General features: G+C 71.8%; 168 protein-coding genes, 5 tRNA genes and 9 pseudogenes (2 of these 182 only partly in view). 109 read left to right on the top strand and 73 right to left on the bottom strand.

Annotated elements, in window-relative coordinates; all coding sequences use genetic code 11:
- A protein-coding gene (locus QFZ58_RS23915) for a S28 family serine protease (RefSeq protein ID WP_307126952.1) crosses the window boundary here: on the top strand, positions 1-652 show its end. Its footprint begins 821 nt before the window's first position; the window shows 652 of its 1473 coding nt (coding positions 822-1473); its start codon lies beyond the left edge, outside the window; its stop codon occupies positions 650-652.
- A gap of 73 nt (positions 653-725) precedes the next feature.
- On the opposite strand, the gene QFZ58_RS23920 is transcribed toward QFZ58_RS23915, so the two are convergent.
- Together QFZ58_RS23920 and QFZ58_RS23925 are read right to left on the bottom strand one after the other, a co-directional pair.
- Entirely contained in the window at positions 726-2552 is a 1827-nt protein-coding gene (locus tag QFZ58_RS23920) for a glycoside hydrolase family 3 protein (RefSeq protein ID WP_307126953.1), read from the bottom strand.
- A 439-nt stretch (positions 2553-2991) separates the two neighbouring features.
- A pseudogene (locus QFZ58_RS23925) lies at positions 2992-3901 on the bottom strand (LysR substrate-binding domain-containing protein).
- A 98-nt stretch (positions 3902-3999) separates the two neighbouring features.
- Between QFZ58_RS23925 and QFZ58_RS23930 the strand changes: the two are divergent.
- Positions 4000-4899: an EamA family transporter gene (locus tag QFZ58_RS23930; protein WP_307126954.1), complete on the top strand. Its 900-nt coding sequence runs from the start codon at positions 4000-4002 to the stop codon at positions 4897-4899.
- A 46-nt stretch (positions 4900-4945) separates the two neighbouring features.
- On the opposite strand, the gene QFZ58_RS23935 is transcribed toward QFZ58_RS23930, so the two are convergent.
- From QFZ58_RS23935 to QFZ58_RS23965, 7 genes and pseudogenes are all read right to left on the bottom strand, one after another.
- On the bottom strand, positions 4946-5734 hold the full coding sequence (locus QFZ58_RS23935) for a sugar phosphate isomerase/epimerase (protein WP_307126955.1): 789 nt from the start codon (positions 5732-5734) through the stop codon (positions 4946-4948).
- 103 nt (positions 5735-5837) lie between these two features.
- Positions 5838-6437: a GAF domain-containing protein gene (locus QFZ58_RS23940; protein WP_373428581.1), complete on the bottom strand. Its 600-nt coding sequence runs from the start codon at positions 6435-6437 to the stop codon at positions 5838-5840.
- A pseudogene (locus tag QFZ58_RS23945) lies at positions 6418-7303 on the bottom strand (S8 family serine peptidase). Before QFZ58_RS23945 ends, QFZ58_RS23940 begins: the two are co-directional and overlap by 20 nt.
- A gap of 3 nt (positions 7304-7306) precedes the next feature.
- Complete coding sequence (locus QFZ58_RS23950; RefSeq protein ID WP_307126956.1) at positions 7307-10540, bottom strand: adenylate/guanylate cyclase domain-containing protein; 3234 nt, start codon at positions 10538-10540, stop codon at positions 7307-7309.
- Positions 10541-10655: 115 nt separating this feature from the next.
- Positions 10656-10898 (bottom strand): aroma-sacti cluster domain-containing protein, encoded by a 243-nt coding sequence (locus QFZ58_RS23955; RefSeq protein ID WP_307126957.1) that lies wholly within the window; start codon positions 10896-10898, stop codon positions 10656-10658.
- Positions 10895-11628, bottom strand: a pseudogene (locus QFZ58_RS23960) (iron-containing redox enzyme family protein). The gene QFZ58_RS23955 and the pseudogene QFZ58_RS23960 overlap by 4 nt, the downstream one beginning before the upstream one ends.
- Positions 11625-12746 (bottom strand): radical SAM protein, encoded by a 1122-nt coding sequence (locus QFZ58_RS23965; protein ID WP_307126959.1) that lies wholly within the window; start codon positions 12744-12746, stop codon positions 11625-11627. Before QFZ58_RS23965 ends, QFZ58_RS23960 begins: the two are co-directional and overlap by 4 nt.
- Positions 12747-13067: 321 nt before the next feature.
- Here QFZ58_RS23965 and QFZ58_RS23970 point away from each other — a divergent pair, with 321 nt between their 5' ends.
- From QFZ58_RS23970 to lanKC, 3 genes are all read left to right on the top strand, one after another.
- Complete coding sequence (locus tag QFZ58_RS23970; protein WP_307126960.1) at positions 13068-13229, top strand: hypothetical protein; 162 nt, start codon at positions 13068-13070, stop codon at positions 13227-13229.
- A gap of 377 nt (positions 13230-13606) precedes the next feature.
- Positions 13607-14944 carry an MFS transporter gene (locus tag QFZ58_RS23975; RefSeq protein WP_307126961.1) on the top strand — a complete coding sequence of 446 codons (1338 nt, stop codon included), beginning with the start codon at positions 13607-13609 and terminating at the stop codon, positions 14942-14944.
- Positions 14945-15053: 109 nt separating this feature from the next.
- A complete protein-coding gene (gene lanKC / locus QFZ58_RS23980; RefSeq protein WP_307126962.1) occupies positions 15054-17681 on the top strand; it encodes a class III lanthionine synthetase LanKC in 2628 nt (875 codons plus the stop codon).
- Here the strand turns inward: lanKC and QFZ58_RS23985 are convergent.
- From QFZ58_RS23985 to QFZ58_RS24005, 5 genes and pseudogenes are all read right to left on the bottom strand, one after another.
- Positions 17629-19506 carry a BTAD domain-containing putative transcriptional regulator gene (locus QFZ58_RS23985; RefSeq protein ID WP_307126963.1) on the bottom strand — a complete coding sequence of 626 codons (1878 nt, stop codon included), beginning with the start codon at positions 19504-19506 and terminating at the stop codon, positions 17629-17631. The two genes, lanKC and QFZ58_RS23985, sit on opposite strands and share 53 nt — an antisense overlap.
- 224 nt (positions 19507-19730) lie before the next feature.
- Positions 19731-22646 carry a LuxR family transcriptional regulator gene (locus QFZ58_RS23990; RefSeq protein ID WP_307126964.1) on the bottom strand — a complete coding sequence of 972 codons (2916 nt, stop codon included), beginning with the start codon at positions 22644-22646 and terminating at the stop codon, positions 19731-19733.
- An 80-nt stretch (positions 22647-22726) separates the two neighbouring features.
- Positions 22727-22921, bottom strand: coding sequence for a hypothetical protein (locus tag QFZ58_RS23995; protein WP_307126965.1), 195 nt, complete (start codon positions 22919-22921; stop codon positions 22727-22729).
- An 11-nt stretch (positions 22922-22932) separates the two neighbouring features.
- Positions 22933-26047 (bottom strand): annotated as a pseudogene (locus QFZ58_RS24000) (type 2 lanthipeptide synthetase LanM family protein).
- A gap of 84 nt (positions 26048-26131) precedes the next feature.
- Positions 26132-27196, bottom strand: a complete 1065-nt coding sequence (locus QFZ58_RS24005; protein ID WP_307126966.1) for a LacI family DNA-binding transcriptional regulator — start codon at positions 27194-27196, stop codon at positions 26132-26134.
- 108 nt (positions 27197-27304) lie between these two features.
- Here QFZ58_RS24005 and QFZ58_RS24010 point away from each other — a divergent pair, with 108 nt between their 5' ends.
- The 4 genes and pseudogenes from QFZ58_RS24010 to QFZ58_RS24025 all read left to right on the top strand — a co-directional run.
- Positions 27305-28456: a Gfo/Idh/MocA family protein gene (locus QFZ58_RS24010; protein WP_307126967.1), complete on the top strand. Its 1152-nt coding sequence runs from the start codon at positions 27305-27307 to the stop codon at positions 28454-28456.
- Positions 28453-29595 (top strand): dihydrodipicolinate synthase family protein, encoded by a 1143-nt coding sequence (locus QFZ58_RS24015; RefSeq protein WP_307126968.1) that lies wholly within the window; start codon positions 28453-28455, stop codon positions 29593-29595. Before QFZ58_RS24010 ends, QFZ58_RS24015 begins: the two co-directional genes overlap by 4 nt.
- Positions 29592-30425 (top strand): sugar phosphate isomerase/epimerase, encoded by an 834-nt coding sequence (locus QFZ58_RS24020; RefSeq protein ID WP_307126969.1) that lies wholly within the window; start codon positions 29592-29594, stop codon positions 30423-30425. Before QFZ58_RS24015 ends, QFZ58_RS24020 begins: the two co-directional genes overlap by 4 nt.
- Before the next feature lie 347 nt (positions 30426-30772).
- Positions 30773-30922, top strand: a pseudogene (locus QFZ58_RS24025) (RidA family protein); the annotation flags it as partial.
- Here QFZ58_RS24025 and QFZ58_RS24030 read toward each other — a convergent pair.
- Positions 30912-31658 (bottom strand): bifunctional 2-polyprenyl-6-hydroxyphenol methylase/3-demethylubiquinol 3-O-methyltransferase UbiG, encoded by a 747-nt coding sequence (locus QFZ58_RS24030; RefSeq protein WP_307126970.1) that lies wholly within the window; start codon positions 31656-31658, stop codon positions 30912-30914. The pseudogene QFZ58_RS24025 and the gene QFZ58_RS24030 overlap by 11 nt on opposite strands.
- A gap of 237 nt (positions 31659-31895) precedes the next feature.
- Positions 31896-32546: a hypothetical protein gene (locus tag QFZ58_RS24035; protein WP_307126971.1), complete on the bottom strand. Its 651-nt coding sequence runs from the start codon at positions 32544-32546 to the stop codon at positions 31896-31898.
- Between the two features lie 142 nt (positions 32547-32688).
- Between QFZ58_RS24035 and QFZ58_RS24040 the strand changes: the two genes are divergently transcribed.
- Both QFZ58_RS24040 and QFZ58_RS24045 read left to right on the top strand, forming a co-directional pair.
- Complete coding sequence (locus QFZ58_RS24040) at positions 32689-34920, top strand: ATP-dependent RecD-like DNA helicase (RefSeq protein ID WP_307126972.1); 2232 nt, start codon at positions 32689-32691, stop codon at positions 34918-34920.
- A gap of 197 nt (positions 34921-35117) precedes the next feature.
- Positions 35118-36413 (top strand): citrate synthase, encoded by a 1296-nt coding sequence (locus QFZ58_RS24045; RefSeq protein ID WP_307126973.1) that lies wholly within the window; start codon positions 35118-35120, stop codon positions 36411-36413.
- 546 nt (positions 36414-36959) lie between these two features.
- On the opposite strand, the gene QFZ58_RS24050 is transcribed toward QFZ58_RS24045, so the two are convergent.
- Together QFZ58_RS24050 and QFZ58_RS24055 are read right to left on the bottom strand one after the other, a co-directional pair.
- Positions 36960-39380, bottom strand: a complete 2421-nt coding sequence (locus tag QFZ58_RS24050) for a cation-translocating P-type ATPase (protein ID WP_307126974.1) — start codon at positions 39378-39380, stop codon at positions 36960-36962.
- A gap of 128 nt (positions 39381-39508) precedes the next feature.
- Positions 39509-39820, bottom strand: coding sequence for a heavy-metal-associated domain-containing protein (locus QFZ58_RS24055; RefSeq protein WP_307126975.1), 312 nt, complete (start codon positions 39818-39820; stop codon positions 39509-39511).
- A gap of 284 nt (positions 39821-40104) precedes the next feature.
- Between QFZ58_RS24055 and QFZ58_RS24060 the strand changes: the two genes are divergently transcribed.
- Positions 40105-41157 carry a zinc-dependent alcohol dehydrogenase family protein gene (locus QFZ58_RS24060; RefSeq protein WP_307126976.1) on the top strand — a complete coding sequence of 351 codons (1053 nt, stop codon included), beginning with the start codon at positions 40105-40107 and terminating at the stop codon, positions 41155-41157.
- Here QFZ58_RS24060 and QFZ58_RS24065 read toward each other — a convergent pair.
- Together QFZ58_RS24065 and QFZ58_RS24070 are read right to left on the bottom strand one after the other, a co-directional pair.
- Positions 41154-41354, bottom strand: a complete 201-nt coding sequence (locus QFZ58_RS24065) for an AlpA family transcriptional regulator (RefSeq protein WP_307126977.1) — start codon at positions 41352-41354, stop codon at positions 41154-41156. The genes QFZ58_RS24060 and QFZ58_RS24065 overlap by 4 nt on opposite strands.
- Before the next feature lie 254 nt (positions 41355-41608).
- Entirely contained in the window at positions 41609-42535 is a 927-nt protein-coding gene (locus QFZ58_RS24070; RefSeq protein ID WP_307126978.1) for a sugar phosphate isomerase/epimerase, read from the bottom strand.
- A gap of 142 nt (positions 42536-42677) precedes the next feature.
- On the opposite strand from QFZ58_RS24070, the gene iolC reads away from it, so the two are divergent.
- The 7 genes from iolC to QFZ58_RS24105 all read left to right on the top strand — a co-directional run bounded on the left by iolC (position 42678) and on the right by QFZ58_RS24105 (position 50668).
- The gene (gene iolC, locus QFZ58_RS24075) at positions 42678-43697 is read left to right on the top strand and encodes a 5-dehydro-2-deoxygluconokinase (protein ID WP_307126979.1); all 1020 of its coding nucleotides are present in this window, start codon (positions 42678-42680) and stop codon (positions 43695-43697) included.
- The gene (locus QFZ58_RS24080) at positions 43694-44584 is read left to right on the top strand and encodes a deoxyribose-phosphate aldolase (protein WP_307126980.1); all 891 of its coding nucleotides are present in this window, start codon (positions 43694-43696) and stop codon (positions 44582-44584) included. Before iolC ends, QFZ58_RS24080 begins: the two co-directional genes overlap by 4 nt.
- 38 nt (positions 44585-44622) lie before the next feature.
- Positions 44623-45507, top strand: coding sequence for a 5-deoxy-glucuronate isomerase (gene iolB, locus QFZ58_RS24085; RefSeq protein ID WP_307126981.1), 885 nt, complete (start codon positions 44623-44625; stop codon positions 45505-45507).
- Positions 45504-47399 carry a 3D-(3,5/4)-trihydroxycyclohexane-1,2-dione acylhydrolase (decyclizing) gene (gene iolD / locus QFZ58_RS24090; RefSeq protein ID WP_307126982.1) on the top strand — a complete coding sequence of 632 codons (1896 nt, stop codon included), beginning with the start codon at positions 45504-45506 and terminating at the stop codon, positions 47397-47399. Before iolB ends, iolD begins: the two co-directional genes overlap by 4 nt.
- 13 nt (positions 47400-47412) lie before the next feature.
- Positions 47413-48912 carry a CoA-acylating methylmalonate-semialdehyde dehydrogenase gene (locus QFZ58_RS24095; RefSeq protein ID WP_307126983.1) on the top strand — a complete coding sequence of 500 codons (1500 nt, stop codon included), beginning with the start codon at positions 47413-47415 and terminating at the stop codon, positions 48910-48912.
- 74 nt (positions 48913-48986) lie between these two features.
- Positions 48987-50027, top strand: a complete 1041-nt coding sequence (locus tag QFZ58_RS24100) for a phosphotransferase family protein (RefSeq protein ID WP_307126984.1) — start codon at positions 48987-48989, stop codon at positions 50025-50027.
- 50 nt (positions 50028-50077) lie between these two features.
- Positions 50078-50668 carry a DUF4291 domain-containing protein gene (locus tag QFZ58_RS24105; protein WP_307126985.1) on the top strand — a complete coding sequence of 197 codons (591 nt, stop codon included), beginning with the start codon at positions 50078-50080 and terminating at the stop codon, positions 50666-50668.
- On the opposite strand, the gene QFZ58_RS24110 is transcribed toward QFZ58_RS24105, so the two are convergent.
- On the bottom strand, positions 50640-51182 hold the full coding sequence (locus tag QFZ58_RS24110) for a zeta toxin family protein (protein ID WP_307126986.1): 543 nt from the start codon (positions 51180-51182) through the stop codon (positions 50640-50642). The genes QFZ58_RS24105 and QFZ58_RS24110 overlap by 29 nt on opposite strands.
- Positions 51183-51429: 247 nt before the next feature.
- On the opposite strand from QFZ58_RS24110, the gene QFZ58_RS24115 reads away from it, so the two are divergent.
- From QFZ58_RS24115 to QFZ58_RS24125, 3 genes are all read left to right on the top strand, one after another.
- The gene (locus QFZ58_RS24115; RefSeq protein WP_307126987.1) at positions 51430-54084 is read left to right on the top strand and encodes an alpha/beta fold hydrolase; all 2655 of its coding nucleotides are present in this window, start codon (positions 51430-51432) and stop codon (positions 54082-54084) included.
- Positions 54081-54968 carry an ABC transporter permease gene (locus QFZ58_RS24120; RefSeq protein WP_307126988.1) on the top strand — a complete coding sequence of 296 codons (888 nt, stop codon included), beginning with the start codon at positions 54081-54083 and terminating at the stop codon, positions 54966-54968. Before QFZ58_RS24115 ends, QFZ58_RS24120 begins: the two co-directional genes overlap by 4 nt.
- 126 nt (positions 54969-55094) lie before the next feature.
- Positions 55095-56681, top strand: coding sequence for a von Willebrand factor type A domain-containing protein (locus QFZ58_RS24125; RefSeq protein ID WP_307126989.1), 1587 nt, complete (start codon positions 55095-55097; stop codon positions 56679-56681).
- Between the two features lie 113 nt (positions 56682-56794).
- On the opposite strand, the gene QFZ58_RS24130 is transcribed toward QFZ58_RS24125, so the two are convergent.
- The 9 genes and pseudogenes from QFZ58_RS24130 to QFZ58_RS24170 all read right to left on the bottom strand — a co-directional run bounded on the left by QFZ58_RS24130 (position 56795) and on the right by QFZ58_RS24170 (position 65208).
- Entirely contained in the window at positions 56795-57109 is a 315-nt protein-coding gene (locus tag QFZ58_RS24130; protein ID WP_307126990.1) for an L-rhamnose mutarotase, read from the bottom strand.
- A 17-nt stretch (positions 57110-57126) separates the two neighbouring features.
- Positions 57127-58212: a rhamnose ABC transporter substrate-binding protein gene (rhaS, locus tag QFZ58_RS24135; RefSeq protein ID WP_307126991.1), complete on the bottom strand. Its 1086-nt coding sequence runs from the start codon at positions 58210-58212 to the stop codon at positions 57127-57129.
- Between the two features lie 48 nt (positions 58213-58260).
- Positions 58261-59319 carry an ABC transporter permease gene (locus tag QFZ58_RS24140; RefSeq protein WP_307126992.1) on the bottom strand — a complete coding sequence of 353 codons (1059 nt, stop codon included), beginning with the start codon at positions 59317-59319 and terminating at the stop codon, positions 58261-58263.
- A pseudogene (locus QFZ58_RS24145) lies at positions 59303-60356 on the bottom strand (ABC transporter permease). The gene QFZ58_RS24140 and the pseudogene QFZ58_RS24145 overlap by 17 nt, the downstream one beginning before the upstream one ends.
- Positions 60353-61882, bottom strand: coding sequence for a sugar ABC transporter ATP-binding protein (locus tag QFZ58_RS24150; protein WP_307126993.1), 1530 nt, complete (start codon positions 61880-61882; stop codon positions 60353-60355). Before QFZ58_RS24150 ends, QFZ58_RS24145 begins: the two are co-directional and overlap by 4 nt.
- Before the next feature lie 271 nt (positions 61883-62153).
- Positions 62154-62726, bottom strand: a complete 573-nt coding sequence (locus QFZ58_RS24155; protein WP_307126994.1) for a GNAT family N-acetyltransferase — start codon at positions 62724-62726, stop codon at positions 62154-62156.
- A gap of 182 nt (positions 62727-62908) precedes the next feature.
- Positions 62909-64183 carry a phosphoribosyltransferase gene (locus tag QFZ58_RS24160; protein ID WP_307126995.1) on the bottom strand — a complete coding sequence of 425 codons (1275 nt, stop codon included), beginning with the start codon at positions 64181-64183 and terminating at the stop codon, positions 62909-62911.
- 267 nt (positions 64184-64450) lie between these two features.
- Positions 64451-64771 carry a hypothetical protein gene (locus QFZ58_RS34530; RefSeq protein ID WP_373428582.1) on the bottom strand — a complete coding sequence of 107 codons (321 nt, stop codon included), beginning with the start codon at positions 64769-64771 and terminating at the stop codon, positions 64451-64453.
- Between the two features lie 364 nt (positions 64772-65135).
- Positions 65136-65208: transfer RNA gene (locus tag QFZ58_RS24170), tRNA-Arg, on the bottom strand.
- 318 nt (positions 65209-65526) lie between these two features.
- Between QFZ58_RS24170 and QFZ58_RS24175 the strand changes: the two genes are divergently transcribed.
- From QFZ58_RS24175 to QFZ58_RS24205, 7 genes are all read left to right on the top strand, one after another.
- A complete protein-coding gene (locus tag QFZ58_RS24175) occupies positions 65527-67170 on the top strand; it encodes a dynamin family protein (RefSeq protein ID WP_307128970.1) in 1644 nt (547 codons plus the stop codon).
- A complete protein-coding gene (locus QFZ58_RS24180; protein ID WP_307126996.1) occupies positions 67167-69134 on the top strand; it encodes a GTPase in 1968 nt (655 codons plus the stop codon). The genes QFZ58_RS24175 and QFZ58_RS24180 overlap by 4 nt, the downstream gene beginning before the upstream one ends.
- A gap of 101 nt (positions 69135-69235) precedes the next feature.
- A complete protein-coding gene (locus QFZ58_RS24185) occupies positions 69236-69661 on the top strand; it encodes a single-stranded DNA-binding protein (RefSeq protein WP_307126997.1) in 426 nt (141 codons plus the stop codon).
- A 187-nt stretch (positions 69662-69848) separates the two neighbouring features.
- On the top strand, positions 69849-71357 hold the full coding sequence (locus QFZ58_RS24190) for a Cys-Gln thioester bond-forming surface protein (protein ID WP_373428583.1): 1509 nt from the start codon (positions 69849-69851) through the stop codon (positions 71355-71357).
- 191 nt (positions 71358-71548) lie between these two features.
- Complete coding sequence (ettA, locus tag QFZ58_RS24195; protein WP_307126998.1) at positions 71549-73213, top strand: energy-dependent translational throttle protein EttA; 1665 nt, start codon at positions 71549-71551, stop codon at positions 73211-73213.
- 2 nt (positions 73214-73215) lie between these two features.
- Positions 73216-73638 carry an acyl-CoA thioesterase gene (locus tag QFZ58_RS24200; RefSeq protein ID WP_373428584.1) on the top strand — a complete coding sequence of 141 codons (423 nt, stop codon included), beginning with the start codon at positions 73216-73218 and terminating at the stop codon, positions 73636-73638.
- The gene (locus tag QFZ58_RS24205) at positions 73635-74321 is read left to right on the top strand and encodes a hypothetical protein (protein WP_307126999.1); all 687 of its coding nucleotides are present in this window, start codon (positions 73635-73637) and stop codon (positions 74319-74321) included. The genes QFZ58_RS24200 and QFZ58_RS24205 overlap by 4 nt, the downstream gene beginning before the upstream one ends.
- 16 nt (positions 74322-74337) lie before the next feature.
- On the opposite strand, the gene QFZ58_RS24210 is transcribed toward QFZ58_RS24205, so the two are convergent.
- The 18 genes from QFZ58_RS24210 to QFZ58_RS24295 form a co-directional block, all read right to left on the bottom strand.
- On the bottom strand, positions 74338-75294 hold the full coding sequence (locus QFZ58_RS24210; RefSeq protein ID WP_307127000.1) for an ABC transporter ATP-binding protein: 957 nt from the start codon (positions 75292-75294) through the stop codon (positions 74338-74340).
- The gene (locus tag QFZ58_RS24215; RefSeq protein WP_307127001.1) at positions 75291-78062 is read right to left on the bottom strand and encodes an FtsX-like permease family protein; all 2772 of its coding nucleotides are present in this window, start codon (positions 78060-78062) and stop codon (positions 75291-75293) included. The genes QFZ58_RS24210 and QFZ58_RS24215 overlap by 4 nt, the downstream gene beginning before the upstream one ends.
- A 1-nt stretch (position 78063) precedes the next feature.
- Positions 78064-81393: an FtsX-like permease family protein gene (locus tag QFZ58_RS24220; protein ID WP_307127002.1), complete on the bottom strand. Its 3330-nt coding sequence runs from the start codon at positions 81391-81393 to the stop codon at positions 78064-78066.
- A 175-nt stretch (positions 81394-81568) separates the two neighbouring features.
- Positions 81569-81973, bottom strand: coding sequence for a globin (locus tag QFZ58_RS24225; RefSeq protein ID WP_307127003.1), 405 nt, complete (start codon positions 81971-81973; stop codon positions 81569-81571).
- Positions 81974-82049: 76 nt separating this feature from the next.
- Positions 82050-83384: an FHA domain-containing protein gene (locus tag QFZ58_RS24230; protein ID WP_307127004.1), complete on the bottom strand. Its 1335-nt coding sequence runs from the start codon at positions 83382-83384 to the stop codon at positions 82050-82052.
- A 112-nt stretch (positions 83385-83496) separates the two neighbouring features.
- Positions 83497-84858, bottom strand: coding sequence for a VWA domain-containing protein (locus QFZ58_RS24235; protein ID WP_307127005.1), 1362 nt, complete (start codon positions 84856-84858; stop codon positions 83497-83499).
- Positions 84859-85074: 216 nt separating this feature from the next.
- The gene (locus tag QFZ58_RS24240; RefSeq protein ID WP_307128973.1) at positions 85075-86451 is read right to left on the bottom strand and encodes a PP2C family serine/threonine-protein phosphatase; all 1377 of its coding nucleotides are present in this window, start codon (positions 86449-86451) and stop codon (positions 85075-85077) included.
- Positions 86452-86453: 2 nt separating this feature from the next.
- The gene (locus tag QFZ58_RS24245; protein WP_307127006.1) at positions 86454-89240 is read right to left on the bottom strand and encodes a serine/threonine-protein kinase; all 2787 of its coding nucleotides are present in this window, start codon (positions 89238-89240) and stop codon (positions 86454-86456) included.
- A complete protein-coding gene (locus QFZ58_RS24250; RefSeq protein ID WP_307127007.1) occupies positions 89237-90574 on the bottom strand; it encodes a hypothetical protein in 1338 nt (445 codons plus the stop codon). Before QFZ58_RS24250 ends, QFZ58_RS24245 begins: the two co-directional genes overlap by 4 nt.
- A 46-nt stretch (positions 90575-90620) precedes the next feature.
- On the bottom strand, positions 90621-91655 hold the full coding sequence (locus tag QFZ58_RS24255; RefSeq protein ID WP_307127008.1) for a glutamate ABC transporter substrate-binding protein: 1035 nt from the start codon (positions 91653-91655) through the stop codon (positions 90621-90623).
- 11 nt (positions 91656-91666) lie between these two features.
- Positions 91667-93055, bottom strand: a complete 1389-nt coding sequence (locus QFZ58_RS24260; RefSeq protein WP_307127009.1) for a hypothetical protein — start codon at positions 93053-93055, stop codon at positions 91667-91669.
- Positions 93056-93376: 321 nt separating this feature from the next.
- Positions 93377-94345, bottom strand: coding sequence for an N-acetylglucosamine kinase (locus tag QFZ58_RS24265; protein ID WP_307127010.1), 969 nt, complete (start codon positions 94343-94345; stop codon positions 93377-93379).
- A complete protein-coding gene (locus tag QFZ58_RS24270) occupies positions 94336-95601 on the bottom strand; it encodes a 6-phospho-beta-glucosidase (RefSeq protein ID WP_307127011.1) in 1266 nt (421 codons plus the stop codon). The genes QFZ58_RS24265 and QFZ58_RS24270 overlap by 10 nt, the downstream gene beginning before the upstream one ends.
- A gap of 5 nt (positions 95602-95606) precedes the next feature.
- Positions 95607-96509, bottom strand: a complete 903-nt coding sequence (locus QFZ58_RS24275) for a carbohydrate ABC transporter permease (RefSeq protein ID WP_307127012.1) — start codon at positions 96507-96509, stop codon at positions 95607-95609.
- A gap of 1 nt (position 96510) precedes the next feature.
- A complete protein-coding gene (locus QFZ58_RS24280; RefSeq protein WP_307127013.1) occupies positions 96511-97509 on the bottom strand; it encodes a carbohydrate ABC transporter permease in 999 nt (332 codons plus the stop codon).
- A gap of 11 nt (positions 97510-97520) precedes the next feature.
- Entirely contained in the window at positions 97521-98861 is a 1341-nt protein-coding gene (locus tag QFZ58_RS24285; RefSeq protein WP_307128974.1) for an ABC transporter substrate-binding protein, read from the bottom strand.
- 153 nt (positions 98862-99014) lie between these two features.
- On the bottom strand, positions 99015-100175 hold the full coding sequence (locus QFZ58_RS24290; RefSeq protein ID WP_307127014.1) for an ROK family transcriptional regulator: 1161 nt from the start codon (positions 100173-100175) through the stop codon (positions 99015-99017).
- 146 nt (positions 100176-100321) lie between these two features.
- Positions 100322-101386 carry a mechanosensitive ion channel family protein gene (locus QFZ58_RS24295; protein WP_307127015.1) on the bottom strand — a complete coding sequence of 355 codons (1065 nt, stop codon included), beginning with the start codon at positions 101384-101386 and terminating at the stop codon, positions 100322-100324.
- A gap of 318 nt (positions 101387-101704) precedes the next feature.
- Between QFZ58_RS24295 and QFZ58_RS24300 the strand changes: the two genes are divergently transcribed.
- Positions 101705-102241, top strand: coding sequence for an HNH endonuclease (locus QFZ58_RS24300; RefSeq protein WP_104785722.1), 537 nt, complete (start codon positions 101705-101707; stop codon positions 102239-102241).
- Between the two features lie 118 nt (positions 102242-102359).
- Here QFZ58_RS24300 and QFZ58_RS24305 read toward each other — a convergent pair.
- A pseudogene (locus QFZ58_RS24305) lies at positions 102360-105354 on the bottom strand (beta-N-acetylglucosaminidase domain-containing protein).
- Between the two features lie 377 nt (positions 105355-105731).
- Here QFZ58_RS24305 and QFZ58_RS24310 point away from each other — a divergent pair.
- The 5 genes from QFZ58_RS24310 to alc all read left to right on the top strand — a co-directional run bounded on the left by QFZ58_RS24310 (position 105732) and on the right by alc (position 110661).
- Positions 105732-106049, top strand: coding sequence for a hypothetical protein (locus tag QFZ58_RS24310; protein WP_307127016.1), 318 nt, complete (start codon positions 105732-105734; stop codon positions 106047-106049).
- Positions 106050-108200 carry a 4-alpha-glucanotransferase gene (gene malQ, locus QFZ58_RS24315; protein ID WP_307127017.1) on the top strand — a complete coding sequence of 717 codons (2151 nt, stop codon included), beginning with the start codon at positions 106050-106052 and terminating at the stop codon, positions 108198-108200.
- 38 nt (positions 108201-108238) lie between these two features.
- Positions 108239-108451: a hypothetical protein gene (locus QFZ58_RS24320; protein ID WP_307128975.1), complete on the top strand. Its 213-nt coding sequence runs from the start codon at positions 108239-108241 to the stop codon at positions 108449-108451.
- 78 nt (positions 108452-108529) lie between these two features.
- The gene (locus tag QFZ58_RS24325) at positions 108530-109453 is read left to right on the top strand and encodes a LysR substrate-binding domain-containing protein (protein WP_307127018.1); all 924 of its coding nucleotides are present in this window, start codon (positions 108530-108532) and stop codon (positions 109451-109453) included.
- Between the two features lie 59 nt (positions 109454-109512).
- Positions 109513-110661: an allantoicase gene (gene alc, locus QFZ58_RS24330; RefSeq protein WP_307127019.1), complete on the top strand. Its 1149-nt coding sequence runs from the start codon at positions 109513-109515 to the stop codon at positions 110659-110661.
- Between the two features lie 63 nt (positions 110662-110724).
- Here the strand turns inward: alc and pepN (QFZ58_RS24335) are convergent, their stop codons facing one another.
- The gene (pepN, locus tag QFZ58_RS24335; RefSeq protein ID WP_307127020.1) at positions 110725-113301 is read right to left on the bottom strand and encodes an aminopeptidase N; all 2577 of its coding nucleotides are present in this window, start codon (positions 113299-113301) and stop codon (positions 110725-110727) included.
- Positions 113302-113414: 113 nt separating this feature from the next.
- On the opposite strand from pepN (QFZ58_RS24335), the gene QFZ58_RS24340 reads away from it, so the two are divergent.
- On the top strand, positions 113415-113927 hold the full coding sequence (locus QFZ58_RS24340; protein WP_307127021.1) for a DUF1203 domain-containing protein: 513 nt from the start codon (positions 113415-113417) through the stop codon (positions 113925-113927).
- A gap of 130 nt (positions 113928-114057) precedes the next feature.
- On the opposite strand, the gene QFZ58_RS24345 is transcribed toward QFZ58_RS24340, so the two are convergent.
- From QFZ58_RS24345 to pepN (QFZ58_RS24360), 4 genes are all read right to left on the bottom strand, one after another.
- Complete coding sequence (locus QFZ58_RS24345) at positions 114058-115086, bottom strand: aspartate-semialdehyde dehydrogenase (RefSeq protein WP_307127022.1); 1029 nt, start codon at positions 115084-115086, stop codon at positions 114058-114060.
- Between the two features lie 189 nt (positions 115087-115275).
- Complete coding sequence (locus QFZ58_RS24350) at positions 115276-118584, bottom strand: S8 family serine peptidase (RefSeq protein ID WP_307127023.1); 3309 nt, start codon at positions 118582-118584, stop codon at positions 115276-115278.
- Between the two features lie 164 nt (positions 118585-118748).
- Positions 118749-119756, bottom strand: a complete 1008-nt coding sequence (locus QFZ58_RS24355) for a hypothetical protein (RefSeq protein ID WP_307127024.1) — start codon at positions 119754-119756, stop codon at positions 118749-118751.
- A 173-nt stretch (positions 119757-119929) separates the two neighbouring features.
- Entirely contained in the window at positions 119930-122521 is a 2592-nt protein-coding gene (gene pepN, locus QFZ58_RS24360; protein WP_307127025.1) for an aminopeptidase N, read from the bottom strand.
- Between the two features lie 170 nt (positions 122522-122691).
- Here pepN (QFZ58_RS24360) and QFZ58_RS24365 point away from each other — a divergent pair, with 170 nt between their 5' ends.
- Entirely contained in the window at positions 122692-123342 is a 651-nt protein-coding gene (locus tag QFZ58_RS24365; RefSeq protein WP_307127026.1) for a DsbA family protein, read from the top strand.
- 123 nt (positions 123343-123465) lie between these two features.
- On the opposite strand, the gene QFZ58_RS24370 is transcribed toward QFZ58_RS24365, so the two are convergent.
- Positions 123466-124107: a superoxide dismutase gene (locus QFZ58_RS24370; protein WP_307127027.1), complete on the bottom strand. Its 642-nt coding sequence runs from the start codon at positions 124105-124107 to the stop codon at positions 123466-123468.
- Positions 124108-124288: 181 nt separating this feature from the next.
- On the opposite strand from QFZ58_RS24370, the pseudogene QFZ58_RS24375 reads away from it, so the two are divergent.
- Positions 124289-124735: pseudogene (locus tag QFZ58_RS24375) on the top strand (GNAT family N-acetyltransferase); the annotation flags it as partial.
- Between the two features lie 112 nt (positions 124736-124847).
- Here QFZ58_RS24375 and QFZ58_RS24380 read toward each other — a convergent pair.
- A complete protein-coding gene (locus QFZ58_RS24380; protein ID WP_307127028.1) occupies positions 124848-126257 on the bottom strand; it encodes an amino acid permease in 1410 nt (469 codons plus the stop codon).
- A 383-nt stretch (positions 126258-126640) separates the two neighbouring features.
- On the opposite strand from QFZ58_RS24380, the gene QFZ58_RS24385 reads away from it, so the two are divergent.
- Positions 126641-127234 carry a biotin transporter BioY gene (locus tag QFZ58_RS24385; RefSeq protein WP_307127029.1) on the top strand — a complete coding sequence of 198 codons (594 nt, stop codon included), beginning with the start codon at positions 126641-126643 and terminating at the stop codon, positions 127232-127234.
- A gap of 552 nt (positions 127235-127786) precedes the next feature.
- On the opposite strand, the gene QFZ58_RS24390 is transcribed toward QFZ58_RS24385, so the two are convergent.
- On the bottom strand, positions 127787-129226 hold the full coding sequence (locus tag QFZ58_RS24390) for an amino acid permease (protein WP_307127030.1): 1440 nt from the start codon (positions 129224-129226) through the stop codon (positions 127787-127789).
- Between the two features lie 246 nt (positions 129227-129472).
- Between QFZ58_RS24390 and QFZ58_RS24395 the strand changes: the two genes are divergently transcribed.
- The 3 genes from QFZ58_RS24395 to QFZ58_RS24405 all read left to right on the top strand — a co-directional run bounded on the left by QFZ58_RS24395 (position 129473) and on the right by QFZ58_RS24405 (position 131313).
- The gene (locus tag QFZ58_RS24395) at positions 129473-129961 is read left to right on the top strand and encodes a ribose-5-phosphate isomerase (protein WP_307127031.1); all 489 of its coding nucleotides are present in this window, start codon (positions 129473-129475) and stop codon (positions 129959-129961) included.
- Positions 129962-130033: 72 nt separating this feature from the next.
- Positions 130034-130858 (top strand): Fpg/Nei family DNA glycosylase, encoded by an 825-nt coding sequence (locus QFZ58_RS24400; RefSeq protein ID WP_307127032.1) that lies wholly within the window; start codon positions 130034-130036, stop codon positions 130856-130858.
- 107 nt (positions 130859-130965) lie between these two features.
- On the top strand, positions 130966-131313 hold the full coding sequence (locus tag QFZ58_RS24405) for a VOC family protein (protein ID WP_307127033.1): 348 nt from the start codon (positions 130966-130968) through the stop codon (positions 131311-131313).
- 25 nt (positions 131314-131338) lie between these two features.
- Here the strand turns inward: QFZ58_RS24405 and QFZ58_RS24410 are convergent, their stop codons facing one another.
- Positions 131339-132571 (bottom strand): GNAT family N-acetyltransferase, encoded by a 1233-nt coding sequence (locus QFZ58_RS24410; protein ID WP_307127034.1) that lies wholly within the window; start codon positions 132569-132571, stop codon positions 131339-131341.
- Positions 132572-132676: 105 nt separating this feature from the next.
- Here QFZ58_RS24410 and QFZ58_RS24415 point away from each other — a divergent pair, with 105 nt between their 5' ends.
- Both QFZ58_RS24415 and QFZ58_RS24420 read left to right on the top strand, forming a co-directional pair.
- Positions 132677-133822 (top strand): PP2C family protein-serine/threonine phosphatase, encoded by a 1146-nt coding sequence (locus QFZ58_RS24415; RefSeq protein ID WP_307127035.1) that lies wholly within the window; start codon positions 132677-132679, stop codon positions 133820-133822.
- Between the two features lie 301 nt (positions 133823-134123).
- A complete protein-coding gene (locus QFZ58_RS24420; protein ID WP_307127036.1) occupies positions 134124-134624 on the top strand; it encodes an HD domain-containing protein in 501 nt (166 codons plus the stop codon).
- A gap of 63 nt (positions 134625-134687) precedes the next feature.
- On the opposite strand, the gene QFZ58_RS24425 is transcribed toward QFZ58_RS24420, so the two are convergent.
- Positions 134688-135851: an acyltransferase family protein gene (locus QFZ58_RS24425; RefSeq protein ID WP_307127037.1), complete on the bottom strand. Its 1164-nt coding sequence runs from the start codon at positions 135849-135851 to the stop codon at positions 134688-134690.
- Between the two features lie 546 nt (positions 135852-136397).
- Between QFZ58_RS24425 and QFZ58_RS24430 the strand changes: the two genes are divergently transcribed.
- A complete protein-coding gene (locus QFZ58_RS24430) occupies positions 136398-136592 on the top strand; it encodes a hypothetical protein (RefSeq protein ID WP_307127038.1) in 195 nt (64 codons plus the stop codon).
- Between the two features lie 111 nt (positions 136593-136703).
- Here the strand turns inward: QFZ58_RS24430 and QFZ58_RS24435 are convergent.
- A tRNA-Gly gene (locus QFZ58_RS24435) sits at positions 136704-136777 on the bottom strand.
- Positions 136778-136931: 154 nt separating this feature from the next.
- On the opposite strand from QFZ58_RS24435, the gene QFZ58_RS24440 reads away from it, so the two are divergent.
- The 5 genes from QFZ58_RS24440 to clpX all read left to right on the top strand — a co-directional run bounded on the left by QFZ58_RS24440 (position 136932) and on the right by clpX (position 141685).
- A tRNA-Pro gene (locus tag QFZ58_RS24440) sits at positions 136932-137008 on the top strand.
- Positions 137009-137172: 164 nt separating this feature from the next.
- Positions 137173-138576, top strand: a complete 1404-nt coding sequence (gene tig / locus QFZ58_RS24445; RefSeq protein ID WP_307127039.1) for a trigger factor — start codon at positions 137173-137175, stop codon at positions 138574-138576.
- A 277-nt stretch (positions 138577-138853) separates the two neighbouring features.
- On the top strand, positions 138854-139459 hold the full coding sequence (locus QFZ58_RS24450) for an ATP-dependent Clp protease proteolytic subunit (protein WP_307128976.1): 606 nt from the start codon (positions 138854-138856) through the stop codon (positions 139457-139459).
- A 90-nt stretch (positions 139460-139549) separates the two neighbouring features.
- The gene (locus tag QFZ58_RS24455; RefSeq protein WP_307128977.1) at positions 139550-140233 is read left to right on the top strand and encodes an ATP-dependent Clp protease proteolytic subunit; all 684 of its coding nucleotides are present in this window, start codon (positions 139550-139552) and stop codon (positions 140231-140233) included.
- 156 nt (positions 140234-140389) lie between these two features.
- On the top strand, positions 140390-141685 hold the full coding sequence (gene clpX, locus QFZ58_RS24460; protein ID WP_145801542.1) for an ATP-dependent Clp protease ATP-binding subunit ClpX: 1296 nt from the start codon (positions 140390-140392) through the stop codon (positions 141683-141685).
- Positions 141686-141752: 67 nt separating this feature from the next.
- On the opposite strand, the gene QFZ58_RS24465 is transcribed toward clpX, so the two are convergent.
- Entirely contained in the window at positions 141753-142757 is a 1005-nt protein-coding gene (locus tag QFZ58_RS24465) for a hypothetical protein (RefSeq protein ID WP_307127040.1), read from the bottom strand.
- 137 nt (positions 142758-142894) lie between these two features.
- On the opposite strand from QFZ58_RS24465, the gene QFZ58_RS24470 reads away from it, so the two are divergent.
- From QFZ58_RS24470 to QFZ58_RS24585, 24 genes are all read left to right on the top strand, one after another.
- Positions 142895-145516, top strand: a complete 2622-nt coding sequence (locus QFZ58_RS24470) for a valine--tRNA ligase (protein ID WP_307127041.1) — start codon at positions 142895-142897, stop codon at positions 145514-145516.
- Between the two features lie 247 nt (positions 145517-145763).
- Positions 145764-147287 carry a folylpolyglutamate synthase/dihydrofolate synthase family protein gene (locus tag QFZ58_RS24475; protein WP_307127042.1) on the top strand — a complete coding sequence of 508 codons (1524 nt, stop codon included), beginning with the start codon at positions 145764-145766 and terminating at the stop codon, positions 147285-147287.
- Between the two features lie 3 nt (positions 147288-147290).
- On the top strand, positions 147291-147653 hold the full coding sequence (locus tag QFZ58_RS24480) for a DUF4233 domain-containing protein (RefSeq protein WP_307127043.1): 363 nt from the start codon (positions 147291-147293) through the stop codon (positions 147651-147653).
- 94 nt (positions 147654-147747) lie between these two features.
- A complete protein-coding gene (gene ndk, locus QFZ58_RS24485) occupies positions 147748-148161 on the top strand; it encodes a nucleoside-diphosphate kinase (protein ID WP_307127044.1) in 414 nt (137 codons plus the stop codon).
- 291 nt (positions 148162-148452) lie between these two features.
- Positions 148453-149472 carry a rod shape-determining protein gene (locus QFZ58_RS24490; RefSeq protein ID WP_307127045.1) on the top strand — a complete coding sequence of 340 codons (1020 nt, stop codon included), beginning with the start codon at positions 148453-148455 and terminating at the stop codon, positions 149470-149472.
- A gap of 97 nt (positions 149473-149569) precedes the next feature.
- Entirely contained in the window at positions 149570-150616 is a 1047-nt protein-coding gene (gene mreC, locus QFZ58_RS24495) for a rod shape-determining protein MreC (RefSeq protein WP_307127046.1), read from the top strand.
- An 11-nt stretch (positions 150617-150627) separates the two neighbouring features.
- Entirely contained in the window at positions 150628-151287 is a 660-nt protein-coding gene (mreD, locus tag QFZ58_RS24500) for a rod shape-determining protein MreD (protein ID WP_307127047.1), read from the top strand.
- 73 nt (positions 151288-151360) lie between these two features.
- Complete coding sequence (mrdA, locus tag QFZ58_RS24505; protein WP_307127048.1) at positions 151361-153538, top strand: penicillin-binding protein 2; 2178 nt, start codon at positions 151361-151363, stop codon at positions 153536-153538.
- Positions 153538-154728: a rod shape-determining protein RodA gene (gene rodA / locus QFZ58_RS24510; protein WP_307127049.1), complete on the top strand. Its 1191-nt coding sequence runs from the start codon at positions 153538-153540 to the stop codon at positions 154726-154728. Before mrdA ends, rodA begins: the two co-directional genes overlap by 1 nt.
- Positions 154729-154780: 52 nt before the next feature.
- Positions 154781-156307, top strand: coding sequence for a CYTH and CHAD domain-containing protein (locus tag QFZ58_RS24515; RefSeq protein WP_307127050.1), 1527 nt, complete (start codon positions 154781-154783; stop codon positions 156305-156307).
- A 56-nt stretch (positions 156308-156363) separates the two neighbouring features.
- Entirely contained in the window at positions 156364-158289 is a 1926-nt protein-coding gene (locus QFZ58_RS24520; protein WP_307127051.1) for a TIGR03960 family B12-binding radical SAM protein, read from the top strand.
- 566 nt (positions 158290-158855) lie between these two features.
- Positions 158856-159638, top strand: a complete 783-nt coding sequence (locus tag QFZ58_RS24525; protein ID WP_307127052.1) for a TIGR03936 family radical SAM-associated protein — start codon at positions 158856-158858, stop codon at positions 159636-159638.
- 231 nt (positions 159639-159869) lie between these two features.
- On the top strand, positions 159870-164117 hold the full coding sequence (locus QFZ58_RS24530; RefSeq protein WP_307127053.1) for a ribonuclease E/G: 4248 nt from the start codon (positions 159870-159872) through the stop codon (positions 164115-164117).
- 143 nt (positions 164118-164260) lie between these two features.
- Positions 164261-165928, top strand: a complete 1668-nt coding sequence (locus QFZ58_RS24535) for a glycosyltransferase (protein ID WP_307127054.1) — start codon at positions 164261-164263, stop codon at positions 165926-165928.
- Positions 165929-166195: 267 nt separating this feature from the next.
- Entirely contained in the window at positions 166196-166516 is a 321-nt protein-coding gene (gene rplU, locus QFZ58_RS24540; RefSeq protein WP_014045903.1) for a 50S ribosomal protein L21, read from the top strand.
- A gap of 14 nt (positions 166517-166530) precedes the next feature.
- The gene (gene rpmA, locus QFZ58_RS24545; protein ID WP_014045902.1) at positions 166531-166788 is read left to right on the top strand and encodes a 50S ribosomal protein L27; all 258 of its coding nucleotides are present in this window, start codon (positions 166531-166533) and stop codon (positions 166786-166788) included.
- A gap of 140 nt (positions 166789-166928) precedes the next feature.
- Positions 166929-168371 (top strand): GTPase ObgE, encoded by a 1443-nt coding sequence (gene obgE / locus QFZ58_RS24550; RefSeq protein ID WP_307127055.1) that lies wholly within the window; start codon positions 166929-166931, stop codon positions 168369-168371.
- Between the two features lie 350 nt (positions 168372-168721).
- Complete coding sequence (locus QFZ58_RS24555) at positions 168722-170221, top strand: bifunctional cytidylyltransferase/SDR family oxidoreductase (RefSeq protein ID WP_307127056.1); 1500 nt, start codon at positions 168722-168724, stop codon at positions 170219-170221.
- A 131-nt stretch (positions 170222-170352) separates the two neighbouring features.
- Positions 170353-172398: a hypothetical protein gene (locus QFZ58_RS24560; RefSeq protein ID WP_307127057.1), complete on the top strand. Its 2046-nt coding sequence runs from the start codon at positions 170353-170355 to the stop codon at positions 172396-172398.
- Positions 172399-172533: 135 nt separating this feature from the next.
- Positions 172534-173769, top strand: a complete 1236-nt coding sequence (locus QFZ58_RS24565) for a glycosyltransferase family 2 protein (protein ID WP_307127058.1) — start codon at positions 172534-172536, stop codon at positions 173767-173769.
- A gap of 163 nt (positions 173770-173932) precedes the next feature.
- Positions 173933-175000 (top strand): glucose-1-phosphate thymidylyltransferase, encoded by a 1068-nt coding sequence (locus tag QFZ58_RS24570; protein ID WP_307127059.1) that lies wholly within the window; start codon positions 173933-173935, stop codon positions 174998-175000.
- On the top strand, positions 174997-175983 hold the full coding sequence (gene rfbB, locus QFZ58_RS24575; RefSeq protein WP_307127060.1) for a dTDP-glucose 4,6-dehydratase: 987 nt from the start codon (positions 174997-174999) through the stop codon (positions 175981-175983). Before QFZ58_RS24570 ends, rfbB begins: the two co-directional genes overlap by 4 nt.
- Positions 175984-176015: 32 nt before the next feature.
- A complete protein-coding gene (gene rfbD, locus QFZ58_RS24580; protein ID WP_373428674.1) occupies positions 176016-176864 on the top strand; it encodes a dTDP-4-dehydrorhamnose reductase in 849 nt (282 codons plus the stop codon).
- Positions 176865-177041: 177 nt separating this feature from the next.
- Positions 177042-177836 carry a class I SAM-dependent methyltransferase gene (locus QFZ58_RS24585; RefSeq protein ID WP_307127062.1) on the top strand — a complete coding sequence of 265 codons (795 nt, stop codon included), beginning with the start codon at positions 177042-177044 and terminating at the stop codon, positions 177834-177836.
- Positions 177837-177960: 124 nt separating this feature from the next.
- Here QFZ58_RS24585 and rfbC read toward each other — a convergent pair whose 3' ends face one another.
- Both rfbC and QFZ58_RS24595 read right to left on the bottom strand, forming a co-directional pair.
- Entirely contained in the window at positions 177961-178560 is a 600-nt protein-coding gene (gene rfbC, locus QFZ58_RS24590; RefSeq protein WP_307127063.1) for a dTDP-4-dehydrorhamnose 3,5-epimerase, read from the bottom strand.
- Between the two features lie 57 nt (positions 178561-178617).
- A complete protein-coding gene (locus tag QFZ58_RS24595) occupies positions 178618-180645 on the bottom strand; it encodes a glycosyltransferase family A protein (RefSeq protein WP_307127064.1) in 2028 nt (675 codons plus the stop codon).
- A 356-nt stretch (positions 180646-181001) separates the two neighbouring features.
- On the opposite strand from QFZ58_RS24595, the gene QFZ58_RS24600 reads away from it, so the two are divergent.
- Both QFZ58_RS24600 and QFZ58_RS24605 read left to right on the top strand, forming a co-directional pair.
- The gene (locus QFZ58_RS24600) at positions 181002-182312 is read left to right on the top strand and encodes an acyltransferase (RefSeq protein ID WP_307127065.1); all 1311 of its coding nucleotides are present in this window, start codon (positions 181002-181004) and stop codon (positions 182310-182312) included.
- 253 nt (positions 182313-182565) lie between these two features.
- Complete coding sequence (locus tag QFZ58_RS24605) at positions 182566-183768, top strand: glycosyltransferase family 2 protein (protein WP_307127066.1); 1203 nt, start codon at positions 182566-182568, stop codon at positions 183766-183768.
- Between the two features lie 50 nt (positions 183769-183818).
- Here the strand turns inward: QFZ58_RS24605 and QFZ58_RS24610 are convergent, their stop codons facing one another.
- Complete coding sequence (locus QFZ58_RS24610; RefSeq protein ID WP_307127067.1) at positions 183819-185180, bottom strand: polysaccharide pyruvyl transferase family protein; 1362 nt, start codon at positions 185178-185180, stop codon at positions 183819-183821.
- Positions 185181-185580: 400 nt separating this feature from the next.
- Here QFZ58_RS24610 and proB point away from each other — a divergent pair, with 400 nt between their 5' ends.
- From proB to QFZ58_RS24635, 5 genes are all read left to right on the top strand, one after another.
- Positions 185581-186699 carry a glutamate 5-kinase gene (gene proB, locus QFZ58_RS24615; RefSeq protein WP_307127068.1) on the top strand — a complete coding sequence of 373 codons (1119 nt, stop codon included), beginning with the start codon at positions 185581-185583 and terminating at the stop codon, positions 186697-186699.
- A 145-nt stretch (positions 186700-186844) separates the two neighbouring features.
- On the top strand, positions 186845-187330 hold the full coding sequence (locus QFZ58_RS24620) for a hypothetical protein (protein WP_307127069.1): 486 nt from the start codon (positions 186845-186847) through the stop codon (positions 187328-187330).
- 194 nt (positions 187331-187524) lie between these two features.
- Positions 187525-188808, top strand: coding sequence for a glutamate-5-semialdehyde dehydrogenase (locus tag QFZ58_RS24625; protein WP_307127070.1), 1284 nt, complete (start codon positions 187525-187527; stop codon positions 188806-188808).
- 89 nt (positions 188809-188897) lie between these two features.
- Positions 188898-189494, top strand: a complete 597-nt coding sequence (locus tag QFZ58_RS24630) for a hypothetical protein (RefSeq protein WP_307127071.1) — start codon at positions 188898-188900, stop codon at positions 189492-189494.
- Between the two features lie 380 nt (positions 189495-189874).
- Positions 189875-190993 carry a hypothetical protein gene (locus tag QFZ58_RS24635; RefSeq protein WP_307127072.1) on the top strand — a complete coding sequence of 373 codons (1119 nt, stop codon included), beginning with the start codon at positions 189875-189877 and terminating at the stop codon, positions 190991-190993.
- Here QFZ58_RS24635 and QFZ58_RS24640 read toward each other — a convergent pair.
- Positions 190926-192068 (bottom strand): M48 family metallopeptidase, encoded by a 1143-nt coding sequence (locus QFZ58_RS24640; RefSeq protein WP_307127073.1) that lies wholly within the window; start codon positions 192066-192068, stop codon positions 190926-190928. The genes QFZ58_RS24635 and QFZ58_RS24640 overlap by 68 nt on opposite strands.
- A 111-nt stretch (positions 192069-192179) precedes the next feature.
- Here QFZ58_RS24640 and QFZ58_RS24645 point away from each other — a divergent pair, with 111 nt between their 5' ends.
- From QFZ58_RS24645 to QFZ58_RS24685, 9 genes are all read left to right on the top strand, one after another.
- Complete coding sequence (locus QFZ58_RS24645) at positions 192180-192332, top strand: hypothetical protein (protein ID WP_307127074.1); 153 nt, start codon at positions 192180-192182, stop codon at positions 192330-192332.
- Between the two features lie 84 nt (positions 192333-192416).
- Positions 192417-192581 carry a hypothetical protein gene (locus QFZ58_RS24650; RefSeq protein ID WP_307127075.1) on the top strand — a complete coding sequence of 55 codons (165 nt, stop codon included), beginning with the start codon at positions 192417-192419 and terminating at the stop codon, positions 192579-192581.
- 37 nt (positions 192582-192618) lie between these two features.
- Positions 192619-193236, top strand: a complete 618-nt coding sequence (gene nadD / locus QFZ58_RS24655; protein WP_307127076.1) for a nicotinate-nucleotide adenylyltransferase — start codon at positions 192619-192621, stop codon at positions 193234-193236.
- Between the two features lie 19 nt (positions 193237-193255).
- Positions 193256-194977: an LCP family protein gene (locus tag QFZ58_RS24660; RefSeq protein ID WP_307127077.1), complete on the top strand. Its 1722-nt coding sequence runs from the start codon at positions 193256-193258 to the stop codon at positions 194975-194977.
- 117 nt (positions 194978-195094) lie between these two features.
- Positions 195095-195526 (top strand): ribosome silencing factor, encoded by a 432-nt coding sequence (gene rsfS / locus QFZ58_RS24665; RefSeq protein ID WP_307128978.1) that lies wholly within the window; start codon positions 195095-195097, stop codon positions 195524-195526.
- Entirely contained in the window at positions 195523-196176 is a 654-nt protein-coding gene (locus QFZ58_RS24670) for a histidine phosphatase family protein (protein WP_307128979.1), read from the top strand. The genes rsfS and QFZ58_RS24670 overlap by 4 nt, the downstream gene beginning before the upstream one ends.
- Before the next feature lie 116 nt (positions 196177-196292).
- Positions 196293-196365 (top strand) — tRNA-Ala (locus tag QFZ58_RS24675).
- Between the two features lie 339 nt (positions 196366-196704).
- Positions 196705-196938: a hypothetical protein gene (locus tag QFZ58_RS24680; protein ID WP_014156331.1), complete on the top strand. Its 234-nt coding sequence runs from the start codon at positions 196705-196707 to the stop codon at positions 196936-196938.
- Positions 196939-197086: 148 nt separating this feature from the next.
- Positions 197087-197159, top strand: a tRNA-Ala gene (locus QFZ58_RS24685).
- Between the two features lie 82 nt (positions 197160-197241).
- On the opposite strand, the gene QFZ58_RS24690 is transcribed toward QFZ58_RS24685, so the two are convergent.
- Positions 197242-198816, bottom strand: coding sequence for an NADH-quinone oxidoreductase subunit NuoF family protein (locus QFZ58_RS24690; protein ID WP_307127078.1), 1575 nt, complete (start codon positions 198814-198816; stop codon positions 197242-197244).
- The gene (locus QFZ58_RS24695; protein ID WP_307127079.1) at positions 198813-200264 is read right to left on the bottom strand and encodes a hypothetical protein; all 1452 of its coding nucleotides are present in this window, start codon (positions 200262-200264) and stop codon (positions 198813-198815) included. Before QFZ58_RS24695 ends, QFZ58_RS24690 begins: the two co-directional genes overlap by 4 nt.
- A gap of 479 nt (positions 200265-200743) precedes the next feature.
- Here QFZ58_RS24695 and leuS point away from each other — a divergent pair, with 479 nt between their 5' ends.
- The 5 genes from leuS (at position 200744) to QFZ58_RS24720 (ending at position 209834) form a co-directional block, all read left to right on the top strand.
- On the top strand, positions 200744-203611 hold the full coding sequence (gene leuS / locus QFZ58_RS24700; protein WP_307127080.1) for a leucine--tRNA ligase: 2868 nt from the start codon (positions 200744-200746) through the stop codon (positions 203609-203611).
- 149 nt (positions 203612-203760) lie between these two features.
- Positions 203761-204486 carry a hypothetical protein gene (locus QFZ58_RS24705; protein ID WP_307127081.1) on the top strand — a complete coding sequence of 242 codons (726 nt, stop codon included), beginning with the start codon at positions 203761-203763 and terminating at the stop codon, positions 204484-204486.
- A 107-nt stretch (positions 204487-204593) separates the two neighbouring features.
- On the top strand, positions 204594-205439 hold the full coding sequence (locus tag QFZ58_RS24710) for a DegV family protein (RefSeq protein ID WP_307127082.1): 846 nt from the start codon (positions 204594-204596) through the stop codon (positions 205437-205439).
- Between the two features lie 976 nt (positions 205440-206415).
- A complete protein-coding gene (locus QFZ58_RS24715; protein ID WP_307127083.1) occupies positions 206416-207150 on the top strand; it encodes a ComEA family DNA-binding protein in 735 nt (244 codons plus the stop codon).
- Positions 207151-207278: 128 nt separating this feature from the next.
- Positions 207279-209834 (top strand): ComEC/Rec2 family competence protein, encoded by a 2556-nt coding sequence (locus QFZ58_RS24720; RefSeq protein WP_307128980.1) that lies wholly within the window; start codon positions 207279-207281, stop codon positions 209832-209834.
- 26 nt (positions 209835-209860) lie between these two features.
- Here the strand turns inward: QFZ58_RS24720 and QFZ58_RS24725 are convergent, their stop codons facing one another.
- Positions 209861-210316, bottom strand: coding sequence for a pyridoxamine 5'-phosphate oxidase family protein (locus QFZ58_RS24725; protein ID WP_307127084.1), 456 nt, complete (start codon positions 210314-210316; stop codon positions 209861-209863).
- A 154-nt stretch (positions 210317-210470) separates the two neighbouring features.
- Here QFZ58_RS24725 and QFZ58_RS24730 point away from each other — a divergent pair, with 154 nt between their 5' ends.
- Both QFZ58_RS24730 and QFZ58_RS24735 read left to right on the top strand, forming a co-directional pair.
- The gene (locus QFZ58_RS24730; protein WP_307128981.1) at positions 210471-211313 is read left to right on the top strand and encodes an arylamine N-acetyltransferase; all 843 of its coding nucleotides are present in this window, start codon (positions 210471-210473) and stop codon (positions 211311-211313) included.
- A 142-nt stretch (positions 211314-211455) separates the two neighbouring features.
- A pseudogene (locus tag QFZ58_RS24735) lies at positions 211456-211790 on the top strand (YceI family protein); the annotation flags it as partial.
- Positions 211791-211848: 58 nt separating this feature from the next.
- On the opposite strand, the gene QFZ58_RS24740 reads toward QFZ58_RS24735, so the two are convergent.
- On the bottom strand, positions 211849-212094 hold the full coding sequence (locus tag QFZ58_RS24740; protein ID WP_307127085.1) for a hypothetical protein: 246 nt from the start codon (positions 212092-212094) through the stop codon (positions 211849-211851).
- 87 nt (positions 212095-212181) lie between these two features.
- Between QFZ58_RS24740 and holA the strand changes: the two genes are divergently transcribed.
- The gene (gene holA / locus QFZ58_RS24745) at positions 212182-213171 is read left to right on the top strand and encodes a DNA polymerase III subunit delta (RefSeq protein WP_307127086.1); all 990 of its coding nucleotides are present in this window, start codon (positions 212182-212184) and stop codon (positions 213169-213171) included.
- Positions 213172-213602: 431 nt separating this feature from the next.
- Here holA and rpsT read toward each other — a convergent pair whose 3' ends face one another.
- Entirely contained in the window at positions 213603-213869 is a 267-nt protein-coding gene (gene rpsT, locus QFZ58_RS24750) for a 30S ribosomal protein S20 (protein ID WP_014156344.1), read from the bottom strand.
- Positions 213870-214084: 215 nt separating this feature from the next.
- Between rpsT and lepA the strand changes: the two genes are divergently transcribed.
- The 4 genes from lepA (at position 214085) to hemW (ending at position 221696) form a co-directional block, all read left to right on the top strand.
- The gene (gene lepA / locus QFZ58_RS24755) at positions 214085-215959 is read left to right on the top strand and encodes a translation elongation factor 4 (RefSeq protein WP_307127087.1); all 1875 of its coding nucleotides are present in this window, start codon (positions 214085-214087) and stop codon (positions 215957-215959) included.
- A 366-nt stretch (positions 215960-216325) separates the two neighbouring features.
- Positions 216326-218215 (top strand): long-chain fatty acid--CoA ligase, encoded by a 1890-nt coding sequence (locus QFZ58_RS24760; RefSeq protein WP_307127088.1) that lies wholly within the window; start codon positions 216326-216328, stop codon positions 218213-218215.
- 263 nt (positions 218216-218478) lie between these two features.
- On the top strand, positions 218479-220416 hold the full coding sequence (locus QFZ58_RS24765; RefSeq protein WP_307127089.1) for an ATP-binding SpoIIE family protein phosphatase: 1938 nt from the start codon (positions 218479-218481) through the stop codon (positions 220414-220416).
- Positions 220417-220463: 47 nt separating this feature from the next.
- Entirely contained in the window at positions 220464-221696 is a 1233-nt protein-coding gene (hemW, locus tag QFZ58_RS24770) for a radical SAM family heme chaperone HemW (protein ID WP_307127090.1), read from the top strand.
- Positions 221697-221902: 206 nt separating this feature from the next.
- On the opposite strand, the gene QFZ58_RS24775 is transcribed toward hemW, so the two are convergent.
- Positions 221903-222721 (bottom strand): DUF3097 domain-containing protein, encoded by an 819-nt coding sequence (locus QFZ58_RS24775; RefSeq protein WP_307127091.1) that lies wholly within the window; start codon positions 222719-222721, stop codon positions 221903-221905.
- Positions 222722-222787: 66 nt separating this feature from the next.
- Positions 222788-223510 (bottom strand): MBL fold metallo-hydrolase, encoded by a 723-nt coding sequence (locus QFZ58_RS24780; RefSeq protein ID WP_307127092.1) that lies wholly within the window; start codon positions 223508-223510, stop codon positions 222788-222790.
- A 165-nt stretch (positions 223511-223675) separates the two neighbouring features.
- Between QFZ58_RS24780 and hrcA the strand changes: the two genes are divergently transcribed.
- The 7 genes from hrcA to QFZ58_RS24815 all read left to right on the top strand — a co-directional run bounded on the left by hrcA (position 223676) and on the right by QFZ58_RS24815 (position 230348).
- Positions 223676-224692, top strand: coding sequence for a heat-inducible transcriptional repressor HrcA (hrcA, locus tag QFZ58_RS24785; protein ID WP_307127093.1), 1017 nt, complete (start codon positions 223676-223678; stop codon positions 224690-224692).
- Positions 224693-225832, top strand: coding sequence for a molecular chaperone DnaJ (gene dnaJ, locus QFZ58_RS24790; protein WP_307127094.1), 1140 nt, complete (start codon positions 224693-224695; stop codon positions 225830-225832). It abuts the gene before it with no gap.
- A 225-nt stretch (positions 225833-226057) separates the two neighbouring features.
- On the top strand, positions 226058-227131 hold the full coding sequence (locus QFZ58_RS24795) for a nitronate monooxygenase (RefSeq protein WP_307127095.1): 1074 nt from the start codon (positions 226058-226060) through the stop codon (positions 227129-227131).
- Complete coding sequence (locus QFZ58_RS24800) at positions 227128-227874, top strand: 16S rRNA (uracil(1498)-N(3))-methyltransferase (RefSeq protein ID WP_307127096.1); 747 nt, start codon at positions 227128-227130, stop codon at positions 227872-227874. The genes QFZ58_RS24795 and QFZ58_RS24800 overlap by 4 nt, the downstream gene beginning before the upstream one ends.
- A gap of 187 nt (positions 227875-228061) precedes the next feature.
- Complete coding sequence (locus QFZ58_RS24805; protein WP_307127097.1) at positions 228062-228421, top strand: histidine triad nucleotide-binding protein; 360 nt, start codon at positions 228062-228064, stop codon at positions 228419-228421.
- A 15-nt stretch (positions 228422-228436) separates the two neighbouring features.
- A complete protein-coding gene (locus tag QFZ58_RS24810; RefSeq protein WP_307127098.1) occupies positions 228437-229345 on the top strand; it encodes a ribonuclease Z in 909 nt (302 codons plus the stop codon).
- Positions 229346-229355: 10 nt separating this feature from the next.
- Positions 229356-230348: an adenosine deaminase gene (locus tag QFZ58_RS24815; protein ID WP_307127099.1), complete on the top strand. Its 993-nt coding sequence runs from the start codon at positions 229356-229358 to the stop codon at positions 230346-230348.
- Here the strand turns inward: QFZ58_RS24815 and QFZ58_RS24820 are convergent.
- A protein-coding gene (locus QFZ58_RS24820; RefSeq protein ID WP_307127100.1) for an MFS transporter crosses the window boundary here: on the bottom strand, positions 230312-230686 show its end. Its footprint extends 984 nt past the window's final position; 375 of the gene's 1359 nt are visible here — the last part of the coding sequence; its start codon lies off the right edge, out of view; the stop codon is at positions 230312-230314. The genes QFZ58_RS24815 and QFZ58_RS24820 overlap by 37 nt on opposite strands.

A 230686-nucleotide genomic window follows, 5' to 3' on the forward strand; every position in this document is an offset into this window, starting at 1 on the left:
CGAGGCCGTCGTCATGGACTACGTCTGGGCGTTCTGGCAGTACAGCCTGCTCTCCGACTGCGAGTCCGTGCCGGCCGACGCCCCGCAGGCCACCGACGAGGCGATCTGGGACTCGATCGACGGCATCTCGGGCTTCTCCGCCTACGCCGACCAGGGCCTGGAGCAGTACACGCCGTACTACTACCAGGCGGGCACCCAGCTCGGCTCGCCCGACATCACGCAGCCCTGGCTGGGCGGCCTCAGCCGCTACGGCTACCAACCGCCCCGCGCCTTCGTGCCGCGCTCCATCCCCATGAAGTTCGCGCCCTCGGCGATGCGCGACGTGGACAGCTGGGTCCGGAACAACGCCAGGCACATGATGTACGTCTACGGCGAGAACGACCCGTGGGGTGCCGAGCGCTTCCGTCTGGGCCGCGGCGCCCGTGACAGCTACGTCTACACGGTGCCGGGCGGCAACCACGGATCCAAGGTCGCCGGCCTCGTCGCCGACGAGAAGGCCAGGGCGACGGCGGCGATCCTGCGCTGGGCCGGAGTCGCCCCGGCGGCCGTCGAGGCCGATCCGGCGAAGGCGAGGCCGCTCGCCAGGTTCGACGCGAAGCTGGACAAGCGGGACGCGGAGCTCGAGAGGAAGGCGGGCACGCTGAGGCCGTGACACGGCCCCGCAGGCGGGCGGGCCGGGCGTTGCCGGGTATGTCGCACCCGGTGACGCCCGGCCCGCCCGCGCGTCAGTAGGACAGGCCGTAGCCGACCGGGTACAGCGCCTGCGTGGGCGTGTCCGCACGCTGCACCGGGACCGGCAGCCGGCCTTCCGGCTCGGCCCGTCCCGCGATCACCCGGGCGGCCGCCCGCAGTTCGACGTCCGTCCAGGAGTACGCGGCCAGGCTCGCCGCGTACCCCGTACCGGCCAGCTGGGCGATGTCGTACGGGTTGCGGAGCGCGAGCGTGACCACCGGGACGCCGGTCGCCGCGAGCGCCGCGACAAGGGTGCGCTGGGAGCTGGTCGCGGTGACGTTGTACGTACCCACGACGACCGCGTCCTTGCCCTGGGCGGCCGCCACCGCCTCCGCGATCCTCGCCTGTGAGGGCGCCGTTCCGGTGGACAGGGCGGTCGCCGCGTACCCCAGCTCCTGGAAGGCCTCGGCGAGCGTGGTGGTCGGCGGACCCGTCGTGCCGGACGGTGAGGCGGGATCCGCGCCGACCACGAGCAGGTTCCTGTGCGAACGGCGGGACAGCGGGAGCAGCGCACCGGTGTTGGCGAGCAGCGTGGTCGTGTGCTCGGCGATCCGGTCGGCGGCGTCGAGATGGGCCCGCGTGCCGACCGTCCGGTCCACGCCCCGGTGGGTGACGTAGGGGTCGCGGAAGAGCCCGAGCTTCCACTTCAGCCGGAGGATGCGCAGGATCGATTCCTCGATGCGGGCCTCGCTGAGCTCCCCGCTCTTCACGGCCTCCAGGACGGCGTTCCACGCGACCGGGAGGTCGGGCGGGTTCAGCAGCTGGTCGACACCGGCCCGCAGCGCCAGGACGGGGACGCGTTCGTCGCCGTACTTCGTGCGCACTCCCTGCATGCCCAGCGAGTCGGTCACCACGACGCCGTCGTAGCCGAGCTCCTCGCGCAGGATGCCGGTGAGGATGGGGCGGGAGAGCGTGGCGGGGTCCTCGGACGGGTCCAGGGCGGGGACCACGATGTGCGCCGTCATGATCGAGTCGATGCCCGCCGCGGCGGCGGCCCGGAACGGCGGGGCGTCCAGCTCTTCCCACTGCTCCCGGGTGTGGTGGATGGAGGGCAGGCCGGTGTGGCTGTCGGTGCTGGTGTCGCCGTGGCCGGGGAAGTGCTTGGCCGTGGCGGCGACACCCGCGCTCTGGTAGCCCTTCACCTGCGCGGCGACGAGGGCGGCCACCGAATCCGGGTCGGAACCGAAGGAGCGCACGCCGATGACGGGGTTGGCCGGGTTGACGTTGACGTCGGCGTCGGGCGCGTAGTTCTGCCTGATGCCGAGGGCGGCCAGTTCCGCACCGGCGATCTGGGCGGCCCGGCGCGTGTCGGAGCGCGAACCGCCGGCCCCCAGTGCCATGGCGCCCGGCATGAGGGTGGCCGGCTCGCCCACGCGGCAGACGATGCCGTGCTCCTGGTCGGTGGAGATCAGGAGCGGCACGGGGGTCGGCCCGGCGAGACCGGCGCGCTGGATGCCGTTGGAGAGGTCGGCGATCTGGTGCGGGTCCCGGGTGTTGTGCGCCCAGGCGAAGTAGATGATGCCGCCGACGTGGTACGTGGAGATCAGCTCGGCGGCCGTACGGACCCCGATCTCGGCGAGGTTGGCGTCGATGTCCGCCTGGTCGGGGGCGGTCGCGGAGTGCCCGTACACCCGCATCACGAAGAGCTGGCCGACCTTCTCCTCGAGACTCATCCGGGCGATGAGCCGCTTGAGGCGGCTGTCCGTGGAGGTGCCGGATGCCTGGGCGGCGCCGGGGACGGCGACGACGCCGGTCGCTGCCACGGCGACGGTGGCAGCGGTGGCGGTGAGGAGAGCGCGTCTGGAGGTGCGGTGGTGCACGTGAGCTCCTTCCGGTGCTGAAAGAAACTTCCAAGAAGGTACGGATATATGGAAAGTAACTACCAGTCAAGAGGACCACCCGAAAAGGGCGGGACACGCGCGGCGAGTGGGGGAGCGGAGGCGCAAGGGGGTGAGGAGGGCCGCATCGGCCGGATGTGCGTCGCGCGGCCGGTCGGGCCGAGCCGTCCAGGGCGGCGCGCCGGACCGGGCTGTCGACGTAGTGGTTGGCGAGGGGGTCGTGGCCGGGGATGCGGAAGTCGTTCCGTCGCTCATGGGTACGCCTCTACGGTGGGATACGCCCAGTCACGCAGGTCATTCCCGCCCGGAAATCCTGGGCCAATTCCCAGTCGGCGCCGGCGTGTTGGGGTTCCGGTCCGTCAGGTGGGCGAGGGTGCGGGACCTTGCCCGGCGCGTGGGCCCCCGTCCGTCGCCGTGAGCGTCAGGACAGCCCCGCCCGCGCCCCTGCGGCCCGCAGCGCGGCCACCGCCGCGGTGATCGCCGGCCGCCGCGCCGCCTCCGTGCGCCACAGCGCGTACACCCGCCGCACCGGTACGGGATCCAGCCGCACCGCCACCACCCCCGGCGGCAGCTGCCCCCGGCCCAGGCGCGGGATCATCGCCACGCCCAGCCCCGGCGGCGATCAGGGCGAGCTGGGTGTGGTGCTCCTCCGCCTGATGCCGGATGTCCGGCTCGCACCCCGCAGCCCGCAGCGTCCGCACGAGCCAGTCGTGGCACACGGTGCCGGGCGGCTGGCACACCCACCGCTCCGCGGCCAGCTCCTCCCGCCGCACCGCAGTCCGCCCTCCCAGCCGGTGCCCCTCCGGCACCAGCAGATCGCACCCGTCGTCACCGATCACGGCCTGCGCCAGGCCGTCCGGCGCCGGCAGCGGGGCGATGTCCCAGTCGTGGGCCACCGCGAGGTCGATGACGCCCTTCGCGACCAGATCGACCGAGAGGTGCGGATCGACCTCCGTCAGCCGCGCCTCCACCGCCGGGTGCTCCCGTGCCAGCTCCGCCAGCACTCCCGGCAGCAGCCCGCGCGCCGCCGACGCGAACGCGCCGAGCGACAGCCGGCCCGTCGGTGTGCCCCTGCGCTCCTCCAGAGTCGTCTCGGCCTGTTCCACGATCGCCAGCAGCTGCTGGGCGGTGGCGGCCAGATGCACCGCATCCTCGGTGAGCGCGACCCCGCGGCCGTGCCGCTCCAGCAGCGTCGTGCGCGTCTCCCGCTCCAGCTTGGTGATCTGCTGCGAGACGGCTGACGGGGTGTAACCGAGGGCGGCGGCCGCCGCCGCGACGGACCCGTGGACGGATACGGCGTGCAGGGCGCGAAGCCGGGACAGATCGAGCACGGGGACCTCGCAAAGGGCGGAAGCTTCAGCGATGCTCAATCCAACCATGAAGCAATCCGTGCTGGTGCTACATGGTCCGCGCGGCCGATGCTCTGTCCATGCGTCCTCTCCACATCGCCCTCGCCGTGCTGGTCACCGCCGTCTGGGGCGTCAACTTCGTCGTCATCGAGCTCGGGCTCGCCCACTTTCCGCCCCTGCTCTTCTCCGCGCTCCGCTTCCTCGTCGCCGCGCTGCCCGCCGTGTTCTTCGTCGGCCGGCCGAAGGTGGCCTGGAAGTGGATCGTCGGCGTGGGCCTCGCCCTGGGCGTCGCCAAGTTCGGGCTGCTCTTCATCGCCATGGACCGGGGGATGCCTGCCGGGCTCTCCTCCCTCGTCCTCCAGGTCCAGGCCGTCTTCACGGCCCTCTTCGCGGCCGTGGCGCTCGGCGAACGGCCCGGCGGGACACGGGTGCTGGGGATGGGCGCCGCCCTCGCGGGCATCGGGGTCGCCGCCGTCGACGAAGGGGCGGGCGGGCCCGTGCTCGCCTTCGTCCTCGTCGTCGCGGCGGCGGCCTGCTGGGGCGTGTCGAACGTCCTCACCCGCAAGGCCGCTCCGCGCGACTCCCTCAACTTCATGGTCTGGGTGTCGACCGTGCCGGTACTGCCGCTGCTGGGCCTGTCCCTGCTCCTCGAAGGCCCGCACCGCGACGCCGAGGCCCTGGCCGCGCTCGACCTGAGCGGCGTCGGCATCATCGTCTACGTCGCCTGGATCACCACGGTCTTCGGCTTCGGTGCCTGGGGCTTCCTGCTCCGCCACCACCCGGCCTCGTCCGTGGCCCCGTTCACCCTGCTCGTGCCGGTCTTCGGGATGTCCTCCGCGGCACTCCTCCTCGGTGAGCCGGTGAGCCCGCTGCGGTGGTGCGCGGCCGCGCTGCTGGTCGGCGGGGTGGCCCTGACCTCCCTGCCGCGGCCGCGCGCCGCCGCCGCGCAGGTGCCCGAGGCGCAGCCGGCCGGGGTCTGAGCCGCCGGCCCCCGCAACGGCTTCGCGGCCCGAGCCGCCGCCCTGCCTACTGCTTCGGCGCCCCGAGCCGCAGCAGATGCTCACGCCCCGCTGCCAGCAGACCCGGCAGGGGGGCGGCGGCGGGGTACCAGCGCTTCTCGTACTCCCAGCAGACCCAGGCGTCGGCGTCCAGCGTGTCCAGGCACGCCTTCAGGGGCAGAGCCCCGTCCCCCAGCGCCAGCGGCGTGGTCTCGTCGGCGGACGCGATGTCCTTCACCTGCACGTATCCCAGGTGCGGGGCCAGCACCGCGTGGGCGGCCACCGGCTCCTCACCCGCCAGCCACGTGTGCATGACGTCCCAGAGGGCGCCGATCTGCCCGTGGCCGACCGTGCCCACCACCCGGGCCACGTCGGCCCCGGCGCGGTGGGAGTCGTGGGTCTCCAGGAGGATGCGCACGCCCATGTCGGCGGCGTGCGGAGCCGCGGCGCCCAGCCGGCGGGCAGCGGTCCTGTCCGCCTCGGCGGGGTCCTGGTCCCCGCCGCCCGGGAAGACGCGGACGTACGCCGCCCCCAGGTCGCGGGCCAGCTCCACGAGCTCGGCGAGCTCGGCCAGCACGGCTTCGTCGTCACCCTCGGCGGCGACGCGTACGTACCCGGCGAGGGCCAGGATCTCGACCCCGCCCGTCGCGAACTCCTGCGCCACCGCGGTTCGCTCGGCGAGCGTCAGCCCGGTGTGCACCGGCTCCTCGGGGTGCGTGCGCAGCTCCACCCCCGCGTACCCGTGTCCGGCGGCGAGCCGCACCACGTCGGCGACCGGCATCCCCGGCACCCCGAGGGTCGAGAAAGCGAGCTTCACGTGTGTGTCCTTCCGTTCTGCGCGGGAGCGGAGCCCGGCGCCCCGACGGCTCCTGCCCGTCGGGGCGGCCGTCACTCCCGCGCCGCCCAGCGTATGTACCTCCTCAGCCCGTGCCCCGCAGCAGCCGTTCCAAGCTGCCGAGCAGCTGCAGCGCGTCCTCCCGCCGGGCGCCGTCCAGGGTCCGCCCGGTGCTCCCCGCCGCGACCGGCGCCGGGGCGGCCACCCGCAGGGCGGCGGCCGCCTGCCGGGCGAACATCGCCAGCAGGTCCAGTTCGCGGACGCCCGACCGCGCCTGGGGTGAAGGATCCAGGACCTCCAGCACCCCCAGGACGCGGGAGTCGCTGATCAGCGGGGCCGCCATCAGCGCCTGCGGTACGTACGCAGTGGACTCCGCCAGGGAACGGTCGAAGGACGGGTCGCTGACCAGGTCGTCCACCACCATCGGCTCTCCCGAGGTCGCCACCCAGCCGGCGATGCCCCGCCCCGCGGGGAAACGGCGGCCCACCAGGAACTCCTCGCCCTCACCGGAGACGGCCTGGAAGACGAGTTCGTCCGCCTCCTCGTCGAGCAGGAAGACGGAGCTGGCGGCGGCCCCGAAGATCGCGCGTGCCACATCGACGACCGACTGGAGCAGTTCGCGCCGGGCGGCGTCGCCCGGGGCGGGGAGGGAGGCGAGCGTGATGTCAGTTCTCGGAGTCGTCACGGGATATCTCCTGCCGCTGTGGAAGGACGCGGGCCGACGTGGACATTGGCCGCGGACAGATAGAGGGCGTTCTTGAGCTGGAAGGCCGTCATCCCGGGGTGCGCGGAGAGGACCCGGGCGCAGAGGCCCGCGATGTACGGCGTGGCGAAGCTGTTGCCGGTCGTACGGATCGTCCGGCCGCCCAGCCAGGGCACCGACACGTTCTGTCCCGGCCCGAAGAACTCCACCGGGGGCTCCGGGTTGTACAGGTGCAGCTCCGGGTCGTCCTCCTGGTGGCTGCCGACGGAGATCACCGAGGCGAACCGCCAGGGGAAGCTCTCGACCGGGGTGTTGTGCGCCGATGCCACGATCACCGTACGGGCGAAGTAGGCGTGGTCGGCCAGACCGTGCAGCTCCGGGGCGAAGCGGGTCCGCGTGGTCGACAGACTCAGGTTGACCACGTCGAAGCGCTGCTCCACCGCCCACCGCAGCCCGGCCATCAGCACCTCACCCGTGCCGGAGAAGCGTTCGCCGAGCACGCGGACACTGTGGACCTCGCAGTCGGGGGCGGTACGGCGGATGATGCCCGCGCACGCCGTACCGTGCCCGCACGTGTCCCCGGTCGTGGTCGGCTCGACCGTGATCGCGCCGCTCTCCCCGTCCTTGACCACCACCCAGGAACCGTCCACGGGACCGACCAGCGGGTGGTCACGCTCCACACCCGAATCCACCACGCACACCCGCACACCGCGCCCGGTCGCCCGGCCCGCCGGCCGGCCGCCCGGCGGGCCCGGGTCGGCGGTCACGGGCACGTCCTGGGGGCCGCGCCCCCGCAGGCTCCAGGTCAGTCCCTGCCCCGGTGCCGTGCCCCTTCCGGTGGCCTCCATCGGTCAGCTCCTCTCCGTCGTGGTGAACTCGGTCCCGTCAGGCACGGTCCCGTCAGGCACGGCCCCCTCGGGCACGGCCCCGGGCACGCAGGTGGCGGCCCGGCGGATCCCCGGCAGGTGCCCCTTGGCCGCGAACCGCTCCCGCGCGGCCCGTGCGGAGGCCCGTGCGTCCGCCCGCCTCCCCAGTGCGTACAGGGTGGCGGCACGGTCCAGTGCGGCCGTCGCCTGGACCAGGGGGGAATCGGTGAGCAGCGAGGCCGCCACCGCCCGGTCCGCGTGGGCCGCCGCTGCGGACGCGCGGCCCTCGGCGGCCGACAGCCGGCCCCGCATCCCCTGCAGGTCGACCGCGTCGGCGTGGCTCAGCTCCGCTCCGTCCCCGATACCCGCGAGCCGGACGGCCGCCCGGCGTGTGCGGCCCGAGTCCAGCTCGATCCGGGCCGCGTCCAGTGCGACGGCCGTCCGCATCCCGGTCGCGCCGGTGTGCCGGGCCGCCTCGTCGGCGCGGGCCAGCAGTTCCAGCGCGGCGGAGCCGTGGCCGAGCAGCGACTCCACCGCGGCCCGGAACACCGGCAGGAACACCTCCGCCTCGGCGAACCCCAGCTTCCGGGCCAGTTCTCCCGCCTCCGCCAGGCAGCCGTACGCCTCACGGGTCCGGTCCTGGAGGGCGTACAGCACCGCCAGCGGGCAGTTCAGGGTGAGCCTGACCGTCGGGCGGCCCCCTCCGTGCTCCGACAGGAGGGCCCGGCAGCGTTCCACCGCCTCGGGCGCGGGCGCCGGGCCGCGCCACAAGGAGATTCCGATGGCCCCGAGCGCCCCGGCGCGCTCGGGTTCGGCCCCGGCCAGCACCGCCTGCTCCAGGGCCCGCGCCTGATCGCGCTCCGACTCCTCGTGCCGGCCCGCCTGCTGGAGTCGCTGGGCCAGTCTCAGATGCGCCCGCGCCCTGCCCGCCGAGTCACCGGCCGCCTCGAAGACCGGCAGCACCGCCCGGGCCGTCGCGGTGAGTCCGGGTCCCGGACCGCCGGGATCCAGCACCACGAGTGCCAGCCGGGCGTGCGCGGACTCGACCGGCGCGGATTCCAGGTCCCGTACGCGGCGCAGCAGGGCCGCACCGGCCTCGGTGTTGCCGAGGGCCACCCGCACCTCACCGAGCCTGCGGACCGACCCGGCGTCGTCGGGGTCGAGGCCGACGGCGCGCTCCAGCAGGCTGTGCGCCCAGGACAGGTCGGACCGGGCGGCGGCCTGGGCCCCGGCCCGGCCCAGCGCGGCGGCCGCCCGGCCGCGCAACCGCAGGGTGCCCTCGTCCAGCAGTCCCAGCTCGGCGCGGTAGTGGTAGGCGCGCTCCAGATGGCCACCGACAGCGCCGTCCCCGGCGCGCAGCACGCTGGGCAGATCCGCAGCCCAGGCGTGGCGGTCGGCCTTGGCCCGTTTGGACTGAGAGCCGTACGTCACCTCGTGCACCAGCCCGCTGCTGAACCGGTAGGCCGCCGTCTCCGGGTCCCTCCGCGGCGCCGGCTCCACCAGCCGGCGCCTGCTCAGCGCCGCCAGCACCTCCTCGACGCGCGCCAGGTGCCGCGCCCGCTCCTCGGGAGGGGCGGCCACCACCGCGGACGGCTGCCGCTCCGCCAGTCGTGTGGACACCTCCAGCAGGACGAGTTCGGCCGCGGTGAACTCGCGGCCGATCACGGCGGCGAGATCGACGGCGGTCCGCTCCGCCCTGGCCAGCGCTCCGATACGGGCGCCGAGCAGTGCCTGCAGGGTCGGCGGCAGCCCGCCGTCCGGGCCGTCGGCGCCCGTGCCGGCCCCCCGTCCGCCGACCAGCAGTTGTTCCAGGTAGAGCGGGTTGCCCTCGGCGCGGGCCAGGAGCCGTTCGTCCACCGGCCCGTCCCGGCCGTCGAGCCGGCCGAGCTGGGCGGCCAGCCGGGCGGCCTCCTCGTGGGGCAGTCCGGTGACCGGCAGCCCGCCCGTGCCGTCGGCCGAGCCGTCCGGGCGCCCCACACAGACGATCAGTACGCCGGCAGGCCCCGCTCCGTCCGTCAGCCGCTCCAGCGTGCGCGTCAGCAGGGGCGCGGCCGCGTGCGCGTCGTCGAGCACCACCACGACCGGCCGGACCCGGGCGGCCCGGCCCAGCACCGTCGACAGTGCGGCGCACATGTCCTCGAACGGCGCGTTCGGCGTGCCGTCCCGCAGCAGGCCGGCCGAGAGCAGCGCCGTCGCGTCGTCGTCGGCCGGCATCCCGGAGGGCCGTACGGAGGCGTGCCCGGCCGCGCGTCCCTCACCTGCCGGACCGGGCCGGACGGCGGGCACCCGCAGGGCGCGGAGGGCGTCGGCGAGGGGGGTGAGCGTGCCCTGTTCCCCATGGCTGCGGCACCGGCCCGCGCCGTGGGCGAGTGCGCCCGAGGCGGCGCGCCGCGCCAGCCACTCCCGTACCAGCCTGGTCTTGCCGACACCCGCCTCCCCGGTGACCCGCAGCAGACCCGCTCGCCCGTTGCGGACGGTCTCCGCGAGGGCCGCGTCCAGTGCGCCGCGCTCGGCACGGCGCCCCACGAAGGGGACGTCGAAGCGGCGCAGCAGAGCCGGGTCGTCGGTGCCCAGCGCGAGCAGCCGGTAGGCCTCCACGGTCTCCCGCTTGCCCTTCAGCCGGAGCGGTCCGGTCGGCTCCGCCGAGACCGTCGGGCCGGCGGCCAGCAGGGTGTGCGGGCCGATGAGGATCTCCCCGGCACCGGCGTTCTGCTCCAGGCGGGCGGCGATGTTGACGGTTTCCCCCGACACCAGGGCCTGACGGGCCGTCGCGTCCCCACCGGCCACCACCTGACCGGTGTTGACACCGACCCGGGTGGCCAGCCGGATGCCGAGTGCGGCGTGCAGTTCCTCGTTCAGCTCGGCCAGCGCGTCCCGCATCCCGAGCGCCGCCGCCAGCGCACGCCGGGCGTCGTCCTCCCGGACCACCGGGACACCGAACACCGCCATCACCGCGTCACCGATGAACTTCTCCGGGGTGCCGCCCTGAGCCACGATCTGGGCGCTCATCGCCTCGAAGTACCGCAGTGTCACGGTACGCAAGGTCTCCGGGTCCAGTACGCCCGACAGCGCGGTCGAGCCGACGAGATCGCAGAAGAGCACCGTCACCGGCTTGCGCTCGTCGTCCCCCGGGGTGACGGCGGCGGTGCACGGCGTCCCGCAGGACGAGCAGAACCGCGCGTCCGGCGGCAGGTCCTGACGGCACGAGGGGCAGGTCATGGCGGTCCTTCTCTCGGAGGTGTCGGGTCCCGCCCACGCCCCGGCGGACCGGGGCGTGGGGCGGGACCGTGGTCCGCGACGCGGGAGGCGCGGGGCGGGAACGCGCGGGCACGGCCTAGAACAGTGCGCCGCCGGCGATCTCGCCGTGTGCCTGGACCTCCGGTTCCACGGCGTCCAGCCGGCTCTTGATGTCGAGCAGTACGCCCAGTTCCTCCGGCGTCAGCTGGCTGAGCACGAGGCGCTGCTCGTCACTCAGCAGGTCCACCGGCAGGCCGGCCTCGTACAGCGCGTCGGGCAGCACCGGCTGTGTGCCGTCGGCCGGCTGCCGGGGGGCGCCGGTCTCGGGGGGTCGGGTCATGGTGGGACTCCCATCGGTGAGGGGTGTCCGGCTCCCGGGGCGGCGGTACCGCCTCGACGCGCCCGAGCCGGACGAACAGGCGGGTGAGCGCGTCGAGGGAGTGCATGGCGCTGACCGCCACGTCCGCCTCCTGCCCCCGGGTCAGCGGGAGCCGGTCCAGCAGCGCGTGGAGGTCGTCCAGATGGCCCGTGTCCAGCGCCGCGTGTTCCCGTACGGTCCGCAGGGCGGCGTCCGGGAGCCCGGTCGTCCTGGCGATGCGGGAGGTCAGGGTCGCGGAGGGCGCGTAGCCCTCCAGCACCGCCATGTAGCCGAGCAGCGCGACGGGGTGGTGGTGCTCGATCCAGTAGTACTGCGCGCCGGCCAGGTCCGCGACGACCGGTGCCGGCATCGGGCGGAGCGCGTCCCCGGGCGGCACACCCGCTGCCCGCAGGTCGTCGAGCAGCCAGCCGTCGTGGCCCTCCTCCTCCCGGATGTGCTCGGTGAGGTAGGACGCCAGCGGCCCCGCCGACGGATCGCCGCGGGTCTCCAGCAGCCGGGCGCGGTCACGGGCCCGCAGCATCAGCGGCACCGAGGCCCGCACCACCGCATGCATGGTGCACAGATACGCGCGGTACCGCGGCAGCAGGTCCTCCGGCCGCCACAGGTGTTCCGTCGCGTCCAGCAGCTCGCCCTCCAGGAGCCCCAGCGTGACCCGCAGCCGCGCCGAGGTGCTCGGCCGTGCGGCGCTCACCGGGCCCCGCCCGGGGTCCGGACGTCACCGGCTCCGGCGGCGGGGGCATCCGCGGCGCCGGCCGCGCCCGCGGTGACGAGGGGGGCGTACGCCGCGCAGCCGTGGCGTCGCACCACCCCCACCGCGCCCCCGGCGGCCCCCTGCCGGGCGGCGGCCAGGTCCAGCAGCGCGCCCGCCGCACCCGTCGCCACGCCTGCGGCCGTCACGTGTGCGCCGCCGCCCAGGGCGCGGCAGCCCTCGCAGTAGGAGGTGCCCCGGGGCGGTGTGCCCGAGCGTGCGGACAGATGGGCGGGGCCGACCGTCCGGATCATGCGCAGCACCGGTGACTCCTGGGTGCGCCGGCGCACCGCCGCCCAGTCGTCGGTGGCGATGTGCCCGAGGTGCAGGTGGTCGGGGACGGGCCGCAGATCCACCGTGTCCTGGTTGCAGCAGGCCAGAACCGTGCCGTCGAAGGCGACCACCGGCCAGGCGGCCATGGCGCACGGGGAGACCGGGCCCGTGTCAGGGACGGTACGGGCGGGGGCCGCCCAGGCCGCCGCCCGCCCGAACGGCCGCACCTCGTTGACCAGCGACGGCACCCGGCCGCCGAATTCCTCCTCGATGTCACGGGTGATGTCCGCGAGGTACGGGTCGCCGGTTCCCGACCCGGTGAGGTGGAAGCTCACCGCGACCCCCGTCTCCCGGATCCGGTGCAGGGCGCGGAAGACGTCGGCCCGCGGGATCTCCCGCTCGTGGTGGACGTCCAGACTGGCCGAGAAGTGGTCGACGGCGGTGATGGCCCGCAGCAGCGGAGCCGGGATCCGCCGCGAGCGGGCGAAGAACATGCCGCTCAGCAGCGCGGTACGCGCCCCGGCGCTGTGGGCGAGCGTGCTCAGCTCCTCGACGAGCCCGGGCAGCAGCAGCGGTTCACCACCGGTCAGCATCACCACGTCGGGGCGGTCGTCCGGGGTGAACGAGCCCACGAAACGCGCGAGCTGGCCGGCGTCGGGCCGCTCCCGCACGGTCATGCCCGATCCGGTGGAGCAGTGGGCGCAGCTCAGGGGGCAGCGCCGGGTGAGGCCGAGCAGCAGTCCGGCGGCGGGGAACGGCCGCCGTACGACGAGTTCGCCGAGTTCCATGCGGGGCCGCCTCCTTCAGAGGGCCGGGGCGCGTCGGGCGCGTACCCAGCCTGTCGCGGGGCGGTTCGGCGGTGGTCCACGACCGCTTCAAGGTCGGTATGGGCCCAGGTCACCGGTGCGGGCCGGGCACGTCACACCCTCTTCCGGCGGCCTCGCGACCCTGCCGAACTGGCCTGATACCGCAGCCATACCGCCGCCGAAGCGTCTCCCAGGCGGGGGCTCCTAACTTTCTCGGCAACGGCGGGCAACGGTCCGCCCCACCGGAACCCGGCACCTCGGGGCTCCCGGGACCAGCACAGTCACGAGTGGACGGAGACCACCATGTCCGAGAACACGAAGCCCGCGGCCGACGACAACAACGAGACCGAGACCCCCGAGGTCGAGGCGCACTCCGTGCTGGACCTGCAGGAGACCGCCAACCACGAGATCGCGGCTCCGGGCAGCTGTGTCAGCGTGCTCAGCGTCGTCATGGACTCCAACTGACCGGACGCACCGGGGTGGCGCCACGGAGGCCGGGGCAGGACCTCCCGCTGTGGCGCCGGGCCGGCCGGTGACGTGGGGCGGTTCCGTCGTGACGGAGCCGCCCCGCCGCTGCTTTCCACCCCACCCGTGGGCCACCCTCGCCGGCCGTGCAGGGGCTCCGGCGCCGCACGGTGCGAGGAGCTCGTTCCCCGGCCCTGCGCCGCACGGTGCGAGGAGCTCGTTCCCCGGCCCTGCGCCGCACGGTGCGAGGAGCTCGTTCCCCGGCCCTGCGCCGCACGGTGCGAGGAGCTCGTCCCCCGGCCCCCGCCGCCCGAGGCCCGAGGCCCGGGCGGGCCCGCACCACTCGTCACGAGCCCGACCATCCCCGGGAGTTCACGATGACCATGCCGCTGCGCGGCAACAGGGATTTCCGGCTGCTCTGGATGAGCGGCCTGTTCGCGGTCCTGGGAGGGCAGATGAGTGCTCTCGCCCTTCCCCTGCTGGTACTCAAGGAGACCGGTTCCGCGGTACAGGCCGGGGCCGTCGGGACGGTGTCCGTGGGAGCCGTGCTGATCACGATGCTGCCCGGCGGTGTGGTGGCGGACCGTGTCGAACGCCGCCGGCTGATGAGGCTGTGCGACGTCGGCAGCCTGGCCGTCGTCACCGCCCTCACCGCGGCCGTCTGGTCCGGGCACGCCCCCATGCCACTCGTCCTGCTCGTCGCCGCGGCGGGAGCGGTGATCAGCAGCATCTACGGGCCGGCCGTCTTCGGCCTGATGCGCGCTGTCGTCCCGGCGGACCAGATGGGCACCGCCACCGCACGGCTCCAGGCACGCACCCATACGGCCCGGCTCGTCGGACCGCTCGTCGGGGGAGCGCTGTTCGGTGTCCACCCGGCCCTGCCGTTCGCGGCCGAGGCACTGGGCCTGTTCCTGTCGACCGTCTGCGTGGCCCTCGTCCGCACCCGCTCCCGGGCCAGGACGAAGGCGGGCGCCGTGTTCAGCAGGCGCGAGCTCATGGCGGGCCTGACGTTCCTGTGGGCGATCCCGTATCTGCGTACGGTTCTTCTCGTCTTCGGCCTCGGCATGAACTTCGCGTTCGGGGCTCTCACCTTCACCGCCCTGACCGCGTTCTCCGAAGGCGGCCGTTCCGGCGTCGGCGGTGGCTTCGTCCTCACCTGCGTCTCCGCGGGGGCACTGGCCGGGGCGCTGCTCGCGCCGCGGATCAGCCCCGACCGGCACGCGCGGGCCCTGATCCTCATCACCTGCTGGAGCTGCGTGGTGGCAGCCGGGACGATGGCCTGGACCGGCCGACCGCTGGTGGCCGGGATCATGTGCGCGCTCTGCATGTGCCTGTCGACGATCGCCAGCATCGGATTCCTCTCGAAGCTCCTGATCGTGACCCCGGAGGAGAGAGTGGGCCGGGTACAGAGCGCGGCCGGCTTCCTGTCCTCCATGGTCCAGCCGTTCGGGCCGCTGGCCGGCGGAGCCCTGATGACCGCTTTCGGCGCCCGCTGGGCCTTCTCCCTGACCGGCTGTGTGCTGGCCGTGTCCGCCCTCGTGGTCACCCTCGCCCCCTCCGCGCGGGCAGAGCCGTCCCCGCACCTGGAGGCGGTCCCGGCCGGCCCGCCGGAGCCGGGCACCGGCCCCACGTCGGCGCCCGGCCCGGACCGCGTACCGGCGCCCGGCTCCGACCACGCGCCGTCCGGCGCCGACCGAGCCGTTCCCGCGGACTGAGAACCGGGCCCCGCCGCACTCGAGGACCGGGCCCCGCGAACCGGACACGACCCAGCCACCCCACCGCCACCGTCGGCGCTCCCGGCGGGCTTCGAGAGGAGAGCCGCGCGTGCCAGGCATCCAGGAAACCCAGCTGTACTGCCTCGCCGACCGTACGTACTTCGACACCCCGGCCCGGCTGCCCGACGAGGAGTCCCGGTACCGGCTCGGCACCGACCCGCCTCCGGCGGGCTGGCGCCGCGAGGCCGTGGGCCTGTGGACGTCCCTGGTGCCCGAGCACACCGCGCCGGCCGAGCAGGGCTGGAAGATCCATGTGTCCACCGTCCCCGGCGAGGCCGAGGCCACCCTGCGGGACACCGCCCGCATCTGCCTGCGCCACGGGGTGCCATTCAAGTTCCTGCGCAGCGAGCAGGCGCTGTCGCTGATGGCGGGCAAGTACGTGAACCGCAGCGGCGCGGGCAAGTTCATCGCGGTCTACCCGCCCGACGAGGCCGTGTTCCTGACGCTGGCCGACGAACTGTCCCGGGCCCTGGCCGGGCGCAGCGGCCCCTACGTCCTCAGCGACCTGCGGATCGGCGACGCCCCGGTGTACACGCGCTACGGCGCCTTCGTCCCCCGCTGGTGCGACGACGCCGGCGGCCGCCGGGTCCTGGCCCTGCGGAACCCCGACGGCGAGCTGGTCCCCGACGAACGCGGTGTGGTCTTCCGGACGCCCGCGTGGGTCGAAGTGCCCGCCGCCCTGCGGCCGCACCTCGCGGCGCGCGCCGCCGCCCGCGACGACAGCTTCCCCTACACCGTCACCGAGGCCCTCCAGTTCTCCAACGCCGGCGGTATCTACCTGGCCGTGGACCGGGAGACGGGCCGGCGCCTGGTGCTGCGGGAGGCGCGCCCGCACTGCGGCCTCGACGGCGTGGGCGACGACGCCGTCACCCGCCTGCACCGCGAGCACCGGGCCCTGACGGCGCTGGCCGGGCTGGACTGCGTCCCGGAGGTGTACGGGGTACGGACCGTCTGGGAGCACCACTTCCTGATCGAGGAGCACATCGAGGGGAACACGCTGCTGGAGGAGATCACGGCCCGTTTCGCCCTCGTACGCGGAGCGGAGTCGGCCGACGACCTCGCTCCCTACGTCGCATGGGCCGACGCGACGGCGGGCGAGCTCTCCCGGGCGCTGGAGGCGATCCACGCGCGGGGTCTGCGCTTCGGCGACCTGCACCCCTCCAACATCATCGTCCGGCCCGACGGGCGTATCGCCCTCGTCGACTTCGAGTACGCCACCGCGCTCGACGACGAGGTCACCCCGCTGGCCGGCGCCCCGGGCCTCCAGGCGCCCCCCGGCACCCCGGGGGCGGAGGCCGACGCGTACGCACTCTGGGCGACCTGGCTCGCCATGCTGATGCCGGTCATGGAGATGGCCGGACTCGAGAGGGCGAAGGCCCTCACCCTGGAAAGCTGGGCCCGCCGCCGGTACGGCCTGCCGGCCGGGGCGGGCCCGCGCCGGCCAGGACTGCTGCGCGGCCTGGACGCCTCACGACGCCGCGAGGCCGAGGTGGCCGCCCTGTTCGAAGGGCCCGAGGTGGACTGGGCGGGGATCCGCACCCGCCTGCTGGCCGGGATCCACGCCGGGGCCACACCCGGACGGGCGGACCGTCTCTTCCCGGGTGGCCCGGATCTCTTCGCCACCGGCGGGACCGATCTCGCGAACGGCGCCGCCGGTGTCCTGTACGCCCTGCACCGGGTGGGCGCCCCCGTCCCCGAGGAGTGGACCGACTGGCTCGCGGCCGCGGCGCTCCGCAGGGACCCCGCCGGGGCGGGCGGGCTCTTCGACGGGCTGCCGGGCACGGCCCTGGTGCTCTCGCTCCTGGGACGCGGGGACCAGGGGCGCGAGTTGTGGGACCGTGCGATGTCCGCCGCGTCGCCGACGGCATCGGCGGATCTGTTCACCGGGCGCGCGGGCATCGCGCTCGCCGCTCTGCGCATGGCCCGTGCCGGCGGGACGGCCCCCGACACCCGGCTGGTCGAGACGGCCCTGCGCACCGCCCGGGACCTGGACCGGCTGGTGCGGGGCGAACATGTGGACGGCCTGCGCCTCCCGGAGTCGGCGGGACTGCTGCGCGGGCTGAGCGGAGCCGCCCTGCTCCACCTGGAACTGCACACGCTGACCGGCGAGGCGTGGCTGCGCCCGGCGGCACGCGCCGCCTTGGAGCGCGAGGCCGGGCACATCGTCGCCATGCCTGACGGCACGCTCCAGGTACGGGACGGCCGGCGCCATCTGCTCTACCTGAGCCAGGGCAGTGCGGGCGCCGCGCTGGTGGCGCAGGCGTACACGGCACGGCACGAGGACCCCGTACTGAGCGCCCTGATACCGGGCGTGCGCAAGGGCTGCGTCATGGAGTTCGTGCGCGAACCGGGGCTGTTCACGGGGCGGACGGGGCTCGTCGCCACCGCTGGCCAGCTCGGTCCGGGGTCCCGGACCGGAGCCGGTGTCCTGGCCTCCGTACGCAATCTGGCCTGGCACCTGGTCGCCGACGAGGACCGGCTGCTCGTCCCGGGCGCGACCCTGCGGCGCTTCTCCGCCGACCTCGGCACGGGGGCGGCCGGTGTCCTCCTCGGCCTGCACTTCCTGTCGGGCGGAGAGGGCGGGGCCGGGGCCGGGAAGGATCCTGCCGGTCTGCTGGAACTGCTCACCCTCGGCCGAGGAGTTCCAGGGCCGTCCGCCGGGGCGCCGCGGGGGTAGCGACGTCCTCGCCGGGGCCCGCGCTCTCGCGGGCGTACAGGCCGAGCAGGCGTGGCACCTCGTACAGCGCCGCGTGTGCGGTGACCTCACCGGGGGGAGAGGTCACCGCACCGGTGTCGATGAGCGCCTCGACGGCGCGGATGGCCGCCCGTTCGTCCAGGCCCAGTGCCGCCATCGCCCGCTCCAGGGTGAAACCGCCGTCCCGTGTGTGATCGGCGAGCCGCGTCAGCGCCGCGCGGTTGCGGGCGCTCAGGTCCTGCCAGCCCGCCGCGATCCGCGACCGGACGGACACGTCCCCGGCGACCAGTTCGTCCAGGGCCGTCCACGGGTCCTCGATCCGGGCCGCGTACTCCGCCAGCGGCAGGTGCCGCAGCACCGCCAGCCGCATGCCGCCCACCACGACCGCCAGGGGCAGCGCCCCGCAGGCCCGGACGATGCGCAGCGCCGCGGCGGGATCCGTCCGCAGGCGGTCCACACCGATCAGCTTCCCCAGCAGCTCCGACGACTCCGCCTCCTCGGGCGGGGACAGGGCGATCCGGTGCACGGGTGCCAGGCCGGCCAGTTGCCCGCGCGCGGTCAGGATGACCGAGCACCGCCCCGACCGGGGCAGCAGCCCACGCACCGACGCCTCGTCGACCACGTCGTCCAGCACGAGCAGTGCCCGGTGCCGGGACAGCCAGTCCTGCCACGCGGTCTCGGCCTCCGCCGCGTCGGGCCGGCCCGAGGTCTCCACGCCGCACAGCCGTAGCAGTTCGTCCAGCATGCCGGTGCGACCGCGTGCGGTGCCGTCCTGCCGCCGGACCCGCACGTGCACGCGCCCGTCGGGGAAACCGTCCGTGAGCAGGTGCGCCGCCCGGACGGCCAGCGCCGACTTGCCCACCCCGGCGGGGCCGGTGACGACGAGCACGCCGCCGTCCGGGGCGCCCGCCACCGGGAGCAGCCGCGCCAGTTCGTCCTCACGGCCGGTGAAGTCCCGGATGTCCGCGGGCAACGACACGTCGCGCGAGGCCTTGCGCGGGGCGGCGGGCCTGACGGGGGTTCCCCGCCCGAGTATCCGTCCGTAGAGGGCGGCCAGAGCCGGGCTGGGCTCCAACCCCAGCTCCCTGGAGAGAAGCTGCCGGTAGTCGTCGTACACCTCCAGCGCCTCCGCCTGCCGGCCGGACTGGTGCAGGGAGTTCATCCAGGCCGCGCGGAGCCGTTCCCTCAGCGGGTGCCGCTCCACCAGGTCCCGCAGGCCGTCCACCGCGACGGCCGCCCTGCCCGTCTCGGTCTCGGCCTCCGCCCAGTCCTCGTAGACCGTGAGGCACCGGGCCTCCAGCCTCTCGGCCTCCTCCGCGACCACGGCGGAGTCCCGGAGGTCGTGCAGTGGGGGCCGCTCCCCCCAGAGGTCCAGCGCCTCCCGCAGGAGCCGTGCCGCGGTGCGCAGATCCCCCCGCTCCCCGGCCGCCCGGCCCGCCCGGGCCAGCGCCCGGAAGCGCAGGGTGTCCAGCTCACCCTCCTCGATCCGCAGCCGGTAGCCGCCGCAGCCGTGCACCACCCGGTCCCGGTCGCCTCCGTCCACGGCCGCGAAGAGCGTCCGGGCGGCACTGACGTAGACCTGGAGGTTCTTGCGCGCGGTCCGGGGCGGCGCCTCGGGCCACACCACGTCGGTCAGTACGTCGACCGGTACCGGGGTGTTGGGGCGGGACAGCAGGGTGGCCAGGACCAGCCGCTGCTTGCGCGGGCCGAGCGGCAGCGGTCTGCCGTCGACCGCGGCCGTCAGTGGTCCCAGCAGCGAGAAGTACACGGCGCCGACGGGACCGGGGCGAGCGGGGGGACGGGTCATCAGCGGACCTCCTGGTCGGGGGAGGGGCGACAAGCTGCCGTACACCGGCCGATCCTGCCGCGACACGGAACGGCGCACATCGGTACCCGTCCCGCATCTTCCGGGGCGCGCCCCGGCCCCCTGCCGCCCCCGGCCCCCATATTGCGCGGGGTTCCCCCCATCCCGGCGGTCCGCTCCCCCAGGGCGACCGTGCGGGCACGGCCCGCACCGGCAGGGGCCTGGCCTCAGGGCCGGTCGACGACGCACTCCGCGGCGAACTCGCACAGGGCCGTACGGTTGGCCCGGCCCGTCTTGCTGAGCAGACTGGCCAGGTGCTTCTCCACCGTGCGGGGTGAGATGGACAGCCGCTGGGCTATCTGCTGGTTTCCCGGCCGGTCCGCCAGCAGCACGAACACCTCGTACTCGCGCGGAGTCACCCCGTTGGTCCGCAGCGGCGGCGGGATCCGGTCCCGGCCGCCGCGGTGCTGGGTCACGCTCACCCCGGCCTGCCGCAGGGCCGCCCGGCACGCAGCCGCCGGCGGCTGCACCCCGGCCTCGTAGAAGTACTCCTCCGCGGTGCGCAGCCAGAGGACCGGCTCGCCCCACCCGTCGGCGAGCGCCGCGTCCGCGACCAGGCGCAGACCGAGGTGGCGGGCCACCGGAAAGGCCGCGGACCGGGCGTGGAAGGCGGCCATCCGCCGTGCGGCGCCTGCCCGGTCGCCCTCCCGGCCGAGCAGCACCGCCTCGGCCAGTTCGAGGAACTGGCGGTTCCATGCCAGGGCGGCACCGGGCGCGCCGGCCACTTCCTCGTACTCGCCGCGCGCCCCCTCACCCGCCAGCACCCGCAGCAGCGGCCGCAGCCCGTAGCGGCCGCTCAGGTAGTAGTAGCTCGGGTGGTCGCGCTCCCAGGCCAGCACGGCGTCGAGGTCGGCGAGCGCCCGGGGGCGGTCCTCCTCCAGGAGCGCGCCGATGGCCCCGCAGAAACCCAGCCGCAGGGGCACCAGGGCGGACTGTTCCCCTCCCGCCCTGCGGAAGGCGGCAAGCGCACGGTCCGTCTCCCGCCGCCGGCCGCGGTGCGCCGCCGCCGCCGCCCCGGCCAGCAGCAGGTACCGGTGGGCGCCGTGGTTGCCGATCCTGGCGCTGGCCTCCACCGACCGTCCGGTGATCTCCTCCGCCTCGTCCCACCGGGCGCACATCACCGCGTTCATCGCGAGCAGTCCGTCGACCGTCTGCGCCAGCAGCAGCGAACCCAGCTCCGCGGCCGCCGCCCGCGCCGAGTGCAGACGGCTCGCGTCGCCGGTCCGCATGAAACCGTTCACCCCCAGCCGCACCAGGGCCTCGACCCGCCACAGCGGCAGGGAGTGCTCGGTGGACAGGGCGAGCATCCGCTCCAGACAGGCGTCGGCCGCGTCGAAACCCCTCTCCCGGGAGAGCAGCGCCAGCAACTGCCAGGCCTGGCAGGCCACGACCGGCAGTCCCTCCGCCTCCGCGGTCTCCGCGGCCTCGCGGGCGGCCTGTTCCACCGCTTCCGGCTCCCGCCGGTCCTCGCCGGGGAGCAGCGAGAGGTGTCCGTCGACGACCGCGAGCGACGCACGGCGCGCCGGGGACGGTGACGGCCCGAACAGGTCCTGTGCCGCGCCTATCTGCCGGGCCGTGTCGGCGGCCCTCTCCGCCATGACGGCCACCCAGGCGATCTTGATGTGGGCATCCCCCCGCCGGGCGGCCGCCTCGGAACGCGCGGGTACCGGGGGCAGGGCGTCGGCCAGGGCCAGCGCGCCGTCCAGGTCACCGCCTTCGGCCAGGGCCACCGCCAGGGACTCGGTGACGGCGGCCAGATCACTCTCCGCCGCCAGGGAGCGGGCACGTTCCAGCAGCACCACGGCCGAGCCGTGCGAACCCGCGGCGAGCATCCGCCGTCCCGCCTCGGCGAACTGGCGGGCGGCGCCCGCACGGTTGCCCGCAGCGAGCTCCAGTGACGCCACCAGCTGGCGCCGGTCCTCGTCGAGCGGCTCCCCGGAGTGCTCCACGGCCGCGGCGGCACGCCGGGCGAGTGCGGCGCGCTCGGCCGGTGCGAGGGAGGAGACCAGCGCCTCCGCGGTCAGGGTGTGCCGGAAGGTGTAGCGGTCGGGGGCCGCTCCGTCGGGGGCGATCACCCCCGTCTCGACGGCGGACCTCAGGTGGGTGAACAGGGCCCGGTCCTCCAGCCCGGTGACGGTCTGCAGGACCGCCACGGAGAACTGGCTGCCGAGGGTGGCGGCCGTCAGCAGGAGGTCCCGCACCGGCTCGTCCATCCGGTCGAGCCGATGGGACCAGCTCCGCAGGATGCGTGACGGCAAGGACCCGTCCGGCTGTTCCGCCGCCTCCCAGCCGCCTTCGGTACGCCGCAGCCTGCCCGTGTCGAGCAGGTCGTCGAGCAGCACCTCGACCAGGTAGGGGTTGCCCGCCGCGCGTTCGACCAGACGCTGCTGGACCGCCGCGGGTATGTCCTCGGGCGGCGTCTCCAGGCAGGCGCCGGTCAGGGTCCGCACCTGCGCGTCACCGAGGCCCTCCAACTCCATCACCGTCGCGGTGTGACGCTGCTCGGCGGAGCGCACGAGGTCCAGCGCCGTCCCCGGGTGGGGGCGCAGGGTGCCCAGCAGCAGGACGGGCAGGTCCGCCAGGTTGTCGATGACGTACTCGACGACCGCGACGGTCTCCGTGTCGCAGTCGTGCAGGTCCTCCAGCAGCACCACGCAGCCGGTGTCGCGACCCAGGACCGACAGCAGCCGCAGCAGGGCCTCGGCCAGTTCGACCACGGTCTCCGTGTAGCCGGCGGACTCCCCGTCCCGCCACTCCGGCACCAGCCTGGCCAACGCCGGGTGGTACGGGACCAGTTCCGGGTCCGTCGGCGTGCCCGCGGCCCGGAAGTGGGACGACAGGGCCTCCACCAGCGGGCGGAACGGCACGACCAGACCGGTGGAGCCCGCCCGTCCACGCAGCACCGGCATGCCCAGTGCATAGGCCCGGTAGGCGCATTCGCCCACCAGCCGGGACTTGCCGATCCCCGCTTCACCGACGAGGAACAGCGCGCGCCCCGAACGCCGGCGTGCGGCGTCCAGGGCGCTGCTCAGCAGGCCGATCTCCTCGTCACGCCCGACGGTGACCGGCGAATTCGCACGCATGGCCGCAGGCTACTGGAGCCGTACAGAGTGCGGCAGTAGGCACATTCCCGCTCAGGACGGTGCGCCCCGGTGGGAATGGGTCACATCGGGACCGTGAAGGTGGTCCAGGGCAGGTCGGGGCCGACCGGGTCCCCGTCCGTGGCACTGAGAAGCCTGCTGCGCAGGCCCAGCCCGCCGCGGTTGCCGAGCGAGATGCGGCCGGCGGGGTGCTCGGTGGCGCCCTCGTGCGCCGTGGCGACGTCCGTGTACCCGGCCGAATCGCTGATCTGCGTCATCTCTGCCTCATCTACTGGTCGTTGGTCGACAACGTCATGGGTGCGGTGGACCGGTCGGCCCCCGCGGAGTGGCGCATGAGCAGAGCCGGGCCGATCCGGTCGGGGAACCCGGCTCGCAGCAGCCCGTGTCCGATGCCCGACAGGCCGGTGAGCAGCCCGGGGTGGGGTACGTGTCCTGGCGTCCCGCAGTGCGCCTGCGCGCGGTCGGCGGCGGCCAGCAGGGTGCCGGTCCGGCGCAGCCAGTGGGGGCGCAGGTGGGGCAGGGCGCCGTGGCCGAGCAGTTCCAGCACGCCCAGCTCGCCGTGGCAGAGGCTGTCGTCGCCGGGTGGCGCCTCCCGCGCCACGTCCCCGGCCCGTTCCGCCAGCCAGTCGCGGAGTTCGGGATCCGCCAGGGCTGCCGGGCTGTCCGCGACCGCGAGCGCCACGCCCGCCGTTCCCGCGCACCAGGCCCGGCCACCGCCGGTGCCGCGCGTGGCACCGCGCAGGGCATCCAGTCCGGCATTCCGGTAGCGCGGACCACCACCCGTCCCCGCGAACCGCAGCAGTGCCCAGCCGATGCCCGCGGCCCCCTCCGCGAAGCCCGCGTGCGCGGGAAGCGGCGCCGCCGCGATCCGTTCGGCGCACCGCTCGGCGCCCCGCCAGGCCTCCGCCCGGCCCGTGGTCCGGTGCACGGCGAGCAGCGACACCAGCCCGCCGGCGGTCCCGCCGCGTACCCCGAGGCCCTCCTCGGCCGCACTCGCGGCGCAGCTCAGCCGGGTGGCGGGGGCCGGCCCACTCGAGTACCCGCCGGTCGTCCAGGAGCGTGCCGACCTCGGCAAGGGCGTACGCGATGCCGCCGAGGCCCGAGAAGGCGCCGGAACCGACCGGGCCGAGGTCGTCACCACGCCGGTGCAGGGCGTCCAGGAGGCCCGGTACGGGTGCCAGCGCGGCACGGGCCGCGTCGGCGTACCGGGCGGCGCCGGTCAGTGACGCCAGCTGGGCGAGGAACAGCGCCGGCCCGGTGTAACCGCCCGCGAGATCGGCGGCGAGCGGCGTGAGACGCCAGTAGCGCTCACCGAGCAGCTCCAGGCCGATCCAGTTGGTGCGGCCCCCGCCGTGGTAGGCGAGCGAGACGAGCTGGTCGCCCACCGAGCGCGCGGCGGAGAGCAGGCGTTCCGGTTCCGGTGCGGTCGCCTCCGTCCGCGGCCTGGCGAACCCGGCGGGACGGTGCGGGAGTTCGGTCGAGGTGCTCACCATCGCGGTGCGGATGATCCGTTCCTGGTCCTGCCGGTCCACCGTGTCCAGGGCGCGGATCTTGGCCTCCGCCCGTGCCAGCCCCGTGGGTCCGGCGGGACCCGGCATCCTGCGCCCGTTGCCGCTCCACACGTCCGTGGCGTCCGGGCGGCCGGTGAACACCGGTACGTCGCCCTGCCACAGCTCCGCGATCTCCTCGTCCTCGAGACCGGCCAGCGCGGGGGTGCCGAGGACGTCGGTGCGCAGCAAGGCGAACACCTGCTGGCGTTCGCCGGCGTCACGCATCAGGTCGGGGTGGGTGGATTCGTGCAGCAGCGTGGCGTACGTCCAGGTCGGCCTGGGGACGAAGCGGATCTCGTCGTCCGCGAAGAGGCGCAACAGCCCCTTCGGGCCGAGCAGTTCGTCGCGCGAGCCGCTGACGGCCGTGTACGCGGCGCGGAAGCCGTCGCACAGTGCGTCGGTGAACCCGAAGGGATCGGCCCGTACCCCGCCGAGCGTGGGGCTGTTGGCCGAGGCGGTGAACCGCCCCGCGGTGCGCACCAGGTGCATGGTGTCGGTGCCCGCCGCCGCCCAGGAGGCTGTCTCCAGCGGCGACGAGGCCGCCCGGCCGCCGCCGACGGCGGACATGTCGAGCACGGTGGTGTCGCCGACCAGCAACTGCGGCAGCAGTCCGACGCGGTGGACCGAGGCGTGCAGGGCGCGGGTGGCCGGGTCGGCGGGCGGAGCCGGTGTCAGGGGCGGGTGGAACAGCGTCTCCACGTCGACCAGGACGGGGTGCGGCCCGCAGGCGATGAGGTTCTCGTGGTGCAGGTCCGTGCCGTCCAGGACGTGCAGCAGGGCCAGCAGGGCGCCCAGCCGCCGGTAGAAGAGGGTGGTCTCGGCCGTCGTGCGGCAGGGAGCGTCCTCGACGAACTCGGCCCATCCGTACGCCCCCCGGTCGAGGACCTGCGGGGCGCGCAGATCGGGCGTCCCGGTATGGGAGTTGAACCACCCGATCAGGGTGTCGAAGTGCCGGTGGGCGGCGAGCGGGCGCGGCTTGTATACCAGCCGGGAGCCGTCGGTGAAGCGCAGCAGCATCACCGACCGGCCCCCGCGATGACTGTCGCCGGTACCGGCCGTGACCCCGGTCAGGGCGTGCGGCCCGGGGCCGGCGGACCCTCCCGGGCCCCGGCCGCCCCCCAGCACCGCGGAGGAGCTCAGGAGCTCCTGGTCCGCCGCGAGCCTGCCGAGCATCTCGGCGAAGGCGTCGGCCGCGTTCATGGCCGCCTGTGCCAGCACCCTGGCGAGGACCGGATACGCGGTGACCAGGGAGGTGAGGCCGGCCCGGCTCGCGGTGAGCCGCAGGAAGTCCCGGAAGCGCGCACGCGGCCCCTCCCCGCTCAGCCTGCCGCCGGTCCGCGCCCCGTGCAGTTCCGAGACGAGGGTCCTGGCGGCCAGCAGGGCGAGGTGCCGGGCCACGTCCTGCCGGAAGCCGTCCAGCACGGTGGCGGGGCAGACGGGCGTCCCCGGCCGTGCGGCATCCCCGGGCACCGCGTCCGCCAGCCGGCCGGCGGCCCGGGCCGCGAACGGCGCGACGATCACCTCGAAGCCGGTCAGGTCCGGGTACGCCCGGTCCGCGACCCGTGGCTCTTGGGGCGCGTCCGCCACGGCCTCCCGGACGAACCCGGCCCAGCCGGGCTCCGTGCCCGGTCGCGGTCCGACGGTACCGGGAGCCCACCACGGGTCGCCGTGCTCCCGGGAGGAGAGAAGGCGGGCGGGCTCCGGCACCCCCGTGCCGCCAGGGCCTTCGACGGGCGGTGCGGCGGCCTCGCCCGTACCGCCGAGCGCCTCCCTCTTCACCACCGCGTTCACCCCCCCCGGCCGCGGGAGGCCCCAGCGGTCCCCCGCGGCCATCCTGGAGGGCGGTGGGGGTCCCGCACATGGGGGAGTCGCCCCCATCTTTCCGCCCGTCACGCAGCGGCCGTACGGGATCGCTGCTCAGCGGGCCGGCGCCGCCGTCGATCCGCGTTCCACGAGCTCCGCGTCGATGGTCGCGACCCCTCCCGGCGGGGGCGTCTCCTTGCCCATCGCCAGCCGGCCCGCCCGCGCTCCCGCCTCCGCCAGCGGCAGCCGTACGGTCGTCAGGGCCGGTACCGCGTCCACCGAGAACGGCAGGTCGTCGAAGCCCGCCACCGAGATGTCCTCGGGGATGCGGAGCCCGTGGTCGCGGACCGCCGCGCAGGCGCCCAGGGCGACCGTGTCGTTCGCGGCGACGACCGCCGTCAACTCCGTCCCACGGGCGAGGAGTGCGCGAGTGGCCTCGTATCCGGAGCGCCGGTCGTAGGGTCCGTGCACGGTGAGGCCCTCCTCGTCCCCGTACAGCCCCGCCTCCTTCATCGCCTCGCGGTGGCCCTCCAGGCGGTGGCGGGTCGTGGTGCGCTCCAGGGGGCCGGCGACGTAGCCGATGTGCCGGTGACCGAGCTCCAGCAGGTGTTCCGTGAGCCGCCGGGCGCCTCCCCGGTTGTCGAAGGCCAGTGCGGCGACGACGGCGTCCGTGTCCGGGAGCGGGGGGCGCCCGCAGAAGACGATCATGGTCCCCGCGTCCGCGAGCTTCGCCAGTTTCACGGCGATGGCGGCCTGGTGGGACGCGTCCTCCAGGGCGCCACCGGTCAGGACGACCGCTGCGGCGCGCTGGCGTTGGAGGAGGGTGAGGTAGGTGAGTTCACGCTCGGGGGAGCCGCCTGTGTTGCAGACGACGGCGAGTTTCTCGCCGCCCGCGCGGCCGGAGCCGTCGCCGGGCCCGCCGATCTCGCTCTGCGCGGCTCCCGCCATGATCCCGAAGAACGGGTCGGCGATGTCGTTGACGAGGATCCCGACGAGGTCGGACGTGGCGGCGGCGAGCGAGCTGGCCGGGCCGTTCAGCACGTAGTCGAGTTCGTCCACCGCGCGCAGGACCCGTTCCCTGGTGGACGTGGCCACCGGGTAGTTGCCGTTCAGCACACGGGACACGGTGGCCGGGGACACCCGGGCGCGAGCCGCCACGTCCGCCAGGGTGACTGTCATCGCTCTCCTCCGAGGAGTTGTGGGGCGCCCCTCTTGTCCGGGCCGCAGTCGGCAGGCTAGCGTCATACCGCATAGAAAGCGCTTGCTACGGCTGTATGGAGGAACTTCGTGACACGCAGGACAGTGCGCATCGCCATGAACGGCGTCACGGGACGCATGGGATACCGGCAGCACCTGGTGCGCTCGATCCTCGCGATCCGCGAGCAGGGCGGCCTCGACCTCGGTGACGGCGATGTGCTGTGGCCCGAGCCCGTCCTCGTCGGCCGCCGCGCCCACGCCCTGGAGGCCCTGGCCGCTCAGCACGGCCTCACCGAGTGGTCGACCGACCTGGACGCGGTGCTCGCCGACGAGTCGATCGACATCTACTTCGACGCCCAGGTCACCTCGGCCCGTGTCGAGGCGATCAAGAAGGCGATCGCGGCCGGCAAGCACGTCTACACCGAGAAGCCCACCGCCACCGACGTCGAGGGCGCCCTCGAACTGGCCCGCCTCGCCCGCGACGCCGGAATCAAGCACGGCGTCGTCCAGGACAAGATCTTCCTGCCGGGCCTGCTGAAGCTGAAGCGCCTCATCGACGGCGGCTTCTTCGGCGAGATCCTCTCCGTGCGCGGCGAGTTCGGCTACTGGGTCTTCGAGGGCGACTGGCAGGAAGCCCAGCGCCCCTCCTGGAACTACCGCGCGGAGGACGGCGGCGGCATCGTCGTCGACATGTTCCCGCACTGGGAGTACGTCCTGCACGAGCTGTTCGGCCAGGTCACCAGCGTCTCCGCGCACGTACAGACGCACATCCCGCAGCGCTGGGACGAGCACGGCAAGCCCTACGCCGCCACCGCCGACGACGCCGCGTACGGCACCTTCCAGCTGGCCGGCGGCGCCGTCGCCCAGATCAACTCCTCCTGGGCGGTCCGCGTCAACCGCGACGAACTCGTCGAGTTCCAGGTCGACGGCACCCACGGTTCCGCCGTCGCGGGGCTGCGCAACTGCCGTGTCCAGCACCGCTCGGCCACCCCCAAGCCGGTCTGGAACCCCGACCTGCCGGTCACCGAGCCCTTCCGCGACCAGTGGCAGGACGTCCCCGACAACGCCGTCTTCGACAACGGCTTCAAGGCCCAGTGGGAGCTGTTCCTCCGCCACATCGTCCTCGACGAGCCCTACACCTGGGACCTGATGGCCGGCGCCCGCGGTGTCCAGCTCGCCGAGCTCGGCCTCAGGTCCTCCGCCGAGGGCCGCCGCTTCGACGTACCGGAGCTGACCCTGTGACCGTCCACCTTCCGCAGGGCCCCTACGAACCCCGCACCACGCCCCTCGACCTCGGCCCGGGCGGCGTGCCGCTCGCCTCCCGTACGGTCTTCTCCGCCGCCCACGTCGTCGCCGACCCGTACGCCGACACCAGCCCCGACGACCCCGCCGCCGTCGATTGGGACGCCACCCTCGCCTTCCGCCGCCACCTCTGGTCGCACGGCCTGGGCGTCGCCGAGGCGATGGACACCGCGCAGCGGGGCATGGGCCTGGACTGGGCGGGAGCCGCCGAACTGATCCGGCGCTCGGCCGCCGAGGCGAAGTCGGTGGGCGGTGCGATCGCCTGCGGTGTGGGCACCGACCAGCTCACCGGCCCCGCGACCCTCGCCGAGGTGCGCGCCGCGTACGAGGAGCAGCTCGCCCTGGTGGAGGAGAGCGGTGCCCAGGCCATCCTGATGGCCTCCCGCGCCCTCGCCGCAGCGGCCCGCGGCCCCGAGGACTACCTGGAGACGTACGCCCACCTACTGCGCCAGGCAACGGAACCGGTCGTCCTGCACTGGCTCGGCCCGATGTTCGACCCCGCGCTGGAGGGCTACTGGGGCAGCGCGGACCTCGACGCCGCCACGGACACCTTCCTGAAGGTCATCGCGGAACACCCGGACAAGGTCGACGGCATCAAGATCTCGCTGCTGGACGCCGAGCGGGAGATCGACGTGCGACGCCGGCTGCCCAGTGGGGTGCGCTGCTACACCGGCGACGACTTCAACTACCCCGAACTGATCGCGGGCGACGACCGGGGCTTCAGCCACGCCCTGCTGGGCATCTTCGACCCGCTGGGCCCGCTGGCCGCCCACGCGGTACGGGTCCTGGACACCGGGGACGTCGAGGGCTTCCGCACCCTCCTGGACCCCACGGTCGAGCTGTCGCGCCATCTGTTCCAGGCACCGACCCGCTTCTACAAGACGGGCGTGGTGTTCCTCGCCTGGCTGGCGGGCCATCAGGACCACTTCACGATGGTCGGCGGCCTGCAGTCCGCGCGCTCGCTGCCGCACCTGGCGAAGGCGTACGAACTGGCCGACCGGCTCGGTCTGTTCCCCGATCCCGCGCTGGCCGAGTCCCGGATGCGTTCCCTGCTGGCCGTCAACGGAGGCGCCCGATGAGTACCGACCTCTCCCGCCTCTCCGTCAACCAGGAGACCGTCCGGCAGCTCTCCCTGCCCCAACTCGCCGAGGCCTGCGCCAAGGCGGGTATCGGACAGGTCGGCCTGTGGCGCGCCCCCGTGCAGGAGTACGGGATCGAACGCGCCGGACGGCTGATGAAGGACGCGGGCCTCACCGTCACCAGCCTCTGCCGGGGCGGCTTCCTCACCGCGACCGACCCGGCCGAACGCGCCCGCGCCCTGGACGACAACCGGGCGGCCGTCGACGAGGCGGCGGGCCTGTCCACCGACACCCTGGTCCTGGTCTCCGGCGGACTCCCGCCAGGCGACAAGGACTTGTACGGCGCCCGGGAGCGGATCGCGGACGCCCTGGCCGACCTGGCGCCGTACGCGCGGGAGCGGGGCATCCGCCTCGCGATCGAGCCGCTGCACCCGATGTTCGCCTCGGACCGGTGCGTCGTCTCCACCCTGTCCCAGGCGCTGGACCTCGCGGAACGCTTCCCCGCCGAACAGGTCGGCGTGGTCGTGGACGCCTACCACATCTGGTGGGACGACCAGGTGCCCGCGCAGATCGCCCGGGCGGGCGCGGGCGGGAGGATCCACTCCTTCCAGCTCGCCGACTGGATCACTCCGCTCCCGGCGGGCGTCCTCGTGGGCCGCGGCCAACTCGGTGACGGGTGCGTGGACTTCCGCGCCATGCGCCGGCAGGTCGAGGCGACCGGCTTCGACGGGCCGATCGAGGTCGAGATCTTCAACGAGGGCCTCTGGGCCCGCGACGGGGCCGAAGTGGTCGCCGAGGTCGCCGCCCGGTACCTCGAACACGCCTGCTGAGAGCCCCTTCCGACGACTTGGGCAAAGAGACGGTCAAGGCGTGCAACCTTTCCGCACCCTCCCCGGTCGTACTTCGCGTCGGGACTTCCGGGGAGGGGTCCGGGGGGATCGGGAAGCCCGACGGAGGGGGACAGCGAGGGGGGTCCGGCCTGTGGGCCGGGCCCCATTCCGCGTCCTGGGGCGGGGTCCGCCACCCATGGGGCGCCACCCATGGGGCATCGCGGTTCCCGGGGCTGGGTCCGTCACCTACGGGACTTCGTGGTTCCCGGGCCGGGTTCCCCGCTCCCCGCCGCTTCCCGCCGTTTCCTGCCCGGGGCCGCCGTCCGTCAGGCGCCGAAGCCGCGGCGGACAAGATGCTCCTGCTCCTGGAGGGGCTCTCCCGGGCCTCCGCCCGGCTGGGGACCACCCCGGCATCGCCGGCCACGCTGCTGGGCGTCGCCGCACCGGACGTCCCCGAGCACCTGGCCGAGGTCGAGGCCACGGCCGTCATCGACTGAGGGGGCCGGACCCTTCCGGCTTCCTGAACAGCGCGGTCCACAGGAAGTCCTCACCGAAGCGGAGGGAGTCCGCCGGCTCTTTCCGCATCCTCCGCAGTTCGACCACCTCCATCCCGGAGAAGATCCAGCGCAACGACTCGGGCGTGTAGGCGAGGCCGCCCTGGAGCCCCGCACCACCGTAGAGGTCGGCGTCGGGCAGTTCCGATCCCATCGCCCCGGCGGCGAAGCAGGTGAGCGTGAGGTGTCCACCCGGGACGAGGGCGCGGTCCACCAACTCGAGGTAGCTGACGCGACGGTGGGGCGGCAGGTGGTGGAAGCAGCCCGAGTCGTGGATCAGGTCGTACGGCCCGGCAGGTGCGTCCTCGGCGAAGGCGTCACCGCAGTGGAAGCGGATGTCCGCCCCGGCCTCGGCTGCCCGCTCCTCGGCCCAGGCGACGGCCCCGGGCGACAGGTCCACGGCATCCACCTCGAAGCCCCGCGAGGCGAGGTACAGCGCGTTGCGTCCCGGGCCGCAGCCGAGATCGAGGGCCCGGCCGGGCGTGACGGCGCCCCGGTCGAGGCAGGAGGCGAGGCTCTCGTCGGGTTTGGCCACGAAGAACGGCACAGGCTTCGACCGGTCCTCGTAGAACCCGTCCCACCAGGCGCCCGCCCGGCTGGTCCACCGGTCGGCCTCCGGCGCGAACAGGCGGTCCATGAGCTTCATGACGTCGTCCACCGAGCGTACGTTCCGGTCCATCCGTAACCCCCTTCAGAGATAGCTGAAGGGTAGGCTCGAACACGGAGGAAGCCCAGGTCAGTGCCAGCACTCGGCGGGCTGGAGGGGCGCCTGAACGCGACTTCGCGAGGCGTCGGCACCCTGGGCGGCGGGACAGGGCGCACGACCTTCCACGCATCCTCGCAGGGTCCTTACGGGGCCGTTCCGAGACAGGCCCGGACACCTTTCTGCGGAACTTCGGGCCCCGCCCCCGACTGCTCAGGTGAGCTTGAAGAACAGGGTGTCCTGGGTGTACCAGGAGACAGCCTCCGTGGCGGACACCCACTCGTCGTGCTCGAAGTCGAGCTTGTCGATGAGCTGCTGGACGTCGTGGCGGAAGTCGGGGCCCATCCGGTCCAGGACGGCACGGTAGGCGTCGGCGGCCGGCTTGGCCTTCGCGAGCGGCAGGTGGCCGATGGCCGGATAGCCGTCCACCGGGCCAGGGAGGCCGGGGAACCCGGCGGGCGGCCCACCGTAGAGGTAGCCGTGGGGCAGCAGGTCGGCCGGCACCCCCAGACGGCGCATCTCCTCGTCCACCAGGCCGAAGAACGTCGAGGGCCTGGAATAGGTGCCCAGGTGGTAAGGATCGGAGGCGTTGCGGTCGATGATGTGCTGCAGAGCGGCGTGGTAGGCGTTGCCCGCGCACTCCGCGTCCGAGTCGGTACGCCCGGCTATGAGGTGATCAAGTGCGTCGGGGACGGACAGGCCCCAGTCGACGCCTTGACGGTCCAGGTCGTCCTGGTGCGCCGTGGCGGCCTCGCGCATGTTCCCGAGCCGTCGCTGCTGATCGGGAGTGAGGTCGCCGTTGCTGCCCAGGTAGGCCAGTACATCGGCCTTGTCGGCCGTCGAGTATTCGATGGTGTGGCTCATGAAATCATGATGCCAACCGCCACTGACGGGGTGTCACCGGCTTCGGCGGACACCGTGGCCCGTCCCGCCTCCGCAGCCGTGGTGCCGGTGAGCACGCGGGTGCGGCTCCGCGCTGTCGTACCCGCCCGATACCGTCGACCCCATGTCCAACATGGCCGTGCTCGAGGGCGTCCTGGAGCGCATCACCTACGCCAACGAGGAGAACGGGTACACCGTAGCCCGCGTCGACACCGGGCGCGGGGCGGGCGATCTGCTCACCGTCGTCGGCTCACTGCTCGGTGCGCAGCCGGGCGAGTCGCTGCGGATGGAGGGCCGTTGGGGCTCCCATCCACAGTTCGGCAAACAGTTCACCGTCGAGAACTACACGACGATCCTCCCCGCCACCATCCAGGGCATCCGCCGCTACCTCGGCTCCGGCCTGATCAAGGGCATCGGACCGGTCATGGCCGACCGCATCACCACGCACTTCGGCGTCGACACCCTGGACATCATCGAACAGCAGCCCGAGCGGCTGGTCGAGGTGCCCGGCCTCGGGCCGAAGCGGACGAAGATGATCGCCGCGGCCTGGGAGGAGCAGAAGGCGATCAAGGAGGTGATGGTCTTCCTGCAGAGCGTCGGTGTCTCGACCTCCATCGCCGTCCGTATCTACAAGAAGTACGGCGACGCCTCGATCTCCGTCGTGAAGAACCAGCCCTACCGGCTGGCCGCCGACGTCTGGGGCATCGGTTTCCTCACCGCCGACCGCATCGCCCAAGCCGTCGGCATCCCGCACGACAGCCCCGAACGGGTCAAGGCCGGGCTGCAGTACGCCCTTTCGCAGTCCACCGACCAGGGGCACTGCTTCCTGCCCGAGGAACGGCTGATCGCGGACGGGGTGAAGCTGCTCCAGGTGGACACGGGGCTCGTCATCGAGTGCCTGGCCGAGCTCGCCGAGGACCCCGAGGGCGTCGTACGGGAGAAGGTGCCGGGCCCGGAGGACGGGCAGCCCGTCACCGCCGTGTACCTGGTGCCCTTCCACCGGGCCGAGATCTCCCTGGCCGCCCAGGTACAGCGCCTCCTGCGGACGCCGGAGGACCGGATGCCCGCCTTCCAGGACGTCGACTGGGACAAGGCGCTGGGCTGGCTCGCGCGGCGCACGGGGGCGAAGCTGGCGCCCGAGCAGGAGGCCGCCGTCCGGCTCGCGCTCAGCCGGAAGGTCGCCGTCCTGACCGGCGGCCCCGGCTGCGGCAAGTCGTTCACCGTGCGGTCCGTCGTCGAGCTGGCCCGCGCCAAGAACGCGAAGGTGGTGCTGGCGGCGCCCACCGGCCGGGCCGCGAAGCGGCTCTCGGAGCTGACCGGCGCCGAGGCGACCACCGTGCACCGGCTGCTGGAGCTGAAACCGGGCGGGGACGCGGCGTACGACCGGGACCGGCCGCTGGACGCCGACCTCGTCGTCGTGGACGAGGCGTCGATGCTCGACCTGCTGCTCGCCAACAAGCTCGTCAAGGCGGTGGCACCCGGTGCCCACCTCCTGCTGGTCGGCGATGTGGACCAGCTCCCCTCGGTCGGTGCCGGGGAGGTGCTGAGGGACCTGCTCGCCGACGGCGGCCCCGTTCCGGCGGTCCGGCTGACGACGATCTTCCGGCAGGCCCAGCAGTCCGGCGTCGTCACCAACGCCCACCGCATCAACTCCGGGTTGCCGCCGCTGACCCAGGGGCTGAGCGACTTCTTCCTCTTCGTGGAGGACGAGACCGAGGACGCCGGGGTGCTCGCCGTGGACGTCGCCGCCCGCCGCATCCCCGCGAAGTTCGGACTGGACGCACGCCGTGACGTGCAGGTCCTCGCACCGATGCACCGGGGCCCGGCAGGCGCGGGTCACCTCAACGGCCTGCTCCAGCAGGCCATCACCCCCGGGCGTCCCGAGGTGCCGGAGAAGCGGTTCGGCGGCCGGGTCTTCCGTGTCGGCGACAAGGTCACCCAGATCCGCAACAACTACGAGAAGGGGGAGAACGGCGTCTTCAACGGCACGGTCGGCGTCGTCACCGCCCTCGACGCGGACGAGCAGACACTGACGGTCCGCACGGACGAGGACGAGGAGATCGGCTACGACTTCGACGAGCTGGACGAGCTGGCCCACGCGTACGCGATGACGATCCACCGCTCCCAGGGCAGCGAGTACCCGGCCGTCGTCATCCCCGTCACCACCAGCGCCTGGATGATGCTCCAGCGGAACCTGCTCTACACGGCCGTGACCAGGGCGAAGAAACTCGTCGTGCTCGTCGGCTCACGCAAGGCCATCGGCCAGGCGGTCCGCACGGTTTCCGCAGGCAGACGCTGTACGGCGCTGGATTTCCGGCTGCGCGGAGGGCCGGTGGAAGACTCTGCCGAAAAATGATCGATCAAAACGGTGGGAAACATCACTGAGCCCTTCCGGAACCGGAAAGCAGGGGGCAGGATGAGTAAGTTGACGGCACTCAGTGCCGCCAGTAGGTCCAATGGACGACCCCGAGTGCACTCTCCTGAGCCAAATGGGGGAGGGTGGAGACAGTCAGGGCACCTCGAAGAAGAGGCACTACGTCGGTGAGGGATGACGTGAGCGAGAGCGACAACTCTGTAGTACTGCGGTACGGCGATGACGAGTACACCTACCCGGTGATCGACAGCACCGTCGGCGACAAGGGCTTCGACATCGGGAAGCTCCGGGCCAATACGGGCCTGGTCACGCTGGACAGCGGATACGGCAACACAGCCGCGTATAAATCCGCCATCACCTACCTCGACGGCGAGCAGGGCATCCTGCGGTACCGCGGCTACCCGATCGAGCAGCTCGCCGAGAGCTCGACGTTCCTCGAGGTCGCCTACACGCTGATCAACGGTGACCTTCCCAAGGTCGACGAGCTGTCGGCCTTCAAGAACGAGATCACCCAGCACACGCTGCTGCACGAGGACGTCAAGCGTTTCTTCGACGGCTTCCCGCGCGACGCCCACCCGATGGCCATGCTCTCCTCGGTCGTCAGCGCGCTGTCCACCTTCTACCAGGACAGCCACAACCCGTTCGACGAGGAGCAGCGCCACCTCTCGACGATCCGTCTGCTGGCCAAGCTCCCGACGATCGCCGCGTACGCGTACAAGAAGTCGATCGGTCACCCGTTCGTCTACCCGCGCAACGACCTCGGCTACGTCGAGAACTTCCTGCGCATGACCTTCTCGGTCCCCGCCCAGGAGTACGTGCCGGACCCGGTCGTCGTCGCGGCGCTCGAGAAGCTGCTCATCCTGCACGCGGACCACGAGCAGAACTGCTCCACCTCCACCGTGCGTCTGGTCGGCTCCTCGCAGGCCAACATGTTCGCCTCGATCTCCGCCGGCATCTCGGCGCTGTGGGGCCCGCTGCACGGCGGCGCCAACCAGTCGGTGCTGGAGATGCTCGAGGGCATCCAGGCCAACGGCGGCGACGTGGACTCCTTCATCCAGAAGGTGAAGAACAAGGAGGACGGCGTCCGCCTGATGGGCTTCGGCCACCGGGTGTACAAGTCCTTCGACCCGCGCGCCAAGATCATCAAGGCTGCCGCCCACGACGTGCTGTCCTCGCTGGGCAAGTCCGACGAGCTGCTCGACATCGCGCTCAAGCTCGAGGAGCACGCGCTTTCGGACGAGTACTTCGTCTCGCGCAACCTCTACCCCAACGTGGACTTCTACACGGGCCTGATCTACCGCGCCATGGGCTTCCCGACCGAGATGTTCACCGTGCTGTTCGCGCTCGGCCGGCTCCCCGGCTGGATCGCCCAGTGGCACGAGATGATCAAGGAGCCGGGATCCCGCATCGGCCGCCCGCGCCAGATCTACACCGGCGAGGTCCTGCGCGACTTCGTCCCGGCCGAGAGCCGCTGAAGCCCGGTCGCGTAGAACCGTGGTTCCCCGGCCTTCCCGGCCGGCTGCCTTCGCCCCGCGTGCCGCCCCTGTGTCCCAGGGTGCGGTGTCCGGGGCGATTCGGCGTTCCGGAGGCGTGACGGTCCCGGCGGAGGCGTGATGGTCCGGCCGGAGGCGTGATGGTCCCGGCCGTGTGTGTCCGGAACGCGAGAAACGCCCCGCCGCCGATCCCCCCACGGGTCGACGGACAGGGCGTTTCCCATATCCCGGAGCGGATTCCCCCCACGGGATCCGGCCGGGCGTCTGCCGGGAGCCGTGGCTCCCGTTGTCCTTGCGGTGGTGCCTGTTCAGTTCGGTCCTGCTGTGCGGGCTTGCCGGGGTACGTACGCACGGGAGGGCCGCTCAAAGCTCCCCGGTGCACGTGCCCCGGCCAACACTTGCCCGAAGCGTCCCCCAAGACACTCCGTCGGACGTCCCCCAAGACATCCTTGGCATCGCACTCTTAGACTCACCAACCCATCAGATGGTTACCCTCGAATCGGTGTGATCTAAGTCTCTTTGTGTACATCATGTGAAGGAGCGCAACCGCAGACTGTTCGTCACGACGAACACCGACGAAAACGCCATGGCCGCACCCGCGATCATGGGACTGAGCAGCCCGAACGCAGCAAGAGGCAGTGCGGCCACGTTGTAGCCGAAGGCCCAGAAGAGGTTGCTTCTGATGGTCGACAGAGTACGCCTCGACAGCCGGATGGCGTCAGCCGCCACCTTGAGATCTCCACGAACCAGCGTGAGGTCGCCCGCCTCGATCGCCGCATCCGTGCCGGTGCCCATGGAAAGGCCCAGGTCGGCGGCCGCAAGGGCCGCCGCGTCGTTGACGCCGTCGCCGACCATGGCCACGGAACGCCCCTCGGCCTGGAGGCGGCGGACGACGTCCACCTTGTCCTCGGGCATGACCTCCGCGTAGACCTCGTCGATCCCCACGGCCTCGGCCACCGCGTCGGCCACCGCTCGGTTGTCGCCGGTCAGCAGGATGGGCCTCAGGCCCAGCGCCCGCAGCTCCGCGACGGCGGCGGCGCTGGTCTCCTTCACCGCGTCGGCGACCTCCAGCACTCCACGTGCCTCGCCGTCCCAGGCGACGACGAGTGCTGTCCGGCCCTGGCGCGCCGCGTCCGTCATGGCGCCGGCCAGGGCGGGCGGGAGTGCGATCCCCGCGTCCGCGAGCAGCTTCGGACGGCCGGCCAGGACCTCGTGCCCCTCCACGGTGCCCCGGACGCCCAGTCCGGGGACGTTGGTGAAGGCCGTGGGGGAGGGGAGGCCCGCCGGCGTGCGGGCGGCGGCCCCGGTGGCCACGGCCCGGGCGACGGGGTGCTCGGATGCGTGTTCGAGTGCGCCCGCGAGGCGGAGGACGTCGGCCTCGGTCGTACCGGACACGGTGCGGACGCGTCCCAGGGTCATGCGGCCGGTGGTGACGGTGCCGGTCTTGTCGAGGAGGATCGTGTCGGCCGCGCGGGTCGTCTCCAGCACCTCGGGCCCCTTGATGAGGATGCCGAGCTGGGCGCCGCGTCCGGTGCCCACCATGAGCGCGGTGGGGGTGGCGAGTCCCAGGGCGCAGGGGCAGGCGATGATCAGGACGGCCACCGCGGCGGTGAACGAGGCCGTGACGTCGTCGGTGACGAGCAGCCACACGACCAGGGTGGCCAGGGCGATGAGCAGGACGACGGGCACGAAGACCGCGGAGATCCGGTCCGCGAGGCGCTGGGCCGCGGCCTTCCCGTTCTGCGCGTTCTCGACGAGCTCCGCCATCCGGGCCAGCTGCGTGTCGCCGCCGACGCGGGTGGCCTCGACGACCAGACGGCCCGACGTGTTGAGGGTGGCCCCGGTGACCGGGTCTCCGGTGGTGGTGTCCACGGGTACGGACTCACCGGTGAGCATGGAGGCGTCGACGGCGGAGGACCCCTCCAGGACCGTGCCGTCCGTGGCGATCTTCTCGCCCGGCCGCACGACGAAGCGGTCACCGACGACGAGGTCGCCGACCGGAATCCGCACCTCGGTCTCCCTGCCGTCCGGGCCGGGGCGCAGGACCGCGACGTCCTTCGCGCCCAGGTGCAGCAGGGCGCGCAGGGCCGACCCCGCCGTCCGCTTCGCCCGCGCCTCCAGGTAGCGGCCCAGGAGGATGAAGGTGACGACTCCGGCCGCCACTTCCAGATAGATGGTGGAGGAGGGGTCGGAGCGGGCCCCGGTGAACGCGAACCCGTGCCGCATGCCCGGCATGCCCGCGCTGCCCAGGAACAGCGCCCACAGCGACCAGCCGAAGGCGGCGAGGGTGCCTACGGACACCAGGGTGTCCATCGTCGCGGCACCGTGGCGCAGGTTGGTCCAGGTGGCCCTGTGGAAGGGCAGCCCACCCCAGACGACGACGGGGGCGGCGAGGGTGAGGGAGAGCCACTGCCAGTTGTCGAACTGCAGGGCCGGAACCATGGCCATGAGCACGACGGGCACGGCGAGCGTCACCGAGACCAGCAGGCGCCGGCGCAGCGCGGACAGGGCGCCGTCCGCGTCCGCCCGCTCCGGGGCGTCCGTCCCCGCGTCCGCCCGCTCCGGGACGGGGTCCGTGGCCGTCTCCGCGTCCACCCGCGCCGGGACACGGTCCGTGGCCGTCTCCGCGTGGTCCGGGGCGCCGCCGGCACGGCCCGGCAGCCCGCTCGCCCCGTCCGGCCGGAGCGGCCGAGGGGTCGTCCGGCGGACCGGGCGCGCGGTGTAGCCCGTCTTCTCGACCGTGGCGACCAGGTCGTCGAGCGCGGTGCCCGCGCCGAACGAGACGCGGGCCCTCTCGGTCGCGTAGTTGACGGTGGCGGTGACGCCGTCCATCCGGTTGAGCTTCTTCTCGACGCGGGCCGCGCACGAGGCGCAGGTCATCCCGCCGATGGTGAGCTCGGTCTCGGAGGTCTCCGCCGCCGGGACCTCGGCCGCCGTGGTGCCGGGCATGGTGCTCACTCCTGGGTGACGCGGGTCGGGCCGTCGTTCCCTCGCGTGTACCCGCTGAGGGGGCGGCCCGGCGGACATGTGCGGGTGGCGCGGCCCCCGGGTGCCGGGCCGTTGCGCCGGGTGTCCTCTCAGGCCAGGCCGACGAGCTCGTAACCGGCCTCGTCGACGGCGGCGCGTACGGCGTCCTCGGCCAGCGGCGCGGTGGAGGTCACGGTCACCCGTCCGGTCGAGGCCTCGGCCTTCACCGAAGTGACTCCTTCGAGGCCGGAGATCTCCTCGGAGACGGCCCCTTCGCAGTGGCCGCAGGTCATGCCCTTCACCTCGTACACCGTCGACACCCCGACGGCCTGGACGTCGGCCGCCCCGTCGTGGCAGGAGCCGGTGGACGAGCAGCAGGAGCCGGCGGTCTGGGGGGTCTGGGTCTGGGTCTCGGCGGTCATGACGTTCTCCTCTTCGCAGGCACACATGGACGTGACACGAGGGGGCACGGGGAAGCCCGGTGCGCCACTCACCCTTCATACTATACCCCTAGGGGGTACCTGGCGGGAGTGGGGCGCGGCGAGTCCCCACCGGTGTGCGGACCGGCCACCCTCGCGCGGGCCCTCCGCAGTGCCGGGCCCGGCCGCCGCAGGGCCCGGCCGCGGTGTGCGGTGGTGGCGCCGGACACCGCGGCCGCGGGCGTAGATTCGCCGGACCGGAGAACGGGTCCACGGGAGGCGGGCAGATGCGGGCAGTCGTGTTCGAGGAGTTCGGGCAGGAGCCACGGGTGCGGGACCTGCCCGATCCCGAGCCGCCCACCGCAGGCGCAGTGGTCCGGGTCGGGGCCACCGGGCTGTGCCGCAGCGACTGGCACGGCTGGATGGGCCACGACCCGGACATCGTCCTTCCGCACGTGCCCGGCCACGAACTGGCGGGCGTGATCGAGGAGGTGGGGCCCGGCGTGCACAACTGGCGCCCGGGAGACCGGGTCACCGTGCCGTTCGTCTGCGCCTGCGGCCGGTGCGCCGCCTGTGCGGCGGGTGCCCAGCAGGTCTGTGAACGGCAGACCCAGCCCGGCTTCACGCACTGGGGATCCTTCGCCGAGTTCGTGGCCCTGGAACAGGCCGACGTCAATCTGGTGGCGGTCCCCGAGGAACTGTCGTTCGCCACGGCGGCCGGACTCGGATGCCGCTTCGCCACCGCTTTCCGGGCCGTCACCGGCCAGGGGCGGGTCGCGCCTGGGGAGTGGGTCGCCGTGCACGGCTGCGGCGGGGCCGGACTGTCGGCCGTGATGATCGCGGTGGCCTGCGGGGCCCGGGTCGTGGCCGTCGACGTCTCGCCGCACGCCCTCGAACTGGCCCGGGCGTTCGGCGCCGCCGCCTGCGTGGACGCCTCGGCGTACCCGGGCGGCGCGGACGAGGCGGTGCGGGAACTGACCGGTGGCGGTGCGCATCTGTCGCTCGACGCGCTGGGCTCTCCCGTCACCTGTGCCGCATCGGTGCGGAGCCTGCGCAGGCAGGGCCGCCATGTGCAGGTCGGGCTGCTCCCGCCGGCGGCCGGTGACCCCCTGGTGCCCATGGGGCGGGTGATCGGCCTGGAGCTGGAGATCCTCGGCAGCCACGGCATGGCCGCGCACGACTACCCGCCGATGATGGACATGGTGCGGGCCGGCACCCTGCGCCCCGATCTCCTGGTCACCTCCACCATCACCCTGGACGCCGCCCCGGCCGCGCTCGCCGCGATGGGTGCGGCTCCGGCGGCGGGAGTGACGATCATCGAACCCGCGCAGGTGACCTAGGTCCCTCGACGGCCCCGGTTGCTGGGCCGGGACGCGATCCAGGCGAGCACGGTGGCCACGTACCAGTACGGCTTCCCGTGCCGGACGTCGTCCGGCGGGGGGAGCAGCCCGTGCTTGCGGTACGAGCGGACGGTGTCGGGCCGGACCTGCAGGTGTGCGGCAATGTCCTGGTACGACCAGAGCCTTCTGTCCGTCATGGGTGACACCTCTCCGTACCTCCGTGAGCCGCGTGTGCCGCGCTTCTCCGTTGACGTGAACGACGGGATCGCGGGCGGGGCAGGGGGTGTCGCGAGGCTGTGACACGAACCCGGTGGAACACGTACATACGTGACGCGGAGGTGACCGCCGACACGGACCGGCCGGGTGGGACGGAAGAGGCGGGCGTGGTCAGGCTGCTGGCCGCGCGGGACCGGGCGTGGTCAGGCGGCGGGCCGCGCGGGACCGGGCGTGGTCAGGCGGCGGGCCGCGCGGGACCGCAGATGCGGAGGAACTCGCGGGTGCGCCGGGCGATGGGCAGCGGCTTGTCCGGTGGGCACGGGTACATGTCCTGCTCGACGACGGCGAACAGATCGGTGCCCAGAGCGCGCGCGGCGGCCAGCACCGGCTCCAGCGCGGGCACGCCGCCCGGCGGCTCGCACATCACGCCACGGGCGACCGCCTGGCCGAACGGCACCTCGTTCGCGACGACATCGGCCAGGATCACCGGATCGACCTGCTTGAGGTGCAGATAGCCGATGCGTTCGCCGTACGTCTCGATGAGCTTCACGCTGTCCCCGCCGCAGTACGCGTAGTGGCCGGTGTCGAGGCAGAGGGAGACCAGATCGGGGTCGGTCGCGTCGAGGAAGCGGCTGACGTTCTCCTCGCCGTCGATGTGCGTGTCGGCGTGCGGGTGCACGACGATCCGCAGCCCGTACCTCTCCCGCACCTCATGTCCCAGCCGCTCCGTCTGCGCGGTCAGGTCGCGCCATTGCGCCGGCGTGAGCGTGCGGTCCTCCAGGACCGCGCCCGTCCTGTCGTCCCGCCAGAACGACGGGATGACCACCAGGTGTTCGGCACCCATCGCGCGGGTGAGCGCGGCGATACCGGCGACATGCTCCCAGGTGCGGTCCCAGACGTCCGGGCCGTGGTGCAATCCGGTGAAGACGGTGCCCGCGGAGACGGTGAGGCCACGGCGGGCGGTCTCGTCCGCGAGCCGGACGGGGTCGGTCGGCAGGTAGCCGTACGGGCCGAGCTCGATCCACCGGTAGCCCGCCTCGGAGACCTCGTCGAGGAAGCGCTCCCAGGGCACCTGCTGCGGGTCGTCGGGGAACCACACCCCCCAGGAATCGGGTGCCGAGCCGATGCGGATGCGGGCCGGAGAGGGTACGGAGGAGGTCATATCGCCCACCTTTCAGGGCCGGAAATGGAGTGTCAAGAGTTCGTCCGAATGTCCGGACAAAGTGTTGACACGGTGCGGGGCGAGGGCTAGACCTGGGACCAGCCGTCCGGCCGCGGCCGAAACGCGGACCGAAGGGATGCGCATGCCTGAGCCGTACGACGTGATCACCATGGGGCGGATCGGGGTCGACATCTACCCGCTGCAGACCGGCGTACCGCTGGCCCGGGTCGAGACCTTCGGCAAGTTCCTCGGCGGCTCGCCGTCCAACGTGGCGGTGGCCGCCGCACGGCTGGGGCGGCGCTCGGCCGTGATCACCCGGACGGGCCGGGACCCCTTCGGCGACTACCTCCGCCAGGAGCTGGGCGCCTTCGGTGTGGACGCCCGCTGGGTGAGCGCCGTGGAGCGGTCCCCCACACCCGTCACCTTCTGCGAGATCTTCCCCCCGGACGACTTCCCGCTCTACTTCTACCGGCAGCCCAAGGCGCCCGACCTGGAGATCCATGCCGGGGAGCTGGACCTGGACGCGGTGCGGGCCGCCCGGGTCTTCTGGATGACCGGCACCGGACTGTGTGCGGAACCCAGCCGCTCCGCGACCCTCGCCGCGCTCCGCGCACGCGACGCGGCGCGGACGGCGGAGCCCGGGCGCGCCACGGTCTTCGACCTCGACTGGCGCCCCATGTTCTGGGACGAGGGGGACCACGGCTCCGTCGCCCCCGCTCGGTACCGCGAAGCGCTCGCCCACGCCACGGTCGCCGTGGGGAACGTCGACGAGTGCGAGATCGCCACCGGGGAACGCGACCCGCACGCCGCCGCCCGCGCCCTGCTGGCCGCCGGGGTCGAGCTCGCCGTCGTCAAACGGGGTCCGGCGGGCGTGCTCGCCGTCCACCGCGACGGCACGAGCTCCGACGTCCCGCCCCTCCCCGTGGACGTCGTCAACGGGCTGGGGGCCGGGGACGCGTTCGGCGGCGCCCTCTGCCACGGGCTGCTCGCCGGCTGGGACACCGCACGCATCATGCGGTACGCCAACGCCGCGGGCGCCATCGTCGCGTCCCGCCTCGCCTGCTCGTCCGCCATGCCGTTCCCGCACGAGGTCGAACAGGCCCTGCACGCCGGTGCCGTCACGGCGGCCCCGGCACCGGAGGCCACCGGAGCCGCCCCGTGACCCCGCCCGCCGCGGCCGGCGTCGCCGATCTCGTCCGCCTCCGGGCGCACCGCCCCGAGGCGGTGGCCGAGGCCGCCGCCTCCCGGCGCAGGCGCCCCCTCCTCGGCCCCACCGGACGCCTGATGATCATCGCCGCGGACCACCCGGCCCGTGGCGCCCTCGCCGTCGGCGACGACGAGATGGCCATGGCGGACCGCTTCGAGCTGCTGGAACGCCTCTGTCTCGCCCTGTCCCGCCCCGGTGTCGACGGAGTGCTGGCGGCCGCCGACGTCCTGGAGGACCTGCTGCTCCTCGGCGCCCTGGAGGACAAGGTCGTCATCGGCTCGATGAACCGCGGCGGACTCGCCGGAGCCGCCTTCGAGCTCGACGACCGCTTCACCGGCCACCGCCCAGAGGACCTGGCCCGGCAGAACTTCGACGCGGGCAAGCTGCTGCTGAGGATCGACCACGGTGATCCCGCCTCCCTGGACACCCTGCACACCGCCGCCCGCACCGTGAACGCGATGGCCGCCCACCGGCTGCCCGTCTTCATCGAGCCGTTCCTCTGCCACCGCACGGGCGACGGCCTCGGCACCGACCTGGGAGCCGCCGCCGTCACGACGTCCATCGCCATCGCCTCGGGGCTGGGCGGCACATCCGCGTACACCTGGCTGAAGGTCCCGGTCACGGAGGACCCCGACGACATGGAACGGGTGCTGCGGGCCTCGACCCTGCCCGCCGTCCTGCTGGGCGGCGAGGTCAAGGGCGATCTGGACGGGGCGTACGAGAAGTGGCGCGGGGCGCTGCGACTGCCGACCGTCCAGGGCCTGGTCGTCGGCCGCTCGCTGCTCTACCCGGCCGACGGGGACGTGGCGGGGGCGGTGGACACGGCGGTGGGGCTTCTGTGAGTGAGCACCTGCGGGGCGAGCGGGGTAGGGATGCGGCCATGACGACGCGCAGCGAGCAGCAGCGGTACCACCTCCGGGCCGGGGACACGGCGAACGGCCCGTACGCCCTGGACATCGGCCCGGACACGGCCGGCTGGGACCGGTCGAGCCTGCGGGTCCTGGAGCTCGCGCCGGGCGGTGTTCACACGCTGGTCACCGGGGAGAGCGAATGGATCGTTCTGCCGTTGACCGGCGGCTGTACGGTGCGGGTGGCAGGTGAGATCTTTGCCTTGCGGGGCAGGGACAGTGTGTTCGGCGCAGTGACCGATTTCGCCTATCTGCCGCGTGATGCCCGCGCACAGATCGCCTCCGGCGCAGGAGGCCGCTTCGCCCTGGCAGGAGCGAAGTGCGAGCGACGACTCCCCGCTCGCTACGGCCCCGCGCCGGAGGTACCGGTCGAGCTCAGGGGCGCCGGCTCCTGCTCCCGGCAGGTCAACAACTTCGCCGCCGCGGACACGTTCGCGTGCGACCGGCTCATCGCCGTGGAAGTCCTCACCCCGGGCGGCAACTGGTCCTCGTACCCGCCGCACAAGCACGACGAGCACGAACCCGGCGTCGAGTCCGAACTCGAGGAGATCTACTACTTCGAGGTCGAGGGCGACGGCCTCGGCTACCACCGGGTGTCCCCGTCCCGCCCGGGCGGCACGGACGTCCTCGCGGAGGTCGCCACCGGGGACGCCGTCCTGATCCCCGACGGCTGGCACGGCCCGTCCGTAGCCCCGCCCGGCCGCACCCTGTACTACCTGAACGTGATGGCCGGCCCGGGCGAGCACCGCGAGTGGCTGATCCGCGACCACCCCGGCCACCGCTGGATCCGTGACACCTGGCCGGCCGAACCGGTCGACCCACGCCTCCCGCTGTACGACCGGGAGGCCGGCCGATGACCACGCCCCGCGCCGCCACCCGCAGGCTGACCACCGCCCAGGCGCTGATCGCCTTCCTCGCCCGCCAGTACACCGAGCGCGACGGCCGGCGCCGGCGGCTCGTCGCCGCCACCTGGGGCATCTTCGGCCACGGCAACGTCGCGGGCATCGGGCAGGCGCTCGTCGAGTCCGGGCCCGCGATGCCCTACCTCCAGGGCCGCAACGAACAGGCCATGGTGCACGCGGCCGTCGGCTACGCCCGCCAGTCCGGCCGGCTCTCCGCGCAGGCCGTGACCACCTCCATCGGCCCCGGCGCCACCAACCTCGTCACCGGCGCGGCCCTCGCCACCGTCAACCACCTCCCCGTCCTGCTGCTGCCCGGTGACACCTTCGCCACCCGCCCCGCCGATCCGGTGCTCCAGCAGCTCGAGGTGCCGTACGCGGGCGACGTGTCCGTCAACGACTGCCTGCGCCCCGTCTCCCGCTACTTCGACCGCGTCACCCGTCCCGAGGCGCTGATCCCGGCGGCCCTGCAGGCGATGCGGACCCTCGCCGACCCGGCAGGCACGGGCGCCGTCACGCTCGCGCTGCCCCAGGACGTCCAGGCGGAGGCGTACGACTGGCCGGCCGAGTTCTTCGCCGAACGCGTCTGGCACGTACGGCGGCCCGCCCCCGACCCGTACGAGCTGGAGCAGGCGGTACGGGCGGTGCGCAGCGCCCGCCGGCCCCTGATCGTCGCGGGCGGCGGCGTCCACCACAGCGCCGCCGAGGAGACCCTCGCCGCCTTCGCCGCCGCCACCCGCATCCCCGTCGCCTCCACCCAGGCGGGCAAGGGCTCCCTGCGTCACGACCACCCCGCCGACGTCGGCGGCATCGGCCACACCGGCACGGCGACGGCCGACGCACTGGCTCGGGAAGCGGACCTCGTCATCGGGGTCGGCACCCGCTACACCGACTTCACCACCGCCTCCTCCACCCTCTTCGCCGGCCCGGCGGTCCGCTTCCTCAACCTCAACGTCACCGGCTTCGACGCACACAAGCTCGCCGCCCTCCCGCTCGTCGCGGACGCACGAACCGGCCTCGAAGCACTCGGCGCCGCCCTGCACGAACGCGGTCACCGCGTCGACGCCGGCTACGAGAGCGAGTACGCCGCCGCCAAGGACCGCTGGGAGCGGCGCGTGGACGCCGCATTCGCGACCCCCGATCCGGACGCCCGCCCCACGCAGGCCCAGGTGCTCGGCCTGCTCGACGCACTCGTCACCGAGGACGACATCCTGATCAACGCGGCCGGCTCCCTCCCCGGCGACCTCCACAAACTGTGGCGGACCCGCTCCCCGCGCCAGTACCACGTCGAGTACGGCTACTCCTGCATGGGCTACGAGATCCCGGCCGCCATCGGCGTCCAGCTCGCCGCGCCCGGCCGGCCCGTCTGGGCCCTCGTCGGCGACGGCACGTACCTGATGAATCCCACCGAGATCGTCACCGCCGTGCAGGAGAGCCTGCCCATCAAGCTCGTCATCCTGCAGAACCACGGATACGCGTCCATCGGGGGTCTCTCCGAGTCCGTCGGCGCCGAACGCTTCGGCACGGCCTACCGCTACCGGGACGGCGACGGCGGCTACACCGGCTTCCCGCTCCCCCTCGACCTCGCGGCCAACGCGGCCTCCCTCGGCATGCGGGTGCTGCGGGCGAAGTCCGTGGCCGACCTGCGCGCGGCCCTCACCGAGGCACGCGGCGCGGACCGCCCCACTTGTGTCTACGTGGAGACCGAAACGGCAGACACAGTGTCGGGGCCCCCTCCGGCACAGGCGTGGTGGGATGTTCCCGTAGCCGAGACCGCGACCCGCCCGTCGGCGGCCGAGGCGCGTGAAGAGTACGACCGGCAGATCGCAGCCCGACGCCGCCACCTGTGAAGGAGACCCCGTCATGAAGACCGTCAACCACTGGATCGGTGGCAAGACCGTCGAGGGCACGTCGGGCACCTACGGCCCGGTCACCGACCCGGCGACCGGCGCCGTCACCACCCAGGTCGCGCTCGCCTCGGTGGAGGAGACCGACGCCGCGGTCGCCGCCGCGAAGAGCGCGTACGCGACGTGGGGCACCACCTCGCTCTCCGCCCGCACCGCCGTCCTCTTCCGCTACCGGGCCCTGCTGGACGCCCACCGCGACGAGATCGCCGCGCTCATCACCGCCGAGCACGGCAAGGTGCACTCCGACGCGCTCGGCGAGGTCGCCCGCGGTCTGGAGATCGTCGAGCTGGCCTGCGGGATCACCACCCAGCTCAAGGGCGAGCTGTCCACCCAGGTCTCCAGCCGGGTCGACGTGTCCTCGATCCGCCAGCCGATCGGCGTCGTCGCGGGCATCACGCCGTTCAACTTCCCGGCCATGGTGCCGATGTGGATGTTCCCGCTGGCCATCGCCTGCGGCAACACCTTCGTGCTCAAGCCCAGCGAGAAGGACCCGTCCGCCGCCAACCTGCTGGCCGAACTGGCGGGTGAGGCCGGCCTGCCCGACGGTGTGCTGAACGTCCTGCACGGCGACCGGGTGGCCGTCGACGCCCTCCTCGCCCACCCCGACGTCGCCGCCGTCTCCTTCGTCGGCTCCACCCCGATCGCCCGCCACATCCACGCGACGGCCTCCGCCAACGGCAAGCGCGTCCAGGCGCTGGGCGGCGCGAAGAACCACATGCTGGTCCTCCCGGACGCCGACCTGGACGCGGCGGCCGACGCCGCCGTCTCCGCCGCCTACGGCAGCGCCGGGGAGCGCTGCATGGCCATCTCGGCCGTCGTCGCCGTCGGCGCGATCGGCGACGAACTCGTGGCCCGGATCAAGGAACGCGCCGAGAAGATCACGATCGGCCCCGGCACCGACCCCGCATCCGAGATGGGCCCGCTCATCACCGCCGCCCACCGGGACAAGGTCGCCTCCTACGTCACCGGCGCCGCCGCCCAGGGGGCCGACGTCGTCCTGGACGGCACGGGCCACACGGTGGAGGGCTTCGAGGACGGCCACTGGATCGGCCTCTCCCTCCTCGACCACGTCTCCACGGACTCCGACGCCTACCGGGACGAGATCTTCGGACCCGTCCTGTGCGTCCTGCGCGTCGACACCTACGAGGACGGCGTCGCCCTCATGAACGCCTCGCCGTTCGGCAACGGCACCGCGATCTTCACCCGCGACGGCGGTGCCGCCCGCCGGTTCCAGCTGGAGATCGAGGCCGGCATGGTCGGCGTCAACGTCCCGATCCCGGTGCCGGTCGGCTACCACTCCTTCGGCGGCTGGAAGGACTCGCTCTTCGGCGACCACCACGTCTACGGCAACGACGGCGTGCACTTCTACACCCGGGGCAAGGTCGTCACCACCCGCTGGCCGGACCCGGCCGACGCCCCGTCAGGCGTCGACCTGGGATTCCCCCGCAACCACTGAGGCCCGTCCGGCCTTCCCCCGCCCCCGCCTCCCGGAGGCGGGGGCGCCGGCGGTCCCGGGTGCGAGACTGAGGCATGGTGACGGCGTCGCGGCTTCCGTTCGGCACAATTCTCAGCGAGCGACTGGGGCCACCCGCGCATCCGGCCGAGCTGGCGAGCAGCCCCCGCTCCCGCGTCTGGCGCATCGAGCTGGCCGCGGGGCCGGCGGTACTGAAGCAGCTGGTGGCGGGCCCCGAGGCCGACGAGCGGTACGAGCGCGAGGTGGCCGCCCTGCGCATCGCGGCCAGGGCCCCCGGAGCACCCGTCGTGCCCAGGCTGCTCGGCACCGACCCCGACGAGCGGGTGCTCGTCCTCGAACACCTCGACCACCGGCGTCCCGCCGCCGACTGGATCGTCGGCTACGCGGCGGCCCTCGCCCGGCTGCACTCCACCGCGGTTCCCGGCGACGCGGGAGCCCTGCCACGCTGGCAGGGCCCCACCCCGGCCGACGTCGCGTCCTTCCTCACCCTGGCAGAGACCCTCGGGGTCCACGCTGCGCCGGGCGCAGAGGACGAGCTGCACGCCCTGGTGGAGCGCCTGGGCGGGGCGGAGGGGACCGCGCTGCTCCACGGCGACCCGTGCCCGGGCAACGACCTGCACACCCCCGAGGGTGTCAGGTTCATCGACTTCGAGCAGGCCTCGCTCGGCAGCGGACTGATGGAACTCGCCTACCTCCGCATCGGGTTCCCGAGCTGCTGGTGCGTCACACGAGCCTCCGCACCCCTGCTGGCACGCGCGGAGGCCGCCTATCGCTCGGCCTGGCTCGCCGCGACCGGCACCCTGCTCCCGGACACCGGACTCGCCGACGCCTGCGCGGGCTGGCTGATCCGCGGCGACGCCCTGGTCCAGCGCGCCCACCGCGGCACCGCCGACCACCTGGCACGTCTCCCGGACGAGGACTGGGAGTGGGGCACAGCAACCGCCCGCAGGCGGCTCGTCCACCGGCTCGCAGTGGTCGCCGCCATGGCCCCGGCGCAGCCCGGGCTGCGCGCCCTCACAGGCTTGGCGGCGGAACTGCGACGCGCCGCCGCACACCGCTGGCCGGGACTGCGCCCGGTCCTCGAACGGCGCCCGTAGCCGGGAAAAGCCGTGGCCACGGGCGCGTCACCCGGCCCATCCTGGATGCCATGACCGCACCGCACCACGAGATCCGCGCCCTGCACACGGCCACGACGCTCACCGTCTACCAGGCGTACCCGCCCGCCATCGGTCTCCCGGCGGCCCGCGACGGACGGTTCCCCGCCGCCTGGAAGCGCGACCGCATGACCTGGATCAAGCCGAGCTTCCTGTGGATGATGTATCGCTGCGGCTGGGGCACGAAGGAGGGGCAGGAGACCGTGCTCGCCGTCGAGATCACCCGCGACGGCTTCGCGTGGGCGCTGGAGAACGCCGAACTCTCGCACTACGTACGGGGAGTGCACCCCGACCACGCCACCTGGCAGCGAAGCCTGCGCCGCAGCGCCGCACGGGTGCAGTGGGACCCCGAACGCGATCTGCGCCTCAACCCGCTGCCCCACCGTTCCCTCCAGCTGGGGCTGAGTGGCGAGGCGGCGCGGCGGTACGCGGACGAGTGGCTCGTCTCCGTCCGCGATGTCACGCCGCTCGCCCGGGAGATCCACGGGCTGGTCCGGGCAGGAGACCTGGACCGCGCGACCGCGCTCCTGCCGGACGAGCAGCCCCTCGCGGGCCTCAACGCCCCCGTCCCTGCCAGCCCGTGAGAGCCAGGACCTCGGCGGCGATCTCCGCGACCGTCCGCCCGTCCGTCACCACCCTGCGGGTGTCCGGCGGAGCCTGGGCGTCCAGCAGGCGCGCCTTGCGGGCACTGCCGGCCACCTCACGGTCCAGGGAGGTGCCGATCTCCCGGGCCGAGAGCCGTTCGAGGGCCGTGGCATCCGTCGCGGTGAGCAGGACCCGGACGATCCGTACGCCGGGCCCGAGAGCCCGCTCGAACATCGGCGCCGCGTCCGACAGCACGCTCACCGTGTTCGTGTAGATCAGGCGCCGGTAGCCCAGTCCCGCGTAGTTCCGCCACACCGCCGTCAGATTGGCCTCCGTGACCGAGGAGCGGTGCGGGTCCCCGGCCGGGGCGGGGTGGACCTGGCCCAGGTAGTCGCCCTCGACGATCGCGTGTGCCGTCCCCGTGGCCCGGAGCCGGTCGGAGACCTCCCAGCCCACCGTCGTCTTGCCGGCGCCCGCCCGGCCACCGATGAGAAGGACTTCGGGGTGATCCATACGCAGCAGCGTGCCAGGGCCTCGCCCCGTGCCGCGACCCCTTTCCGTGGCGGGCGGCGCCGGACGGCCGTCGCCGGCAGGAGGCGGCCGCCCACTCCCGCAGGAGTGGATGTCCCTTGTGTGCCTTTCATGGCGTCGGCATACCGCATACGGAGTACGGGAAGGGGCTGTCGTACCTCCCAGGGATGCCGGGCACCTCACCCCGGGGGCACCTCGGGGTGCCGGACGCTCCGTCTAGGGTCGAGTCATGGAGAAACCGACTTCCCGGTGGCGCCGCCGGCTGCCCCGGACGCGTGGCCGGTGGGCCGCAGCCGTCGCCGCGCTCGCCGTGCTCGTGGGCGCCGGTACCTGGGCCGCCGTCGCCGACGACGGTGCGCCGGCCGTGCACCGCCAGGACCGGATGATCCGGACGAACGGGGTGAGCGTCGACACCTCCTACTTCACGACCGGGGGCTCGCAGCGCAGGCCCGCCGTCCTCATCGGCCACGGCTTCGGCGGCAGCAAGGACGACGTGCGCGCTCAGGCCCGGAAACTGGCCGCCGACGGGTACGCCGTGATGACCTGGTCCGCCCGTGGCTTCGGGAAGACCGCCGGGGCGATCTCGCTCAACGCGCCCGACGCCGAGGTCAAGGACGTGTCGGGGCTCATCGACTGGCTGGCGGAGCGGCCCGAGGTCGAGCTCGACGCGAAGGGCGACCCCCGGGTCGGCGTCACCGGCGCGTCGTACGGGGGCGCGGTGTCGCTGCTCGCCGCCGGACACGACAAGCGGGTCGACGCCATCGCCCCGATGATCACCTACTGGAACCTGGCCGACGCGCTCTTCCCGGACGGGGTGTTCAAGAAGCTCTGGGCCGGGATCTTCGTCACCACCGGCGGCGGTTGCCAGAAGTTCGAGAAGCGGCTGTGCGAGATGTACGAGCGGGTCGCCGTCAGCGGGAAGCCGGACGAGGCCGCCCGCGCGCTGCTGACGGAACGTTCCCCCGTAGCCGTGGCCGACCGCATCGACGTGCCCGCGCTCATCGTGCAGGGACAGACCGACTCCCTCTTCCCGCTCGGACAGGCCGACGCCATGGCCGAGGCCGTCCGCGCCAACGGCGCTCCCGTGTCCGTCGACTGGATCGCGGGCGGGCACGACGGCGGCGACATGGAGGGCGCCCGCGTCCAGAGCCGGATCGGCGACTGGTTCGACCGCTACCTCAAGGAGGACGAGGGCGCCGGCACCGGACCCGCCTTCCGCGTGACCCGCACCGGGGGCATCGACTCCACCGACGGCGCGGCCCTCCAGCGCGGCGCGGACGGCGCCACCTATCCGGGGCTGCTGAGCGGTGGTCGGGAGGTCGCCCTGCAGAACCCGCGGACCCAGACCTTCCGCAACCCCGCCGGAGCCAATCCCCCCTCGATCTCCGCCGTGCCCGGAGTCGGCGGCGGGCTCTCCCAGCTGTCCTCCCTCGGCGTCGGCCTCTCCCTCGACTTCCCGGGCCAGTACGCGCGCTTCGACTCCGCCCCGCTGGACACCTCCCTGCGTGTCACGGGTTCGCCAACCGTCCGCGTGAACGTGAAGGCGGACCACGGCGACGCGGTGCTGTTCGGGAAGGTGTACGACGTATCGCCGGACGGGAAGCAGCAGGTGCTGCCCTCCCAGCTCGTCGCCCCCTACCGGATCCCGCCGGGGGAGCAGGGCAAGCCGTCTGAGCTGACGCTCCCGGCCGTCGACCACGAGGTCGACGCAGGGCACCGGCTGCGCCTCGTGCTGTCCGCGACCGATCTCGGCTACGCCTCCCCCGCCGAACCGGCCACGTACACCGTCTCCCCGGACGGCCCGCTGACCGTCCCCACCGCCCCTGCCGTGAAGACCGCGTCGGCCACCCTGCCCTGGTGGACCTGGGGCTTGCCGGCCGCCGCGCTCGCCGTCGCCGCCGTACTCCTGCTCACCGCCCGCCGGCGCACCGCGACCCCCGCGCCGGACCCGGCACTGACCGGCGTACCGCTGCAGATCACCGGCCTGTCGAAGAAGTACGCCAAGTCCTCCGACCGCTACGCGGTCCGGGAGCTGGGCTTCCGGGTCGGGAAGGGGCAGGTACTCGGCCTCCTCGGACCGAACGGCGCGGGCAAGACCACCACCCTGCGCATGCTGATGGGGCTCATCACCCCCGACGCCGGTGAGATCCGGGTGTTCGGTCACGCCATCCGCCCAGGGGCGCCCGTACTGTCCCGGGTGGGTTCCTTCGTCGAGGGCGCCGGCTTCCTCCCGCACCTGTCGGGCCGTGCCAACCTCGAGCTGTACTGGCAGGCCACCGGCCGGCCCGCCGAGGACGCGCACATCGAAGAGGCCCTGGAGATCGCCGGACTCGGCGACGCCCTGGCCCGCGCCGTGCGCACCTACTCCCAGGGCATGCGGCAGCGGCTCGCGATCGCCCAGGCCATGCTCGGAATGCCCGACCTGCTCATCCTCGACGAACCGACCAACGGCCTGGACCCGCCCCAGATCCGCGAGATGCGGGACGTGATGATCCGGTACGCGGCCGGCGGGCGCACCGTGATCGTCTCCAGCCACCTCCTCTCCGAGGTCGAGCAGTCCTGCACCCACCTGGTGGTCATGGACCGCGGCCGGCTCGTGCAGGCCGGCCCGGTCGCCGAGATCACCGGCAGCGGCGACATGCTGCTGGTGACCACCGCACAGGAGGTCGCCGAACCGCTGGTGGACAAGGTGTCCGCGCTGCCCGGCATCGGCTCGGCCGTCCGCGTGGACGAAGGCCACGGGCTGCTCGTCCGCCTCGACGGAGCCACCGCGGACCGGCTGGTCGCCGAACTGGTCCGGCTCGACGTGCTGGTGACGGGTGTCGGCCCGCACCGCCGCCTGGAGGACGCCTTCCTCACCCTCATCTCCGGAGGTTCCGCATGAGCGCCGCAACCGAGCTCCGAAGCCTCGCCGAAGCCCCCGGTTACCACGCCCGCCGCACCCTGCCACTGCGCGTCGAGGCGATGCGCCAGCTGCGCAGGCGCCGCACCCTGCTCATGGGCGGGGTGCTGGCCGCCCTGCCGTTCGTCCTGATCGTCGCCTTCGCCATCGGCGGCACCCCCGGTGGCGAAGGCGGCGACGGGGGAGGCGGCTCGCGGATCAATCTGATGGACGTCGCCACGGAGTCGGCCGCGAACTTCGCGGCGACCTGCCTGTTCGTCTCCGCCGGTTTCCTGCTGGTGGTGCCGGTGGCCCTGTTCTGCGGGGACACCGTCGCGTCGGAGGCGAGCTGGTCCTCGCTGCGCTACCTCCTCGCGGCGCCCGTACCGCGTTCCCGGCTGCTGTGGAGCAAGCTGGTCGTGGCGCTCGGCTTCAGCCTGGCGGCCATGGTGCTGCTGCCGCTCGTCGCCCTGGCCGCGGGCGCCGCAGCGTACGGCTGGGGGCCTCTCCAGCTGCCCACCGGCGGCGCGCTCGGCACGGCCGACACCGTGCCGCGCCTCGCCCTCGTCGTCGCGTTCGTCTTCGTGTCCCAACTGGTCACGGCCGCCCTGGCGTTCTGGCTGTCGACGAAGACCGACGCACCGCTGGGCGCGGTCGGTGGCGCGGTGGGGCTGACCATCGTCGGCAACGTCCTGGACGCCGTCACCGCCCTCGGGTCCTGGCGCGAGTTCCTGCCCGCGCACTGGCAGTTCGCCTGGGCGGACGCCCTCCAGCCGGACCTGGAGTGGGGCGGGATGGTCAAGGGGGCGGCGGTCTCGGTGACGTACGCCCTGATCCTGTTCGCCCTCGCCTTCCGAGGGTTCAGCCGTAAGGACATCGTGTCCTGAAGCCGGTGTTCCGCCGCGTTCCCGGGCGGTGTTGCCGCATCGAGACGGATCCGCAACACGTTCGTCTGCTCCAGCCGGGCGCCCCGTACGTCACATTCACAGATGCTGACGACGCGGGGGGTACGGATGGAACGCCGGACAAGGACACACCGCAGCGCGCTGGTTCTGCTGCTGGCAGGCGGCATGCTGATCACGGGATGCAGCGGGACGGGGACGAGCGGCGACTCCGCGGCCGACCGCAACAGCGGTGCACGCGGCCCCGGGGGCGCACAGCCCGCCCCCGGGGCGCAGTCCGCCGCACCGGACGGCGTCCAGCGGAAGGAGGACGGCGGCGACCGGGAGGCCGCGCCGCCCGACTACCTGTCGACCTTCGCCCTCGACGTGGACACCGCCAGCTACGGATACGCCCGCCGCACCCTCGGCGACGGAAGCCTGCCGGCGGCGGAGACGGTGCGCCCGGAGGAGTTCGTCAACAGCTTCCGCCAGGGCTACGAGCAGCCGGAGGGCAACGGCTTCTCGGTCGGCGTGGACGGCGCCAGGCCGGGCGCCGACGCCGCCGACTGGTCACTCGTGCGGGTCGGGCTGGCCACCAGGGCCGCCGCCGGGACGGGTGAACGCCCCCCCGCCGCACTGACCTTCGTCGTCGACATCTCCGGATCGATGGCCGAACCCGGCCGACTCGACCTGGCCAAGACGTCGCTGGGCATCGTCGCCGACGAACTGCGCGACGACGACTCCGTCTCCCTCGTCACCTTCAGCGACGAGGCCGAGACCCGGCTGCCGATGACCCGCCTCCGGGGCAACCGCACGAGGGTGCGCGACGCCATCGAGGAGATGGAACCCACCGACTCCACGAACGTGGCAGCGGGCGTCACGAGGGGGTACGCCGAGGCCGTCAAGGGCTACCGGGAGGGCGCCGGCAACAGGGTCGTCCTGCTGTCCGACGCGCTCGCCAACACCGGTGAGACCGACGCCGACGCGATCCTGGAGCGGATCGGCGACGCACGCGAGAAGTACGGCATCACGCTCTTCGGCGTCGGTGTCGGCAGCGACTACGGCGACGCTCTGATGGAGCGCCTCACCGACAAGGGCGACGGCGACACCACCTACATCGGCGACGAGGCCCAGGCCCGGAAGGTCTTCGTCGACCAGCTCCCCGCCCACGTCGAACTGCGGGCCCGGGACGCCAAGGCGCAGGTGGCCTTCGACCGCAGGACGGTGCAGCAGTTCCGGCTCATCGGCTACGAGAACCGCAAGGTCGCCGACGACGACTTCCGTGACGACGGCGTGGACGGCGGCGAGGTCGGTCCCGGGCACACGGTGACCGCGCTCTACGCCGTACGCCTCCGTGCCGGCGCCACCGGCCACGTGGCGACGGCGACCGTACGCTGGCTGGACCCGGAGACACGCAAGGCGCACGAGGCGACCGGGTCGGTGGAGACCGGTGCGATCGACGGGAAGCTCTGGGGCGGTGACAGCCCACGCCTCCAGGTGACCGCCGTCGCCGCGTACTTCGCGGACACACTGCGCGGCGGCGACCTGCCGGGGAGGCCCGCACTCGGCGAACTCGCCGCCCGCGCACGGAAGCTGGCCGGGTCCACCGAGGACAGCTCGGTGGAGAAGCTCGCGACGGCGATCGAGCAGGCGGACCGGATCAGGAGCGGCGGTGGCGACGAACCGCCGGGTGACGAAGGCGAAGGCGAAGTCGGCTGACGGCGCCGCCCGGGCCCGGCAGGGGATCGCTCCCCGCCGGGCCCGTCCCTGTCGGTGACGGCCGCCGGAACACATCGGGCAGCCACCGGCTCCGGACTGTCAGGGCCTGGCTCCTAGGCCAGGTGGAACACCTCGGTCAGCGGGACCATGGCTTCGTCGGCGGCCTCCGGCTGCTCGAAGAACTCCGCCATCTCCCGCTGCCACCGGTCGTTGACCTCGGTCGCCGCCATCGCCTCCCGGGCGGCGACGAAGTCCTCCGTCTCCAGGTAGCCGACGAGCAGGCCGTCCTCGCGCAGGAAGAGCGAGTAGTTGTGCCAGCCGGCCTCCGACAGGGCGGCGAGCATGTCCGGCCACACGGCGGCGTGGCGTTCACGGTATTCGTCCGCCCGGTCGGCGCGGACCTTCAGCAGGAAGCAGACACGTCGCATGAAGGTGCTTCCCCCGCTCAGAAGTCGAAGGTGTCGATGTTCCCGGCGTCGAAGACCGTGGGCTCGCCGAGGATGACCTCGCCGTCCTTGCCCACGGTGTACTCGCCGAGCTTGCCCGCCGTGAACTTCTCGCCCTCGGCGCCGGTGATCTGCCCCGACGCCAGCGCGGCAGCGGCGTACGAGCCGAGGTAGCCGAGCTCCTCCGGGTTCCAGAGCGAGAACTGCTCGACGGTGCCGTCCTTGACGTACTTGCGCATCTGGTTCGGCGTGCCGAGCCCGTTGAGCACGACCTCGCCCTTGTACGAGGAGTCGCTCAGGTAGCGGGCCGCGGCGGCGATGCCGACGGTCGTGGGGGAGATGATGCCCTTGAGGTCGGGGTAGGCCTGCATGAGGCCCTGCGTCTGCTGGAAGGACTTCTGGTCCGCGTCGTCGCCGTACGCGACCTTGACCAGCTCCATGTCCTTGTACGCGGGGAGCTTCAGCTCCTCCTTCATGAACTCGATCCAGGTGTTCTGGTTCGTCGCGTTCTGGGTGGCCGACAGGATCGCGACCTTGCCCTTGTAGCCGATCTGCTCGCCGAGGTGCTGGACCAGGCTGCGGCCGATCTCCTCGGAGCCGGCCTGGTTGATGAAGAGCTGGCGGCAGTCCTTCGCCGTGTCGGAGTCGTAGGCGACGACCTTGATGTCCTTCTTCATGGCCTGCTTGAGCGGGCCGCACACCGCGTTCGGGTCGTTGGCGGCGACCAGGATCGCATCCTGGCGCTGCTGGATCAGGGTGTTGATGTAGCTGACCTGGGAGGAGGCGCCGGCGTCGGACGGCCCGACCTCCTTGCCCGTACCGCCGTACTCCTTCGCCGCGGCGATCCCCGCCTCGTCCACGATCTTCTCGTACGGGTTGTTGATCTGCTTGGGCAGGAACGCGAGCTTCAGGCCCTTCTTCAGCGGTGCGTCCGGGTCGGCCTTCGCGGAGGTGCCGGCCTTCGCGCTGTCGTTGTCCGCGCTGTCCTTCGTGGTACCGGAACAGGCGGCCAGGGCGAGCGTGAGGGAGACGGCGGTGGCGGCGGTCGCGACGGCGCGGCGCCCGGTGGCGGTGCGGAGCATCATGGCGGCGTGGTGCCTTTCGACGAGGGAGGTCCCCAGAGGGAGCGGGGGTTACGGCTGGGTGCGGGGTGCCGGAGCGGTCGCGGCCCGCCTGTGCCGTCGTTCGACGGCGGCGGCGATGACGCGGGGAGTCAGGACGGACGCCACGAGCAGCAGCCCGGTCACGATGACCTGTACCTCGTTGGCGATGTCGTTGAGGGTGAGCAGGTTCTTCAGGACGCCGATCAGCAGGACACCGGCGACCGCGCCGAAAAGCGTGCCCTTCCCGCCGTCGAAGTCGATGCCGCCGAGCAGGACGGAGGCGATGACGAGCATCTCGAAGCCGAGGCCGTTGTCCGCGCGGGCGCTTCCGTAACGGAGGGTGAAGACGATGCCCGCGAAGGCGGAGAACAGGCCGGTCACGACGAAGAGCAGCAGCTTGATCCGCTTGACCCGGATGCCGGCGAAGTACGCGGCCTCCTCCTGGGCGCCGATCGCGTAGAGCGAGCGGCCCAGGCCGGTGGCGTGCAGCACCACCGCGGTGACCACGGCCAGCACGGCGAAGAGCAGGACGGGATAGGTGAGGAAGGTGCCGGGGACGGTCGTGGTGTCGATGGCCCAGTCCGCGGACACCTGCGGGAAGTCGGTCACCGCGTCGCTGCCGAGTGCCACCGACGCCAGACCGCGGTAGAGCGCCAGGGTGCCGATGGTGACGGCAAGGGACGGCAGCCCCACCCTCGTGACCAGCCAGCCGTTGAGGAGGCCTCCGGCGACGCCCACCAGGAGCACCACCGGCACGATCGTCTCGAAGGCCCAGCCCGCCTCCCACAGGGCACCCGTCAGCGCACTGCCCAGGCCCAGCATGGAGGCGACCGACAGGTCGACCTGCCCCGCAACGACCAGGAGGGTCATCGGCAGCGCGATGACGGCGACCTCGGCGATGTCGTTGAAGGCGAACGCGAGGTTCTCGCTCGATCCGAAGCCCTCCGTGCCGCCGAGTCCGACGATCAGGACCGCCACCAGCAGGACACCGACCGCGGTGTCCCAGCGGAGCGCCAGGCCGCGCAGGGGAGAGGACTTCGGTCCGGTGCGCGGCGTGGGAGCCTTCTTCGTGTCAGGCGCCGTGGTCATGACGGGCGCTCCTCTTCCTCAGTGCGGCGGTCATCCGCAGGTTCACGATCCGGTCGACGCTGATGGCCAGCAGGAGGAGCGCACCGGTGATCGCGCCCTGCCAGAAGGAGTCCACCTTCAGGACGACCAGGACGCTGCCGATGGTGGTGAGCAGCAGGGCTCCGAGCGCGGCGCCCCATACCGTGCCGGTGCCGCCGGTGATGGCGACACCGCCGACGACGACGGCGCTGACGACGGTCAGTTCCCAGCCGTGCGCGTTGTCGGCGACGACGGTGCCGAAGCGGGCGAGCCACAGGGCGCCGGCGAATCCGGCGACGGCCCCGGAGAAGGCGTACGCGGCGAGCACCCGGCGGCGGATCGGGATGGCCGGCGAGCCGGGCGGCCTCGGGGCTCGACCCGATCGCGTACAGCTCACGGCCCGAACGGTAGCTGCGCAGGTAGTACGTGGTCGCCGCGAGCAGGACCAGGGCCATCAGCGGGAGGTACGGGACGCCCAGCACGCTGCCGCTGCCGAGGCCGAGGACCGCTTCCGGCACGTCCGCCGCGCTGATCTGGTCGCCCTGGGCCCACCAGTAGTCGACGCCCTGGATGACGTAGAGCATGCCGAGGGTCACGACGAGCGCGGGAACCCCGCCGAAACTGACGAGGGCGCCGGAGACCAGTCCGCAGACGACACCGATGGCGATGCCGAGCAGCATCACGGTCAGCACCCCGTGGTCCGTCCTCGCGACGAACTTGCCGCAGGCGAAGGCGGAGAGGCCGACGACGGAACCGACCGAGAGGTCGATGTTGCGGGTGATCACGACGGCGGACTGGCCGACCGCGAGCAGGACCAGGATCGACGCGTTGAGCAGCAGGTCCTTGATGCCCTGGTCGGACAGGAAGCGGGGGTTGGCCATGTAGGTGCCGAGGATCAGCAGGGCCAGGGCCCCCGCGATGGAGATCTCGCGGGCCCGGAAGACCGCGTCCACGAGCGAGGACGCACTCCGTCGCGGTTCCTTCACGGTGTCCGGGGGGTTCTCGACGGTGGTGGTCATGCCGCTGCCCTCCCGGTACGTCCGGTGGCCGCGGCCATGACCGATTCCTCGGTGGCGCTCACGCGAGGGATCTCGGCGACGAGCCGGCCCTCGTGCATCACGAGCACCCGGTCGGCCATGCCGATGACCTCCGGCAGGTCGGAGGAGATCATCAGGACGGCGAGGCCGTCCGCCGCCAGTGAGGAGAGCAGCCGGTGGACCTCCGCCTTGGTGCCGACGTCGATCCCCCGGGTCGGCTCGTCGACGATCAGCACGGACGGGCCCGTCGCCAGCCACTTGGCCAGGACGACCTTCTGCTGGTTGCCGCCGGAGAGGACGCCCACGGTGTCGGCCAGCCGGCTGTACTTGAGTTGGAGACGCACCGCCCAGTCGGCGGCCCGGTCGTGTTCCAGGGCCCGGCTGACGAGACCACGCTTACGGACCTCGGCGAGGCCGGTGAGGCCGATGTTGCGCTCGATCGACATATCCATGACCAGCCCGCGCTGGCGGCGGTCCTCGGGTACGAGCGCGAGCCCGGCGGCCATCGCGGCGGTGGGCGAGCCGGGCCGCAGCACCGCGCCGCCCACCTTCACCTCGCCCGCGTCGGCACGGTCGACGCCGAAGACCGCCTGGGCGACCTCGGTGCGCCCCGCGCCGACGAGCCCGGCGAGGGCGACGATCTCGCCGCGGCGTACGTCGAAGGACACGTCGTGGAAGACGCCCTCGCGGGTCAGCCGGTGCACCGACAGGGCGACTTCGCCGACCTCGGCGTCCTGCTTCGGGTAGAGGTCGTCGAGGTCACGGCCGACCATCCTGCGGACCAGGTCGTCCTCGGTGAGGCCCCCCAGCGGCTCGGAGGAGATCCACCGGCCGTCGCGCAATGTCGTGACGCGCCGGCACAGCCGGAAGATCTCGTCGAGGCGGTGAGAGATGAACAGCACGGCGGCGCCTTCGGCGCGCAGCGCCTGCACGACGGAGAAGAGGCGGGCCGTCTCGCTGCCGGTGAGTGCGGCGGTCGGCTCGTCCATGATCAGCACGCGGGCGTCGAAGGACAGCGCCTTGGCGATCTCTACGATCTGCTGGTCGGCGATCGACAGTCCGCGGGCCGGGCGGTCCGGCGCCAGATCGACGCCGAGACGGCGCATCAGCCCGGCGGTGGTCGCGTGCACGGCCTTCCGGTCGATCCTGCCCAGTGCGCGCCGGGGCTGGCGGCCCATGAAGATGTTCTCGGCGATCGACAGGTCGGGGAAGAGCGTCGGTTCCTGGTAGATGACCGCGATACCGGCGTCCCGGGCGTCGGCCGGCCCGTGGAACACGACGGGCTCACCGTCGAGCAGGACCACGCCGCTGTCCGGACGGTGCACCCCGGCGAGGACCTTGATCAGCGTGGACTTTCCCGCGCCGTTCTCCCCGGCGAGTGCGTGGGCCTCGCCGGGGAACAACTGCAGGGACACGTCCTGCAGAGCCCGTACGGCACCGAAGGACTTGCTCACGCCCTTCAGGGCCAGGACCGGGGCTGGGGCCGGGGCCGGGGCGGACTGGTTCATGTGAGCTCCTCAGCGGTGGGAAGTGTCGCTCCACTCGCCGTGAAAGGTTTCAATGAGGTTGCTCGGAAGCTAAACGGGGATTGCGGGCGCAGTCAATGGGTTGATGGCCGGAAGTTCCAGCGAGGCGGGCGAGGCCCGACCTGCGTGAGGGGAAAGGGTGTGCACCCTTGACAGTCCGCGTGGCGGACCACTATCTTCCGCGCGCTTGAATCGATTCAGGTAGGTCGCGCATCGCTCGCTCCACTCGCGCATACGTACCAGGCGTCCCGCTCTACGGCCGGCGAGCGGGACCGGCGGCCGCCGGATGGTCCGGGCCGAGCAGGACGACGAGCCCCGCCCTGCCGGGGATGGGCACCGGGACCTGCTGCCAGCCCGCGCGCCGGTAGAACCGCAGCGTCGCCTCGGCGTGCACGGACGTCAGCAGCCAGCACCGTCCGTCCGGAGCGGACTCGGAGACCGCCCTCAGCAGCGCCGCGCCCAGCCCAGCGCCGCGTGCGCCCGGGGCGACGGCCAGTTCGTCGACCTCCAGGGCCCCGCAGAGCCACGCCGTGACGCGCCCGGAGCCGAGCGCCTCGGCGACATGCCCGTAGCTGCGGTCGGCGGGGAAGGCGGTGGGCGTGGTCCAAGCGGTGGCGAAGCCACCCACGGTGCCCGAGTCGGCGTCGAGGGCCAGCGCGGCGGTGAACCCGGGGCGCTCGGCGTCGGCGGCGAGCCGCTCGACGTACAGCGCTGCCGCTGCGGGGTCCTCGTTCCACGGTGCGGCCGAGAACACCTCGGCGTAGACCCGCCGGATCCCCTCGGCGTACGCCGGAAGGCTCCCGCCTTCCACCAGCCGCACTCGCACGAACGCTCCCGCCCCCGCCCCTGACCGCTCCGAACAGGATAGGCCGCACGCTTCGTTCGCTCCTGCCCATGGGAGACGTGGAAGCGCAGACAGCTTCGGTGCGGCCGCGTCCACGTGGGTACCGCAGGCAGGCAGGTACGCGGATCGTGAGGGGTCGCCCTGCGCGGGGAGGGCGCGCCCCGTCACCGAACGAGGTGTGCTGTGAACCAGTCCCGGGCCAGCTCCGCGACCCGGTCGAGGGCGCCCGGTTCCTCGAAGAGGTGGGTGGCGCCCGGGACGATCTCCAGCCGGTTCTCGCAGTGCAGTGCCGACTGCGCCTGCCGGTTGAGGTCGATCACCGTGCTGTCGGCACCGCCCACGACGAGCAGCGTGGGCGCCCGTACGCGGGACAGGTCCGCACCGGCCAGGTCGGGGCGTCCGCCCCGGCAGACCACGGCGCCGACGCCCGAGTCGGGTGCGGCGGCGGCCCGCAGCGCAGCCGCCGCTCCCGTACTCGCCCCGAAGGATCCGGCCGGGAGGGAGGCACGGCGCTGCAGCCAGCGCGTGGCGTCCGCCAGCCGCCCGGCGAGCAGCCCGATGTCGAAGACGTTGGCCCGGTCGGCCTCCTCACCTGGAGTGAGGAGGTCGAGGAGGAGAGTGCCCAGGCCCGCCCTGTTCAGGGCGGACGCCACCGAACGGTTGCGTGGACTGTGGCGGCTGCTGCCCGAGCCGTGGGCGAAGACCACGACGGCCTCCGCGTCCCGGGGAAGCACGAGATCCCCGGCGAGGCCGGTCCCGGCCGAGGCCACCTCCACCTCCTCGGCCCGCTCGGCTGCCGAGTCACCCCGCGGCGCCCGGGCCAGCAGGGAGACGACCTCTTCGTCGGAGGTCTGGGAGAAGTCGCGGTACCACTCACCCACGGCGGAGAAGAGGCTCGGCGTGGACAGGCACACGACCTCGTCCACGTCCTCGCGCAGCCGGGCGACCACGTCGGGCGAGGCGACCGGCACGGCGAGCACGACGTAGCCGGCGCCCTGGGCCCGCACGACCTGACAGGCGGCCCTGGCGGTCGCCCCGGTGGCGATCCCGTCGTCCACCACGATGACTGCGCGACCCTCGAGCGGGAGACGCGTACGGCCTTCCCGGTACGCGCGCGACCGCCGTACGAGCTCCGCCTCCTCGGCGTGCTCGACGGCCGCGAGGTCCTTCTCCCGGACCCCGGCGTGGCGGACGATCTCGTCGCTGATGACCCGGACCCCGCCCTCTCCGAGGGCGCCGAAGCCCAGCTCGGGGTGGTAGGGGACACCGAGCTTGCGGACCACGGCCACGTCCAGCGGGGCGTTCAGCTCCCGTGCGACCTCCGACGCCACGGGGACTCCGCCGCGCGGAAGTCCCAGGACGACGGGGTCGCGCTGCTTCAGGTGCCGCAGCGCCCCGGCGAGCTGCCGTCCGGCGTCCGTGCGGTCGGTGAACAGCACAGTGGTTCGCCTCCAAGCGGGCGGACGTTCCCACGGGCCGGTGGACACATGTGCGCGAGCCCGGCGCCCGGAATCCCTCCATCCCCAGGGTCGCACCTTTCGCGCAGCCGGGGCGAGGCGGCGCAAGCAGGGGCGAGCCCCCCGACCTGCCCGGGTTCTCTCCCCCCACGCCGCGCTCGCCGGCCGGCGGGCGGCGCCGGCAACACCGCGTTCGTCGACGCCGGCATCGCCCTGCACGCGGCCGTGGTCGCCGCTGCCCACAACGCCCTACTGACCGACCTGTTCGCCCGGTTCGTGCCCGTCCTGCGCGTCGGCCTCATCGACCTGCTGGATTTCCTCGGTCTGCACTCCGGCGACCCGGACCACGGCGACGAGGGCCACCGTCAGTCGGTGTCCCGAGCGGGGGCAGAGCGGTGAGACGGACACCGATGGTCTGTTCGGTCGGCCCGTCGCCGTGCAGCCGTAGGGTGCCGCCCGGATCTTCGGGGGCACCGTAGAAAGGGTGCCGCCCGGATCTTCGGGGGCACCGTAGAAGTCGAAGTGCGCGTCGATGGGGACCTGTTCGCCCTTGCCGAGGACGAAGGCCACGATGTCGATCTCGCCGTCTGGTACTGGGCCACGTCTCCGTGACCGTCCGGGGGGCCGGCGACGGCTGCGCGTCGCCAAGACGGATATATATCCATGGGTGCCCTACTGGGTGAGCGCCTGCCGGATCTCGAGTGGTCCACCGGACCCACGCATCTGCCGGAGCGCTGAGCGCGGCCCTGGAGGGTTGCCGTCCGGCCACTGTGGCCACCCGGAGAAGCGGTGGCAGTCGGTCGGCGGTGGGCCTTCGCGCCGTGGCCGGGACGGTCCGGCGCTTACGCGCTCGCTACGTCGCCCCCGCTACCGTCCTGTGACCTCTGCGGAGGAAGACCCTCCCGGGGAAGGGCCCGACGTGGTGCGGATTGTGTGCCCCCGGCAGGACTCGAACCTGCGGCCAAGCGCTTAGAAGGCGCCTGCTCTATCCACTGAGCTACGGGGGCCGGTGCCGGCCTCTACGGCCCGGAGGGCGCTGGTTCAAGCCATCCGTGACCTTGCCGGGACAAGGATAGGGCTCAGATCACCTCGTCCCGGTTGCTTCACCTGCGTGGCACGATGTGGAGGTTCGGTGAAGCGAACCGATAATCGCAGGTAGGTGCGATTAGTGCATCGCTTTTGGCGCCTCGCGCCCCGGGTGTTGTGCACTCGTTATGCCTGCGCCCCACTCGTCCCCTCTGTCCCCCGGGATGGATTCGCCGCGCAGAGAGGCCTATACGCTTCAAAAAGCCGTCAAAATTGGGCATTCTTCGCATGTGGTAACCATCGATGTACGGCCCCAGCTCATCGACGCACTTTCCGCCCTGCGCGACCGTGTCGCTGCCGTGCGTCTTCCCCTTCCACTGCCGCAAGCCGAGCGGGCCCGGCAGACGAGAAGCGAACTGCTCGCCCAGCTGGACGACTACCTCGTCCCCCGCCTCAAGGATCCCGAGGCGCCGCTGCTCGCCGTGATCGGGGGATCCACCGGCGCCGGCAAGTCCACGCTCGTCAACTCGCTGGTGGGCTGCCGGGTCAGTGAGGCCGGTGTGCTGCGCCCGACGACGCGGACCCCGGTACTCGTCTGCCACCCGGACGACCACCACTGGTTCGCCGGCGTCCGGGTGCTGCCCCAGCTGACCAGGGTGTGGCTGCCCCCGGGGCAGCTCCCGGACCCGGACGGATTCGACCACATCGGGTCGGACGGCGACCAGGACGGCACCGTGCTGCGCGTGGAGACCGCGGCGACGCTGCCACGGGGTCTCGCCCTCCTGGACGCCCCCGACATCGACTCGCTCGTCGTACGCAACCGGGTCCTGGCCGCCGAACTCATCTGCGCCGCCGACGTATGGGTCATGGTCACGACTGCCTCCCGGTACGCCGACGCGGTTCCGTGGCACATGCTCCGTACCGCCAAGGAGTACGACGTCTCCCTGGTCACCGTCCTGGACAGGGTGCCGCACCAGGTGATCCTCGAAGTGTCGCGGCAGTACGCGGCCCTGCTCACCCGGGCCGGACTCGGCGATGTGCCCCGGTTCACGATCCCGGAACTGCCCGAGTCCGCAGGGGGCGGCAGCGGGCTGCTGCCCACCACCGCCGTGGCCCCCCTGCGCGCCTGGCTCACCCACCGGGTACAGGACCCGGCGGCGCGCCAGCAGGCCGTGAGCCGTACCGCGGCCGGGGTCATCGACTCGCTCGACGTGCGGCTGCCCGAGTTGGCCGGGGCCGTGGCCGCGCAGTACGCGGCGGCTGTGCGGCTGACCGGCGTGGTCGAGGAGGCTTACACGAAGGAGTCGTCCCGCGTCCGCCGGCGGCTCCAGGACGGGGCCGTACTCGCCGGGGGAGCCCGCACCCGGTGGCGCGGATACCCGCTCTACAGCACGGCCGGTGAACTGCTGGACGCCCTCGTGGAGAGCCTGGTGGCGCTGCTCCAGTGCGCGGTGGCCGCCGCCGACGAACAGATCCGCACCGCCTGGCAGCGGGACCCCGCAGCCGGCGGCTTCCGGTTCGAGGGCGCCGGCCGGAAGGCCGGGAGCTGGGGGCCAGCCGAGGACGTCCAGGGCCGGATCGCCATGGCCGTACGGCGCTGGCGGCGGGTCCTGGAAGAACTGGCCGAGGAGGAGGTGCGACTCCTGGAACGCAATGCCGCACCCGACGCCGAGACGGTCGCCGCGCTGCTCGCCGCCGCCCTGCTCGGCGGCCGCCGGGCCCGGGGCGCCGGGGAGCAGCTCGCCGAACGCATCAGCGCGCAGGGGGCGTTGCGGCTGCGTGACAAGGGAGGGGCGTTGCTCACCAGCTACCTGGACCAGGTCATGCACGGCGAACGCGACCGGCGGCTCGCCCCGCTCGACGCCCTCGAAGTCACCCCCGAGCCCCAGGCCGAACTCATTGCCGCGCTGTCCGTACTGCAGAAGGCGAGGTGGCAGCGATGACTGCCGTCACTGATCAGGGTCGCGACCAGGGGCCCGGAGCGGACCCCGAGAAGGACCGGGGAGCCGACGAGGAGGAACGGCGCTGGGACGACGGGCTCATCGCGAGGCGTGCCACCGACGCGCTGCCGGAGGACGTCCGGGTGGAGGATCCGCCCAGCGACGAGCAGCCGCAGGTCGAGGCGTACGGGTTGCCGGGAGGGACCCTGGGGCCGAGGGTCGACGCGCTGCGCGAACTGGTCGGACTCTCCCGCGCGCGGATCGAGGGGGACGTCCTCGCCGAGGCGGGGCGGGTGCTCGACGAGGCGTCGGCCCGTCGGCGGCTCTCCTCCCAGCACACGGTCGTCGCCGTCGCGGGAGCAACCGGCAGCGGGAAGTCCACACTGTTCAACGCGCTCGCGGGGGCCCCGATCTCCGACACCGGGCTGCGCAGGCCCACGACGTCCGCGCCGATCGCCTGCAGCTGGACGGACGGTGCCGCAGGGCTCCTTGACCGGCTGGCCATTCCCGGCCGGCTGCGGCGAAGGCCGGTGCCGGGCAGCACGCAGGCCGACGAGGCACTCCAGGGACTCGTACTGGTGGACCTGCCCGACCACGACTCGGCGGCCACCGGCCACCGGGACCAGGTGGACCGGGTACTGGCGCTGGTCGACGCGGTGATCTGGGTCGTCGATCCGGAGAAGTACGCCGACGCGACCCTGCACGAACGCTATCTCCGGCCGCTCGCGGGGCACGCGGAGGTCACCTTCGTCGTCCTCAACCAGATCGACCGGCTCCCCGGCGAGGCGGCCGACCTGGTCCTGGACGACCTGCGCAGGCTGCTCGACGAGGACGGCATGGCGGTGGGGGAGCACGGGGAGCCGGGCGCCACGGTCATGGCCCTGTCCGCGCTCACCGGTGAGGGGGTCTGTGACCTGCGCGAACTGCTCGGGCAACTGGTGCAGGACCGCTCGGCGGCGGCGCTCCGGCTCTCCGCCGACGTGGACGCGGCGGCCGCGCGGCTGCGGCCCGTGTACGTCGCCGACGGGCGTCCGGGGCTCGGTGAGCGGTCTCGTGAGGAGTTCACCGGCCGGCTGGCGGAGGCCGTCGGTGCGGCAGCGGCGGGGCAGGCGGCGGAGCGGGAGTGGCGCAGGAACGCGGGGCGGGCCTGCGGGACGCCCTGGCTCCGGCTGTGGCGCTGGTACCGGTCGACCCGGCAGCTCGGCGGCCTGGACCTGATGGCCCAGGTGCTCGCGCCGCCGGCGGAGGACGAGCTCACCGCCCGGCAGCGGGTGGAGCAGGCCGTGCGGATGCTGGCGGACGACGCGGCCGAAGGGCTGCCCGCCCCGTGGGCCCAGGCCGTGCGCGAGGCGGCGGTGAACGGTGCGCGGGGGCTGCCGGAGGCACTGGACGAGCTGTCACGGAACACCGACGCGAAGGCGGGCGGAGTGAGCCGGGGCCGTACGGGAGGCCGGGGAGCGGGCCCGGAGCGTTCCGGGGGTCCGGCGTCCTCCACCGGCTCCAGGATCGCGGCGGCGAAGGGTGGGACGGCGGGGAGGGCCCAGGCAGGGGGCCGGACCGTCACCCCTGCCAGGGGATCGGCCGGTGGCCGTGCCGGCAGGCCGCCGCGCCCCACGTGGTGGCCCGCTGCGGTGCTGGCGCAGGCCTCGATGACGCTGCTCCAGGTCTTCGGCGGTCTCTGGCTGCTCGGTCAGATCGTCGGGATGTTCGAGCCCGGCCTGATCACCCCGGCCCTGCTCATGCTGGCCGGCGTCCTCGGCGGGCCGCTCGTGGAGTGGTCGTGCGGGGCCGCGGCCCGGGGGCCCGCGCGCCGTTACGGGCAGGAGGCGGAACGGCGGTTGCGCGAGGCGGCGGCAGGCTGCGGCCGGGCCAGGGTGCTCGACCCGGTCGCCGCGGAACTGGCGCGGTACCGGGAGGTGCGGGAGCGGTACGTGGCGGTGACGGAGTTGTCCACAACCAGCCGGTAATCCACAGGCGCCCGCGGCATTCCGGCTTCGGGGCCAGCATGGAGGTCGTCGGAACGGGCCCGGAGCTCGCCGGGCCGCAGGACGCATACGGGGGACGGGAAATGAACGAGACGTGGGTCACACTGGTGGGTAACGCCGCGACCCCGGTGGACTTCCGGGAGACGGCGACGGGCCCGACGGCACGGTTCCGCATGGCGGTGACGCCCAGGCGGTGGGACCGCGAGAAGCAGCTCTGGGCGGACGGCCGCACGAGCTTCTACACGGTGTGGGCCTGGCGGACGCTGGCGGCCAATCTGGCCGGTTCGGTCTCCGTCGGAGAACCACTCGTCGTGCACGGCCGCCTGAAGGTGCGCGAGGAGGAAAGGGACGGGGCCTGGAAGACGTTCGTGGACATCGAAGCCACGGCTGTGGGACACGACCTGACCAAGGGCACCGCCGCGTTCAGGCGGGTGCTCAAGGGTGAGCCGGCGCTGACAGACACGGCGCATCGTCAGAAACAGGCCAAAGAGAGGGCGTCGGTGACCTGAACAAGGGGGGCACGCCGAAGTCAGCTATAACGATTGCGAGTCGGAATGCTTATCTGACGGCATGACGGGGGACTCTCCACGGCTCGATCCATACGATTCCCCCGTACTCATGCGGCACTTGAGTTTGCTGGCGAGGCACCTCCCACATGCGCACCACGCGTGAAGGTCTCGCCCGGAGGGGAATTCCGTGTTTTCAGTGTCTTCAGCATCCGCTTCGTCGTCCACGGTGACGACGGCGCATTCCATACGGAGCCGGAGCGGAGGTCGCCACCAGGAGCCGGGCCGGGGCGGACGGGGTCTCGGCCTCGCCCGGGCAGCGGCCGCTGTGCTGGCCTCGGGTCTTCTCGCGGGCGGCACCCTCGTCGGCGCGACGGCGGCGGCGGCGGCGGAGCCCGGTCAGCACCAGGGCGGCGCGACAGCCGTGCTGGACGACCTGAAGACCTACGACTACGCGCTGCTCAACAACGGTGAGGGTGGCAAGCCCCAGGAGCTCCCCGCCGGACTCTTCGAGATGAAGGTCGACGGCGGCGGCACGATCAAGACGTACTGCATCGACTTCCACACCCCGACCAAGGACGGCGCCAAGTACCAGGAGACCCCCTGGGACCAGTCCTCGCTCGGTAAGAACGAGAACGCGGGCAAGATCCGCTGGATCCTGCAGCACTCCTACCCGCAGGTCAACGACTTCGCGGCGCTCGCCGACGAGGCCGGGACCGGCCCGCTCACCGAGAAGACCGCCGCCGCCGGTACCCAGGTCGCCATCTGGCGCTTCTCGGACAAGGCCGACGTCACGGCCAAGGACGCGAACGCCGAGAAGCTGGCCGACTGGCTGGAGGAGAAGGCCCAGAGCGTCGAGGAGCCCAAGGCCTCCGTCGCCCTGGAGCCCGCCGCCGTCTCCGGCAAGGCCGGGGAGCGGCTCGGCCCGGTCACCGTCCGCACCGACGCCGACCAGGTCTCCGTGACGCCGCCCGCCGACGCCGTCGCCAGCGGGGTCAAGGTCACCGACAAGGACGGCAAGCCCGTCACCGAGGCGACCGACGGCACCGGCCTCTACTTCGACGTCCCCGCGGGCACCGCGGACGGTAACGCGTCGCTGAGCGTGCAGGCGACGACCTCGGTCCCCGTGGGCCGGGTCTTCACCGGGCTGATCAAGAGCCAGACGATGATCCTGGCCGGTTCGAGCGAGTCCACGGTCACCGCCGCGGCCACCGCCACCTGGGCCAAGACGGGCGCCGTCCCCGCGCTCACCGCGGAGAAGAACTGCGCCAAGGGCGGCGTGGACATCACCGCGACCAACAAGGGCGACGAGCCGTTCACCTTCGAGCTGGCCGGCACCGAGAACACCATCAAGGCCGGCGAGACCCGCACGGTGACCATCCCGGTCGCCGAGGACCAGGCGTACGACTTCACGATCACCGGCCCCGGCGGCTTCGAGCAGAACTTCAAGGGTGTCCTGGACTGCAAGACCGCAGGCACCCCGGCGCCGGGTGACGACACCGAGACGCAGACCGGCACGGAGCCCACGCCCGCGCAGACCGGCACCAGCACCGCCGGCTCCGACGGCGCCGAGGGCGACCTCGCCGCGACGGGCGGCTCCAGCGCCACCCCCGTGATCGCCGGTGTCGCCATCGCCCTCGTCGTCCTCGGCGGCGGCGCGGTCTTCTTCCTCCGCCGGAAGAAGACGCAGACCAGCTGAGTGGATGACCACCGGCGCATCGTGAGATCGCGCCGGTGAGGGGCCCGGTACGGACATCCGTACCGGGCCCTTCGCGTTGCAGGCGGGAGGAACCGCGCGTACCGCGGACCGGACTGGTTTCCGTCCTGGTACGGGTGTCAGGCAAGATGGGTGTATCTGCCCACACCTCTATTGCTGCCGGACGGTTTCTCTTGGCTGAGTTCATCTACACCATGCGCAAGACGCGCAAGGCGCACGGCGACAAGGTGATTCTCGACGACGTCACCCTGAACTTCCTGCCCGGCGCGAAGATCGGTGTCGTGGGGCCCAACGGTGCCGGTAAGTCCACGGTGCTGAAGATCATGGCGGGCCTGGAGCAGCCGTCCAACGGCGAGGCGTACATCACGCCCGGCTTCAGCGTCGGCATCCTCATGCAGGAGCCGGAGCTCGACGAGTCGAAGACCGTTCTGGAGAACGTCCAGGACGGCGCCGCCGAGCTCATGGGCAAGCTCTCGCGCTTCAACGAGGTCGCCGAGCTCATGGCGACCGACTACTCCGACGCGCTCATGGACGAGATGGGCAAGCTCCAGGAGGACCTGGACCACGCCAACGCCTGGGACCTGGACGCCCAGCTGGAGCAGGCCATGGACGCCCTGGGCTGCCCGCCCGGCGACTGGCCGGTCACCACGCTCTCCGGTGGCGAGAAGCGCCGTGTCGCACTCTGCAAGCTGCTGATCGAGGCCCCGGACCTGCTCCTCCTCGACGAGCCCACCAACCACCTCGACGCCGAGTCGGTGAACTGGCTGGAGCAGCACCTGTCGAAGTACGCGGGCTGCGTCATCGCCGTCACCCACGACCGGTACTTCCTCAACAACGTCGCCGAGTGGATCCTCGAGCTCGACCGCGGCCGCGCCATCGCCTACGAGGGCAACTACTCCACGTACCTGGAGAAGAAGCAGGCCCGCCTCAAGGTCGAGGGGCGCAAGGACGAGAAGCGGCAGAAGCGGCTCAAGGAAGAGCTGGAGTGGGTCCGGTCCAACGCCAAGGGCCGGCAGACCAAGTCCAAGGCCCGTCTCGCCCGCTACGAGGAGATGGCGGCCGAGGCGGACAAGATGCGGAAGCTGGACTTCGAGGAGATCCAGATTCCGCCGGGCCCGCGGCTCGGTTCCATCGTCGTCGAGGTCGAGAACCTCTCCAAGGCCTTCGGTGACAAGGTCCTCATCGACGACCTGTCGTTCACGCTGCCGCGCAACGGCATCGTCGGCGTCATCGGCCCGAACGGCGCCGGCAAGACCACGCTGTTCAAGATGATCCAGGGCCTGGAGACCCCCGACTCCGGCTCCATCAAGGTCGGCGACACGGTCAAGATCTCCTACGTCGACCAGTCCCGCGCCAACATCGACCCCAAGAAGACCCTCTGGGCCGTCGTGTCGGACGAGCTGGACTACATCAACGTGGGCCAGGTCGAGATGCCCTCGCGCGCCTACGTCTCCGCGTTCGGCTTCAAGGGCCCGGACCAGCAGAAGCCGGCCGGCGTCCTGTCCGGTGGTGAGCGCAACCGCCTCAACCTGGCGCTGACGCTCAAGGAGGGCGGCAACCTGCTGCTCCTCGACGAGCCCACCAACGACCTTGACGTCGAGACGCTGTCCTCGCTCGAGAACGCGCTGCTGGAGTTCCCCGGAGCCGCAGTGGTCATCTCCCACGACCGCTGGTTCCTCGACCGCGTCGCCACGCACATCCTGGCGTACGAGGGCGACTCCTCCTGGTACTGGTTCGAGGGCAACTTCGAGTCGTACGAGAAGAACAAGGTCGAGCGCCTCGGCGCGGACGCGGCCCGCCCGCACCGCGCCACGTACAAGAAGCTCACGCGAGGCTGATCGTGGCTCGTCACCTCTACAGCTGCCCGCTGCGCTGGTCGGACATGGACGCCTTCGGCCACGTGAACAACGTGGTCTTCCTCCGCTACCTGGAGGAGGCGCGCATCGACTTCATGTTCCGGCTGGCGCCGGGGGACGGTTCCCCGTCCTTCGCCGGCGGGTCCGTCGTGGCGCGGCACGAGATCGACTACGTGCGCCCGCTGGTCCACCGGCACGCGCCGGTGACCGTCGAGTCCTGGGTTACGAAGATCGGTGCCGCGTCGCTGACGATCGCCTACGAGATCAAGGACCCTGAGCAGGTCTACGTACGGGCGTCGACGATCGTCGTGCCCTACGACCTGGCCGAGGAGCGCCCCCGGCGGATCACCGCCGAGGAGAAGCTCTTCCTCCAGGAGTACCTCGATCAGGAGCCCGCTGCCGTATGACGGTGCCCGTGCGGTCGCTGCAGTTCGCCGACGCGAGGGAGGCGGCGGATCTCGCCGCCTTCCTCGGCCGGCTCCTCCGCTACGACCGGGCCGCCGCCGTCCGCCTCCAGGCGGGCGGCGGCGCGCTGGCGGCCTTCGGCCGGCCGCCGTCCTTCGACGTCCTGGCGATCCGCACGGCCCGGCTCGCCGGTGTCCACGACTTCGACGTCACCGTCTCGGCCGGCGAACTCCTCGAAGCGCTGGACACGGACGGGGCGGCAGGCCTCGACGCCCTGCCCGCACCCGTCACCGGCCCGCCCTGGACCGGTGTCCTCCCGCCCCGCGGAGGATGGCAGGAGACACCGGGCCTGCCCGGCCCGCCGGTCCTGCGCACCGTGCTCGCCGAGGCGGTCGCAGAGTTCCGGGCCCGCGACGCGGCGCTTCCCGAGCAGCTGCGTACGCGGACGGAGCGCGACCTCATCGGCCGCGACATCTGGTCCCGTACGGTCGGCGGCACCGAGCTCCCGCTGCGCGCCGTCCACGCCGCGCAGTCCCTCGGTTTCCTGCGGCAGGCGCCCGACTTCCCCATCGCCCTGCTCACGGCCGGCGCGTGGCTGCGGCTGCGCACGCCCTACGGCTCGATCGCCCTGCGGGGCGCGGGCGGTGGGCTGGGCACCCTCGCCGTGACGGTCCGAACGGCCTGAGCGCCCCGGTCGCCCGTCACTCCTCCGGCGCGTCCGGCCACACCCCGATGTGGTCCCGCTCCAGCTCGAGCATCACCCGGTGCTCCATCCCCAGGGCCTCGGTGTAGTCGGCCGGCAACTGCAGCCGCCCCGCCCGGTCGAGCATCGCGTACTCCCGCGCCACCTGGGACTCCTGCCCCGTCGCCGCGTCCACCTCGGTGCGGCGCAGGACCTCGGAGGACGTACGGCCGTCACGGATGGCGACCGTGCGGCGTACCTCGCTCGCCACCGCCTGGTCGTGCGTGACGATCACGATCGTCGCACCGAGCTCCTCGTTGGCCCGGCGGAACGCGGCGAACACCTGCTCGCCCGTGGCCGAGTCCAGTTCACCGGTCGGCTCGTCGGCGAGCAGCACCGACGGGTTGTTGGCCAGGGCCACCGCGATCGCCACCCGCTGCTGCTGACCGCCCGACATCTGGGCGGGACGGCGGTCACGGCAGTCCGTGATCTCCAGCATCCGCAGCAACGACTCGGCCCGCGCGGCCCGTTCGCGGGCACGTCCGCCGCCGCGCAGCTGCATCGGGAGCGTGATGTTCTGGACGGCGGTCAGATACGGCAGCAGGTTGCGGGAGGTCTGCTGCCAGACGAAGCCGACCACGTCGCGGCGGTAGCGCAGCCGCTCCTTCGGGCCCATCGCCAGCAGGTCGCCGCCCGCCACCTTCGCCGACCCCGCCGTGGGCACGTCGAGGCCGGCCAGAATGTTCATCAGGGTGGACTTCCCGCTGCCCGAGGCGCCGACCAGTGCCATCAGCTCGCCCTCGGTGACGAGCAGGTCCAGACCCTGCAGTGCCTGGACCTCCACCCCGTCCACGGAGAAGATGCGGACCAGCCGGTCGCAGGTGATCAGCGCGTCGTGCCCGTACGACGGCCTGTCGAGGCGTGCGGCGGCCCGCTGTTCGAGTTCCGCCAGTGTGGTCTCCGCGGACGGCGTCATCGGCTCTCTCCTGCTCTGAGTTCCCTGATCGATCCGCGGCGGCTCGCCCACCACGCCTGGACACCGGCGACGGCCGCGGCCAGGACCACCACGCCGAGCGCGGGAAGGACCAGCGACACGGTATCGGCCCGCAGCGAAGCGGCCCGCGGAGTCCCGGGGTCTCCACCGGCGAGCGCCAGCGCCGCCAGGTCGATGCCGGGGGCCAGCAGGGCGATGGTCGCCCAGCCGACGAGGAGCCCGCCGACCGCGGCCAGCAGCACCTGCGGCATGGCCTCGGAGGCGAGCAGCCGTCGGCCCTGCCGGGTGGTGAGCCCCATCGTGCGCAGCCGGGCCAGCAGGGTGGTGCGTTCCGGCGCGGTCTGCAGCAGCGACAGGAGCACGGCGAGCAACGCGTATCCGGCGCCCGCCGCGACCGCCGCACCGTAGATCCGCTCGGCGCCCGACTGGATCGGGGTGTCGACGAACGTCTCCCGCTCCGCCGACCGCAGCCGGACAGCGAATTCCGGGCCGGCCGCCCCGGCGACGGCCCGGAGCTCCTTGCCGTCGAGCGCCGCCCCCGTCACCAGCAGTGTCGTGGGCTCCCGCTGTGCGAGCGAGGCGGCGTCGACGACCAGGAACTCCGCGTCGCTCACCGCCGAGGTGCGGGGGAGGACCGCGGCGACCCGCACCCTGATGTCCCCGGCCTCTGACCGCAGGGTGTGCGGCCCCTCGCCGAGCCGTTTCCCGAGCGCCGGTGAGACGACCGCGGGGAGCACCTCGTCCCCGCCGGGACCGTTCGCGATCCGGGAGGCGGGGAACGACGGAAGACCGCCGGTCCGGGCCAGCCGTGCGTACGACTCCGGCTCGACCCCCAGCAGCGTCACCCGCTTCGTGTCCGACCTGACGTCCTCGGACGCCGCCAGCGGCGTGCCGTACTCGATGTGCACGGGCGCCACGTCCTCGACACCGGGCAACGCCCGTGTCCTGCGGACGTCGTCGGCGGAGAGGGGAGCCGGCCCGCCCTCCCCGCTGATCCGGGCGTCCGCGCCGACCGCCCGGAGCGCCGCGTCGTCGCGCGCGCCGGCGACCCCGGCGAGTACGGACCCCCCGAACGCCGCCGTCGTCAGGGCGATCAACAGGGCCAGCAGCGGCAGCGTACCGCTCGCGGACGACCGGCCGGCCCGGGCCAGTGAGAGGAAGCCGACCGCCCCGCGCAGCCTCGCGACCGGGCGGGAGACCAGCCGCAGCGGGAGCGGGTAGAGCCGTACCAGTACGAGCGCGGCGATCAGCCCGACCAGGACGGGGGCGGAACTGACCAGCGGGTCGGTGCCCGAGCCGGCCGTCGCACCACGGCGGCGCAGGGCCACCACGGCGCCCACGGCCAGGACGAGCAGGGTCAGTTCGGCGACCGTACGCCGCCGGGACGGCTTGACGGTCACCACGTCCTCGCGGGCGCCGTGCAGCAGCGGCCTGCGGTGGTGCAGCGTCGTACGGAGCGGCAGCGCCACGCAGACCAGCCCTGCGACCGAGGCGGCGCCCACGACGGCGGGCCACCACCGGGCCTCGCCGATGAGCAGCACGGCCGACAGCAGCCCCAGCGCCGCCGCGGGCAGCACGGCCACCGCGGTCTCGGCGAGGAGCCGCGCGCCGATGCCGCGCAGCGAGCCGCCGCGGGAGCGCAGCAGGGCGAGCTCGCTGTGACGGCGGGCGCCGATCAGTCCGCCGGTCATCAGCAGGACGACGAGGGCGACCGCGCCGATCCCTACAGCGGCGACCGTCACGACAGGACTGATCGCGCCACGCATCGTCGTGTAGGCGTCGAGGATCGAGTCCAGGTGGGTCGTGAGCGTGGTGTTCGGCCCGGCGACGGTGCGCAGCGTGAGCAGCTCGGGCCCGTTCTCCATGGCGGCGACGGCGGTCCGCAGCCGGGGCACGTCCCCGGAGGTGAGGCGCGTGGCGTCGGGCGCGAGACGCCAGTACAGCTCCGGCTCACCGGTGGTGGCGAGGAGGACGGGGGCCGCGTCCTGGGGCAGCAGCAGCGCCGCCGACCAGTAGGAGACGGGGGTCGGGGAGCCGGGGTCCCGGATCAGGGACGGTGAGCGGAACAGCGGTTCGACCGCCCAGTAGCCGCTTTCGGGCCGCAGGGGCGTGACGACGCCCGTGATCCGGACGGTCAGCGGCTCCCCGCTCTGCGTGGGCACCGCGATCGTGGAACCCGGCTTCATCCGCAGCTCGGCCGCGGTCTCCTCCGTGACCGCGGCCTCCACCTCACGGGTCGCGCGTGTCACCTCCCCGTGAACGGCCGGCCAGCGCCCCTCCCGGAGCCTGCTGTGTGCGGGGAGCGCCGACGGAGCGGCGTAACTCAGCTGGGGTGGCATGGCGTCCGGCCGGGGCAGCCAGGGCTCGGTGGCGGTGATCGGCTTCGTGGTGTGCACCCCGTACGAGGAGCGCGGCACGTCGGCCCGCACGGGCTCGGCGAGGCTTTGGACCAGGGCCCGGTGGGTCCGGGTGAGCGTCTCGCCGCGCATGGCCTCCTCGCGGACCGCGGAGGGCTGCCCGAGGGAGGGCGGTGGCGTCGTCACCTCCAGGACGTTCTGGCCCGGCGGCGCGCTCGCCACGTCATGGCGCAGCGCCTTCGTCTCGTACGCGTCGACGGAGCGCGGGAACGCGGCGGCGAGGAAAGCGGTCACGAACACCAGGAGCGCGAGAGCGGCGGAGATCCCGGGAGCGGTACGCAGCCGTGTGCGCACCCAGGGGGCGCAGGCGGCCGGAAGCTTGGCGGCGTGCATGTCAGTTGTCTCCCTGGTGGCGCAGCGACACCGCCGGATCGGCGCGGCGCAGTGTGATCGCGGCGACGGTCAGCAACGGCAGTGCGGCGACCGAGGCAAGCAGTACGGCGACGTGTCCGGCCGGCAGCAGCACCAGCACGTCCGGTACGGGCCTGGCGGCCTGCCCCGTCAGCACGACCAGCGGCACGACGGCCCTGGTCAGTACGGCTCCGAGGGCGAGTCCGATCAGCAGGGCGAGGGTGATCAGCACACCCTGTTCGGCGGCCTGCATCCGGGCCAGCCGGCGACGCGAGGCGCCAAGCGCCCGCAGGACGGCGAACTCGGCGGTCCGCTCACGCAGCGAGCCCACGAGGCCGACGGCGAAACCGACCGCGGCCAGCGCCGCGGCTGCCACGGCGACCGCCAGCAGCGCGGACCGGGGCCCCGCCCCCAGCGGATCGTCCGTCAGATCCCGTACCGCCTCGTCGCGGACCCGGACCTGGGCCGGGTCGGTCCCGGGGAGCGCACGCAGCCCGGCCGCCACCTTCGGACCGTCCCCCGGCGCGGTACTCAGCCACCACTCGGTGGGTGCGAGCGTGGCCCCCGGCCGGTGGGCCAGCACCTGGGAGACCGCCCCGAGGTCGAGCAGCAGGCTTCCGCCCGGCCTGGTGGCGGACTCCTGTGCGTCCCCCGCCGCCCCGGGGGCTGCGGCGCCGGAGCCGGTGGTGGGCAGTTCCCGCACCGACTTCACCAGGGTCACGCGGACCGTGTGGCCCGCCAGCGTGACGTCGACCTCCTGGCCCAGCTTCGCCCCCGCGTACGTCAGGAACGCGTCGGTCGCCACCGCTTTCGGCGCGGGCGCCGCTGGACGGGCGGCGGCGATCCGCAGCGTGGTGACCGGGCCGCCGCCGAAGAACGCCTCCTCGGGCGGGACCGCCCCGGTGCCGTAGCGGAAGGCGGGCGCGGAGCCCGAGCCGCTCACTTCCTGCGGTGTCCCACCCGGCCGCTCCTCACCCCCGTCCGTCACGGTCGTCGAGGCCCGCCACGTCACTCCGTCCGCCGCCGGCACGGGCCGTTCACTGCCGTCGGCGGCGAGCGGCCTCAACGCTGTCACGGACACCAGCCGCGTCTCGGAGCGGCCCACGGGCACGTCGCCGTCCACCTCGAAGCCGGTGACGGCGAGTTCACCCGAGGGGGACACCGGGACGGAGACGGTGTGCTCCCGGCCGTCGACCGGGACGGTCCCGGCGCCGACCCGGTAACCGATGCCGTAACGGTCCTCCAGAAGAACGCCGACCAGCGGTGCCGAACCGGACGGCGCCCTGCCGCCGGGCGCCGAGGTGTCACGGATCCGCAGACCGATCAGCACCCGGGCGGTGTCCTTGGGGAGCACGACGCCGGTGCGCGCCGCCTTCGCCGGCGCGATCGCGTCGAACAACGTCCGCGGTGCCGAGTCCGCGAGGTCGTCGCGCATCAGCATCCGCTCGCCGGCGTGCGCGGTGGCCAGGGCGAGCACCTCGGCCGTCCGCCCGCCGGAGAGTTCCACCGACGTACGGAAGGCCGGCGCGGCGTCCCGTACGCCCGGCAGGCCGGAGTACGGGGCGGCGGTCGCCGGATCGCCGCCGGGTCCGCCCACCATCCGCACCGAAGCGCCCGACGCGAAGTCCGCCTGGTCGCGCTGGGAACGGTCCCACGACGCGCTCTGACCGATCGCCAGCATGCCCGTCGCCACGACCGGCACCAGCAGCAGCACCGGGCCCGTGCCGCGCAGCGGGCGCCGGCTGAACTGCCAGCCGGCCAGCGCCGCGGACAGGCCCCGCCCGCCCGCCGCGCGGCGTTCGGCGAGCCGCGCCGCCGGCGGCAGCAGCCGCAGGGTCAGTACCGTGCCCGCCAGGAGCGCCAGCGCGGGGGCGGCCACCAGCAGCGGGTCGATGCCGAGCCCACCCTCCCGGTCACTGCTGAGCACACCGCTGCCCGAGGCCCCGGTCCGCCGGTCCAGCTGCCAGTACGCCACGCCGGCGACGAGCAGCAGGCCGATGTCCGCGCCCGCCCGCACCGGGCCGGGCAGCGCCGCCGCCCGTCCACCCCGTTGGCCGCCCGAGCTCCCCGAGAGCGCGGGCGCCACCACGGCGAGCGCGCAGGCCAGCGCGACGGCGCCGGCCACCAGCCACACCGTGCCGTCGACACCGTCGTCGAGCCGCAGCCCGATCCGGGTGAGCCCACTCCGGTCGGCGAGCAGCCGGGTCAACGGGCCGGCCAGCAGGGGGGCGGCCACGGCGGCGGGCGCCGCGAGCATGAGTGCCTCGATCGCGGCCAGCGAGGCCGTCCGGCCCCGGGAGCCGCCCCGCGCCCGCAGCAGTTCCGTCTCGCCGCCGCGCTCGCTGCTCAGCAGCCGGGCCACGAGCAGCAGAGCGTACCCGGCGAGAAGGACGAGCTGGACGGCGACGATCATGATCGTGGAGCGGGACACCAGCAGCGCCCGGCCGACCTGGCCGAGGACGGTGGGCAGCGAGGTCCGCGCGATGGCTCCGTCACCGAGGGCGGGGGAGGCCCGCAACGCCTTCGGGCCGGCCGTCGACGCCCGGGCCAGTGCCCGCGTCCGGTCGGTGGTCAGCGTGCGGAAGTCCGCGGAGGCCAGCCAGGACAGCCGATCGGAAGTGACCCGTCCCGAGCCGAACACCGCCGGGTCGGTGAGCAGCGGACCGTAGGTGGTGAAGACGACCTCGCGGACCCCGCGCCCGGCCAGCGGGTCCAACTGCCAGTACGGATCGGCCAGGTCGGCCGCCTCGTACAGGCCGGTGATCTCGACGCGGAGCGGTGCTCCGCCCAGCCGGTCGGTGAGGGTCAGCTTCGCACCGGGCTTCAGCCGCAGGGCCTCGGCGGCCGTGCGGGGCAGCGCCACCTCCACGGGCCCGGCAGCCTTCCCCGCGCCCCCGGCGGGCAGGCGGCCCGCGGTGAGCCGGACCCGGCTGCGGTCGAGGGAGGCGAAGTGCGTGAGATCCGGGTCACCGCGCCGCTCGGACCGGGTCCGCGCGGTGCGCGGCAGCGCGTAGGGGCCCGAGCTCTCCAGCTTCCGTACGGTCACCGGCAGGCCGTCGAAGGTCTCACCGGCGGCCCGGCGCACCGCGGCGTCCGCCTCCGCACGCTTCTGCCGGTCCACCCCGGCGGACACGAAGAGGGAGGCCGATTCGGCGGACCGGTGGGTGAGCGTGTGCCGCAGGGCGGCATCGCCCATGGAACCGGAGAACGCGGTGAGGGCGGCCAGCAGGCACGTGGTGAGCAGCACGGCCAGGACGGCGGCGGCGAGGAGGAGCCGGTGCGCCCGCACCCGCAGAAGGACGAACCCCGTCACCTGATCCCCCGAAGCCTCAGCACTCGCACGCCCCCCGACGTTCCGAGGATGCTTTCAGAGTGCACGGGCCCCTGGTAACCGGCCGGGGCTACACCTTGATGGGATCGTGACCGTTATGCGAGGACGGAGTACCGGATTCCGCACACGCTCCGGACCGCACGATCGGTGTGCGGAGTCAGTCCGCCGTGTTGATCATCGAGGCGGCCGCGTAGGTGAGGTAGTCCCACAGCTGCCGCTCGTGTGCGGCGGACAGGCCGAGCTCGTCGAGCGCGACGCGCATGTGGGCGAGCCAGGCGTCATGCGCCGCCCGGTCCACCTGGAAGGGACCGTGCCGCATCCGCAACCGGGGGTGCCCCCGCCGGTCGCTGTAGGTGCGGGGCCCGCCCCAGTACTGGATGAGGAAGAGGGCGAACCGCTCCTCGGCCGCACCCAGGTCCTCCTCCGGATACATCGGCCGCAGCAGCGGGTCCTCCGCGACGCCCTGGTAGAAGCGGTGGACCAGGCGCCGGAAGGTGTCCTCGCCGCCGACCTGCTCGTAGAAGGTCTGCTCCTGAAGCGTGTCGCGCGGAATGTCTGTCACCCGTCCATCGTCGCAGACGCACCGGCCGAGTACCGGGGTCCTAGGACCCCGGTACCGGTCAGGTGTACGAGCGTCATCAGTCGCGGCGGACCGTGATCGTCGTCCAGGCCCCGACGTGCACCTGGTCCCCGTCCTGGAGAGGCACCGGGACGTACGGCTGGATCGGGTCCGCGGCGCCGTTGAGCGTGGTGCCGTTGGTGGAGTTCTGGTCGACGACCGCCCAGCTCCCGTCCGGCTGCTGCACCAGCACGGCGTGCTGGTGCGAGACGCCCGGGTCCTCCGGCGGCACGGCGAGATCGATGTCGGGGGACTCGCCGGTGCTGTGCCGGCGGCGGCCGATGGTGATCTGGCTGCCGGTGAGCGCGACACGCTGCTCCGGGGAGTACGCGGGCAGGTTGAGCCCGGTCGCCTCGGGGCCGCTGCGCTGCATCATCGCCAGGAAGTAGTCGCGATCCGGTGCGACGACGGCCGTCCAGCTGCCCGGCGCCTGGTCACGGCCCTGCCCCTGCCCCTGCCCCTGCCCTTGCCCCTGTGCCTGACTCTGCACGGGACCCTGGCCGGGGAACTGCTGCTGAGGTGCCTGAGGCGCCTGAGCTGCCTGAAGGCCCTGCTGGAAGGCCGGCGGCGGCTGCTGCTGCGAGGGCGGCGGCAGCATCCAGTCGTCGTCCCCGCCCGTCTGCGGAGCACGCGGCTGCGGAGGGGCGGGCGGCGCGGACTGCTGCTGGAACGAAGGCGGCGGCGGACCCTGCCGCTGCTGCTCGAACGGAGGCGGCGGGCCCTGCTGCCCGGGCCGGCCCTGCGGCTCGAAGGGTGAGGGCTGGCCGGGCTGCTCCTGCCGCTCGAAGGGTGAGGGCTGGCCGGGCTGCTCCTGCCGCTCGAACGGCGACGACGACTGCTGCTGGAACGAGGGCGGAGGCGGCGGTCCCTGCTGGAATGCCGGCGGCGGGCCGGACCGGCTCCCCTGCTCCGGCGAGAGGGGCTCCGCCGGCCGGTTCATCTGCGAGGGGCGGGAGCTCTGGTACTCGAACGGGTCACGCTGCTGCTGAGGCGGCGGCCCCTGCTGCGCCTGGAAGCCGGGCGGCAGGTTCAGACCGGGCACCGGGCCGCCCACGCCGCCCTGGGGGGCCAGCGGGGTGTACGACGTCGCCGTGTTCGTGAGGAAGTTCCAGCGGCACTCCTCGCAGAACGGCGCCATCGGCTCGCGGGGCGTACGGCACTGCGGGCAGAGCTCCGCCTGGGCGGTCGGCTCTCCCGGGCCCGAGCCCTGCGGGTAGCCGTATCCGGGCGCGGGCGGCGGGGGAGGCGGCGGGGGGACCGCGCCCGTGGGCGCGCCCGCCCCGGCCATGCGATGGCCACAGACCTCGCACCAGTCCTCGGAACCCGACTGGTGTCCGTTCGGGCAGGTCGGCATGTCGGCGCTTCCCCCTCTCCTCGTCCGGCCCGGAGGCCGTCATGCTCGTAGGTGTGCCGTCGGGGCGAGCCGGCCGGCCCTCCGTACGGCTGTGTCGTTGTCGTTCTTGCCGCTATTTCTTGACGCGAACGGTCTTGGTCGAGCGCGTTTCGAGTGTCATCTCGTCCGCTTCCGCCACCCTCGCTTTCAGTCGCACAGTACCGGTCGCCGCGTCGACGACGTCGACCACCTTCGAAAGGAGTTTCGCGGTGTCCGCGTTTCCGGAGGCCGACGCGAGCTGCACGGCCCGGCCCAGTTTCGCGGTCGCGCCGTCGAAGTCACCCGATTTACGCGCATCCAGGCCCTGCTGAATGACTTGTGCCAGTTCAGCCTGCCCCGTGTAGTGCGCGACCTGCGGGTTGATCGAGGTGGACGCCACCATGTCGTCCGTCCACACGGCGCGCACCAGACCCTGGGAGAGGGTGTGCGGAACTCCCCCTCCCGAGGGTGCGGGAAGGATCAGCGAGACGCGGGCCGCCAGCATCTCCTGGCCGATCCCGGCCTGCGGAACCCGTACGCACACGTGGTAGTCCCGGGACTCGTCACCCCAGGAGCCGGTCGGATAATCCCCGGCGCGCGGCCCCGCCTCGGTGCGCCGGTCGGTCAGGTCGGCGACGGCGGGCGCCACCTGCTTGACGAAGACGATCTCGACACCGACGGGCGTCCAGAGCCGGAGAGCCACGTCCGCGACCTCCTTGCCCATCGCGTTCTCCATCATGTGCGTGAAGTCCGCGGCGAGTCCCACCGGATCGGCGACGATGTCGGCAGTGCCGAGCAGGGCCGAGGCGATCGCTGTGACCTCTTTCACCTCCCAGTCGGTGCCGACGCCCCGGGCGTCACAGGTGAAACGGCCCGCACAGGCGTCCAGCGCGGCACGCAGGTCCTCGGGGGACTCGTGCTCGTTGCGCCCGTCGGTGAGGAGGATGCCGTGCCGGATGTCCACATCGGAGGCGGCGAGCAGCCGGTCGGCCAGCCGCAGCCACGTGCCGATCGCCGTACCACCGCCCGCGCCGAGGTGGCGCAGGGCCTCCTTCGCCTGCGCCTTCGTCCGCGCGTCCGCCGTCGCCAGCCGGCCGTCGCCCGGATACACGTCCTTGGCGACGTGGGTCCCCGCGACCACGGCGAACCGCGTGCCGTCGCGGAGGGTGTCGATGGCTGCCGCCGTCGCGTCCCGTGCGTTGCGCATCTTCGTCGGCGGGTAGTCCATCGAGCCGGAACAGTCGACCATCAGCACGACGGCGGCATCCGCTCCCCGGCCGGGCCGGCGCGCGTCCGCCGGGACCGCACCGGCCGGCGGCACACCGCCGGTGGTGCCCCCGCCCGTCGAGGTCACGGTGACGATCGCGTTGACCTCGCGTCCGCCTTCGGGCAGGTAAGCGTTCTGGTACACCTCGACGGAGAACTGCGGCACCTTGGACTTGGAGAAGTTGGCCATCTGATCGGCTCCTTGAGGCTCCACGTATGTCAGATGAAGACAGATGTGCGGACAGAGTTCAGGACAGGCAGGTCGCACGGGTCGCACAGGTCGCGGAGGTCGGTCGGGCAGGGCGGGCGGCTCACACGGGTCGGGCGGCTCACACGGGTCGGGCAGGCGGGACGGGACCGGGAAGCGGGCCCGTCCGGTCGCGGGTCAGGCGGTGCCGCAGGCCGATCATGCCCCCTGTGACGGCACGGCGAACGGCAGGAGAGCCACTGTTACGTTGTCGTGGCCCCCACCGTCGAGCGCGTGACCGACCAGCACCTGTGCTCCGTGCAACGGCCGTTCGTACGCGTCGGCCGGCACGGCCGCCGCCATCTCCGCCGCGGCCTCCGCGTAGTTCCACAGACCGTCGGTGCAGACCACCACGAGACCCGGCCGGTCCGGTTTGAACGACGCGGTGTGGGGCTCCAGTTCGTATGCGTCGGCGCCGAGCCAGCCAGTGATGGCGTGAGCACGCTCGTCGGCGTACGCCTCCGCCTCGTTCATCAGGCCGGTCGCCACCATCTGCGCGGCCCAGGAGTCGTCCTCCGTGAGCCGGGCGGGCGGGTGGGCGCGGTCCTGGGGCACCCAGTACACCCGGCTGTCGCCGACCCATCCGACGACGAGCAGCCCGCCCGCCGAGATCGCGCCGACCAGCGTGCAGGCCGGTGCGTTCTGATGGCGGTGCGCATCGTGCTCCGTCGCCCCGCCGGGTTCCTGGGCCAGGGCGTTGACCGCCTCGGACGCGGCCAGGATCGCGTCGTGCATCGCCTGCTGCGGATGCGTACCGCGCGGCAACGACTCCATCAGCGCCCCGTTGGCGGCGACGGCGGCCGCGGCCGACGCCTCGTCGGGGCGGGTCGCCGACGAGACGCCGTCGCACACGATGGCGACGACGGCCGGTGATCCGTCGGGCAGGGCGGTGCCGGACACCGCGAACGCGTCCTCGTTGCGATGGTGGCGCAGGCCCCGGTCGCTGACCGCGGCCACGGAGCCGAGCTCCTGCTCCATGTGGTCGCGCTCGCGGGGCTGGGCGTGGCCGCAGTTCTCGCAGTAGCCGTCGGGGTCCACGTGACCGGAGCGGCAGGCGACACAGACCTTGCCGCGGGCCGCGGCCCCGGCGTGCTCCGCCGTACGGGGATCGGGAGCGGCCAGCTCGAAGTCGCCCGAGGTGTCACCCGTGCCGCCGGGCTCGTCGAGGCGGACCGCCGACGGGGCCGCGGTGGGCAGGGGCTTGCCGCCGGAGTCCGTCCCGGGGAGGTCGGTCGGCCGGTGCGTGGGAGCCGGGTGGTCCGAGCTGTCGACCTCGGAGGCGGCCGGCCACTCCACAGCCCCCGCGCCCTGCGCGCCGGCGTCCGTGCCCTGCGCCCCCGTGCCCTGTGGACCCGTGCCCTGTGGACCGGTGCCCTGTGCCGGGACCGTGATGGCGACCGTCGGCCGGTCGCCCGGAGGCGCGGGAACGGCCGAGAGGTCGTAACCGCAGGCTCCGCAGAACAGGTCGCCCGACTCCAGCGGTTCCTCACAGCTGGGGCACCCCGGCAAGGAGGCCTGCTGGTGGCTCTGTGACATCTTCACACCCAGGTCCGGGGGCGGAAACGGTTGGCCCGCTCCACCAGTTCGATCCTCTCGTCCCCCCGCTGCGCGAGCCGGGCGAGCATGCGGTAGGAGCGCTCGAGGCCGAATCTGAGGCCCCGCTCGTCCAGCTCGCTGCCCAGCAGCGTCCTCGGCCCCGTGGTCGCGGGGGAGACCGGGGCCGGGGCCCCGGCCGAGGGACTACCGGAGAGTACCCAGTCGAGTCCCGTACCCAGCACCTCGGTCGACAACTGCTCACGGCGCACCGCGTCCAGGCCGTACTCCCGCAGTGCCGTCACCTGGGCCGCGGCGGCCGAGAGGTCGTAGATCAGCGGCTCGCGCGGGTCGCGTCCGCGCAGCCGTGCCCGCACCGAGGCGACCCGGGCCGCCGTGTAGTGGATCGACGACTCCGGTACGGACTCCAGCGTCCGTACCGCCCCCGCCCGGTCCCCGGCGGCGATCTGCACCCGGGCCAGGCCGAACGCGGCGCTCACGAAGCTCGGGTCGGTCGCCCACACCAGGCGGTAGTACTCGGCGGCGTTGTCCAGCTGGCCCAGCACCTCCGCGCAGACGCCCAGCGCCAGCTTGGGCGCGGGCTCACCGGGGAAGGCGTCGTAGACCGCGTCGAAGGACAGTGCGGCGTTCTCGTTGTCACCGGTCACCAACGAGGTGACTCCGCGGTACCACACCACCCGCCAGTCGTCCGGGTGCTGCGTCTCCACCGCCGTCAGCGCCCGTACCCCGGGGCCCAGTTCGCCCAATTCGAGGCGGGCACGCAGTTCCCGCAGCCGGGTCTCCAGCGAGGCGGCGGGTATCGAGTGCAGTGCGGAGATCAGCTCGGCGGGCGCCGATGTCATCAGTCCGGCGAGGAATCCCGCGTTGGGATCGTTCGCGTCGACCCGCGGCACCGGCAGGGCCAGGGCGGTCGCCCGTGCGTCGAAGGCCACGAGCCGGGGACCACGGGACGCGTACGCGGCAGGGAGCGGCGCGGGAGCGGGGGCCGCCGCGCGGGGCGGCGGAACCACCGGCCGGGTCCGCGCGTGGCCGAACGCGCCGCCGGCGCCGCCCGCCGTCCCGCTCCCGGTGCTGCCCCGCACATGGGTGTCCGGCGCGTGCACGGGCCCGGCGCCCGGGGCGCCGTACACGGGAACGGCCGCTCCCTGTCCGCCCACCGGCAACGCGGCGGCCACCGGGGCCGCCACCGCACCCTGCGGGACGGGCACCGGTGCGGGAGCCACCGCGGCGGTGCGGCGCCGCCCGAAGCGTCCCGTACCGCCGGCCGGGGCCCCGCGGGCGCCGAGCAGTGAGGCGTCGCCCGGCGGCTCCGCGAACAACTCCGTGTCCGTCACCCGCGGTTCCGTACCGAACAGGGTCGACAGTGCCGGGCGCGGGCGGCCCGTCTGCAGGGCCACCACTTCCCGCAGCACGCCCGTCAACTGCTCGGCCATCTCCGCGGCCGAGGCGAACCGACGCGCCGGATCGGGGTCCGTCGCCCGCACCAGCAACCGGTAGAACGACTCGTACGTGCGGAAGACCTCGATGCTGTCCGGGTCGGGCAGCGAGTCCACGAAGACGTTCGTGTACCCCTGGAAGTCGAAGGTGAGGACCGCGAGCGTCCGGGCGACCGTGTACAGGTCCGAGGCGACGGACGGGCCGGTCTCGGCCACCTCCGGGGCCTGGTAGCCGACGGTGCCGTAGATGGCCGACTCGGCGTCGTCCATCCTGCGCACCGCGCCCATGTCGATGAGCTTGAGCTGGTCTTCGGTCTGGATGGCGTTGTCGACCTTGAAGTCGCAGTACAGCAGATTGCGGCTGTGCAGGTGGCCGAGCGCGTCCAGCGCCTCGATGCCGTACGCGCACGCCTGCTCGACCGGCAGCGGATCCCGCTTCCCGGCCGGAGTCCGCCGCTCGTTGGCGATCTCCTTGAGTGCCTTGCCGCCGACGTACTCCATCACTATGTAGCCGTCGAGCGAACCGGTGCGCTGGTCGAGGTGTTCCACGAAGTTGTAGATGCGGACGATGTTGGAGTGCTCGATCTCCGCGAGGAAGCGCCGCTCGGAGATGGCCGCCGCCATGGCGTCCTGGTCCCCGGTGTCCAGCAGGCCCTTCAGGACCACCCAGCGGTCGGAGACCGCACGGTCCACGGCGAGATAGACCCAGCCGAGCCCGCCGTGCGCCAGGCAGCCCGCCACCTCGTACTGCCCGTGCACGACGTCGCCGCCGCGCAGCTTGGGCACGAAGGAGTACGGGTGCCCGCACTTGGTGCAGAACCCTTCCGTGCGGCCCGGCCGTTCGCCACGGGACCGGCCCACCGGGGCCCCGCAGTCGGAGCGCGAGCAGAACCGCTTCCGCTCGGGAACCTCCGGATTCTCCATCACGGCGGTCTGCGGATCGGGCCGGGGCACGTCCGGGACCAGCACCAGGCCGGCGCCCAGCCTGCCCCGCCCCGAGGAGGCGCCGGTCGAGGTGCCAGAGGAGCGCACCGACACCGAGCGGGACGTGGACGCCCCGGACAGGGAGCGGGAGAGCCGCCCGGAGACCGAACGCCGCGAGGTGGACGAGCGGGACGAGGACCGGGAGGACGCCCGTGAGCCCGTGCGCTGCGAGGTGCTGCCGCTTCCCCGGCTGCCCGCTCCGCCGCCGCCCGCGATGCCGGTGGGCGGCGAACTCACCATGCCCGTCGGCGAGACGACCGGCGCGAGGCCGCACGTTCCGCAGTACAGCTCGCCGCCGCCCATGTCCTCGTAGTCGCCCTCGCACCCGGGGCGCTGGCACTGCGCACTCATGATGTCTCCCCCTGTCCGCCGGGTCCGCCCGGCGGGTGCGGTGTCAGCGAATCGGCGGCGGCCTGCTGGTAGCGCAGCACCGCCTGTTCGGCGACGCGCAGATCGCACGGCGCGCTCCACAGCATCCGGCGGGCCGCGTCGTACCGTTCGATCAGGAACGGGTCCTCCGCCATGCCGTGCCGGGCCACCTTCGCCCTGTACGCGTCGAGCCGGCCCCGCAGTTCTGCGCGGACGGCGAGCGGCGCCGTCACGGACGTCAGCGACTCCCGAGCACGCAGGAGTTCGTCCTCGGCCTCCCGCTCCAGCGAGTCCAGCAGCGGGGAGAGCCGGTTCCACTGGGCGTGCCGGCGGTACTCCGAGGCCGCGGCCAGCCGTTCCTGCAGTGCGGTCGGCGGGCCGCTGACCGCCGGCACCTCCGAGGCGGCGATCTTCGCCAGCACCTCGCCCCGCGCCGACCGGGCCTCGGCGAGCGTGCGGTCCGCCCGCGACAGGACGTCCCGCAGCCGGGCCAGGCGCTGCTCGGCGTCCTGCCGGACCGCGAGCACCGCCTCGATCTCCCGGCGTACGTCCTCCAGGGCCCGGGCCGCACGGTCATAGCGTGTGGTGTCGGGGCGTCCGCCGCCGGGCGCGGCGCTGCCGGGCCCCGGCAGCCAGAACGCCAGCGGGTCGGAGATCACCTGCACGCGCAGCGTGGCCAGCTCCTCGGTGATCTCCTCCAGGTCGTCACCGGCCGGATGCTCGCCGGGCCGCACGCCGACGGAGTGTGCCAGCGAGCGCGTACGGCGCAGCTCGGCGGCGAGCAGGTCTATCCGGGCCGGCAGGGCCGACCACACGGAGTCCGCGGCGACGACCATGTCGAGCGAACGGGCGTACAGGTCGTTCATCCGGGCGACCAGTTCCTCGAGCGTGAACCGCTCGGAGAGCCTGGCCGGACCGCTGAGCGAGGGACCCGGGCCGACCGCCCCCGCGTTCGCGACGGTCACGCTGTCGCCCCTCAGCACATCCGTGAGGGCCGCCAGGTCGTCCTTGCTGGGGTGGCGGCGTGCGGCCCGGATCTCCCGGGCCGCCCTCAGCGCCCCCGCGTATGCGTCGAAGTACCCCCACAGCAGGGTGATCGCATGCTCGGCCGCGGCCCAGCGCTCCTTGGTGACGCCGGTCAGCTCGGCGCCCTCCAGGAGCCGGCGGCCGGCGTGGTCCTGCAGGGCGAGGAGGGAGGTCTCGATGGCCTCGTGCTCCGCGCCGAGCCGGGCCAGTGCACGGTCCGCCTCGTCCCGGTCCATGACCGGGACGGAGGGCCTCCCCGCGAAGCTGGGGAAGGATCCCGCGACGCCCATCGATCACCTCTCCGCTCGTCCGCCGGGCCCGCGGGCCCGGACGGGGTCAGTTGTTCCGGTACTTGGGCGCCGGGGGCGCCGTGATTCCGGGCAGGCCCTGCGCCAGCCACTCGCGGTAGGACCGCATCCAGGGGCTGTCCGCGCCACCGCTGCGGTACTCCTCGAGCACATGGTTGATCCGGGCCACCAGGTCGTCGGCGCCGCGCTTCGCCGCCACCCCGTAGTACTCGGTGGTGAACGGCCTGTCGCCCTTCAGCTCCACGGCCGGGTCCTGCGCGGCCTGGCCGGCCGCCAGGGCGTTGTCCGTGACCACGGCGTCGACCTCACCGAGCTGCAGCCGCACCAGGCAGTCCAGCTGGTTGGGGACCGTCAGCTGGTCCCGGTCCCGTTCGGTGCCGTCGTGCTCGTCCCGGAAGACCGCCCCGTAGGACTCCTCCTCCATGGCCTCGAAGGCCGTGGAACCCTCCGCCGTGCAGACCCGCTTGCCCTTCAGCGATGCGTCGTATCCGGTGATCTCCGAGTCCTTGGGGGCCAGGACCTGCTGCCCGGCCTGGAAGTAGGCGGTGGAGAAGGAGACCTGCTCGAGGCGCTTGCAGTTGATCGTCATCGTCCGTACGACGACGTCGACCCTGTCGTGCTCCAGCGCGGCGATGCGCTGATTGGTCGGGATGGCACGGAAGATCACCGCGTCGGGGTCGCCGAGGATGTCCTTCGCGATGGCCCGCACGAGATCGATGTCGAAGCCTTCGAGCCTGCGGGTCTCCGGATCGCGGTAACCCCACCGGAAACTGTTCTGGTCCACGCCCGCGATCAGCTTGCCCCTCTTGCGGATCCTCGCGATGTCCGGTCCGTCGGTGTTCGCCGCCGGCACGCTCGCCTCCGGGTCCGTGCACGCCTCCGCCTTGGCGGAAAGCGCGGACGTCACACCCTGACCCACGGCGGTCCCGTCGGAGGAGTGGCCGCTGTGCGCCAGTGGCAGCAGGGTGAGCGCGGCCGTGACGGCACAGGCCGCCGCCATGCCCGTCACGCCGCCCCAGCCGCGCAGCCTGACGCGTGCCACCCGGCCCTTCGCCCTGGTCATCGCTCCCCCTCTCACCGGTACTCCGAGAGTCTGCGGTTGATCCCGGCGATCGTGGCGACCGCACCCAGGACGGCGAGGACGGCGGCCCCGGCGGGCAGCCCGCCCAAGGCCCCTTCGCCGTCCTCGGCCGCCGCCGTGAACTCGCTCTGTTCCTGGGCGAGTGCCTCGCGCAGGGCGTTGTCCACCTGCTCGAAGGACTCGCCCGTGGAGTCCTCGGGGCCGATGATCTGCTTCAGGGCGCCGTCGTAGTCACCCGTGTCGTCCGTCGCCCGTGCCTTCCTGTGGCGCTCCTGCCACTCGGACACACCGCTGACGGCATCCGCCACCGGCTTGCGCCCCCGGGAGTCGTCGGCGAGCTTCCCGGCGCTCTCGAGCTGCTCGCCCAGAGACGCCATGCCGGTGCCGTAGTCGGTCTCGTACTTGTCCTGCGTGCCGTCCGCGGTGAGCACCGCGCCGCGGGCGACGAGCGTGAGGTTCTCGTTGGCGCGGGCCTTGAGCGAGTTGATCCGCGCCTTGTTGAGGACGTCGAGCGACTCCTGGCCGTGCGCCATCGCGTCACGCATTTCGGCCCGGGCCACCGTGTGCCCCACGGCCAGCCACAGCAGCACCACGGTCGCCGCGGCGGTCGCCGCCAGCAGCCCGCGGTTGAAGACCCGGTTCGTCCTGCGGTAGTTGCGCCGCTGCGTCCACACCAGGGCGGCCAGCACCACGATCCCGAGGACCAGCGAGACGAAGGGCCACTGCCGGGCGTCGTCCGAGTCGGCGTCGAGCCGCCCGGTCTCCGCCGCGTACAACCGCTCGGCAGCCGGCAGGAGTTCGGCGGCCATCTTCTGGTTGGCGTACCGGAGGTAGGCGCCACCGAGCGGCAGCCCCTGCCGGTTGTTGGCCCGGGCCCGCTCGACCAGTCCCGTGTACTCGGGCAGCAGTTCGTTGAGGGTGGTGATCTCCTTCGCCGAGGAGGTGGACGTGCCGGTGCTCGCCGCGGCCCGTACGAGGAGCCGGGAGGCCTGCGCGATGTCGCGCTCGTACTGCGCCTGGACGTCCTTCGGCTCCTGCGCCCCCGCCAGGAAGCCGCTCGCCGCCATCGTGTCCGCGTCGGCCAGCGAGCGGTAGATGCTCGCCGCGTCCGCGCTGAGCGGCTGACTGCGGCTCACCACGTCGTGGGCGGCCGAAGCCCGGCCGTCGATCTCCAGGGCGGTGACGGCTCCGAAACCCAGGACCAGCAGGGCCAGTACGGCGCCGATGATCTGCAGCCTGCCCGGTTCGGTCGTCGCCGCGGCCCGCACCTGCTCGGCGGCACCGGACCGGAGACCGCGCCGCTGCGTGGGTACGGCCACGGGCGCGGCCGGCGGGGCGGGCGAGCCCGCCAACTGCGGCTCCCCGTTCGGCGGGTATGTCACTCGACCTCCCCCTCGGTCACTGACGTCGGCCCGGGCCCCCGGCCGATCGGAGGACTGGTACCGGCCAGAAGTATGGCGGCAGAGACGGGTATTCACCAGGAAGGCCCGGTCCCGGCATCGATCCCCGCGTGCGTGTGTCCGACGTATCCGGTATTCGATCAGTACCGACGCGGCCGATCAAGGCGGTCGGCCGGAAGGAACCCCCGAACTCCCCCCGGAACGGTTCGATCTCCCCCTCATGAACACGTGTGGGACACCTGATCGGTTCCCGTGCGCGAGGGGCGTTCCGGGGCACGGGCCGCGGAACGCCCCTCGGGGGTGTCAGGCGTAGTGCGCGCGCAGCCGGGCGTGCACCTCGGGGGCCGCCCCGGCACGGTCCAGGCCCAGGAGCGCGGCGCCCAGCACCGGGGGAGCCGAGACGACCCGGATCACGGCCTTCGGAGCGCGCACGGCGAGGAGTTCGGCGATCCGCTCGTCCAGTGCCGGATGACGTGCCGCCAGCACGCCTCCGCCCAGCACCACCGGGACCTCCTCCTCCAGCAGGTCCAGCCGGGCCAGCGCGACCGAGGCCATCGCCACGATCTCGTCGCCGAGCCGGGCCACCAGATCACGCGCGATCCGGTCGCCGGCCGCGCCGGTGGAGAACAGCACCGGTGTGAGCTCGTGCCGGCGTTCGTACGGGATGTGCCCCAGGTGCAGTGCCTCGATCAGCGCGTACATCGAGTCGAGCCCGAAATGCCCCGGCAGGGTCCGGACCAGTTCGGTCGGCTCACCGCGCCCGTCCTCGGCCCGGGCCGCGTACCACAGGGCCTCCTCCGCGAGCCCCGAACCGCCGCCCCAGTCACCGGACATCCGGCCGATCGCGGGGAAGCGGGCAGTGGCTCCGTCCGGCCGCATACCGACGCAGTTGATCCCCGCGCCGCACACCACGGCCACACCGCGGGGCTCGTCCACCCCGGCGCGCAGGACGGCGAAGGTGTCGTTGCGCACCTCGACCGTGCGGCCCCAGCCGCGGGTGCGCAACGCGTCCGCCAATCCCTTCTCCTCGACGGGCAGGTCCGCGTTGGCGAGACAGGCCGAGACATGCCCGGCTCCGTCCACCCCGGCCTGTGCCAGCGCGGGCAGGACCGCCTCCGCCAGCCCGTCCATGGCCGCGTCGACCCCGACGGCGGGCGGCTGGAAGCCACCCCCGCGTGCGGCGCCGAGAACCGTGCCGTCGGCACCGATCACGGCCACGTCGGTCTTGCTGTTGCCCGCGTCGATCGCGAGCACATGTGCGGTCAGGCCCACGCCAGGTGCTCCCGGTTGTGCGCGATCAGCTTGTCGGTGAGCGCCTCGGCGTACTCGAACTGCCCGATCAGGGGGTGGGCCATCAGTGCCTTGAACACCCGGTCGCGGCCACCGCGCAGCGCGGCGTCCAGGGCCAGGTCCTCGTAGGCGGTGACGTGCCCGATCAGCCCGGCGTACAGCGGGTCCAGCGCGGGCACGGCGAGCGGTGTCGCACCCGTGCCGTCGACCCGTGCCTGGACCTCGATCACCGCGTCGTCCGGCAGGAAGGGCAGTGTCCCCTTGTTGTAGGTGTTGACCACCTGCACCGCTGAGCCGCCCCCGCCGAGGAGTGAGGACGCCAGGTCCACCGCCGCCTCGGAGTAGAAGGCGCCCCCGCGCTTGCCCAGCAGCGCCGGCTTCTCGTCCAGCGCAGGGTCGCCGTACATCTCCAGGAGCTCCTTCTCCATCGCGGCGACCTCGGCCGCCCTGGAGGGCTTGGTGCCGAGCTCCCGGACGACCTCGTCATGCGCGTAGAAGTACCGCAGGTAGTACGAGGGCACGACGCCGAGCCGGTCGACGATCTGCCGCGGCATGCGCAGGTCGCCGGCGATCGCGTCGCCGTGCTCCGCGAGCAGCTTCGGCAGGACGTCCTCGCCGTCCGGGCCGCCGAGGCGCACCCCGAGCTCCCACGTCAGGTGGTTGAGCCCGACATGGTCGAGGTGCACCTCGGCGGGCGTCACGCCGAGCAGCGCGGCGAACTTGCGCTGGAAGCCGATGGCCACGTTGCACAGGCCGACGGCCTTGTGCCCGGCCTGGAGGAGCGCCCGGGTGACGATTCCCACCGGGTTGGTGAAGTCGATGATCCAGGCGTCGGGATTGGTGCGGCGGACGCGCTCGGCGATGTCGAGGACGACCGGAACCGTGCGCAGCGCCTTGGCGAGACCACCGGCCCCGGTGGTCTCCTGGCCGACGCAGCCGCATTCGAGCGGCCAGGTCTCGTCCTGGTTGCGGGCCGCCTGCCCACCGACACGGAGCTGGAGCAGCACCGCGTCGGCGCCGGCCACCCCGGCGTCGAGGTCGGACGTGGTGACGATCCTTCCCGGATGGCCCTGCTTGGCGAAGATCCGCCGCGCCAGGCCGCCGACCAGCTCCAGCCGGTCGGCCGCCGGGTCGACGAGCACGAGCTCCTCGACCGGCAGGGTGTCCCGCAGTCGCGCGAAACCGTCGATCAGTTCGGGGGTGTAGGTGGACCCGCCACCAACTACTGCGAGCTTCATGGTGCTCAGCCCTTTACTCCGGTGAGGGTGACGCCTTCTACGAAGGCCTTCTGTGCGAAGAAGAAAACGATGATGACCGGCGCCATGACGAGCAGCGTCGCGGCCATGGTCAGGTTCCAGTTGACCGCGTGGGCGCTCTTGAACGACTCCAGGCCGTAGCTCAGGGTCCAGGCGCCCGGGTTCTGCGCGGCGTAGATCTGCGGCCCGAAGTAGTCGTTCCAGCAGTAGAAGAACTGGAAGAGGGCCACGGCCGCGATGCCGGGCTTGGCCATCGGCACGACGATCTTCAGGAGGGTGCGGAACTCACCGCATCCGTCCACCTTCGCCGACTCGATGTACTCCTGCGGGATGGTGAGCAGGAACTGCCGCAGCAGGAAGATCGAGTAGGCGTCGCCGAACGCCATGGGGATGATCAGCGGCCACAGGGAACCCGAGAGGTGGAACTGCTGGGACCACACCAGGTACATCGGGATGACGATGACCTGCGGCGGCAGCATCATCGTGGAGATGACGAGGATCATCGCTGTACGCCGGCCCCGGAAACGGAACTTCGCCAGGGCGTAGGCGACCGGCACCGACGAGCACACCGTGAACACGGTGCCCAGCAGCGCGTACATCAGCGAGTTGCGCCACCAGTCGAGGAACCCGGGGGTGTGGAAGACGGTCGAGTAGTTCGACCAGTGCCAGGAACGCGGCCACAGGTCACCGCTCATCGCCTGCCCGTCGCTCATCACCGAGGTGAGGAAGACGAAGACGAACGGCAGGACGAAGAACAGGGCGAGCGCCACGGCCACGGAGTGGACCGCGATCCAGTTGAGGACGCGCCTACGGCGCTGTCCGGCCGCGTCGGTGTGTCCCGAGCGGCTCGGCACGGTGGTCTCCGGCCTGGTCAGGGTGGTGGTGGTCATCTCAGTCCTCCGCCGGAATGAGGCCGACGCTCTTGCGCATCAGCAGAAGGGTGACGGCCATGGCGATGGCGAAGAGCACGAGTGAGAGCACGCACGCGGCACCGGTGTTGAAGTTCTGGAAACCCATCGAGTAGACGAGCTGCGGCACCGTCAGGGTGGAGTGGTCCGGATACCCGGGCTGGATCACCGTGCCGGGACCGATGGAGACGCCCGAGGCGAGCTTCCCCGCGACGAGGGCCTGTGTGTAGTACTGCATCGTCTGCACGACGCCGGTGACGACGGCGAACAGCACGATCGGGGTGATGGCGGGCCAGGTGACGTAGCGGAACTTCGTCCAGGCACCCGCGCCGTCCAGTTCGGCGGCCTCGTACTGCTCCTTCGGCACGTCCAGCAGCGAGGCCATGAAGATGACCATCAGGTCGCCGATGCCCCACAGCGAGAGCAGCACGAGCGAGGGCTTCGACCAGTTCGGGTCGTTGAACCAGCTAGGGCCCTGCAGGCCGATCCACGAGAGCATCTCGTTGACCGGTCCGGTGGACGGGTTGAGAAGGAAGACGAAGGCGACCGTGGCCGCGACGGGCGGCGCCAGGTACGGGATGTAGAAGGCCGTGCGGAACAGTCCGACACCCGTCTTGATCTTCGTGATCAGCAGGCCGATGCCGAGGCCGAACACCACGCGCAGCGCGACCATCACGACGACCAGCCACAGCGTGTTCCACAGGGCCGGGCCGAACAGCGGCATCTGCTCCAGCACGTACCTCCAGTTCCGCAGCCCGACGAAGGTGGGCGCCTTGATCTGGTTGTAGTGCATGAACGAGAAGTACACGGTCGCGATCAGCGGGTAGCCGAAGAAGACCGAGAAGCCGACCAGCCAGGGCGAGAGGAATGCCAGCGTGCGCAGCCGTTCGCGGTTCCTCTTGCGTCGCAGGGGGGACTTGCGGGGGCCCGGTTCGGCCCCCCGCCCGGCGGACTTCGCCGAGGTGGAGAGGGAAAGTGCCATGACTCGGCTCCTCAGTTTTCCGACTGGAGGTTGTCGGCGTCGATCTGGTCGTCGAGTTCCTTCAGCGCGTGGTGCAGGTTCCTGGTCCTGCCCGCCTCGACGGACTGCGAGAAGTCGCCGAACGAGTTGATGTACTGGCCGCCGTTGTTCGAGGGCGGAACGGCCTGGCTGTGCGGGTTCTGCGCGATCTTGATGAAGGCGCGGAAGGCCGGATCGGCGTCCAGGTCGGGGGACTTGAGCGCGTCGAAGGTGGACGGCACGTTGTGGATCGCGTTGGCGAAGTGGACGACCGGCTCGGTGTCGATCGTCAGGTACTTCACCAGCTCCCACGCCGCGTTCTGGTGTCGGCTGCTGTGCGCGATGCCTGCCACGGTGCCCGTCAGATAGCCGCGCCCGTAGGTGTCGGCCTGGTCGTCCGGGACCGGCAGCGGGGCCACGTCCCACTCGAACTCCGCCTTGGCCTCCTTGAGCATCAGCCCACGCCACTCACCGTCCAGGTGCATGGCGAGCTTGCCGGTCAGGAAGCCGTTCTGGGACGACATCTCGTCACCGAAGCCGGCCCGGAGCCGTTCCATGGCGTCGTAACCGCCCTGCGCGTCGGACAGGGCGCGCATGGTGGTGAAGAACTCCTCGGTCTTGGGCTCGTCGGCGAGCTTCGCCCTGCCCTCACCGTCGAAGTACCGCGGGCCCCACTGCGCGAACATCCGGTCGGGGGCGTTCTGGTAGAGCTGGAAGTTCGGCATGAAGCCGGCGCGCTCGAGCGAGCCGTCCTTCTTCTTCCGCGTCAATTTGACCGCGTCGGCCTTCATCTCGGACATGGTGCGCGGGGGCCGGCTGATCCCCGCCTCCTCGAAGGCGTCCTTGTTGTAGTACATACCGAACGCGTCGGCGAGCAGAGGCGTCGCGCACTGCACGCCTTCGTACTGCGTGTAGTCCAGCAGGGTCTTGGGGAACACCTTCGCCTTGTCGATCCCGCTCTTCCTCAGGAAGGGGTCGAGATCCACCCACATGCCGGAGGAGCAGTACTGGCCGACGTTGTTGGTGGTGAACGAGGTGACGACGTCGGGCGCGTCGCCGCCACCGGCCCGGAGCGCCTGGTTGATCGTCTCGTCGCTCACGTTGCCGGTGGAGACGACGTCGATGTTGGGGTGGAGCTTCTCGAACCGGGCGATGTTCTCGTTGATCGCCTTGACCTCGCCGGGCGCCGACCACCCGTGCCAGAACTTCAGCGTGACCGGTTTCGTGGGGTCGTCGGTGTTGCTGCCGGTGCTCGGATTCGCGCAGCCGGACAGCAGCAGCGCGGCTGCGCCGAGCACCAGGGGCACGCGGGTACGAATGCGCCGTAGCGCCATGGCGGACTTCCTTCGCGGGGAGGGGGACGGGCGGTGGAGCGGGGAGGTGAAGGCCCCGTAGCCGGGGCGCGAGGGCGCTTCACCGGGCATGGCGGTGCCGTACGTGCCACCCGGGGCGGGTCGCACGGCGTGAGTGCGGGCCGGGTCAGGCGGTCAGGCGGTGTCGAAGACGGTGTCGCGCGCCTGGGCGAGGGCGGTGCGCAGCGCACCGGTCAGGATCGGGTCACCCTCGATGTCGCTGATGCGAAGGAGCGGCCGCGGCAGTGCGAGTCCGGTCATCTCGGCCTCGACCCGCTCGCGGAGTTCCTCGCCGCCGGTCTGGGCCACGAGGCCGGAGAGCACGACCAGCTCGGGATCGACCACGGCGACCACGGAGGCGAGGCCGGTGGCCAGCCTGCGGGCCACCTCGGCGCGCACGGCCTCGTCGGCGAGCGCTTCGGCCAGCGGCCTGCCCCCGGCGAGGTCGCGTACGGCGGGGACGGAGACCTGGCTCTGGAAGCCGCCTCCCGCGTCGGGTCCCGCCCAGTCGGTCGCACCGCCGCGTGCGAGCGGAGCGCCGGGCAGCGGCATGTAGCCGATCTCGCCCGCGCCTCCGGTGGCACCGCGCAGCAGGGTGCCGCCCAGCACGATCGCGGCGCCCACGCCCTCGTCGAGCCAGGCGAGCACGAAGTGGTCGTGGTCCTGCGCGGTGCCCTCGTACTGCTCGGCGACGGCGGCCAGGTTCACGTCGTTCTCGATGACGACCGGCCTGCCTACCACCTCGGCGAGGTCGGCGAGCAGGGTGCGCGAGTGCCATCCCGGCAGGTGGGGCGCGTAGCGCAGCTGCCCGGTGTGCGGGTCGATCGCTCCCGGGGTGCCCATCACCACGGCGGCGAGGTCCTCGTGGCCGAGACCGGTCGGGCGCAGGGCGCCGTCCACGGCCTCGGCGACCAGCTGGGCGGTGCGGTGCCGTACGTCCTCCGCGACGGCCTCGGCCTCCACGCGGCAGGATCCGACCACCGTCCCGGTGATGTCGGCGACCACGGCATCGATGCCGGTGGGCCCGACGGAGAGTGCCGCGACGTGGGCGGAGGCCGGGTCGATCTCGTAGAGCACGGCGTTGGGCCCGGGGCGTCCGCTCTGACTGCCCGTCGAGCGGACCAGACCCGCTTCCTCGAGCCGCGCCAGCAGCTGGGAGGCGGTGGGTTTCGAGAGCCCGGTCAGCTCGCCGATCCGGGTGCGGGTCAGGGGCCCCTGGGTGACCAGGAGATCGAGCGCCGCCCGGTCGTTCATGGCGCGCAGAACGCTGGGGGTGCCCGGTGTGGTCCCGGCCATGACTGACGCACCTGCCTCTGTTAGGAAACTTTCCTATCGGTGAGAGGACGGTATGGGCGGCGTCACCGAGCCGTCAATGGGAAGCGCCCCCGAGGCAACCAAAGCGTTACCTGCGGGGGCGCTGCGCACCGGCCGTCCGCAGCCGATCACTTCGTCATGACCGGCGGCGGTATCGGGGTCGCCGCCAGGGACTGCGGGGACGTCGTCGAGGCGTAGGCCGAGGGGGCCGCCATACCGGCCGTCGGGTCCACGACCGCGGCCCCGTCCGCGTCGTGGGGGAGGACGCCGACCATCCGGATGCCGGCGGAGTCCAGCGCCTGCTTGATCCGCCAGCGGAGCTCGCGCTCCACGCCCAGCGACTTGCCCGGCATGGTCTTCGCCGTGACCCGGACGGTCATGGAGTCGAGCAGGACGGCGTCCAGGCCCAGGACCTCCACCGGCCCCCACAGCCGCTCCGACCAGGGCTCCTCCTTGGTCATGGTCTCGGCCGCACCGGTGATCGCCTCGCGGACCAGGTCCAGGTCCTCCGCCGGACGGACGGTGACATCGACACCGGCCGTGGACCAGCCCTGGCTGAGGTTGCCGATCCGCTTCACCTCGCCGTTGCGGACGTACCAGATCTCGCCGTTGTCGCCGCGCAGCTTGGTCACCCGCAGGCCCACCTCGATGACCTCGCCCGAGGCGACCCCCGCGTCGATCTGGTCGCCCACGCCGTACTGGTCCTCGAGGATCATGAACACGCCGGAGAGGAAGTCGGTGACGAGGTTGCGCGCGCCGAAGCCCAGTGCCACACCCGCGACCCCGGCCGAGGCCAGCAGCGGGGCGAGATTGATCTGGAAGGCGCCCAGGATCATCAGCGCCGCCGTGCCGAGGATCAGGAACGACGTCACCGAGCGCAGGACGGAACCGATGGCCTCCGACCGCTGGCGGCGGCGTTCCGCGTTGACGAGGAGGCCGCCGAGTGCGGTGCCCTCCACCGCCTGGGCACTGCGGTTCATCCGGTCGATGAGGTTGGTCAGGGCACGCCGGATCGCGTACCGCAGCACGATCGCGATCGCCGCGATGAGCACGATGCGCAGACCGGTGTTCAGCCAGGTGGACCAGTTCTGCTCGACCCAGCCTGCGGCGTTCCCGGCCCGTTCGGCGGCTTCGTCCAGTGAGCCGACCGGCTCCGGTGACGGGGCCGCGGCCAGAAGGGCGGACAGGGACACGGCGGGGACCTCCTGATGGGTGACGGCAGACCAACCACAGTAACGAAGCCGGGGGAGTGGTTCGTTGCCGTCCGCGCACGAGAGACACGTCTCACCGGGGGATGCGCGCGGTGTGGCCGATCGCACAGTGCGGCCGCCGACGGTGGTCACGTGCCTGTTCCGTGGGGGTGGCGCCGGTGCGACCGGCCGGGTGGTGAGAAAAATCCCTCCGGCCCGTTACGCGTACGTGGTGGCGCTCGGACCAGGCGTGAGGCGAAACTGAGAGCGGATCGTCCCGGCGCGAGCCACGCGCCGCCGGCGTACAAGGAGGCATCCACCGTGCCGCACGTCCTGGTTCTCAACGCGTCGTACGAGCCGCTCGGCGTCGTACCGCTCCGCCGCGCGCTCGTCCTCGTCCTCGAGAACAAGGCCATCTGCCTCGAGGAGTCCGGCGCCTTCATGCACAGTGCCACCCGTGCCGTGCCGGCGCCCAGCGTCGTCCGCCTCAAGCGTTTCGTGCGGGTCCCCTACCGGGGGCCCGTGCCGCTGACCCGCAGGGCACTCTTCGCCCGGGACGGCGGCCGCTGCATGTACTGCGGCGCCGCCGCGACCAGCGTCGACCACGTCATCCCGCGCAGCCGCGGCGGTCAGCACGCCTGGGACAACGTGGTGGCGGCCTGCCGCCGCTGCAACCACGTCAAGGCCGACCGCCATCTGCCGGAGCTCGGCTGGCGGCTGCGCCACCAGCCCGCCCCGCCCAGCGGCCTCGCCTGGCGGATCATCGGGACCGGACACCGGGACCCGCGCTGGCTGCCCTACCTGCAGCCGTTCGGCGCGGACGACGTGATGGCCCGGATCGACGGCGTTTCCGCCTGAGTACCTGGGCCTTCGTCGTCCCGGGGCCCAGGTCTCCGCCGTCCCAGGTCTCCGCCGTCCCCGGGGCCGGGCTTGCCCTCCGGGCCCCAGGTCTACGCCGTCCGGGTCCTCCGGGGGCTCAGCCGGCTACGGCGTAGGCCTCCACCGACAGGAGTGAGTAGCCGTACTGCGTGGCCCGGGCGTCGCCCTGCACCCTGATGAAGCGGGTGTCCTTCGCGTCCATGCGGACCGACTCGGTCCCGCCCCTGCCCTCGCGCACGGTCGCCGCCGTGCGCCAGGTGCGGCCGTCGGCGGAGACCAGGACGCGGTAGCGGGAGGCGTAGGCCTCCTGCCAGCGCAGCACGACCTGGCCCAGCCTGACGGGTCCGGGCAGTTCGGCCTGCCACCAGGCGTCGTCCTGGACGGGTGAGGACCAGCGGGTCTCCGGGTCGCCGTCCGAGGCCGCAGCGGCCGGGAAGTCCGGGGTCTCGTCGCCGGACGAGGACGCCGTGGCCGTACGCAGCAGGTCGGGGCCCGCCGTACGCGGGAAGGCCCGCACGGTCAGCGTGCTCTCCTCCTCGCCGAAGCTCAGCGGCACCTCGTACTCACCCGCCGGGGTGTCCGCCGGCACGGTGATGTCCACGGGTACGTCGGTACGGGAGCCGCGCGGAACCGTCGTCCGCCCGGGCACCTTCACCTCGATGCCCTCGGGGGCCTTCGCGGTCAGGGTGCCCGTCACCTCCGCGGGGCGCCCGCCCGCCAGCCGCGCCGCGACCCGCTGCGTGCCGCCGCCGATCACGGCGTCCGTCTCCCCGCGTACGAGGTCGAGCCGGGCGGCCGGCTCGTCACCGAACCACGGGACCAGGGCCCGCACCGCCGTGAAAGGAGCACCGGGGCCCACGGCGGCCGGAGGCGTGTCCGTGACGCTCTGGGCGCGGGAGCCGACGAGGGCCGCGCGGGCGGAGGGCACGGTGACCCGCAGGGCGTCCGCCCGCAGACCCTTCGCCGGTGTCTGGGTCCAGCCGGCCGCCGTCAGGGAGCCGAGTCCGCGCCAGCCCTGGCCCGGCACGTGCGCCTCCAGCACCGCGTCCGCCGTCCCGCGGCCCGGTTCGGCCAGTGTGGTGACGGCCTCGACCGGGCGGGCCCGGCCGAGGCGGACCGTGTAGCTGTGCGTGTCCCGGTGCACCGTTCCCGCGTCGCGATCCGTGCCGTTCCAGGCGTCGGCCTCCTTGCCGACCCGCGCCAGGAAGGGCCCGAGCACGCCCTCGCCGACCGTCGCGCCGCTCGCCCCGATCGTCTCGCGCAGCGGCTCGAGCTCCAGCTGGTACCTCCAGGCGGCCGCCCCGTCGCCGCGGGCCTGGGCCTGCAGCAGGTCGACGGCGAGTTCGCCGGCCCGGCCGTACCGGGCCAGCTGCTCGCTCCACGGCCGCACCTCGGCGTCCAGCCGGCCGTCCACGATCGACTTCAGCTGCCGCGGGGCCCGCCGCATCACGCCGAACGCCTTCCTCAGCTCCCGTGCCGCCGCGTCCCTGGCGGCCGGGCCGGCCGCGCGGGACGTCCAGAACGCGGCGAGCAGCGGCTTCAGGTACGCGGACTCCTCACCGCCCAGCACCGAGGCGGCGCTGTTTCCCGCCAGGGCCCGCAGGGCGGCCCTGGCGGCGGGGTCGCCGCCCGCCAGCTCGTCCGTCGCCGCCTGCCAGGACTCCTGCGGCCGGTATCCCTTCGGGTTCCAGGCGAAGTCCGCGGCCGTGAACAGGGGGATCCGGGACGCCGAGGACTGCTCCATGGCATTGGCCAGCAGGGCCGCCGAACCACCGGCCACCGCGGGTTCCCGGCCGGTGTAGGGGCCGAGGAGGATCCGGTCCTGCGCGTAGTCGTTGACCGGGTAGTTGTCCATGGTGACCAGCGGATGACGCAAGGCCGCCCGCGCACCGGCCAGTTCCCGCCCGGTGATGGTCCGCGGTACGACGCCGACTCCGGTCCAGGCCACCTGCACCCGGTCGTCCAGGGCGGCGGCGAGCGCCGTGCGGTAGTCGGTGGCGCCGTCCTGGTAGAACTCCGTCGGCATGACGGAGAGGGGCTCCGCGCCGGGGTGGCGGTCCAGCAGGTGGCGGGCGACCGCGCCGGCGACCCGGGCCTGGGCCCTGGCCGCCGCCTGTGGCCCGCTGCCGAACGTCTCCGCGTCCTCGTCGCAGTGCCATTCGCTGTAGCTGACGTCCTGGAACTGCAGCTGGAAGACCCGGAAGCCCAGCGCCCACATGGCGTCGATCTTCCGGTTCAGCGCCTTCACGTCCGCGTCCGACGACATGCACATGGCCTGCCCGGGCGAGACGGCCCAGCCCAGCGTCACATGCTGTGCGCGTGCTCTCCCGGCCAGTGTGCGGAAGCCGTCGCGCTGCCCGGCGGGGTACGGCTCGCGCCAGCGGGCCTGCCGGTAGGGGTCGTCGCCCGCCGCGTAGAGGTAGCGGTTCTGTTTCGTGCGTCCCATGAACTCGATCTGGGCGAGTCGCTCCTCGCCGGTCCACGGCTGCCCGTAGAAGCCCTCGGTGATACCGCGACTGGCCGTCCCCGGCCAGTCGCGGACGACGGCCCCGGCGACGGTGCCGTCCGTGACGAGGCGGCGCAGGGTCTGGACGCCGTGGAAGAGCCCGTCCTCCCCGACACCGTCCAGGGCGACGGTGGGCCGCTCCTGGGCGCTGCCGACGGCGAGGCGGTAGCCGCCGGACGGCAGGTCGGCGCGGTCGGGGGCGCCCAGGGCCCGCAGCGCCCGGCCGGCGCCCGTGCCCCCGAGCCGGATCACCGGGCCGCGGCCGGGCAGGGCGTCGTGCACCGTACGCACGCCGGCGTCGCGCAGGAGTGCCCGGAGCTCGTCGAGGGCGTAGGGATCGGCGTCCGCGTCGGCGAGGAGGGTGACCTCGGTCCCCAGCTCCACCGGCCTGCCGGACGCCTCGATGCTCTGGGGCCGGGGGCCAGACGGCGGGCAGCCGGGCCGTGCCGGTGCGGTCCGTGGTGGTCGTCGCGGGAGTACCGGGGGCGGCCGGGGCCGCGACGACGGCCGGGGCGAACGGGCCGAGCAGTCCGCCGATCACGGCGACGGCGAGAGCCGTCGCATGCCTCCTGCGCCCGAACCGCACGCCGCTCTCCTCGTCCTGGTCCTCGGGGCCTCTCGTCCGGACCGGGCCCCTGCGCACGTGGGCCCGCGGACGAGGGGCCCTGGTCCCGGCCCTCGCCCCGCCGATGGGCTCCGACCCCACCATCCGGGCGGGAAGGTGTCAACGTGCGTGGCCGTTGTGGCGGATATTGCCCGATGTGTCACAGGGTGCGAGATATCGGTACCGGCGGGAGACTCGCCGGGTGGCCGAAAACCGCCCATACCCGACGTCTGGGGGAACGGAATGTGACCCGCAGCACGTTGAGCTCGTTGTCGTAACGCATATGTCACGTCCACGCCTGCCTCCGCACCAGTTGGGTAGGCCTGCTGTGTCCTGTTGTCCACGGCCAGGAGGCCACCGTGCCCGCTTCCGCGCAGCTTCTGCTCTCCGCCCTCTCCAAACAGGTACCGAACCAGACGGACGCCGCCGCGCCCTCCGGAGGCGATCGCCTCCCGTCCGTCGCCGCACCGTGGATGATCAGCGAGCTGCCGCTCGCCCACGTGTCGCACCAGGCCGGTGAACCCGCGTTCGCCGACGCCGCCCCGCTGACCAGCGAGCCTCCGCTCGCCGACGCCACACCTCTCACGAGCGAGCCTCCGCTCGCCGCCGTCGCCCCTCTGACCAGCGAGCCGACAGCACCCGGCACCGCAGGGGGCATGGAGTCCCCAGGAGTCTGAATGGGCTTGTCCCGGCTCGCCGCACTGCACGGCGTCGCCACCTCCTTCTCCCCGTCCGCGGACGTCACGGTGTCCGTCCCCGACGACACGGTCACGGCCGTGCTCGCCGCCCTGGGCGTCGACGCCGCCACCCCCGAGGACGTACGAAGATCCCTCGCCGCGGCCGAGTCGGCGGCGGCCTCCCGACTGCTTCCGCCGACGGTGGTGGTCTGGTCGGGAGAGCCGCTGCCGCCGGCGCTGGCCGCGCTGCCGCCCGGCGCGGCCCTGACGGTCGACCTGGAGCCGGGAAGCACCGACGCGTCGCAGCCGCTGCGGATGCGGGTGCCCGGACCGGAAGGGGCGCCTCCCGCCGCAGGCGAGCCCACCGCCGCCTGCTGGTGGACCGAACCGCCCCTGGGGGTCCACCGGCTGACCGCCCGTACGCCCGACCACCGCCACGCCACCGCCGTACTCGTCGTCGCACCGGACCGCGTACCCCAGCCTCCGGCCCGCACGCACGGATTCCTCGTCCAGCTGTACTCGCTGCTCTCCGCCCGCTCCTGGGGCATGGGCGACCTGGGCGACCTGGCCGACCTCGCCGCCTGGTCGGGGCGCACGCTGCAGACCGGGTTCGTCCAGGTCAACCCGCTGCACGCCGCCGTACCCGGCAGACCCACCGACCCCTCCCCCTACCGCCCCTCGTCCCGGCGCTTCCCCGACCCCGTCCACCTGCACATCGAGTCGATCCCCGAGTACGGGCACGTGGCCGAGCCGGGCCGGGCGCTCCTGGACGACCTGCGCCAGGAGGCCGCGGCCCTGCGCGAGGCCGTGCTGAACAAGGGCGCGCTGATCGACCGGGACGCCGTCTGGGCGCTCAAGAGGCAGGCCCTGGAACTCATCCACCAGGTCCCCCTCACCCCCGGCCGCCGCGCCGCCTACTGCGACTTCCTCGCCGAGCAGGGACAGGCCCTGGAGGACCACGCGCTGTGGTGCGCCCTGGCCGAGGTGCACGGCCCCCGGTGGCGCGGCTGGCCCGCCGGACTCCGCGACCCGCGCTCCCTCCTGACCACCCGCGCCCGCACCGAACTCCTGGACCGGGTCGACTTCCACTGCCGGCTCGCCTGGCTGACGGACACCCAGCTCGCCACCGCCCAGAGCGCCGCCCGGGAGTCCGGGATGGCCGTCGGGATCGTCCACGACCTCGCCGTCGGCGTCCACCCCGACGGCGCCGACACCTGGGCCCAGCAGGACGCCTTCGCCCAGGGCATGTCCGTCGGCGCGCCCCCGGACGCCTTCAACGCGCACGGCCAGGACTGGGGGCTGCCGCCGTGGCGCCCCGACGCACTGGCCGCCTCCGGCTACGCCCCCTACCGCGCCCTCCTGCGCGGTCTCCTCGCCCACGCCGGGGCCCTGCGCATCGACCACGTCATGGGCCTCTTCCGGCTCTGGTGGGTCCCCGAGGGCCGCCCGCCCACCGAGGGCACCTACGTCGCCCAGGACGCCGACGCGATGCTCGCCGTCCTCGTCCTGGAGGCACAGCGCGCCGGTGCCGTCGTCATCGGGGAGGACCTCGGGACGGTCGAGCCCGGCGTACGGGAGGTGCTCGCCCGGCGCGGGGTGCTCGGCACCTCCGTGCTCTGGTTCGAGCGCGACTGGGGCGGTACGGGGCGGCCGCTGCCCCCGGAGGAGTGGCGCGAGGACTGCGTGGCCACGGCGACCACCCACGACCTGCCGTCCACCGCCGCCCGGCTGACGGGCGACCACGTGACGCTCCGCCACCGCCTCGGGCTGCTCACCCGCCCCCTGGAGCAGGAGCTCGCCGAGGACGCCGCCGACACCACCGAGTGGCTCGCCTACCTGGCCCGGCTGCGGATGCTGCCGGAGGGCGAGCGCGACGAGGAGGCCGCCGTCCGCGCCGTCCACCGCTTCCTGCTGCGCACCCCGGCCCGCATGGCCGGGGTCTGGCTCCCGGACACCGTGGGCGACCGCCGCCCGCAGAACCTCCCGGGCACCTGGGACCAGTACCCCAACTGGCGCCTGCCCGTCGCCGACGCGGAGGGCCACCCCGTCACCCTGGAGCAGATCGCCACATCGCCCCGACTGCACCGGCTGATGGACGTCCTGAGGCCCCGGAGGCCTCGTACGGCACCCCCGGACGCGCGCCGCTCCTAGGCGTTCGCTACGTTTGCACCGTGGACAAGAAGAACGCTATGCGCGCCGGCGCCGTCGCGGCCGGTACGACGCTGATGATGCTGCTCATGTCGTCCCCCGCGCTCGCGCTCACGCGTGACGACGGTGACGACCCGGGCCCGGGCCTGAGCGTGATGGAGACGCTCGGCCTCTACGTCGCGGCGCCCATCGTCCTGTTCCTGGTGATCGTTGGCCTCGTCATGGTCCTCGACAAGTCCAAGAAGCAGGCCTAGAGACGCTTCGCGGGTGCGCCGCCGGTACCTCGTACCGCGCGGCGCACCGGCATGTCCGGGCCCGGGTAGGTTTCGGCCATGACCGAGTGGGACGTCAAGAAGCTCCGCATCCTGCGCACCCTGCGTGACCGGGGCACGGTCACCGCGACGGCCGAGGCCCTCCTGATGACCCCGTCGGCCGTCTCGCAGCAGCTCACCAACCTGTCGAAGCAGCTCGGGGTGCCGCTCCTGGAGGCCCAGGGCCGCCGGGTACGGCTCACCGACGCGGCGCACCTCGTGCTGCGCCACGCGGAGACGGTCTTCGCCCAGCTGGAACGGGCCGACGCCGAGTTGACCGGCTATCTCCGTGGCGAGGCGGGGCAGGTGCGGGTCGGTGCCTTCTCGACGGCGGTCCCCGCCCTCGTCGTACCCGCGGTGCGGCTCCTGCGGGCGGAGGACCGGCCGGGTCCCGACGTCCGCGTACGGGAGGCGGAGGCCGCACAGGCGTACGAGCTGCTCTCGGCCGGTGACGTGGACCTCGCGCTCTCCCTGGCGGCGCACGCCCCGACGGCGCGCGACCCCCGGTTCACCCTGCTGCCGCTGCTCGCCGATCCGCTGGACGTGGCCCTGCCGGCGGACCACCCCCTCGCCCGGGCCCCCGGTCTGCGCCTGGCCGACCTGGCATCCGAGCCCTGGATCTTCGGGGGGTCGGGTCCCTGGTCGCAGATCACGACCGCCGCCTGCGAGGCGGCGGGCTTCGTGCCCGAGCAGGCCCACAGCGCCTCCGGCTGGACCGCCATCCTCGCCATGGTCGAGGCGGGCATGGGCGTCGCGCTGATCCCCCGGATGGCCTCGGCGCCCGACCGTCCCCGCGCGGGCGTCGCCATGCGGGTCCTGGACGCCGACCGGCCGCACCGCCATGTCGTGGCGGCGGTGCGGCAAGGAGCCGAGCAAGGCCCCGCGGTGGCCCGGGTGCTGGCGGCGCTGCGGCGGGCGGCCGCAGCATCTGTTAAGCAGTCCTGAAAGAACCGTACGAAAACTTTCGATGGACCTGATGGGTCGTGGGGTACGACAGTCGTTCCATGACCACCGACGCGAACGAGACCGCATTCCACGACACCGACCCCCATGCCAATGACGCGGCCCCCTACGGCGGCGGCGACCCGTACGCCGACTACCGCACCGCCACCGACCTGCCCTTCACCGACCTCGTCGACCTCGCGGACCGCCGGCTCGGCGCGGGCGTGATCGCCGCCGGCGACGAGTTCTTCGCCGAGCGCGAGAACCTCCTGATCCGCGAGCCCGCCGTCTTCGACCCCGAGCGCTTCGGCCACAAGGGCAAGATCATGGACGGCTGGGAGACCCGCCGCCGCCGTGGCACCGACGGCGCCCACCCCTTTCCCGCCCCCGACGACCACGACTGGGCGATCATCCGGCTCGGCACCCCCGGCGTCATCCGGGGCATCGTCGTCGACACCGCGCACTTCCGGGGCAACTACCCCCAGCGCGTCTCCGTCCAGGCGACCGCCGTCGAGGGCGCCCCGAGCCCCGACGACCTCCTCGCCGACGACGTGAAGTGGGAGGAGCTCGTCCCGCCGACCCCCGTACGCGGCCACGCGGCCAACGCCTTCGAGATCACGGACGACCACCGGTACACCCACGTCCGCCTCTGCCAGCACCCCGACGGAGGCATCGCCCGCCTCCGCGTCCACGGCGAGGTCGTACCCGACCCGGCCTGGCTCGCGGCACTGGGAACGATCGACCTGATCTCGATCCTCAACGGCGGCACGTACGAGGACGCCTCGGACCGCTTCTACTCCTCACCGGCGCAGATCATCCTGCCCGGTACCTCCCGCAAGATGGACGACGGCTGGGAGAACCGCCGCCGCCGGGTCCGCGACACCAACGACTGGGTCCGCTTCCGCCTGCCCGCCCAGGGCGCGGTGCGCGCGGTCGAGATCGACACCGCCTATCTCAAGGGCAACGCGGCAGGCTGGATCAGCCTCCACGGCCGCGACGGCGAGACCGGCGAATGGTTCGAGATCATTTCCCGCACCAGACTGCAGCCGGACACCCTGCACCGCTTCGTCCTGGACGCCGAGGCCGTGGTCACCCACGTACGCCTCGACGCCTTCCCCGACGGCGGAGTGGCCCGCATGCGCCTGCACGGGTCCCTGACGGAGGCCGGAACGGCCGATCTGACCCGCCGCTACGAGCGATCCGCCTCGTAGCCCCCGCTCCCGCCCGGCGGACGGCTGCGCCTCTGCGCCTGCCCGCCGGGCGGTTACCAACCTCTAGGCGGTGGCCGCCGCCGCGTCCGCCGCCTGGGCTTTGAGCGCGCGCTCGACGCCCGCACGGGACTCCGACATCAGCCGCCGCAGCGCGGCACTCGGCTGCGCCGACTCCAGCCACGCGTCCGTGGCGTCCAGGGTCTCCTGCGAGACCTGGAGAGCCGGGTACAGGCCGACCGCGATCTGCTGGGCCATCTCGTGACTGCGCGAGTCCCAGACGTCCTTCACAGCCGCGAAGAACCTCTCCGTGTACGGAGCCAGCAGCTCACGCTGCTCCGTCTGCACGAAGCCGCCGATGACCGCCTCCTGGAGGGAGTTCGGCAGTTTGTCGGACTCGACGACCGACGCCCACGCCTCGGCCTTGGCCTCCTCGGACGGCTGCGCGGCGCGCGCGGACGCCGCGTGGCGCTCGCCCGCCGCCGTCCTGTCACGCTCGTACTCGGCGGTGATCTCCTCCTCGTCCAGCAGACCGGTAGCCGCCAGACGCTGCACGAACGCCCAGCGCAGCTCCGTGTCCACGGCGAGGCCCTCGATCTCCTGCGTGCCGTTGAGCAGTGCCTGCAGCAGGTCCAGGTGGAGCGGGCTGCGGGCAGTCGCCGCGAAGGCGCGGGCCCACGCGAGCTGGTGGTCGCTGCCCGGCTCCGCCGCACGCAGGTGCGCCAGCGTGGCCTCGGTCCACCGGGAGAGGCCCGCCTCGCGCCACTCGGGCGCCGCGTACAGGTCCAGCGCCAGCTTCACCTGGCGGTGCAGCGACTGGACGACGCCGATGTCCGACTCCTTGCCGATCCCTGAGAGGACCAGCGCCAGGTAGTCCCGCGTCGCCATTTCGCCGTCGCGCGTCATGTCCCAGGCGGAGGCCCAGCTCAGGGCGCGCGGCAGGGACTCCGCGAAGTCACCCAGATGCGCGGTGACGACCCGCAGCGACTCCTCGTCGAGGCGGACCTTCGCGTACGACAGGTCGTCGTCGTTGAGCAGGACGACCGCCGGGCGGGCCGTGCCGGCCGGGAAGGGCACCGCGGTGCGCTCGCCGTCGACGTCCAGCTCGATGCGCCGCGTACGGACCAGCTTTCCGGCCGCGTCGAGGTCGTAGCAGCCGATGGCGATCCGGTGCGGGCGCAGTGTCGGCTCGCCCTTGGCGCCGGCGGGCAGCGCCGGGGCCTCCTGCAGGACGGTGAAGGAGGAGACGTGACCGTGTTCGTCGGTCTCGATCTCCGGGCGCAGGATGTTGATGCCGGCCGTCTCCAGCCATGCCTTCGACCAGGTCTTCAGGTCACGGCCGGAGGTCTCCTCCAGGGCGCCCAGCAGGTCGGACAGGCGCGTGTTCCCGAACGCGTGCGCCTTGAAGTACGCCTGCACGCCCTTGAAGAACTCGTCCATGCCGACGTACGCCACGAGCTGCTTCAGGACGGAGGCGCCCTTGGCGTACGTGATGCCGTCGAAGTTCACCAGGACGTCGTCGAGGTCCCGGATGTCCGCCATGATCGGGTGCGTGGACGGCAGCTGGTCCTGGCGGTAGGCCCACGTCTTCATGGAGTTGGCGAACGTCGTCCAGGAGTGCGGCCACCGGGAACCCTCGGCGTACGCCTGGCAGGCGATCGAGGTGTACGTGGCGAACGACTCGTTCAGCCAGAGGTCGTTCCACCACTCCATGGTGACCAGGTCGCCGAACCACATGTGGGCCAGCTCGTGGAGGATGGTCTCGGCCCGCACCTCGTACGCCGCGTCCGTGACCTTGGAGCGGAACACGTACTGGTCGCGGATGGTGACCGCGCCGGCGTTCTCCATGGCGCCCGCGTTGAACTCCGGGACGAAGAGCTGGTCGTACTTGGCGAACGGGTACGCGTAGTCGAACTTCTCCTGGAACCACTCGAAGCCCTGCCGCGTGACCGCGAAGATCTCGTCCGCGTCGAGGTACCCGGCGAGCGAGGGGCGGCAGTAGATGCCCAGCGGCACCACCTGGCCGTCCTTCTCGTAACTGCTGTGCACCGCGTGGTACGGGCCGGCGATCAGGGCCGTGATGTACGTGGAGATGCGCGGCGTCGGCTCGAAGGACCAGACGTCGTCCTCAGGCTCGGGCGTCGGCGAGTTGGAGATGACGGTCCAGCCGGCCGGCGCCTTCACGGTGAAGCGGAAGGTCGCTTTCAGGTCGGGCTGTTCGAAACTCGCGAACACGCGCCGGGCATCCGGCACCTCGAACTGTGTGTAGAGATAGGCCTGTTCGTCGACGGGGTCGACGAACCGGTGCAGGCCCTCACCGGTGTTGGTGTACGAGCAGTCGGCGACGACCTTCAGCTCGTTGGCGCCGGCCTGCAGGTGCTTCAGCGCGATACGGGAGTCGCGGAAGACGGCGGCGACGTCCAAGGCCCTGCCGTTCAGCACGACCTCGTGCACGGCCGGGGCGACCAGGTCGATGAAGGTCTCCGCACCGGCTTCGGCGGAGTCGAAGCGCACGGTGGTGACGGACCGGTAGGAGCCGCCCTCCTGCGCCCCGGAGAGATCGAGATCGATCTCGTACGCGTCCACGGTCAGCAGGCGCGCCCGCTCCTGTGCCTCTTCGCGGGTCAGATTCGTGCCAGGCACGCGGTCATCTCCTTGATCTATGACGTTTTCGGTCATCCTTCCACGTGGGATGCGTACAACGCGATGTCCGTTTTCCGCCGGACCCGTGGCGTCGTCCGGGCGACGCTCGGAGCATGACCCGCTACGAAGCACTGCCCATCGATCCCACCGCACTCGAGGAGCTCCGAGCGAGCGACGACGCGGGACGCCCCTGCGCCCCGTACACGGCGACGGAAGGGGGTGAGCCACTGCGCTGCTGCCTGCGGGGCGCCGAGCCGCAGGAGCGGATCGCGCTCGTCTCCTACGCGCCGCTGCGGCGCTGGGCGGCGCGGACCTGGGCGCGTCCCGGCGCGTACGACGAGCAGGGGCCGGTCTTCATCCACGCCGAGGAGTGCGAGGGGCCGGCGCCGGACCGGGCCGGATACCCGTTCTCGCGGGCGGGCGCGCTGCGTACCGTCCGCCGCTACAGCGCGGAGGGCCACATCGTCGGCGGCCGGCTGCTGGAGCTCCCCGCCGACGAGGAGCGGGGGTACGACGAGGCGCTCGCGGAGGCCTTCGCCGACCCGCGGGTGGCGCTGGCGCACGTGCGGGCCGTGGAGTACGGGTGCTTCCACTTCGAGGTGCGACGGCATGACGCCGACGGGTAGCACCGATTGTCCTACCTTCACGGCCCTGCGCCGGCACCTCACCCTCTGATCCGGGCGCGGACAGCGCGAGAGGGGCGGCCACCGGACTCCGGTGGCCGCCCCTCTCGGTGCGACGTCGACGGGGTGGGCGTCAGGCGTTGAGCTCGGCCGCCACCAGCTCCGCGATCTGGATCGCGTTCAGCGCGGCGCCCTTGCGCAGGTTGTCGTTGGAGACGAACAGCGCCAGCCCGTGCTCGACGGTCTCGTCGACCCGGATGCGGCCCACGTACGAGGCGTCCTGGCCGGCCGCCTGGAGCGGGGTCGGGATCTCCGAGAGCTCGACGCCCTCGGCGTCCTTCAGCAGCTCGTAGGCGCGCTCGACGCCGATCGGGCGGGCGAAACGGGCGTTGATCTGGAGCGAGTGACCGGAGAAGACCGGGACCCGGACACAGGTGCCGGACACCTTGAGCTCCGGGATCTCGAGGATCTTGCGGGACTCGTTGCGGAGCTTCTGCTCCTCGTCCGTCTCGAAGGAGCCGTCGTCGACGATCGAACCGGCGAGCGGCAGCACGTTGAAGGCGATCGGGCGCTTGTACACACCCGGCTCGGGGAAGTCGACGGCGCCACCGTCGTGCGTGAGCTTGTCCGCGTCGGCGACGACCGCGGACGCCTGGCCGTGCAGCTCAGCGACGCCCGCGAGACCGGATCCGGACACCGCCTGGTACGTGGCGACGGTCAGCGCCTCCAGGCCCGCCTCCTGGTGCAGCGGGCGCAGTACGGGCATGGCGGCCATCGTCGTGCAGTTCGGGTTGGCGATGATGCCCTTGGGGCGGTCCTTGATCGCGTGCGCGTTGACCTCGGAGACCACCAGCGGGACCGCGGGGTCCTTGCGCCAGGCGGAGGAGTTGTCGATCACGACGGCACCCTGGGAGGCGACCTTCTCGGCCAGGGCCTTGGAGGTCGCGCCGCCGGCGGAGAACAGCACGATGTCCAGACCGGTGTAGTCGGCCGTGGAGGCGTCCTCGACCGTGATGTCGGTGCCCTCGTAAGCGATCGTGGAGCCCGCGGAACGCGCGGAGGCGAAGAGCCGCAGCTCGGCGACGGGGAACTTCCGCTCGGCCAGAATGCTGCGCATGACTGTGCCGACCTGACCGGTGGCGCCGACGATTCCGACCTTCACGGGAACTCCTTCAAACGTACGAACGGGCACGGTTGCCGGTCCATGATGCGTCTGTCCACGGCTCCCTTGTCCAATCCATTGTCCGGCAGACGGACCGTGCACGGAGGGTGACGGACACGGCAGTGGGGCGGGAACTCCGGAGAGCGCCCACCCCACTGTCGTACGGATCACATGCCCGTCAGCCGGCCGTTACGGCGCGACCTTCTCGATCACGACGCTGCCGGTGCCCGCCGCGGTGCCGCGGGAGTTCACCAGCTGCACCTCGCCGAAGAACTGGCGTCCCTCGGGAGCCGCTCCGGCGACCACGACCTCGGCGCCGACCTTGGCGGACGCGCCGTTGGCCAGGTTCACGGCCTTCGACTCGTCGACCTTGATCTTGCCGAGCGACGGGGCGTAGTACACGTCCCGGTAGTCGTACTCGGTGGTCCCGGCCGGGACCGCGTAGCCGTCGATGACGACGGTGTAGGTGCCGGCCGCCGGCTTCAGCAGGCTGACCGACTCCTCGGAGCCCGCCGTCGTCGAGACGCCGACCTCGGTGTCGCCCTTGTAGACGTACAGGTCGATGTCGGCGTTGGCGTCCGAGGTGTTGCCGATGGCGATGTCCAGCTTCTCGACGCCCTGACCGATGGTGACCGTCTTGATGTACGAGCCACCCGTGGAGATCGACGGACGCTCGACGTCGGCCGAGCCCAGCGAGCCGCCCTTCAGGGAGCCCTCCAGGTCACCGGCGTTGTTGGTGACCGTCCAGTCCACCGCGGCCGGGGTGCCGATCTTCGCCTCGGGGACGGTCTGCACCGCCGGGTCGAAGGAGGCGCCGAGCAGCGAGACGTTCAGCTTGTAGGGGTTGTCCAGCAGCGGCGACGTACGGCGGGCCTCGACCTCGATCTCCCAGACGCCCGGCTGCGGGTCCTTGTAGGAGCGCGTGTCCGGGCGGCAGGTGTTGGCCGGGTTCTCGTAGTTCGGGTAGCAGAAGATCGTGGAGCTGTCCTCCACCGCGACCCCGTACGGGTGGATGGAGATGAACCGCGTCTGGCTGCCCGAGCGCAGCGCGCTCAGCGCGACCTCGAGGGTCTGGGCGCCCTCCGGGACGTTCAGGAAGTACGACGTGGTGCCGTTGCGCTGCACCGAGCCGGTCGTCGAGAACGCGTAGGCCGGCTTCACGAGGTCCTTGGCGACGACCACCGTGGAGAGGATCTGCTGGTCCACGCCGGTGGTCTTCGTGTCGTCCACCACCAGGATCGCGCTGTGGACGCCCGCCGTGCGGGGCTTCGCCTGGACCTTGACGGTCACCGGCTTGCCGAGCGGCAGCGAGACGGTGCTCGCACCGGTCAGCGAGAAGGTGCCGTCGTCGTTCTTCCAGGACAGCTTGTGCGTGACGGCCTTGTCCGGACCCGTGGTGCGGGTGACGGTGACGTCGTACGACTTCTTCTGGCCGGCCTTCAGGCCGCCCTCGCGGTCGTACAGGCCGGTGCCGAAGCCCGGGGTCTTCAGCGCGAAGTCGATCGCGGTGTCGACCGGGGCCTTCACCGTGTACTCGTGGGCCGCCGCGCCCTTCTTCTCGATCTGCTTCCAGGCGCCGACGATGTTGATCAGACCGGAACCCTGGGCGTGCGCGGGCACTCCGTCGATGTGGGTGGCGGTGCTGGTCAGCGCGGTCCGCAGATCGGCCGGGGGCAGCTCGATGTGCTTCTGCTTCGCGGCCGAGAGCAGCAGCGCGGTCGCACCGGCGGCCTGCGGCGAGGACATCGAGGTGCCCTGCAGCATGGAGTAACCGGCCGGGAGCGAGTAGCCCGACTCCTTGACCGGACCACCGGGGAGCCAGGTCTGGGTGGTGTTGATGGACGCACCCGGGGCCGTCAGGATCGGCGCGAAGCCGCCGTCCTCACGCGGACCGCGCGAGGAGAAGGGCAGCATGTCGTACTTCTTGGTGACGTTCGAGCCGTAGTTGGCCGCCCAGGTCTCCTTGGAGATGGACGCGCCGACCGAGATGACGTGGTCGGCCAGGCCGGGGTCACCGATGGTGTTGACACCCGGGCCGTCGTTGCCGGCCGAGATGACCAGCTGGACGCCGTAGATGTCGATGAGCCGCTTGTAGAGCTCGGCTCGCGCGTTGTTGCCGTCGTTGAGCGGCGGCAGGCCGCCGATCGACATGTTGACGATGTCGACACCGCGGTTGACGACGAGGTCGATCATGCCCTCGGTCAGAGCGATGTTGGTGCAGCCGCCGGACCAGGTGCAGGCGCGTGAGGAGACGATCTTGGCGCCGGGCGCCGCACCGTTCATCTTGCCGCCGAAGAGGCCGTTGGCCGCGGTGATGCCCGCGACGTGCGTGCCGTGCTCGCTCTCGATGACGCCGATGTTGACGTAGTCGGCCGTGTTGCCGGCCGTGTCGACGACGACGTCCTTACGGGTCTCCACGACGAACGGGATGCGCTCGACGACATCGGTCCGCGGGTCGTCCTGACCGAAGTAGGAGACCTGGTGCTTGTCCTTGTACGGCTTGAGCACGGCGTCGTCGCCGAAGTCCGCGTCGTTGTCCAGGTCGACGCGGGTGGTGCCGGTGACCGGGTCGTACAGCACGCCCCACGTGTCGGTGGTGTCACCGTCCCGGTTGAGGTCGCCCGCCATGTCGCCGCCCTTGGTGGCGGCTTCCGCGAACTGCTTGAAGCGGTAGGAGCCGGCCGGCGCCGAGTACGTCCTGCCCTCGGCGGTGAACGTCGGGCCCGTGACGGCCGAGTCCATCCGCAGCCAGGTGCCGTCGCCGTCGTCGACCGGGTCGGTGGCCGTCACCCAGTCGACGATCTTGCGCTCGCCGGTGGTGGTCTTCTGCAGTGCGGGGTGACCGAGGTCGACACCGGAGTCCAGGACACCGATGGTGACACCACGGCCGTCGGCCTTCGGGTGCTGCTCCACGAAGTCGACCGCGCCCGTCTCGAAGGACGGGTTGTACGGGTTCTTCGCCGGGGTGTTCTTGTTCGGCGCAGGGTAACTGCCCGTGGCCTTCTGCTGCTTCGCCCCGGCGGCCCGGTCGCCCGTGGGCGTCGGGTCGTCCAGCTTGATCTCCTGCTTGAGATCGATGCTGTGGACCGACGACAGCTTCTGCGCGGCCTTGATGGTGGCCTCGGCCGCGGAGGTCGGCACGGTCGCCCGGACGTAGCCGAGCTTGTCGTACGTCTGCCCCAGCACGGACCCCTTGACGGAGTCCAGCTGCTCGGTCACCTGCTCGGTGGCACCCGGCGCGGTGGCGACCATCATCGTGATGTTCTTCTCGCCCTTGGCCTCGGCCTTCGCCAGCACGTCGGCGTCGGCCCCACCGAGCTTGTCGCCCTTGTCGCTGTTGGCGGCGGGCTTCACCGGGGCGGTTGCCGGGTCGTCGGCGGCGAACACCGGAGCGGCGCCGCCGGCGGCGAGCGCGGCCACCAGGCCGGCGGCGGCCGCGATACGAGCCGCGCGTCTGGCCCCGGGTATGGAGCTGGGGGATTCCTTGGTCATCAGCATCCCTGCATCTGAAAGTGAGAGTCCGGAATTCGGTACCGGATGACCGCTCAGCCTTTCGCAAATGACTGGGGTTTGTGGAGACTTGGCAGGGGCGAGAAACGAACATGGCGTAGACCCGCCACCGTTGACACTGCGCCACACGGGACGAACGGGGTGAAACCCGCTCACCGAGGCAGCACCACCACATAGGCGGCCGGTTCGCGGTCCTCGGACGCCATCATCGCCGTGCGCACCACCACCGCCTGGTCCGCCGGTGTCTCGCGCAGCATCCCCGGAGTCATGCGCACGACCGTGACCCCTAGCCGCTCCAGGTGCTCCCGCTCGGCGGCGAAGGTGACGTGCTCCTCGTGGGGCGCCCGGGTGCCGAGCTCCAGCGCGACGGCGTGCTCGGGCCAGTACGCGTCCACACCCCCCAGGAACGTGCCGCCCGGCAGGCACAGATCCACGTTCCACAGCGGCTCCGGAAGTCCGTGGCCGCGCACCATCCGGTAGAGCCGGCCCTCCGCCACCGCCCGGCCCTCGACGAGCAGGGCGTCCACCGCGTCCACCACGTGCGGGCGGCCCAGCAGCTTGGCGGCACTCAGCTCCCGTACGACCGCGGCGGGCTCACAGTGCCCGTCGCGGACCGCCTCCGTCAGCATCCGGCGCACCGCGGAGGGGTCCGTCAGGGCGGAGACCGCGTCGGCGAGGGCCCGCTCCACCGGTGCCAGCGGCACTCCGAGCCGTCGCTCGGGCCCGGGGAGCGAAGCCGCCCGCGTGACCTGGACGAACCGGGTGGAGCGCAGCCGCCTCGTGCGCGGCACGAGCACGTCGATCAGGTGGAGCGCGATCAAGGGCGGAGCGGACGCGAAGCCGTACAGGGTCAGCGCCGCCAGGCCCGTGACCATCACCGCCCCGTAATCCGATGCGGACGTGCCGGAGGCGCCGCGCCGTGCGGAGGCCGGGGGCCGTCCCGCGTACAGCAGGGCGCCGTGCACCCGCTCCTGGCTCGTGGGCGGGCCCGGGTGCAGCAGATACACGCCTGGCAGCAGCTGCTGCCAGGGGCCGCCCGGCAGGCACCGGGCGGTGGTCTGGGCGGTGGTCACACCGAGGGCGCGCAGCTGTGCGGCGGACCGCACGCGGTGGTGGGGACCCTGGACGGGGCGCGGGGAGAGCGGGGTGTTCCGGTTCATGCCCGGCAGGTTCCCGCAGGCGTCCCGGGCGCTGACCCGTGTTACACGTCCGTCGACATTCCGGGACAACACCGTCCTGAAGTACGCGCGTGCGACTGCCGAAAAGAGCGGGCACGCCGGAAATTGTGCGGCGCACGCCCCCGTTCGCGCGACCGGGGGCGTGCGCCGGGAGATCACGCCGCCGCGTCGCACTCCTGACCCCGCAGCGCCCGGGCCAGGTCGTCCCGCGCCTCCAGGACCAGCCGCCGCAGCGCCGGGGCCGCGGCCGGGTGCGAGGTCAGCCACGCGTCCGTCGCCGCGAGGGTCGCCGGATCATCCTGCAACCCCGGGAACAGGCCCTTGACCACGTCCATGCCGATCTGGATCGAACGCTCGGCCCACACCCGCTCGATCGCCTCGAAGTAGGCGGCCGTGTACGGCGCCAGCAGCTTCCGCTGCGTGGGCTGCCCGAAGCCCGCGATGGTCGCCCCGACGAGCGCGTTGGACAACTTGTCCGACTCCACGACCATCGCCCAGGCCTGCGCCTTGACCTCGGCCGACGGACGCGAGGCCAGGCACCGCACGTGGTGCCGCTTCCCGGACGCCGTGTCGTCGCGGGCGAGCTCGGCGTCGACGGCCGCCTCGTCGGCCGCGCCGTGCGAGACCAGCGCGGAGAGGAACGCCCACCGCAGCTCCTGGTCGACCTCCAGGCCCTCGATCACGGCCGTGCCGTCGAGCAGAGCGCCCAGCAGCTGCAACTCGTCGTCCGAGGCGGCGACCGCAGCGAAGAACCGCGCCCACGTCAGCTGGTGCTGGCTGCCTGGCTCCGCGCGCCGCAGCTCCCGCAGGGCGCCCTCGGCCAGTGCCCGGCCGCCCTCCCCCCGCCACGCCGGCGCGGCGTAGTGCACGAGCGCCGACTCGGCCCAGGCGTGCAGCATCTGGAGCACACCGATGTCCGACTCCCGGCCGGCGAACGACAGCACCAGGGAGACGAAGTCCCGGGCCGGCAGCAGGGCGTCGCGGGTCAGGTTCCACAGGGCGGACCAGCACAGCGCACGGGCCAGCGGGTCCGCGATGTCCCCGAGGTGCTCCCGCAGGGTGGCCAGGGAGACCTCGTCGAAGCGGACCTTGCAGTACGTGAGGTCGTCGTCGTTGACCAGGACGAGGTCGGGCCGGTCGGCCCCGGCCAGCTCCGCGACCGGGGTCCGCTCCCCGGCGACGTCGGCCTCGGCGCGGGCGTACCGCACCAGCTCCCCCTCCGGGGTCAGCCGGTACAGGCCCACCGCGACCCGGTGCGGGCGCAGCTCCGGATGGGAGGCGGCCGCCGCCTGCTCCACCACCAGCTCCGCCACACGTCCCGCCGCGTCGTACGTCACGACCGGGGCCAGCACGTTGACGCCCGCCGTCTGCAGCCACGCGCGTGACCAGGCCGTCATGTCGCGCCCCGACGTCTCGGCCAGCACGGAGAGCAGGTCGCCCAGACGGGTGTTGCCGTAGGCGTGCTGCTTGAAGTAGCGGCGCGCGCCCTCGAGGAACGCGTCCCGCCCCACGTACGCCACCAGCTGCTTGAGCACGGAGGCGCCCTTGGCGTACGTGATGCCGTCGAAGTTCAGCTTGGCGTCCTCCAGGTCACGGATGTCCGCCGTGACCGGATGGGTGGACGGCAGCTGGTCGGCGCGGTACGCCCACGCCTTGCGGTTGTTGGCGAAGGTGATCCAGCCGTTGGTGAAGCGGGTCGCCTCCACCATCGAGAACGACCCCATGAAGTCGGCGAAGGACTCCTTCAGCCACAGGTCGTCCCACCACTGCATGGTGACCAGGTCCCCGAACCACATGTGCGCCATCTCGTGCAGGATGACGTTGGCGCGGCGCTCGTAGGACGCCGAGGTGACCTTGGAGCGGTAGATGTACTCCTCGCGGAAGGTGACGCAGCCGGGGTTCTCCATGGCGCCGAGGTTGTACTCGGGCACGAACGCCTGGTCGTACTTGCCGAAGGGGTAGGGGTAGTCGAAGTTGTCGTGGAAGAAGTCCAGACCCTGCTTGGTGATCAGGAAGATGTCGTCCGCGTCGAAGTACCGCGCGAGCCCCTTGCGGCACATCGCGCCGAGCGGGATCTCCAGCTTCGAGCCGTCGTCGAGCGTACGGGTGTAGAGGTCGCTCTCGCAGTGGTACGGGCCGGCGACGACCACGGTGATGTACGTCGAGATGGGCTTCGTCTCGGCGAACCGCCACACCTCGCCCTCGTGGAACTCCTCCGCGCCGTTGGACCGGACCGTCCACCCCTCGGGGGCCGTCACCTGGAAGCGGTAGGGCGCCTTCAGGTCGGGCTGCTCGAAGTTGGCGAACACGCGCCGGGCATCGGCCGGCTCGTACTGCGTGTAGAGGTAGACCTCGCCGTCCTCCGGGTCGACGAAGCGGTGCATGCCCTCGCCGGTCCGGCTGTACGCGCACCGCGCGTCGACCACCAGGACGTTCTCGCCCTCGGTGAGGCCGTCCAGCGCGATCCGCGTGCCGTCGAACACGACCGCCGGATCCAGCGGCTGCCCGTTGAGCGTCACCGCGTCCACGGACGGTGCCAGCAGGTCGGCGAAGGTCGACGCTCCCGCGCGGGCGGCGCGGAAACGGATCGTCGTCACCGAGCGGAAGGTCCGCGGACCGGCCTCCCCGTCGCCCCCGTCGGGCTCACCGACGGCGGAACGCAGGTCGAGGGCGACCTCGTAACCGTCGACGGTCAGCAGCTCGGCCCTCTCGCGGGCCTCGTCGCGAGACAGGTTCTCACCGGGCACGGAACACTCCTTTGTGTCTCGGACCGACCTGCCGTCGGAGGGCGGCCGGTCGGTCCCATCCGATCAGCTCCGATCCTCGCATGCGGCCGTCCGCGCCGGTCACGGGGAATGGCCGCGGGGTCCCGGGGTGTTCTGTGCCACAGGTGAGGACCGATCGCACGAGGAGAGACATGCCCGAGAACAGCACGTCGCACGGCAGGACCCCGGTGGACTTCTGGTTCGACCCGCTCTGCCCCTGGGCCTGGATTACCTCCCGCTGGATGCTCGAGGTGGAGAAGGTCCGTGACGTGGAGGTCCGCTGGCACGTGATGAGCCTGGCCGTGCTCAACGAGAGCAGGCTGGACGAGCTGCCCGAGGAGTACCAGGACATGATGCGGACCAAGGCGTGGGCCCCGGTCCGTGTGGTGGTCGCCGCCCAGCAGAAGCACGGCGACGAGATCGTCGGCGAGCTCTACACGGCCATGGGAACGCGCATCCACAACCAGGGCGAGGGCCCGACCCGCGAGGCGGTCGCGGGCGCCCTGGCCGACGTCGGCCTGCCGGCCGAGCTGCTGGAGTACGCCGACTCCGACGCGTACGACGAGGAGCTGCGCGCCTCCCACAAGGAGGGCATCGACAAGGTCGGCCAGGACGTCGGCACCCCGGTGATCGCCGTACCGGGCCCCGACGGGGAGCAGATCGCCTTCTTCGGCCCGGTCGTCACCCCCGCCCCCAAGGGCGAGGAAGCGGCGAAGCTCTGGGACGGCACGCTGCTGGTGGCCTCGATCCCCGGTTTCTACGAGATCAAGCGGACGCGTACGCAGGGCCCGGTCTTCGACTGACGGTCCCACCGTCCGGTGAAGGGGAGAACCCCCGCGAGTCATGTCCTCGCGGGGGTTCTCCGTTGTTCCGCCTGCCGGGTGAAGGGTGAGAAGACGATCACGAGGCAGGACGACTGGGGGTGGTCAGGGGGCGAGCAGGAGCACGTCCGCGCGCTCCTTGGCCGCGGCGTAGCGCTTCGCCACGTCCTGCCAGTTGACGACGCGCCACATGGCCTCGATGAAGTCCACCTTCTGGTTCTTGTACTGCAGGTAGAAGGCGTGCTCCCAGGCGTCGAACACCAGGATCGGGACGGAACCCTGGCCGACGTTGCCCTGGTGGTCGTAGACCTGCTCGACGATCAGCTTGCCGCTGACCGGCTCGTACGCGAGGACGCCCCACCCCGACCCCTGGGTGGTCGCCGCGGCCTTGGTCAGCTGCGCCTTGAAGCCGGCGTAGGAGCCGAAGGAGTCGGTGATCGCGTCCGCGAGGTCACCCACACCGTCCGCCGCGAGCGGTTCGCCGCCACCGTCGCCGGTCATGTTGTGCCAGTAGATCGAATGCAGGATGTGGCCGGAGAGGTGGAAGGCGAGATTCTTCTGCAGGCCGTTGATCGCGCCCCAGGCCTGCTTGTCGCGAGCCTCCTCCAGCTGCTCCAGGGTGTCGTTCGCCCCCTTGACGTACGCGGCGTGGTGCTTGTCGTGGTGGAGCTCGATGATCTGCGGATTGATGACCGGTTCGAGCGCCGCGTAGTCGTACGGAAGTTCCGGGAGCGTGTACGTGGCCATGAGTGCGAACCCTCCAACTGCAGAATGGTTGTTATTGCAAGTCTGTCGCAATTGCAGGCTAGCAGGAGGAGTCCCCGGAGGTGATCAGCCGCGGATCTGGGGCGGACGCGGCCGGGAGCCCGTAGGGGCGCGGGCCGGCCGCGCGTAGGGTCCGGGGGATGACCGGGGCCCCGGGGGCCGGATGCCGTACGTGAGGGAGAGCCGCCCCTGCGAGGCGGCCGCGCTGACCACGCCGGCCCTGCGGTCCAAGGCGCACCGGGGCTACGACGGGGCCTCCTGGCCGCCTGCCGCGACGACCTCGCCGGCAGCCCGGACGGGGTGGCCGCACGGAGCACGGTGGTGGCGGAGCGGGACGGCGAGGTCCTCGGCTTCACCATGCTGGACGGGGGCCGCCCTGCGGCTCCCTCGAAATGGTGTTCGTCGAGCCGGACGCCATCGGACGGGGCGTGGGCAGGCCGCTGTTCGAGCACACGACGGAGCGGGCGCCGCGGCTCGGGTTCGTCGTGCTCACCATCGACGCCGACCCGAGCGCGGAGCCCTTCCGCACGGCGATGGGCGCGGTGCGGAAGGGCCGGCCCCGTCCGGCTCGCTCCCGGGCCGGGAACTGCCGCTGCCGGAGATCGCCCTCACACAGGGACGCCGGCGGGGGCGGTGGCGTCGGCGGCGACTCCCCCGTCGAGGGGCACGACAGGTACTCCCGCGGAACGGACCGCTTCGGACGGGCGGACCGCTGGGGAACGTCAGCCGCGCGGGCCGCGCGCCGCCCGCTTCTGCCGCACCAGGCCGATGACGATCAGCACCGCGGTCAGCGCCCCGGTCGCCAGCAACTGGTCACGGGTGTCCGGCTGACGCAGCATCAGGAAGAATATGCCCGTCATGGCGACGAGCGCCACGATCGTCAGGGCCGGGAAGAGCCACATGCGGACGACCAGCCGGTCCGGGGCCTCGCGCTCCAGCCGCCGGCGCAGGACCAGCTGGGAGACGGCGATGAAGATCCAGACGACCAGGATCACCGCGCCGATCATGTTGAGCAGCCACGGGAAGACGTCGTCGGGGCGCCAGTAGCTGAGCAGTACGCACAGGAACCCGAAGACGGACGACACGAGTACGGCGTTGCGCGGCACACCCGAGGAGACCGTGCCGAGCCGCTTCGGGCCCTGGCCGCGCGCGACGAGGGAGCAGGCCATGCGTGAAGCGCCGTAGATGTTCGCGTTCATCGCGGAGAGCAGGGCGACCAGGATGACCACGTTCATGATCTCCGCGGCGCCGCTGATGCCGAGGTGGTCCAGGGTCGCGTAGAACGGACCGACCTCGGCGACCTCCGGCTCGTCCCACGGCACGAGGGCGACGATGACGGCCATGGAACCGACGTAGAACACCGCGATCCGCCACATCGCCGTGCGCACGGCCTTGGCGACACCCCGCACCGGGTCCTCCGACTCGGCCGCGGCGATCGTGACCGTCTCCAGCCCGCCGTAGGCGAACACGGAGGCGAGCAGCCCGATGATGAAGCCGTTCGAACCGTTCGGCAGAAAGCCGCCCTTCCCGGTGAGGTTCGAGCCGCCGGGGGAGTCGGTGCCGGGCAGGATCCCGAGGATCGCGAGCACGCCGAGCACGAGGAAGAGCGTGATGGCGACGACCTTGAGCGTGGCGAACCAGAACTCGAACTCGCCGAAGTTCTTCACGGATGCGAGGTTCGTACCGAGGAAGACCAGCATGAACAGGGCGACCCAGGCCCACTCGGGCGTGCCGGGCAGCCAGCCCGTGACGATCTGCGCGGCGCCGATGCCCTCCAGGCCGACAGCGACGCAGAGCAGTACCCAGAACGCCCACCCCGCGGTGAAGCCGGCCCACGGCCCGATCGCCCGCTCGGCGTGGACGGAGAACGAGCCGGACGCCGGATTGGCGGCCGACATCTCGCCGAGCATGCGCATCACGAACATGACCAGCAGCCCGGAGATGCCGTAGGCGATGACGATGGAGGGGCCGGCGGCGGCGATACCGGCGCCGGAGCCGACGAACAGCCCGGCCCCGATGACACCACCGAGGGCGATCATCGACAGATGGCGCTGCTTGAGGCCGTGCGTGAGGGCGGAGCCGGCAGCGGGTGCGGCGGCGTCCGTGGGGGGCGGCGAGGAGGTCCGGGACATGGACAGGCTCTGTTCACTGGGCGGGACGGAGGTCGGCACACAGTCTGGGCACGCGCCCCGTTCACGGGGAACGGACGTCCGTCATACGGTCACCAGGCTCACACATGGTGCACATCCGCATACGGTCCCCACTGCGGGACTCCGTTATGGGAAACCTACAGTGCCACGAGTTCGGCTTCTTGCCCCGCAGACGGCGGACGCACCTCCCACCACCGTGACGAGCATCACGCCGACCGGTGATTGCGCACCGCCCTTTGTGAGAACCCCACCAAGTCGCCAACCGCCGCTTTGTGGGCGGCTGATGGTGTCCGGGTGATGTCCCGTCGGCTAACGTCACCCTCAGTCCGTCCCACCTGCCCTGCTGCCCTACCCGCGGAGTCCCGATGAGCACTGCTGCCGCCCCCACCCGTACCGGAGTGGTCCTCGCCGACCTGCTGCCCGCGGTCCGGCACCGTTACGCCGTGGACGCGGCGCTGGTCGCCGGCGGCGCCGCCCTCACCGGCATCGCGGCCCAGATCGCCGTGCCCGTTCCCGGCTCCCCGGTCCCCGTCACCGGCCAGACGTTCGCCGCGCTGCTCATCGGCACCGCGCTCGGCGCCCGCCGCGGCTTCCTCTCCCTGGCCCTGTACGCCGTCGTCGGCATGGCCGGCATGCCGTGGTTCTCCGAGGGCAGTTCCGGCGCCGGAGGCGCCTCGTTCGGTTACGTCCTCGGCATGCTGCTCGCCGCCACGGTCGTCGGCGGCCTCGCCCGCCGCGGTGGTGACCGCTCCGTCCTGCGCACCGCCGGCACCATGGCCGTCGGCTCGCTGATCATCTACGCGGTCGGCGTGCCGTACCTCGCGCTCTCCACCGGCATGTCGATGAGCGCCGCCGTGGCGGCCGGCCTGGTGCCGTTCCTGATCGGCGACGCCCTCAAGGCCGCGCTGGCCATGGGCGCCCTGCCCGCCTCCTGGAAGCTCCTCGGGCGCCGCGACTGATGCCGTAGGCACCACCGAACAGGCTCGCCGGGTCGTGACGCGACACCAGCCCGGCGAGCCTTTCGTGTGTCCGGACGTCGTGGAAGCCCTCGGTGCACTCCCCGCCGCCCGAGGGGAAGGCCGGGGGCCGGCCCACGGTGGCCGGCGCCGGTCCCCGGGGACCCCCGCGTACAGCGCCCGTATCGCCTCCGCCTCCGCGTCCGGGCCGTCCGGCGGGGACGGCGGGGACGGCCCGGACGGCGGCCGTAGCGGGAAAGCCGCGTCGCGGTAGGGCACCGCGTCGTCCACGGCCGGCCGCGCGGCCAGGGTGCCGCCCAGGTGCTCGAGCTGGACCACCGGTCGCCATCGGCGCCCCTAGGCCCCCGGCCGCCCCGTAGTCCCGAGAGGCGAGGCCTCCACGAGGAGGCCGGCGCGGAGGGCGACACGGTCCGGAAGCCGTCGACTGCGGGGGTGGTGGTCATGAGGAAGGCTCTCCGTCCGCTCGCTGGATCGCGTGGCGGGGGAGAGCCTTCCGGGTGTACCCGACAGCTTGCCGTCAGGTATGCGTCGCGGTCACTCGGCCGGCGCCGCGGCCTTCCGGCTGCGGGCCTCGCGCACCAGCGAGACGGCCACCACCAGCACCGCCACCAGCAGCGAGAGCAGCACCTGCTCCCGGCCGGCGTCGTCGGTCAGCATGTAGACCAGCACGAAGGAGATCATCGCGATCGTCGCCCACGTCAGGTACGGGAAGAGCCACATCCGTACGACGAGCTTCTCGGGCGACTCACGCAGGATGATGCCGCGCATCCGCAGCTGGGTGAAGCAGATGACCAGCCACACGAACAGGGCGACCGCGCCGGAGGAGTTCAGCAGGAACGCGAACACCGTGTCGGGCCACTGGTAGTTGAAGAACACCGCCACGAAACCGAACACCACGGACGAGAGGATCGCCGCCTGCGGCACGCCCCGCTTGTTCACCCGGGCGAAGGCCTTGGGGGCGTCTCCGCGCTGTCCGAGCGAGAAGGCCATGCGCGAGGCCGTGTAGAGGCCGGAGTTGAGACAGGACAGCACGGCCGTCAGCACGATGACGTTCATGACCTGGCCGGCGTGCGGGATGCCGATGACGTTCAGGGCGGCGACGTACGAACCGTCCTTGACGATCGACGCGTCGTTCCACGGCAGCAGCGTGAGGACGATGAAGATCGAGCCCAGGTAGAAGATGGCGATACGCCAGATCACGCTGTTGGTGGCCTTGGAGACGGCACGCCGCGGGTCCTCCGACTCGCCGGCCGCCAGGGTCACGATCTCGCTGCCCATGAAGGAGAAGACGACCATCAGCACACCCGTGAGGATGGCACCCGGTCCCTCGGGGAAGAAGCCTCCGGTGTCCGTCAGATGGGCGAGGCCGGGACCGGGACTGTCCGAACCCGGCAGGATGCCGAAGACGGCGAGCAGGCCGACGACGACGAAGGCGCCGATCGCCACGACCTTGATCCCGGCGAACCAGAACTCGAACTCACCGTACGAGCCCACGGAGACCAGGTTGGTCGCCGTCAGCACCAGCATGACGATCAGGGCCCAGGCCCACTGCGGTACACCCGGGACCCAGCTCTCCAGGATCTTGGCACCCGCCGTGGCCTCGACGGCGAGCACCACGACCCAGAAGAACCAGTACAGCCAGCCGATCGAGAAGCCCGCCCAGCGGCCCAGGGCCTGGTCGGCGTAGGCGGAGAAGGAGCCGGAGCTCGGGCGGGCGACGGCCATCTCGCCGAGCATCCGCATGACGAAGACGACCATCAGGCCGACCAGGGCGTACGACAGGAGGATGGCCGGGCCGGCAGCCGCGATACCGGCGCCGGAGCCGACGAAGAGGCCTGCCCCGATCACGCCGCCGATGGCGATCATCGAGAGGTGGCGGTTCTTGAGACCGGCCTGGAGGCCGTCCGGGGAGTGCGGCTTGTCCGGATCGCCGGGCTGGTGGCCCGGCTGCTCCAGTGTCGTCTGCGACGTCATGGATCGAATCCTTACGTTTTCTGATCACGTGTGTCGGTCCTGCCGCCGCGGGGTGGTGTGCGGCACGGCCACGCATTCAAGCCCGGGCGGCACCGGAAGCGGAACCCCCTCATCCGCTCCTTGACCGGATCGTTGCCGGAGTGGCCCGGCGCACATCCCCGGGGCCGGGTCCGCAGCCCCGGGACCGGTGGACGGTCCCGACCCCGCTGACGGCTACCCCGCCCCGTCCGTGCCACACTTCGCTCCATGCGCGTGTACCTCGGCTCCGACCATGCCGGCTACGAACTCAAGAACCACCTCGTCGAGTGGCTCTCGGCCCACGGCCACGAGGCCGTCGACTGCGGTCCCCACATCTACGACGCCCAGGACGACTACCCGCCGTTCTGCCTCCGTGCCGCCGAGCGGACGGCCGCGGACAAGGACAGCCTCGGCATCGTCATCGGGGGCTCCGGCAACGGCGAGCAGATCGCCGCGAACAAGGTCAAGGGCGTCCGTGCCGCTCTCGCCTGGAGCGAGCAGACCGCCGCGCTCGGCCGTGAGCACAACGACGCCAACGTGGTGGCCATCGGCGGCCGGATGCACACGCAGGAGGAGGCCACGAAGTTCGTCGAGATCTTCCTGGCCACCCCGTACTCGGGTGAGGAGCGCCACACCCGCCGCATCGAGATGCTGTCGGCGTACGAGGCCACCGGCGAGCTCCCCCCGATCCCGGCCCACCACCCGCAGCAGGGCTGAGAGGCCCGCACCCGCTTCCCCGTGCCGCCGGGTCCAGGCCCGGCGGCACAGGCGTGTCCTCAGGAGACCCCCGTGCCCGAGGGGCATACGATCCACCGCCTCGCCGCCGACCACCACGAGCGGTTCGCCGGCGGGCCGGTGCGCGTCACCAGCCCGCAGGGGAAGTTCGCCGGCAGCGCGGCGCTGCTCGACGGCCGGCCACTCACCACCGTCGACGCCCACGGCAAGCACCTCTTCCTCGGCTTCGACGGGGCCGGGCCCGGCGGACAGGCCTGGGTCCACATCCACCTCGGCCTGTTCGGCAAGCTCGGTTTCGGTACGGCTCCGGCCCCGCCGCCCACCGACACGGTCCGGCTCCGCCTCGTCAACGACGCCCACTACGCCGATCTGCGGGGCCCCACCACCTGCGCCCTGATCGCCGGGCCCGAGAAACGCGCGATACACGACAGGCTCGGCCCCGACCCGCTGCGTACCGACGAGGACGGCGAGCGGGCCTGGCAGCGGATCTCCCGCAGCCGCGTCACGGTGGCCGCCCTGCTCATGGACCAGAAGGTCGTCTCGGGCGTGGGCAACGTCTACCGTGCCGAGGTCCTCTTCCGGCACGGCATCGACCCGTACCGCCCGGGCAGGGACCTCGCGCGCGGTGAGTGGGACGCCCTCTGGGCCGACCTCGGCGAGCTGATGCGCGAAGGCGTGCGGAACAACCGCATCGACACCGTCCGTCCCGAGCACCTCCCCGAGGCGATGGGCCGCCCTCCGCGCGTCGACGACCACGGGGGAGAGGTCTACGTCTACCGCCGGGCCCGGCAGGCCTGCCACATCTGCGGCAGCGAGATCCGCACGGCGGACCTGGCAGCCCGCAACCTCTTCTGGTGCCCGGTCTGCCAGGCCCGTTAGGGCCGGCACTTCCCGGGTTCGGTCGCGGGAACCCGCGCGGTGACGGATGGTCCGTGATACTCACGGAAGTCCCTGGAGACACACCCGCGCACCCATGGAGCCGCCCGATGAGCGTTCGCCGCGTCATGCCCGTCATCCGGTCCGAGGCCGCCCAGGAGAACCGGGACTTCTACGGCCGGCTGGGTTTCGAGGAGGTCATGGACCTCGGCTGGATCATGACCTTCGCCTCCCCGTCCACCCCGGCGGCCCAGGTCAGCTTCATGACCAGGGACAGGACGGCGCCGGTCGACCCCGACATGAGCGTGGAGGTCGACGACGTGGACGCGGTGTACGAGGCCGTGTGCGAGAGCGGGGCGGAGATCGTTCACCCGTTGCAGGACGAGGAGTGGGGGGTGCGGCGGTTCTTCGTCCGCGACCCCAACGGCCGCGTGGTCAACGTACTGAGCCACCGCTGACCACTTCCGCGCCCGGGGGACGGGCTCAGAACCCGTGCGGGCACCACGGCTCCACGTCCCAGGAGAAGGCCGACGACACCTGGGCCAGCGCGCCCTCCCGCAGTTCCCGGACCCGCCCGGCCGCCGCAAGGGCCGTCAGCGACACCCCGCCGAGGTAGGCGGCGCCCAACTCCCGTACGGAGAGCGCGAGGTCCGCCGCGTCCTCGGTCCGCCGGCAGGAGGCCGCACCCTTCGCGTCCGTGGTCAGGCGCCAACGCCCCGCGTTCCAGGGACAGAAGTCGTCCTCCACCTCCAGCACCACATCCACCGGGGTCCGGTAACCGCGCGCCTCGAGCGCCGTTCCCAGGTCGACGAGCCGTACGTACATCCCGTCCCGTACGCGAACCCCGCAGCGCCGGACGTCCGAGACCATGTGCAGCACCGCGTCGTCCGTGGGGCGGTTGCGGCACTCGAGGACCGACGTCAGGTCGATGTCGAAGAGGAAGCGCCACAAGGCCGCGCAGGAGGCCGGGTCCAGCGCCGCGAGATCCCGGAGCAGCACCCTGCCCCGGGGCCCGGAGCCGTCCCACTCCGGCTTGATCCGGTACGTGGCGTACCCGGTGACCTCGCCGTCCCGCTCCGCGAGGACACACTGCAAGGCGGAGCCGCCCTCCCGGGACTGCTCCGGGTCGAGCACGGCCATCCGGTCCCACCCCGGCTGGCGCACCAGGGAGCCGGGCCGCCCGGCCGTCAGCCGCCCGTACACCGCCTCGCAGGCAGCGAGCGCCCGCTCCGGGGACGCGTAGCGCACCCGGACCGCGTCCGTGCCGGGTGGCACGGTGAGCAGCACCCGCGCCGTGTCGATCTCCAGCCGCATCTCACCGGTGGCCGCGCCGTATCCGAAGCGGCCGTAGATGCCGGGCTCCGACGCCGTCAGCACCGCGAGCGGCTCACCCCATGAGCGGACGTCGTCCAGCTGACGGCGCATCATCGACGTCAGCAGCCCACGCCTGCGGTGGGTGGCGGCGACGCTGACCATCGTCACACCGGCGGCGGGCACCTCGGCCCCACCGGGCACCGTCACACGGAAGCGGTACGCGCCGGCCGTACCCACCCAGTCCGCGCCGTCCCGGTGGCCGACGGATCTCTCCGAAGCCGCCAGCGCGGCGTACAACTCGCGACTCTCCGGGGACGTGGCCACACCGCCGAAAGCGACCTCGAGACACCCGAACCACGCGTCCCACTCGGATGCGCTCGGTGCCCGCAGCTCCGTAGTCATATGCCATGCCTACCAGGGACACGGTGTGCGAGCGACCCATTTTCCGACACATTGTCACAGGGGTCCCCCTGCACCGCAGGCCGCCCAGTGGATAGGGTCCCCGCAATGGCCCGTCGCACAGGAGTAGACGCATACCCGGCCCGGTGGCGAAAATCGGTGCACCGGGCGCGCACAGCGCTGCGCAGGTCAGGTGTCGACTACTTCCGCGGGGACGGGTCGGACTGGATAGCCCTGGCAGGTCTGCTGCTCATCGTTCCGGCGATCACCTGCGCCAGCCTGCTCAATCCGGTCTGGTGCTCACCGGCGGCCCTCGCCCTGCCGATCGTCGCGGGCGGCCTGCTGCTGCGGCCGGCCAGCCTGCTCGGCCTCTACGCGACCGCGGCAGCCGCTCTGATCGTGGAGTCCGTCGCCCTCGGCCCTTACGCGGACGGGCCCGCCCGGGTCACCCCGGGCATCGTCCTGACCGTTGCCGCCTGCGGCTTCTTCGGGCTCGTCCTCGCCCAGTTCCGGGCGCGGGTCGGGGTGCCGTGGCGTCGCGGCGGGACCATGCTGTTCGACCTCCGCGAGCGCATCCGCGTCCAGAGCGCCCTGCCGCGCCTGCCCCAGGGCTGGCACCGCGAGATGGCGCTCCGCCCGGCGGGGGGCCAGTCCTTCTCCGGCGACTTCGTCGTCGCCGCCCGGACGAACGGCGGGCGGACCCTGGAAGCGGTGCTGACCGACGTGTCCGGGAAGGGCATGGACGCAGGCTCCCGGGCGCTGCTGCTGTCCGGGGCCTTCGGCGGGCTCCTGGGCTCGCTGCCGCCGCACGGCTTCCTGCCCGCCGCCAACGGTTACCTCCTGCGCCAGGACTGGGACGAGGGCTTCGCCACCTCCATCCACCTCGTCCTGGACCTGGAGTCGGGCGACTACGAACTGCTCTCGGCCGGCCACCCCCCTGCCCTGCAGTTGCACGCGGGCAGCGGCCAGTGGGAGGAGAAGGCCGCCGAAGGGCCGCTGCTCGGGGTCTACGACGGCGCGCAGTTCGACGCGGTGAAGGGCTCGCTGGCACCCGGTGACGTGCTGATGCTGTTCACGGACGGACTGGTCGAAGCATCCGACCGGGACATGGCCGAGGGCATCGACCGGCTGACTGGAGAGGCCGACCGCTACGTCACCACCGGATTCGAGGGCGCGGCCTGGCACCTGATCGAGGCCTGCGCCAAGGACGTCAACGACGACCGTGCGCTGCTCCTGCTGTCGCGTCGCGCCTGAACCGTACGAAGCGGCTGAAACCGTACAGATGTCAATGCGACGCCGCCTTGTCACTCGAACGGGAATTCGCCGGGCGAGGACAGGCTGGCAACGGCTTCCGAGGAGAGGCCCGGGATCGCCCCCCCAGGCCGGTGCGGCTTCCCGTCCCGGCTGAAGCCCCTCGTCGGAGATGCCGAGCACCCCGGCCGGAACCGCCGCCTCCGGGGCGCCCCGGCCCATCGCAGGATCCCGCCGCGAACGATTGACGCCGTACCTGTGAGCGCCTCGGGGAATCGTCGTCCGGCGGCGTAAAGTCGCGCACATGCCGACTCCGTACCTGACCCCGGCCGAAGTCGAGGCGATCGCCCGTGAGGCCCACGGAGCCCAGACCGACAAGGCCGGGCGTCCCTACGTCGAACACCTGGCCGCGGTGGCCGAGGGCGTACGGAGCAGGGGCGGCACCGACGAGCAGATCGCAGCGGCCTGGTTGCACGACGCGGTGGAGGACGGCGCGCTCTCCCGGCAGTGGCTCGACGACGCCGCACTGCCGCAGCAGGTGAAGGACATGGTCCTCGCCGTCACCAAGCGGGACGGCGAAGACCTCGGTACCTACGCGAGGCGGATTCTGGCGACCCCTGGGGCGCTGCTGATCAAGGAGTCGGACCTGGCGCACAACGCGGACCCCGAGCGCCTCGCGGTCCTGGAGGCGGCGACGCGTGCCCGGCTGACGGAGAAGTACGCCCTGGTGCGCGGGCTGCTGGGGCTGTCAGGGGGCACTGTTCCCGCCGGACGGCCGGAACAGGCGTGCCCCGCCACGGACTGAGGTCCGGGCGGGGCCTGAGGTCCGGGCGGGGACCCGCGCGGACCGTGGGCGATCAGGACGGGATCAGCGTGTTGCCCGGTCCCGGCCGGCAGGGACCCGGCGGAACGCCCAGTTCATGTCGGGCTCGGTGGCGAAGCGCAGCGCGCGCCGGACCGGCGGGGTGCACAGCGCTGTCACCGCGCCGGCCGCGACGAGGGAGACGAGGACCAGTCCCGCAGGCCCCGACAGCCACGCGTACCGGTCGAACAGCCCCAGGTATCCGGCCCCCTTCACGAGGAAGCCGTGCAGGAGGTAGCCGCAGATCGTCCCGGCGCCGAGCACGGTGAACCAGAGGTGACGGCGCGGCACCCAGGCCAGGAAGCCCGCCGTGAGAAGCAGCGCGCACCCGAACATCGCCAGGCACATCACGGCCCCCGACCACCACGGAGCACCCAGCTCCTGCGCGCTGCTGCTGCGGTAGAACCAGCCGAGCCGCATGCGCGGGGCGGCCCAGTAGGCGAACAGCAGGGCACCCGTGAACAGCGGCAGGGAGAGCAGCCTGACCTCGCGCCTGCGGACCAGTTCGAAGTGTTCGGGCTTCAGCATCAGGCCGAGGACGAAGAACGGCAGCAGCTGCAGCACACGTTGCAGGTCGAGGTCGTCACCGATGCCCGGGGTCAGCGAGGCGAGCACGGCGATGGTCAGCGCCACCGGCAACGGGTGGCGCAGCGAACGCCACAGCGGTGTCGTGAGGCGCCAGACGAACAAGGCGATCAGGAACCAGGTGAGGAACAGCGGGTCGAGCAGCGTGATCTCCACGTCGTCGGAGCCCGCGTACCGCCTGAAGAGTGAGTAGGCCGTCTCGAACAGGACATAGGGCACGGCGACCCCGGTGACCAGACGCTTCACCTTGGCCGGACTCATGTCGAACGACCGGGAGAAATAACCGGAAACGAGGATGAACGCGGGCATGTGGAACGTGTACACGACCATGTACAGCGCTCGCGTGACGCGGCTGCCGTCCATGACCGGTTCCCATGCGTGCGCCACGGCGACCAGCACGATCGCAAGGTACTTCGCGTTGTCGAAGTACGCGTCACGTCGCTTCACCGGCGCGAGGGCCGGGGCCGCCGGGGCATGGGGGGAGGCCGCTCCGGCAGTCGTCAGGACCTGCTGGTGTCTGGGCTCCGGCTCCCGGGTCTCCGGGGGGATCGGGGCCCTGGCAATTTCGCTCGGAGCTTTGAACATCTAAGGCACCCTAGACCCGCCGAGCGGCGCGCGTAAAACCCCCGTGGAATGTTGCGTCTTCCCGCCCATTCGGAAACGAAACCATCGACGGCCGACCGTTATGAGATGTTTCATCCGTGTCAAATGGTGCATATAGACCGTCAGTTGAGGAAGTGAATTACGTCGCATTACTCCCCGTCGGAATGCTGTGAATGAAGTGTGGGGATATGGAAACGGTCACACCGGTGAAAATTCGAATGGCTTCCGCACAGTGGACGCACAGTTTTCGGACGGATTGCCGCCGGGTCTGCCCGCGGCCCGCCGTGAGGCCGGTCACCGGGCCGGCGCCGGGCGCCCGACGCGCCCGGCGTGTGCGTGACGTGAATTCGGCACACAGCCGCCACACGCCGGGCGTGGTCGGGCGCGAGTATGGCGTGATCCAGCCAGTCGGCTTCGTCACCCGGCAGCACCCGCAGGGGAGTTGGTGGCACGATGGTCGCGACGGGGGTGTGCTCGGCCGCACGCCACCGGGCCGGCAAGGCGGACCGACCAAGGGTGTGATCAGTCGTGGCCATTTCACTGTCTGTGGTGCTTCTGCTGGGGATCGTCCTGGTGGTGCTGATCCGCGGCGGGTCCCTCAAGGGCGGGCCGGCGGTCGTCGCCGTGCTCTTCGGCTTCTTCCTGGCGTCGACGGGGATGGCGCCGTCGATCAACAGATTCATGAACTCGATAGCGGAGACGATCAACCAGATCAGCTTCTGATCCGCTTCCTCGCGGGCCCCGGCCGGTGCACCGGCGCGCGGACGGGGCCCGCCCCGGCGTGCGCGAAAGAGCCCGGCCCGGCAGTCACCTGCCGGGCCGGGCTCTTTCGTGTGGAGCGGGCGACGGGAATCGAACCCGCGTAGCTAGTTTGGAAGACTAGGGCTCTACCATTGAGCTACGCCCGCAAGCATCGCACCGCAGGTCCGTGGACCGCGGCACGGAAAGCATCGTAGCGGGTCGGGGCAGGTCCGCGCACACCCGTATCCGGTGCGCCCCGGGCCCGCTCCGCAAAACGGCCGACGCACCGCTTGCGGGCATGTACCCTACGTGTCGCACCGACGGGGTGTGGCGCAGCTTGGTAGCGCGTCCGCTTTGGGAGCGGAAGGTCGTCGGTTCGAATCCGGCCACCCCGACCACCAGCAAGATCGCACAGGCAAGATCGCGTTGTGGGAGTCATCCCGCTTGCCGTTACTATGCAAATTGCGTGCCCGTGTGTCTGATGTACCGGGCTCGATCCGCGAAGCCGCCTCTCGGCGGCCCAGCAGAACCCCAAGAAGTCAGCCACCAAGGAGACCGAACCGTGAAGAGCGCCGTGGAGACCCTGAACCCGACTCGGGTTCGGCTCAGCATCGAGGTGCCCTTCGAGGAGCTCAAGGACAGCCTCGACGCGGCGTACAAGAAGATCAACCAGCAGGTCACGGTGAAGGGCTTCCGTAAGGGCAAGATCCCCAACCGGATCATCGACCAGCGGTTCGGCCGTGGTGCTGTGCTGGAGGAGGCCGTCAACGACGCCCTTCCGAAGTTCTACACCGAGGCTGTCAGCGAGGGTGAGCTCAATGTTCTGGGCCAGCCCGAGGTAGACATCACCGAACTCAAGGACGGCGAGCTGCTGGCCTTCACCGCCGAGGTGGACGTCCGTCCCGAGATCGCGATTCCGGACTACTCCGGCATCGAGGTCACCGTGGACGCACTCGAGGTCACCGAAGAGGACGTCGACAAGGCCGTGGAGCAGCTGCGCGAGCGCTTCGCCTCCACCAACCCTGTCGAGCGCGCCGCCGCCGAGGGCGACGTCGTGACGATCGACCTGGAGGCCAAGGTCGACGGAGAGGTCCTGGAGGACGGCATGGCCGCCGGTGTCTCGTACACCATCGGTTCCGGCGAGCTCCTCGAGGGCATCGACGAGGCCGTGACCGGCCTGGAGGCCGGTGGCGAGGCCACCTTCACCTCCGAGCTGAAGGGCGGCTCCGCCGAGGGCAAGGAGGCGGAGGTCACCGTCAAGGTCACCGCCGTCGCCTCCCGCGAGCTGCCTGAGCTGGACGACGACTTCGCGCAGATGGCGAGCGAGTTCGACACGCTGGCCGAGCTCCGCGAGGACAGCCGCAAGCGCCTCGAGAACACCAAGCAGTACGACCAGGCCACCCAGGCCCAGGAGCGCGTCCTCGACGAGCTCCTGAAGCTGGCCGAGGTCCCGATCCCCGAGAAGCTCCTCGCGGACGAGGTCCAGACCCGCAAGCACAACCTCGAGCACCACCAGCTCGGCCAGATGGGTCTCGACCTCGAGAAGTACCTCGAGATCCAGGGCAAGACCCTGGAGGAGTTCGAGAACGAGACCTCCGAGCAGGCCGTCAAGGGCATCAAGACCCAGTTCATCCTTGACGAGCTCGTCAACAAGGAGAAGCTGAACGTCAACCAGGAGGAGCTCACCGAGCACCTCATGCGGCGTGCAGCCTCCTCCGGCATGAGCCCCGACCAGTTCGCCCAGGCCGTCGTCGAAGGCGGCCAGGTGCCGATGCTCGTCGGCGAGGTCGCCCGTGGCAAGGCGCTCGCCGTGGTCGTCGAGGCCGCCAAGGTCGTCGACACCAACGGTGAGATCGTCGACCTCGAGGATGACGAGGACGAGACCACGGAGACGGCCGAGGCCGCCACCGAGGACGCGTCCGAGGCATCCGCCGGCGAGAAGAGCGACGAGAAGTCCGAGGCCTGAGCCTCGCACTGATCGGCTCGTCCGATCGCACGACGGGCTCCGGACGTACAGCGTCCGGAGCCCGTCGGTATATCGGCCCCCACCCCCACCGGAACCCTTGTGCGGCCTGCTGACCTTGCGCTCCCAGCGAACAGTTGGGGAACCGGGATGGCGTTGTCCCACCTGCGCGTTAGGGTCCATGAAGAGGAAGGGTCGGGTAGTCCCGGCCCACCCGGTACGAAGACGCTGAGACGGCCGGAGCCGTCAGAGACGAGCAGGTGGATACGTGACGAATCTGATGCCCTACGCCGCCGGAGAGCCGTCCCTCGGTGGAGGCCTCGGTGACCAGGTCTACAGCCGACTGCTCGGCGAGCGCATCATCTTCCTCGGCCAGCAGGTCGACGATGACATCGCCAACAAGATCACCGCACAGCTTCTGCTCCTTGCCGCCGACCCGGACAAGGACATCTACCTCTACATCAACAGCCCCGGCGGCTCGGTGACGGCGGGCATGGCGGTCTACGACACCATGCAGTACATCCCGAACGACGTGGTCACCATCGGTATGGGCATGGCGGCCTCCATGGGCCAGTTCCTGCTCACCGGCGGCAGCGCGGGCAAGCGCTTCGCGCTCCCGAACACCGACATCCTCATGCACCAGGGTTCGGCCGGCATCGGCGGCACCGCCTCGGACATCAAGATCCAGGCCGAGTACCTGCTCCGCACCAAGAGGCGGATGGCGGAGATCACCGCGCACCACTCCGGCCAGACCGTGGAAACGATCATCCGCGACGGCGACCGCGACCGCTGGTACACCGCGGAGGAGGCCAAGGACTACGGCCTCATCGACGAGATCATCACGTTCGCGTCGGGCATCCCGGGCGGCGGCGGCACCGGCGCCTGATCCGGTCTCCACCGGACCTCGCGCCCCCGCAGTCCTCTCGTACGCCACTCGTACGCCGAGCAGCCCCCAGCCCACATGAACGCCACCAGGATGGTGAACACCCACATGAACAACTTCCCCGGCGCCTCCGCGAGCGGTCTCTACACCGGCCCGCAGGTGGACAACCGCTACGTCGTCCCGCGCTTCGTGGAGCGCACCTCGCAGGGTGTGCGTGAGTACGACCCGTACGCGAAGCTCTTCGAGGAGCGCGTGATCTTCCTCGGCGTCCAGATCGACGACGCCTCGGCCAACGACGTCATGGCGCAGCTGCTGTGCCTGGAGTCGATGGACCCTGACCGTGACATCTCGATCTACATCAACAGCCCCGGCGGCTCGTTCACCGCGCTCACCGCGATCTACGACACGATGCAGTTCGTGAAGCCGGACATCCAGACGGTCTGCATGGGCCAGGCGGCCTCCGCCGCCGCCGTCCTGCTGGCGGCGGGCACGCCGGGCAAGCGCATGGCGCTCCCGCACGCCCGGGTGCTCATCCACCAGCCGTCCTCGCAGACCGGCCGTGAGCAGCTCTCCGACCTGGAGATCGCGGCCAACGAGATCCTGCGGATGCGCAGCCAGCTCGAGGAGATGCTGGCCAAGCACTCCACCACTTCGCTGGAGAAGATCAGCGAGGACATCGAGCGCGACAAGATCCTTACGGCGGAGGACGCTCTCGCGTACGGTCTGGTGGACCAGATCGTTTCCACCCGCAAGACCACAGCCGGCGCATCCGTCTGACGTCGGTCTTTCCCCTTGGCACGTTCCGTTTCCACGGCCCCGGCCGTGTGAACCGTGCCAAGGGGGGCCCGAACGGGGGGTCAGGCAAGGTACCGTCGGATAGAGGCACCAGGAGCCGCTGAACCAGGCTGCTCCCAGGCGAAGGGGAAGCACCTCGTGGCACGCATCGGTGATGGCGGCGACCTGCTCAAGTGCTCGTTCTGCGGAAAGAGCCAGAAGCAGGTGAAGAAGCTCATCGCAGGACCCGGTGTGTACATCTGCGACGAGTGCATCGATCTCTGCAACGAGATCATCGAGGAGGAGCTCGCAGAGACCTCCGAGGTGCGGTGGGAGGAACTCCCCAAACCGCGCGAGATCTACGAGTTCCTCGAGGGGTACGTCGTCGGGCAGGAGCCCGCGAAGAAGGCCCTCTCGGTCGCTGTGTACAACCATTACAAGCGGGTCCAGGCCGGGGAGAACGGCGGCGGGAATCGTGACGACGCGATCGAGCTCGCCAAGTCCAACATCCTGCTGCTGGGTCCCACGGGCTCCGGCAAGACGCTCCTCGCGCAGACACTGGCCCGCATGCTCAACGTCCCGTTCGCCATCGCCGACGCGACGGCGCTGACGGAGGCCGGCTATGTCGGCGAGGACGTCGAGAACATCCTGCTGAAGCTGATCCAGGCCGCGGACTACGACGTCAAGAAGGCCGAGACCGGGATCATCTACATCGACGAGATCGACAAGGTCGCCCGCAAGAGCGAGAACCCGTCGATCACCCGTGATGTGTCGGGCGAGGGCGTCCAGCAGGCCCTGCTGAAGATCCTGGAGGGCACCACCGCCTCCGTACCGCCGCAGGGCGGGCGCAAGCACCCGCACCAGGAGTTCATCCAGATCGACACGACGAACGTGCTGTTCATCGTGGGCGGTGCCTTCTCCGGTCTGGAGAAGATCATCGAGTCGCGGGCCGGCGCGAAGGGCATCGGCTTCGGCGCGACGATCCGCTCCAAGCTGGAGATCCAGGCGAGCGACCAGTTCCAGGAGGTCATGCCGGAGGACCTGGTGAAGTTCGGGATGATCCCGGAGTTCATCGGCCGCCTTCCCGTACTGACCTCGGTCCACAACCTGGACCGCGAGGCGTTGCTCCAGATCCTGGTCGAGCCGCGCAACGCGCTGGTGAAGCAGTACCAAAGGCTGTTCGAACTCGACGGTGTGGAGCTGGACTTCGAGCGGGAGGCGCTGGAGGCCATCGCCGACCAGGCGATCCTTCGCCAGACCGGTGCACGTGGTCTGCGGGCCATCATGGAGGAAGTCCTCCAGTCCGTGATGTACGAGGTCCCGTCCCGCAAGGACGTGGCCCGCGTGGTCATCACCCCGGACGTCGTCCGCAACAACGTCAACCCGACGCTGGTCCCGCGCGAACCGCGCACGATCGGCAAGAACGACGGCGGCCGCCACGAGAAGTCCGCGTAGCGGCAGCGGACCGCATACGCCGAAGGGGCGCCCGGCCACCGGCCGGGCGCCCCTTCGGCGTATGCGGTCAGATCTTGGTGCGTGAGGTGTTGTACAGCTTGGCGGCGAGGGCGGCCGTCTCGTCCTGGGACATCGACTTGTTGGTCATGGCCCCGCCGATGTCGATGCCGATGACTACCCCGACCGTGCTGTAGTCGGCCCAGATGCAGACCGGCAAGGTCATGTCCTTCGGTCCCTTCTCCACGGAGCCGTCGGCGTCCTCGTTGACGACCTTGACGCTCTGGCACTTCATCAGTGCCCCCTCGAAACCGGCCGGAGTGACGTTCTTGGGACTACCAACCAGCGATCCCTTGGCGTTCTCGTCCATCGCCGCCTCCTTCTCGGCGTTCTTGAAGGAGCCGTCGATGACCTTCTCGGGGTCCTCGATCTCGCCCCAAACGCCCTGCAGCATGAGCATCTTTGTGGTGAGCGGGTTCACCTCGATGTCGCCGCTCATGTACTTCGCGCCGACCTCATTCGGGTTCTTTACGCCCATGGCCTCGGCCTTGGCCTTGTCCTCGCCCTTCATCGCAGACCCGGACTCGGCCTCGGAGGTGTCCTTCTTGTACGCGTCCACCGAGGCGGCCGGCGTGAGCTTGTACCCCTTGGTGGAGTCCGCGACGTCGCCGTTGCCTGAGCCCCCGCCCGACGTGAAGAAGTACACCCCGCCCGCGACCACGGCCAGCGCCACGACTGCCGCGCCGATGATCAGCCCGGTCTTCTTCTTCGGGGCGCCCGGCTGGGGCGGCATGCCGCCGTACGGCTGCTGGCCGCCGTACGGCGGAGTGGGCGGCTGCTGGCCGTACGGGCCGGGCTGCTGCGGGTAGCCGTAGCCCGGCTGCGGGGGCTGCTGCTGCGGCGGGACACCCTGGGGGGCCTGCTGCGGGTAGCCGTAGCCGGGCTGACCCTGCGGGGCGCCCTGCGGCGGGCCCTGCGGCGGCGGGCCGCCGTACGGGCCCGGCTGCTGTCCGTACGGTCCGGGCTGGCCCTGCGGCGGCTGCCCGCCGTACGGGCCCGGCTGGTTGTAGCTCATTGCGCTGTCCCCTCCAGAATGCTTATGCGTTCCGAACATCCTGACGGAAACGGCGCTGACATGGGGCATCGAGCCGTACACCGTTACTGAACAAACCGGTTTCAGTGCACGACTGTGACGCCCCTAAACTGTGTGCCGTGACCGAGAACGCAGCGCAGCAGCCAGCCAGCACCCCCGAACTGCCGACCCAGTACGCGCCGGCCGAGGTGGAGGGGAAGCTGTACGAGCGCTGGGTGGAACGTGGGTACTTCGAAGCCGACGAGCACAGCGACAAGCCGCCGTACAGCATCGTCATCCCCCCGCCGAACGTCACCGGAAGCCTCCACCTGGGGCACGCCTTCGAACACACGCTGATCGACGCCCTCGTCCGCCGTAAGCGCATGCAGGGCTTCGAAGCGCTGTACCAGCCCGGTATGGACCACGCGGGCATCGCCACCCAGAACGTCGTCGAGCGCGAACTCGCCAAGGAGGGCAAGTCCCGCCACGACCTGGGCCGCGAGGCCTTCGTCGAGCGCGTCTGGCAGTGGAAGAACGAGTCCGGCGGCCAGATCTCCGGCCAGATGCGCCGTCTCGGCGAGGGCGTCGCCTGGTCCCGCGAGCGGTTCACCATGGACGAGGGCCTGTCCGACGCCGTCCAGACCGTCTTCAAGCGCATGTACGACGACGGGCTGATCTACCGGGCCGAGCGCATCATCAACTGGTGCCCGCGCTGTCTGACCGCGATCTCCGACATCGAGGTCGAGTACCAGGAGGACGACGGCGAGCTCGTCTCCATGACGTACGGCGAGGGCGACGAGACAATCGTCGTCGCCACCACCCGCGCCGAGACGATGCTCGGTGACACCGCCGTCGCCGTCCACCCCGACGACGAGCGCTACAAGCACCTGGTCGGCAAGCAGATCAAGCTGCCGCTCACCGACCGCACCATTCCCGTCGTCGCCGACCACCACGTCGACCCGGAGTTCGGCACCGGCGCGGTCAAGGTGACGCCCGCGCACGACCCCAACGACTTCGAGATCGGCAAGCGCCACGACCTGCCGAACATCGCGGTCATGGACGAGCGCGCCGTCATCACGGTCCCCGGCCCCTTCGAGGGCCTGGACCGCCTGGAGGCCCGCTCCGCCATCGTCGCCGCGCTGCGCGCCGAGGGCCGGATCGTCGCCGAGAAGCGGCCGTACACCCACTCCGTGGGCCACTGCTCGCGCTGCAAGACCACCATCGAACCGCGCCTGTCCCTCCAGTGGTGGGTCAAGGTCGGCCCGCTGGCCGAGGCCGCGGGTGACGCCGTCCGTGACGGCAAGGTCAAGATCCACCCGCAGGAGATGGAGAAGCGGTACTTCGACTGGGTGGACAACCTCCACGACTGGTGCATCTCCCGCCAGCTGTGGTGGGGTCACCGCATCCCCGTCTGGTACGGGCCGAACGGCGAGGTCGTCTGCGTCGGACCGGACGACGAGGCGCCCACCGGCGAGGGCTGGACGCAGGACAGCGACGTCCTGGACACCTGGTTCTCCTCCGGCCTGTGGCCGTTCTCGACGCTCGGCTGGCCCGAACGGACCGACAGCCTCGCGAAGTTCTACCCGAACTCCGTCCTGGTCACCGGCTACGACATCCTCTTCTTCTGGGTCGCCCGGATGATGATGTTCGGCCTGTACGTCAACGACGGCGTCCCGCCGTTCGGCACGATCGTCCTGCACGGGATGGTCCGCGACGAGCACGGCAAGAAGATGTCGAAGTCCTTCGGCAACGTGGTCAACCCGCTGGACTGGATGGACAAGTACGGCTCCGACGCGCTGCGTTTCACCCTCGCGCGCGGCGCCAACCCGGGCACCGACGTCCCGATCGGCGAGGACTGGGTCCAGGGCTCGGCGAAGTTCTCCAACAAGATCTGGAACGCCACCCGCTTCGCCCTGATGAACGGCGCCACGATCGAGGGCGAACTGCCCCCGGTCGAGGAGATGTCCGTCACCGACCGCTGGATCCTGTCCCGTCTCAACAAGACGGTCGCCGACGTCGACGCGTTCTACGACGACTACCAGTTCGCCAGGATCAGCGAGGCGCTGCGCCACTTCGCCTGGGACGAGGTCTTCGACTGGTACGTCGAGCTGTCCAAGACCACCTTCTTCGCGGGCGGCCGCCCGGCCGAGGTCTCGGGCCGGGTCCTCGGCGAGGTCCTCGACGTGATGCTGCGCCTGCTGCACCCGATCGTCCCGTTCGTCACCGAGGCGCTGTGGACCGCGCTCACCGGACGCGAGTCGATCGTCATCGCGCAGTGGCCGACCGACTCCGGTTTCCGCGACGACGCGGCCGAGAAGGAGATCGAGCTCGTCCAGCAGGTCGTCACGGAGGTCCGCCGCTTCCGCAACGACCAGGGCCTCCAGCCCGGCCAGAAGGTCCCGGCCGAGCTCACCCTGACCGGTACGCCGCTCGCCCCGCACGAGGCGGCCGTCCGGCAGCTGCTGCGCCTGCAGCCCGCCGGGGACGGCTTCCAGGCCACCGCTTCACTGCCGGTCGCCGGGGTCACCGTCGCGCTCGACCTCTCCGGCACGATCGACGTCGCGGCCGAGCGCAAGCGCCTGACCAAGGACCTGGAGGCCGCCGGGAAGGAGAAGGCCCAGGCCACCGGGAAGCTCGGCAACGAGGCCTTCCTGGCCAAGGCGCCGGACAACGTGGTCGACAAGATCCGCGGCCGGCTCTCCAAGGCCGAGGCGGACATCGAACGCATCTCCGCCCAGCTGGCGAACCTGCCGCAGGGCTGATGAGCTGAACACGGAGCCCCCGCACCCCCGACCGACCGGGAGCGCGGGGGCTTCGCCGTGCGTGGGACGTGCGGCACGAGGGCCGCCCACCGGGGCCGGGACCGCCACCGGGCCGGGGCCGCCCCTCGGGCCGAACCTCCCTCGCAGGCACACGGCGGGACGTCGCGGACCCGCCCTGACCACGCCCGCCCGGGACGTCACGCCGGGCGCTGCACGCGATGCCCCCGGCCATCCGTAGACTGGCCCTGTGAGTGAGCCCCGCCCTTCAGACCGGCACGACGCGTCAGATTCCGACGGCACCTTCGAGGAGATCGTCGACGAAGCGACCCAGCGCGACCCCGACCTGGCGGTGATCGAGGCCGGGAGCCGCACGCTGCGCACCCAGTCGGGCCCGGCCCAGGCCGAAGCGGTGCCCGCCCGCCCCGCCGACCCGGAGACGGACAGGGCACTGCGCGCCGTGGAGCAGGAGCTCGCCGGCCGCTGGGGCGAGACCAAGCTCGAGCCGTCCGTGACACGCATCGCGGCCCTGATGGACGTGCTGGGCGAGCCGCAGCGCGCCTACCCCTCGATCCACATCACCGGGACGAACGGCAAGACGAGCACCGCCCGCATGATCGAGGCCCTGCTGAACGCCTTCGAACTGCGCACCGGCCGTTACACCTCCCCGCACGTCCAGTCGATCACCGAGCGGATCAGCCTGGACGGCGCCCCGATCGACCCCCAGCGCTTCATCGAGACGTACGAGGACGTCAAGCCCTACGTCGAGATGGTCGACGCCCAGCAGCCCTACCGGCTGTCGTTCTTCGAGGTGCTGACGGGCATGGCGTACGCGGCATTCGCCGACGCGCCGGTCGATGTCGCGGTCGTCGAGGTCGGCATGGGCGGAACCTGGGACGCGACGAACGTCATCGACGGCTCCGTCGCCGTCGTCACCCCCATCTCGCTCGACCACACCGATCGCCTCGGCACCACCCCCGCCGAGATCGCGGACGAGAAGGCCGGAGTGATCAAGCAGGGCGCGACGGTGATCCTGTCCCAGCAGCCGGTCGACGCCGCCCAGGTGATGCTGAAGAAGGCCGTCGAGGTCGACGCCACGGTGGCCCGGGAGGGCATGGAGTTCGGCGTCGTCTCCCGCGAGGTCGCCGTCGGCGGCCAGCTGCTGACGCTGCGCGGACTCGGTGGCGAGTACGACAACATCTTCCTCCCGCTCTACGGCGCGCATCAGGCGCACAACGCCGCGGTGGCTCTCGCCGCCGTGGAGGCGTTCTTCGGCATCGGGGCCGAGCAGGCCCGCACCCTCGACGTCGAAGCCGTCCGCAAGGCTTTCCTCGCGGTGCTCTCCCCCGGCCGTCTGGAGGTCGTGCGGTCGAGCCCGACCGTCGTGCTGGATGCCGCCCACAACCCGGCGGGGGCCGCTGCCGCCGCCGAGGGGATCTCCGAGGCGTTCAGCTTCTCCCGGCTCATCGGGGTCGTCGGCGCCAGCGAGGGCAAGGACGTCAGGGGGATGCTCGAGGCCTTCGAACCGATCTTCGCCGAGGTGGTCGTGACGCAGAACTCCAGCGCCCGGGCGATGGACGCCGACGCGCTCGCCGCGGTCGCCGTGGAGGTCTTCGGCCACGACCGTGTCCAGGTCGAGCCGCGCCTGGACGACGCGATCGAGGCGGCCATCACCCTCGCCGAGGAAGAGGCCGAGTACGCGGGCGCCGGGGTCCTGGTGGCCGGGTCCGTCATCACGGTCGGCGAGGCCCGGCTGCTTCTGGGAAGGCGCTGACCCATGCGTACGCTCTGTGCTTCGACCCTGATCGGTGAGTTCTTCGTGATCGGCTTCGCCGGCCTGGTGGCCATGAAGCTCGACGGCATGCCGATGGCCACGGTCTGGACGGTCTGCGGCATCGGCATGCTGCTGTCCGTCCTGCTCTGCGGCATGATCACCCGTCCCGGTGGTGTGCAGCTCGGCTGGGCGCTGCAGGTCGCCCTCTTCCTCAGCGGTCTCTTCGTCCCGATGATGTTCATCCTCGGGGTGGTCTTCGGCGCCCTGTGGTGGGCCTCGGTGCACTACGGCCGCACGATCGACGAGGCGAAGGCACGGTGGGCGGCGCAGGCGGAGGCCCGCGAAGCCGCAGAGGCGCAGGGCTGAGGATGACGGAGCGTAAACCCCGCCGTCGGACCCTTTCCGTACCCCTGTAATCTCAGGGCTCCCACCGCACCCGTAAGCCTGCAAGGAGCCGCACATGACGCAGCGCACACTCGTCCTTCTCAAGCCCGACGCCGTCCGGCGCGGGCTGATCGGCGAGATCGTCGGCCGCATCGAGCGCAAGGCCAACTGGACGATCACCGCGCTGGAGCTGCGCACGCTGGACCAGGCGACGCTGGAGCAGCACTACGGCGAGCACAAGGGCCGTCCGTTCTACGAGCCGCTGGTGGAGTTCATGGCCTCCGGTCCCGTCGTCGCTCTTGTGGCCGAAGGCGAGCGGGTGATCGAAGGTATCCGCGCCCTGGCCGGCCCCACCGACCCGATCGCCGCCGCGCCCGGCTCCATCCGGGGTGACTTCGGCACCATCACCCGGGAGAACCTCATCCACGCCTCGGACTCCGAGGAGTCCGCAGAGCGGGAATTGAAACTTTTCTTCCCCGGACTTTCCTGACTTCGGCTCGGCCAAACAGCGCTCATGACCTGGGGCGACCGAAGTAATTCGGCCGCCCTTCGGCATAGGCTCAGGTATCGCGGGAACGCATCGTTCCGACGTAACGTCACCATGGGTGGGACGGGCGACCGTTCCACCCACAAAGGCGAAGGACCCTCGCGCTGTGTCCGTGCATACGGCACTACGATGGAAGCTTCCACGCCCGCAGTGCCACCCTCGCCTACCTGGAACAAGCCATTTTTCGCTTCCTGGAAGGCCCGACGCATCCTCATGGGGAACAAGGGGAACTCAATGTCGTTCATCGGCCGTGACATGGCTATCGACCTCGGGACTGCCAACACGCTGGTGTACGTCAGGGGGCGCGGCATCGTCCTGAACGAGCCGTCCGTCGTGGCCATCAACACCAACACCGGCGGAATCCTCGCGGTCGGCTCCGAGGCCAAGAAGATGATCGGCCGCACGCCGGGCAACATCGTTGCCGTGCGGCCGCTCAAGGACGGCGTCATCGCCGACTTCGAGATCACGGAGCGCATGCTCCGCTACTTCATCCTGAAGATCCACAAGCGCCGCTACCTGGCCCGCCCGCGGGTCGTCGTCTGTGTGCCCTCCGGCATCACAGGGGTCGAGCGACGCGCCGTCATCGAGGCGTCGACGCAGGCAGGCGCGCGCCAGGTGCACATCATCGAGGAGCCCATGGCCGCGGCCATCGGTTCCGGCCTGCCGGTCCACGAGGCCACCGGGAACATGGTCGTCGACATCGGTGGCGGCACCACCGAGGTCGCCGTGATCTCGCTCGGCGGGATCGTCACCGCCCAGTCGATCCGGGTCGCCGGTGACGAGCTGGACAACGCGATCATCCAGCACGTCAAGAAGGAGTACTCCCTCCTTCTCGGTGAGCGCACCGCCGAACAGATCAAGATCACGATCGGCTCGGCCTACGACCTGGACAAGGACGAGCACACCGAGATCCGCGGGCGCGACCTGGTCTCCGGACTGCCCAAGACCGTGGTCATCTCTGCGGCCGAGGTCCGCAAGGCCATCGAGGAGCCGGTCAACGCGATCGTCGACGCCGTGAAGACGACGCTCGACAAGTGCCCGCCGGAGCTCTCGGGCGACGTGATGGACCGCGGCATCGTCCTCACCGGCGGCGGCGCGCTCCTGCGCGGACTCGACGAGCGGCTGCGCCACGAGACGGGCATGCCGATCCACATCGCGGAGGACCCGCTGGACTCGGTGGCGCTCGGATCCGGCAAGTGCGTCGAGGAGTTCGAGGCGCTCCAGCAGGTCCTGGACGCCCAGCCCCGACGGTAGGACCCGGCGTTCCGCCGTACGGGCACTGCCGTCCCGTGCGGCGGAACGTTGATATACAGGCACGAATATTCCGACGAGGAAGGCACGGCCGCCGCACGTGAGGGACACACGAGAGAGCCGGCTGCTCCTGGTGCTGCTGATCGCCATCGCATTCGCCCTGATCACGGTCGATATCCGCGGTGGTGAGGAGTCGCCGGTGGACGGGGCCCGGCAGGCCGCCGCCACGGCCTTCGGGCCGGTCGAGAACGGAGTCGCGGCCGCGGTGGACCCGGTGGGCAACGCCATCGGCGCCGTACGGGACTCCGGCGACCGGCACGACCGGATCGCGGTTCTGGAGCGCGAGAACGCAGAGCTCAAGACGAGGCTCGGCAGCGACGACCGCACCGGCAGCAAGGTGCGCCAGCTCGACAGCATGCTGAAGAGCGCCGGGGCCGGCCAGTACGGCATCAAGGCCGCCGAAGTCATCGCCATAGGAGCGGCCCAGGGCTTCTCCTGGACGATCACCATCGACGCCGGTGCCGCCGACGGCCTCAAGCGCGACATGACCGTAATCAACGGGGAGGGCCTCGTCGGCCGGGTCACCACGGTGGGCCCGAACACGGCGACCGTGCTGCTGGCCAACGACCCCGACTTCACCGTCGGCACGCGGATGGAGAAGACCGACGAGCTCGGTTTCGCCACCGGCCAGGGATCCCGGCCGCTGTCCGTCCAGTTCCTCAACGGCAAGGCCAAGGTGAGCAAGGGCGACCGGCTCGTCACGTTCGGCTCCAGCAAGGACAAGCCCTTCGTGCCCGGCGTCCCGGTCGGCGAGGTCGTCCGCGTCGATCCGTCCGGCGGTGACCTCACCCGGACCGTCTACGTGCGTCCGTTCGTCGGCTTCACCAAGCTCGACATCGTCGGCATCGTCGTCCAGGCGCCTCGCGAGAATCCGCGCGACATGGTCCTGCCGAAGCAGCCCAAGAAGCCGGAGAAGCCCAAGCCCACCCCCACCGTCACCGTCACCGCCCAGCCGAACGGGGACCTCGTGGACGCCGACGGCAAGGTGGTCGGCAACATCAACGAGAAGCCCGACGCGGAGGCCGGCGGCAGCGCCTCCCCGGATGCCGCCACAGACGCCGGTGACGCGGCAAACGAGCAGAGGTAGAGCTGATCCCCATGCCCTTCAACCGGACACTGCTCTCCGTCGCCCTGGTCGTCGTCGCTCTTGTCGTCCAGGTCTCGGTACTCGCGCGCCTGCAACTCCCCGGCGCCACGCCTGATCTGCTGCTCCTCGTCGTCCTCGGACTCGCGTTCGTGTACGGCCCCGTCAGCGGCTCCCTCATCGGCTTCGGCGCGGGGCTCCTCGCCGACCTGGCACCGCCCGCCGACCACGCCGCCGGACGCTACGCCCTCGTGCTCTGCGTCATCGGGTACGTCGCCGGAATGGCCCGGCCCGAGAACGGCCAGCTCAAGTCGGCGTTCACCCCCATGGCCTTCGTCGTCGCCGCGGCGATCGGATCGACGCTGCTCTACGCGGGTGTCGGCTCCCTCGTCGGTGACACGGCCGCCCGCCATGTCGGCCTGGGCAGCCTGCTGTTCACCGCCGTGGTGTACGACCTGCTCCTCGCGCCGTTCACCGTTCCGCTGATCATGGCGCTGGCCAGACGCACCGAGAACGACCCGGTCGCCGACGCCGGCGGCGGGGACGTCGCCGCGGGCTGGCTGGCCTCCGGCACCGGGCTGCGGATCGGCAGCCAGCGGGGCGGGATGCGCCTGAGGGCAGCCCGCAGCCGCGCCGCACGCGCAGGACGGATCAAGGGGGTCAAGCGACTGTGACGCCGCAGCAGCACCGGACGGCCACCGGGGGCGACCCCCGTACGCCCGGCCGGCCCACCACCGGGGGCGCCCCGTGAGCAACATCCCGGAGACCGGACGGACCCCGCGGGTCCGGATCCGGCTCGTCGTCATCCAGGTCCTCGTCTTCTCCCTGCTCCTGACGCTCGGCGGCCGGCTCTGGTACCTCCAGATCCGCAACGGCCAGGAGTACACGGACGAGGCCAAGAACAACCACGTCCAGCAGGTCGTGCAGCCGGCCGTCCGCGGCTCCATCCTGGACGCGCGCGGCGTGCCCCTCGCCGACAACGAGACCCGCCTCGTCGTCTCCGCCAGCCGCACCGAGCTGATGAAGATGAAGGACGACGGCGTCGCCGTCCTCACCCGGCTCGCCGACGTCCTGGACATGCAGCCCAAAGAGGTCCAGGACAAGGTCCGGCTCTGCGACTCCAAGACCCCGCAGCCCTGCTGGAACGGCTCGCCGTACCAGCCCATCCCGGTCACCGACGAGGCCACCACCCAGCAGGCCCTCACGATCCGTGAGCGCGCCGAGGACTTCCCCGGCATCACCGCCGAGCCCACCGCCGTACGCCGCTACGCCGCACCCGGCAAGGCCAACACCGCGCAGGTCCTCGGCTACCTCTCGCCGGTCACCGACGAAGAGGTGACCAAGGCCCAGGACACCGACTCGCCCTACCTGCGCTCCGACCAGGTCGGCCGCTCCGGCCTGGAGCGCACGTACGACAAGGAACTGCGCGGCAAGGCGGGCGTCACCCGGTACGAGGTCGACAACCTCGGCCGTGTCATCGGCCAGGCGAAGAACGACGAGGCGGAGCCCGGGGCGAGCGTCGTCACCTCCATCGACGCCCGGGTCCAGGCCGTCGCCGAGTACGAGCTCAACAAGGCCATGGAGACGGCCCGCAAGGAGATGGACCGCAACACCAACGAGTTCTACAAGGCCGACTCGGGCGCCGTCGTCGTCATGGAGGCCAAGACCGGCCGCATCGTCTCGATGGCGTCGCTGCCGACCTACGACCCCAACGCCTGGATCGGCGGTATCTCCGCCAAGGACTACGCGAAGCTCACCGGCAAGAAGTCCAACTTCCCGCTGCTGAACCGCGCCATCCAGGGCACCGCCGCCCCCGGCTCCATCTTCAAGGTCATCTCCTCGACGGCCGCGGTCAACGCCGGGTACCCGTTCGACGGCAACTACCCGTGCCCCAGCTCGTACAACGTCGGCGGCCAGACCTTCAAGAACTTCGAGTCCCAGGGGTACGGCAGCATCAGCATCGGCCGCGCCCTCGAGGTCTCCTGCGACACCGTCTACTACGGCCTGGCGCACAGGGAGTGGCTGAAGGACGGCGGCAACAAGCCCAAGAAGAACCCCGGTGACTGGTTCTACAAGACCGCCCACCAGTTCGGCCTCGGCAAGGAGACCGGCATCGACCTCCCCAACGAGGTCCCCGGACGGGTCCCCGACCGCAAGTGGAAGCAGGACTTCTACGACGCGAACAAGACCTCGTGGTGCAAGCAGGGCAAGAAGGACGGCACGTACGTCGAGAAGATCGCGTACGAAGGCTGCGTCGAGGGTTACAAGATGCGTGCCGGTGACTCCGTCAACTACTCGATCGGCCAGGGCGACACCCTCGTCACCCCGATCCAGATGGCGACCATCTACGCCGCGATCTCCAACGGCGGCACGCTGTACGACCCCACCGTGGGCAAGGCCGTGGTCAGCGGAGACGGCAAGACCGTCCAGGAGATCAAGCCGCAGGCACACGGCAAGCTGCCCTTCAAGGGAGACACGCGCGACAAGATAGACCAAGCCCTCGCGGGAGTCGCGACCCGGGGCAGCGCCGCCTGGCGATTCGGCGGATGGCCCCAGGACAAGATCCCGATGCACGCCAAGACGGGAACGGCCGAGGTCTACGGCAAGCAGACGACCTCCTGGTTCGCCACATACACCAAGGACTACTCGATCGTCATGACGATCTCCCAGGGCGGTACGGGCTCCGGGGCGTCCGGGCCCGCCGTGCGCAACATCTACAACGCGCTCTACGGACTCGACGCAAAGGGGAAGCAGAACCTCAAGAAGGCCCTTCTGCCCAAGCCCCAGGCGACCCTGCCGAAGATCCAGCCGGACGGCACGATCGACGCACCGAAGGTCACGCCGTACGCCCCCGAGCCGCCGGCCGACGAAGGCACGCAGGCACTCGCGGGTGCGCTCGCCGGGGCTCCGGGGAGGCGGGACTGATGGCGGGCTTCTCCGTTTCGCGCTACGCCCCCGAGCGTTCCTTCCTCGCCAGGCTCACCGCCCGCGACTCCGTCGTACGGCGGCTGGACTGGCCGCTCCTCGGCTCGGCGATCGCCCTGTCGTTCATCGGGTCGCTGCTGGTCTGGTCGGCGACCCGCGGCCGTGACTCGCTCACCCACGGCGACCCGTACTACTTCCTGTTCCGCCACGTCCTCAACACCGGCATCGGCCTGGCGCTGATGATCGGCACGGTCTGGCTCGGGCACCGCACCCTGCGGGGCGCCGTGCCGGTCCTCTACGGGATCTCCGTCCTGCTGGTCCTCGCGGTCCTCACCCCGCTCGGCGCCACCGTCAACGGCGCCCACGCCTGGATCATCATCGGCGGCGGCTTCTCCCTGCAGCCCTCCGAGTTCACGAAGATCACGATCATCCTGGGGATGGCGATGCTGCTCGCCGCCCGCGTCGACGCGGGCGACCAGCTGCACCCCGACCACCGGACGGTCGCCAAGGCGCTCGGTGTGGCGATCATCCCCATGGCGGTCGTCATGCTGATGCCCGACCTCGGCTCCGTCATGGTCATGGCCGTCATCGTGCTCGGCGTCCTCCTCGCCTCCGGCGCGTCCAACCGATGGGTCTTCGGGCTCCTCGGCGCGGGCACGACGGGTGCCGTCGCGGTCTGGCAGCTCGGGCTGCTCGACGAGTACCAGATCGCCCGCTTCGCGGCCTTCGCCAACCCGGCGCTGGACCCCGCGGGCGTCGGCTACAACACGAACCAGGCCCGTATCGCGATCGGCTCCGGGGGGCTCACCGGGACCGGCCTGTTCAACGGCTCGCAGACCACGGGGCAGTTCGTCCCCGAACAGCAGACCGACTTCGTCTTCACGGTCGCAGGCGAGGAGCTGGGCTTCCTCGGCGCCGGGCTGATCCTCGTCCTGCTCGGTGTCGTCCTGTGGCGCGCCTGCCGCATCGCCCGCGAGACCACCGAGCTGTACGGCACCGTCGTGGCCGCCGGGATCATCGCCTGGTTCGCGTTCCAGTCCTTCGAGAACGTCGGGATGACGCTCGGCATCATGCCGGTGGCGGGGTTGCCGCTGCCCTTCGTCTCGTACGGCGGGTCGTCGATGTTCGCCGTCTGGGTGGCGATCGGACTGCTCCAGTCGATCCGGGTGCAACGACCGATAACTGCCTGATCCGGTACACACCGCCCTGCATATCCGCCCCGGTCGCGGATACATTCGATGTATGGCGGACTCCAAGCGAGAAATCGAGCGGAAGTACGAAGCCGCGACCGGCACCCGGCTGCCCGACCTGAGGAAGGTGGCCGGGGTCTCGGTCGTCGTCCACCGGGGCGTGAGCGAACTCGACGCCGTCTACCACGACACCCATGACTTCCGCCTGGCCGCGGACTCCCTCACCCTGCGGCGCAGGACCGGCGGGAGCGACGCCGGCTGGCACCTCAAGTTCCCCGTCGCCCCCGGCGTCCGCGACGAGATCCAGGCCCCGCCGGCCGACGCACTCCCCGGCAGCCTCGCCGCGCTGCTCCGCTCCCGGGTCCGTGACGCGGACATCGTCCCCGTCGTCCGGCTCCGCACCAGCCGCGACATCCACCACCTCCTCGACGACGAGGGCGGCCTCCTCGCCGAGCTCAGCGTCGACAAGGTCCGCGCCGAGCGGCTTGTGCAGAGCGGCGGCCCCACGGTGGCCTGGACCGAGATCGAGGTCGAGCTCGCCGACGACGGCGACCCCGCGCTCCTGGACGCCGTCGAGAAGCGGCTGCGCAAGGCGGGGGTGCGGCCCTCGGCCTCCACCTCCAAGCTGGCCAGGGCCCTGGCCGAGACCGCACCGGACACCGCACCCACAAGCAGGAGGGCGCAGGCGGCCCCGGTGACCGCGGGGGACCACGTCCTGGCCTACGTACGGCGGCAGGCGGAGGCGATCGTCGCCCTCGACCCGGAGGTACGGCGGGACCTGCCCGACTCCGTCCACCGGATGCGGGTCGCCACCCGCCGGCTGCGCAGCGCCTTCAAGACGTACCGTGCCCTTCTCGACCGGGCCGTCACCGATCCCATAGGCGACGAGCTGAAGTGGCTCGCCACCGAGCTCGGCGCCGGACGCGACCACGAGGTGCTCGACAAGCGCCTGCGCGCCCGGCTCGGCGCCGTCCCGCAGACCCTGCTGCTGGGCCCGGCCACCGCCAGACTGCACATCTGGTCGACCGCCCACGGCATCGAGTCCCGGGAGCGCGTCCTGGCCGTGCTGGACGGCGAGCGCTACCTCGCCCTCCTGGAGAGCCTCGACACACTCCTCACGAACCCGCCGCTGCGCAAGGCCGCTGGCCAAGCCCCCGCCAAGGCGCTGCCCCGGGCCGTCCTGAAGGACTACGAGCGCCTGGCCGCCCGGGTCGCCCACGCCTTCGAGCAGCCGCCCGGCCACGACCGGGACGTGGCGACGCACGAGGCCCGCAAGGCAGCCAAGCGCGCCCGCTACGCGGCGGAGGCCGCCGGGCCCGCTCTCGGGAAGCCCGCCAAGAAGTTCGCCAAGCGGATGAAGGCCGTGCAGTCGGTGCTCGGCGACCACCAGGACAGCGTGGTGGCCCGCGACACCCTGCGCACCCTGGCCGTCAAGGCGCACACGGCGGGGGAGACAGCCTTCACCTGGGGTCTGCTGTACGGGGAGGAGGAAGCGGCCGCCGCCGGCCGGGAGCGTGAACTGCCGCAGGTGTGGGCGAGGGCGTCGAGGCCCCGGCTGCGGGCGGCGCTGAAGGGCTGAGCACCGGGGTACGCTGGATGGTCACCCCTGCCGGTCCAGCTCACGAAAGTCCTCAGATGTCTGCCGAGTCGGTCTTCCCACAGCTCGAAGCTCTGCTCCCGCATGTGCAGAAGCCCATCCAGTACGTCGGCGGTGAGCTGAACTCCACCGTCAAGCCGTGGGACGAATGCGACGTCCGCTGGGCACTCATGTACCCGGACGCCTACGAGGTCGGGCTCCCCAACCAGGGCGTCATGATCCTCTACGAGGTGCTCAACGAGCGCGAGGGCGTCCTCGCCGAGCGCACGTACAGCGTCTGGCCGGACCTCGAGGCGCTGATGCGCGAGCACGAGGTTCCCCAGTTCACCGTGGACAGCCACCGCCCCGTCGGCGCCTTCGACGTCTTCGGGCTCAGCTTCTCCACCGAGCTCGGTTACACCAACATGCTCACCGCACTGGACCTGGCGGGCATCCCGCTGGAGGCCAAGGACCGCACCGTCGATCACCCGATCGTGCTGGCGGGCGGGCACGCCGCGTTCAACCCCGAGCCGATCGCGGACTTCATCGACTGCGCGGTCATCGGCGACGGCGAGCAGGCCGTCCTGGAGATCACCGAGATCATCCGCGCCTGGAAGGCCGAGGGCAGGCCGGGCGGCCGCGAGGAGGTCCTGTTCCGGCTCGCGAGGACCGGAGGCGTGTACGTCCCGGGCTTCTACGACGTCGAGTACCTCCCCGACGGCCGCATCGGCCGCGTCGTGCCCAACAAGTCCGGGGTGCCGTGGCGCGTGTCCAAGCACACCGTCATGGACCTCGACGAATGGCCGTACCCCAAGCAGCCCCTCGTTCCGCTCGCCGAGACCGTCCACGAGCGGATGTCCGTGGAGATCTTCCGCGGCTGCACCCGTGGCTGCCGTTTCTGCCAGGCCGGCATGATCACGCGCCCCGTACGGGAGCGAAGCATCACCGGCATCGGCGAGATGGTCGAGAAGGGCCTCAAGGCCACCGGCTTCGAGGAGGTCGGCCTCCTCTCGCTCTCCTCCGCGGACCACAGCGAGATCGGTGACATCGCCAAGGGCCTCGCCGACCGGTACACCGAGGACAAGATCGGCCTCTCCCTGCCCTCCACCCGTGTCGACGCGTTCAACGTCGACCTGGCCAACGAGCTGACCCGCAACGGCCGCAGGTCCGGGCTCACCTTCGCCCCCGAGGGCGGCTCCGAACGCATGCGCAAGGTCATCAACAAGATGGTCTCGGAGGAGGACCTGATCCGCACGGTCGCCACCGCGTACGGCAACGGCTGGCGCCAGGTGAAGCTGTACTTCATGTGCGGTCTGCCCACGGAGACCGACGAGGACGTCCTCCAGATCGGCGACATGGCGGTCAACGTGATCGCCAAGGGCCGCGAGGTCTCCGGCCAGAACGACATCCGCTGCACCGTGTCCATCGGCGGCTTCGTCCCCAAGCCGCACACCCCCTTCCAGTGGGCCCCGCAGCTCAGCGCCGAGGACACCGACGCCCGGCTGAAGAAGCTCCGGGACAAGATCCGCGACGACAAGAAGTACGGCCGGTCCATCGGCTTCCGCTACCACGACGGCAAGCCCGGCATCGTCGAGGGCCTGCTCTCCCGCGGCGACCGCCGCGTCGGCTCGGTCATCCGTGCCGTCTACGAGGCCGGCGGCCGCTTCGACGGCTGGCGCGAACACTTCAGCTACGACCTGTGGATGAAGAGCGCCGAGAAGACGCTGCCCGGTTTCGGTGTGGACGTCGACTGGTACACCACCCGCGAGCGGACGTACGAGGAGGTCCTGCCGTGGGACCACCTGGACTCCGGCCTCGACAAGGACTGGCTCTGGGAGGACTGGCAGGACTCGCTCGACGAGACCGAGGTGGAGGACTGCCGCTGGACCCCGTGCTTCGACTGCGGCGTGTGTCCTCAGCTCGACCTCGACATCCAGATCGGCCCCACCGGCAAGAAGCTCCTGCCGCTCACCGTGGTGAAGTAGCCGTGGACCGGCGGGTGATGTAGCCCTGCCCGGGTGACAGCCCGGTGACGAAGGCCCAGACCGGGAACCCCCCGGTCCGGGCCTTCGCGTCTTGGCGCGGCACGGACTACGACAGGGACCGGTAACCCACGCCGTACGGGTCCCGTCCGGCGTGGGTGACCGGCCGGCGCCGCTGCGACGTGGGTCCACCGGACGGTGTGCACGCCGGTGGGGCGCGTCCTGCGGGCCGGGGTCCGGACGCCCGTCCGGCGGGCCGCCCTGGAAGCGGGGCGCGCGGTCCCGGAGACCCTGCGCACGGTGCGCCGCTGGGAACCGAAGGTCACAGAGGTACGGGAACTCGAGGGGTCGGCTGCGCGTACCCTGGGTAGGACAACGACTGTCCCCAGCGCGGCGCCCGCGCCCGAGATCTCCCCGCACGCCGGCACAACCGTCGAGCGGGGGTGAGCCGGAGCGGCACCCCGGGGCACCCTGTACTTCGTGGGCGGTACGCCACCGCGTCCGCCCCGCACCGAGGAGAAGAACCACTGGGCAAGCGACAGCCCGAAGGCCCGCCGCCCGCACCGGCGGTGCAGCGCATCCGACTGCGCTACACCAAGCGGGGCCGCCTCCGGTTCACCAGTCATCGAGATTTCCAGCGTGCTTTCGAGCGGGCGCTGCGCCGCTCCGAGGTACCCATGGCCTACTCGGCGGGCTTCACCCCGCACCCGAAGGTGTCGTACGCGAACGCCGCACCCACCGGTACGGGCAGCGAGGCCGAGTTCCTGGAGATCGCGCTCACCGAGGCGCGTGATCCGCGGGTGCTGCAGGAGCTGCTCGACGCGTCCCTGCCCGACGGCCTCGACATCGTCGACGCGGTGGAGGCCCGCACCTCGGGCCTCGCCGACCGGCTGACCGCCTCCGTTTGGGAGATGCGGCTGGACGGAGTCGCCGTGGAGGACGCCGAGAAGGCGGTCGCCGCCTTCCTGGGCGCCGAGACCGTGGAGGTCCAGCGCCGGGCGAAGAACGGCATGCGCAGCTTCGACGCCCGCGCCGCCGTCGCCGACCTGCAGGCGCTCGATCCACAGCCTGATAGGCCCGGGGCCGGGCCTTGTGCGATACTGCGGCTGGTTGTTCGGCACGTGACACCTGCCGTGCGACCCGACGACGTCCTGTCCGGTCTCCGAGCTGTGGCCGACCTGGCGCCGCCGGTCCCCGCAGCGGTGACCAGGCTGGCGCAGGGGCTCTTCGACGAGGAGTCCGGCACGGTGACCGACCCGCTCGCGCCCGACCGCGAGGCAGCCCCGGCCGTTGGTATCCCGGCCGACCCGGCCGCCGTCGCGACGGCGCCGGAAGGTGCAGGTTCCGCGTAAGGCGGTCGTCGTAGCGCAGCCCTCGGACCCGGGAGCCACCTGGGTCGGGCCGCGCACCGCCCCCAATAAGACTTTCGCCAGGCCGTGGGCAATCGCGTACGGAACCGGCGAGCCAGACATCAGCTCCCGTGCGGCGCCCGCGCCCCGGACGGCGGTATCGCGCACATCACGCGGACCGGCCGGACCGGAACAAGGCGCGGCGCCCGGGAGCGTGACGGGAGAACCACCCGCATGCCCGAGCCGATCGAATCCGGTACCACCGGGAACACCGAGAACAACAACGCTCCTGGGGACAAGCTGCCGCCGCGCCGCAGGCGCCGCGCGGCCTCCAGGCCCGCCGGCCCGCCCGGCGCACCCACCGCCGAGAGCGTTCGCGCCGCAGTGACGGCCGAGGAGACCTCCGGGAACACGCAGGCCCCGGTGGAGAGCGCCGAGGCCGCCGAGCCGGCGCCCCCGGCCCGTACCCGCCGCCGTGCGGTCCGCAAGGCGACCGCTCCCGCGGGTGCTCCGCAGGCCGCCGAGGTCGTCGAGCCCGTCGCGGACGCCGCGCCCGTCGAGGCCCCGGCCGTCGAGGACGAGGCTGCCGAGCCGGCGCCCCCGGCCCGTACCCGCCGCCGTGCGGTCCGCAAGGCGACCGCTCCCGCGGGTGCTCCGCAGGCCGCCGAGGTCGTGGCCGAGCCCACCGCCCCGGCAGCTGCCGAGACCCCCACCGCGGAGGAGACGGACGAGACCGTCGAGGCGCCTGCCGCCGAGGCTCCCCGTGGACGCCGTCGTGCCACCCGCAAGGCCACCGCCCCCGCCGGCGCCCCGCAGCCCGCCGACGCCGCCCGGGAAGAGCTCCCCGTAGCCGAGCCGGTGCAGGCCGAGGAGCCCGCGGCCGAGCCCGTCGCTGCCGCGGAGCCTGCCGAGCCCGCAGAGCCCGCCGCTCCGCGTGGCCGCGCCCGGCGCCGTGCGTCGGCCCCCGCCGGTGCCCCGCAGGGAGCGCGGACCGCCGGTGCCCAGGCCGTGACCGAGCCGGCCGCCGAAAAGATCCAGACCCCTGAGACGGCCCAGGCCCCTGAGGTCACAGAGACTCCCGAGGCCGCGGAGAGCGCTGAGGCCGCAGAGGCGCCCGCAGCTCCGCGTGCCCGTCGTCGTGCCACCCGCAAGGCCACCGCTCCGGCCGGCGCACCGCAGGCCGTCGAGGAGGTCACCGAGCAGGCCGCCCAGACAGGTGAGAGCCTTCCCGCAGCCGTCGCCGAGGAGCTGGCCGCCGAGACCGAGGAGGTCGAGGAGGCTGCGCCGCGAGGCCGCCAGCGCCGCCGGGCGACCGCCGCAGCGGGCAGGCCGGAGTTCACGGCCAAGGCCGATGAGCCCGTCCGCAAGGGACGGCGCGCCACGCGCCCCGCCGTCGCCGTCTTCCAGGCGCCGGTCTTCGCCGAGCCGATGTTCCAGACCCCTGAGACGGCCGCCGCCGCGGCAGCCGCCGCCGGCTCCGCGCCGCAGCAGGAGAGCGACACCTACGAGGAGCGCAAGGCTCCGGAGCGCACGGCCCGCAAGGTTGCCGACGCGCAGACCGCCGAGCCGGCCGCGGAGACCGCCGCGCCCACCCAGGCGGCAGCCGACGAGGCGCCGCAGGGCGGATCGCGTCGCCGCCGTCGTCGTCGTGGCGAGGCCGTCGAGACCGAGCCGGCCGCGACGCCGGTCACGCTCCCCGCCGAGCAGCCCGTCGAGGACGAGCACGAGGCCGAGCCCGAGGCGGACGTCGACCACGAGGGCGACGACCAGGACGAGTACGGGGACCGCCCCTCGCGCCGCCGCCGCAGGGGTGGCCGTCGCCGTCGCCGCGGTGAGGCAGGCGACGCGGACGAGGCCGAGCAGCACGAAGAGGCCCCCGCCGACCGCTCCGATGAGGAGCCGCAGGCCCAGGACGACGAGGACGACGAGGACGACGACTCGGCCTCCGGGTCCAGCAGCAGCCGGCGCCGTCGTCGCCGCCGCCGTCGCAGCGGGGACGCCTCGGGCGAGGACGTCGCCACGGGCGTGGACGACCCGGAGCGTACGGTCGTCAAGGTGCGCGAGCCGCGTGAACGGCGTAAGGAAGCGGCCGAGCGCGAGCTCGGCACCGGCTTCGACGAGGTCCAGTCCATCAAGGGCTCGACCCGCATGGAGGCCAAGAAGCAGCGCCGCCGCGAGGGGCGTGAGCAGGGGCGCCGCCGGGTCCCGATCATCACTGAGGCGGAGTTCCTGGCGCGCCGCGAGGCCGTCGAGCGCGTCATGGTCGTCCGCCAGAGCGGCGAGCGCACCCAGATCGGTGTCCTCGAGGACAACGTGCTCGTCGAGCACTACGTCAACAAGGAGCAGGCCACCAGCTACGTCGGCAACGTCTACCTGGGCAAGGTGCAGAACGTACTGCCGTCCATGGAGGCCGCCTTCGTCGACATCGGCAAGGGCCGCAACGCCGTCCTGTACGCCGGTGAGGTCAACTTCGAGGCGCTCGGCATGGCCCACGGGCCGCGCCGCATCGAGACCGCGCTGAAGTCCGGCCAGTCCGTCCTCGTCCAGGTGACGAAGGATCCGATCGGCCACAAGGGCGCCCGCCTGACCAGCCAGGTCTCGCTGCCCGGCCGCTACCTGGTCTACGTGCCCGAGGGCTCGATGACCGGTATCAGCCGCAAGCTGCCGGACACCGAGCGCGCCCGGCTCAAGACCATCCTCAAGAAGATCGTCCCCGAGGACGCGGGCGTCATCGTGCGCACCGCCGCCGAGGGCGCGAGCGAGGACGAGCTGCGCCGTGACGTCGAGCGTCTGCAGGGCCAGTGGGAAGAGATCCAGAAGAAGTCCAGGAACACCGCCGGCTCCAACGCGCCGACGCTGCTCTACGGCGAGCCGGACATGACCGTCCGGGTCGTCCGCGACATCTTCAACGAGGACTTCTCGAAGGTGATCGTCAGCGGTGACGACGCCTGGGAGACGATCCACGGCTACGTCTCGCACGTGGCACCCGACCTCACGGACCGGCTGTCGCGCTGGACCTCCGAGGTCGACGTCTTCGCGACGTACCGGATCGACGAGCAGCTGATGAAGGCACTGGACCGCAAGGTCTACCTGCCGAGCGGCGGCTCGCTGGTGATCGACAAGACCGAGGCGATGGTCGTCGTCGACGTCAACACCGGCAAGTTCACCGGCCAGGGCGGAAACCTCGAGGAGACCGTCACCAAGAACAACCTGGAGGCGGCCGAGGAGATCGTGCGTCAGCTGCGGCTGCGCGACCTCGGCGGGATCGTCGTCGTCGACTTCATCGACATGGTGCTGGAGTCCAACCGGGACCTGGTGCTGCGGCGTCTGCTGGAATGCCTGGGCCGGGACCGTACCAAGCACCAGGTCGCCGAGGTCACCTCGCTGGGGCTGGTGCAGATGACCCGCAAGCGGGTGGGCCAGGGTCTGCTGGAGTCCTTCTCCGAGACCTGCGTCCACTGCAACGGCCGCGGCGTGATCGTCCACATGGAGCAGCCGACGACCACCGGTGGTGGTGGCGGCAAGCGGTCGAAGAAGCGCGGCCGCGGCGGCGCCGGGCACGAGCACGACCACGACCACGACCAGCACGCGGAGCACGAACTCACCGAGGACGCCGCGCTCGAGATCGAGAGCGAGGCCGAGGTGGCTGCCGAGGTCGCCGCCCCGGTGGCGCTCCCGGAGCCGGAGTTCGTCGCGGACGAGGAGCTGTACAGCAGTCCCGCCGAGGCGGAGGCCGCCGCCTCGCGCGGTCGTGGCCGCCGCCGTGCCACGCGCAAGGTGTCGGCTCCGGCCGGTGCCCCGAAGGCCCCGGCTCCGGCCCCGGTCGTCGAGGAGCCGCCGGTCGTCGAGGAGCCGGCCGCCGCGCCCGTCGTGGAGCCGGCCGAGGAGGCCCCGGTGGCCGCCGAGGCCGCGCCGCAGGGCCGTACACGCCGCAGGGCGACGCGGAAGGCGACCGCTCCCGCGGGTTCGCCAAAGCCGGCCGGTACGGCGGAGCCGGTGCAGCCGGCCGAGCCGTCGGCCGACCCCGTCGCCGTCGAGGACCCGGTCGTCGAGGCACCCGCCCCGGCCGCCGTGGCCACGGGTGGCGCCGAGGCAGCCGAGACCCCCGAGGTCCCTGAGGCTGCCGAGGTCAAGGCTCCGCGTGCCCGGCGTCGGGCGACCCGCAAGGCGACCGCTCCGGCGGGCTCGCCGTCGGGTGCCGAGGATGCCGAGATCGTCGTGGTGACGGCGGCCCCCGCCACCGAGGCTCCGGCCGTGGCCGACGCCCCGGCGGAGGACGAGGAGGCGGCACCGTCGGCCAGGAAGACGGCTGCGCGCAAGACCGCCAAGAAGGCTCCGGCCAAGAAGGCGGCGGCGAAGAAGACGGCGGCCAAGACGACGGCGGCGAAGAAGACGACGGCGAAGAAGACGACCGCGAAGAAGGCGACGAAGAAGACCGTCGCCGCCGAGCAGCCGTCCGCCTCCGCCCCGTCCGAGGCGTAGCCGCGGGCTGATCCCGCGCGATCGCGGTGGGCCGTTCTCCCGGATCGGGGAGGACGGCCCACCGGTGCGTCGGGTGTTACACATGCCTTCTCGTGGGGGGACGGCATCAAGGGCTTCGATTCCATGGGGTGGGACAGAAGGTCATGCTGAAAGTCAGTGTTGTGGTGCCCGTGTACAACGCCGGGCCGTATCTGGAGCGCTGTGCGCCGTCCCTGCTGGGACAGAGCCTGGCCACGGACGAGTACGAGGTCGTCTACGTGGACGACGGGTCCACCGACGGATCCGGCGAGGTCCTCGACCGGCTCGCCGCCGAACACCCGCACGTACGGGTGCACCACCAGGAGAACTCCGGCTGGCCGGGCAAGCCGCGCAACGTGGGTGTCGCCATGGCGCGGGGCGAGTACGTCCAGTTCGTCGACCAGGACGACAGGCTGGCTCCGGAGGCACTGGAACGGCTGTACGCGATGGCCGACCGCAACGGCTCGGACATCGTGCTCGGCAAGATGGCCGGCTCCATGGTGGGGCCGTCCGCCGTCTTCCGCCGTAACCGCGAGGTCTGCACCGTCGCGGACGCGCCGCTGATCGAGACCCTCACGGCGCACCGGATGTTCCGCCGCGCCTTCCTGGAGGAGCACGGGCTCCGTTTCCCCGAGGGCTACTGGCGGATGGAGGACCTGCTCTTCATGGTCCGCGCCTATCCGAAAGCCCGGGTCGTCTCGATCCTCGCCGACTACCCCTGTTACTTCTGGGACCGCAGGGAGGACGGTGGCAACAACAGCAAGGCGGCGTACGACCTCGCCGACGACTTCGGCCGGCTGCGCACCATCATCGAGGCGCTCGCCGAGGCCACCGAACCGGGCGAGCTCCAGGACCGGCTGATGCGCCGCCTCTACCGCGTCGAGACGATGAGCGGGATCAGCGAGCCGTTCGCGACGAAGGCCGAGGACGAGGAGCGGCTGGCGGCCTACCGCCTCATCCGCCCCCTGGCGACCGGCTGCTTCCCCCCGGGGGTCCGCGAGGGGATGCCCGCGATGCAGAAGCTGCGCGCGACGCTCCTGGAGGACGGGCGCCCCGACTCCCTCCTGGAGCTGGCCCACCGGATCCGGGAGATCCGTCCGCGCCTGGACGTCGGAGCCGTCGAGCAGGACGGGAGCGGGCGGCTGAGCCTGCGCCTGCGGGCGACCTTCCACCGGGCCGACGGCACCGAGCTGACCCTGGTGGGCGAGGAGGGCGGGTACGTGCTCGACCCCCGGTTCACCGAGGGCATCGAGGGCGCCGACGGCCTGCCGGTCACCGACCCGCTGGCGTACGCCGGGGGCGAGGTGTTCGTCCACGACCTCAGCCGCAAGGTGTGGTGGCACGCGGAGGACACCCTCGAAGCCCGGCTGGAGACGCTCGGCGGAGGGCGGAGCCACGTCGTCGTCGAGGGCTCCGTGGTGATCGACCCGGCGACGCTCGCGGGCGGTGAGCCGCTGCAACCCGGGACGTACGAGGTGTGGACCGGGATCCAGGTCCTCGGTGTGGGACGCCGGCCACGGCTGAGCCCGACGGACGCCGCCCAGCGCGTCGCTCTCGCCTCCTCCCCGCTCGGGGGGACCCGCCGCACGGTGCGGCCCGACTGGTCGGGAAGGGGCAGCCAGCTGAGGCTCGTGGTGAAGAAGCCCGCACCCGCCCCGAAGCCGGTGAAGCCCCCGCCGACGGGGCTGCGCCGCATCTACCGCGGGGTGCTGCGCAGGCTGCCACCGCGCCCGCGCAGGGCCGTGAAGCGGATCGTGGCGGGTGTGGGCAGCCCGCTGCGCCGCCGGCGCTGAGGCGTCGCCGTGGGCGCGGCCGGACGAAGGGGCCGCGACACGGGGGGCGCCCCCGCGAGGAACGGCTCGGGGGCGGTTTGACCGGCGGTGCGGTGGCCCCGTAGCCTCTACCTTCGGCGTGTTTGTCTGTGCGTCTGCCCCTGAGCACATCCCTCCCGGTGCGGTTCCGTCCGGGAGAGGCCGCTCATCCTTCCGGATCGTCCCGGGCCTCGGCCCGTGCGGGCGGCTGGCATCAGGGGATCCGTTCCGAGTGAGAGAGAGATCCGCGTGTACGCCATCGTGCGCAGCGGTGGTCGCCAGCACAAGGTTGCTGTCGGCGACATCGTTGAGGTTGACAAGATTTCCACTGCCAAGGTTGGCGACACGGTCGAGCTCTCGACCCTGCTCGTTGTCGACGGCGACGCCGTGACCAGCGACCCCTGGGTGCTGGACGGCATCAAGGTCCAGGCCGAGGTCGTGGACCACCACAAGGGCGCGAAGATCGACATCCTTCGCTACAAGAACAAGACGGGTTACCGTCGTCGCCAGGGTCACCGCCAGCAGTACACGGCGATCAAGGTCACCGGTATCCCCGCGGCTGCGAAGTAAGGGACTGAGGAGACATGGCACACAAGAAGGGCGCATCGTCCACTCGGAACGGGCGCGATTCCAATGCTCAGCGGCTCGGCGTGAAGCGCTTCGGCGGTCAGGCCGTCAACGCCGGTGAAATCCTGGTCCGCCAGCGCGGCACCCACTTCCACCCGGGCACGGGCGTCGGCCGTGGCGGCGACGACACGCTGTTCGCGCTGACCGCCGGTGCGGTGGAGTTCGGTACGCACCGTGGCCGCAAGGTCGTGAACATCGTTCCCGTCGCTGCCTGATCCAGGTCGCAGCTGAACGACACAGCACCTTCCGAGGGCGGATCTCAGCTTTCCCGGTAGCCGGGGAAGCGGGTCCGCCCTCGGCGCGTTACGTCAAAAGACATTCCCGTACTTATCCGCTGTACCTGGAGGCACCCACCATGACCACCTTCGTGGACCGCGTCGAGCTGCATGCCGCCGCGGGTAACGGAGGCCACGGCGTGGCCTCCGTACACCGTGAGAAGTTCAAGCCGCTGGGCGGCCCCGACGGGGGCAACGGCGGACGCGGCGGCGACGTGATCCTCGTCGTCGAGCAGTCCGTCACCACGCTGCTGGACTACCACCACAGCCCTCACCGCAAGGCCACGAACGGCCAGCCCGGTGCCGGTGACAACCGTTCCGGCAAGGACGGCCAGGACCTCGTGCTGCCCGTCCCCGACGGCACCGTCGTCCTCGACAAGGAGGGCAACGTCCTGGCGGACATGGTCGGCCAGGGCACCACCTTCGTCGCCGGCCAGGGCGGTCGCGGCGGCCTCGGCAACGCCGCGCTGGCCTCGGCCCGCCGCAAGGCGCCCGGCTTCGCGCTGCTCGGCGAGCCGGGGGAGAGCCGGGACATCATCCTGGAGCTCAAGACCGTCGCCGACGTCGCGCTCGTCGGCTACCCGAGCGCCGGCAAGTCCTCCCTCATCTCGGTGCTCTCGGCCGCCAAGCCGAAGATCGCCGACTACCCGTTCACGACCCTGGTGCCCAACCTGGGCGTCGTGACCGCCGGCTCGACCGTCTACACGATCGCGGACGTCCCCGGCCTCATCCCGGGCGCCAGCCAGGGCAAGGGTCTCGGCCTGGAGTTCCTGCGGCACGTCGAGCGCTGCTCCGTCCTCGTGCACGTCCTGGACACCGCGACGCTGGAGTCGGACCGCGACCCCGTCTCGGACCTCGACATGATCGAGGAGGAACTGCGGCTGTACGGGGGCCTCGAGAACCGTCCGCGCATCGTCGCCCTCAACAAGGTCGACATCCCGGACGGTCAGGACCTCGCCGACATGATCCGGCCCGACCTGGAAGCGCGCGGCTACCGTGTCTTCGAGGTGTCGGCCATCGCGCACAAGGGTCTCAACGAGCTGTCGTACGCCCTTGCCGGAATCATCGCCGAGGCGCGCGCGAGCAAGCCGAAGGAGGAGTCGACCAGGGTCGTCATCCGCCCCAAGGCCGTCGACGACGCGGGCTTCACGGTGACGAGGGACGAGGAAGGCATCTACCGGGTGCGGGGGGAGAAGCCCGAGCGCTGGATCCGGCAGACCGACTTCAACAACGACGAGGCCGTCGGCTACCTCGCCGACCGGCTCAACCGCCTCGGCGTCGAGGACGCGCTGCGCAAGGCGGGTGCCCAGGCCGGTGACGGCGTGGCCATCGGGCCCGAGGAGAACGCGGTCGTGTTCGACTGGGAGCCGACCATGACGGCGGGTGCCGAGATGCTGGGCCGCCGCGGCGAGGACCACCGGCTCGAGGCTCCGCGCCCCGCGGAGCAGCGCCGCCGCGACCGGGATGCCGAACGCCACGACGCGCAGGGTGAGTACGACGCGTTCGAGCCCTTCGGGGAGTGATCCCGCGGTACCGGGCGGGGCGACGGCGTCTTGGCCGTCGCCTTCCCGGTGCCTGCGGAGCCGGGCGCCGGCCCGGGCCGCGGGGGCGGGGTTCACCCGGCCGAGGAGCCGCCGATGGGCTGCCCGGGTGAGATGCGGAGTGACGGTGCCGCGCTCCTCGGTGATCCATGCCGCTCAGACGTGTGGTGTCGGTCACGCGCCCGCACCGCCGTGGTGCTGGTGTTTTCCCAGTGTGAGCGGGGAACCACAGGTGTCCATCGGGTGAGCCGGGCTCGACGTCCACCTTGCGAGATGGTAACGGAGAGTGTAACCATCGGGATGTTCCCCAGCCCTCGCGAGGTAGGTCGTCTGTGTCTGAGCAGTACATAGCCCAAGTCCGCACCACGGCAGTCGTACTCGCCGGCGGTACCGGTCAGCGCGTGGGTCTGTCGATACCGAAGCAGCTGCTGAAGATCGCGGGCAAAGCGGTCATCGAGCACACCCTGACCATCTTCCAGCAGGCCGACTCGATCGACGACATCATCGTGCTGATGGCCCCGGGCTATGTGTCCGACGTCGAGAAGATCGTCGCCAAGGCGGGCCTGACCAAGGTCGTCAAGGTGATCGAGGGCGGTGCGACCCGCAACGAGACCACCGAGCGCGCCATCGCGGCCCTCGGCGAGGGTCTGGCCGAGGGGGAGGACCGCAACGTCCTGTTCCACGACGCCGTGCGTCCGCTGCTGTCCCAGCGCGTCATCCAGGACTGCGTCGACGCCCTCGACCGCTACCAGGCCGTCGACGTCGCCATCCCGTCCGCGGACACCATCATCGTGACCCGCACCCACGGGGAGGACGGCGCGTTCATCACGGACGTCCCCGACCGCTCCAGGCTGCGCCGCGGCCAGACGCCCCAGGCCTTCAAGCTCTCCACCATCCGGCGGGCCTACGAGGTCGCTGCGGGAGACCCGAACTTCCAGGCCACCGACGACTGTTCGGTGGTCCTGAAGTACCTGCCGGACGTGCCGATCTACGTCGTCGCGGGCGACGAGTACAACATGAAGGTCACCCAGCCGGTCGACGTCTTCATCGCGGACAAGCTGTTCCAGCTGGCCTCCACGGCCGCCCCGCAGCCGACGGGCGACGCGGACTACCGGGAGCTGCTCACCGGCAAAACGATGGTGGTCTTCGGCGGTTCGTACGGCATCGGCGCGGACATCGCCTCGCTCGCCGAGTCGTACGGCGCGAAGGTGTACGCCCTCGGCCGTTCCACCACGGGCACGCACGTCGAGAACCCGGAGCACGTCGACGACGCGCTCTCCAAGGCGTACGCCGAGACCGGGCGGATCGACTACGTGGTCAACACCGCGGGTGTGCTCCGGATCGGCAAGCTGGCCGAGACGGACAACACCGCGATCCAGGAGGCGCTCAACGTCAACTATCTGGCTCCGGTGCAGATCGCCCGTGCCTCGTACAAGTACCTGGCGGAGACCAAGGGCCAGCTGCTGCTCTACACCTCCAGCAGCTACACGCGTGGCCGCGCGGAGTACAGCCTCTACTCCTCCACCAAGGCCGCCATGGTCAACCTCACCCAGGCGCTCTCGGACGAGTGGGCGGCGGACGGTGTCCGGGTGAACTGCGTGAATCCCGAGCGCACCGCGACACCCATGCGGACCAAGGCGTTCGGGGACGAGCCGGTGGGCTCGCTGCTCTCCTCGGAGGCGGTGGCCCGTACGTCCGTCGACGTCCTGTTGTCGGAGATGACCGGCCACGTGATCGATGTCCGGCAGCAGGACCCGACCCGCGGCGCGAGCGAGGCCTCCGGCTTCGAGCAGGCGCTGGCCTCGGTGCTGGACCGGCAGATCGATGTGTAATACTTAATGATCGACTATTCGGGCCCCGTCGGTTCGCCGTAACGGTGAATCGGCGGGGTCCGAATTCGTGAAGTTGCTCTTCACATTTCCCCCGCAAGGTAATCAGTCGGCATCCTCGGGAGCGGTACTTCGTGATTTCGAAAGCCATTCGGTTGGCTCGTGTCGGCAGCGTTTCGGAGCTGGCCGCCGCGCTCCTCGTGGGCCTGGGCTTCCCGTGCGTCATGCTCGCGGCGGTCATTCCCAATCTGTGGTTCTTCGCGTTCGCCGCGTTCGTGACGTACGCGGCCGACCACTATCTGCACCGCTGCGGCAGCTACCTCGTCAACCGGCTGGCCGCGGTGCGCGCGGGTCTGTCGATCCGCTTCCTCGTACGTCAGCTGCTGCTGATCCTGCTGCTCTCGCGCATGGGATACGGGGAGGACCCCCTCTTCTACGTGACCGTGGCCTGCCTGCTGGCCTTCTACGGCCTCCAGGCGCCGCAGAGCGCGATGGTCACCCTCATCCGCCTGCGCCGCAAGCTGCCGGTGGTCACGCGCAACGTGGACCTCAGCGCGCTGGCCGTGCGGGACGCCCCGCCGAAGCTGCTGATGAACCGTCCGGCCGAGAAGATGCTGCACCTGGATCTCTTCGCGATGGTCGGCGTGCTGATCGCGATCGGTTCGGACACCGAAGTCGTCGCGTACGCGGGCCTGGCCCTCATGCTCGGCACGGCGTTCCTCTACCTCGCCGCTCTGCTGCCGCACATCCGTCCGAGCCGGCTCGTCGTCCCGGAAGCCACCGTCCTCGCGGCGGTCGACAACTGGCTGCGCGACTACCGCCCCACCGTGATCCTGTACTTCTCGGGTTCCAAGGACTCGGCGTACCAGGTCAACATGTGGCTCGAGACGATGGCCCGGCTCGGCGGGCGGCCGCTGATCTTCCTGCGTGAGCGCAACATCGTCCCCCAGCTCGCCATGACGTCGGTACCGGTGCTGTGCGTGCCGGGCGGTGTGCACCTGATGAACCTGGACCTCTCCTCCGTACGCGTCGCCCTGTACGCGGCCAACGTCGGCAAGAACATCCACATGCTGCGGGTCCCGACCATGAAGCACGTCTTCATCGGGCACGGCGACAGCGACAAGCTCGCCAGCGTCAACCCGTACAGCAAGGTGTACGACGAGGTGTGGACGGCGGGCAAGGCCGGACGCGACCGTTACGCACTGGCCGACGTCGGGGTGCGGGACGAGGACATCGTCGAGGTGGGGCGCCCCCAGCTGGCCTCCATCAAGCCGTGGACCGGTGCGCCCAGGAACCCGGTCCCGACCGTGCTGTACGCCCCCACGTGGGAGGGCTGGGACGACAACCCCGGCAACACCTCCCTGCTGCTGGCGGGCGAGAACATCGTCAGGCGTCTGCTGACCGCCGAGCAGCCGGTCCGGGTGCTCTACAAGCCGCACCCCTTCACCGGCACGCGCAGCGCGCAGGCGAAGGCGGCGCACTTCCGCATCACCGCGATGATCCAGCAGGCGGCTGCCGAACGCGCCGTGGATCCCCGGTGGGCGAAGGAGCGGGAGGCGCTGCGTGCCGGACAGGCCGAGGCGCAGGCCGAGATGGCCCGCATCGAGGTGCGGCTGTCCCAGCTCGCGGGCAGCGCGAGCACCGACAAGGACGAGGCGGAGCTCTCGCGTGACTCCCGGATCGCCCCGGAGGTGGAGGCGGAGACGCTGAAGCTCAGGGACGAGTGGAACGACGCGTACTGGCGTGCCGCCGGCTGGTGGGAGCACAAGGTCATCGCCGGCCCCGAGCCCCGGCTGTACGACTGCTTCAACGAGTCGGACGCCATGGTCTCGGACATCTCCAGCGTCGTGTCGGACTTCATCGCGAGCGGCAAGCCGTACGCCGTGACGGACTCGGCGGGGGTGGGCGCCGAGGAGTTCCAGCGGCAGAACACCGCCGTACGCGCCGCGGTCATCCTCTCCAACCCCGCGACGGAGCTCGACGCCCTGCTGGCCGCGATCACCGATCCGGCCGCCGACACCCTGGCGGAGGCCCGGCGCGAGCTGAAGCGGTATCTGCTCGGCCCCGACGAGCCCACATCCCTCGAGCAGTTCGACACCGCGGTGCAGGCGCTGGCCGCCAAGGCCGAGGCGCGCAACATCGGCGTCGCCCGGAGCCTCGGCGAACCCGTCGGCGGCTGAACGACCCCGCATCCGTCCGACCGAACGGCCCAGTAGCCCATAAGAGGGAGTTACTGGGCCGTTTGTGTTACGAGTCACATGTCCGATGGGTGACGTCGCACAACCACCGGTCCGTTCCGACTGTCTTCTGTTTGTGTGAACGTCACACATATTCCTGATGTCAGTGTCATCGTGGGCGCCTACGATGCGATGCCCTATCTCATCCGCTGCCTCGAATCGGTGGAGGCGCAGACCATCGGTGCCGATCGCATCGAGATCGTCGCGGTGGACGACGGTTCGACCGACGGCACGGGGGAGTACCTGGAGGAATTCGCGGCCCGGTCGCAGGTTCCCACCCGCGTGATCAGGCAGAAGAATTCAGGGGGCCCGAGCGGTCCGCGCAATGTGGGTATCGACCTGGCGCGCGGCCGCTACGTCTTCTTCCTGGACGCGGACGACTACTTCGGTGACGAGGCCCTGGAGCGCATGGTCGAGATGGCCGACCGCGCCGGTACCGACGTGGTGCTCGGCAAGGTGGTCGGCGTCAACAGGGGGGCGCCCCAGTCGATGTGGACGCGGACGCAGGAGCGTGTCGACGTCCATCGGTCCAAGATCATCTATACGCTGAGCGCACAGAAACTCTTCCGGCGTGAACTGCTGGAGCGCATCGGCCTGCGCTTCGACGAGGAACTCAGAACGGGTGAGGACGCCCTCTTCACCATGGAGGCGTATCTGAGAGCAGCGGGTGTCTCGATCATCTCCGATTACACCTGCTATCACCTCGTCGGCCGTGAGGACGGCAATCACGCCACCAGGAGGGGCAGTTACGTACTGCGCTTCGAAGCGGTGGAAGCCATGATGGCGCTCATCCACCGACTGGAACCGGCCGGTCCGAAGCGTGATCTCCTCATGGTGCGGCCCTTCACGGTCGGACTGCTCCAGCAGTTCGCCCCGGGCATCCTGAAGCAGCCGGAGAGCGAACAGAAACACAAGATGGAACTCGCGGCTCCGCTGATGAAGGCATACTGGACCGACGGTGTGGCCCGCAGGATCAAGGTGGCTGAGCGGCTGAGGCTGGTCTGTGTCGCCCACGGGCGTCTCGACCTGCTGGCCGACGTGCTGAGGTTCCTGCAGGCCAAGGAAGTGCCGGAACTGGTCAGCTCGGAGAACGGCGACAAGCTCTTCCTCGCCTATCCGCACTTCCGGGACGCAAGTGCCGGCCTCCGCGACGCGGACTACGAGGTCACCGTGCCGGACTGGCACGGCAGCCGCCGCGTCGAGAGGCCGAAGAGGGCGCCGAAGCCGGCGCCACGGCCGTCCACGGCGCGGCGCGTCGTCCGGCGGGTGCGCAGGGACCTGCGGCGCTGGCGGGCGCGTCTGGGCGTCGGCTGAGGTCCCGGCCGCACCGGCGCGTGGCCCGTCAGCCGCTCGCGGAGAGCCCTCGTGGCCCCCGTGGGCACCTGGCGACAGGACGGCGGGTGAACGCGAGGATAAACTCGCACAAAAATTCGCGGTCCGGAACAGGGCCGGTACCTCACCATCGGGACAGGACAACGTGAAGGCTCTCGTACTCTCCGGCGGGGCGGGCACCCGCCTGCGCCCCATCACACACACGTCGGCCAAGCAGTTGGTTCCGGTGGCGAACAAGCCGGTTCTCTTCTACGGGCTGGAAGCCATCGCCGAGGCCGGGATCACCGATGTCGGCATCATCGTGGGTGACACGGCTCCGGAGATCCGGGAGGCCGTCGGTGACGGTTCCGCTCTCGGCATCGACGTCACGTACATCCCCCAGGACGAGCCGCGGGGTCTCGCGCACGCGGTGCTCATCGCACGCGACTTCCTCGGTGACGACGACTTCGTCATGTACCTCGGCGACAACTTCATCGTCGGCGGCATCTCAGGGCTCGTCGAGGAGTTCCGCGCGGAGCGCCCCGACGCCCAGATCCTGCTGACGAAGGTGCCCAACCCGACCGCCTTCGGTGTCGCGGAACTCGACGACGAGGGCCGTGTGGCCTCGCTCGAGGAGAAGCCGAAGGAGCCGAAGAGCGATCTGGCGCTCGTCGGCGTCTACCTCTTCACCCCGGCCGTCCACGAAGCCGTGCGTGCGATCGAGCCGTCCTGGCGCGGCGAGCTGGAGATCACCCACGCCATCCAGTGGCTGATCGACAAGCAGCGCGACGTCCGCTCCACGACCATCTCGGGGTACTGGAAGGACACCGGCAACGTCACCGACATGCTGGAGGTCAACCGCTCCGTCCTGGAGACCCTGAAGCCCTCCACGGAGGGAACGGTCGACGAGGGCAGTGAGATCATCGGGCGGGTGCGGATCGAGCCCGGGGCCCGCGTCACCAGCAGCCGCATCGTCGGCCCGGTGATCATCGGAGCCGACTCGGTCATCAGCGACTCCTACGTCGGTCCGTTCACCTCGGTCTCGGAGGGCTGCCGGATCGAGGACAGCGAGATCGAGTACTCCATCGTCCTGCGCGGCGCGTCCATCTCCGGTGTGCGCCGCGTCGAGGCGTCGCTCATCGGCCGGGACGTCGAAGTGACCCCCGCGCCCCGTAACCCGTCCGCCCACCGACTCGTGCTCGGCGACCACAGCAAGGTGCAGATCTCTTCATGACGACCAACATCCTGGTGACCGGCGGGGCCGGATTCATCGGCTCCCACTACGTCCGTACCGTGCTGGGCCCCCAGGGACCGGGCGACGTCTCCGTCACCGTCCTCGACAAGCTCACGTACGCGGGCAACCCGGCCAACCTCGACGAAGTCCGTGACCACCCGGGCTTCGCCTTCGTGCAGGGTGACATCTGCGACGCCGAACTGGTCGGCAAGTTGATGGCCGAGCACGACCAGGTGGTGCACTTCGCCGCCGAGTCGCACGTGGACCGCTCCATCGACGGGGGCGCCGAGTTCGTCCGTACGAACGTCGTGGGCACGCACACCCTGATCCACGCCGCGCACCTGGCCGGTATCAAGACCTTCGTGCACATCTCCACGGACGAGGTCTACGGGTCGATCGACGAGGGTTCCTGGCCCGAGACGCACCCGCTGGAGCCGAACTCGCCGTACTCCTCGGCCAAGGCGTCCAGTGACCTGATCGCCCTCTCGTACCACCGCACGCACGGCCTCGACGTGCGGGTGACCCGCTGCTCCAACAACTACGGGCACCACCACTTCCCGGAGAAGGTCATCCCCCTCTTCGTCACCAACCTGCTGGACGGCAAGACCGTGCCGCTGTACGGCGACGGCGCCAACGTGCGCGACTGGCTGCACATCGACGACCACGTCCAGGGGATCGAACTCGTCCGCACGAAGGGCCGTGCCGGCGAGGTCTACAACATCGGCGGTGGCACCGAGCTCTCCAACAAGGAGCTCACCGGGCTGCTCCTGGAGGCCTGTGGCGCCGACTGGGAGACCAGCGTCACCTACGTCGAGGACCGCAAGGGCCATGACCGCCGCTACTCGGTCGACTGCACCAAGATCCGTGAGGAGCTCGGGTACGAGCCCCGCATGGACTTCGCCACCGGCCTCGCCGAGACCGTGCAGTGGTACCGCGACAACCGGGCCTGGTGGGAGCCGCTGAAGGACCGGGCCGCGCTGTGAGCGCCGTCTGGCTGGTGACCGGGGCCCAGGGGATGCTGGGGCAGGACCTCATGTCCCGGCTCGCCGGGGAGGATGTCACCGCGGTCGCCGCGGGGCGCGGCGTCGTGGACGTCACCGATCCCGCCTCGGTCCGTGCGGCCTTCGAGGAGCATCGCCCCGCGGTGGTCGTCAACTGCGCCGCCTGGACGGCCGTGGACGACGCCGAGGCCCAGGAGGACGCGGCACTGCGGGTCAACGGCAGGGGCGCCGAGGTCCTCGCCGAGGCGTGCCGCGAGCACGGAGCCGTCCTCCTGCAGGTGTCCACCGACTACGTCTTCCCGGGTGACGCCGAGAAGCCGTACGCCGAGGACGACGCCACCGGGCCTCGCAGCGCCTACGGGCGGACCAAGCTGGCCGGGGAGCGCGCGGTGCTCGCGACCCTGCCGGAGACCGGGTACGTCGTCCGCACGGCCTGGCTGTACGGCGCGGCCGGTGGCAACTTCGTCCGGACGATGATCAAGCTGGAGGGCGTCAAGGACACCCTCGACGTCGTGGACGACCAGCGCGGACAGCCGACCTGGACCGTCGATCTGGCCGACCGGCTCGTCCGGCTCGGGCAGGCGGCGCTCGCGGGCACCGCTCCCGCGGGCGTCTACCACGGAACCAGCGGCGGCGAGACGACCTGGTTCGGTCTGACCCGGGAGATCTTCGGGCTGCTGGGCGCCGACCCGGAGCGTGTCCGCCCCACGACCAGCGAGGCCTTCGTGCGTCCGGCCCCCCGCCCCGCCTTCAGCGTGCTGGGGCACGACCGGTGGACGGCGGCGGGGATCGAGCCGATCCGCGACTGGCGCTCCGCCCTGGGCGAGGCGTTCCCCGCGCTGGTGGCCGCCGAACGGCCCTGACTCCCACCGCACGACGGCAACGGCGACGGCCGGACCTTTCGGGGGTCCGGCCGTCGCCGTACCACCGCTCCCGAATGCCACGCGCATGTCGCACGGAATGGGTGTCGTACGTCACATCCATGGGATAGCTTCTTCGGAAAACCTGGCCAGCTGGTCCCTGCCGAAGGGCTGCTCCACGTGAACCGCCATGAATTCCTCCGGTCCTTGCACCGCGTCTACCGTCCCCGGAACTACCTGGAGATCGGAGTCAACGACGGCAGGAGCCTGGCCCTCTCCAGGGTTCCGTCCATCGCTGTCGACCCGGCTTTCCGCGTGGTGACGGACATCAGCTGCGATGTTCACCTGGTCAGGGCCACGAGCGACGACTTCTTCGCGCGCAAGGACCCGCTGCTGCACCTGCGCAACGGCCGCAATCCGTTCCGCGCCCTCGCCCGCCGGGACCCGCTGAACCTGCTCGGCGCGGAGCCGAAGCTGGAGCTCTCCTTCATCGACGGCATGCACCTCTTCGAGTACGCGCTGCGGGACTTCATGAACGTCGAGCGGCACTCCCGGTGGTCGAGCGTGATCGTCCTGGACGACATGCTCCCGCGCAACGCCGACGAGGCGGCCCGGGACCGGCACACCAAGTTCTGGACCGGAGACGTGTACAAGGTGGCGCAGGTGCTGCGCCGCTACCGACCCGACCTGCTGGTCGTCGAGGTGGACACGGAGCCCACCGGGGTGCTGGCCGTCTTCGGCGCCGACCCCGGCAGCACCGTCCTGAAGAACGTGTACGACAAGGTCGTCGAGGAGTACGTCGTACCCGACCCGCAGGACGTGCCCGACGAGGTGCTGGTGCGCAAGAACGCCGTCGAGCCCGAGGCCCTCCTCGGCGCGGACTTCTGGCCCGCGCTCGCCCGGGCACGCAACCTGCGACGCCCCCGGTCGGCCTTCGGCCCGCTGCGCAGGAGCATCCAGGCCGTGACGGCCTGAGCCGGCCGAGGACGCCCGCCGCGGCGCCCGCCGGCCTCGTCCACCGACGACGCCCGCGCACGGGGGAGCCCCCGGCCCGTACCTCCGGACCGGGGGCTCCCCGCCGCTTCGCCGCCTGCGCGGATCAGCCGCGGGCGCGCAGCTCCGCGTAGTACGCCTGGCAGGCCTCGTACGAGGGCAGGAGGCCCTGCTTCTCCGCCTCGTCCAGGGTCGGGGCCGCGGCGTCCTTGTCGGAGAGCAGCGGGGTGACGTCGGCGGGCCACTCGATGCCCAGAGCCGGGTCGAGGGGGTTGATGCCGTGCTCACGGCCGGGGGAGTAGCCCTCCGAGCACAGGTAGACGACCGTCGCGTCGTCCGTCAGCGCCATGAAGGCGTGGCCGAGGCCTTCCGCGAGGTAGACGGACCGGTGGTCGACGTCGTCGAGCCGTACCGCTTCCCACTGCTTGTACGTCGGGGAGCCGACCCGGATGTCCACGATGACGTCGAGCACCGCCCCGCGTACGCACTTGACGTACTTGGCCTGGCTCGGGGGTACGTCGGCGAAGTGGATCCCCCGCAGGGTGCCCCGGCTGGAGACGGAGCAGTTGGCCTGTTCGAGGCTCAGCCGGTGGCCTGCCCCCTCGGCGAAGCCGGCTCCCTGGAACCACTCGTGGAAGCTGCCGCGGCTGTCCGGGAAGACCTTCGGTTCATGGACCAGGGCACCCGCGATGGAGAGCTGCCGCATGTTGATCACGTCCTTGTGCTTGTTGCCGGTTCTGTCGTGCTCGGGGCGGGCGTACGGTCAGCCGATGATCCGTGCGGCCAGGCGGCGGGCGCTCTTGCGGGCCCTGGGGGGGAGCCGGCGGGCGATCGGGCCGCCGACGGTGCGCAGCGCACGGCGCACGGTCACCTTCCGGCGCTTGGAGACCACCCTGCTGACGAGCTCCGGGTCGGCCTCGGCCAGACCGGCGGGCAGCTTGATCCGGCCGCGGGAGTCGACGGAGACCTCGAAGAGGGGAAGCGGGGCGCTCTTCCCGCCGTCCAGACGTACGGACAGCTGCCAGGCGCCGGCCGGGACGCCCGCCGCCCGGGTGGGCAGGGGGAGGTGGGCGCGTCCCTCCGTGGGCACCAGCACGGCCGGGAGCGTGTGGGAGGTGCCGGACGAGGACAGCACCAGCTGCACCGAGGACTGCGCCGTGGCGGTGACGGTGAAGAGGTCCAGCCGGAGCTCGGGACGGCTGCCGGGAACGAGCAGGACCGGACGGCCTTCGAGGTACGTGGCCAGCTTCTTGCTGCGCCGGGCGACGTCGAGCGTGAGGTTGCCGTGCGGGTCGGTGAAGTAGGGGATGACCGCGCGGGCGGGAGAACCGAGGGAGGCGGGCAGGCAGGCGGCGTCCACGTGCTGCGCGCGGTCCGCGCCGAGCCGGGCCTTGCGCACCAGGCCCAGGCCGCGCAGCGGGACCCACACGTCCCAGAAGCCGCGGGAGACACGGCCACGGCCCTTGACGGCCTCCGAGGTCACGTGTCCGGCGCCGTGCAGGACCACTTCGCAGGTGTCGTCGCCGAGATCCTCGATCTCGGTGGTGAACGTCGCCGGGCAGGGCCACTCGACGGCCGTCTCACGGTTGCGCAGGGAAATCTCCGCGGCGTACCCGTCGATGTCGTCCGTGACGTCCAGGAGCTCGCCCTCGGGCAGGAGCCCCTCGGTCAGGTCGGGGTGCAGGTAGTAGCGGTCGTCACGGCGCAGCAGCTTCAGCGGAGCCTGGTCCTCACCGTGCACGAGGCGGCCGGTCACGGTGACGGCGATCCGGCCGTCCGGCTGCCAGGTGAAGTCCTGCAGGCGGGCCGTCGCCTTGACGGAGGCGGCGAAACGGGCGATCCGCAGGAGGCCCTGGCGGTCGTCGTTGCGCAGCAGCGTCGAGCGGAGCCGCTGGATGGGACCGAGCCCGTCGTGGACCCCGTCGTCCATGAAGTCCTTGGCCAGGTCCCCGACGGCGTCACACATCTCGTCGAGGTACTCCGGCGTGTACTTCACGACGGCCGGTTCGCTGAGGCGGCCCAGCATCTCCACGCGGTAGAAGCGGCGGAGCAGGAGGTCGCGGAACTCACCGGGCTCGGTGTTGTCCACGACGACGTCGAGGACTTCGCGGAGGTTTCCGTAGTAGCCGGCCGGGATGATCTTCGCGGATCCCGCGTTCTGCCCGTCGTCCCGCTTCGAGTAGTAGTAGCAGGTGTAGTTGCCGAGGATGGAGACGACCTTCGCGGGGAAGTACGCCTGCATCATGTAGAGCTGGTCCTCGAGGCGCCGCTTCCCCTCGGGGTAGGCGATGCCGTTCTCTCGGAGGAACTCCGTGCGGAACATCTTGTGCGGGGTCAGGCTGTCGTACAGAGGGGCGTCGCGCAGCGTGCACTTCTCGCGCGTCTTCTTGAAGACGCCGTGGGGGACGCCGCGGAAGTTGCTCGCCACCTTGCCGATGACGATGTCGGAGCCGTTCCGGTGCCCGATCGCGTACAGGCGCTGCAGCGCCTCGGTGGCGAGGTAGTCGTCCTGGTCGACGAATTGGACGTATTCGCCCTTCGCCTCCGCCACTCCGATGTTCCGGGGCTTTCCGGGCCATCCCGAATTCGGGATGGTGATCACTCGGAAGTGAGGGTGCTCGACCGCCAGTGCCTCGAGCCGTTCACGCGTGTCGTCCGTGGAACCGTCATTGACGAAAAGGACTTCGAAATCCTCCGCCGGCAGGGTCTGGCGCAGCAGCGAATCGATGCAAGGATCGATGTACTTGCCCGGGTTGTAAACCGGAATGACGACACTTACTTTGACTGACACGACTGTGCCCCATCTCTGGAAGAACCCTGGACGACAAGGTGGGGTTGGGACCGGCAGCCGATTTTTAGGCATGGGCCACCGCCCGCATGCACTCTAGCGGTTGTCAGGATCGAACAGTTCGGACACCTGTGGGCCCGGCGCCATGTGCCGGTGGCCCGGGCGTCACCGAAGTGTGTCCAGATCCTCACCCCTGACGTGAGGGAACGCGGTCGCAGTGCGCTAGCGTTCGTTCGTTCTGATGACACGCCCGGTGAGCGGACCCAGGGTACTGGCTCCCGTTCAGCTGTCCTGGGAGGACGCTTATCTCTTCGCGCATCGTCAACGGTATCCGTCGTACACGCTGGTCACGCGGTTCCGTGGCCGAGTGTTTCTCGGGCCGTGACAACAGCCTCGGCGTCATAAGGCTGACGCTGGCCTCCGCCGTCGTCGTCTCGCACGCGAGTGTTCTGGGCTTCGGGGACAGCGAGTTCGGGCACTACTTCAGCCACGGCCAGACGGACCTCGGCAAGATGTCCGTCTACGGCTTCTTCGTACTCTCCGGGATCCTCGTCACACGCAGTGGCAAGAGGCTGTCCCTGGGACGCTTCCTCTGGCACCGCGGGCTGCGACTGCTGCCCGGCCTGTGGGTCTGTCTGGCGGTGACCGCCTTCGTCGTCGCCCCCTTCCTGTACTGGCGCCAGCAGGGCGGGCTGGACGGTTTCTGGGGCCATGACCGCGGGCCCATCGACTACCTGGCCTCCAACTGGGCCGTCGCCCCCCGGCAGAACGACGTCTCCGGCGTCGTCGCCGCCGCGGGTGACTCGGGCCTCGCGCACAGTCCCAGCATCGACGCCGCCCTGTGGTCACTGCGTTACGAGGTGCTCTGCTACTTCGGGGTGGCCCTGCTCGCCCTGACGGGCGTTCTCGCGCGCGCACGCCGCGTCGTGCTCCTCGTCGTCGCCGTGCTGGGCTGGCTGATCCTCCGCGACGCGGTCCACACCCGGTTCTGGGCGGGCTTCGGCGACTCCACGTACCACGGGGCCATCGAGTTCTTCGAGGTGACGGGCAAGTTCGACCCGGACGTCGTCCTCTACCTCGGCTTCGCCTTCGCCCTCGGGACGCTGATCGAGTGCTACCGCGAGCGCATCCCGGTCAGCGATGTCCTGGGTGTGGCGTCGGGGCTGGTCCTTCTGGGCAGCCTGCACTTCGGTTACCTCTTCGTCGTCGGCCTGCCCGCCTTCGCCTATCTGCTGCTGTGGCTCGCCATCCGGCTCCCGGCACCGTTCCGGCGCATCGGCGCGCGCCACGACTACTCGTACGGCATCTACATCTACGGCTTCGTCGTGCAGCAGTCCCTGGTCGCACTGGGACTGGCCCGCTGGGGCTTCTGGCCGTACCTCGCGATGTCGCTGGCGGGTGCGCTGGCCGCCGCGGTGCTCTCCTGGCACCTGGTGGAACGTCCGGCGATGCGGCTGAAGGACCTGGGCTCCGCGCGTAAGACCGGGTCGGGAGCCGCCGGAGCGGCGGTGACCGCGTCCCGGCCGGCAGCCGGTCCGGACACCGGTGCAGCTCCCGGCGTGAACACCGGAGAACTCCCGCCGACGGCGGCAGGGCCCCTCGCGGACGAGGGCGTGCCCGTCTCCTCCGCCGGACACCTGGAGGGTGTGAGCGGGCCGGGCGCCCGCTGACCCCCGGCCGGCCCCGCAGGGCCGCGCGGCCCCTGCCCCTTCGGGGCGGGGGCCGTTGCCGTTCACGGCCGGCATCCGCGGAGTCCGGCGCCTCCGTCGACGTCCGGGTGGAGCAGATCCGTCATCCAGGTGTACGAAGTCGTCCTTCCGAGGCAACCCGGCGCACGAACCGCCCGTCCTCCTCGGGGGAGGGGAACGAACGGCCCGTCCGATGTGCCCGTGCTGTTCCCCTGAGCGATGCGGACCAGGAGCGATGACCAGTAACACGCCAGACGTCAGTGTCGTGATCGGCGCGTACGAAGCGATGCCCTACCTGATCCGCTGCCTCGAGTCCGTCGGGGCCCAGACGCTTCCGGCCGACCGGATGGAGATCATCGCCGTCGACGACGGCTCGACGGACGGCACGGGGGAGTACCTGGAGGAGTTCGCCGCCCGGACCGCCGTACCGATGCGCGTCGTCCGTCAGGAGAACTCGGGCGGACCCAGCAATCCGCGTAACGTCGGTCTCGGCCTCGCCCGCGGCCGTTACGTCTTCTTCCTCGACGCGGACGACTACTTCGGCGAGGAGGCCCTCGAGCGGATGGTCGCGATGGCGGACCGGGCGGGCACGGACGTCGTGCTCGGCAAGACCGTCGGCGTCGACCGAGGGGCCCCGAAGTCGATGTGGAAGGAGACCGTCGAGCGGGCGGACCTCTACTCCTCCAACATCAAGTACACCCTGAGCGCCCAGAAGCTGTTCCGGCGGTCACTGCTCGTCCGGCTGGGGATGACGTTCGACGAAGGGCTGAAAACAGGCGAGGACGCGCTCTTCACCATGGAGGCCTACCTCCGCGGCAACGGGGTCTCCGTCGTCGCCGACCACACCTGCTACTACCTGGTGGGCCGGGACGACGGAAAACACGTGACACGGAGCGGAGGCCACCTCCTGCGCTTCGACTCGGCCCGTGCGCTGATGGAGCTCATCGCGGAGTACGTCCCCCCGGGTCCACGCAGGGACACGCTGATGGTCCGGCCGTTCGCCATCACGCTGCTCCCGCAGTTCGGGCCCGTCCTGCTGAAGCAGTCGGAGGCCGTACGGCAGGAGAAGACGGAACGGGCGGCACCGCTGCTGGAGGCCTACTGGTCCCCAGGGGTGGCCCGACGCCTCAAGGTCCAGGAGCGGCTGAGGCTGCTCTGCCTGGCCGAGGGGCGCACGGACCTGCTCATGGAGATCCTGCGCTTCATGCAGAGCGGGGACGAGCCGGCGGCCGTCCGCGCCGGTGGCCGACTGTACCTGGCCTATCCGCGCTTCCGTGAGCACGGTGGACTGCCCGACCGGGCGTACGAGGTGACCGTGACCGAATGGATCGGCGGCAGAAGGATCGAGGTGCCGGGGAGCCGGTCCCCGGCAGCCTTCGCCCGGCGCCTGGCGCGCCGGGCGCGCAACGGCGCCCGGCGCGTCCTGCACAGGCGGTGACCGGCGTGCGGAGTCCGCAGCGGGGCCGATCCGGCAGCCGGATCCGTCCCTCACTGCTCGGGACGCAGCAGCTTCCTGACCGGACGCCCCACCACACGCCTGGCACGCCGGTAGACCGCCGGCAAGGCGGCCGCGCCGTCGGCCCCCTGCCCCCTGAGACCCACCCGGCGGGGACGCGCGCCGAGCTGGGACAGCAACGCGGCGTTCTGCTCGGTCAGTTCCTCCAGCCTGCTCTGCATCCAGCTGAAGCGGCCGCGCAGCGCCTCCGGATCGCTCTCCGTCCACGGCCGGACGGCCGGCGGGAGGGTGAGTGCGGCCAGCCGCGCGTCGAACGCCGCACCGCCGTCGCCGTGGGTGAACGTGTTCTCCAGGCCGTTCTTCTCCATGAACCCGGTGAAGCGCAGGAAACGCTCCTTGTGGCCGTTGACCAGGTCGCCGAAGTCGGCCGCCGCGTAGAGCTCGGCGGGATCGATGTTCTTGGGCGTCTCGGAGATCTTGCGGTGCGGGATGCCGAAGTACCGGCAGAGTTCCAGGGTCCGGGAGTCGCTGCAGAGCACGGTGCTCGGGACGCCCGCCAGCAGCGCCGCGATGTTGCCGTGGATGCGGGAGCCGAACGAGAAGTCGAAGGAGCGCAGTTCGCTGATCCAGGTGGCCGGGTCGACGTAGAGCCGGACCTTGCCCTCCTGGTACATCGGGTGGGACGGGTGGGTCGGCATGGAGGTCTGCGCGCCGGTGGGGTGCGAGGTCTCGCGCCAGTGCAGCAGCTCGGCCTCGAAGAGGTTCTGCCCGACGAACCGCAGGTTCGGATACCGCTGGTGGGCCTGCCGGATTATGGCGTCGAGACCGTGCGAACGTACGGCGCTGTGCGAGCCGTTGACCGAGATGCGGGACTCCGCGCTGAGCGCCTCGACCCGCTTCTCGAGCGTGAACGCCTCGCCGTTCATGAACATCGAGGGGCAGCCGATGACCTCGACGTCCCGGAAGCCCATGGCGTTGAGGTACTGCTCGGTGAACTCTCCCCGCACGCCGATGGACGCGCTGCGGTTGAGTACCTCGGTGACGAACTCCCTGACGGTCGGCTCCATCGGCTTCAGCCGTGCCGCGTTGTACTTGAGGTCGGCCTGCGCGCCGACACCCAGTACGACCACGGGAATGCGCAGCTTCTTGATCAGCTGCGTCATCCGCTTGAGCGGCCGCTCGAAGGTCGGGCGGAAGGCGTTGGCCAGGGGCACGACGAATACGTCGAACTCCTCGTTTATGCGCTCGGCCGCTGACGGATCCGCACGGATGCCGTTGGAGAAGACCTCGGCCCGCGGCGTCGTCAGAAGTTTGTGCGCCGCGTCGCTGAAGATCAGGTTGCCCGCGTTCGTCGCGAAGACGTCTCTGTGGAGTGACTGCTCCACGGAAGCCACATCGAAGGGGCTTTTACCCGATCTGAGTAGAACGCGTCTTTTGCGGGTTGGTTCATCTGTCACGCGTAGAGGGTAGCCCGATGAATGGCCGGTGGAGAGTACGCAAACAGCTCGTCCCCGACAGCTGCCGAGGTCATGCGGGGCGTCGACGCGCCGTCCGGAGGCTCCCCCCGCCGGCTCCCGGCCCCGGCATCTCGTCCACCCCGGCCGTGGCATCCCGTCCACCCCGGCCTTGGCGCCGGGTACGGCAGCTGAGACGGCACGGCGCGCCCCCGGCCTCCTCGCGTAGATTGGGCGGACCGAGCAGGTCGACGTGATGGGGACGTACGTGTCAGGGGCAACGGAATCCGAGGGCGCACTCCGCACACCCTCCGGGGGCGGCGCGGGGCGGAGGCCGGGCGTGACCGACGCCCGCCGAATCGTCGTCAAGATCGGGTCCTCCTCGCTCACCACGGCGGCCGGCGGCCTGGACGCCGACCGGGTCGATGCCCTGGTCGACGTGCTCGCCAAGGTCAGGAGCGGCGGGGAGCGGGAGATCGTCCTCGTCTCCAGCGGTGCCATCGCGGCCGGCCTCGCCCCCCTCGGACTCGTCCGCAGACCCCAGGACCTGGCCCGCCAGCAGGCCGCGGCCAGTGTCGGACAGGGACTGCTCGTCGCCCGGTACACCGCGTCCTTCGCCCGCTACGGCGTACGCGTCGGCCAGGTGCTCCTCACCTCCGACGACACCAGCCGGCGTGCCCACTACCGCAACGCCTACAGCACGCTCGACCAGCTCCTCGAGATGGGGGCGCTCCCCGTCGTCAACGAGAACGACACCGTGGCCACGGACGAGATCCGCTTCGGCGACAACGACCGGCTCGCGGCGCTCGTCGCCCATCTGGTCCACGCCGACCTGCTCGTCCTGCTCTCCGACGTGGACGGCCTCTACGACGGCGACCCGAGCACGCCCGGCACGTCCCGCATCGCCGAGGTGAGCGGACCGGCCGACCTGGAGGGCGTCACGATCGGCAGCGCCGGCAAGGCGGGCGTGGGCACCGGGGGCATGGTCACCAAGGTGGAGGCCGCCCGGATCGCCACCGCCGCCGGGATCCCGGTCGTCCTCACGTCCGCGAGCCGGGTCGCCGACGCCCTCGCCGGCCGTGACACCGGTACGTACTTCCACCGCACCGGGCGGCGCTCGGCCGACCGGCTGCTCTGGCTGGCCCACGCCTCGACCCCGCAGGGCGCGCTGATCCTCGACGACGGAGCCGTGCAGGCCGTCGTGGAGCGTCGCACCTCGCTGCTGCCGGCCGGCATCTGTTCCGTCGAGGGCGAGTTCTCGGCGGGTGACCCCGTGGAGTTGCGGGACCTGGCCGGCCGGGCGGTCGCCCGCGGCCTCGTCAACTTCGACGCCAAGGAGATGCCCCAGTTGCTCGGCCGCTCCACCCGCGACCTGGCGCGCGAGCTCGGCCCGGCCTACGAGCGCGAAGTCGTACACAGGGACGATCTCGTCGTCCTCACGCCCCGCCCGGCCCCCTGAAACGGCTGAAAGTCCAGCCTCCTGACGGACAGCTTCACCAAAACCGCCCCAAGCCCCGCCCCGGACTGGTCAACTTTGTCGCAGGGGTACGAGGGGCAGCACCGCCACGCATTCAGCACCGCTACGCATTCACAGGAGGCCGCCGGTGAGACGAGCGCGCCCGGGGGCGCCGCCCCGCGGAACGGGCAGCCGTGCCCTGACGAGCGTCGGAGCGGGGACCGACTTCCACGGTCCGCCCGCGGACCACACCCCCGAGCAGAAACCGGTGGTGACGGAAGAGGAGCGGGTCAAGTCCAAGCTGTGGCACATCACCCTCAGCGTCTCCGGCAGTGAGACACCGCTGAAGGAGGTCAGACGCGGACTGGAGCAGCTGGCGCACGATCACCCCTTCCTGCTGACCAGCCGGTACGCCAACGACCACGCGGAGGTCCGCTACTGGGAGGAGGCCCGCGACCTGCACGACGCCGCGGCGGTGGCCCTGCGGCTGTGGGGTGAGCACCGCTCCAGCGCCGGACTGCCGCCGTGGGAGATCGTCGGTCTGGAGGTCATCGACCGGGAGACGTACCACCAGCGCATCGCGGAGGGCTACGGCCCGCCGCCGGCGGCCCCGGTCGGAGTGCACCCGTACTGACGGGCCGCTGCGAACATGGCGCGAGCATGGCGCAGGGCGCCCCGTACCGGGCGGAGCGAGGACGGGAACGCGCCCGTGCTGCTCGCGGGGCGCGAGGCGGGGAGGTCAGCGGGGAGGTCCACGTCCCTGGGACGGCCGTCTCGCATCACGGGATACGGAGCGGATGCCCGCGGCCCGCGCATTACCCTGCGGGCATGACCACGCTTTCGCCTTACGACAACATGTCTCCGGTCGTCCAGGCCGCCTACCGGTCACGCGCCGCCGCCGCCGACATCGCGCCGCTCCCGCGCGCGGCGAAGGACGACGCGCTGCTGGCGATCGCGGACGCGCTGGAGGTGCGCACCAGCGAGATCGTCGCGGCCAATGCCGAGGACGTCGCGCGTGCCCGAGAGGCCGGGACGAGCGAGTCGATCGTCGACCGGCTCACGCTCACGCCGGAGCGCATCCGGGCGATCGCCGCCGACGTCCGCGACGTGGCGGCGCTGCCCGACCCGGTCGGCGAGGTGGTCCGCGGATCCACCCTTCCCAACGGCATCGATCTGCGCCAGGTGCGGGTGCCGCTCGGGGTCGTCGGCATCATCTACGAGGCGCGGCCCAACGTGACGGTCGACGCCGCGGCGCTCTGCCTGAAGTCAGGCAACGCCGTGTTGCTGCGCGGGTCGTCGTCCGCCTACGCGTCCAACACCGCCCTCGTGCGGGTGCTGCGCGACGCGGTGGGCGGTTCCGGACTGCCGGCGGACGCGGTGCAGCTCGTTCCGGGTGAGAGCCGCGACTCCGTACGCGAACTGATGCGAGCCCGCGGCCTGGTCGACGTACTGATCCCGCGGGGCGGTGCCTCGCTGATCCGCACGGTCGTGGAGGAGTCCACGGTCCCCGTCATCGAGACCGGCACCGGCAACTGCCACGTGTACGTGGACGCGCAGACGGACCTGGACATGGCCGTCGACATCCTGATCAACTCCAAGGCCCAGCGCCCGAGCGTCTGCAACGCCGCCGAGACCCTCCTCGTCCACAAGGACGTGGCCGCGGACTTCCTGCCGCGGGCGCTGGACGCGCTGGCCGGGGCGGGGGTGACCGTGCACGGCGACGAGCGGGTGCTGGAGCACGCCGAGGGCACCAAGGCGACGGTCGTGGCGGCGACGCCCGAGGACTGGGAGACCGAGTACCTCTCGTACGACATCGCGGCGGCGGTCGTGGAGTCGCTGGAGGCGGCCGTGGCCCACATCCGGCTCTGGTCCTCCGGGCACACCGAGGCGATCGTCACCACTTCGCAGGCGGCGGCCCGCCGATTCACCCAGTTGGTGGATTCGACGACCGTGGCGGTGAACGCCTCCACGCGCTTCACGGACGGAGGGGAATTCGGCTTCGGCGCCGAGATCGGCATCTCCACGCAGAAGCTGCACGCCCGTGGCCCGATGGGGCTGCCGGAGCTGACATCGACGAAGTACATCGTCACGGGCGACGGCCACATCCGGTAGGGCGGGTGGCAGCCCGGTGAGCCGCCGGCGGGGTCGGAGAGTTCGTGGGCTCTCTGCCCAAAACGCCCCGCCGGGGCTACCCTGAACCTGTGCCGGACGACGTGGGGGGCAGGCCGTTTCCGGACGGCCGGGAGCCCGACGACGACCGCGGGGGTGCGGACGAGGACTTCGCCTCCGTGGCGTTCGACGAGGACTTCGTGCGGTCGGCGGAGGTCCATGAACCCACCGCAGTCGAGCGCCTGCTCGCGGCCGCACAGGCTCGGGCCGACGCCGAGGCGGGCCGAGCGCGCTCCGGCGGCGGCGCCTTGGACGACGACCCCTACGACGACTACGGCCCGGACGGCGCGTACGGCCGCGAGAGGGCCTTCGGGGACTCCTACGGGCTGGACGAGCCCTATGACGACGACCAGGACCTCGACGGTCCGTACGGGCGTCATGGCGGCGCCCTGCGGCCTTACCGGGGCAGTGTGCGCTGGCACCGGCCGGTCGCCTGGCTCCTCGCCGTGCTGATGGGGATCGGGATGGTGGCCCTGGCCTTCAGCGCCGTCTACCGCGGAGGCGCCGCCCATCGGCAGGAGCAGGTGCCGTCACCGGTGACGAGCGGCCTCGACACACCTGGTGCCGCGCCGTCCGCGTCGGCCGGCGCCTCCCGCCCGGCCGTCTCCGCGGTGCCCCGCACCCCCTGAGCCGAGCCCCGGAGCCGGACCGCGCACAGTCCGCAGGCCGTGACGAGCACCGGTGACGAGGACCGGTGACGAGGGTGTGGCTCGAACCGGTGGTGCGGTGCGGCTCGATCGGTGACGAGGGGTGCGGCTCGACCCGGTGGCGTAACGGCGCCTGCTCCCGGCTGCGCTCCCACCTGCGGGGCGTTTACCTTGAGGGCGATCGACCTACTCTGAATGTATGACCTGGTGACCCTTCCCCCGCCCGCGTTCCCGCCTCCCGGGCAGAGGGTCACGCACTCGTCCATGTGTCACCCGTGACGGACAGGTCCGCCGAAGGCCACTCGCCCGAGGCGGAAACCCGGCACCCGCCCTCACCGGCGGCGTGGAGATCGGGAGTAGTCATGACAGGCCACGGAGAACCGCCGGAAGGACCGCCCGAGAACCCGCCGGGCGGCGAGGACGAGTACCGCTCCCTCGTCTTCGACGAATCGTTCGTCCGAGCTGCCCAGTTGCAGGAATTCTCCGCACAGGAACGGATGGGCGAGCACGCACGGGCCGTGCGCTCCCTGCCGGGCCGCGGCACCCGTCGGCGCTCCCGGGCCGCCATCGCTCTCGTCCTGCTGATAACCCTCGCCTTCGCCACGGCGGTCTACATGGGATTCCGCAACCCCTATCCGACGCCCGTCGGCAGACACGCGGAGCCGCTGCGGACGACAGTGGTTCCCCTCGCGCCCCGGGGCCCCGTGCCAGGAGGCACCTCCGACGCACTACTGGGCGACGGCCCGGCAGCGGCGTTCCGGACCGGCGCCGCAGGGATCAACCTGCCCTCCGCCCGGCGGACGGAGAACTTCTCCGACAGCCAGGTGACCATCGCGCTGAGCACGGTCAAGGACTACCTGGTGGCGTCCTCGCTCGACCCCGACGTCATCACCGGTGGGGTCGTGCGGCCGGTCGGGCGGCTGCTCGACCCGGACCAGACGAGCCAGTTCGAGGCGAGCGTGAACTCACCGGCCGACGACGGCGCGCACTCCGCCACCGGCTGGCTGGTGCGCTTCGACCCGGCCGACGTGGAGCTCGCCGACCCCGACATCCGCGTCAAGGGGACCCTCGCGTACGCGGAGGCGGGATCGGACACCCTGGAGGTGGTGTCCGACCACACCTTCACGTACGCACTGCGCCATGCCGGGCCCGGCCCCCACCGGGCGGACGACGCGTCGCTGTTCACCGTGCGCCGCGTGCTGCACTTCCTCCTCGACCGGGAGGACCTGCGGCTGCACCGGCTGGAGGTGCGCAGCGCCTACGTCCAGGCCGGCCCGCAGTCGTGCTCGGCAGAGACGGCAGGCGGCCTGCGGCCGCTGCTCGCCGGTGAGCGGACGGACACCCGGGGGCCGGACGGCACCGACCCGTACGCCACAGGTCCGCCCGCGGCGGCGCTGTGCGGGACGCTGGCCGTCAGTCCCCCGCCCCCGGGGCCTCCTCAGGGCCCCGAGGCCGCCAGGTCCCCTCGGAGCCGTCCGTAGCGTCCCCGGACGGGGCGGCACCGCCCTTGGCGGCCGTACCGCCGCCACCGCCGCCCGCGCCGGTGAACCTGTCCCTCAGCTTGCCGCCGAGGTCGCCGGCCCCGCCCGCGATGTCACCGACCAGCTTCATCAGCGGGTCCTTGCTGGTGCGCACCGTGTCCGCGTAGTGAGCCGCCGACTCCCGGAAGGAGTCCGTCACGGAGGTGTCCTTGTCCTCCTCGCGCTTCGGGTAGTGGCCGTCCATGATGCGCTGGTGGTCCCGCGTCTCCGACCACTTCTTCAGCTCCGCGGCCCGCACGGTGGTGAAGGGGTGCGAGCGGGGCAGTACGTTGAGAATCTTGAGAACCGAGTCGCGGAGGTCCCCGCCCTTCTCGTACTCGTCGGCCTGCGCGAGGAACGCGTCCACGTTCATCTCGTGGAGGTGGTTACCGCCCGCGATCTTCATCAGGCCGCGCATGGAGGCCTTGAGGTCCTGCCCGACCAGCAACCCGGCCCGGTCGGCCGACAGCTCCGACTTGCGGAACCATTCGCGCAGAGCCGTCACTATCGCCATGATCGCGACATTGCCGAGCGGGATCCACGCCACCTTCAGGGCGAGGCTGGTGAGGAAGAGAAGTATCGTGCGGTACACCGCGTGACCGGAGAGGGCGTGGCCCACCTCGTGGCCCACGACGGCCCGCATCTCCTCCTCGTCGAGCAACTCCACCAGCCCGGTCGTCACCACGATGATCGGCTCGTCCAGACCGATGCACATGGCGTTGGGCCGGGGGTCCTGCGTGACGTACATCGGCGGGACCTTCTCCAGGTCGAGGATGTAACAGGCGTCCCGCAGCATGTCGTTGAGGTGCGCGAACTGGGCGTCGCTCACCCGGACGGAGTCCGACAGGAAGAGCAGCCGCAGACTGCGTTCGGGAAGCAGGCCGCTGAGTGCCTTGAAGACGGTGTCGAAACCGCTCAGCCTGCGCAGGGCCACCAGGGCCGAACGGTCCGCCGGGTGCTCGTAGGCCCGGGAGGAGATACCCGGAAACCGCTTACGCTGCCTGCTCGGCACGCTCTCGTGACTGTTTTCGGTCATGGATGGCCCCCTGTTCGTACGAGTCGTCGCTCGTCCCCCTGACAAAAGCCAGCGTATGTGCTGGCGCTACGGTGTGCGGGGGGCTGTGGATAACTTTGAGGAGCGCCCGAGATGCCGCACACCGTCGCACTGCTCGCTGCCGTGTCCGAGGACCAGGGGCCGGGCGACACGCTTCGCATCGTGCTGCTCGCGTCCCTCGTCGGCGCTGCCGTGCTCGCCTGGTTCCTCCTGCGTGGATACCGCAACGACGACAACAACGACTGAGTCGGCGTGAGCGTGCCCGTGGCTCCCGCATACGATGTGCGCGACGTCTTCCTTCCGACTCCCGATCGATAGGTCCTGCAGAAGATGAGCCTCACGAGCACCGCGCACCAGCTGGTCACCCTCGCCTCCGAAGGTGGCGAGCAGGGTGGTAACCACGAAAGCCTCAGCCCGTACCTCACCGGTGGTGGCGCGTTCGTCGTCCTGCTGCTCCTGCTGTGGATCACCACCCGCTTCAACCGCGACCGCTGACACCAGGCGAACAGCCGTGCCAGTAGGGTCTGCACGCATGGGAGAGCAGGAAGTGCCTACCGGCCGGGGCAAGCGCCGACTCGGCGTGATGGGCGGGACGTTCGACCCGATCCATCACGGACACCTGGTGGCGGCCAGCGAGGTGGCCGCCCAGTTCGGCCTCGACGAGGTCGTCTTCGTACCGACCGGGCAGCCGTGGCAGAAGAGCCACAAGCAGGTGTCCCCTGCCGAGGACCGTTATCTGATGACGGTCATCGCCACGGCGTCCAACCCGCAGTTCTCCGTCTCCCGCAGCGACATCGACCGCAGCGGGCCGACGTACACGATCGACACGCTGCGGGATCTGCGTGCGGTCAACGGCGACGCGGACCTCTTCTTCATCACCGGCGCCGACGCGCTGGCCCAGATCCTCACCTGGCGGGACGCCGAGGAGTTGTTCTCGCTCTCCCACTTCATCGGGGTGACCCGCCCCGGGCACGTACTGACGGACGACGGGCTGCCCAAGGGCGGCGTGTCCCTCGTGGAGGTGCCCGCACTGGCGATCTCGTCCACGGACTGCCGTGCGAGGGTCGCACAGGGGGAGCCGGTCTGGTATCTGGTGCCGGACGGTGTCGTCCGCTACATCGACAAGCGCCAGCTGTACCGCGGCGAATGAGCCACGGAGAGGGGCACCGGTGAACGACCGACAGAACCCGTACGACCCGTACTACCAGCAGCAGCCGCAGATCATCGGCTACGACGAGTTCGGGCAGCCGGTGTATCAGCAGCAGGGGCAGCAACAGTACGACCCGTACGCCCAACAGGCCCAGCACGGCGGCGGACAGGACCAGCAGGGCGGGCAGACTCAGCAGGATCTCGGCGCCGGTCAGGGGTACGGCTACGACCCGTACGGCGGCACGCAGCAGCAGTACGACCCGTATGCCGCCCAGCAGGCCCAGCAGGCCCAGCAGGCCCAGCAGGGCTATGCCTACGACGACGGGTCCGGCGGTTACGGCTACGACACCGGCCGGCAGACCGCCGTGGACGACGCCCAGCAGTGGGCCGCCCCGCCGGCCACCGTTCCCGAACCCCGGCACGAACCGGAGCCTGCGCCCGAGGCCGCCGTCCCCGAACAGCGGCGCGCCGACCGTGACTACCGGACCGAGCAGTTCTCGTTCATCGAAGAACCGGACGAGGACTCCGAAGACGTCATCGACTGGCTGAAATTCACCGAGAGCCGCAGCGAACGGCGCGAGGAGGCACGGCGCCGGGGCCGCAACCGGATGGTCGCGCTCATGGTCGTCGTGGCCCTGGTGGTCGTCGGCGGCGCCGGATACCTCTGGTTCGCGGACAAGTTCCCCGGCATCTCGGGCCAGGACGAGCGGAAGTCCACGGCGACGGGCCCGGAGAAGCGGGACGTCATCGTCGTCCACCTGCACAACACCAAGAAGGGCGGCACCTCCACGGCGCTGCTCGTCGACAACGTGACCACCGGACAGGCCACCACCGTCCTGCTCCCCAACTCACTCGCCGTCGCCGCGGAGGACGGTTCCACCACCACACTCGGCAAGTCGGTCGACGAGGACGGTTCCACCGGCACACGCGAGGCGATCGACACCCTGTTCGGCACTGCGATCAGCGGCACCTGGCGGCTCGACACCCCTTACCTGGAGAACCTCGTCGAGCTGGTCGGCAACATCGAGGTCGACACCGACGCCGACGTACCCGACACGAAGAAGGGCGCGGCACCGCTCGTCAGCAAGGGGGAGGCGCAGACGCTGAACGGGCAGATGGCCGTCGCCTACGCCACCTACCGCGGGCCGGGCGAACCGGACACCCGACAGCTGATGCGCTTCGGGCAGGTCCTCCGCGGTGTGCTGCGCAAGATGCCCGAGGACCCCAAGTCGGCGACGGTCACCGTCGAGACGCTGGCGCAGATCCTCGACCCCTCGCTGCCCGAGCAGGATCTGGGCGCCTCCCTGGCGAAGCTCGCCGGGCACGCGAAGGTCGGTGACTACAAGACGTCGCTGCTTCCGGTCCAGGACGACGGCACACTGACGGAGAAGGCCACCGAGGATGTCGTCAAGGACATCCTGGGCGGCGCGGTGAAGGCTCCGGAACAGGATGCGGCGCTACGCGTCGGGATCAAGAACGCCACCGGCGACCCGGCCGGTACGGACGCCGCCAGGGTCCAGCTGGTCAACGGCGGCTACACGTTCGTCGACAGTGGCAAGGCGGATACCGAGGCTTCCTCCGAAGTGCTCTACGGCACGGCCGGGGACAAGGCGAAGGCGGTCGAGATCGCCAAGACCCTGGGGCTGCCGACGAGTGCGGCGAAACAGGGCAAGCCGGCGGCGAACGCGGATGTGTCCGTCGTCCTGGGGCAGGACTACACGATCGCGGAGTCGACGTCGTAAGGGCTGTCGGCGGTCCGTGAGACCCTAGGAGGGTACTGAAGAGAGTGGCTCGGCCCGCGACCACGATCTTCAGCACCCTCCCAGAGGGTGACCCCGACCGCCGACGAAAGCCTGCATGTGACCGCCACGGACCGCTCCATCGAGCTCATCACCACTGCCGCCCAGGCGGCGGCCGACCGGCTCGCGCACGACATCATCGCCTACGACGTCAGCGACGTGCTGTCGATCACCGACGCCTTCCTGCTGGCCTCGGCTCCCAACGACCGCCAGGTCAAGTCGATCGTCGACGAGATCGAGGAGCGGCTCCAGAAGGAGCTCGGTGCCAAGCCGGTGCGCCGTGAAGGAGACCGCGACGCCCGCTGGATCCTTCTCGACTACGTCGACATCGTGATCCACGTCCAGCACAGCGAGGAGCGCGTCTTCTATGCGCTCGAGCGTCTGTGGAAGGACTGCCCCGAGATCGGCCTCCCCGAGGACGCGCTCAAGACCCGCGGCAAGGCCGAGGAGCACGCCCAGCTCCACGGCGTCACGGAAGGTGAACAGAACTGAACGGCAGCACGAGCGGCAGGGGCCGCAGAATCGTCCTCTGGCGGCATGGTCAGACGGCATGGAATCTCGAGCGCCGCTTCCAGGGCTCCACCGACATCGACCTCACGGAGGCCGGTGTCGGCCAGGCCCGTCGGGCCGCCCGGCTTCTCGCCTCGCTGAAGCCGGACGCCATCGTGGCCTCCGACCTGCGGCGGGCAGCGGACACGGCCGCCGAGCTTGCCGCGATCACCGGTCTCGAGGTCGCACACGACTCGGGACTGCGTGAGACGTACGCGGGTGCCTGGCAGGGGCTCACGCACGAGGAGATCGTCGGGCAGTACGGCGAGCAGTACGCCGCGTGGAAGCGTGGCGAGCCCGTGCGCAGGGGCGGCGGCGAACTGGAGACCGAGGTCGCCGACCGGGCTGCCCCGGTGGTCCTGGAATACGCCGGCAAGCTGCCCGACGCGGGCACGCTGGTCGTCGTGAGTCACGGCGGCACGATCCGCACGACCATCGGTCGTCTGCTCGGTCTGGACTCCCACCACTGGGAAGGGCTCGGTGGCCTCTCCAACTGCTGCTGGTCCGTGCTGGGTGAGGGCGCTCGTGGTTGGAGACTCCTCGAACACAACGCCGGGACGCTCCCCGAGCCGGTGCTCGGCGACGACGACTGACGGGTGCTCCGGGACCCTTCCCAGGAGGCGAGGGCCGGATTTCACTTTCCGGCTGGTCGCAGGCTAAAGTTCTTCTTGTTCGCAGCGCGGAAACGCAGGGAAACACAGCGGACAGCGGGGCTATAGCTCAGTTGGTAGAGCGCCTGCATGGCATGCAGGAGGTCAGGAGTTCAATTCTCCTTAGCTCCACAGTCAGGATCCCGTCCCCAGCAGGGGGCGGGATCCTTTTGTCTCTCCCCCCTTATCTCCGCGCCTTCGTGTCTCCCGGGCCTTCGTTCCGCGCCGGCACCCGCCCGTGCGTGACCGAGGCGGGTGGCGGGTTCCTCACCGGGCTGACCCCCTTGCGGGGGCATGGCAGAATCGGAGCGCCGGAGGGGGCGACGGACCGATCGGGAGGGAGCGCGATGCCTGCGAGCCGCGTACAGGTCCTGGACCTGCCCGTCACCTCCACCTCGCCCCCCGGTCTCCCCGCCTTCCCGCCCGACTGCAGCGCGCGCACGGCCTGCCCCAGCAGTCGGGGCTGACCGGATGGGTGCACACAGGCGGAAGTGCGACTGGTGCGGCAGCGGTACGCCCATCGTCAGGGACATGGACCCGGTCAACACCGAGTTCCAGTACTGGTGCGAGGAGTGCGCGCGGGCGCTGATCATAAAAGGCGACCCCATCGAGACGTACCGGGAGCTGGAGGGGGAGCCCATCTACGGCCGGCTCCTGGAGGAGCACTGCACCCTCAAGCGCTTCTACTCCTTCGCCACCGCCTGACCGGTCCCGGCGGCCGGACCACCTCCTGCTCCTGGTCAGAGCGTTGCCCACCGGGCAGATCGGGGCACAGTGGAAACGATTTTTGATGGGCAGGGGGGACCGTGTAATGTTCTCGATGTCGCCAGGGAAACCGGGCGGCACACAGCACGGGGCTATAGCTCAGTTGGTAGAGCGCCTGCATGGCATGCAGGAGGTCAGGAGTTCAATTCTCCTTAGCTCCACAGTGAAGAAGCGGGTCGTCCGAATCGGACGACCCGCTTCTTTTCGTACCCGGCGGACCGCCGGTCAAGGACCGCGGGAGGATCAACCGCGTCCGCTGCCCAGTGCCTTGCGCTGCGGGCTCGGGAGGGCGGGGCGTTCGGCTGGTGCCTGTTCGATACGGAGGGCAAGCGCCGGACAGCGCCGTACGGCCCGCTGGGCGCGGCCCCGCAGATGCATGGGCACGGCGGCGTCCGCCAGCGCCGGGTAGCCGTCAGGGCCCAGCCTGATCAGCTCCGGGACGATGTCCGCGCACAGGCCGTGTCCCTGGCAGAGCGTCCAGTCGACCGCCAGCCTCTCGCCGCTCGGGATCGACTCCTCCACGTCCTCGTAGCCCGCCGCGGGCAGGGGGAGGACGCCGAGCGTCTCCCGCCCGCAGCCACCGTCCAGCACGTGCGCGGCCAGGTCGTCGGTGAACGCGGACAGGGTGGACGCCAGGAAGCGCGCGGATCCGTCGGGATGCTTGCACGCCCCGCGGCCCTTCACCGCCTGGGTCACCTCGCGCAGTGCCTCCAGGGCGGTGGGACCGCCTCCGTTCAGCACGTCGGAGAGGCCGCCTGCCGCGGCAGGCAGTCCCAGCTTGCAAGGCCCGCACTGGCCCGCCGTCTCGGCGGCCAGCCAGTTGGCGATCCGCAGCGACTCCCCGATCGGGCACGTCTCCGGGCCGATCGGAAGAATGGCGCCCGCGCCGAGCGCGCCGCCCGCCGCCGCCAGTGAGGCGCGGGAGACCACGGCGTCGTGCGCGGCGATCGAGTCGATCCAGTTGCCGTGGTAGCCGCCGGTCAGGACGCCCTGCGGCAGCGGTGGAGCACCGGCCATCTGCAGGACGTACCGCAGGGGGACGCCGGTCGGCACCTCGACCACCATCGGCTGCGCCACGGCCCCGGAGACGGTCAGCAGGACCGTCCCGGGCTCGTCCGCCAGGCCGGTGTGCCCGTAGCGGCGGGCGCCGATCCGGGCGGCGACCGCCAACTGCGCGTACGTCTCCGCATTCGACAGGAGCGTCGGCGCGCCCGCCACCCCTGACTCCGCTGCGCGCTCCCGTCGCCCGGGGGGCAGGGCGGGACCGCCGTTCACCGCGCGGATGACCGCGGAGGCCTCGCCGGACACCATGCGCTCCGGGGTGCGTACCACCCGGGCGCGCAGGTGCCGCCCCCGCCGGTCGGACAGCCCGCGCTCGGCCAGCGCGGCCCGGACGGAGATCTCCGTGGAGTTGCGTGTGACGGCCACGACGAGGGTGCGGGCGCCGAGCGCCTCCGCGGCGAGCAGCGCGCCGTCGAGGATGAGGTGGGGGGCCCGGTTGAGGAGCACGGTGTCCTTGCGGCAGGCCGGTTCGCCCTCGCTTCCGTTGATCACGACGACGGGCCGTACCCCGCGGCGTATGGAGGCTTTCGCGACAGCGCGCAGCTTCTTGCCGAAGGGGAACCCCGCACCGCCGCGGCCACGCAGCGAGATGGCTTCCGAGAGCTCGGCCAGGCGCTCGCCCGTCATCGGTTCGAGCGGTCCGTGCACCTTGAGGTGCATCGCGAGGTCCAGGCGTTCCACCAGGTCGAAGCCGGTGGTCAGCTGGGGAAGGCCGACGACGCGGACCTCGGGTACATCGGGGAGGGGGACGTTCACGGTCGGTCTCCTGCGGGTGCGTGCCATGGTTCTCCGGCGGGGGGCGGATAGAGCGGCCCCGGCAGCTGTTCGGTCTCGGCGTCGTACCGGACGGGACCACCGCCCCGGCCGGCCGGATCCGCGGCGGGGAACGGGTGCGCAGCGGAGGCCTCCGGCGCGGAGCCGTACGCGGCCGGTTCCCCGGACCGGCCGTACGCGGAGGGTTCCCCGGACCGGCCGTACGCGGCCGGCTCCTGGCTCTGGCTGTAGGCATGGCCGGCGTCGCCGGTGGCATCGGGTGGGTAGGACGGCCCGAGCGCCCACGCGGGGGGTGCGGGGGACGGTGCCGGCCAGTGGTCGTCCGTGCGTCCGTCGGGCGGCTGCGCAGCAGGTCGTGAGACGGCCCGGTAGGCCGCGAAGATGCCGGACTCCGCTCCGGAGGGCGGCGCGTACGTCCGTACGAAATCGTGGTCGAGCCGCTCGGAGCTGCGAGGAGGCGGCTCGAAGGGCGCCGGCTCGAAGGGCGGGGGCGTGTACGAGGGGGCGGCGGGGTCCGGAGCCGCGAACGACGGGGGCGCCGGGGCGGCGAGTGTCCGTGGACGGACCGGGGTGGCGCGCACGTCATGCCCCTCGTCGCCCCACCCGTGCCCGTCACGCCGGTCGTACCCCCGTCCGTGCCCGTCGTCCCCCCAGCCCGGAGCGTCGGGCGGCAGTCCTTGGCGGGGGAACGGAGCCACGTGGTCCGCGCCGGGCAGCGGGGAAGTCCGCACGGCCGGGTCGGAGTCCGGGGCCGGCGGGAGGTCGGGCCGGATCAGAGCCGTGACCAGTTCGGTGATCAGGCGCCTGGCCGGGCCGGGGAGGAGGCGCAGCCCCAGGGCGGCGGCCGCCGCGAGCAGGCAGAGCATGTACATCACGACGACCCAGGTCGCGGGCTGCCGCCCGGCGTACAGGCCGTGTACGAGTGCGAAGCACCACGCCGGATAGGCGAGCGCATGCAGTGCGCGCCAGCGGCCGGCGATCCTGCCCGGGGTGGCGAAGGCGCTGCGCATGGCACCGGTCGCCGCGGCGACGATCATCAGCAGCCCGGCCAGTGAGCCGAAGCCGATGAGGCCGGCGGTACCGCCGAACCCGAGGCCGAAGGGTATGAGGGCGCCGAGCAGCTCCACGTGCCCGAGCGCGACCTTCACCGTGCCGTGCAGCAGCAGGAAGCCGAGCGAGGCGACCGCGGCTGCCCGGTGGATGCCCTGGGCGATCAGCCGCTGCCGGGTGGAGAGGAAGAGGCGGTCGGTGGCCAGCAGGCCCCAGGCGACCGCCGCCGTGAGCGATACGAGCGTCAGGACGCCGGTCGTGAAGTCGAGCGTGGCGCGCAGACCGTCGCTTCCCGCGACGGCGAGCAGCGGGATGAGAACCAGCGCCGCGACGGTCAGGCCGCCCTGCACCGAGCGGCTCATGGCTGGGCTGCGGTTCATGGAGGGGGACGAGCGGATCCTGCGATGAGGCTTCATGGGGGCGACTCCGAATGGTTCGGCAAAGCGGTCCCGTTGCCGCATGCTAAGTCGCTGCCTACCAGCCGGTATGGGATTTGAGATGTTGCCCCGATAGAGGGCAGTACGCGGAGTAACCCCCGGAGTGTGTGGGTCCTGCGCAGAGATCGTGCCGATGGCGTGCGTGCCGTGCCCGCAGGGGGCACGACCGGGGCCGGTCTTCCGTACGGGTATCTGCCGGGCAGGGCTCAGGGCCCGTGCGGTACCCTGGCGCCGTGCGTGCCGTAGGCCTTCTGCTTAGCGAGCCGCGCTGATCAGTACCGACCGGTGAGAGCGCCTGGTCGGACTCGGCGCGGCGTCCCCTCCTGTGCGAGGGGATTTTTCGTTTCCGTAGACGTGTGTCCGTAGACGTGTGTCCGTGGACGTGGGCGCCGCAGATGACGATCGATGGAGCTTTGAGGATCATGAGCGAGACGAACACCGCGGCCGAGGTCGCCGCGCCGCACCGCTACACGGCGGCGATGGCCGCTGACATCGAGGCACGCTGGCAGGACTTCTGGGACGCCGAAGGGACGTACGAGGCGCCGAACCCGGCCGGCGACCTGGCGGGCGATCCGGAACTGGCTGCGAGGCCCAAGAAGTTCATCATGGACATGTTCCCGTACCCGTCGGGTGCGGGACTGCACGTCGGCCACCCGCTCGGCTACATCGCCACCGACGTCTACGCCCGCCATCAGCGGATGACCGGACACAACGTCCTGCACACCCTGGGCTTCGACGCCTTCGGTCTGCCCGCGGAGCAGTACGCCGTGCAGACCGGCACGCACCCGCGGGTCTCCACCGAGGCCAACATGGAGAACATGAAGGTCCAGCTGCGCCGGCTGGGCCTGGGTCACGACAAGCGCCGGTCGTTCGCGACGATCGACGCGGACTACTACAGGTGGACCCAGTGGATCTTCCTGCAGATCTTCAACTCCTGGTACGACACCGAGGCGGACCGGGCGCGTCCGATCGCCGAGCTCGTCGCCCAGTTCGAGAGCGGTGAGCGCCCGACCCCGGACGGCCGCGAGTGGGGCGTGCTGAGCGCTGCGGAGCGCGCCGACGTCCTGGGGCAGTACCGCCTGGCGTACGCCTCGGACGCGCCCGTCAACTGGTCCCCCGGACTGGGCACCGTGCTGGCCAACGAAGAGGTCACGGCGGACGGCCGCTCCGAGCGCGGCAACTTCCCGGTCTTCAAGGCCAAGCTGCGCCAGTGGAACATGCGCATCACCGCCTACGCGGACCGGCTGCTGGACGACCTGGACGGGCTGGACTGGCCCGAGGCCATCAAGCTGCAGCAGCGCAACTGGATCGGCCGTTCCGAGGGTGCGCGCGTCGGCTTCCCGGTCGACGGAGCGGGTGACATCACCGTCTTCACCACCCGTCAGGACACCCTGTTCGGCGCCACCTACATGGTGCTGGCGCCCGAGCACGAACTGGTCGAGCGGATCATTCCCGCCGCCTGGCCCGAGGGCACCCACCCGGTGTGGACCGGTGGCCACGCGAGCCCGGCCGAGGCCGTCACGGCGTACCGCAAGCAGGCCGCCGCCAAGTCCGACGTCGAGCGGCAGGCCGAGGCCAAGGACAAGACCGGCGTCTTCACCGGCGCGTACGCGACCAACCCGGTCAGCGGCGAGAAGGTCCCCGTCTTCATCGCCGACTACGTCCTGATGGGCTACGGCACCGGCGCGATCATGGCGGTACCGGCGCACGACGCGCGCGACTTCGCGTTCGCGCGCGCCTTCGAGCTGCCGATGCGCTGTGTGGTCGAACCGTCGGACGGCCGCGGTACGGACCCCTCGACGTGGGAGGACGCCTTCTCGTCCTACGAGGCCGAGCTGGTCAACTCCGCCAACGACGAGATCTCGCTGGACGGCCTGGGCGTCGTCGAGGCCAAGGCGAAGATCACCGAGTGGCTGAAGGCGCACGGCCTCGGCGAGGGCACCGTCAACTTCCGGCTGCGGGACTGGCTGTTCAGCCGTCAGCGCTACTGGGGCGAGCCCTTCCCGATCGTGTACGACGAGGAGGGCATCGCCCACCCGCTGCCCGAGTCGATGCTGCCGCTGGAACTGCCCGAGGTCGAGGACTACTCGCCGCGCACCTTCGACCCGGAGGACGCCGACACCCAGCCCGAGACACCGCTGTCCCGGAACGCCGACTGGGTCAACGTCACCCTGGATCTGGGCGACGGGCCGAAGAAGTACCGCCGCGAGACCAACACCATGCCGAACTGGGCCGGTTCCTGCTGGTACGAGCTGCGCTACCTGGACCCGAACAACGACCGCCGGCTGGTCGACCCCGCGATCGAGCAGTACTGGATGGGGCCGCGCGAAGGGCAGCCCACCGGAGGCGTCGACCTGTACGTCGGCGGTGCCGAGCACGCCGTACTGCACCTGCTGTACGCCCGCTTCTGGTCCAAGGTGCTGCACGACCTGGGGCACATCTCGTCCGCGGAACCGTTCCACAAGCTGTACAACCAGGGCATGATCCAGGCCTTCGTCTACCGGGACAGCCGCGGCATCGCGGTCCCGGCCGCGGAGGTCGAGGAGCGCGACGGTGCGTACTACCACGGGGGCGAGAAGGTCAGCCGCGTCCTGGGCAAGATGGGCAAGTCCCTGAAGAACGCCGTGACGCCCGACGAGATCTGCGGCGAGTACGGGGCGGACACCCTGCGGCTGTACGAGATGGCCATGGGCCCGCTGGACGTCTCGCGCCCCTGGGACACGCGTGCCGTGGTCGGCCAGTTCCGGCTGCTGCAGAGGCTGTGGCGCAACGTCGTCGACGAGGAGACCGGCGAGGTCACCGTCGTCGACACCGAGCCCGACGAGGACACGCTGCGTGCACTGCACAAGGCCATCGACGGTGTCGGCCAGGACATGGCGGGGATGCGCTTCAACACGGCCATCGCCAAGGTGACCGAGCTGAACAACCACCTGACGAAGGCGGGTGGCCCGCTGTCCCGGTCGGTCGCCGAGCGGCTGGTGCTGCTGATCGCCCCGCTGGCGCCGCACGTCGCGGAGGAGCTGTGGCGCCGGCTGGGCCACACGGAGTCGGTCGTGCACCAGGACTTCCCGGTCGCCGACCCCGCGTACGTCGTCGACGAGACCGTGACCTGCGTGGTGCAGGTCAAGGGCAAGGTGAAGGCGCGTCTGGAGATCTCCCCGTCGATCACGGACGAGGAGCTGGAGGCGCTGGCGCTGGCCGACGAGAGCGTCGTCGCCGCGCTGGGCGGGGCCGGGATCCGCAAGGTGATCGTGCGTGCACCGAAACTGGTGAACATCGTCCCCGCGTAGCGGCGGGCCGGCGGCAGGCTCCGAAAGGCTTGGGGCTTTCCCCTACGGGCAGGTTGGGGGTTCCGGTGGAACCCTCGGCCTGCCCGTTCCGTTTACGGTAGAAGGGGCGACCGCACACCGGCAGCCGAGTCGACAACCGAGGGACGTTCATGGAAGCCGTGATCCTGATCCTGACGCTGCTGTTCGTCGCGTTCGTGGCACTCGGGGTGTACGCGGGCGTGAAGGCCGTGCGCGCCGCCAAGCGCGGCGTGGACCGCACGATCACCCAGGCGCGCCGTTCCGTGGAGGACACCGCGCTCCGGGCCAAGAGCTACGGGCAGCCCGGTGTGCCGGGGGAGCTCGCGCAGCTCCGGCTCTCGCTGCGCACCTCGATGCGGGCCACGCAGGACGCGCTGAACGCCCAGGCGGCGGAGGATTCCTCGCTCTCGGAGTCCCTGGGACTCTTCCAGCGCCTCAGCGCCCACGGACGCGAGCTGGACAGCGAACTCAAGCGCCTGGAGCGGGAGCCGGACCGGGTGACCGTGGCCACCCTGCTGCCGGGGCTGAAGGAGCGCACGGAGCGCATCACACACTCGGCGGAGTCCCTGCGCTGGGCCGCCCGTGACCGCGCGCGGCAGTACGCCGAGGACGATCTGGCGGCGCTGAACGCCCAGATCGACCTGGAGGCGGGAGCCCTGCGGCACTGGACGACGGAGGAGCCGCCGGAGCGGAGCGGCACGGCCGCCTCCGCGGCCGGCGCCGGGGACACGTGGAGCGGGACGGGCAGCGGAGACCCTGACGGCGGGGAGACGCCGCAGGCGCTCACCCCTCCGGACCCGCGGTTGCGCACCGGCTACCCGTGGCAGAAGTCCGCCCGGCCCGAGACCACGAACTGACGCCCCGGGGTCCGGGACCGGCCGGAAGTGTTCCACGCCGACCGGAAATGATCAGTAGACCGGGCCCGGGCTGCCGTGCCTCCGCCCCGGAAGGTAACCTCCGGCTCATGTCCCGCCATGTCGCGATCGTCACCGATTCAACGGCCTACCTGCCGCCAGAGACGATGGAACGGCACAGCATCACCGCGGTGCCGCTGACCGTCGTTCTGGGCAACCAGGCTCTGCAGGAGGGTACGGAGATCTCGGCCCGGTCGCTGGCGCTTGCCCTGCAGAAGCGCCGCTCCGTGACCACGTCCCGGCCCAGCCCAGAGGTCTTCGCCGCCGCCTACCGCGCCGCGGCCGATGCGGGGGCGGCCGGTATCGTCTCGCTCCACCTCTCGGCCGAGTTCTCCGGTACGTACGACGCCGCGCTGCTCGCGGCGAAGGACGCGCCGGTGCCGGTGCGCGTCGTCGACACCGGAATGGTCGCCATGGCCCTGGGCTTCTGCGCGCTGGCCGCGGCCGAGGCCGCGGAAGCGGGTGGGGGCCTGGACGAGGCGGTCGCCGCCGCGGAGAAGCGGGCCGCGGGCACGTCCGCGTACTTCTACGTCGACACGCTGGACTACCTGCGCCGGGGCGGCCGGATCGGTGCGGCGCAGGCACTGCTGGGCTCCGCTCTCGCGGTGAAACCCCTGCTGCAACTCGCCGGTGGCCGTATCGAACTGCTGGAGAAGGTGCGGACGGCGTCCAAGGCGATCGCGCGGTTGGAGGAGATCGTCGCCGAGCAGGCCGGATCAGGGGCGGTGGACATCGCCGTGCACCACCTCACCGCGCCCGAGCGCGCCGAGCGGCTCGCGGAGCGGTTGCGGGAACGGGTGCCGGGTCTTGTGGAGCTGCACGTGAGCGAGGTGGGCGCGGTGATCGGGGCGCACACCGGGCCCGGGCTCCTGGCAGCGGTCATCTCGCCGCGCTGAACCGCACCCCTTCGGGTGAGGGGAATATCCACAACGGGCGGGTTGTCCACCGGAATCGGGGCAGACCAGCGGGTTCCGGCGGAAGTGTCTAGCGTCGTGCGCCATGACCCCGCGATCACCTCACACATCCATCCGTGCCACCGTCCGGCAGGCCGGCGGCGCCATCGCCGAGGCGATGCCCCGCGCCACCGGCCCGGGGGTGCACCGGGCCACGCGCCCGGTCGCGCACCGGGCCGCTCCTCGTCCGGTGAGAAGGCACCGGCCGGCCGACGGGGCGCGGTACGGGCCGGGGACCGGGCCCGGAGGCGCGGCCGGCACCGGGCCCGCCGCGCGTCGCGGGCGCCGGCGGCGGGCCCCGGGCGGGCCCGACGCCGAAGTCGTGGCGGCATCCCGGCTCCGGGCGGAGGCGCTACTGGCCGCAGGCCGGTCCTCGGCGGGGGCGGTGCCACCGGGCGATGACAGCTCCCGCGAGGAGACGTCGCACGAACCGCCGGTGCGCGGGACGCCCCCCTCGCGACCCCGCGCCGTACCCTCGTGGGCCTCGGCGCGAGTGCGGTCCACGGTCCAGGCACCGCCCGCGGTTCAGGAACCGCCTGCACCGTCCACGGTTCAAGCACCGTCCATGGTTCAGGCACCGTCCATGGTTCAGGCACCGTCCATGGTTCAGGCACCGTCCATGGTTCAGGCACCGTCCACAGCGTCAGCGCGGTCCTCCGCCCCGGCAGGTTCCTCGATTGCCTCCCGCCACCCACCGTCCCAGGCACCGTCCTCCTCGGCGCCGTCGGCGTTGACGGCCCCGCCGACAGCGTCGGCTCCTCCCGGGGTGGTCCCGGGTCTCCGGGCCTCGTCTCCTCCGTGTGCGTCCTTGCCCCCGCCGCCCCCGCACGTATCGGTCCTCCCGGCTCCGACGGCGAGTCCGCTCCCGACCGGTGACGGGCTGCACGCCGACCCGGCCCGGCGGCCACGATGGTGGCGGGTGGCCGGGCCCGCTCTGCGCGAACGGCTCCCGCTGTGGGTCCAGCTGCGATGCGGCCTGGAGCCCCGGACACTTGCCGCGCTCGCCGTCGTCCTGGTCGGGGCAGCGGTCTTCGCCGCGGCCCACTTCTGGTCGGCTCGCCCCGAGCCCGTGCGAGCTCCCGAGCAGGTGACGGAGGCGGCCGCGGCCCGCGTGGTGGGGCCCGAGGGCGCGGACCGGCTCGTTCCAGGGCCCCTGCCAGGGCCCGAGCCTTCCTCCAGGGCTTCCGCCCCTGCGGCGGGCGGCGGGCAGATCGTCGTCGACGTGAGCGGCAAGGTGCGCCGGCCTGGGATCCGGCGTCTGCCGGCCGGCTCACGGGTGGCTGACGCGTTGCGGGCGGCGGGAGGCGTGCGCGAGGGCACGGATGTCACCGGACTCAACCGGGCCCGCGTTCTGACGGACGGCGAGCAGGTGGCCGTGGGCGTGCCCGCGGCACAGGCCGCCACCGGCACGACAGCGGGAGGCGGTGGTGGCGGCATCGGCGCGGGGCAGGCAGGACCGGCAGCGCCGGTGAGCCTTTCCACGGCCACGGCCGAGCAGCTCGAAACCCTGCCCGGGGTCGGGCCGGTCCTCGCCCAGCACATCCTCGACTACCGCACGGAACACGGGGGTTTCCGGTCCGTCGACGAGCTCCGCGAGGTCAACGGCATCGGTGACCGCCGGTTCGCAGACCTGCGGCCACTGGTCCGGCCGTGATCCGCCCCGGCGTGAGCGGCCCCGCCGGCGCCCCGCACAGGCCACGCGACCACGAGGACGAGGGGTTACCGCCCGCCGCCGATGGCACGCAGGAAGGCCCGGTCGATCTCCGGCTCGTCCCGCCCGCCCTGGCCGCCTGGGCAGCCTCTGCCCTGGCTCTGGACGTGCCCGGGCGGTGGGCAGCGGTGGGGGCTCTGCTCAGCGCGTGCGCCGCGCTCGGACTCCTCGTCCTCCCCCGGGCAGCGGCGGCGGTCCGCGCGCGCCACCCGGAAGCGGATGAGCGCGGTGCCGACCTGTCCCGAGGCGCCGGTGAGCATGGTGGCGGGATCCGGGGCGCCGCTGAACGCGGTGCCGACCAGGTACGCGGCACCGATGGGAGCCGTGCCGGCCGAGCGCGCGAAGCCGGCGTGAGCGGTTCTGGCCGGCACCGGCAGACGCGGCTGCGGACGACCGCCGCTGCCGGAGTGCTCCTCTGCGCCGCGGCCGGAGCGGCCACGGCCGGACTCCACGGCGCGGACACCCGTACGGGCCCCCTCCCAGGGCTGGCCCGGGACTACGCACGGGTCGAGGCGGAGGTGACCGTCACCTCCGACGCACGGCAGACCAGGCCGCAGGTGCGGGGCGACCACAGCACGCCCGTCTCGCTGCTCCTGAACGCCGAAGTCGATCGGCTGACCGCCCCCGACGGCACGGTCACCAGGGTGCGTACCCCGGTCCTCCTCATGGTCGCGCCGGGTGCCGCCGCCGATCGGTGGGAGCGGCTGCTGCCCTCCACCGGGCTCCGTGTCAGCGGGAGGCTCGCACCACCGCACCACGACGGAGAGCGCATAGCAGCCGTGCTCGGCACGGACGCGGACGAGCCACCCCGCGTCATCGCGGTGCCGACCTTTCTCCAACGCGGCGCGGGGTATCTCCGCGCCGGCCTGCGGGATGCCACCGACGGGCTCGACGCCGACGCGCGGGCGCTCCTTCCGGGGCTCGTGGTCGGTGACACCTCGCGGGTCCCGCCCGAACTGCACGATGCCTTCAAGGCCACCGACCTCACCCACCTGCTGGCCGTGTCAGGTGCCAACCTGTCAATCCTCCTCTTCCTCCTCATCGGGCCACCGGGGACGGCCCTGCGCAGCGAACGCCGCGGTCTGGCACCCCGGCTGGGCATCTCCCTGCGCGGGACGGCTCTCCTCGGCGGGGCGCTCGCGCTCGCCTTCGTGATCGTCTGCCGCCCGGAACCGAGTGTGCTGCGCGCAGCCGCATGCGGTCTGATCACGCTGCTCGCCATCGGCACGGGACGCCGCAGGTCCCTGCTGCCCGCCCTGGCCGCCGCCGTCCTCCTGCTGGTGCTGTACGACCCATGGCTGGCGCGCAGTTACGGCTTCCTGCTGTCCGTGCTGGCCACCGGGGCGCTGCTGACCCTCGCACCGCGCTGGAGCAGCGCCCTGCAGCGGCACGGGTTCCCGCCGAGAATCGCCGAGATGCTGGCTGCCGCGGGTGCCGCTCAGGCCGTCTGCGCGCCCGTGGTCGTCGTCCTGGCCTCCCGGGTCAGTCTGGTCGCGATCCCCTGCAATCTGCTGGCCGAACCGGCGGTGGCGCCCGCGACGATCCTCGGGTTCGCCGCTCTCTCGGTGGCCCCGCTGTCGATGCCCGCGGCCGGCGCGCTGGCGACCGTCGCGGGATGGCCCGTCGGGTGGATCGCGTCCGTGGCCCGCACCGGAGCTGCCCTGCCCGGCGCGGAGGCCGAGTGGCCGGGCGGCTGGCGGGGCGCGGCGCTGCTGGCCGTCCTCACGACCGTACTCGCGCTGTCCGCCCGCCGTGTCGCACGTCATCCATGGGTCTGTTCGGCCGCCGCGTTCCTCCTCGTCCTGGCGGTCCTGCGCCCGGTGCCACTGACCAGGCTCATGACCGGATGGCCGCCGCCGGGCTGGGCGTTCGCCATGTGCGACGTGGGGCAGGGAGACGCCATGGTCCTCGCGGCGGGGAAGGCCACGGGAGTGGTCGTGGACACCGGCCCGGACCCCCGGCTCGTCGACCGGTGCCTACGCGATCTCGGCGTCACCCGCGTGCCGTTGCTGTTGCTGACCCATTTCCACGCAGACCACGTACGCGGTCTGCCGGGTGCGCTGCGGGGGCGGGAGGTCGGCACCGTCCAGACGACGGGACTCGACGAACCGGCGGATCAGGCCGCCTTCGTCCGGAGAACGGCCGCGGCGGCGCACGTCCCGGTGGTCCGAGCCTCGCCGGGGGAGCGCCGCAGGGTGGGCCCGCTCGACTGGCGGGTGCTCTGGCCGACGGCAGACGCGCGGGGAGCGGCCCTGATGACGGAGGAGCCCAACGACTCCAGCGTGACCCTGTACGTACGGTCCGGTGCGCTGACCCTGCTGCTCCTGGGCGACCTCGAACCGCCTTCGCAACAGGGGCTGTTGCGCAGTTATCCGGCGCTGCCCCAGGTCGATGTGCTCAAGGTCGCGCACCACGGCTCCGCCCATCAGGACCCCGCACTCCTGCGCAGCGCTCACCCGCGGCTCGCCCTCATCAGCTGCGGCGCGGACAACCCGTACGGGCACCCGGCGGCGCGTACGGTGCGGACTCTCACGGAAGGCGGGGCGCGGGTGCTGCGTACGGACACCGACGGAGCGGTCGCCGTGACGGGCGCCGGTGCGGGGCTTCGCGCGGCAGGCCGTTCATGAACCGGGACGGCGACCGCTCGCGCCGGTCAGACCAGCCACACGCCATCCGTCATCAGATCGCGTCCGGCCAGCTCGTTCTCCTCCCGCCAGGCCTTGACCGTGCGGGGCGTGATCCGCAGGTACACCCAGGCGGGCCGGCCGCGAAGGTCCCAGTCGAGCTTCGCCGCGAAGGCGTCCCCCGACGCGCCGGGGAGCGCGGACCCTTCCACGATCTCGGCAGTGCCCTCGATCAGCACCACGTCCCGTGTATGGCCCAGGCTGACCCTGATCTCCCCGGACGGCGTCACGTTGACAGCGGTCGGGTTGGTGCGCCGGGTGGCCAGGAGCAGCGTTTCCCCGTCCCACACGAACGACAACGGCACCAGGCACGGCACACCGTCGTGGGAGGCCGTGGCCACCCAGGCGTCGTCGTCCTGCTCCAGACGATCGAGTACGTCCTGCTTGCGCTGCTCCGGGCTGCGTGCCGGCTCTCGCTCCGTCATGGCCCACACGGTAGCCAACAGCCGCGCCCACGGCTTCCGTCCGCGGACCTACGCCCACGGCTTCCGTCCGTGGCTCTACGCCCCCGAACTCCGTCCGCGGACCTACGCCCTGCGGCGCATGGCGCCGCAGGGCGGACCGGGACAGACTTCTGCCATGGAGCAGGAACCGTCGCCACCTCACCCGACGCCCACCGCCCCCACGCCCGCCGGCGCGGAATGGACGGGCGCCTACCTGGAACGCATCGACGCCGCACGTCCCGCCCGCGCCGACGCGGCGGCCCTGCACGCACTGCAGCTCCGCCACCTGATGGCAGTGCCCTTCGAGAACCTCTCGGTCCACCTCGGCGAGGACATCGTCCTGGACGAGGAGAGGCTCATCGACAAGATCGTGACGAGTCGCCGCGGTGGCTTCTGCTACGAACTCAACGGCGCCTTCGCCGCACTGCTGCGGGAGCTCGGATTCCGCGTCACCCTGCTCCAGGCACGGGTCTACGGCGAGGGCGGGCGCCTCGGCATCCCGTACGACCACATGGTGCTGCGCGTGGAGACCGACGACGACACGGGCCCGTGGCTCGCCGACGTGGGCTTCGGCGACCATGCCCTGCGGCCGCTCGCGCTGGACGACCGTTCCGGACAGGACGATCCGTGCGGTGTCTTCTGCCTGCGGGCGGCGCCGCAGGGGGACCTCGACCTCCATCGCGACGGCTCGCGTCGGTTCCGGCTGGACCTGCGGCCACGTGTGCTCGCGGACTTCCGGGCGGGTGCCTGGTACCACCGCACCTCGCCGGACTCCCACTTCACACGGTCGCTCGTCTGCTCACGGCGTACCGGCACGGGGCGGGTGACGCTCAGCGGCCGCACCCTCGTCACGACGGTGCGGGGCGAACGGCACGAGACGGTCCTGGACGACGACGCCGATGTGCTGGCCGCCTACCGCGACCACTTCGGTCTGCGTCTTGCGTCCCCGCCCGCGGTGCGGCAGGCCGCGAACGCTTGATACGTGCGACACGCGCAGGCGCGACGGTCGATCGACACGCGCAGGCACGACGGTCCATCGACACGCGCAGGCGCAACGGTCGAGCGTGCCTCGGTGACACTTCGCCACAACCTTCTGCGAGCCGCCGCGTGAACGCCGGACGCGCGACGACCACCTCCGCTCCGGTGACGTCCTCGACGTCGGGCACCACCCGGCCCCCGAGTGCCACGAGCGCCTCGTCCACCGCGGCGGCGCCCGATGGGGTGTCAGCGGTGCGCTCACGCTGCACGGTGCGAGCCGCACCGTCCCGCCGGACACCCAGTACCTCGGGCCGGGTAACGGCCTGGAGGGCGAGACACGCGCCGTCTGCCGGACCCTCGCAGAGCTGCACGGCTGTACCGCGGATTTCACCTCACGTGGCAGACGGTGCCGGCCCGCGGCGTCGCGGTCGTCGGCCCAGGTGTCAAGGTCGACATGGACGCCAGATCGTCTCCAAGGGCTGACATCCCTCGGGCAGCCGGAGCCATGCTCGTCTCGAGGCAACCCGAGCCACCCTTCAGGGCGTCTCCAGCCACCCCTCGTACTCCGCGGCGAACGCGTCGAGCGCCGCGGAGTCCAGCCGGCCGTCCGGGTCCTCCACCACGACCAGCCACTGGGCGTCCTCGGCGTCGTCCTCGCCCGCCAAAGCGTCCCGTACGAGTTGCGGCTCCTCGGCGACGCCGAACCGGTCGGCCAGTGTGTCGGCAACCTCCTGGGCGGTGTCGCGGTCCGGCAGCACCAGTACATGTCTCACGTCGCTCACCCGGTCATTCTCCGATATGCCCAGCACTCCGGTATGCCCAGGGCGGGCCGGCCGCGTTGTCACAGGGGCGTGGGATGCTGGAGCGCGATGGCCACCAGAAGTAGATCCTCCGACGACCCGCTCGCCCCCGTCACGCTCGCCGTGGGCCAGGAAGACCTGCTCCTGGACCGTGCCGTGCAGCACGTGGTGGCCGCGGCCCGCGCCTCCGACGCCGACACGGACGTCCGCGACCTCGCCTCCGACCAGCTGCAACCGGGCACGCTCGCCGAGCTGACCAGCCCGTCGCTCTTCGCCGAGCGCAAGGTGGTGATCGTGCGCAACGCCCAGGACCTCTCCGCCGACACCGTCAAGGACGTCAAGGCGTACCTGGGCGCACCCGCCGAGGAGATCACTCTCGTGCTCCTGCACGCGGGCGGGGCCAAGGGCAAGGGCCTGCTGGACGCGGTGCGCAAGGCGGGGGCGCGCGAGGTCGCCTGCCCGAAGACGACCAAGCCGGCCGAGCGGCTCTCCTTCGTGCGGTCGGAGTTCCGGACTCTCGGGCGCTCGGCGACCCCCGAGGCGTGCCAGGCGCTCGTTGACTCCATCGGCAGCGATCTGCGGGAGCTGGCCAGCGCCGTCTCGCAGCTGACGGCGGACGTCGAGGGCACCATCGACGAGGCCGTCGTCGGCCGCTACTACACGGGTCGCGCGGAGGCCTCCTCGTTCACCGTCGCAGACCGTGCGGTCGAGGGGAGGGCGGCGGATGCCCTGGAGGCGCTGCGCTGGTCCCTGTCGACAGGAGTCGCGCCCGTCCTGATCACCAGCGCGCTCGCCCAGGGGGTCCGGGCCATCGGCAAGCTGTCGTCCGCCCGGGGTGGACGGCCCGCCGACCTCGCCCGCGAGCTGGGCATGCCGCCCTGGAAGATCGACCGGGTGCGCCAGCAGATGCGCGGATGGACCCCGGACGGAGTCGCGGCCGCGCTGCAGGCGGTCGCGGCGGCCGACGCAGGGGTCAAGGGCGGCGGGGACGACCCGGAGTACGCACTGGAGAAGGCTGTGGTCGCCGTCGCCCGCGCGGCACGTTCCGGCGGCCGCTGAGCGGCCCGCCCTGCGGGCTGGGCGATCAGCCCCTGCGGGTCGAGCGATCCGCCCCGCCTGCTGGGCGGTCCGCCCCCTGCCGGTCGAGCCACCCGCCCGCCGGTCGAGCCGCCCGCCCGCCACGTCGGTGGGCCCGGTGCGGGGAGGGCATCGCCCTCGGGGACGGGACCGGGCCACGCCTTCGTGCAGGCCCGGAAACACGGCCTGGGTACACACGGCCAGGGTCCGGGAACACACGCGGCCCGGGAACACGCACCCGGACAGAGCGAAGGCCCCGGCGGCGTCCTGGGGAGGACGTGGCCGGGGCCTTCGCTTCACGCTTGGTGCGCCGCACCCGCGTGGCGAACGCAGGTTCGGTGTGCGGCGCGGGGTGCCGGTCAGGAGCGGGAGAGAGGGCCCGCTGTGTCCGTCCCGGCGATCACATCAGTAGTTCAGCCCTGGAGGGCGGCAACCTTGAGCGCCAGCGCCGACTTCTTGTTGGCGGCGGCGTTCTTGTGGATGACACCCTTCGAGACAGCCTTGTCGAGCTGGCGGGAGGCGTCACGGACGGCCACAGTGGCCTTCTCGACGTCACCGGCAGCGGCAGCCTCACGGGCCTTGCGGATCGAGGTCTTGAGCGAGGACTTGACGGCCTTGTTGCGCAGGCGCGCCTTCTCGTTCGTCTTGTTCCGCTTGATCTGGGACTTGATGTTCGCCACGAAAGAGCCTTTTCAGGTTCGTTGGATCTTCTATGTGCGCCCCGCCGCTTCTTCAGGCCACGAGGCACAGCTGCCCACGGTAGCAGTCACCCTCGGACCGGCCCAAACCGGTCCCGGGCCCGCAGGCGTGGGACCATGGAGGCTACGTATCGATCCGTCCGACCCGACATCGACCCGAGACACGGCGTCCGGCGTCTCAAGAATCAGGACCCTGCGTGCCCGCGACTCCTACCAACGTGCCCGAGCCGAGCCGTACCGACCCGGCGCTGATCCGCAATTTCTGCATCATCGCGCACATCGACCACGGCAAGTCGACTCTTGCCGACCGGATGCTCCAGCTGACGGGAGTGGTCGACCAGCGGCAGATGCGCGCCCAGTACCTCGACCGGATGGACATCGAGCGCGAGCGCGGCATCACCATCAAGTCCCAGGCGGTCCGTCTGCCGTGGGCGCCCACGGAGGGTGAGGACAAGGGCGCGACCCACATCCTCAACATGATCGACACCCCGGGCCACGTGGACTTCACCTACGAGGTCTCCCGGTCCCTGGCCGCATGCGAGGGCACCGTCCTCCTGGTCGACGCGGCCCAGGGCATCGAGGCGCAGACGCTGGCGAACCTCTACCTGGCGATGGAGAACGACCTCACCATCGTCCCGGTGCTCAACAAGATCGACCTGCCCGCCGCGCAGCCCGAGAAGTTCTCCGAGGAGCTGGCGAACCTCATCGGCTGCCAGCCGGAGGACGTGCTCAAGGTCTCGGCGAAGACGGGTGTCGGCGTGGACGCCCTGCTCAACCGGGTGGTCAGGGACGTCCCGGCCCCCATCGGAGTGGCGGACGCGGCGGCCCGCGCGATGATCTTCGACTCGGTCTACGACCCGTACCGCGGTGTCGTCACCTACGTCAGGGTCGTCGACGGCCAGCTCAACAAGCGCGAGCGCATCAAGATGATGTCGACGGGCGCCACCCACGAGCTGCTGGAGATCGGTGTCTCCTCCCCGGAGATGACGCCGGCCGACGGCATCGGCGTGGGCGAGGTCGGCTACATCATCACCGGGGTGAAGGACGTCCGGCAGTCCAAGGTCGGTGACACCATCACCTCCCTGAACAAGGGAGCGACCGAGGCGCTGGGCGGCTACAAGGACCCCAAGCCGATGGTGTTCTCGGGCCTGTACCCGCTGGACGGCTCGGACTACCCGGACCTGCGCGAGGCACTGGACAAGCTGCAGCTCAACGACGCCGCCCTGGTGTACGAACCGGAGACGTCGGCCGCACTCGGCTTCGGCTTCCGCGTCGGCTTCCTCGGCCTGCTGCACCTCGACGTGATCCGCGAGCGGCTCGAGCGCGAGTTCGGCCTGGAGCTCATCGCCACCGCTCCCAACGTGGTCTATCGCGTGGAGATGGAGGACGGCTCGGAGCACATCGTCACCAACCCGAGCGAGTTCCCCGAGGGCAAGATCGACAAGGTCCACGAGCCGGTCGTCCGGGCGACGGTCCTCGCGCCCAGCGAGTTCATCGGCGCGATCATGGAGCTCTGCCAGAACCGGCGGGGCACCCTGCTCGGCATGGACTACCTCTCCGAGGACCGGGTGGAGATCCGCTACACCCTGCCGCTCGCCGAGATCGTGTTCGACTTCTTCGACCAGCTGAAGTCGAAGACGCGCGGCTACGCATCGCTCGACTACGAGCCCACGGGTGAGCAGTCGGCCCAGCTCGTCAAGGTCGACATCCTTCTGCACGGCGACAAGGTCGACGCCTTCTCCGCAGTCACGCACAAGGACAAGGCGTACGCCTACGGCGTCCGGCTCGTCGCCAAGCTCCAGAAGCTCATCCCCCGGCAGAACTTCGAGGTGCCGATCCAGGCGGCCATCGGCTCCCGGGTCATCGCCCGTGAGACCGTCCGCGCCATCCGCAAGGACGTCCTCGCCAAGTGCTACGGCGGTGACATCTCCCGTAAGCGGAAGCTGCTGGAGAAGCAGAAGGAGGGCAAGAAGCGGATGAAGATGGTCGGCAACGTCGAGGTGCCCCAGGACGCGTTCATCTCCGTCCTGTCGACCGACGAGTCGGCCGGTGAGGGCAAGGGCAAGAAGTAGCCCGCGACCGCGCGATCGGGTGACCCCGTACGTGCGCGAGCGGGTGACCCGGTAACCGTGCGAGCGGGTGACGCGGCACCGGCGCGGGGGGACAACCCGCACGTGAAGCCGTCACTCCCGCCACTCGCCACCCCCGAGGAGCTCGGTGGGCCCCCGCGTCGCAGAGCTCTGCGGCGCGGGGGCTCGTTCGTTATGAAGCGGCGGCCTGTTGCCCCTTACGCCGCGGTCCCGTGCGCTCTACTCTGATCACCACCCGTTAGTTACTCGCCAGTTAAACAAGCAGGTCGAGCGGGAACGAGAAGCAGGAAACCCAAGCAGCAGCAATTAGCGACCGGCCATAGCAATGCCGCAGGCCCGGAGGACGTCGTGAGCGACAATCTGACCTTGATCGACAATCGGCCGCCCTCCGTGGCGACTCTCTTCATCGACCGCGTGGCGGCCACCCCGGACGGGGAGGCGTACCGCTACCCGGTGCCGTCCCCGTCGGGGCAGGGGCCGGACGAGTGGAAGTCGCTGACCTGGGCCCAGGCCGCCGAGAGGGTCTACTCGGTCGCCGCCGGTCTGATCGCTCTGGGCGTCGGGCCGGAGGAGCGGGTCGCGCTCGCCTCCTCCACCCGGGTCGAATGGATCCTGGCCGACCTCGGGGTGATGTGCGCCGGTGCCGCGACCACGACGATCTACCCCTCCACGAACGCCGAGGAGTCGGCCTTCATCCTGGCCGACTCCGACAGCCGCGTGCTGATCGCCGAGGACGCCGCCCAGCTGGCGAAGGCCCGGGAGAGCCGTGCCGGACTGCCCGGCCTGGCCCATGTCGTCGTCATCGACCCTGCCGGGGCCGAGCCCGCGGAGGATGACCCGGAGGGCTGGATCCTCACCCTTGCCGAACTGGAGGCCCGGGGGAGCGAGTACCTGGCGAAGAACCCGGACGCGGTCACCGAGCGGGTCGCCGCCATCACCGCGGACCAGCTGGCGACCATCATCTACACCTCGGGCACCACCGGCCGCCCCAAGGGCGTCCGGCTGCCGCACGACAACTGGTCGTACATGGCCAAGGCGACCGTGGCCACCGGGATGATCAACGCGGACGACACCCAGTACCTTTGGCTGCCGCTCGCCCACGTCTTCGGCAAGGTCCTCACGTCCGGCCAGATCGAGGTCGGCCACGTCACGGCGGTCGACGGCCGAGTCGACAAGATCATCGAGAACCTCACGGTGGTCCAGCCGACCTACATGGCGGCCGTTCCCCGCATCTTCGAGAAGGTCTACAACGGGGTGGCGGCCAAGGCGCGGGCCGGCGGCGGCGCCAAGTACAAGATCTTCCAGTGGGCGGCAGGCGTCGCCCGGGAGTACGCGGCGGTGTCGCAGGACAACTTCCGCCGGACCGGCAAGGCCTCCGTGCCGTTCGGGCTCAATGCCAAGCACAAGGTCGCCGACGCACTCGTCTTCGCGAAGATCCGTGAGGCGTTCGGAGGCCGGCTGCGCGCCTGCATCTCCGGTTCCGCCGCACTCGCACCCGACATCGGCCTCTTCTTCGCCGGCGCGGGGATCCACATCCTGGAGGGCTACGGCCTCACCGAGTCCAGCGCCGCCTCGTTCGTCAACCGGGGCGAGGCCTACCGCACCGGGACGGTGGGCAAGCCGCTCCCCGGCACGGAGGTCCGGATCGCGGACGACGGCGAGATCCTGCTGCGCGGCCCCGGCGTCATGGAGGGCTACCACCGGCTGCCGGACAAGACCGCCGAGGTGCTGGAGTCCGACGGCTGGTTCCACACCGGTGACATCGGCGAGCTTTCCCAGGACGGCTACCTGCGGATCACCGACCGGAAGAAGGACCTGATCAAGACGTCCGGCGGCAAGTACATCGCTCCGGCCGAGGTCGAGGGCCAGTTCAAGGCCGTGTGCCCGTACGTCTCCAACATCCTCGTGCACGGCGCGGACCGTAACTTCTGCACCGCCCTCATCGCGCTCGACGAGCCGACGATCCTCGGCTGGGCGCAGGAGAACGGCCTGGGCGGCAAGCCGTACGCGGACGTGGTGGCGTCGCCGCAGGCGGTGGAGCTCGTCGAGGGATACGTGAAGCAGCTCAACGAGGGTCTGCAGCGCTGGCAGACCATCAAGAAGTTCCGGCTGCTCCCTCGCGACCTCGACATCGAGCACGGCGAACTGACCCCCAGCCTCAAGCTGAAGCGGCCGGTCGTCGAGCGCGAGTACCAAAACCTGATCGACGACATGTACGCGGGCTCCCGCGAGGCGTGAGCCGACGGCCAGGGGTCTCGGGTCCCGGACGGGACCTCGGGTCCCGAGCCGGGGCCTGACGCCCCGAGCCGGGGAGCGGGCGGAGAAGAGCAGGTGGCGGGCGGGGCCGGTGGGTGCGCAAGCGCCGCCGGCCCCGCCCGCCACCCGGCTCGTTTCTTTTCGACTGTGCCCACTTCAGTCACTCGGTGCTTATGGACGCGTTCCTTCTGTCACTCTGTCGTAGACGTCAGCGGCGTTTCGCGAGAACTGTCAGGAGCCGCACCGTGGGGCCCATTCCCTTGCAGCGGGACATCGTTCACCGTCCCGGATCCGTCGTCGCCGGTCAGGGCGACGACCCGCGTCTGGTCACGCGTACGAGCCTGCCCGGAATCCCGCTGGCCCCCTCCGCGGGCCGGCGGTTCGTCCGTGCGGCACTCGCCGACTGGACCGCGCTCGGCCTGCCTTCCACCGGCGGGTTCAGTGACCGGCTCGCCGACGACGCGGTGACCGTCGCCAACGAACTGGTGACCAACGCCGTCGTACACGCCGGTACGACGGTCGAGCTGCTCCTGAGGCTGGAGGACGCGGCAGGGCAGGAACCCGCCGCGCTGGTGCTGGAGATCACCGACCACCACCCCGCCCGTTCGGTGCGCGACGGTCGGGCCGAGCGGCCGGATCCCGCCGAGTACGGCCGGGGCCTCCAGCTCGTCGCCACCCTCGCCGAGTCGTGGGGCATCACCTACCGCGCCGGCCTCAAGACCGTCTGGGCCCGCCTCCCCGCCGACGACTGGGAGGGCCTGCCCGAGCCGTCGCCGAGCGAGGAGGCCGCCCGCCGGCGTGGTCTGCGTGCCGCCGAGATCCTCGCCCCTGCGGCCCGGCGTGCCGACCGCGACGACGCGGGCTGGGCCGGCGGCGGGGCGCTCTCCTTCCTGGCCGAGGCCTCCGACCTGCTCGCGGGCCAGCTCGACGAGGACCTCGTGGCGTCGATAGCGGGCCAGCTCCTCGTGCCCCGGCTGGCGGACTGGTGTGCGATCTGGCTGGAGAGCGACGGTGCCGGCCCTGCCGCCGCACCACGGCTGGCAGGGGTCTGGCACAGCGACGAGGCGGGGAGGGAGCAGCTGCGCCCGGCTCTGGAGAAGGAACCGCTCCGCTTACCCGGCAGTGTCGGCACCGCCCCCGTTCCCGTGCCGTGGCCCGGCGACGCCACGCCGGAGCGCGGGAGCGGCACCGGCGCCGCGCTCGCCCACCGCATCACCTCGGGCGGCCGCACGCTCGGCGCCGTACTCGTGGGCCGCGAGGACGTCGCCCAGATCCCCGAAGAAGTGGCCGCCCTCATCGCGGACTTCGTGCGCCGCGTCGGCCTCGCCGTGGGCGCCGCCCGCGCGTACACCCGCCAGGCCACCATCAGCCGCATCCTCCAGCGCGGACTGCTGCCCAGCAAGGTGGCCGAGATACCCGGGGTCACCAGCGCACTGGTGTACGAACCCGGTGACGACGGTGTGGTCGGCGGCGACTTCTACGACCTCTTCCCGTGCCCCGGCGGCCGCTGGTGCTTCGTGCTCGGCGACGTCCAGGGAAGCGGTCCCGAGGCCGCCGTCGTGACCGGGCTCGCCCGGCCGTGGCTGCGCCTGCTGTCCCGCGAGGGCTTCCGCGTCGGTGAGGTGCTCGACCGGCTCAACCGGCTCCTCCTGGACGACGCGATGGAGGCCGCCGAGGCCGCCGCGCTGATGGTCGCGGCGGCGGGCGGGCAGCAGATCCAGGACGGCCTGCGGATGCAGGACGGCCTGCAGACCCCGGACGGCTCCCAGTCCCGCTTCCTGTCCCTGCTCTACGGTGACATCGTCCCGCTCCCGGACGGCGGTGTGCGCTGCACCGTGGCGAGCGCCGGCCATCCGCTCCCGCTGCTGCTGCGACCCGACGGCTCCGTGCGCACGGCCGCCGAGTCGCAGGTGCTGCTCGGGGTCGTCGAGGACGTGGCGTACGAGAGCCAGAGCTTCGACCTGGCCCCGGGCGACAGCCTTCTCTGCGTCACCGACGGGGTGACGGAGCGGCGCTCCGGACGGCTGATGTTCGACGACGGCGACGGCCTCGCGCGGGTGCTGGCCGACTGCGCCGGGCTGTCCGCCGACGGGATCGCCGACCGGATCAAGCGGGCCGTCCACGCCTTCGCCGAGCGCCCGCCCGACGACGACCTGGCGCTGCTCGTGCTCCAGGTCGACTGAACGGAGCGTGGACCGGGGAACTCCGCGGGCGAGTGACAATGGACGGTATGCCTTCCGTACTGCCCGATGGTGAGCCCGTGCCCGACGACGGGGCACTGCCCCGCCATGCCCTGGAAGGCGCCGCCGGCCGGCCGCTCGGCTTCTACCTGCACGTGCCCTACTGCGCCACCCGCTGCGGCTACTGCGACTTCAACACGTACACCGCGACGGAGCTGCGCGGTTCCGGCGGCGCCCTGGCCTCACGGGACAACTACGCGGCCCACCTGGTCGAGGAGGTCCGTCAGGCCCGAAAGGTGCTCGGCGACGACCCGCGGCCGGTCCGTACCGTCTTCGTCGGCGGCGGTACGCCCACCCTGCTCCCCGCCGCCGACCTCGTCCGGATGCTCGCCGCGATCCGGGAGGAGTTCGGGCTCGCGGACGACGCCGAGATCACCACGGAGGCCAATCCCGAGTCCGTCGATCCGGCATATCTGTCGGCGCTGCGCGACGGTGGCTTCAACCGTGTCTCCTTCGGCATGCAGAGCGCCCGGCAGCACGTCCTGAAGGTCCTGGACCGCACCCACACGCCGGGCAGGCCCGAGGCCTGCGTCGCCGAGGCGCGCGCGGCCGGCTTCGAGCACGTCAACCTCGATCTGATCTACGGCACCCCGGGGGAGTCCGACGACGACTGGCGGGCCTCCCTGGACGCGGCGATCGGGGCCGGTCCGGACCACGTCTCGGCCTACGCGCTGATCGTCGAGGAAGGCACCCAGCTCGCCCGGCGCATCCGGCGCGGCGAGGTGCCGATGACGGACGACGACGTCCACGCCGACCGCTACCTGATCGCCGACGAGGCGATGGCGGCCGCAGGTTTCTCCTGGTACGAGGTGTCGAACTGGTCCCGTACGCCCGAGGGCCGCTGCCTGCACAACGAGCTGTACTGGCGCGGCGCCGACTGGTGGGGCGCCGGGCCGGGGGCGCACAGCCACGTCGGCGGCGTGCGCTGGTGGAACGTGAAGCACCCCGGGGCGTACGCGCAGGCTCTGGCCGAAGGGCGTTCGCCCGGGGCCGGTCGGGAGATCCTCGGCGAGGAGGACCGCCGGGTCGAGCGCATCCTGCTGGAGCTGCGCCTCGTCGAGGGGTGCCCCCTGTCGCTGCTGGCGCCCGCCGGGCTCGCGGCGGCCGGCCGGGCCGTGACGGACGGGCTGCTGGAGCCCGGCCCGTACGGCGAGGGTCGCGCGGTCCTCACCCTGCGCGGGCGGCTGCTCGCCGACGCCGTGGTGCGGGACCTGGTGGACTGAGGCCCGCACCAGCTCCCGGGCGGACCCGGGCCGCACCGGCTCCCCGGCGGACCCGGGCCGTACCGGACCCAGGCAGCACCGGGCCCGGTTCCGGGTGCCGGCCCCGCCCGGCGGGCGGGCCCGGCGCTGCCCCCGGCGCGTAGCCCCTGCGGCCCCCGGCGCGTAGCCCCTGCGGCCCTCGGCGCGCAGGCCCTCCGCCCTGGCGTTCAGGCCGGAAGGGTGACGAAGTCGATCAGCTCCTCGACGCGGCCGAGCAACTGCGGTTCCAGGTCCTTGTAGGAACCGACCCGGGACAGGATGTGCTGCCACGCCGCACCCGTGTTCTCCGGCCAACCCAGCGCACGGCACACCCCCGTCTTCCAGTCCTCGCCGCGCGGCACCACCGGCCAGCCCGCGATGCCCACGGACGACGGTTTCACCGCCTCCCAGACGTCGATGTACGGGTGTCCCACGACCAGCACGTTCCCGTCCGTGACCTGGGCGGCGATACGCGACTCCTTCGACCCGGGCACCAGGTGGTCGACCAGCACCCCCAGACGGGCGTCCGGGCCCGGCCCGAACTCGCGGACGATCGCGGGCAGGTCGTCGATGCCCTCCAGGTACTCCACGACCACGCCCTCGATGCGCAGGTCGTCGCCCCAGACCCGCTCGACCAGCTCGGCGTCGTGGCGGCCCTCCACGTAGATGCGGCCCGCCCGCGCCACACGGGCCCGTGCCCCCGGGACGGCCAGCGAACCGGAGGCCGTACGGGCCGGACGGGCGGGTCCCCCGGCCGAGGGCCGTACGAGGGTGACCACCCTGCCCTCCAGCAGGAAACCGCGAGGCTCCATCGGGAACACCCGGTGCTTGCCGAACCGGTCCTCCAGCGTGACCGTGGGCCCCTGGGCCGTCTTCTCGCACCGGATCACCGCTCCGCAGAAGCCGGTGGAGACCTCCTCCACGACCAGATCGGGCTCGGCGGGTACCTCGGGAACGGTGGCGGACCTCTTCCACGGCGGGGTCAGATCCGGCTGATAGCTGCGCATGGCACGACGATAAACGGCACGCCGGCGCAGGAGACGTGTTCACGGCAGGACGGGCAGGGAGCCCCCTCACGACACGCCGAACCGGCGGGCCAGCCCGTCGCGCTGCGCCCGGACGAACGCGGCGTCCACGACCGCCCCGTGCCCCGGCACGTACAGCGCGTCCTCGCCGCCCAGCTCCAGCAACCGGTCCAGGGCGGCCGGCCAGTGTGTGGTGACGGCGTCCGGGCCCGCCTGCGGCTCGCCGGACTCCTCGACCAGATCCCCGCAGAGCACCACGACGGGTGAGCCCGGCACCAGCACCGCCAGGTCGTGGCCGCTGTGCCCCGGGCCCACGTTCGCCAGCAGTACCTGCAGGCCGTCGCCCAGATCCAGGGTCCACTCACCGCTCACCTGATGCCGCGGCGGTACCAGCACGTCCGTCGCGGTGACGGCGTCGTGCTCGCTCAGCCCGTGACGCACCGCGTCCTCGCGCAGTTCCCCGGCGCCGTGCCTGAGCAGTTCTGCCGTGCCGACCGCGCCGTAGACCTCCGCCCCGGCGAAGGCGGCGGTGCCCAGTACGTGATCGAAGTGCGGGTGGCTGAGTGCGATATGCGTCACCCTGCGGCCGAGGAGGCCCTGCACCTGGGTCCGCAGTTCGACCCCCTCCCGGAGCGACGAGCCGGTGTCGTGGAGCAGCACGGCGTCCGCTCCGACCACCAGGGAGACCGTCGCGTCCCAGACAGGAAGGCGCCGGCGCCCCGTGCCGTTGCCCAACCGCTCCCAGCCGAACTCTTCCCAAGAGACGTCCATACGGCGACGCTATCGGCAACGACCTGCGCAGTCCCGCGACGGCATGGCCGGTCGCCCTTGCCCAGGTACCACTCCGCCCCCGTACACTGGCCGGGGGAATTGCTGGCACTCGAAAGCGCAGAGTGCCAGGCAGACACCGGAGAACCACAGCTGGAGGTGTGCGCGGTGCTCAGTGAACGCAGACTCGAAGTGCTGCGCGCCATCGTCCAGGACTATGTCGGCACCGAGGAGCCGGTCGGCTCCAAGGCGCTCACCGAGCGGCACAGCCTGGGAGTCTCCCCGGCCACTGTCCGCAACGACATGGCAGTACTGGAGGACGAGGGCTTCATCGCCCAGCCGCACACCAGTGCGGGGCGCATCCCCACGGACAAGGGCTACCGTCTTTTCGTCGACAAGCTCGCGGGCGTCAAGCCCCTGTCGTCGCCGGAACGCCGGGCCATCCAGAATTTCCTCGACGGCGCGGTCGACCTCGACGACGTCGTGGGCCGCACGGTCAGGCTGCTCGCGCAGCTGACCCGGCAGGTCGCCGTCGTGCAGTACCCCTCGCTGACCCGCTCGACGGTGCGGCACGTGGAGCTGCTGTCACTGGCCCCGGCCAGGCTGATGCTCGTACTGATCACGGACACGGGCCGTGTCGAACAGCGTATGATCGACTGCCCTGCACCGTTCGGTGACACCTCCCTGGCCGACCTGCGGGCCCGGCTCAACAGCCGGGTCGTGGGACGCCGCTTCGCGGATGTCCCGCGTCTGGTGCAGGACCTGCCGGAGTCCTTCGAGAGCGAGGACCGGGGAACCGTGTCCACGGTGCTCTCCGTCCTTCTCGAGACTCTGGTCGAAGAGACGGAGGAGCGGCTCATCATCGGCGGCACCTCCAACCTCACCCGCTTCGGGCACGACTTCCCTGTGATGATCCGGCCGGTGCTGGAGGCACTGGAGGAGCAGGTCGTGCTGCTGAAGCTGCTCGGTGAGGCGACGGACTCAGGCATGACCGTACGGATCGGGCACGAGAACGCCCACGAAGGCCTCAACTCCACATCCGTCGTCGCGGTCGGCTACGGTTCGGGCGACGAGGCAGTCGCCAAACTCGGCGTGGTCGGACCGACCCGCATGGACTACCCCGGAACGATGGGAGCGGTACGCGCAGTGGCACGTTACGTCGGACAGATCCTGGCGGAGTCGTAAGTGGCCACGGACTACTACGCCGTACTCGGCGTGCGCCGCGACGCATCTCAGGACGAGATCAAGAAGGCATTCCGCAGGCTCGCCCGCGAGCTGCACCCGGATGTCAACCCGGATCCGAAGACCCAGGAGCGGTTCAAGGAGATCAACGCCGCTTACGAGGTGCTGTCGGACCCGCAGAAGAAGCAGGTCTACGACCTCGGCGGCGACCCGCTGTCCGCCTCGGGCGGCGGCGGTGGCGCGGGCGGTTTCGGGGCCGGCGGCTTCGGCAACTTCAGCGACATCATGGACGCGTTCTTCGGCAACGCCACGCAGCGCGGACCGCGTTCGCGGACCAGGCGCGGCCAGGACGCCATGATCCGGCTGGAGATCGACCTCAACGAGGCGGCCTTCGGCACGACCAAGGACATCCAGGTCGACACGGCGGTCGTCTGCACGACCTGCAGTGGCGAGGGCGCCGCTCCCGGCACCTCCGCGCAGACCTGTGACATGTGCCGCGGCCGTGGCGAGGTCTCCCAGGTCACCCGGTCCTTCCTCGGCCAGGTCATGACCTCGCGGCCCTGCCCGCAGTGCCAGGGCTTCGGTACGGTCGTGCCGACCCCGTGCCCCGAGTGCGCCGGCGACGGCCGCATCCGTTCGCGGCGCACCCTCACCGTGAAGATTCCCGCGGGCGTCGACAACGGCACGCGTATCCAGCTCGCGGGCGAGGGCGAGGTCGGCCCCGGCGGCGGCCCTGCCGGTGACCTGTACGTCGAGATCCACGAGCTGTCGCACGCGGTGTTCCAGCGGCGCGGCGACGATCTGCACTGCACGGTCACCATCCCCATGACGGCTGCGGCACTCGGCACCCAGGTGCCGCTGGAGACGCTGGACGGCCTGGAGGAGATCGACATCCGGCCGGGCACCCAGTCCGGCCAGTCGGTCCCGCTGCACGGGCGCGGCATCACGCATCTGCGAGGCGGCGGGCGCGGGGACCTCATCGTGCACGTCGAGGTCACCACTCCGATGAAGATGGACCCCGAACAGGAGCACCTCCTGCGGGAGCTGGCGAAGCTGCGCGGTGAGGAGCGCCCCACCGGCCAGTTCCAGCCAGGGCAGCAAGGCCTTTTCTCCCGGTTGAAGGACGCTTTCAACGGCCGCTGACACCGGACGCCGGACAGGGCGGTGCAGACCGCCGCCCGATGCCGGGAGGCAGCTGAAGCGCCCGCCCGCACCGCACCACCGCACCGCCCGCCGGTCCCGTACCGGCGGGCGGTGCCGCGTGCGGGAGGTCCCGCCTGCCGGCGGACCGGCCGGCTGGCGAGGGAGGCCGGGGCTGCGTAAAACGGCTGATTCGGCACGGTGCGCGGGACGTGGCACGATGCGGTCATGTCCTTGGCGCTGACCGATCTCTGCCGGTATCCGATCGTGCAGGCCCCGATGGCCAGCGGGGTCTCCGGCCCGCATCTGGCCGGGGCCGTCACCGAGGCCGGGGGGCTCGGTTTCCTCGCCGCCGGCTACAAGACCGCGGACGGGATGTACAACGAGGTCGAACAGCTGCGCCGGCTGACCGGCGGGGCCTTCGGCGTCAACCTGTTCATGCCGCAGCCCCTGCTCGCAGACCCGAGCGCCGTCGAGGTGTACCGCCACCAGCTCGCGGGTGAGGCCTCCTGGTACGAGACCCCGCTCGGCGACCCCGACTCCAGCGGCGACGACGGATACGAGGCCAAGGTCGCGATCCTGCTCGAGGATCCCGTACCCGTCGTCTCCTTCACCTTCGGCTGCCCCACCCGCGAGGTGCTCGACGCCTTCGCCCAGGCCGGTACCTTCACCGTCGTGACGGTCACCTCCCCGCAGGAGGCGCGCAACGCGCAGTGGGCGGGCGCCCAGGCGGTCTGCGTCCAGGGCGCCGAGGCGGGCGGGCACCGGTCCACGCACCGGGACGATCCCCAGGGCGGTCTCACCGGCACCGGGCTCCTCACCCTGGTCGCCGAGGTCCGCGAAACCGTCGGGTTGCCCCTCGTGGCTGCCGGCGGGCTGATGCGCGGCTCCCAGATCACGTCCGTGCTGGCGGCCGGCGCGGACGCGGCGCAACTCGGGACGGCGTTCCTGGCCTGCCCCGAGTCGGGGGCCCACCCGCTGCACAAGCAGGCCCTGACCAACCCGCTGTTCGTGACGACCGCCCTGACCCGGGCCTTCTCCGGCCGTCCGGCGCGAGGGCTGGTCAACCGCTTCGTACGTGAGCACGGCCGGTACGCCCCCGCCGCCTATCCGCAGGTGCACCAGCTGACCAGTGGGCTGCGCAAGGCCGCCGCCGAAGTCGGGGACGCCCAGGGCATGGCCCTGTGGGCGGGCCAGGGGCACCGGATGGCACGCGAGCTGCCCGCCGGGGAACTCGTGGAACTGCTCGCCGCCGAAATGGAAGCCGCGCGTGCGGCAGTGAGTGGGAGGGATGCCCGATGACGGCACCGGTCTTCGTCGTCGAACACATGCCCAGCGGACCGGAGTTCGCCCTGGAAGGGCCCGAGGGGCGGCACGCCGTCTCCGTGAAGCGGCTGAACCCGGGGGAGGACGTCGTCCTGACCGACGGACGGGGCCGCTGGGCCGAAGGGGTCGTACGAGCGGCGGAGGGCAAGGACCGTCTGCTCGTCACCGGTCTGGACCCGGTGCACGAGGAGCCGGCGCCCACGCCGTTCGTCACCGTCGTCCAGGCCCTGCCCAAGGGGGACCGCGGGGAACTCGCGGTCGAGACGATGACCGAGACGGGCGTCGACGCGATCGTCCCCTGGCAGGCGTCACGGTGCATCACGCAGTGGAAGGGCGACCGGGGACTCAAGTCCCTGGCCAAGTGGCGCAGTACCGCCCGCGAGGCGGGGAAGCAGTCACGCCGGGTGAGGTTCCCCGAGGTCGCGGAGGTCATGTCGACCAAGCAGGTCGCCGCGCTGCTGGCCACCGCGGACTTCGCGGGCGTCCTGCACGAGGACCGGGAGACCGGCAGCGCGCCGCTCGCCACCGCGGCGCTCCCCGACCGGGGCTCCATCGTGCTGGTGGTGGGCCCGGAAGGCGGAGTCTCCCCCCAGGAGCTCGCCGCCTTCGCCGCCGCGGGAGCCCCGCCCTACCGGCTCGGTCCCAGTGTGCTGCGCACCTCGACGGCGGGGACGGCCGCCGCCGCGCTGCTGATGGGGCGCACCGGGCGCTGGGGCTGAGAGCACGGTCCGGGCCGTCGCCGAGCCGTACCGGCGCGCCCGGTGGCCGGGGACGCCGGGCGTGCGCGGCCCGATAGCATGCCGGTGTACTGATCAGACCCCGCGCACCGAGCAGGACCGCCGGCTCCGATCGGTACGACCGGCACGGAGCACGATCACCGAAAGAGACGACCGAGGAGGCCCGGCCATGGCGGGAGAGCCGCAGACCGACTGCCTGTTCTGCAGGATCGTTACGGGTGACATCCCGGCGACCATCGTCCGCGAGAGCGACACGACCGTCGCCTTTCGCGACATAAATCCCCAGGCCCCCACCCACGTCCTGGTCATCCCCAAGGCGCACCACCCGGACGCTGCCGCACTCGCCGCGGCCGAGCCCCAGATCGCCGCCGACGTGCTGCGTGAGGCCGGTCTCGTCGCCGCGGACGAGGGAATCGCCGGGACGGGCTACCGCATCGTCCTCAACACCGGCTCGGGTGCCGGACAGACCGTGTTCCACGCGCACGCCCACGTCCTGGGTGGCCGCGGGATGCAGTGGCCCCCCGGCTAGGACGGTCCGCACACCGTGTCCGTACGAGAACTCGTGGTCCTCGGCACCGCCAGCCAGGTGCCGACACGCCACCGCAACCACAACGGCTACCTGCTGCGCTGGGACGGCGAAGGCATTCTCTTCGACCCGGGCGAGGGGACCCAGCGCCAGATGCTGAGGGCGGGCGTCGCCGCGCACGACATCAACCGGATCTGCGTCACGCACTTCCACGGCGACCACTCGCTCGGCCTGGCCGGGGTGATCCAGCGGATAAACCTCGACCAGGTCCCGCACCCCGTCACCGCGCATTTCCCGGCCGGTGGACAGCAGTTCTTCGACCGGCTGCGGTACGCGACGGCCTACCGCCAGTCCGTCGAGCTGGCCGAGGCACCCGTCGCCGCGGACGGCATCCTGGCCACCACGGACGCGTACACCCTGGACAGCCACCGGCTCTCGCACCCGGTCGAGTCCTACGGCTACCGCCTCACCGAACCCGACCGGCGGCGCATGCTGCCCGCGAAGCTCGCCGAGCACGGAATCGGCGGCCCGGACGTCGGACGGCTCCAGCGCGAGGGCGCCCTGCGTGGCGTCACTCTCGAGGAGGTGTCCGAACACCGTCGCGGACAGCGGTTCGCCTTCGTCATGGACACCCGGCTCTGCGACGGCGCGTTCGCGCTCGCCGACGGGTGCGACATGCTGGTCATCGAGTCGACCTTCCTCGACGAGGACAGCCGCCTCGCCGCCGACCACGGTCACCTCACCGCCGGACAGGCGGCACGGGTGGCGAAGGAGGCGGGCGTGCGGCACCTGGTGCTGACGCACTTCTCGCAGCGCTACACCGACCCCGGCGCCTTCGAGCGCCAGGCCAGGGCAGCCGGCTTCGATGGCGAACTGACCATCGCGCAGGACCTGATCACGATCCCCGTACCGACCCGACACCAGTGACGAGAACACCGTGCACCTCCCCAAAGCAGAGCTCCACCTCCACATCGAAGGGACCCTCGAACCCGAGCTGGCCTTCGCCCTCGCCGCACGCAACGGCGTGGACCTGCCCTACGCGGACACCGAAGAGCTGCGCACCGCCTACCTCTTCGAGGACCTGCAGAGCTTCCTCGACCTCTACTACGCCCTCATGGCCGTGCTGCGCACCGAGGACGACTTCGCCGAACTGGCCGACGCCTACCTCGCCCGCGCGGCCGCCCAGGGCGTCCGGCACGCGGAGATCTTCTTCGACCCGCAGGCCCACACCGACCGAGGCGTCCCGATCGGCACCGTGATCGAGGGACTCGGCAGGGCACTGGAGCGCAGCGAGGAGACGCACGGCGTCTCGACCCAGCTCATCATGTGCTTCCTGCGCGACAAGTCCGCGGAGTCGGCGATGGAGACGCTGGAGGCCGCCGGGCCGTACCTGCACCGGATCAGCGGCGTCGGCCTCGACTCCGCGGAGGTCGGCCACCCGCCCGCCAAGTTCCGTGAGGTGTACGAGGCGGCCGGCGCGCTCGGCCTGCGCAAGGTGGCCCACGCCGGCGAGGAGGGGCCGCCCGCCTACATCACCGAGGCCCTGGACGTCCTGGGCGTCGAACGCGTCGACCACGGGCTGCGCTGCATGGAGGACCCGGAGCTGGTGAAGCGGCTGGTCGCCGAGCGGGTACCGCTCACGCTCTGCCCGCTGTCCAACGTACGGCTGCGCGCGGTCGACGTGTTGGAGGAGCACCCGTTGCCGGCCATGATGGCCGCCGGACTGCTCTGCACGGTGAACTCCGACGACCCCGCCTACTTCGGCGGTTACGCCGGGGACACCTTCCACGCCGTCCACGAGGCCCTCGGCCTGGACCGCGAGCAGCTGCGCACCCTGGCGCGCAACTCCTTCGAGGCGGCTTTCCTCGACCACGACGAGGAGCGCAGGGCGCGTTACCTCTCCGAGGTCGAGGCGTACGCGTTCGACTGACCGGCTCCACCCGCGGGACCGGCCGCACGGAACGCGCTCCTGACCGGCCGCCGGCGGCGCAGCCCGGGCACGCTGATCTCCGTGACCGCCTGCTCCGGCGCACCCAGCTTGGGAACCGCGCCGGGCAGGCTGCCGGTCGTGGCCGCGAGCAGCGCGGCGGGGGCGCCGCCACGGCGGCGTACCGAGCCGGGCACCAGCGGGCGGCCACCGGTGTGCAGCGCGACGGCGGTGACCGGGGCGGCGACCAGGAGCGTGGCCGCCCCCAGGATCAGGCCCATCACCGCGTAGCCCGCCTGCTCCGAGAGCACACTGCCGAGGACGGGGCCGCACGCCGTACC

Origin of the sequence: Streptomyces sp. B1I3, from assembly GCF_030816615.1 — a bacterium.
Classification (GTDB): Bacteria; Actinomycetota; Actinomycetes; order Streptomycetales; family Streptomycetaceae; genus Streptomyces.

Coding starts and splice junctions, on each gene's coding strand:
- QFZ58_RS23930 (WP_307126954.1), top strand. CDS start 4,000: ATGCGTCCTCTCCACATCGCCCTCGCCGTGCTGGTCACCGCCGTCTGG.
- QFZ58_RS23950 (WP_307126956.1), bottom strand. CDS start 10,540: ATGACCTGCCCCTCGTGCCGTCAGGACCTGCCGCCGGACGCGCGGTTC.
- QFZ58_RS23955 (WP_307126957.1), bottom strand. CDS start 10,898: ATGACCCGACCCCCCGAGACCGGCGCCCCCCGGCAGCCGGCCGACGGC.
- QFZ58_RS23965 (WP_307126959.1), bottom strand. CDS start 12,746: ATGGAACTCGGCGAACTCGTCGTACGGCGGCCGTTCCCCGCCGCCGGA.
- QFZ58_RS23970 (WP_307126960.1), top strand. CDS start 13,068: ATGTCCGAGAACACGAAGCCCGCGGCCGACGACAACAACGAGACCGAG.
- QFZ58_RS23975 (WP_307126961.1), top strand. CDS start 13,607: ATGACCATGCCGCTGCGCGGCAACAGGGATTTCCGGCTGCTCTGGATG.
- QFZ58_RS23985 (WP_307126963.1), bottom strand. CDS start 19,506: ATGACCCGTCCCCCCGCTCGCCCCGGTCCCGTCGGCGCCGTGTACTTC.
- QFZ58_RS23990 (WP_307126964.1), bottom strand. CDS start 22,646: ATGCGTGCGAATTCGCCGGTCACCGTCGGGCGTGACGAGGAGATCGGC.
- QFZ58_RS23995 (WP_307126965.1), bottom strand. CDS start 22,921: ATGACGCAGATCAGCGATTCGGCCGGGTACACGGACGTCGCCACGGCG.
- QFZ58_RS24005 (WP_307126966.1), bottom strand. CDS start 27,196: ATGACAGTCACCCTGGCGGACGTGGCGGCTCGCGCCCGGGTGTCCCCG.
- QFZ58_RS24020 (WP_307126969.1), top strand. CDS start 29,592: ATGAGTACCGACCTCTCCCGCCTCTCCGTCAACCAGGAGACCGTCCGG.
- QFZ58_RS24030 (WP_307126970.1), bottom strand. CDS start 31,658: ATGGACCGGAACGTACGCTCGGTGGACGACGTCATGAAGCTCATGGAC.
- QFZ58_RS24035 (WP_307126971.1), bottom strand. CDS start 32,546: ATGAGCCACACCATCGAATACTCGACGGCCGACAAGGCCGATGTACTG.
- QFZ58_RS24040 (WP_307126972.1), top strand. CDS start 32,689: ATGTCCAACATGGCCGTGCTCGAGGGCGTCCTGGAGCGCATCACCTAC.
- QFZ58_RS24050 (WP_307126974.1), bottom strand. CDS start 39,380: ATGCCCGGCACCACGGCGGCCGAGGTCCCGGCGGCGGAGACCTCCGAG.
- QFZ58_RS24055 (WP_307126975.1), bottom strand. CDS start 39,820: ATGACCGCCGAGACCCAGACCCAGACCCCCCAGACCGCCGGCTCCTGC.
- QFZ58_RS24060 (WP_307126976.1), top strand. CDS start 40,105: ATGCGGGCAGTCGTGTTCGAGGAGTTCGGGCAGGAGCCACGGGTGCGG.
- QFZ58_RS24065 (WP_307126977.1), bottom strand. CDS start 41,354: ATGACGGACAGAAGGCTCTGGTCGTACCAGGACATTGCCGCACACCTG.
- QFZ58_RS24070 (WP_307126978.1), bottom strand. CDS start 42,535: ATGACCTCCTCCGTACCCTCTCCGGCCCGCATCCGCATCGGCTCGGCA.
- iolC (WP_307126979.1), top strand. CDS start 42,678: ATGCCTGAGCCGTACGACGTGATCACCATGGGGCGGATCGGGGTCGAC.
- iolB (WP_307126981.1), top strand. CDS start 44,623: ATGACGACGCGCAGCGAGCAGCAGCGGTACCACCTCCGGGCCGGGGAC.
- iolD (WP_307126982.1), top strand. CDS start 45,504: ATGACCACGCCCCGCGCCGCCACCCGCAGGCTGACCACCGCCCAGGCG.
- QFZ58_RS24095 (WP_307126983.1), top strand. CDS start 47,413: ATGAAGACCGTCAACCACTGGATCGGTGGCAAGACCGTCGAGGGCACG.
- QFZ58_RS24100 (WP_307126984.1), top strand. CDS start 48,987: ATGGTGACGGCGTCGCGGCTTCCGTTCGGCACAATTCTCAGCGAGCGA.
- QFZ58_RS24105 (WP_307126985.1), top strand. CDS start 50,078: ATGACCGCACCGCACCACGAGATCCGCGCCCTGCACACGGCCACGACG.
- QFZ58_RS24110 (WP_307126986.1), bottom strand. CDS start 51,182: ATGGATCACCCCGAAGTCCTTCTCATCGGTGGCCGGGCGGGCGCCGGC.
- QFZ58_RS24115 (WP_307126987.1), top strand. CDS start 51,430: ATGGAGAAACCGACTTCCCGGTGGCGCCGCCGGCTGCCCCGGACGCGT.
- QFZ58_RS24120 (WP_307126988.1), top strand. CDS start 54,081: ATGAGCGCCGCAACCGAGCTCCGAAGCCTCGCCGAAGCCCCCGGTTAC.
- QFZ58_RS24125 (WP_307126989.1), top strand. CDS start 55,095: ATGGAACGCCGGACAAGGACACACCGCAGCGCGCTGGTTCTGCTGCTG.
- QFZ58_RS24130 (WP_307126990.1), bottom strand. CDS start 57,109: ATGCGACGTGTCTGCTTCCTGCTGAAGGTCCGCGCCGACCGGGCGGAC.
- rhaS (WP_307126991.1), bottom strand. CDS start 58,212: ATGATGCTCCGCACCGCCACCGGGCGCCGCGCCGTCGCGACCGCCGCC.
- QFZ58_RS24140 (WP_307126992.1), bottom strand. CDS start 59,319: ATGACCACGGCGCCTGACACGAAGAAGGCTCCCACGCCGCGCACCGGA.
- QFZ58_RS24150 (WP_307126993.1), bottom strand. CDS start 61,882: ATGAACCAGTCCGCCCCGGCCCCGGCCCCAGCCCCGGTCCTGGCCCTG.
- QFZ58_RS24180 (WP_307126996.1), top strand. CDS start 67,167: ATGACTGCCGTCACTGATCAGGGTCGCGACCAGGGGCCCGGAGCGGAC.
- QFZ58_RS24185 (WP_307126997.1), top strand. CDS start 69,236: ATGAACGAGACGTGGGTCACACTGGTGGGTAACGCCGCGACCCCGGTG.
- QFZ58_RS24205 (WP_307126999.1), top strand. CDS start 73,635: ATGACGGTGCCCGTGCGGTCGCTGCAGTTCGCCGACGCGAGGGAGGCG.
- QFZ58_RS24210 (WP_307127000.1), bottom strand. CDS start 75,294: ATGACGCCGTCCGCGGAGACCACACTGGCGGAACTCGAACAGCGGGCC.
- QFZ58_RS24215 (WP_307127001.1), bottom strand. CDS start 78,062: ATGCACGCCGCCAAGCTTCCGGCCGCCTGCGCCCCCTGGGTGCGCACA.
- QFZ58_RS24230 (WP_307127004.1), bottom strand. CDS start 83,384: ATGCCGACCTGCCCGAACGGACACCAGTCGGGTTCCGAGGACTGGTGC.
- QFZ58_RS24235 (WP_307127005.1), bottom strand. CDS start 84,858: ATGGCCAACTTCTCCAAGTCCAAGGTGCCGCAGTTCTCCGTCGAGGTG.
- QFZ58_RS24240 (WP_307128973.1), bottom strand. CDS start 86,451: ATGTCACAGAGCCACCAGCAGGCCTCCTTGCCGGGGTGCCCCAGCTGT.
- QFZ58_RS24245 (WP_307127006.1), bottom strand. CDS start 89,240: ATGAGTGCGCAGTGCCAGCGCCCCGGGTGCGAGGGCGACTACGAGGAC.
- QFZ58_RS24250 (WP_307127007.1), bottom strand. CDS start 90,574: ATGGGCGTCGCGGGATCCTTCCCCAGCTTCGCGGGGAGGCCCTCCGTC.
- QFZ58_RS24255 (WP_307127008.1), bottom strand. CDS start 91,655: ATGACCAGGGCGAAGGGCCGGGTGGCACGCGTCAGGCTGCGCGGCTGG.
- QFZ58_RS24270 (WP_307127011.1), bottom strand. CDS start 95,601: ATGAAGCTCGCAGTAGTTGGTGGCGGGTCCACCTACACCCCCGAACTG.
- QFZ58_RS24275 (WP_307127012.1), bottom strand. CDS start 96,509: ATGACCACCACCACCCTGACCAGGCCGGAGACCACCGTGCCGAGCCGC.
- QFZ58_RS24280 (WP_307127013.1), bottom strand. CDS start 97,509: ATGGCACTTTCCCTCTCCACCTCGGCGAAGTCCGCCGGGCGGGGGGCC.
- QFZ58_RS24285 (WP_307128974.1), bottom strand. CDS start 98,861: ATGGCGCTACGGCGCATTCGTACCCGCGTGCCCCTGGTGCTCGGCGCA.
- QFZ58_RS24290 (WP_307127014.1), bottom strand. CDS start 100,175: ATGGCCGGGACCACACCGGGCACCCCCAGCGTTCTGCGCGCCATGAAC.
- malQ (WP_307127017.1), top strand. CDS start 106,050: ATGGGCTTGTCCCGGCTCGCCGCACTGCACGGCGTCGCCACCTCCTTC.
- QFZ58_RS24320 (WP_307128975.1), top strand. CDS start 108,239: ATGCGCGCCGGCGCCGTCGCGGCCGGTACGACGCTGATGATGCTGCTC.
- QFZ58_RS24325 (WP_307127018.1), top strand. CDS start 108,530: ATGACCGAGTGGGACGTCAAGAAGCTCCGCATCCTGCGCACCCTGCGT.
- alc (WP_307127019.1), top strand. CDS start 109,513: ATGACCACCGACGCGAACGAGACCGCATTCCACGACACCGACCCCCAT.
- QFZ58_RS24340 (WP_307127021.1), top strand. CDS start 113,415: ATGACCCGCTACGAAGCACTGCCCATCGATCCCACCGCACTCGAGGAG.
- QFZ58_RS24350 (WP_307127023.1), bottom strand. CDS start 118,584: ATGCTGATGACCAAGGAATCCCCCAGCTCCATACCCGGGGCCAGACGC.
- QFZ58_RS24355 (WP_307127024.1), bottom strand. CDS start 119,756: ATGAACCGGAACACCCCGCTCTCCCCGCGCCCCGTCCAGGGTCCCCAC.
- QFZ58_RS24365 (WP_307127026.1), top strand. CDS start 122,692: ATGCCCGAGAACAGCACGTCGCACGGCAGGACCCCGGTGGACTTCTGG.
- QFZ58_RS24370 (WP_307127027.1), bottom strand. CDS start 124,107: ATGGCCACGTACACGCTCCCGGAACTTCCGTACGACTACGCGGCGCTC.
- QFZ58_RS24380 (WP_307127028.1), bottom strand. CDS start 126,257: ATGTCCCGGACCTCCTCGCCGCCCCCCACGGACGCCGCCGCACCCGCT.
- QFZ58_RS24385 (WP_307127029.1), top strand. CDS start 126,641: ATGAGCACTGCTGCCGCCCCCACCCGTACCGGAGTGGTCCTCGCCGAC.
- QFZ58_RS24390 (WP_307127030.1), bottom strand. CDS start 129,226: ATGACGTCGCAGACGACACTGGAGCAGCCGGGCCACCAGCCCGGCGAT.
- QFZ58_RS24395 (WP_307127031.1), top strand. CDS start 129,473: ATGCGCGTGTACCTCGGCTCCGACCATGCCGGCTACGAACTCAAGAAC.
- QFZ58_RS24405 (WP_307127033.1), top strand. CDS start 130,966: ATGAGCGTTCGCCGCGTCATGCCCGTCATCCGGTCCGAGGCCGCCCAG.
- QFZ58_RS24410 (WP_307127034.1), bottom strand. CDS start 132,571: ATGACTACGGAGCTGCGGGCACCGAGCGCATCCGAGTGGGACGCGTGG.
- QFZ58_RS24415 (WP_307127035.1), top strand. CDS start 132,677: ATGGCCCGTCGCACAGGAGTAGACGCATACCCGGCCCGGTGGCGAAAA.
- QFZ58_RS24420 (WP_307127036.1), top strand. CDS start 134,124: ATGCCGACTCCGTACCTGACCCCGGCCGAAGTCGAGGCGATCGCCCGT.
- QFZ58_RS24425 (WP_307127037.1), bottom strand. CDS start 135,851: ATGTTCAAAGCTCCGAGCGAAATTGCCAGGGCCCCGATCCCCCCGGAG.
- QFZ58_RS24450 (WP_307128976.1), top strand. CDS start 138,854: ATGCCCTACGCCGCCGGAGAGCCGTCCCTCGGTGGAGGCCTCGGTGAC.
- QFZ58_RS24455 (WP_307128977.1), top strand. CDS start 139,550: ATGGTGAACACCCACATGAACAACTTCCCCGGCGCCTCCGCGAGCGGT.
- QFZ58_RS24465 (WP_307127040.1), bottom strand. CDS start 142,757: ATGAGCTACAACCAGCCGGGCCCGTACGGCGGGCAGCCGCCGCAGGGC.
- QFZ58_RS24480 (WP_307127043.1), top strand. CDS start 147,291: ATGCGTACGCTCTGTGCTTCGACCCTGATCGGTGAGTTCTTCGTGATC.
- ndk (WP_307127044.1), top strand. CDS start 147,748: ATGACGCAGCGCACACTCGTCCTTCTCAAGCCCGACGCCGTCCGGCGC.
- QFZ58_RS24490 (WP_307127045.1), top strand. CDS start 148,453: ATGTCGTTCATCGGCCGTGACATGGCTATCGACCTCGGGACTGCCAAC.
- mreD (WP_307127047.1), top strand. CDS start 150,628: ATGCCCTTCAACCGGACACTGCTCTCCGTCGCCCTGGTCGTCGTCGCT.
- rodA (WP_307127049.1), top strand. CDS start 153,538: ATGGCGGGCTTCTCCGTTTCGCGCTACGCCCCCGAGCGTTCCTTCCTC.
- QFZ58_RS24515 (WP_307127050.1), top strand. CDS start 154,781: ATGGCGGACTCCAAGCGAGAAATCGAGCGGAAGTACGAAGCCGCGACC.
- QFZ58_RS24520 (WP_307127051.1), top strand. CDS start 156,364: ATGTCTGCCGAGTCGGTCTTCCCACAGCTCGAAGCTCTGCTCCCGCAT.
- QFZ58_RS24530 (WP_307127053.1), top strand. CDS start 159,870: ATGCCCGAGCCGATCGAATCCGGTACCACCGGGAACACCGAGAACAAC.
- QFZ58_RS24535 (WP_307127054.1), top strand. CDS start 164,261: ATGCTGAAAGTCAGTGTTGTGGTGCCCGTGTACAACGCCGGGCCGTAT.
- rpmA (WP_014045902.1), top strand. CDS start 166,531: ATGGCACACAAGAAGGGCGCATCGTCCACTCGGAACGGGCGCGATTCC.
- obgE (WP_307127055.1), top strand. CDS start 166,929: ATGACCACCTTCGTGGACCGCGTCGAGCTGCATGCCGCCGCGGGTAAC.
- rfbB (WP_307127060.1), top strand. CDS start 174,997: ATGACGACCAACATCCTGGTGACCGGCGGGGCCGGATTCATCGGCTCC.
- rfbD (WP_373428674.1), top strand. CDS start 176,016: ATGCTGGGGCAGGACCTCATGTCCCGGCTCGCCGGGGAGGATGTCACC.
- rfbC (WP_307127063.1), bottom strand. CDS start 178,560: ATGCGGCAGCTCTCCATCGCGGGTGCCCTGGTCCATGAACCGAAGGTC.
- QFZ58_RS24605 (WP_307127066.1), top strand. CDS start 182,566: ATGACCAGTAACACGCCAGACGTCAGTGTCGTGATCGGCGCGTACGAA.
- QFZ58_RS24625 (WP_307127070.1), top strand. CDS start 187,525: ATGACCACGCTTTCGCCTTACGACAACATGTCTCCGGTCGTCCAGGCC.
- QFZ58_RS24635 (WP_307127072.1), top strand. CDS start 189,875: ATGACAGGCCACGGAGAACCGCCGGAAGGACCGCCCGAGAACCCGCCG.
- QFZ58_RS24640 (WP_307127073.1), bottom strand. CDS start 192,068: ATGACCGAAAACAGTCACGAGAGCGTGCCGAGCAGGCAGCGTAAGCGG.
- QFZ58_RS24645 (WP_307127074.1), top strand. CDS start 192,180: ATGCCGCACACCGTCGCACTGCTCGCTGCCGTGTCCGAGGACCAGGGG.
- QFZ58_RS24650 (WP_307127075.1), top strand. CDS start 192,417: ATGAGCCTCACGAGCACCGCGCACCAGCTGGTCACCCTCGCCTCCGAA.
- nadD (WP_307127076.1), top strand. CDS start 192,619: ATGGGAGAGCAGGAAGTGCCTACCGGCCGGGGCAAGCGCCGACTCGGC.
- QFZ58_RS24680 (WP_014156331.1), top strand. CDS start 196,705: ATGGGTGCACACAGGCGGAAGTGCGACTGGTGCGGCAGCGGTACGCCC.
- QFZ58_RS24695 (WP_307127079.1), bottom strand. CDS start 200,264: ATGAACCGCAGCCCAGCCATGAGCCGCTCGGTGCAGGGCGGCCTGACC.
- leuS (WP_307127080.1), top strand. CDS start 200,744: ATGAGCGAGACGAACACCGCGGCCGAGGTCGCCGCGCCGCACCGCTAC.
- QFZ58_RS24705 (WP_307127081.1), top strand. CDS start 203,761: ATGGAAGCCGTGATCCTGATCCTGACGCTGCTGTTCGTCGCGTTCGTG.
- QFZ58_RS24710 (WP_307127082.1), top strand. CDS start 204,594: ATGTCCCGCCATGTCGCGATCGTCACCGATTCAACGGCCTACCTGCCG.
- QFZ58_RS24725 (WP_307127084.1), bottom strand. CDS start 210,316: ATGACGGAGCGAGAGCCGGCACGCAGCCCGGAGCAGCGCAAGCAGGAC.
- QFZ58_RS24730 (WP_307128981.1), top strand. CDS start 210,471: ATGGAGCAGGAACCGTCGCCACCTCACCCGACGCCCACCGCCCCCACG.
- holA (WP_307127086.1), top strand. CDS start 212,182: ATGGCCACCAGAAGTAGATCCTCCGACGACCCGCTCGCCCCCGTCACG.
- hemW (WP_307127090.1), top strand. CDS start 220,464: ATGCCTTCCGTACTGCCCGATGGTGAGCCCGTGCCCGACGACGGGGCA.
- QFZ58_RS24775 (WP_307127091.1), bottom strand. CDS start 222,721: ATGCGCAGCTATCAGCCGGATCTGACCCCGCCGTGGAAGAGGTCCGCC.
- QFZ58_RS24780 (WP_307127092.1), bottom strand. CDS start 223,510: ATGGACGTCTCTTGGGAAGAGTTCGGCTGGGAGCGGTTGGGCAACGGC.
- QFZ58_RS24795 (WP_307127095.1), top strand. CDS start 226,058: ATGTCCTTGGCGCTGACCGATCTCTGCCGGTATCCGATCGTGCAGGCC.
- QFZ58_RS24800 (WP_307127096.1), top strand. CDS start 227,128: ATGACGGCACCGGTCTTCGTCGTCGAACACATGCCCAGCGGACCGGAG.
- QFZ58_RS24805 (WP_307127097.1), top strand. CDS start 228,062: ATGGCGGGAGAGCCGCAGACCGACTGCCTGTTCTGCAGGATCGTTACG.